The sequence below is a fragment of the Endozoicomonas sp. ALC020 genome, from assembly GCF_049275935.1.
Classification (GTDB): Bacteria; Pseudomonadota; Gammaproteobacteria; order Pseudomonadales; family Endozoicomonadaceae; genus Endozoicomonas_A.
Genome location: NZ_CP184830.1, coordinates 1874745 through 2085000, shown reverse-complemented (window position 1 = coordinate 2085000; position 210256 = coordinate 1874745). Strand labels below are relative to the sequence as shown.

The following is a 210256-nucleotide window of genomic DNA, read 5'->3' as shown; positions in this document are numbered from 1 at the left end:
TGAAATTGACGCTGAACAAAACTGACCACCGACAACTGACAACTGGCCACTGATGACTGCGTACCTTTTGTATAATGGGTCAGCGACTTATTTTCTGTGGCAAGGTTAACCGTATAGGGAAGCCGTAGCGAAAGCGAGTCTTAACAGGGCGTCCAGTCGCAGTGAATAGACCCGAAACCGGGCGATCTATCCATGAGCAGGTTGAAGATCAGGTAACACTGATTGGAGGACCGAACCCACTGTCGTTGAAAAGCCAGGGGATGACTTGTGGATAGGAGTGAAAGGCTAATCAAGCCCGGAGATAGCTGGTTCTCCTCGAAAGCTATTTAGGTAGCGCCTCGTGTCTCACCATCGGGGGTAGAGCACTGTTTGGGCTAGGGGGCCATCCCGGCTTACCAACCCCATGCAAACTCCGAATACCGATGAGTGCAATCACGGGAGACACACGGCGGGTGCTAACGTCCGTCGTGGAAAGGGAAACAACCCAGACCGTCAGCTAAGGTCCCAAAGTAATAGTTAAGTGGGAAACGATGTGAGAAGGCCCAGACAGCCAGGAGGTTGGCTTAGAAGCAGCCACCCTTTAAAGAAAGCGTAATAGCTCACTGGTCGAGTCGGCTCGCGCGGAAGATGTAACGGGGCTCAAACTATTCACCGAAGCTACGGGGTTCAGTTGTCAGTTTACAGTTGTCAGTTGGCAGTATGAGAAGTAAGTATGCAGCGATTTGAAGATTTAGAAGTATTTCAACGGGCCTATAAGCTTTCTTTGAAAGTTCACAAGCTCTCGCTGGAATTTCCGAGAATTGAACAAATGCATGGACTTGCTGATCAGATGCGCAGAGCCAGTAAAGGAATCTGTGCAAATATTGCTGAAGGACATGGGAAACTGATCATCTCAAAAGCAGAGTTTCGAAGGTTCATATTGATGGCTATCGGATCATCTGACGAAATGAGAGTTTGGTTAAGGTACTGCCTTGATCGTCAATTACATTGACGATCAGCAATGGCAAGACCTCAAAACCGAATACAACCAAGTCAGTAAGATGTTGGTTAGTTTGCACAAGAGTTTTAAATAACTCAGTTCAAACTGACAACCGACAACTGCAAACTGACAACTGAACCGGTAGAGGAGCGTTCTGTAAGCCGTTGAAGGTTCACCGGAAGGTGGGCTGGAGGTATCAGAAGTGCGAATGCTGACATGAGTAACGATAAAGGGAGTGAGAGGCTCCCTCGCCGGAAGACCAAGGGTTCCTGCGCAACGCTAATCGGCGCAGGGTGAGTCGGCCCCTAAGGTGAGGTCGAAAGACGTAATCGATGGGAAACAGGTTAATATTCCTGTACCCCTTTTGACTGCGATGGAGTGACGGAGAAGGCTAGGCCAGCAGGGCGATGGTTGTCCCTGTTTAAGGTCGTAGGCTGTGGACTCAGGCAAATCCGGGTTCACAAAGCCGAGAACTGATGACGAACCCACCAAGGTGGGGAAGTGGTTGATGCCAGGCTTCCAGGAAAAACTTCTAAGCTTCAGGTCAAGAGGGACCGTACCCGAAACCGACACAGGTGGTCAGGTAGAGAATACCAAGGCGCTTGAGAGAACCTGGGTGAAGGAACTAGGCAAAATGGCACCGTAACTTCGGGAGAAGGTGCGCCGGCTTTGGTGATCGGGCTTGCCCCGTAAGCTGAGGCTGGTCGAAGATACCAGGTGGCTGCGACTGTTTATTAAAAACACAGCACTGTGCTAACACGTAAGTGGACGTATACGGTGTGACGCCTGCCCGGTGCTCGAAGGTTAATTGATGGGGTTATCTTCGGAGAAGCTCTTGATCGAAGCCCGAGTAAACGGCGGCCGTAACTATAACGGTCCTAAGGTAGCGAAATTCCTTGTCGGGTAAGTTCCGACCTGCACGAATGGCGTAACGATGGCCACGCTGTCTCCACCCAGGACTCAGTGAAATTGAAATCGCTGTTAAGATGCAGTGTATCCGCGGCTAGACGGAAAGACCCCGTGAACCTTTACTACAGCTTCACAGTGGATCTTGATGTTGCTTGTGTAGGATAGGTGGGAGGCTTTGAAGTGTGGACGCCAGTCTGCATGGAGCCAACCTTGAAATACCACCCTGGCAATATTGAGGTTCTAACCCAGGTCCTTTAGCAGGATCGGGGACATTGTGTGGTGGGTAGTTTGACTGGGGCGGTCTCCTCCCAAAGAGTAACGGAGGAGCACGAAGGTTGGCTAAGCACGGTCGGACATCGTGCGGTTAGTGTAATGGTACAAGCCAGCTTGACTGCGAGAGGAACATCTCGAGCAGGTACGAAAGTAGGTCATAGTGATCCGGTGGTTCTGAATGGAAGGGCCATCGCTCAACGGATAAAAGGTACTCCGGGGATAACAGGCTGATACCGCCCAAGAGTTCACATCGACGGCGGTGTTTGGCACCTCGATGTCGGCTCATCACATCCTGGGGCTGAAGCCGGTCCCAAGGGTATGGCTGTTCGCCATTTAAAGTGGTACGCGAGCTGGGTTTAGAACGTCGTGAGACAGTTCGGTCCCTATCTGCCGTGGACGTTGGAAGTTTGAGGAGAGCTGCTCCTAGTACGAGAGGACCGGAGTGGACGAACCACTGGTGTTCGGGTTGTGTCGCCAGACGCATTGCCCGGTAGCTAAGTTCGGACGGGATAACCGCTGAAAGCATCTAAGCGGGAAGCCCCCTTCAAGATGAGACTTCCCTGGCCGTAAGGCCCATAAGAGACGTTAAAGACTATGACGTTGATAGGCGGGGTGTGTAAGCGTTGTGAGGCGTTGAGCTAACCCGTACTAATGACTCGAGAGGCTTGACCATATAACGCCAAAGCGATCTAGCAAGCTTGAAGCTGGAAGCTTGAAGCTTGAAGCCGTACACAGTGAACGAGAGTGTTGAGCAAGAATAGACGACACAGTTTAAAAGAGATTTGGATTCCAGAGCCTTAGTTTTCGAGAAACAGCTTCAAGCCTCCAGCTTAAAGCTTCCAGCTCGAGAGCCAACGGCTCGACCAGTTTTGCCTGGTGACCATAGAGTGTTGGAACCACCCGATCCCATCCCGAACTCGGTAGTGAAACGACGCATCGCCGATGGTAGTGTGGGGCTTCCCCATGTGAGAGTAGGTCATCGCCAGGCATTGAATAAAGCAAAACCCCGGTTGAGAGATTGACCGGGGTTTTTGTTTTGTGGGCAAAGGAATGTGGCAGAACAGAAGTGAAACGACACATGCCTGGGCGGCCCCACCTAGGCGGCCCCACCGATGATAGTTTGGGGCTTACCCATGTGAGAGTAGTTCATCGCCAGGCATTGAATAAAGCAAAACCCCGGTTGAGAGATCGACTGGGGTTTTTGTATTGTGGCAAAAAAGCGGCAAGAGCACAGGTGTTGATAGTTCTCGGGCGAATTGTCTTCCAGTGCATTCAGACTTTCCTATCCATCAAAGACTGTCCATTAAAGAAAGTGGCTGAACGACAGATCTCTGGCGTGGAGGCCCTTGTCACTCAGTCAGTCTCTCTCTCTTTTGTACCTTATGAGCTTCATCTGGAAGGCCAAGCTGCCAGTAACTGCTGATATAACGTGAAGAGCGGGGGGCCAGGGATTCTCGATTCACCCAGTTTCTGATCTCCAGCACAGAGTTCAGTTCACTGGCAGCCCATAGATAGGGATTTCCTGGCTGGCGAGGCAGGTTGGCCAGAGCGTCTCTTAAAAGCTCCTTTTGTTGGCCTGGATGAGGGTTTATAACCCAGATAATTTCCATGCCTTCAGGGATCGACGATGCTTCAAGGGCCATGGCTTGCTGGTCATCCTGGTGAGGAATTTCCACAACGACGAAGCCTTTTGCATCGGCAGGTAGAATCTCTATGTTTGCACGAATGGCTGGAAGTGCGGTCAGGTCTCCGGTCATAACAAACCAGTCCGCTTCGAGGTCGACCAGTTTGGTAGGTCCCGGTCCAGATACTAAAACTGGATCGCCAATATTGGCACCCTCCAGCCAGCGTGCGGCAGGCCCCTGATCGCGGTCATGGGAATGCACTGCGAAATCAATCGTCAAATGTCGTGCAAGCTGATCAGAGGAAACCACGGTGTAACTTCTCTGGAGTGGCTTCTCGGGCATTGCAGGGTTATCAAATACCAGCTTTACGTAGGCGCTGGCTTGATCCGATGGAAAATCAGAAAGAGATTCTCCGGTCAGGATAACCCGCGTCATATGAGGGCTCAGGGATTCAATACTCTTTACAGATAGCTCTCTTGCAGGAGATCTTGCCATATAACTGTTCAACTGATTTTAGGTTTTTAGTTGAGAATCATTATCAACTCAGCATGGGGTAATTTCAAGTAATGCTCAGCGACTTCTTATATTGCTTGTTTTCAGGTTGAAATGAGCGGGTAAGAGGCGAAGTCGGTACTTAACCTCTGCGCTCAGAAGAAAAAGCATAAAGATCCGCAAATATAAGGATTGATAATTTGTCATTTCCTGAAAAAATAGCTGGATTTTTCTAGAGGTTAAACAATTGATCACCCAAGATTTGTTCCTGAAGGCCCTTAACAATAATAAAGCGGTTCGTCCTCAAGATATTGAACTGCTGGCAGCATGGTTTTCTCTGCCCGGACGCGCTGCCAGTGCTGAGCAGGTGATTACATTGACGGGGGCCAAACGTGCGTCCATGATCGTTAACAACCTGGGCAAGCGTATTGCCGGGTTTCTGGAAGTAGATGCTGGCTCTGGTGCTTCCGTTATTGCCCTGGATGAGGAAAACGGAGCGGGCAAAGCTGTATGGGTTATGCGAGAAGAGCTGTCTCAAGCTTTGGTGGCTCAAGGTTTTGTCACTTCTGAAGACGTTCATGCAGAAGTTGCTGTTGAGTCTGTAAGAACCAAAGAGGCAGTTAAGGTTGAAGTCAAAGTGGCTCCGGTGTTATCAGAGCCAGAAGTGGTTGTTGAAGTGGCCGATAGTCCGTTGGCTGAAGCTCTGGTTGAATTTGATGTTCAATCTATCCGTAAAGCCTACCCAAGTACTCCTGCAAGCCAGCGTTTGCTCAAGCCTGCTATGGTGAATGCTCTGGTGGCTACTCGTCCAGTCAATACCCGCGCGTACCAGCGTATGATTCCTGCTGAGTTGCGTAAGAGTGTCAGTAGCCAGGAAGCCAAAATGTTTCTTAATAATGTGTTGGCCATTCTGAAAACTCATTGAAGCTGTGCCTCAGGCCCGGATTAAAGAAACGAAGGAAAGGGCAAACCGTTGCAGGCAGTCGGTTTATGCTCTCTGGTTTCTTAGGGGCCTGTTTAGCTCCCGGCAGGAGCAACGCTAAAGGCTTCCCCTATCTGTTTTTGGGATCTAATAAATATGCCCCTGACCAGAGCTCTGCAGTCTGACTATGATGCCATTATTATCGGTGCCGGTGCATCGGGTCTTATGTGTGCGCTCACAGCTGGCTATCGTGGTCGTAATGTTCTTGTATTGGATCACGCCAACAAAATTGGCAAGAAAATTATTATTTCAGGAGGTGGACGTTGTAATTTCACCAACCTCTATATCGAACCTGCCCATTATCTTTCGCATAACTCGCACTTCTGTAAGTCAGCACTGGCACGCTACACCCAGTGGGATTTTCAGGCGCTTGTAGATAAGTATCAGGTGGCCTGGCATGAAAAAACGCTGGGGCAGCTTTTCTGTGACAATCGTTCAAAGGATATCGTCGATCTTTTGGTCAGCGAGTGTCAGGATGCAGGCGTCACCATTCGAGCCAAAGCCCGTGTTGAATCCATAAAGTCCAATAAAGCTTCGGGTTTCGTGTTGGCAACCAACATCGGCGAACTCTCCTGTCAGTCACTGGTAGTGGCAACCGGTGGTTTATCATTTCCGACAATGGGAGCCACAGGGTTTGGTTACCAGATAGCGGAACAGTTCGGCCATAAACTGATTGAACAAAAGCCTGCACTGGTGCCTTTTACGATGAACCAGGCCTGGCTTAAGCACTTTCTAGAGCTTTCCGGCGTAAGCTCAGAAGTGATCGCCAGCTGCAATGGACGGTCTTTCCGGGAAAATATTCTGTTCACTCATCGTGGTGTCAGCGGGCCGGTCATTTTACAGATTTCATCCTATTGGAACCCGGGAGATACGGTTTCCATTAATTGGATTCCCGGTGCAGATATTCATAGTTGGCTTCAGTCCTGTGCCATGCAGAGACCCAGGGCACAGACGGCAACCATCTTGTCTGAACATATGACTAAAAGGTTGTCTCAAGTCCTATGCGGTCAAGGTCATCTGAGATTATTAACCGACAATGGTCAAAAGCTGATGGCACATTACACAGCGGCTGATCTTGAGGACCTGACCCATGCACTGGAAAACTGGGAATTGAAACCCTCTGGAACAGAAGGTTATAAAAAAGCAGAAGTCACCCTGGGTGGTGTGGACACTGCGAAAGTCTCTTCGAAAACATTTGAGAGCCGTATCCAGCCGGGGCTTTTCTTTATCGGTGAAGTTCTGGATGTTACCGGTCATCTGGGAGGCTTTAACTTCCAATGGGCCTGGGCTTCAGGTCATTGTGCAGGGCAGTATGTTTAGTTTACATGGTTTGATTTTCTCCATCCGCCAAGAGCATAATGCATCGTCCGTGAAGCACTGTTGACGTTAATGCCTCATAAGACATTCTCCTTGGACGGAAATTGCAGCTGACCTTGTCGAAATGGCTCCAGAATCCGATGAAGCTGCATTTTATGGTAAAAGTCATGAAGTTTATCAATCGTTGTGTTGTAACCCTGAAGCCCAGACAGCCTTTTATTGAATGGGCGAAAGGGCTGGGGACAGAATTGCCAGAAGACTGGAGCCTGGAAGGTGGCTCCTACCTGCTGGATGAACAGGAAACAGAGGAGGGCCTGGAAGCAGCAGTAGCCAACCACGCCCGGGACATGATGGAAAATGAGCTCTCCGCCTGGGAAGAAGATCCGGGCCGCTGGCCCTGTCAGAGAGATGCCAACGCACTGAAAAGCTGGTTTGATGTTCATGTTTCAGTAGCAGGTTTTGATCTGGGTACCGAAGGCCTTATGAGAGCTGACTTGTCTGATCTTGGGGGGATGTGACGGCGCTCTGCCGGTCTCCATAAAGCCCCCTCTGAAATTGACCTATTCCCTCATTATGAAGAACTTCAGAAAACTCTCCCTCGGAATCATTGTCATTTTGATTGTGGCCGTGATTGCTATTAAATATTTCGATATCGATGACAAACTTTACAATGAATACCTGTCACATACGGTATCCAGTGAACAGTGGGCAAATGCCATTGTGTTGAGTGATTATAAATTGGTGGCCGGACCTGTGAAACTCGTTGATGCAGGTGATCAGGTATCCGGAGTGACGTGGAGTCCTGTTACCGATTCCCTTTATGTTGTATCCGGAGGAGGTTCTTCGATCCATGTCCTGGAGTACGACCAAAATGGAAACCTCAAGAGAAAGCTGAAATCCAATCTTAATGCTGATGTAGAAGGTATTGCCTGGGCTGACGGCGATCGTTTTATTGTTGTCAACGAACGTCAGCAGGAATTGTTGCTGGTAGACATTAAACCGGATTCGAATGAGATCGATTTCTCCAGTGCGTCCACTTTTACCTTTGGCATAGGAGAAGGAGGCAACAAAGGCTTTGAAGGTATTGCCTGGGACCCAGAGACAAAATCGATCTATGTCCTCAAAGAGAGAGACCCCATCCGGATTTTTCGTATTAATGGTTTCACCGAGCAGGGTAAAGATAGAAAGCTGGTGATTCGTGAGCAGGAAGAAATGGAAGAAAGCCTGAGGTTTTTCAATCAGGACCTGTCAGGGATGCACTTCGATACGGTTTCAAGGCATTTTGTTGTGCTCAGTGATCAGTCCGATTCTTTGACAGAACTGGACGAAAATGGAGAGGCCGTCAGTGTTATGGTGCTTGAGAAGGGCTGGCATGGATTGAAGAATACGATTGAGCAGCCAGAAGGGGTTACTATGGACAGACAGGGAACGGTGTTTATTGTCGGGGAGCCTGACGACCTTTACATATTCAGGAAGAGTACCTTGTCTGAACGAAAGTAGCCTCCTTTGATATTGAGCTTTGCTGTTGGGATGTCGTGCATGTCAGAAGAGAGCCAGGAAACACTGGAAATCATTTATCAGGATCACTGGCTGGTAGCGGTAAATAAACCGTCGGGTCTGCTGGTGCATCGCTCCATGATTGACCGGAATGAAACCCGGTTCGCTTTGCAGATCGTCAGAAATCAGGTGGGTCAGCATGTTTACCCACTGCATCGTCTGGATAAACCGACTTCCGGTGTTTTAGTGTTTGCCCTGTCGCCTGAGGTTGCCCGGCAGGTTGGAAAACAATTTGAGGAAGGGCTGGTCGAGAAAACCTATCTGGCAGTCGTCAGGGGTTATGCGCCAGAGTCTGGCGTGATTGATCATCCTCTGAAAGAAGAGCTGGATAAAATGACAGACCGCAAGGCCCGGCAGGACAAACCGGCTCAGGAGGCGGTCACTGTTTATGAAAGACTCGCGACCGTTGAGCTGCCTCTTGCCATAGAAAGATACCCAACCAGTCGCTACTCCCTGGTAAGAGCCTGGCCTAAAACGGGCAGGAAACATCAGATTCGTCGGCATATGAAGCATATAGCCCACCCGATCATTGGCGATGCCAAACATGGGAAGGGCGTTCATAATCGATACTTTGCCAAACACTTTTCAGCGGGTAGATTGCTACTGGCCTGTACTGATCTTGAATTAACTCATCCCCTTACCCGTGAACGACTGCTTTTGTCTGCTTCGCTGGATGCTGTCTTCTCTGATCTGATGACTCGCTTTGGTTGGAACAGATCACTTCGTCGGAAAGTTGAGTGAATTTCCTGATTTCCCATGACGAATGTCAATTAACTATCTAGTCTGCCTGAACGGTTTGTTTCAGGAGGCTTTATGCTCAGAGCGGGTTTGAGTATATTTTTTTTTTCATTGTTGTTGTTTGGAGCGTTCTACAGTCACGGATTCGATGACTATAAGAAAGATAGAATAGTAACGGATAAATCAGGTCGCCAAAGGTGCAAGCAGTGCGACCTTAATCTTGATGCCTGTGATTGTCGATGTTATCAGTGTGGCAAGCGGTTCAGGGAAAAAAGGCTGATTGCCCAGGCCGCAATAAGAAAAAAAGGGCAGTCTAATGCCAAGAGTGCCAGAGGCAAAGACCCTAAATCCAGAGAGGTGTATTTATCCACTGAGAATACTTGCCAGTGTGAAAGACCTTTGGTCCGTGAGGCTGCGTCAGCTTCTGTTCCGAGGCTTGGTCCCAGGAAAAGGATGGCTGCTTTTGATGGGCCTTCAACCAGCCAGATGACTCCGGTAGAGCCGTCCTTGAGTGGTTTTTCCAGCGAAATGCTACCTCTTCTTGTTGCTGTTAATGTTCCAGATCCTGCTCCTGTATCTGATGAGAAAAATCAGCTTGATTGTGAATGGATGAACCGGCAGTGTGATTTTAGCGTTATCCAGTTGCAGACTTTGCCTGTCGATGAAACTCTCTGTCAGCAGAAAGCCTTTTCAGCTTCATCTTTCAATGTCTGTTATCTGGAGACCGGCATGGATAAGATCGTCCTCGAGAATTCAAATAGCGGGGTACTTAAATTTCAGCAGCTATTGACTCAGGTGAAGGCTGCCATCCAACAGGATGTAATTGCAGGGCTGATCTCTGTTGGTTGGATGAGTGAATACACTCGACCCCTTGGCACAATCGAGGCTTTGAAAGATCGGGGATATTTTCTGACGCTTCCTGATTCTCAGGGAGGCTATTCCTTCGCTCTTATTATTATTGAACAGAGTTTGGCTTTTGTATTTCTTCTGAATCAGGATGGTGAAGTGGTGGGCTATGCCAGTAATAAACACAGTCTCTTTGTTTTTGCGATCAACTGCTATCTGGATAAGTCGAGAGGAGGCCAGCTTTATCAAGTTCACTTGCCTGATGATGATGTGTTCAACCTCATGGTGGAGAATGCCATTAAGGCTTTTAATTGCCTGGATAAAGAAGCTGTGGAAGCCTTGCAGGCATTTGATGATGACGATGAGGTTGAAGTGTTGCTGGTTTCTGATAACTCAACGGGGCATGACGTTGCTATTCGGCAATGTTTCATGAATCAAATGTCTGGAGGTCTGCAAAAGATTCCGTTACCTCGGAAGTTAGACGAATCCCAGCTTCCGGATTTATACCCCTTGTTGAGTTTAATGGAAATGGATCAAGCGATGATGGCCCTTAATATTGACCTCGAGGTTAATGAGCTTAAGGAGTTCAACTCAATTCAAATGATAATGGACAATGCCATCGGAGAGGGCACCTTTGTCATGGTGATTCAGGAGCCCAATGAATCAACATTTGCTGTTTTTATCTCGGTTAATGGTGCCATTATGACACTGAGAATGTTGTGTTTTTCTGACGGTCTTGGAGAGCGAGCCTCGTTGAAAGCTTCCAGTGGCTTGGTTTGTGAATGGAATGAAGCATTACAGGTTCTTATGCATACTCTGAGAACAGGTTATAACCTCAAGTTTTATCGAATAAGGCCATCTGACGACACTAACAGTTAATTTCATTGGCATAGAGTCTGGAAAAGGGCTCCCGAACGAGCCCTTATTGGCAAATTTACAACATTCTGCCCAGCACATCGTGTTCAGGCTTATCCATGAACCGGTGTTTGAATGCCCCCACCACGTGAAGGGCTATGATGGCCAGAAATGCATAGGGAATATAGGAATGGATTGTATGAAGGGTTCCTGCCAGCTCTTTGTTGTCTTCCATAAATTCGGGCAGTTGGATGCCAAAGAAGAAAACATCACGCCCTCCTGCATCCGACATGGTAAGACCGCTCAGAGGTACAAGAATCATCAGGGCATAGAGCGAATAATGGGTGATTTTGGCCAATACCTTCTCACGGTTGGGCAATCCTTTGGGTAGCTCGGGTACTTTGCTGAACAATCGTATCAGAATACGAATCGCAACCAGCAGCAGTACTAGGATGCCGAAAGACTTGTGCCAAGGGTAGATGTCGTATTTATAGCTGACGTCCTTGGATAGACCTGCCATGTACCAGCCACTGGCAATGATACTCAGGATGGTAATGGCCATCAGCCAGTGAAGCAGTCTCATCAGTAACGGATATTTTGCAGGTGTCATAGATTTATCCTCTGGAGTGAAAAGCGCGTGCGGCTTAGAGTTCGTTATCTTATTCAAGGCTGCTATGAGTGAAGAATAAACTTCACCCACAAGGATGCATTTATTCTTACTTTAAACGGTGATCCTGTCACCTGGTTCCGGCAAATTATGTTTTTTCGCACAGATTGTCTGCGCAAAGATCCTCGCGTGACTCCACTCACCTTAAGCTGGTGGTTGTCATCAACGGGCATCTTTACCGACAGTCAGATGTAGCTTCTTCCACAGGGGATTTACACCCCATTAGCTCATGCCCATGCCGGGCGTAAAAAAAATAAACAAACACAGGGAACTAAATGGATAGACAATGATCCAAGGTCACAATTCATTTGAAAAACAGTAGATAGGAGTAAGAGATATGAACGGAATCACACCACCCGGCAGCCCAAATAATCAGGCACCTTATCAACAGGAGAGCGATAATTGCCCTGTTTGTCTCACACCTTTTGCCGGAAGGGCAGTCACAGTTCTTGAACCATGCAGCCATATGTTTCACGAAGACTGCCTGGAGACTTGGCTATCGCAAAATACAACCTGTCCTTATTGCAGAACCATTGTCAGGGAAAGGGAAGTACAACCCTTTACTGATGTGATAGTGGAAAATTTATCGAGAAGTCGTGGTAGTGTGTTGTTCCATCCAGATGGGCGACCGATAGCGCGGCTCTTGTAAATCGCTGATTCCGTTTTGTTTGAGGGCGCCTCAACATCATCACCTGCTGCCAGAACAAGTGCTCTGGCCCGAGAGATGAAAAAAAACGACAGCAGCAACAGCGGTGCAGTAAAGAGTGTCTGTCTGATAATTCTATCCTTCCGATTTGGTTTTCACAGAGGAAGGATAGATCTAGAAAATGAAAGGGTACCTATATCATCCATCAGCTGCACTGGTGATCTGCCTGATGGCATCGCTGTAAAGTCCATGCAGGCTTTCAGGATCAGAGACACATAATCCCAGGTCCCTCAGAAGACCGTCTTTCAGCCCATAGATCCAGCTATGAACCGTCAGGTCCTGTCCTCGCAGCCAGGCATCCCTGACGATGGGGGTCTGGCAAACATTCAGAGCCTGTTCTACAACATTCAGCTCATACATGCGCTCAAAGACTTCTTCCTGGCTGCCCAGAGTGTCCAGGAAAGTCTGGTGTTTGTGCTGTACATCCTGAATATGACGCAGCCAGTTATCAATCAGGCCGAGTTTGCCGTTCTTTACCGCTGCCTGAACGCCGCCGCAGCCGTAATGGCCGGTCACTATAATGTGCTCAACCTTCAGGTACTCAACGGCGAACTGGATAACAGAGAGACAGTTGAGATCGGTGTGAATGACCTGATTGGCCACATTTCGATGAACAAACAGCTCACCAGGCACCATACCGGTTATCTGATTGGCAGGCACCCGGCTGTCAGAGCAGCCTATCCACAGGTATTTGGGAGCCTGTTGCTGAGAAAGTTGTTCAAAAAAGTCAGGTTCCTTTTCCCGAACAGCATCTGACCATTCACGGTTTTGGTCGAACAGCTTCTTGAGTCTGCGCATGGGAAGCTTCCTCATCAGAAATAACGCACAAGTATACAGCTGAAGAAATAGAAGCCAATAACAGTAGGGTTTTAATGGCGTACCGAACAACTGCATCTCCGTTGCAATTCCTCGCAACAGCTCTGCTGTTTTAAGGCTACTGTGAAGGCAAGCGGCTGAATAGGCAACTGTCGGGCTCCTAGGAGGCCGACCGAGAATAGACTGCCCTACTGCGGCGGCAGCAAATTGGTCTAAAAATCCGCTTTTGTTCGTCAAATAGCTCGCTATTCTCCTCACAAAACCGAATTTTCATCCTCAATTTTCTGCCGTCCTCGCTACGGGCGCTATTCTCGGTCGGCCTCCTAGCGCTGTGGATGGTCGGGAAGAAAGTCATCAACCATGATGTCATCGAATGTCCACGGGCAACTGTCGGGGAAGCTGGTGTTATCTAATTGATGATTTTCCCGCAGGTACTTATTCATTTCACGAATGGCAGCCTGTTTGGCATCAGGGTAGCTGTCTATTAAGGCATCATCCTGTTCGTGCTTCAGGGACGGGTTTTTACGGATTAACCGGCTGATTGTCATACGTGACTGCGAAATACTCTCGTACCAGCTTCTGAACTCTTTGGGTTCGTATAGGTTGGGGTTAATCACAAAGGTTTGGTATTGATATTTGAGCAGATGCAGCACCAGAATGACCAGATGGGATTCCAGTGTATTGCGCTCGCTTCTGCCCATTTCGTCTACTTCTTCTATAAGGTTATCAAGATCAAGCCGGTCGAACTCACGGTTTTGCAAATGTTGTTTTTGCTGTTTTTTCCAGTGATAGAAGTCGGACTGGTAAAGTGTTTTCTGATCATTATCCATGACATGATTCCCCGTTAATCACAGCCAGTATAGGATAGCTTATACAAGGATTGTTATGTCATTCCCTTCACAGCACTTCAGCGCTAACCTCAGGTGCGAGAAACGCTGAACCTATTGCCGGGACGCACCGGAGCCGCCGGTGATGCCGTTGTCCTGCGTCGTGATCTGGTTCAGTCGGAATTGGCGGGCAGTCAGACCAATACCGGGAACTGCCTGCATCGACCGGCAAGATCAGTGGGCCGTCTTCACAGCCCTGGGTGGGCTTCTCTTGAAAACTAAAGAAAGATATCCGTTCAGGGTATCTTCGGGTAGTCATTGTTTAACGGTACTGATTCACCTGATCTCTGAGTTCAATGGCAGCAGCTCTGGCTGCTTCGGCAAAGTTTTCATCACTGCCAGCGTAAATGATGCCACGGGAAGAGTTTACAATGATGCCCTCACCCTGACTGTTGAGACCATTTTTAACGGTGGCTTCTACGTCTCCACCCTGGGCGCCCAGACCCGGAACCAGGAATGTCATATCACCGGTAATGGCGCGGATACGCTTGAGTTCTTCAGGGTTGGTAGCACCGACAACCAGCAGCAGGTTGTTATGGCTGTTCCACTCTTCTTTGGCCATACGGGCAATCACTTCGTAAAGGAAGTCGTCACCGACCTTCAGGTTCTGGATCACCGCAGCTCCGGGGTTAGAGGTTCGACAAAGGATGATGGTGCCCTTGTCTTCATATCGGCTGAAAGGTGCAATGGTGTCGATGCCCATGTAGGGGTTGACGGTGATCGCATCTGCGCCGTAGCGATCAAAGGCTTCTGCCGCATACTGATCAGCCGTGCTGCCAATATCGCCCCGTTTTGAGTCCAGAATGACCGGGGTATCCGGGTAATTATCCTTGATGTATTCGATGGTCTGGGCCAGTTCGTCTTCTGCACCACGGGCATGATAATGGGCAGCCTGGGGTTTGTAAGCACACACTAAGTCGGCAGTGGCATCAATAATAAAGCGGTTAAATTCCAGAATAGGTTGCTCAAGCGCCTGAATGTGGGCGGGAAACTTCTCGGGTAGAGGGTCCAGGCCTACGCAGAGTAGAGAGTTGTTCTTACGCATAGCCGCCTGAACCTGATCCAGAAAACGCATAGCAAAGCCTTATGTAGCAGTGATCGATGTCTGGGCGGGCAGTCTAACAGATAACGCTCGGGTTTTGTTGCGCCAATTGATGTTGCGGTAATTGACATCCACCCCCGCCCAATGAGGCTGTTTGACGCGAATTGAAGAAAAGAAATTTGCCGGAGGAGCTGAAATGTTCCTCCGTGCCTTCTTTTATCTGGCCTTTTGAAATAGCTGTGCCATCAGACCAGAGTTTATCATCTGTTCTGCAGCACTCTTCAGAGTTCCCGAAGTCCCGTATCTTCTGAACGCCCGGTAAACCGTTGTGCAGGCCATCAGGTGCTTAACGGTTTGTTTGATGGCTGTTGTCAGTAAAGGAACGGTATACAAGGCCATCAATAGAGGGTGAGAGAGTGCCAGCATGATCACCAGGGGAGAGCCAGAAATGGCACCGACAGTTTGAAACCCCCTGACGGTTCGGCGAACGTACTTCCGGGTATCAATCGTGCTCTTCATGGTCCGGTTTTTATTGAGTCTGTGACAACCTGCTTCAACCGCTTTGCTGACCAGTTTTCCCATCAGATAGCCTGCGACAGCACCGGGTGTGGTTACCATGGTGGTCAGCAATTGAACTGCCTCAGCAATGCCTGTGATCGGGCTTGCAGAAGCGTATAAGGCTGTTTGGATACCGGCACTGATTCTTCCTGATCCCTGCATAATCTGTACTCCTTGTGGTGTTATTTCATGTTGTAGGCTCAGTATGCAGGGATTTGCTGCCAAAATGACTGACAGAGCGGTTAGTTATGCTTGCACATTTTCATCCAGTGAAGTTGGAATGCCTCAGAGTCTGGTCAAACTGACCATTTCATAGCTTGACGAGAGTTCATAAAATGGTTGGTAAAACAGAGATAGTGTTGATGCAGAAGTTAGTAATACCAGACCGGCAACAGGTAGAGATCTGGCTTGATCAGGCCGGTCATGAATTCTGGGCGTGCGATCGGTGCGACGGATTGCACATATCATCCCTTCAGTCTCTGGATGGCGTACTTGATAGCCGTTTGTTTATCGAGCCATTTGGTATTCTTTTTTCAACTGAGCTGGATTTGAAAGCCGACTCTGCATTTTTAGTACAGGCCGATATGACGCGTCTCAATCTCGGCTTACCGACGCTCAAACTGTTTCTGGAGATGCTGGAGTCAGGCCATCTTTTGCTGGTGGCTTCCGATGTCCTGATGACCTCCAAAGGTGTCTGTTACAGTCAGTTTTCCGAATTTCTGGCAATGACCCTGGAGGCTAAGAGCTGGTTGTATCGGGAGTGCCAGAGCATGCACTATATTCTGTCTGAACAGGAACATTGTCTTCCCCCGGTAGAAGGAAAGTTTTCGTTCCACTAAACGTTTTAGCTGCCTCATATCAGAAAATAAAACGGTCACTGCTCTGGCGAAATGTTCCAATTGGCCTAATGTCATACAGTCAACATTCTGATGCGGGAATTTCAGAACGTGTCCAATGCCACTCTTTTCTGTATCTGCTCTCTGGTGTGGGGCTCGACCTGGTATGCCGTTAGCTGGCAGCTAGGGACCGTAGACTCCATGTGGTCAGTGGCTTACCGGTTTCTCTTGGGCGCTCTGTTGTTATGGCTGATTTGCCGGTTCAGGGGCGGCTTTTCAGGCTTTACCCGCCAACAGCATCTCAGGTTCTTTTTCCAGGGAACCTTCCTTTGCGGTATTTCCTACTGGCTGGTCTACGAAAGTGAAAAGTTCATCAGCAGCGGGCTTTCAGCATTGATTTGTACGGGGATTCTTTATTCAAATGTGGTCATTGCCCGGTTCTGGTTGGGGCACACCGTTAAACGTTCTGTTCTTGTAGGCGGGGCATTGGGTAGTGTCGGTGTGTTCATGGTGTTTTTTCCCCATATCATAAAGATTGACGCAAACTCTGAGGAGCTTAAGGGCCTGGCATTGGCATTGGGTGCAGTAGTGATGTTTTCCTTGGGCAGTGTCTCCTGTGAGGTCAATGAGAAAGACGGCTTGTCAGTCGCACCTATGACAGTGTTTGCCATGTTTTATGGTGGGTTGGAAATGGGTGGGTTGGCCTTGCTCCGCGGCGTACCACCCACGTTTGACTTCAGTCCGGGTTATCTGGTTTCCCTGGTTTATCTGGTGGTTTTTGGTTCGGTTGTGGCCATGACCTCTTATATCGCCCTGATTCAGCGCATAGGTTCTGACCGAACCGCTTATGTCGATATTATCTATCCCATCATAGCCCTCTTGATCTCAACCGTTCTGGAGGGATACCAATGGAAACCGGTTTCTGTGTTGGGCGTAGGGATTATTTTGCTGGGGAATCTTCTGGCCATGGGCAACCGCTTTGACCGGCGCAGAACCGAGACTTCCTGCTAACATAAGAATACTTTTCTCCAACATCTATGGGGTTTCCCATGAGTGAGCACAAGCCTTTCATCTATAGAGCTATAGAGTTATCCACTCAGGCCCTGGACAAAGGGGAAGCGCCTTTTGGTGCGGTGCTGGTGCATAACGGCAAAATCGTTCTGGAGTCTGAATGTACTACCGAAGCAGAAAGTGATCAGACCCGGCACGCAGAATTGAACCTGGTAAGTCATGCCTGCAGACAGATACCGAGAGAACAGTTATGTGAATGCACACTCTACAGCAGCACAGAGCCTTGCCCAATGTGTGCCGGAGCAATATATTGGGCCGGAATCCCAAAAGTGGTATATGGATGCAGCATGGAAGCGCTGGACCAGATTGCCGGTCACTCCACCCAAATGGGTTGCAGAAACATTTTTGATCGTTGCTATGGCAACATAGAAGTCATTGGTCCTATAGAAGAAGAGCTTGCCTGCGAACCACATATGAAATGCTGGCCCCATCCTTCTTGAAAACCTGCTTATTATTGAATTTTGTGCTGGCATTCAAGTACAGAGTTGACTGACATTTCTGACTCAGGGAACGTGATAGCCCATAGGCTTCATAATGTCATACTGAAGCCAGACTTTGTTCAGCCAATTTTCTTCACCCAGCCAGTCCAGAACCCAGCGGATACCATTGCCCATGGCTTCCTTATTCCAGGCAAGATAGCAGCTGTCGTTCATGGGAATATCCAGAACATCCTTGCGAACCAGTAATTCTTGTTCAATGTAGGGCTGAACAAAGTGGCTGGGCATGATGGTGATGCCCAACCCTTTCAGCAGGCACTCAATAGCCATACGGAAACTGGGAACCAGGAGGATTTGCTGATCTTCAAGCAGCAGGTTGTAGCCCTGTCTAAAGACTCTGGAAGTATCCTGAATGCAGATCGAACTGTAAGTTTTCAGCATGTCCTGACTAATCGGATCGGAAACATTGGCCAATGGGTGCTCTGGAGACATCACCAGATCCCATGCCAGCGATCCCATAGACTTCCATTCAAAGCGGTCGTTAGTAGCAATATTGTCTGGAATGGTTTTAGGAGCACCAATGACCAGCTGGCAACGGTTGTGGAAGAGAGCATCCCATGAGCCGTTATGAACTTCAGTATTGATCACCAGGTTGGTCTCGGGACGAACTGCCTGAAGATCGCGAATCAGATCGTAAACCATGCCCTGGTTAACAACGTTATCCAGGGCAATCCTGATTTCATGTTCCCAGCCTGAAGCCATCTGGCGGGTTGTTTTTTCCAACTCCTCCAGCTGAGTCAGCAGTTTGCCTGTCTGCTGGATAAAGTGCTCACCTGCCGGAGTCAGCTCGACCCGCTTGCTATCCCTGAGAAAAAGTTGCACATCCAGCCGTTCTTCCAGCTTCCGGACGGTGTAGCTGATGGCTGAAGGCACTTTATGCAGGTGCTTGGCCGCTGCAGTAAAGTTTCTGAAGTGGGCCACGGCCCTGACAATTTCGAGGGATTCCGTTGGGATCATGAGGAGAATACTACTATCTACTGACGTTCAGATGTTAATAGAGTATCTCTAAGGTTGTCAGAAAGGGAGTCTAAATAAGAGTTTTTTATCGTAATGTTCTCGCCTCCAGTGATATAAGATGACTCTCAGGACAGGACTCACCTACATCAGCATTCAAAAAAGCCGAATGCTCGTCCAAAAATACTTGCTGTATCTGTTGGCAGGAATTCTCTAAAATAATTTTCACTTCGAGCAACCTCAGGTTATGAGGAGTCGTGTACTGCACTGTTGCCTGTTCCCGCAGTACAGAAACTCTTGCACGAAGTGTCGAGTATGCAGTCCACGCTGCAAACTCAGGTGGATGATCAGCAAAAAAACCTCTGCGTCTTTGGAGTAGGGGTTTTTTTGTTTTTGACAGCTTTTCCCACATGGTTCGGTGGTGTTCTTAAGGGAATTGAAGATAAACTACGACTGACGACAGGCTCCATTCAGGCACTTTTCTATTCTTTATTTGTCACCTCCAAAACTCTTTAGCCAGAGGACCGAACCTTGACCGATCTCACTGCTATCAGTCGTCAGGCTCTGCAATTGATGGATCTTACTTCCCTGAACGATAACGATACGCCGGAAGTGATTATTGATCTTTGCCACACAGCTAAAACACCTGCAGGCAATACTGCGGCAGTCTGTGTTTACCCAAGATTTGTTCCCATCGCCAAAAAGACGCTGAAAGAGCTGGGTCTGAACGATGTAACGGTTGCCACTGTCAGCAACTTTCCAAAAGGCAGTGATGATATTGAACTGGCAGTCACTGAAACTAGGGCAGCTGTCGCTTATGGTGCGGATGAAGTGGATGTTGTTTTCCCTTATAGCGCCTTTATGAACGGTGATGAAGCCATTGGAGCTGAGCTGGTTCGCCGCTGCAAAGAAGTCTGTGCAGACAAAGTGATACTCAAGGTGATTATTGAGAGCGGCAAACTGAAGGACCCAGCCCTGATTCGTCGAGGCAGTGAGATCTGTATTGAAGCCGGTGCTGATTTCATCAAAACCTCTACTGGCAAAGTGCCTGTCAATGCTACACCTGAATCTGCCCGTATCATGCTGGAAGCCATTCGTGACAGTGGCAAACAGAACGTAGGGTTTAAACCTGCGGGCGGCATCCGAACTGCACAGGACGCTGCAGAGCACCTGGCTATTGCCGTTGACATTATGGGGAAGGAATGGATCGACCGAAACCACTACCGCTTCGGAGCCAGCAGTTTGCTTGGAAGTCTGCTGGTGACCCTCGGTCTGAAAGAACAGGAATAAGTCTAACAATAAGTTACGCCAAGACTACCCTATATCAGCATCGCTACTGCCAGAATCCATTACTGTCAGAGTCACTGCTTTCAGAGTCACTTCTGCCAGAGCCGCTTCTGCCAGAGCCGCTTCTGCCAGAGTCACTGCTGTCAGAGTCACTGCTATCGGAGTCACTGCTGTCAGAGTCACTGCTATCGGAGTCACTGCTATCGGAGTCACTGCTATCGGAGTCACTGCTATCGGAGTCACTACTGTCAGAGTTAATAGGTGTCTCCATAGCAAAATTATATTTAGAGCTGAGCAAATCGATGAAATCTTGCAAGTATAATATGCGTTCTTCCAGAAGTTTTCTCTGCCTTTTGTCATTGCTGGGCTCTTTTACTTCTTGTTCATTCGCTGCCTTGTCATGTTTGACTACATCAGCCTGCTGATTTGCATGGATGATAATGCTCGCTGAAAGAAATTCCAGCATCTTGTGTGATTGTTTCAGCAGGTTATTAAATTCTGTGTAGAGGTTTATCAAAATGCCGCGATAATCATTTTGATTAACTAATTTTTTTTGTAATTGGTGTTCTATGTAATTTTCTAAGGCTAGAAGCAATTCTTGAAATAATTCAGGGTTTTCATTTTTTGGGTTATCTTTTGCACCGATTAATATTTTTTGGAAAATTTCAAATAATTTATCTTCTTTATCTTCTTTATCTTCTTTATCTTCTTTGTCTTCAGAGTCAGTAATGGTTCGACCCAAGTCTAGTTTGCCAAAGTAAATCGATATGCTATCAATATTTGCATTTGAGAATTGTCTAACGAGATACTCAAGAACTGAGAATTTTTTAACGAAAGAGTCTAGAATCAGGCCTATGGAGTGAATAAAACTGATGGACTGATCATTCGAGACAACTAATCCGGTTTTTTTTTCACCATATTCATTTGTCAGGTTTAATATTCGTTTAGCTGATTTTATATTACGTCGATAAAACGGTATTTTGTTACGATTAATGCCATCGTTGAGTAGGGTAGTAGCGGCTATTAGCAATAAATTGACTGGTTCCTCGGATTGATCAGCTTTTGAGAGTTGATTCAATTGCCGCAAAAAATTAAGACGCATTTCTCCCAATAATTTCAGACCAGAGAAGACCAAATTAGCTTCTTTAACATTTGCTTTTAAACAACCGTGATTTTCTATGGGTTCTTTTTCGCCTAAAATGTCATCTTTTATGACCTCTATACCAGATAAGCCGATGGCATGAAGCAGGAATGAGCCAAAAAAGAAATGGCCCCCAGGAGGGGGGGAGCTAATGGCTGTATAGTAACTCAATATCAGCACCGCTAAGCACTGTTGATCTTTTGGTTTGGTCATATCGACGAATGATTCGGTATTATGGATTTTGGTTAGAATTGCCAACATTTCAAGCTGTACGAAGTCAACCACAATGTGGTGAGTTTTTATCAATTGCTGAAGCATGCTTAAGATTGTGAGGCTTTCATTGGGGGGGGCTAATGGGACGTAGCTCAACATAGTGTTTAAGATGTCTTCATCAATGCCTGTATTCAATTCATGGATAATGGCGGTAATTTGTGCATGGTTCATTGGTGGCAGCGGAATTTCCATCAAAGGCTGCGGTTGCTGTGCCCCAGCTCCCTCGGATTCTTCTGAGTGCTCAGCCATTTTTTCGACTTGCTCATTTTCATGGTTCATTGCGAAGATGAGTTCGGTTGTATTCGAGTTGAGAAAAAAAGGAGAGGTTTTTCCTAAATAAGCATTATGGTTAATCAAATCGTTCAGGTAATTAGAGGTTTTTGTCGTTTTTTCTTCAATAAATCTCTCATCCACGGGTGTGAATAAAGTATGTGCTGCCATCAGTTTTGAATAAGGGCTAACCATAATGATAAAGCTAAGACAAGCAGCAACCGACCGTTTGGCCCTGTCACGATGGAAAAGTATCGGTTTTTTTGCTGTTTCAGGAAATTCAGAAATGAAGTTACTTGTTAACATCTGCTTTCTCTAACTTATAAATTCCCTGATAAAGTAGTCCACGGAATGCAGCATTGGCCAACTTGAGCACTTTTTAATGCTACACCTCAATCTACCTGCATAATGCTGGAAGCTGCAGTCCATAAGGCCATTAGCACTTGGTCTGAAAGAACAGAGAAGAAGATTAAAAATAAACTTCGTCAAGACTTTCAAGAGCACCTCTCTCAGCATCACTACTTTCAGGGTCATCCATGACCGCATCACAACTTTCAGAGTCGCTACTACCCGGGACACTTATGCCAGAGTCAGTTCTGCCAGAGTCACTTCTGTCAGATTCACTGATGTGAGAATCATTACTGTCAGAGTCATCACTGCCAGAATCATTGCTGTCAGAGTCATTGCTGTCAGAGTCATTGCTGTAAGAGTTAAGAGGGGTCTTCATAGCAAAATCATACTTAGACCTGAGCATATCGACGAAATCTCGCAAGTATGATATCCGCTCTTCCAAGTGTTTCTTTTGCCTCTCTTTTTGTTCTGTTGCTGCCTTGCCATGGTTGCATTCATCATTATGCCGATTAGCATTGATGAAAATATTGCACTCAAGGCATGTCAGCATTCTGTTTGATTGTACCAGAAGGTGGTCAAATCCTGTGCAGAGCGTTACCATTATGACCTGGTAATCATTTTGATCAGTAAACGTTTTTGGTAATTTTTGTTCTATGTATTTTTCTATGGCCAGAAGCAATTCTTGAAATAATTCAGGATTTTCATTTCCCGGATTGTCTTTAGCGTCGCTTAGGATCTTTTTGAATATTTCAAATAATTGTTGTTCTTTGCCTTCATTGTCGGTAATGGTTTGATCCCAGTTTGACTGGTAGAAATAATCCGTCATGTTGTTAATACATTCACTTGCAGATTGTATAACGTAAGGATCAAGCATCAGGCTTATGGCATTAATAAAATTGATGAACTGACTATTAGAGGCAACTAATTCGGGTTTTTTTTCACCATATTCTACGATCAGTCTTAACATCCGGATAGCTGATATCATATTACGCTGATAAACCGGCATTCCGTTATCAATCATGCCATAGTTGAGCAGAGTAGAAGCAACTAATAGCCGGTAACTGGCTGGTGTCTCGAATTCTACAATTTTTGAGTTATCTTTCAATTGTTGCAAAAAATCAAAGCGCATTCCTTCCAGCACTCCCTTGCCAATGAAGATCGAAGCTGACTCTTTAACATTTGCTTTTAAAACTTCGTAATCTTTTATGGGTTCTTTTATACCTAAAAGATCACCTTTTATGGCATCGAGTTTCTCGATACCAGACAGGGCGGCAGCGTGAAGCAGGAATGAGTTAAAAAAAATGTTAGCCACTTTAGGGGAAACTGCATTTGAATTGATGGCGGTATAATAAGTCACCAACAATATCGCGAGCCTGAATTTGTCTACTGGCTTGGTAATATCGACAGGTGATTGAGTGCCCTGGATAGAATATAGAACTTCTATTATGTCATCCTGCTTATGGTCCGTCACAACACCGAGAGCTTTTGTCACGTGCTCAATCATGTCTGCAACGGTCAGGCTCTCATTGGGAGGTGTTATCGGTAGGTAGCTCAACATAGCGTTCATGATTTGCCTGCGTTCTTCAGTGCTTGTATTCAACGTTTGGATTATGTCGGTAATTTGTGCATGGGTCATTGGTGGCAGCGGAATTTCCATTATAGGCTGCGGCTGCAGTGCTCCAGCCCCCTCCGATTCTTCTGAATGCTCATCCGTTATTTCGACTTGCTCATTTTCATGGTTCATTGCAAAGATGAGTTGGGTGGTATCCGGATTGAGAAAAAAAGGAGTGGTGCTTCCTAAATAAGCGTTATGGTTAATCAAATCGTTCAGGTAATTTGACGCTTTTGTCGTTTTTTCTCTAACAAATCTCTCATCCACTGGTGTCAATAAAGTATGTACTGCCAGCAGTTTTGAATAGGGGTAGACCATAAAGATAAGGCCAAGGCAAGCAACAACCGACCGATAGGCCCTGCCACGATGGAAGAATATCGATTGTTTTGTTGTTTTGGGTAATCGAGAAGTGGAGTTACTCATCAACCTCTGCCTTCTTTGGGTAATGAATGCCCTGATAAAGTAGTCTATGGATTGCAGCAGTACTCAATTTGAGTGCCTGTGAATGTCAAACCTTAATCTGTCTGCATCATACTGGAAGCGATTTGTGACAGTGGCAAAGAGAGCGTAGGATTTAAACTCACGGGCCGGGACGCCGCAGGACACCTGACGATTGCCACTGAGCTTATGAGGCAGGAACGGATCTATACCACCTGCACCTGGGAGCCAGCAATTTGCTGGGAAGGCTTCTGGTAGCAATCGGTTTTAAAGAACAGGAAGAAAATTAAAAATAAAATCCGTCAAGTCTCTCAAGACCGCTTCTGTCAGCATCACTACTTTCATCATCACCTAAGTTAGCATCACTACTTTCAGCATCATTTCTTTCAGAAGCCTCAATGTCGGTATCACTATTTTCAGCGTGACTGTTTTCAGTATCACTGCTTTCAGAGTCACTACTGCCGTAGTCAATACTGGCATAGTCAATATTGCTATAGTTATTATTTTCGTAGTCACTGCTGTCGTAGTCATTGGGAGTAATGATAACAGATTCATATTTAGACCAGAGCAACTCAACGAAATCCTGTAAGAATAATATCCTTTCTTTCAGGTGTTTTCTCTGCCACTCTTGTTTGCTGAGTTCTTCTTGTCTCTTTAGTGCTTTGTCATACTTAGCTTCATTAGTCTGCTGATTGGCATTGATGACAATAGTCGCCTCAAGAAATTCCAGTATCTTGTCTGACTGTTCTAGTAGATCTTCAAATCCTGTGCAGAGGGTTGCCAATATAACCAGGTAATCATTTTGATCCACGAACGTTTTTTGTAATTGTTGCGCCATGTATTTTTCAATGGCCAGAAGCAATTCTTGAAATAAATCAGGACTTTGATTTTCCGGGTTGTTTTTTGCGTCGGCTAATACTTTTTCGAATATTTGAAATAATTCCTGTTCTTTGCCTCTGGAATCAGTAATGGTTTGCCCCCAGTTTGATTGACTAAAATAACTCGAAATCTTGCCAACATGTTCATATGCGGATTGTATAAGGAAAGGATCAAGAATCAGGTTTATGGCATCAATGAGACTCACAAATTGGCTATTTGAGGCAACTAATTCAGGTCTTTTTTTGTAATATTCTTTTACCAGACTGTACATGCGTCTGGCTGATTTGACATTACGCCAATAAATGGGGATTTCGATCTTATTAACGTCATAGTTCAGCAAAGTGGACGCGGCTATTAGCACTGAATCGACTGATGTCCAGGATATTTCAGCTTCTGAGAGATCCTTCATATGTTGCAAAAACTGAAGGTGCATTTCATCCAGCACCTCCAGGCCAACCAGGAACTTGGCAGATTCTTTAGCATTTTCTTGTAAAGCTTTGTGGCCCAGTATTGGTTTTTCTGCACCTAAAAGGTCACCTATTCTGGCATGGAGACTTCTTATACCAGACAAGCCAGCGGCGTGAAGCAGGAATGAGTAAAAGAAGAAATAAGCCGCCTGAGGAGATGCCCCATTTGAATGGATGGCAGTATAGTAACTCACCAACAACATCGCGAGACTCTTTTGATCTTCTGGTTTGGTGATATCGACAGAAGATTCGGTACCCAGGATGTGAGTCAGAACTTTTATCATCACATTCTGGTCGTCGGTCATTATTACATTGAGGCTTTTTATCACTTGCCGAATCATGCTTACAATGGTCAGACTCTCATTGGGGAGGGTTGTCGGGACGTAGCTCAAGATAGTGTTCAGAGTGCCTTCTTCAAGGCCTTCATTTAAACCTTCGATAATGGCAGTAATTTGAGCATGGGTCATGGGCGGAAGGGGAATATGCATTAAAGGCTGCGGCTGCGACGCTACAGCCCCCTCTAATTCTTCTGAATGCTCATCCATTCCTTCGGCTCGCTCATTTGCATAGTTCATGGCAAAGATAAGCTGGGTCGAATTCGGATTTAGAACAGATGGAGGGATTTTTCCTATGTAAGCATTATGGTTAATCAAGTCATCCAGGAAGCCAAAGGATTTTGTTGTTTTGTCTTCGATAAATCTGTCGTCTACTGTCGTTAATAATGTACTTTCTGCCAGCAGTTTTGAACAGGAGCAAGTCATAATGATGAGGCCCAGGAACGCGGTAATTGAGTGATTAGTCTTGTCAGGGTGGAAAAAAATCGATCGCTTTGCTGATCCAGGTAATCGAGAAATTGAGTTGCTCATCAACATCTGATTTCACCAGTTTATTAATGACTTGAAAAAGTAGTCTAAGGATCGATTCTGCGCCAAATTTTAAGTACCTTCCCCGGAACGTGGCAACTGCTCCTGCGTTGATCTGGTTCCTGCACCTTCATCCTCAATTTTCTGCTGACCTCGCTAAGGGGTCGCCGAGACGGGGTCGCCCAGACGGGGTCGCCCAGACGGGGTCGCCCAGACGGGGTCGCCCAGACGGGCGCTATTCTCGGTCAGGCTTCTAGTGAGGCGTTACCACTCTCAAAATCTTGATTTCAGAGTCATCGCTTTGAGAGTCACTGGTATCAGAATCATAAGGATTCTTCATGGCAAAGTCGTAGTAAAACCTGAACCAATCGACAAAATCAATAAAGTAATCTATGCGTTCTTTCAGGTGTTTTCTCGTCTTCCCATCTTTGTTGAGCTCTATGCCTTTTTTCCCCTTTGCTGCTCCTCTATGCACGGCATCATCAGCCAGTTCATTGGCATTGGTGTCAATAGTTGGCTCAAGCATTGACAGCTTCATGCGTGCATGACCCAGCAGGTCCGCAAATCCTGTGCCGAGGGTTACCATTATGACTTGGTAATCATTTTCATCAGCAAACATGTTTTTCAATTGATGTGATATGTATTTTTTTATGGCTACAAACAATTCTTTAAATAATTCAGGATTCTCATTGCCCGGATTGTCTTTTGCGTCGGTTAATATATTTCTGAATATTTCAAATAATTTCTGTTCTTTGCTCATTATGCCTCTAACCTCAGTAGAGGTTTGATACGACTTTGATTTACTAAGATAACTCGATATATTGTGAATAAGTGCAGTTGCAGATTGTAAAGTGAAAGGATCAAGAGTCAGTCTTATGGCATTAAGCAAATTAATGAACTGACTATTCAAGGCAACCAGTTCAGGTTTATTTTCACCATATTCCTTTATTAATATCAACATTCGTTCTGCTGAATTTATATGGCACTCATAAAGTGATTCTTCGTTCTCATTAACGTCATAGTTGAGTAGACTGGAAGCAGCTATTAGCTGTAAATCGTCGGCTGATGTTCCGAATCTATCAGCTTCCAGAGGGTTCTCCATTTGTTCCAAAAAATCAAAGCGCATCTCTTCCAGCGCCACCAGTGCAGAGAAGATTGAAGCAGACTCTTTGAGTTTGGCTTTTAAAATTTCGTGAGCTTCTATTGGCTCATCTGTACCTAATAGATCACCTTTTTTGGCATCAAGTCTTTCGATACCAGACAACTGAGTGGCGTGAAGCAGGAATGAGTTAAAAAAAACATTAGCTGCTCGAGGGGATGCTCCATTTGAATGGATAGCTGTATAGTAAGCCAGCATCAACGTCGCGAGTCTCCGTCGATCTTGTGGTTTGGTGATATCGACAGGTGATGTGGTACCCTGGATAGAAGATAGAACAGTTACCATGACATTCTGGTTATCCTGAACCGTAATGTTGAGAGTTTTTATCAATTGCTGCAACATAATTAGAATTGTCAGGTCCCCATTGGGAGGGGTCGCCGGAACATAGCTCAACATAGTGTTTAGGGTGGCTTGATTAAAGCCTGTATTCAAGCCCTCGATAATAGTAGCGACTTCTGCAAGGGTCATTGGTGGGAGAGGTATCTGCATTAAATGCTGCGGTTGTTGTGCTCCAGCTCCCTCCGATGCTTCTGAATCCTCATCCATTTTTTCACCTTGCTGATTTTCATGATTCATGGCGAAGATAAGATGAGTTGTATTCGGGCTGAGAGCAGAAGGAGGGTTTTTCCCTATATAAGTATTATGGTTAATCAAATCCTCCAGGAAGCCAGACTCTTTTGTCATTTTTCCTATAATAAATTTCTCCTCCACCGGTGTAGAAAAAGGATTTCCTGCCAGCAATTTTGAACAGGGGCAAGCCATAGCGACGAGGCTGAGGGTAGCTGCAACCCACTGATTGGTGTTGTTACGACGGAAAAGTATCAATCGCTTTACTGTCTCAGGTAATCGAGAAACGGAGTGACTCATCAACATCGGCCTTCTCTATTTTATAAGTGCCCTGATAAAGTAGTCCATGGATTGCAGCAGTACTCAATTTTACGAACAGGTCAGATCCGGTCACGCCGTCTTCAATATAGGTTTGTGCCTGAGCATGGAATGACCGCCTGAAACCAATACCGCTTCCGAGTCGAACGTTCTCCGGGAAACCTGATGGTGGCACTCGGTCTGAAAGCAGGGAAGATGAATAAAAAATTAAACGCCGTCAAGACTTGCTCTGTCGGCATCACTACTTTCAGTATCAAGAATTTCAGTATCACTACTGTCAGTATCACTACTGTCAGAGCTATAAGGGGTCTTCATGATAAAATCATAGTTAAGCCTGAACCAATCAACGAAATTATCCAAGTAATTTATCCGTTCTTTCAGGTGTTTTAACTTCTTCTCTTCTTCGCAGAGTTCATTTCCCTTTTGTGCCTTTGCTGCCCCGTTATATTTGGCTGCATTAGCCTGTTCATTGGCATCGGTGACAATAGTTGCCTCAAAAAATAGCAACATCTTGTGTGATTGTTCCAGCAGGTCCTCAAATCCTGTTCCGAGGGTTACCATCATGGCTTGGTAATCATTTGGATCAATAAAGGTATTTTGTGATTGTTGCGATATGTATTCTGCTACGACCAGAAGCAAGTCTTTAAATAATGCGGGGTTTTCATTCCCCGGGTTGTCTTTTGCGTCGGATAGTACCTTTTTGAATATTTTAAACAATGTCTGCTCTTTGCCTTCTTTGCCTGCAGACTCAGTAATGGTTTGATTCCTATTAGAGTTACTGAGAAAACTCGTCAGGCTGTCAACATATTCACTTGCAGATTGTATATCGAAAGGATCAAGAGTCAGGCTTATGGCATGAATGAAACACAGGATTTGATTATTCGAGGTAATTAATTCAGGTTTTTTTTTATCATATTCTCTTATCAGCCTTAACATTCGTTTATACGATCTTATATTACGCTCACAGATAAACATTTCATTTATATTAACTGCATGATTGAGCAGTGAGAAAGCGGCTATCAGCAGTGGATTAACTGATGTCCCGGGTTCATCAGCTTCTAAGGAATCCTCCAATTCTTGCGAAAACGCAAGGCGCATTTTTTCCAGTGATTTCAGAGCAGTGAAGACTGAAGCAGATTCTTTAATATTCCCGTTTAAGACTTCGTGATCTTCTATGGGTTTTTTTGTGCCTAAAAGGTCATCTTTTTTGGTATAAAGTCTCTCAATACCAGACAAGCAAGCAGCGTGAAGCAGGAATGAGTTAAAAAAAACACGAGCTTCCTGACGGTTAGCTCCACTTGAATTGATGGCCGTATAGTAAGCGACCATCAACATCGCGAGGCTCTGTTGTTGTTGTAGTTTGGTTATATCAACAGGAGATTGGGTGCTCTGGATAGAATATAGAGCATTTATTACCTCATCCTGGTTATAGTTAGGCAAAATGTTGAGTGTTTGTGTGATTTTTTGAATCATGCTTGCAAGGGTCAGGTTCTCATTGGGGAGTGTTACCGGTACGTAGCTCAACATAGTGTTCAGGGGAGGCAGGGAGTCTTCATCAAGGTCTGAATTCAGGACCTGAATCATAGTAGTAATTTGTGCATGGTTCATTAGCGGGAGCGGAATGTGCATTAAAGGCTGTGGTTGCTGTGCTCCGGCTCCTTCTGATTCTTCTGAATGCTCATCCTTTTTTTGGTCTCGTTCATTTTCATGGTTCATGGCAAAGATAAGATGGGTCGAATTTGGATTGAGAACAAAGGGAGTGATTCTTCCCATGTAGGCATTATGGTTAATCAGGTGATCCAGAAAGCCAGACGATTTTGTGCTTTTATCTTCAAAAAATCTCTCCTCCACTGTCGTTGATAAAGTATTTTCTGCCATCAGTTTTGAATAGGAGAAGACCATAATGATGAGGCCAATGGAAGCAGCAACCGACTGATTAGCCTTGTCACGACGGAAAATTGTCGATTGTTTTGCCGTTTCAGGTAATCGCGAAATCGAGTTAACCATCAACATTTTTCTTCTTCAGATAATGTATGCTCTGACAAAATAGTCCACGGATAGCAGCAGTGCACAATTTCAAGGGTACGATAGTCCAATACTGAACAGCCAGCTCCGTTTTGCAGATACAAGGAATTATGAAGACATAGGGCTTTGTGATTCAATGGCTGTTCATCAAGACTTTTGCATAAGACAAGGCGGCCAGGCCGCAGGCTGGAATTCCGTGGGTGAGGCGATTAGCAAAAATGCTGAAAAACAACAAGCCATTGCCACTGGCATGGCAGAAATTTACCGACCGAAACCGCAGCCACTTCGGAGCTGGCAGAACGCTGGGAAGCCTGGTGGCACTCGGTCAGTATGAGGATTAGAGCTTAACTTCCTTCAAGACTGCCTCTTTCATCACCATTACTACTTTTATCAGCATCATTACTGCTTCCGTCAGCATCATTACTGCTTCCGTCAGCATCATTACTGCTTCCGTCGGCATCATTACTACTTCTGTCAGCATCATTACTCTCAGAGTCTCCAACGTGGGAGTTATTGCTGTGAGAGTCATAAGGCAACGTCATGTCAAAATCATAGTTAGATCTGAGCCAAATGACGAAATCTTGCAAGTAGTTAATCCTTTGCCCCAAATGTTTCCTCTTCTTCTCTACTTCGCTGAGCTTCTGTCCTTCTTGTCCTTCTGCTGCCTTGTCATCTTTGGCTCCATCAATCTGCTTATCAAATATTTCCAACATATCATTTGATTGTTCCAGAAGGTCGGCAAATCCTGTGCCGAGAGTTACCATTACGACTTTGTAATCATTTTCAGTGAACGTTTTTTGTAATTGCTTTTCTATGTATTCTCGCAGGGCGTGAAGTAATTTTTTAAATAATTCAGGACTTTCATTTCCGGGGTTATCTTTTGCGTCGCCTACTACCTCTTTGAATACTTCAAATATGCTCCGCTCTTTGCCTTCAGAGTCAGTAATAAGATGATCCCAATTTAGTGCAGAAAAATAATGCGACAGGTTGTCAACATGCGAACCTGTGAATTGGATAACGAAAGGATCAAGAAGCATGCTTATAGCATGAATCAAAGTCATAAACTGACTGTTCCAGGCAACCAGCTCAGGGTTGCTTTCACCATGTACCCCTATTAGTTTCAACATTCGCTCGTGTGATTTTTTATTACGTTTATAAAGCGGTATCCCGTTCTTATCAACACGATAGTTGAGTAGACTGGTAGCGGCTGTGAGCTTTGGATCAAGAAGTGCGTCAGTTTTTTCAACCTCTGCGTAATTATCGAGCTGTAGCAAAAAATCACGGCGCGCTTCTTCCAATAATTTAAGGGTAGAAAAGACTGAGCCGGATTCTTTAACATTTGCTTTTAAAACTTCGGAATCCTCTATGGGTTCTTTTGAACCTAAAAGGTCTTCTTTTTTGGCATGGAGTCTCCCGATACAGGACAAGCCGACAGCGTGAAGCAAAAATGAGCTAAAAAAAGCCTGAGTGGTTTGAGGAGATGTTCCATTTGAATTAAGGGCTGTATAGTAACTCACTATCAACATCGCGAGGCTCTGTTGCTGTTGTGGTTTGGTTAAATCAACAGGAGATTCGCTGCCATGGATATCATACAGAGCGCTAATCAAACCATTCTGGACTTCGTTGACATTTATACTGAGTGTTTCTATCAAATGCTGAATCATGTTCGCAATTGTCTGGCCGTGAACGGGAGGGGTCTCCGGGATGCCCTCCAGCATAACGTTCACGGTGTTGACATTAAGGCCTGTATTCATACCTTGAATAATGTTGGAAACTTGGGAAGGGCTCATTAGCGGGAGTGCAATCTCGATTAATGACTGCTGTTGTGGTGCTGCAGCTGCCTCCGGCTCTAACGAGTTCTCATCTTTTTTTTCGTCTTGCTCATTTTCATAGTTCATGGCAAAGACAAGATGGGTCATATCCGTGCTGAGAGCAGCTGGAGGGACTTCCCCCAAAATTGAGTAATGGTTAATGTAGTTGTCCAGCAAGCTGGAATCTTTTGTCGTTTTATGGCCAACAGATATCTCCCCCCCCGGCGTTGGTAGAGGACTGTCTGCCAGCAGTTTTGAACATGGGCAGGCCATAGTGATGAGGCCAAGGACAGCAGCAACCCACTGACTAGCCCTGTCAGGACGGAAATGTACCGATTGTTTTCCTGTTCCGGGAAATCGAGAAATGGAGTTACTCATCAACATCTGCCTTCTTTAATTTATGGATGCCCCTGATAAAGTAGTCTACGAATCGCAGCAGTGCTCAATTTTAACCGACAGGCGGCCCCGGCCTGATCGTCCAGCCAACTCGGTTTTCTGGAAGTTACCGGGAGCGCAGGGCTTCGTGCTCCTCATGATGCACCTCATGACACCCATTTCTGCGTGAGTCACGAGGAGGGGGATTGTCAAATGACTGTGGTTGTTTTGCTCCAGTGCCTTCCGAAGTTTCTGAATGTCCTGATAGAGTAGTCCCCGAATTGCAGTAGCGTATGAAAGTGCATACAGCTCAGTTAATTTCCTGACCTTCAATGGATTAGGTACTAATCACTGTGCTGCTCTGTATTTTTCTGAGTAATAATTAGGGGACTCGCAAGGAGTTGGTAAGGTATCTCATATGAAACGAGCAATTGTCCTGGTGATGGATTCGTTCGGGATTGGCGCCAGTGCTGATGCCGATCAGTTTGGTGATGCAGGCTCCAATACGATTGGCCACATCGCCAGGACCTGCGCACAGGGCGAGGCAGACATTGGTCGACGGGGTATACTTGAATTGCCAATGCTGGCCAGTCTTGGTCTGTTGCACGCGGCTAAAGATTCCTCAGGAGCTTTTCCCGCTGGCATGAACACCAATGTAAAGCTGATCGGTGCCCACGGTTACGCCAGGGAAATTTCCAGTGGCAAGGATACTCCCAGTGGCCATTGGGAAATGATGGGCGCTCCGGTGTTGTTTGACTGGGGCTACTTCAAAGACGTGGAAAACAGCTTTCCACAGGCGCTGCTGGATCAACTGGTCGAGAAAGCCAGCCTGCCCGGTGTTATTGGTAATTGTCACGCCTCAGGAACTACCATTCTGGAAATTCTTGGTGAAGAACACATGCGCACTGGCAAGCCTATTGTTTATACATCGACTGACAGCGTTTTTCAGATTGCCTGCCATGAAGAGACTTTTGGTCTGGAAAGACTCTATGAAGTCTGCAAAATCGCCCGTGAGCTGCTCGACCCTTACAATATTGGCCGTGTCATTGCCCGTCCCTTCACAGGTGATGATGCCGGTGACTTCCAGAGAACAGGAAATCGTCGGGACTACTCGGTTCTGCCTCCGGCTCCCACGCTGCTGGATAAGCTGGTGGGCAGCGGTGGCGAAGTGGTCAGTGTCGGAAAGATAGCGGATATCTTCGCCCATCAGGGCATTACCAGAACCTTGAAAGCGACCGGCATTCCTGCTTTGTTTGAAACCACTATGCAGGCGCTGGAGTCAGCCGGAGATCGCTCCCTGATCTTCACCAACTTCGTCGATTTTGATTCATCCTTTGGCCATCGTCGTGATGTGGCGGGTTATGCCCGGGCTCTGGAGGAGCTGGACGCTATGATACCGAGACTGCTCAACGCCATGCAAAAAGACGATGTGCTGATCATCAGTGCTGACCATGGCTGCGATCCCACCTGGCACGGTACCGACCATACCAGGGAACACATACCGGTACTGGTCTATGGCAAAAAGGTTCCACCGGTTTCTCTGGGTGAACGGGAAACCTTCGCAGATATCGGTCAGAGTCTGGCCAGTTTCTTTGATCTGGAGTCCATGGATTACGGGACCAGCTTTCTGCCATAAACAGAGCTGACTGTTAACAGCTACCCTGCTGCCCCATGGCCCGCTTTTTGAAAAGCCCTCAAGAGGAATAAAATGACCCCTCATATTCATGCCAAACCCGGTGCTTTTGCCGACGTCTGCCTGATGCCCGGTGACCCACTGCGTGCCAGGTATATTGCCGAGAACTTTCTGGAAGGTGCTGAACTGGTAAACGACGTCCGTAATATGTTTGGTTACACCGGAGCATATAAAGGTCGTCGTGTATCCGTGATGGGTTCCGGGATGGGCATTCCTTCGGCCTCCATCTACTACAAGGAACTGATTACTGAGTACGGTGTAGACAAGCTGATTCGTATTGGTTCCTGTGGTGCTATCTCTGCCGATGTGAAGCTGCGCGACATAGTGATTGGTATGGGGGCGTGCACCGATTCCAAGGTGAACCGTATCCGCTTTAATAACCATGACTTTGCAGCTATTGCAGACTTTGGCCTGCTGGAGAATGCGGTTAAGAGTGCCCGTGACAAAAAAATGCCGGTAAAAGTAGGCAACATTTTCACTTCGGATCTTTTCTACAGCCCGGAGACACATATATTCGACATCATGGAAAAGCACGGCATTCTGGGTGTTGAAATGGAAACCGCAGGCCTTTATGGCGTATGTGCTGAGTACGGTGCCAAAGGTCTGGCTATCTGCACTGTCAGCGATCACATTCGCAAGGGTGAGGCCATGTCTCCCGAGGACAGGCAGATATCCTTGAACGAAATGATTGTGTTGGCTCTGGACTCTGTGCTGTTGGGAGACTGATTCTCGTTGTTCCAGTCCGTGTTCCATAAAAAACCATCAGCAACCGTGTGGCTACTGATGGTTTGTTAACAATTCATCCAGGCTCTGGTTTAAGTCGCCAATGGATGCACATCCTCACCTACGGCTGGTATGCCAGCCAGGAAAGCCGCGCAGGAAAGCCTGATGTTCGCTGCAACGCGTTATTGCCTTAATTGTATTCTCCAGATCAAAAACAATGCCCAGTGCAGTGGGTATAGCCAGCATCGGGCCCGTAGAAAGGGCAACGATTGTCTTGGAGGCGAAACCACCCAATACTCTGGCGCGCTCAGCCGATTCTTCAGAGTATTGATTGACAGACTGGGGCTCAAAAGCTGTTCTGAACAACGTGTTGGAGAGCTTGGCTCCGCCAACGATAGCAGAACCACCCACGGCACCCACAGCGCGTCCACCAAAATGGCCAATAACTCTGCCGGGCACACCGGCGAGTCTGGATGTAAGAATACAGATACCTTTTAAAATTTCTCCCGATGTTATCATAGTCATTCCTCCTTGATATATGACCCCGCTGGTGAGCAGGGTTTCGTGAGCATCATAAGGATTCTTCCAGATGGGGTGGAGAATTACACTGACAGGGCTGTCAGGTAGACTAACAGGCAGTGGAACTGCCATACAGAAGCCCAGATATTAATGTTTTCCATACCTTTACAAAGTGTTCCACAGCGTATCAAAGATGATTTGCTGAGTGTTGGCGATCTCAATAGAATCGATCACAACAGCAACGGGGTAGTCCATCGAGGCCAGGGAGATCATGGCGACTTTTGGGGGGTAAATAGCAATATAGCTGGCATCAATTTTACCGGTGGCATTGATCCATTTGCGCTCAGAAAGCTCGGCATCCTCGCCACCTTCACCAATGGCAATGACCCGGACATTAATACCCTTGCGGATACGCTGCTGGGTATAGTTTGGAAATGGGCGATAGAGATGCTGCCGGATCGGTTTGGATGAGAAAATGGAGTAGTTTTTATCATTTTTTTTGGCGACCGTGTTCAGTATATCCTTAAGAACGAACTCGATACCGCTGTCTCCCTCATAAAAGCGGACGTTTCCGGTATTGAAGTCAGGTTTAAGCTGATTCAGTTGCGGGATCAGCTTTTGTTTCATCTCTTCAATGCTCTGTTCCAGAGACTGCTTTTTCTCTTCTGCCAGATCCAGCAGCTTTTCAGGAGGCTCTGCACAGAAAACCCGTCTTTTTCCTTTCGGGAAGTAACTGACAATACCCTTACCCGCCAGGCCTTTCAGGGTCTCATAAGTGGTGCCGCGATTAATATCCGCTTCGGCCGCAATATCACGGATAGAGGCGGTTCCCAGCTTCAACAGGGCCAGATAAAGCTTGATTTCCTTCTGGTCGAGCCCCAGCTGTTTCAATGTGTCCAGGTTCATATTGTCAATTTTCCAATGACAAACACAGTTGTGTTTCAGTCTGTATAGGATAAGCTAAATTGAATACCGCAGAAAAGTGTCACTTTTTCTTATGACATGGGTTGTAGGAAAAGGGCACCTGTTTCTGATGTTTCCTGCTGTTATTTGCCCTGACTGCTGTCTTCATGCGTTCATTGAAAAGTAATGAGCTCAGGCTAAGAGATTCAAAGATTTTTCCGGGGGCGGTGAACCATGTCGTTTTGCCGTGGTTTTTTGCTTTTTATTTTTTCCCCGGCAGGTAACGCAGAGAGAACTCTGAATGATCAAGAGACTATTGTTAAGAGCTAATCATGAGAGCTGATATCGTCATTCTTGCTGCTGGTCAAGGCAGCCGTATGAAATCTAACCTTCCCAAGGTTCTTCATCCCATTGCCGGTAAACCGATGCTGGAGCATGTCATTCTCAGTGCCCTGCAAACCCAGCAAGTGATTGGCAAGGGTGAAATTCATGTCGTGATTGGTCACGGTGCAGACAAGGTAAAAAGTGCCCTGGGACACTATGACCTGAATTGGGTTGAGCAAACAGAGCAGCTTGGGACAGGTCATGCTGTTCAGCAGGTTGTACCAGGTTGCGAAGGTGCTGATGTCGTGCTGGTGCTCTATGGTGATGTGCCGCTGATACATTCCTCTACGCTGCAATCCCTGCTGGCCGCCAGTAACGGTGAGCGTCTGGGTCTGCTGACCATCAATCTGGCTAACCCATCAGGCTATGGTCGTATTGTCCGGGATGATACTGGCAGTGTGCTGGCTATTGTTGAAGATAAAGACGCAACGCCTGAACAGCTGGCTATAAACGAGGTGAACACCGGTATCATGGCCATTCCCGGCAGCAAGCTGGGTGAGTGGGTCATGGGACTGGATAACAACAATGCCCAGCAGGAATATTATTTGACGGATGTCGTGTCTAAAGCCGTGTCTGAAGAGACCCCCGTGGTGCACGTTCAACCGCAAAAGGCTACCGAAGTCGAGGGAGTCAACAGCCGGGTTCAGCTGACAGAACTGGAGCGGGCTTTCCAGCAACAGCTGGCTAACGCCATGATGACCGGCGGTGTCACCATTATTGACCCTGCCCGGCTGGATATTCGTGGTGATGTCAAAACCGGCAAGGATATCCTGCTGGATGTCAACGTGATTCTGGAAGGAGAAGTCGAGATTGCCGATAACGTAGTCATTGAGGCTGGCTGTATCATCCGCAATTCCAGAATTGGTGAAGGTGCTGTCATCAAAGCGCACTCGATTCTTGAGGATGCAGAGGTAGCCGCTCACTGTGAAGTAGGTCCTTTTGCACGACTGCGTCCGGGTACTCAACTGGCAGAAAATGCCAAAGTGGGCAACTTTGTCGAAATCAAAAAGGCATCCATCGGTGAGGGCAGCAAGGTCAATCATCTGACCTATATAGGCGACGCTGAAATAGGTGCGGGTGTCAACGTCGGAGCGGGTACCGTGACCTGTAACTATGATGGGATTAACAAACACAAAACCGTCATTGAAAATAATGCTTTCATCGGTACCAACAGTTCACTGGTTGCACCGGTTACTGTTGGTAAAGGTGCCACTACAGCGGCGGGTTCAGTGATTACCCGGAACCTGGACGAAGACCAACTTGGGGTAGCCCGGAGTCGTCAGAAAAACATTGACGGCTGGCAGCGTCCCACCAAAAAGAACTGAATATCAGGCAGAACACAAATCAAAGGTAGAAAATTATGTGTGGCATTGTCGGTGCTGTAGCGCAGAGGGATGTGGCGCCCATTCTGTTAGAAGGTTTACGTCGTCTGGAATATCGCGGATATGACTCTGCAGGTGTCGCCATCATCGCTGCCAGTGGTGAACTTCAACGACTTCGCAGAACCGGAAAGGTCTCCGAATTGAGCGAAGCGATCAATGAGTCTCAGGTGCCTGGTGGCACAGGTATTGCGCATACACGCTGGGCGACCCATGGAGAGCCCAATGAGCGCAACGCTCATCCCCATGTCTCTGGCGAAGATATCGCTGTGGTTCATAACGGTATTATTGAGAACCACGAGTTACTGAGGAACTATCTGGAGCAAGAGGGCTTCACCTTTGTCTCTGACACAGACACAGAAGTTATTGCCCATCTGGTCAGCCACGAACTGAAAAGTACTGACAGCCTGATCGCCGCCGTTCAGGCAGCTGTGCCCCGGCTGGAAGGTGCTTATGGCATGGTCGTTATGGATCGCAAAGACCCGGAGCGGCTGGTGGTTGCCCGTTCTGGCAGCCCACTGGTCATTGGTCTGGGACTGGGTGAAAACTTCATTGCCTCCGATCAGTTGGCGCTGTTTCCGGTGACTCGTCGTTTTATTTTCCTGGAAGAAGGTGATGTGGCTGAAGTGACCCGTACAGAGGTGTCTGTCTTTGATACGGATGGCAAAAGCATTACCCGTGCCGCCAGAGAAAGTAATCTTGAGCACGATGCCGGTGACAAGGGGCCATACCGGCACTACATGCTCAAAGAAATTCATGAGCAACCCGATGCCATTGCCAACACACTGGAAGGCCGACTGGGTGAGACAAAGTTGAACCTCGACATACTGGGTAAAAACGGTATCGAACTCCTCAATAAAACCAAAGCTATCCAGATTGTTGCCTGTGGCACCAGTTACCATGCCGGCATGGTAGCCCGTTACTGGTTTGAGGAGCTGGCCGGAATCCCCTGTCGTGTAGAAATTGCCTCAGAGTTCCGCTATCGCAAATTCTTTGTGCCTGAAGACTGTCTGTTCGTCACACTTTCCCAGTCAGGAGAAACGGCCGATACTCTGGCAGCTCTGAAACTGGCTAAAGAGATGGGTTACATGGCTTCCCTGAGTATTTGTAATGTTCCGGGTTCGTCCATGGTTCGTGAATCTGATATGGCCTTGATGACCCGGGCCGGAGCTGAGATCGGCGTCGCCTCAACCAAAGCCTTCACGACTCAGCTGGCCGCCCTGCTGATGCTGGTAACGGCCATTGGTCGCCACACCGGAATGACCGAAGAACAGGAGACTGAAGTCGTCAAAGCCCTGAGAGAATTGCCTCATATCATCAGCAGTACGCTGGAAATGAGCAGTGAAATTGAAGCGGTCGCTGAAGATTTTGCCGACAAACATCACAGCCTTTTCCTGGGGCGCGGCACTCAATACCCGATTGCCATGGAAGGTGCGCTGAAGCTGAAAGAAATCTCCTACATCCATGCAGAAGCCTATGCGGCGGGTGAATTGAAACACGGTCCATTGGCTCTGATTGATAACGATATGCCCGTAATTGTGGTGGCACCCAACAACGACCTGTTGGAAAAGCTGAAATCCAATATGGAAGAAGTACGCGCCAGAGGTGGCCAGCTGTTTGTCTTTGCAGACCGCCATGCCCGTCTGGTGGCAGGCGACGGAATTAAGGTATTGCCATTAGAGACAGCACCGGAAGTCGTTGCTCCCATTCTCTACACTGTACCTCTGCAACTGTTGTCCTACTACGTAGCCATTATCAAGGGAACGGATGTCGATCAGCCTCGTAACCTGGCCAAGTCTGTGACGGTGGAGTAGTCTGGACTGTTGCCCGTTTTGTTGTTGTCGGTGGACATTAAAGTTTGGTAAATCACATTCCCCCCGTGTCAGGATAGATGTCGCCTCTTTTGATTCATGACTCTCAGTAACCGAGAGTATTGAGAAAGAGGCTGTTATATCGGACTGAGTGTGCTGTTCATGGATCAGCATATTTCACCGGCTGTCTACACCAGCGGTGGTCAGGCCGGTGATTATGTTTATCGGCCCTGACCTGGCTTCTACTGCCGGTGGGTTAGTATTAGCTGACTTTTCTGCCACCGATACAATTGACGATGAGTCTCAATTTTTAAACAGAACGGCGTAATTCGGATTAGAGTTCAATTTTTTTTCAAACTTGCCAACATCTATAGCAGGTTCATCTTGATTGTCTTTGATATTCACTAACTCACGAAATGTTCCAAGACCAAGTTCATCAATTAACAGATCAACGATTTCATAATTTATTCTATAAAAGGAAAATAATTTGTGCAGAGGTGTGCAGCCATTGTTGTCTTTTAGTTTGAGTAACTCAACCAGATCAATGCGATCTGTTTTTGTCCGGCATAGGCGCTGCAGAATATTTTTTTGTGTTGATCCAGCCCTCGAGCGACGTATTCCTCCTTCTGCATTCAAGAGTACATGTAAAGGGGTTGAGCCATCGTTTTCCGAATGACTTTGCAAAAACGAGGTTAATCCATAGATTTTATCCAGCCATTCAACTGTATCAATCATATTTTTCTTATCTACGTAATTTTCACTAATAAGATTGCTCCTGAAAATAATATGCAATAAATTTTCACCAGTCTTCGGGTCTGTTTTTTCAAGAAAGGCTTTGCCTGAACCCTCTGGTCTTTCCACGATTGGCTCAAGGATATCTTTATAAACAAGCAAGTATAAATTATTACTCCCACCCAGTTCAGGCAAAAGCCACTCTCTTATCTGCTCCAGTGTCATCATTTTAATGATCTTCTGAAATATCGGCCTACTCAACATCATTTCTTTTTTGGCACTTTCACTTTCAAAAAAAAACGTCCCCCAGGGATAACGTTCATCAGGGCTATTGATCTCAAGCCAAGCAGTAGTAAACCGTTCCAGGATCTGAATCAATGGGCTTTGCTCTCCGTTCAACGGACTTAAAGCCCACTTGACAAAAGCATCTTTATCACCCCTATTCTCCTGTACCATAAGTAACGGCAAATGATTTTTCCCGGGGTATTTTTTTGTATAGAAGCTATGTTCAAATATATATGTAATAGCGTCTGTACATTGAGATGGGGTTGTTTTGCTGAAATCAGCTTCTGTAAGCTTCTTACCCTGCTTGTAGAGGTTTGCTAAAAAATATTTATAATGATCTTTAGACACATCCTTTATTAATTGTGAATCCCTGATTTGGCTTAGGTAATAAGAGGCATCTTTCATGCGATCAGCTTTTGATGCAATCTTATATAATTCAGCCGCGAGTAGATCCCGTTCGGTTCCGCTGTCGGTATCTGTCAGCATTTTGTTGAACCATTGCAGACTAACTCCTTTTTCCAAAATGTGCTGGAACAGGTTTTTTTGGTGTTTTGACCTGTAAAGTAAGAGTTTAATTCGTAATTGCGGGTCAGTAATCTGTGTCCAGAGATATTCAGCCAGTGACATATTTTCTTTGTTCAAGGCAACTACTATTGGATTTCGCTCTTGCTGTCTGAGTGCTCGATCGCTACTCACGGCAGATTGCTCCCAAATATTTGCATCACCAATAACCAGTTGATTCCGTTCGCTGGAATGCATATCACGTATTATGTCTTTCACCTCATCACTGTGAAAAATTTGATTGTGGACTAACAGCTGTTGAAATACGGAATCGCCTTTTGCATTGGGCAAAGACAATACTTTAAATCTCAATAATGCAGATTGGATTAACTTGACAATACGCATAACAGTAACTGAATGATTTATTTCAAAGCACTTGTGCAACAGTGACTTGCCCGTTTCCACTTCCCATTTACAAAGTTCAAAAAGCTGGTTATCACTAAGTTTTGCCGCAATTAATTTTAAAAATTCCCAGCTGTGTACGTTTTTACAGGCCGTCAGAAAAACAGACTCATTCTTTTTGCCGGCAAATCTGAGCGCATCCAAAAAATCTTGATCATGCAGAAAATCTGACAGATAATTTAAACGCTCCCAGTATTTCTTATTACTTAGAGCCTTTCCTAGCACGTAATTCCCAAAATTAACAAACATGAACTGTAACAAGCTTTCATCAATATCGGGACCACCCTTCAGGAGTTTTTCTATCAATTCCCTGTTTTGTGTGAGAGCGGTATAAAACAGATATGTACTTTGATTATAAAGGCAGGCATATGCAATAGGAGGAGCATGATTATTTACCTTAAGGGTTACCATTTCCAGAAGTGTTTCCCTACCTAATTTCTGCTCCAGCTGCTTGAATAGTGACTCTTCTATAACGGAGCTGGCATAATGCAATAGTGTCAGACCATTATCGACAGACTTTAAAAGCATAATCCGCAATTCTTCCGTACTCAGCCGGTCAAATAAACACTTGAAAAAAACTTTGTTTGCCTCGGATTCCCTGGCTGCTTGCAAAAGTAAACTGGCGTGATTCTTGGTATAATGTTTAGTTAGAAAAGATCTAGGGGCTTCAGCCATCAAAAGGCTTTTGATCTGATCTTCTCTAAGTGCATATAATTGTTTCTCAAGTGTTGGATGGTCATTTTCTTGCAAAGATTCATAGATTTGCCCGAAACAATCAAACCAAGGCCTTATTGTTTCGGTGTTATTGCTTTCAGAATGGGGTCTATAATCAAGCCCGGTAGCCGGTATTTTAACAATCTCTTCTGCAGGCATGCATGCAGCACTTGAACTTTGCAGCTTGGCCAGTCGGGTATCTGCCAAGGATAAGTCCAGCATATCCACCTTCCTTTCTAAGCCTGTTTCTGCATAAGGCTTTGATGAAGTCATACCTTCTGGTTTAGTATTTGGAACTAACTGCTCATTTTTGAAGGGTAAAACTTTAGATTCTGGCATTTTTTTAGAGATTTTACCGCTCTGTGAATGATCGTCTGTAGAATTTGTCATCCTTTTTCGAGCAGTTTCATCTAAGACGAACTGAGAATTGGTTGATTTAATAGTATCCATAAGAATTATCTCCTTTTCTTGTGTATAAAATAACTAGATATAGCAATCGAGCCTTGTAACCACGCTATTGTTCGGCAATCTGTGTACCAACGTGGCATTGGTGCTCCTCGCAATACCAGCTATTACTGTTCGTTTCCTTGACATGCTCATTACGGCAGTTAGAAAGCAGGACAATAGTATTTGACAGTTACAATGGCTTTTAGTTCCCTGGAATTGAATTCAGCAGCATTTTTATGTAAGTGCTCATTTGAGGACGTCTTCAAAAATCACAACCTGACTGCCAGACTTTCTCCTGCAAACAACGCAGGAGATGCGAAACATGAATCAACCGACAAGAAGCGCTTGAAATTGCAATCGCTTTGCTTTTTGGGTTGCTGAACTGACGGAGTTTTTCAAGATAGATGTCGCCTCTTTTGATTCATGACTCTCAGTAACCGAGAGTATTGAGAAAGAGGCTGTTATATCGGACTGAGTGTGCTGTTATGGATCAGCATACTTCACCGGCTGTCTACACCAGCGGTGGTCAGGCCGGTGATTATGTTTATCGGCCCTGACCTGGCTTCTACTGCCGGTGGGTTAGTATTAGCTGACTTTTCTGCCACCGATACAATTGACGATGAGTCTCAATTTTTAAACAGAACGGCGTATTTTGGATCAGAGTTCAATTTTTTTTCAAACTTGTCAACATCTATAGCAGGTTCATCTTGATTGTCTTTGATATTCACTAACTCACGAAATGTTCCAAGACCAAGTTCATCAATTAACAGATCAACGATTTCATAATTTATTCTATAAAAGGAAAATAATTTGTGCAGAGGTGTGCAGCCATTGTTGTCTTTTAGTTTGAGCAACTCAACCAGATCAATGCGATCTGTTTTTGTCCGGCATAGGCGCTGCAGAATATTTTTTTGTGTTGATCCAGCCCTCGAGCGACGTATTCCTCCTTCTGCATTCAAGAGTACATGTAAAGGGGTTGAGCCATCGTTTTCCGAATGACTTTGCAAAAACGAGGTTAATCCATAGATTTTATCCAGCCATTCAACTGTATCAATCATATTTTTCTTATCTACGTAATTTTCATTAATAAGATTGCTCCTGAAAATAATATGCAATAAATTTTCACCAGTCTTCGGATCTGTTTTTTCAAGAAAGGCTTTGCCTGAACCGTCCGGTCTTTCCACGATTGGCTCAAGGATATCTTTATAAACAAGCAAGTATAAATTATTACTCCCACCCAGTTCAGGCAAAAGCCACTCTCTTATCTGCTCCAGTGTCATCATTTTAATGATCTTCTGAAATATCGGCCTACTCAACATGATTTCTTTTTTGGCACTTTTACTTTCTAAAAAAAGCTTCCCCCAGAGATAACTTTTATCAGGGCTATTGATCACAAGACAAGCAGTAGTAAACCGTTCCAGGATCTTAATCAATGGGCTTTGCTTTCCGTTCAACGGACTTAAAGCCCACTTGACAAAAGCATCTTTATCACCCCTATTCTCCTGTACCATAAGCAACGGCAAATGATTTTTCCCAGGGTATTCTTTTGTATAGAAGCTATGTTCAAATATATATGTAATAGCGTCTGTACATTGAGATGGGGTTGTTTTGCTGAAATCAGCTTCTGTAAGCTTCTTACCCTGCTTGTAGAGGTTAGCTAAAAAATATTTATAATGATCTTTAGACACATCCTTTGTTAATTGTGAATCCCTGATTTGGCTTAGATAATAAGAGGCATCTTTCATGCGATCAGCTTTTGATGCAATCTTATATAATTCAGCCGCGAGTAGATCCCGTTCGGTTCCGCTGTCGGTATCTGTCAGCATTTTGTTGAACCATTGCAGACTAACTCCTTTTTCCAAAATGTGCTGGAACAGGTTTTTTTGGTGTTTTGACCTGTAAAGTAAGAGTTTAATTCGTAATTGCGGGTCAGTAATCTGTGTCCAGAGATATTCAGCCAGTGACATATTTTCTTTGTTCAAGGCAACTACTATTGGATTTCGCTCTTGCTGTCTGAGTGCTCGATCGCTACTCACGGCAGATTGCTCCCAAATATTTGAATCACCAATAACCAGTTGATTCCGTTCGCTAGAATCCATATCACGTAATATGTCTTTCACATCATTATTACTGTAAAAAAAATCATTTTCGACTAACAGCCGTTGAAATACGGAATCACCTTCTGCATTGGGCAACGACAATACTTTAAATCTCAATAATGCAGATTGGATTAAATGGACAATTCGCATAACAGTAACTGAATGATTTATTTCAAAGCACTTGTGCAACAGTGACTTGCCCGTTTCCACTTCCCATTTACAAAGCTCAAAAAGCTTGTTATCACTAAGTTTTGCCGCAATTAATTTATAAAATTCCCAGCTGTTTACGTTTTTACAGGCCGTCAGAAAAACAGACTCATTCTTTTTGCCAGCAAATCTGACTGCATCCAAAAATTCTTGACCAATCAGAAAATCTGACAGATAACTTAGGCGCTCCCAGTATTCCTCATTATTTAGACCCTTTCCTAGCACGTAATTCCCAAAATTAACAAACATGAACTGTAACAAGCTTTCATCAATATCGGGACCACCCTTCAGGAGTTTTTCTATCAATTCCCTGTTTTGTGTGAGAGCGGTATTAAACAGATATGTACTTTGATTATAAAGGCAGGCATATGCAATAGGAGGAGCATGATTATTTACCTTAAGGGTTACCATTTCCAGAAGTGTTTCCCTACCTAATTTCTGCTCCAGCTGCTTGAATAGTGACTCTTCTATAACGGAGCTGGCATAATGCAATAGTGTCAGACCATCATCGACAGACTTTAAAAGCATAATCCGCAATTCTTCCGTACTCAGCCGGTCAAATAAACACTTGAAAAAAACTTTGTTTGCTTTGGATTCCCTGGCTGCTTGCAACAGTAAACTGGCGTGATTCTGGGTATAATGTTTAGTTAGAAAAGATCTAGGGGCTTCAGCCATCAAAAGGCTTTCGATCTGATCTTCTCTAAGTGCATATAATTGTTTCTCAAGTGTTGGATGGTCATTTTCTTGCAAAGATTCATAGATTTGCCCGAAACAATCAAACCAAGGCCTTATTGTTTCGGTGTTATTGCTTTCAGAATGGGGTCTATAATCAAGCTCGGTAGCCGGTATTTTAACAATCTCTTCTGCAGGCATGCATGCAGGACTTGAACTTTGCAGCTTGGCCAGTCGGGTATCTGCCAAGGATAAGTCCAGCATATCCACCTTCCTTTCTAAGCCTGTTTCTGCATAAGGCTTTGATGAAGTCATACCTTCTGGATTAGTATTTGGAACTAACTGCTCATTTTTGAAGGGTAAAACTTTAGATTCTGGCATTTTTTTAGAGATTTTAACGCTCTGTGAATGATCGTCTGTAGAGTTTGTCATCCTTTTTAGAGCAGTTTCATCTGAGACGAACTGAGAATTGGTTGATTTAATAGTATCCATAGGAATTATCTCCTTTTCTTGTGTATAAAATAACTGGATATAGCAATCGAGCCTTGTAACCACGCTATTGTTCGGCAATCTGTGTACCAATGTGGCATTGGTGCTCCTCGCAATACCAGCTATTACTTTTCGCTTCCTTGACATGCTCATAACGGTAGTTAGAAAGCGGATAACGGTATTTGACAGTTACAATGGCTTTTAGTTCCCTGGAATTGAATCCAGCAGCGTTTTTATGTAAGCGCTCATTTGAGGACGTCTTCAAAAATCACAACCTGACTGCCAGTCTTTCTCCTGCAAACAACGCAGGAGATGCGAAACATGAATCAACCGACAAGAAGCGCTTGAAATTGCAATCGCTTTGCTTTTTGGGTTGCTGAACTGAAATATTATGACTATCGTGTTTTTTCTCTACTTGTTTGGATTTATTCATGGGATTGTCCTCTTGCTGTATAGAAAAAAGTTAGAGGCAAGCGGATGAAATTGGCAATGGCTATCACAATGATAAAAAAGCTGTATTCAAATTATTGCAGTGCTGGACGCTAACAGTTTTTAATCAATATCTGATAATAAGGCCGCGTTACCCATGCCTATGGTCAGGCTTTTTCTGGTCGCGACTCAGGACGTAATTTCTAATTATTATTTCATGATCTACCACGGAGTTAAGGTTGATGAAAATCATTGTGTATAACAAGAAAAATAGTGAACTTTGGACTTCAGCCTTCAGGAATGCTTTTCCTGATGCAGACGCACGTCATAAAATTAATTATGAAAAAATTAAGCACTTCTGCTTTTTTACAGCTACCCTTCGAACTCATATAAATTTCAGAGAAATCTGAAAGCAGCAGAATTTAAACAGATAAAAAACACAACCCGTAGACTGGTACGAAACTCCGTCGTATTTCTGAGAAATCTCCTTGACCAGTTGTTCAGTATTATATCGCTATGTGTTGATTCATGACCTTAGTTCAATGCTGGGTTTGTGAAGCGTTGCTAGCACATTGCAGCGAATCAAATGCTAATCCGTTTCAATCTGTCTAAAACATCAAGAGGGGACTTTCTTTAGCTGTTAGCTGAAGTTGACTAAACATAAATAGTAAATTCGGAGCCATTTAAAAAATGAATAATTTAGCCAGATGTATGGCATTAATTTTAATTTTGACTGCACTTCCATTCGCTGCAAGTGGAAATACTGAAACACTCATTACAGTCAATCAAAATCCGGTAGGTACTACTCTTTCGAGTCAGAGAATACCTCATTTATTAAAAGCTCAGACCCACCTTCTGCTACACCAGGATTCTTACACAATGGCACAGCAGATACTGGCCACACTGAGAACTTCTGCGTCTCTTGTGGGGGTCGCATTTTTACCCTACTACATAGCCGCCGTCGGCGAGGTTGTTCTCAGGCAGCCGTCAGCAGGCAGTCACTCTTATATAACCGATTTTTTCGCAGTATCTGCAATGACATTGGAGTCTCAGATCAGGGCATTTTTTATACTGATCAACCTGAAATTTTATTTTAACTATCTGACCAGTACGCTATCTGAATATGTGGATAGAGAAAACAAAATCCTTGCCTGTGACGCACAACTTCCCCGCAAAGGCATTATGCCTGTCTATCCTGAGCACCCCTGGCTGGCCAGTCATTATTATCAGCAGGTTGTATTCCCCGAAGATCAAAAGCCTTTCCTGGAAATCAATGTTCTGAATAATACCGGAAACAGTGCTGAAATTGATCCGCCTGAAGATATTCCGGAATGGGTCAACTTATATCAAACGCTTTCTGACAACCGTATGGATAAACTGACTATCCAAATTCAGGGGATCAATAATAACCTGTTAAAACTTATGATGAGTGGCGATCAGGTTTCTGAGGAAATAAACTTGCTTATTGACGCTGAAGCGGATGTTCAATGGGACTTAGAGACAATCACAACCCTCTGCTCACACTTTCAAGAGGATAAGGTTTACAGCCTCTTTCATGGACAAACCTTAAAGGCTGTTAACCGGGCCATTGAAAACACAATGTCAGGCAATACCGCTGAAAGGGAGGTTTTTTCCCCACCTTTAACCGATGTTTTAAAAAGTCAAAAAGGCGCTGCGGTAATCGGCCTGAGTAGTAGCCAGAATAACCCGGTATCACGACTGGTTTACTCTGATCATGATCTTTTTACCCATCATCCGGGCTTTTTATTGCTCACTGACTCAAGTCAACATTCAGAGAATCTGTTTTCACTGGCTCTCAGTACGACATCAGATAGACTGGCTACGGGGATTTCGTCGCAAAAAATCTGGAGGCAAGATCATATCAATGACCTGATGTCATTACTCCAAATGGGAACCGGGCACTTGTTCTATCACTCCACGAATACCTATCTGGCAAGGTCGTCTAACTTTGGCGCAACCCCATCACCTCAACAGAGCAACTCCTTTAAAAACAGCCTGTCAAATGTTCGGGAGTCGACGACACAATTATCGAAACGCTCGGCAGTGCCTGTTTTTTTTAGATCATTGACACATAATTTCAAAGAGATGGCAGAAGCAGGCAAATCGCCTCTGCGCAACAGACAGCACAGGCAGGATGTTTCAGAAGCTGGAGTAGATAGTGGCATAATCGCTGGTAGCCATGTCGCCACTCCACTGGTTTCAGGGGAAAGGACAGTTAATAAACATATAAAATATGGTGATAAATTTATAATGGTAAGCCATTTATTTGATGAAGATCTTTTAAAAATGGTCAACGAAGAAGTAGACAAAGATCGCCGATTGTTTGATGCCGATTTTCTGAAAAGCGAGATTGATAAATCCACCGCTTTTGAATTTGAAATACCAAAGAATGATGTTTTTGATCGTATCTTAGTCAGCTTTCAGCGCGCTAACATACGGCATTCAACGCTTTTGCATTCCAGGAACCAAAACTTAATTAGTCATTTTGATGAAAATGGCAAGATAAAAGAAAAAGAAGCGTTCAAGAAAAATATTATTCATACTCGTTCAGAAGCTGTTAAAGAGCTATGCTGTCAGGCATTGGAAAAAATGGCTGATTCATTAGATTGGTCAGGTAAAAAAGTTGAAAATATAAAGTTTTGGATAATTCGCTATCCCTCAATCAATGCTGACAGCTTTGAAGGGTTCTTCTTCACTCCCCGGAACGTTGTGGATATGCCTTGGCATCGCGACAAAGGGCTGGCAAGTCTGGTCGTACAGTTGAATGACAACGATTGTGAGATTGAATATTCAGGCGGTGGGCTTAATATTGGCCAGTCTTCAAGCCCTGAGTTTGCTGTTGACTCGCCAGATGAAGGTACGAAAGAAACACATCGTTATAAAAGAAATTGCGGTTTTATCTTTACTAACAGGAAGGGGTTGGTTCACCAATGTGAAGATATAGACTTTAAAAGCAGTAATGGTCAGAAAAAAGTGGCAGAAAAACGCATAATGGCTGTATTAGCTGATGACTGGTAACCACAAAAGCTGTATGGCGAAATCACCCGCACCTTTAATCAGTAATGGCGAGTCTCAGCGAACCTATCTTGTTGTGGCAGGAGCCGGCTGTGAGGTCAGGCTCATTCGATCATCAATCCTTCTTCCGAAGTTCAGTGATTTCCACTTGGTTAAGGTCACTGAAGGTCAATATATATCGGCCATCGGCGCTGATGTTGGCTGATCTGGACGCTATCTCATGTTGAACAGTGGCTTTTTTTACCCATGATCCATCGGGCCCAAGACTATAAATGTTCGCCATATTGTCATCACTGGCGGTTGTTATAACATGGCATCCATCGCCACTAAAGGCGGCTCGTTGAACCGGACCTTTGTGGTGAATGGTGGCTTTTTTTACCCAGGATTCAGTGGCCTCCAGACCATAGATTTTTGCTGTGTGATCGTCACTGGTGGTCACCAGGTGGCGTCCATCGGCGCTGAAGTCGGCTGACTTGACTGACTCATTGTGTAAAATGGTGGTCTCTCTTACCCATAATCCAGGGGCCCTCTGGCCATAGACCTCTGCCGTACCATCTCTGCTGGCGGTCACCATATGACTGCCATCGGCGCTGAAGTTGGCTGAGTAGGCCTCCTCATAGTGAGAAATCCTGACTATTTCTTTCCATGACCCATTGGCCTGTAGGACACAGATTTTTGCCGTACCATCTTTACTGGTGGTTGCCATATGGCGACCATCGGCGCTGAAAGTGGCTGAGGTGACAAAATAATTATGGGAAATGGTAGACTTTATTTCCCAGAATCCGTCGTCTCCCTGACCGTAGATTGTCGTATTGTTATTTGTATCGACAATCAACACATAACGGCCATCGTAGCTTAAACTGGTTGACCTGGCTGGACAATTATGCTTGATAGATTCTTTTTCTTCCCATGATCCATCGTCTTTCTGACTACAGATTTTCATTATGGCATCATAACCGTTAGTCACCACATGGCGACCATTAGCACTAAAGGCCGCCCACTTGACTGAAATTTTATGGAGAATGTTGGCTTTTATTTCCCATGATCCATCGTCCTCCAGACCATAGATTTTCACTGTGCAATCCTTACTGGCGGTCACCACATGACGGCCATCGGAACTGAAGGCGGCTGATCTGACCGCTTTGTTATGGTTAATAGTGGCTTTTAGTTTCCATGATCCATCGTTCTCCCGGCCATGGATTTCCACCACTTCAGCGACAGTGGCAATCAGTGCATGGCGACAATCAGCGCTGAAGGTGGCCGACATGACAGTGTGACATTTGCTCATTTCGGCTGTTTTCACCAGGTAAAATTCTTCACATTGAGACATCAGTCTACTGTTGTTGAAAAGAAGCAGAGCAGGAAAATAAGCCTTATATTGATGTTTTATGAGTGACTCGACAGTGTCCTCATTGGCAAACGGCTTCAACCAATCACGGAGCTGTTGTTCATCTTTCGTCGATGCGATGGTCTTTAGTTGATCCTGGCGTGGTGAAGGAAACCGGCGGTACCAGGCTCTTTCCAGAACTTTCTCTCTTTCAACAAAATCGCGAAGACATTTGCATACTCTTGCTAAACGGGTAATCTCTCGAAAACTCAAATAGCGAATAATCATAGATCTTGTTTCGTTGGGCAAATAGAAGAATGAAGATTGATTTTGGTTATATACACTAACGCCCCTGCCGGCACTGACACCTGTTGGTGTTTCCTCCAGTGAAAGCTGTTCAGGTGTTGGTGAGAGTGATCCGTTAATGCCGGAATGGCTTTCAATGGGCTCCATGCCTGATTTCTCCGTAGCTCTATAGTTGGTATTCATCCTTGCCTGGAAAGGACATTCGAAATTGATTCGATCTATTAGAGTCGGTTTGGTTATGGAAGTTCAAAATATTGAACAGCTTATTCCTTCTTCCTTAGTTCAGTCATTTTCGTCGTGATATATTCATCGACGGTCAACACATGTCGGCTATCGGCGCTGATGATGGCGAATCTGAGCTTCTCCTTGTGTCGAATAGTGGCTTTTTTTACCCATGATCCATTGGCCCCTGGTCCATAAATTTTTGCCTTTTTGTCACCTATGGCGGTCGTTACGACATGGCAACCATCAGCACTAAAGGCGGCTGGTCGAACCCAGCCTTTGTGGGCAATGGTGGCTTTTTTTTTCCATGATCCGGAGATCTCCCGGCCATAGATTTTTGCCCTGTGATCTTTACTGGTGGTCACCAGGTGGCGGCCATCGGGACTAAAGTTAGCTGAGATGACTGATTGTTTGTGTTTAATGGTGGCCTCTTTTACCCACGACCCGGGGGTCTCTTGACCATAGATTTTTGCCGTACCATCTTCACTGGCGGTCACCAGATAGCTGCCATCTGTGCTGAAGGTGGCTGAGTAGACCACATCATCATGAGAAATTTTGACTATCTCTTTCCATGATCCATCGGCCTGCAGGGCACAGATTTTGGCCGAACAATCTTCACTGGCGGTTACCAGATGACGTTCATCGCCGCTGAAGGTGGCTGAGTAGACAATACCCTCATGAGTAATGGTGCCTTTTACTTTCCATGATCCATCTTCCTCCTGACCATAGACTGTGGCATTTCTATCAAAACCGTCGACCAGCAAATGACGGCAATCGGCGCTCAAGCTGGCTGAGGTAACCGGACCATTATGTTTGATAGTGGCTATTTCTTCCCATGATCCATCGGTCTTCAGACCATAAATTTTCATCGTCTCATCCATACTGGCAGTCACCAGATGGCGGCCATCAGCACTGAAGTTGGCCGATCTGGCCGAAAATTTATGGGAAATGATGGTCTTTACTTCCCATAAGCCATCGTCTCCCAGACCACAGATTCTCGATGTGCGATCATAACTGGCGGTCACCAGATGCCTGCTATCTGGACTGAAGGAGGCTGATCTGACCCAATTCTCATGGGAAATGGTGGCTTTTGTTTTCCATGATCCATCAGTCTTCCGGCCATAGATTCTCACCTTACCCATACTGGCGGTTACCAAGTGGCAACCATCGGGACTGAAGGCGGTTGTGGTGATCTGGTAATTAAGGTTATTTTTTTTTCTGGTCACCCTGTGAAATTTTTCACATTGAGACATCAGCTTACTGTTGATGAAAAGTAACTGAGCAGGAAAATAACTGCTCTTTCGTTGTTTTATGAGTGACTTGACCGTGCCTTTATTCGCTAATGGCTGCAACCAATTACTGAGTTGTTTCTTATCTTTTGCTGTAACGATAGTCTTTAGTTGATATTGGTGTGCTGAAGGAAACCGGCGAATCCATGCTCTTTCCAGAGCCTTATTATTTTCAACATGATCACGAAGATATTTGCATACCCTTACTAAACGGGTAATCTCTCGAAGACCCAAATAGCGAATGATCATAGATTTTGTTTCGTCGGGCAAACGGAAGAATGAAGATTGATTTTGGTTATATACAGCCACGTCCCTGTCGGCACTGACACCTGTCGGTGCTCCCTCCAGTCGAGGTCTCTTGGGTGTTGGCGAGAGTGAACCGTCATTGCTGGACGTGTTGTTCAAAGGGTTCATGCCGGGCTTCTCCAGAGCTCCAATGTCAGTATTTATCCTTGCTTAAAAAGGTCATTCAAAATGGATTCGATCAGTTAGAGTCGGTTTTATAATGAAAGTTCAAAATACTGAGGTCAGTGTAACCAAGAAAAAAACAGCCCTGATCCGGGAAAATGGCAGGAAGAAATTTTTTTTATTAAGAGCCCGGTGCAAAAATTGCCACCGGGCTTTCGATATAACGCTATTTTTTAATTGGTTCTCACCAAAATTAAGCTTAATTACTGTTCATTTAGAAACAGTCCGTGCGAGAAACTATTATTCACTTTGCGCGGTCATTTCAGCAAAAAAAGCTTCTAATTTTTGAGGTTTATCTAAAAAGATAGAATACATTTGACTGGCAAAATCATCAGGAAATACATCACTAACCCCGGCATCTAAACTTTCGAATGTTCTGATTGCCACCTCTTCAGGAGCAGGTTTATCCATCTCAATGCCTTCAGCCAGGCGAGTGTCCGTTGGGCCGGGATAGACCCCTAAAACCCGTATCCCAAACCCGCTTAAATCTGCTCGCAACCCCTGAGTGTAAGAATGCAATGCTGCTTTTGTTGCTGAATAAGGCCCTAAAGATGGGAAATTACTTATGGCAGCAATGGACGAAATATTAATTATGGCCGCTTGATTAGACGCTTTTAATTTCGGCAGTAAAGCATGGGTCAGCGCCATTGGACCCAATAAATTTACTTCCATTTCTTTGCGTGCCACCTCAAGGGCTCCGGGCTCGGTGGTGTGGATTCCTGTGGCAATCCCCGCATTGTTAATAAGAATATCCAGCTCTGGTACGGATTCCCTCACGTTGGTCACATGCGCGTTATTCGTTACATCCAACTGGATGGGCTTAATCACCCGAGGGTCAAGGGCAATGACTGACGGCAAATTATCCAGATCACGAGCAGCGGCGTAAATGGTTTTAGCGCCCTGTGCCAATAAAATCTTTGCAAAACCTTCTCCAATCCCTCGATTGGCACCTGTTACCAACACGACTTTATCTTTAACTGAAAACGACATAAGACTCTCCTTAACGGTAAAGAATGGGCGACTTTGCAGCGGCAGAATGACCCCTTCAGGCTGATTCGATAATCAATTGCTCCCACGTAGTTCAGTGATTCTAGCCGTGTAATCTTCACTGGCGGTCACTATATATCGGCCATCGGTGCTGAAGGTGGCTGAGGTAATCGGCCTCTTGTGAGAAATGATGGCTTTTATTACCCATGATCCATTGTGTCCCAGACCATAAATTTTCGCCTTTTTGTCGCAACTCGCGGTCACCACGAGGCACCCATCGGGGCTGAAGGTGGCTGACAGGACCCAATCGTCGTGGGTGATGGTAAGTTTTTCTACCCATGACCCATCGGCCCGGAGGCCATAGATTTTCGACGTATTGTCAGCACTGGTGGTCACCACATGGCGGCCATCGGCGCTGAAGTTGGCTGAAGTGGCTGCCCTGATGTGGTTAATGGTGGCTTCTTTTTCCCATGATCCAGAGGCCTTCAGACCATAGATTTTTGCCGTGTTATCTTTACTGGCAGTGACTACACGGAGGCCATCGAGGCTGAAGGAGGCTGAGTAGACTGCACCCTCATGACTAATGGTGGCTTTTTCTTCCCATGAACTATCGTCCTGGAGGCCGTAGATTTTTGCCGTGTGATCTTCACCCGCAGTCACTACATATCGGCCATCGGCGCTGAAACTGGCTGAGAAGACTTTATCCTCATGGGCGATGGTGGTTTTTTCTTCCCATGACCCATTAGCTTTCCGGACATAGATTTTTGCCATGTGATCGATACTTGCGGTCAGGACATGACGGCCATCGCAGCTGAAGCTGGCTGATCTGACCGGACCATCATGTTGAATGGTGGCTTTTATTGACCATGATCCATCGTCGTCCCGACCACAGATTTTTGCCGTGTGATCGTGACTGGCAGTCACCACGTGGCTGCCATCAGCACTGAAGCTCGATGTGTTGATCCAACTATTATGGGAAATGGTGGTTTCTACTTCCCATGAGCCATCATCTCTTTCACTACAGATTTTCGCTGTGTGATCACGGCTGGCGGTCACCAATTGACGGCCATCGGCACTAAAGGTGGCTGATATGACCCAACAATTATGGGAAATGGTCGTTTTTTCTTTCCATGATCCATCGGCCTCCCGGGCACAGATTTTCACATTACTATCCAAACTGGCGGTCACTAGATAGCGGTTATCGGTGCTTAGAGTAGCTGTCTCCACATCGTGACGATGGATAATGGTTGCTTTTTTCACCAGGTGGAATTTTTTACACTGAGACATCAGTTTACTCTTGTTAAAAAGGACCAGAGCATGAAAATAAGCGCTATCTCGATGTTTTACGAGTGACTCGACAGTGTCTTCATTCGCAGACGGCTTCAGCCAGTCACGGAGTTGTTGCTCATCTTTTGCCGTAACGAGGGTCTTTAGTTGATATTGGTATGGTGAAGGAAATCGGCGAATCCATGCTCTTTCCAGAGCTTTATCGTTTTCAACAAGATCGCGAAGATATTTGCATACCGTTACTAAACGGGTAATCTCTCGAAGACCCAAATAGCGAATAACCATAGATTTTGTTTCGTTGGGCAAACAGAAGAATAAAGATTGATTTTGGTCATATACAGTAACGTCCCTTCCTGCACTGACACCCATTGGTGCTTCCTCCGGTTCGGGCTGCCTGGGTGTTGGCGGGTTTGAAACGTCGGTGCTTAAATGGCTGTTCATTGGGTCCATACCCGATTCCTCAACGGCTTCAAAGTCAATATTTATCCTCCCATAGAAAAGGAGGCTCAAAATGGATCAGGTCTGTTAGAGTCGGTTTTGAAATGGAAGTTCAAAATATTGAAGTCAGTGGAATTAAGAAAAAGAAGAGTCCTGGTCCGGGAAAATTCATTCCTGCAAAAAGCATTTCTGTCTGATAGCCGTCTGCAGTCAATGGGTTTTACACTCATTAGCTCATCAAAGTTTCTGCAGTTCAGTGATTCTTACCTTGTGATCATTACTGATGGTCAACACATGTCGGCCATCGGGGCTGAAGGTAGCTGAGGAGATGCCCTCCTCGTGAGAAATGATGGCTTTTTTTAGCCATGTTCCCTCGGGACCCAGACCATAAATTTTTGCCGTTTTGTCATTATCGGCCCACGTCACCAGATGGGTACCATCAGGACTGAAGGTGGCTTCTGAGAAATGACCTTTGTGGCAAATGACGGTTTCTTTCTTCCATGATCCATCTTCCCCCAGGCCATAGATTATTACCTTGTTATCAGTGCCGTTGATCGCCAGATGCTGGCCATCGGGGCTAAGGGTGGCTGAGTGGATGCCCTTCTTGTGAGAAATGGTGGCATTTTTCACCCATGATCCAGCCGCCTTATGGCTATGGGCTTTTGCCGAGTTATCTTCACTGGCGCTTACCAGATGGCGGCTATCGGCGATGAAGCTGGCTGAGTAGATCGCATTATCATGAAAAATTCTGACTTTTCTTTGGGTGATGGTCACCAAATAGCAGCTATCGTGGCTTAATATGGTTGAGAAGACAGTATCGTCATGAGCAATTGTGGCTGTTTCTCTCCATGACCCATCGTCCTGCAGGTCACAGATTTTTGCCGTGCGATCATCAGCGGTGGTGACCAGACGGCGGTTATCGGCGCTGAAGGTGGCTGAGAAGATCTTACCCTCATGGGTAATGGTGGCTTTTACATCCCAGGATCCATCGTCCTCCAGACCATAGATTGTCACTGTGTTATATGAACTGGCGATCAACAAATGACGACTGTCTGAGCTGAAGCTGAACGAAATGATCGTATCATCATGCTTATAAGCGGCTTTTTCTTTCCATAATCCATCGGTCTCCTGACCATGGATTTTCACCAAATTATACTGACTGATGGTCAACAGATAGCGGCCATCGGGGCTGAAGGTGGCTGAAATGATACCACCCTCTTGGGTGGCGGTAGCTTTTACTTCCCATGATCCATCTTTCTCCTGAGCATGGATTTTCGCAGTCTCAGAGTTATCTCCATCGGAAATCAGAAGATAACAGGTATCAGAGCTGAAGCTGGCCGCAAAGACTGGACCATCAAGGTTAATAGTGTCTTTTGCTTCCCATGATCCATCGGTCTTCCGGTCACAGATTGTCAACGAACCATCGTTACTGGTCATGATAAAGCTGGCATCAGCGCTGAAGCTGGCTGTGTAGACCTCGTCAAAATGGGAGATTTCGTTTTTTTTCACTAACTTGAATTGTTCACAGTCAGACATCAGACTGCTGTTGTTAAAAAGAAGCAGAGCAGGAAAATAAGTACTCAGTCGTTGTTTTACCATTGACTCGACAGTGCCCTGAGGTGCAAAAGGACTCAACCAGTCACGGAGTTGTTGCTCATCTTTTGACTTAACGATGGTCTTTAGTTGATTTTGGTGTGGTGAAGAAAATCGGCGATACCAGGCTTTTTCCAGAAGTTTATGGTTTTCAACAAGATCGCAAAAATATCTGCATACCTCTTTTAGGCGGGTAATCTCTCGAAAGCCCAGGTAGCCGATAATCATAGTTTTTTTTTCGTCGGGCAAACAGAAGAATAAAGATTGATTTTGGTCATATACAGTAACGTCCCTGCCTGCACTGACACCCGTTGGTGCTTCCTCCGGTAAAGGTTGCCCGGGTGTTGGCGGGTTTGAAACGCCGATGCTGGAATGGCTGTTCATGGGATCCATACCCGATTCCTCCCTGGTTCCAGAGTCATTATTTATCCTTGCATAGAAAAAGACATTCAAAATACATTCGATATTTAGAGTTGGTTTTGTAGTGGGAGTTCATAACATTGAGGTCAGTGAAACTAAGAAAACCTGAGCTCAACGCAAACGAACAGGGTCTTGATCACGGGAAATGATAGAAAGAAATTTTTCCATTGAGAGCCCAGTGAAAAAATTGCCAGAGGGCTTTTCATATAACGCTGTTTGCTGATCGGTTCTGAGAAAAAATACATTCATTCGATTATCAATCGTTCTTCCATAGTTCAGTGATTCTCACCTTGTGATCTTTGCTGGCGGTCACCAGGTGTCGGCCATCGGCGCAGAAGGTGGCTGAGATGACTGCACTGTTGTGTACAACGGTGGTTTTTTTTACCCATGTTCCGTCCTTCCCCAGACCATAAATTTGCGCCGTGTTATCCTCACTGGCGGTCACCACAAGGCATCCATCGGCACTGAAAGTGGCTGATCGGATCCAACCTTCGTGGACAATGGTGGTTTTTTTTACCCACAATCCACCGGCCCCAAGGCCATAGATTTTCGCCGTTTTATCACCACTGGCGGTCACTAAATGGCGGCCATCGGCGCTGAACCTGGTTGCGGTGATACTCGCATTGTGTTTAATGGTGGTTTCTATTACCCATGATCCAGGGGTCTCCTGACCATAGACTTTCGCCTTGTTATCTTCACTTCTGATAATCAGATAGCGGCCATCGGCACTGAACTCGACTGAGTAGATAAAACCATCATGAGAAATGCTGGTTATTTCTTTCCATGATCCATCATCCTGCAGGTCACATATTTTCGTTGTATTATCAAAACTGACGGTTGCAAGATGGCGGCAATCGTCGCTGAAGGCGTGTGAGTGGACAAAATTATTATGGTTAATGGTGGCTTTGACTTCCCATGACCCAATGGCCTGCTGGCCGCAGATTTTCATAGTGTTATGTCCAACGCGTATCAACGCATGACGGCCATCGGAGCTGAGGCGGGCCCAATCGACACTACCCGGATCAGTAATGGTGGCTTTTGCTTGCAATGAGCCATCGTCCTCCTGACCATAGATTGTCGCAACGTCAGATGTATTGACAACCAACAGATGACGGCCATCGGCACTGAAGCTGGCCCACTTGATCGAAGTATCACAGTTAATAATGTATTTTGCTTCCCATGATCCATCGGTCTTCTGGCCATAGACTTTCAGCGTATTATCGAAACTGGCGGTCAACACATGGCGACCATCAGCACTGAAAGTGGCTGAAATGACGGAATTATTATGGGAAATGTTGGCTTTTGCTTCCCATGATCCATCCTCCTTCGTACCATAGATTTCCACCCTCAAACGACTGACGACCAACATATGCCGGTTATCGGCGCTGAAAAAGGCTTCATAGATCCAACCATTCCTGGGAATGGAGGCTTTTACTTTCCATGATCCATCGGTCTCCTGACTACAGATCTTCACTGTGTTATCCAAACTGACGGTCACTAAGTGGCGGCTATCGGCGCTTAAGGTGACTACAAAGATATCATTAGGATGGGTAATTTCGGTCTTTGTCTGTAAGTTAAATGTTTCACATTGAGACATCAGTTTACTGTTATTGAAAAGGAGCAGAGCAGGAAAAGAAGTACTCTTTTGTTGTTTTACGAGTGATTCGACAGTGTCCTTATTCGCAAACGGTTTCAACCAGTCACAGAGTTGCTGCTCATTTTTTGCGGTAGCGATGTTCTCCAGTTGATATTGGTGTGGTGAAGGAAACCGGCGATACCAGGCTCTTTCCAGAGCGTTATGGTTTTCAACAAGATCGCGAAGGTATCTGCATACCTTTGCTAAACGGGTAATCTCCCGAAAACCCAGATAGCGAATGATCATGGTTTTTGATTCGTCGGGCAAAGAGAAGAATGAAGACTGATTTTGGTTATACACACTAACGTCCCTGCCTGCGCTGACACCCGTTGGCGCTTGCTCGAGTCGAGACTGCTCAGTTGTTGGCGAGAGTAAACCGTCATTGCTGGAACTTTGGTTCAAAGGGATCAAGAGCAGCTCCTCCAGAGCTTTAGAGTTAATATTTATCCCCGCATAGAAAAAGGATATTTAAAATGAATAAGTCTGGTTCCCATGCTTTCAGGTCCTGTGGGACTCAGCGTGGGAACGAGTTGACTACCGTCATTCCCGGCTTCATTCTCGTCATTCCCGGCTTCATTCTCGCCATTCCCGGCTTCATTCTCGCCATTCCCGGCTTCATTCTCGCCATTCCCGGCTTCATTCTCGTCATTCCCGCGAAGGCGGGAATCCACACTGACTCTCCACCAGAACCCTACTGCCCGGTGTCCCCCTGGCCTTGTTATCCCCGAGAAGGCAGAGATCCACCGTTGGCGCTGGATTCCCGCCTTCGCGGGAATGACGACTTCAGAGCGTGAGAACGAGCTGTTGAAGTTTTGCGACACCCTCAGAGCGTGGGAACGAGTTGTTAAATTGATTCGATCTGTTTGACTCGGTTTTGTCATGGAAGTTCAATCTATTGATATAACGCTGTTTGCTAATCGGTTCAGAGTAAAAATACGTTCATCCGATCATCAATCGTTCTTCCATAGTTCAGTGATTCTCACCTTGTGATCTTCACTGGTGGTCACCAGATGTCGGCCATCGACGCCGAAGGTGGCTGAGATGACGGCTTTATCGTGTACGACGGTGGCTTTTTTTACCCAAGACCCATCCTTCCCCAGACCATAAATTTGCGCGGTGTTATCGTCACAGGCGGTCACCACAAGGCAACCATCGGCACTGAAGGTGGCTGATCGGACCCTATCTTTGTGGGCTATGGTGGCTTTTTTTACCCAGGATCCACCGGCCTCAAGTCCATAGATTTTCGCTGTTGTATCAAAACTGGCGGTCACTAAATGGCGGCCATCGGCACTGAACCCTGCTGACGTGATATGATCATTGTGTTCAATGGTGGCTTTTTTTGCCCATGATCCGGGGTTCTCCTGACTATAGACTTGCGCCGTATTATCATCTCTTCCGGTCACCAGATGGCAACCATCGGCGCTGAACTTGACAGAGTAGAAAAAAATATCATGAGAAATCGTGGTTATTTCTTTCCATGATCCATCGTCCAGCAGGCCACATATTTTCGTTGTATTATCGGAACTGACGGTTGCAAGATGGCGGCAATCGTCGCTGAAGGTGTGTGAGTGGACAAAATTATTATGGTTAATGGTGGCTTTGACTTCCCATGACCCAATGGCCTCCTGACCGCAGATTTTCATAGTGTTGTGTCCAACGCATATCAAAGCATGACAACCATCGGAGCTGAGGCAGGCCCAATCGACACTACCCAGATCAGTAATGGTGGCTTTTGCTTGCAATGAGCCATCGTCCTCCAGACCATAGATAGTCGCAACGTCAGGTGTATTGACAACCAGCAGATGACAGCCATTGGCGCTGAAGCTGGCCAATCTGATCGGAGTATCACAGTTAATAATGTGTTTTGCTTCCCATGATCCATCGGTCTTCTGGCCATAGACTTTCAGCGTATCGGAAATGGCGGTCAACGCATGGTGACCATCAGTACTGAAGGTGGCTGAGAAGACCCAAAAATTATGGGCAATGGTGGCTTTTGCTTCCCATGATCCATCCTCCTTCATACCATAGATTTCCACCCTGGAACGACTGACGGTCAACACATGTCGGTTATCGGTGCTGAAAAAGGCTTCATAGATCCAACCATTCGTGGGAGTGGAGGCTTTTACTTTCCATGATCCATCGGTCTCCTGACTACAGATCTTCACTGTACCATCTACACTGGTGGTCACTAAGTGGCGGCTATTGGCGCTTAAGGTGACTACAAAGATATCATCAGGATGGGTAATTTCGATCTTTGTCTGTAAGTTAAATGTTTCACATTGAGACATCAGTTTACTGTTATTGAAAAGGAGCAGAGCAGGAAAAGAAGTACTCTTTTGTTGTTTTACGAGTGATTCGACAGTGTCCTTATTCGCAAACGGTTTCAACCAGTCACAGAGTTGCTGCTCATTTTTTGCGGTAGCGATGTTCTCCAGTTGATATTGGTGTGGTGAAGGAAACCGGCGATACCAGGCTCTTTCCAGAGCGTTATGGTTTTCAACAAGATCGCGAAGGTATCTGCATACCTTTGCTAAACGGGTAATCTCCCGAAAACCCAGATAGCGAATAATCATGGTTTTTGATTCGTCGGGCAAAGAGAAGAATGAAGACTGATTTTGGTTATACACACTAACGTCCCTGCCTGCGCTGACACCCGTTGGCACTTGCTCGAGTCGAGACTGCTCAGTTGTTGGCGAGAGTAAACCGTCATTGCTGGAACTTTGGTTCAAAGGGATCAAGAGCAGCTCCTCCAGAGCTTTAGAGTTAATATTTATCCCCGCATAGAAAAAGGATATTTAAAATGAATAAGTCTGGTTCCCATGCTTTCAGGCCCTGTGGGTCTCAGCGTGGGAACGAGTTGACTACCGTCATTCCCGGCTTCATTCTCGTCATTCCCGCGAAGGCGGGAATCCACACTGACTCTCCACCAGAACCCTACTGCCCAGTGTCCCCCTGGTCTTGTCATCCCCGAGAAGGCAGAGATCCACCGTTGGCGCTGGATTCCCGCCTTCGCGGGAATGACGACTTCAGAGCGTGAGAACGAGCTGTTGAAGTTTTGCGACACCCTCAGAGCGTGGGAACGAGTTGTTAAATTGATTCGATCTGTTTGACTCGGTTTTGTCATGGAAGTTCAATCTATTGATATAACGCTGTTTGCTAATCGGTTCAGAGTAAAAATACGTTCATCCGATCATCAATTGTTTTTCCATAGTTCGGTGATTCTCATCTTGTGATCTTCACTGGTGGTCACCAGATGTCGGCCATCGACGCAGAAGGTGGCTGAGATGACGGCTTTATCGTGTACAACGGTGGTTTTTTTTACCCATAATCCATCCTTCCCCAGACCATAAATTTGCGCGGTGTTATCGTCACAGGCGGTCACCACAAGGCAACCATCGGCACTGAAGGTGGCTGATCGGACCCTGTTTTTGTGGGCTATGGTGGCTTTTTTTACCCAGGATCCACCGGCCTCAAGTCCATAGATTTTCGCTGTTTTATCATAACTGGCAGTCACTAAATGGCGGCCATCGGCACTGAACCTGGCTGATATGATATCCCCATTGTGTTTAATGGTTGCTTTTTTTACCCATGATCCAGGGGTCTCCTGACCATAGACTTGCGCAGTATTATCATAACTTCCGGTCACCAGATGGCGACTATCGGCGCTGAACTTGACAGAGTAGAAATTATTATCATGAGAAATCGTGGTTATTTCTTTCCATGATCCATCGTCCTGCAGGTCACATATTTTCGTTTCATTATCGAAACTGACGGTTGCAAGATGGCGACAATCGTCGCTGAAGAAGTGTGAGTGGACAAAATGATTATGGTTAATGGTGGCTTTGACTTCCCATGACCCAATGGCCTCCTGACTGCAGATTTTCATAGTGTTATGTCCAACGCGTATCAACGCATGACGGCCATCGGGGCTGAGGCTGGCCCAATTGACACCACTCGGATCAGTAATGGTGGCTTTTGCCTGCAATGATCCATCGTCCTCCTGACCGTAGATTGTCGCAACGTCTGATATATTGATAACCAACAGACGACAGCCATCGGCGCTGAAGCTGGCCAATCTGATCGGAGTATCACAGTGAATAATGTATTTTGCTTCCCATGATCCATCGGTCTTCTGGCCATAGACTTTCAGCGTATCATCCAAACTGGCGGTCAACGCATAGCGACCACCATCACTGAATGCGGCTGAAAGGATCATACGATTATGGGGAATGGTGGCTTTTGCTCCCCATGATCCATCCTCCTTCGTACCATAGATTTCCGCCCTGAAACGACTGATGACCAACACATGGCGGTTATCGGTGCTGAAAAAGGCTTCATAGACCCAACTATTCCTGGGAATGGAGGCTTTTACTTTCCATGATCCATCGGTCTCCTGACTACAGATCTTCACTGTGTTATCCACACTGGCGGTCACTAAGTTACGGCCATCGGCGCTTAAGGTGACGACTGAGATCTTGCTGGGATGAGTAATTTCGTTTTTTGCCTCTAAGTTAAATGTTTCACATTGAGACATCAGTTTACTGTTATTGAAAAGGAGCAGAGCAGGAAAATAAGTACTCAGTCGTTGTTTTACGAGTGACTCGACAGTGTCTTTATTCGCAAACGGCTTCAACCAATCACGGAGTTGCTGCTCATCTTTTGTGGTAACGATGGTCTTTAGTTGATATTGGTGTGGTGAAGGAAACCGGCGATACCATGCTCTTTCCATAGATTTATCATTTTTAACAAGATCACGAAGATATTTGCATACCTTTGCTAAACGGGTAATCTCCCGAAAACCCACATAGCGAATAATCATGGCTTTTGATTCGTCGGGCAAAGAGAAGAATGAAGACTGATTTTGGTTATACACACTAACGTCCCTGCTTGCGCTGACACCCGTTGGCGCTAGCTCGAGTCGAGACTGCTCAGTTGTTGGCGAGAGTAAACCGTCATTGCTGGAACTTTGGTTCAAAGGGATCAAGAGCAGCTCCTCCAGAGCTTTAGAGTTAATATTTATCCCCGCATAGAAAAAGGATATTTAAAATGAATAAGTCTGGTTCCCATGCTTTCAGGCCCTGTGGGTCTCAGCGTGGGAACGAGTTGACTACCGTCATTCCCGGCTTCATTCTCGTCATTCCCGGCTTCATTCTCGTCATTCCCGCGAAGGCGGGAATCCACACTGACTCTCCACCAGAACCATACTGCCCAGTGTCCCCCTGGTCTTGTCATCCCCGAGAAGGCAGAGATCCACCGTTGGCGCTGGATTCCCGCCTTCGCGGGAATGACGACTTCAGAGCGTGAGAACGAGCTGTTGAAGTTTTGCGACACCCTCAGAGCGTGGGAACGAGTTGTTAAATTGATTCGATCTGTTTGACTCGGTTTTGTCATGGAAGTTCAATCTATTGATATAACGCTGTTTGCTAATCGGTTCAGAGTAAAAATACGTTCATCCGATCATCAATCGTTCTTCGATAGCTCAGTGATTCTCACCTTGTGATCTTCAGTGGCAGTCACCAGGTGTCGGCCATCGACGCAGAAGGTGGCTGAGATGACGGCTTTATCGTGTACAACGGTGGTTTTTTTTACCCATAATCCATCCTTCCCCAGACCATAAATTTGCGCGGTGTTATCGTCACAGGCGGTCACCACAAGGCAACCATCGGCACTGAAGGTGGCTGATCGGACCCTATCTTTGTGGGCTATGGTGGCTTTTTTTACCCAGGATCCACCGGCCTCAAGTCCATAGATTTTCGCTGTTTTATCAAAACTGGCGGTCACTAAATGGCGGCCATCGGCACTGAACCCTGCTGACGTGATATGATCATTGTGTTCAATGGTGGCTTTTTTTGCCCATGATCCGGGGTTCTCCTGACTATAGACTTGCGCCGTATTATCATCTCTTCCGGTCACCAGATGACGACCATCGGCGCTGAACTTGACAGAGTAGAAAAAAATATCATGAGAAATCGTGGTTATTTCTTTCCATGATCCATCGTCCAGCAGGTCACATATTTTCGTTGTATTATCGGAACTGACGGTTGCAAGATGGCGGCAATCGTCGCTGAAGATGTGTGAGTGGACAAAATGATTATGGTTAATGGTGGCTTTGACTTCCCATGACCCAATGGCCTCCTGACCGCAGATTTTCAAAGTTTCATGTCCAATGCGGATCAGCGCATAACGGCCATCAGAGCTGAGACAGGCCCAATTGACACCACCCGGATCAGTAATGGTGGCTTTTGCTTGCAATGATCCATCGACCTCCAGACCATAGATTGTCGCAACGTCAGATGTATTGACAACCAGCAGATGACAGCCATTGGCGCTGAAGCTGGCCAATCTGATCGGAGTATCACAGTTAATAATGTGTTTTGCTTCCCATGATCCATCGGTCTTCTGGCCATAGACTTTCAGCGTATCGGAACTGGCGGTCAACGCATGGTGACCATCAGCACTGAAGGTGGCTGAGAAGACCAAAAAATTATGGGTAATGGTGGCTTTTGCTTCCCATGATCCATCCTCCTTCATACCATAGATTTCCACCCTGAAACGACTGATGACCAACACATGGCGGTTATCGGTGCTGAAAAAGGCTTCATAGACCCAACTATTTCTGGGAATGGAGGCTTTTACTTTCCATGATCCATCGGTCTCCTGACTACAGATCTTCACTGTGTTATCCACACTGGCGGTCACTAAGTTACGGCCATCGGCGCTTAAGGAGACGACTGAGATCTTGCTGGGATGAGTAATTTCGTTTTTTGCCTCTAAGTTAAATGTTTCACATTGAGACATCAGTTTACTGTTATTGAAAAGGAGCAGAGCAGGAAAAGAAGTACTCTTTTGTTGTTTTACGAGTGATTCGACAGTGTCCTTATTCGCAAACGGTTTCAACCAGTCACAGAGTTGTTGCTCATTTTTTGCGGTAGCGATGTTCTCCAGTTGATATTGGTGTGGTGAAGGAAACCGGCGATACCAGGCTTTTTCCAGAGCCTTATGGTTTTCAACAAGATCGCGAAGGTATCTGCATACCTTTGCTAAACGGGTAATCTCCCGAAAACCCAGATAGCGAATAATCATGGTTTTTGATTCGTCGGGCAAAGAGAAGAATGAAGATTGATTTTGGTTATATGCAGTAACATCGCTGCCTGCAAGGGTGCCCGTTGGCGCTTGCTCGAGTCCAGGCTGTTTGGGTGTTGGTGAGAGTGAACCGTCATTGCTGGAATTATTGTTCAAAGGGGTCATGTGCAGCTCCTCCAGAGCTTCAGAGTCAATATTTATCCGCGCGTAGAAAAGGACATTCGAAATGGATAACTCTGGTTTCCATGCTTTCAGGCCCAGTGGGTCCCCGTGCGGAAATCCATACCTATCTCACGCTGTAGAGTCCGCTTTTCAGGGAAGGTATGCATTCCCACGCAGAGCGAGGGTGTCGCAAAACTCTCTCCGGCGTGGGAACGCGTTGACTCCCGTCATTGCCGGCTTCATTCTCGTCATTCCCGGCTTCATTCTCGTCATTCCCGGCTTCATTCTCGTCATTCCCGCGAAGGCGGGAATCCACACTGACTCTCCACCAGAACCCTACTGCCCGGTGTCCCCCGGCCTTGTCATCCCCGAGAAGGCAGAGATCCACCGTTGGCGCTGGATTCCCGCCTTCGCGGGAATGACGACTTCAGAGCGTGAGAACGAGCTGTTGAAGTTTTGCGACACCCTCAGAGCGTGGGAACGAGTTGTTAAATTGATTCGATCTGTTTGACTCGGTTTTGTCATGGAAGTTCAATCTATTGATATAACGCTGTTTGCTAATCGGTTCAGAGTAAAAATACGTTCATCCGATCATCAATCGTTCTTCAATAGTTCAGTGATTCTCACCTTGTGATCTTTGCTGGCGGTCACCAGGTGTCGGCCATCGACGCAGAAGGTGGCTGAGATGACGGCTTTATCGTGTTCAACGGTGGCTTTTTTTACCCATAATCCATCCTTCCCCAGACCATAAATTTGCGCGGTGTTATCGTCACAGGCGGTCACCACAAGGCAACCATCGGCGCTGAAAGTGGCGGATCGGACCTTATCTTTGTGGACTATGGTGGCTTTTTTTACCCAGGATCCATCGGCCTCATGGCCATAGATTTCCGCTGTTTTATCATAACTGGTGGTCACCAAATGGCGCCCATCGGCGCTGAACCCGGCTGAGTTGATAACGTCATTGTGTTCAATGGCGGCTTTTTTTACCCATGATCCAGGGGTTTCCTGACTATAGACTTGCGCCGTTTTATCATCACCGATGGTCACCAGATGACGACCATCGGCGCTGAACTTGACAGAGTGGACAAAACGATCGTGATAAATCGTGGTTATTTCTTTCCATGATCCATCGTCCTGCAGGTCACATATTTTCGCTGTATTATCGAAACTGGCGGTTGCAAGATGGCGGCAATCGTCGCTGAAGGAGTGTGAGTGAGCAAAATTATTATGGTTAATGGTGGCTTTGACTTCCCATGACCCAGTGGCCTCCTGACTGCAGATTTTCAAAGTTTCATGTCCAATGCGGATCAGCGCATAACGGCCATCAGAGCTGAGGCAGGCCCAATTGACACCACCCGGATCAGTAATGGTGGCTTTTGCTTGCAATGATCCATCGACCTCCAGATCATAGATTGTCGCAACGTCAGATGCATTGACAGCCAACAGATGACGACCATCGGCGGTGAAGTTGGCCAACCTGATCGGAGTATCACAGTTAATAATGTATTTTGCTTCCCATGATCCATCGGTATTCTGGCCATAGATTTTCAGCGTATTATCCATACTGGCGGTCAACGCATGGCGACCATCAGCACTGAATGCGGCTGAGAGGACCCAACCATTATGGGAAATGGTGGCTTTTGCTTCCCATGTTCCATCCTCCTTCATACCATAGATCACCGCCTTGCGACGACTGATGACCAACAGATGGCGGCTATCGGCGCTGAAAACGGCTTCTTTGACCCAACCATTATCGGAAGTGGAGGCTTTTACTTTCCATGATCCATCGCTCTCCTGGCTACAGATCTTCACTGTATTATCAAAACTGGCGGTCACCAGGTGGCAGCCATCGGCGCTTAAAGTGACTGCTAAGATTTTGCTGTGATGGGTAATTTCGTTTTTTGCCTCTAAGTTAAATGTTTCACATTGAGACATCAGTTTACTGTTGGTGAAAAAGAGCTGAGCAGGAAAAAAAGTACTTTCTTTTTGTGTTAGAAGTGACCCGATAGTGTCTTTATTCGCAAACGGCTTCAACCAGTCACGGAGTTGTTGCTCATCTTTTGTAGTAGCTATGGTCTTTAGGAGATGTTGGTGTGGGGAAGGAAACCGGCGATACCATTCTCTTTCCAGAGTTTTATGGTTTTCTAAAAGGTCGCAAAGATATTTGCATACCTTTGTTAAACGGGTAATCTCCCGAAAACCCAGATAGTGAATAATCCTGGTTTTTATTTCATCGGGCAAACGGAAGAATGAAGATTGATTTTGGTTATATGCAGTAACATCCCTGCCTGCAACGATGCCCGTTGGCGCTTGCTCGAGTCGCAACTGCACAGGTGTTGGTAAGAGTGAACCGTCATCGCCGGAATTATTGTTCAAAGGGGTCATGTGCAGCTCCTTCAGAGTCAATATTTATTGTCACATTGAAAATGAATAACTCTGGTTCCCATGCTTTCAGGCCCTGTGGGTCCCAGCGTGGGAATGAGTGATTCGATCTGTTTGACTCTGTTTTGTCATGAAAGTTCAAACTATTGATACAACAACACTGTTTGCTAATCGGTTCTGAGCAAAAATACGTTCATTCGTTCATCAATCGTTCTTCCATAGTTCAGTGATTCTCACCTTGTAATCTTCACTGGTGGTCACCAGGTGTCGGCCATCGGCGCAGAAGGTGGCCGAGATGACTGCTCTGTCGTGTACAAGGGTGGCTTTTTTCACCCATGATCCATCCTTCCCAAGGCCATAAATTTGCGCCGTGTTATCCTTACTGGCGGTCACCACAAGGCAACCATCGGCACTGAAGGTGGCTGATCGGACCCAATCTTTGTGGACTATGGTGGCTTTTTTTACCCAGGATCCACCGGCTTCACGGCCATAGATTTTCGCTGTTTTATCATAACTGGCGGTCACCAAATGGCGGCTATCGGCGCTGAACCCGGTTGAGATGATCCTCTCATCGTGTTTAATGGTGGCTTCTTCTACCCATGATCCAGGGGTCTCCTGACCATAGACTTTCACAGTAATATCATCACTTCCGGTCATCAGACGGCGAGAATCAGCGCTGAACTTGAGAGAGTAGAAAAAATGATTATGAGAAACCGTGGTTATTTCTTTCCATGATCCATCATCCTGCAGGTCAAATATTTTCGCTGTATTATTGGAACTGGCGGTTGCAAGATGGCGGCAATCGTCGCTGAAGGAGTATGAGTTGGCAAAATTATTATGGTTAATGGTGGTTTTTACTTTCCATGACCCGGCCTCCCGACCGTAGATTTTCAAAGTGTTAGGTCTAAAGCGGATCAACGCATGGCGGCCATCGGAGCTGAGGCAAGCCCAATTGACACCACCCGGATCAGCAATGGTGGCTTTTGCTTCCAATGATCCATCGTTCTCCAGACCATAGAATGTCGCAACATCAGATGTATTGACAACCAACAGATGTCGGCCATCGGCGCTGAAACTGGCCAATCTGGTCGAAGCATCACAGTTAACAATGTATTTTGCTTCCCATGATCCATCGATCTTCTGGCCATAGATTTTCAGCGTATTATCCAAACTGGCGATCACCACATGACGACCATCAGCACTGGTGATGGCTGAGATGATCCAACGATTATGGGAAATGTTGGCTTTTGCTTCCCATGATCCATCCTCATTCATACCATAGATTCTTGCCCTGAGACGACTGACGACCAACACATGGCGGTTATCGGTACTGAAAATGGCTTTTTGGACCCAACCATTATCGGGAGTGGAGGCTTTTACTTTCCATGATCCATCGGTCTCCTGACTACAGATCTTCACTATACCATCCAAACAGACGGTCACTAAGTGGCGGCTATCGGCGCTTAAGGTGGCTATCAAGATATGGTAAGGATGGGTAATTTCGGTCTTTGTCACTAAGTTAAATGTTTCACATTGAGACATCAGTTTACTGTTGTTGAAAAGCAGCAGAGCAGGAAAATAAGTACTCTGTTGTTTTTTTACGAGTGACTCGACAGTGTCCTTATTCGCAAACGGCTTCAACCAATCACGGAGTTGTTGCTCATCTTTTGTCGTAGCGATGGTCTTTAATTGATACAGGTGTGGTGAAGGAAACCTTTGATACCAGGCTCTTTCCAGAGCTTTATGGTTTTCAACAAGATCGCGAAAATATTTGCATACCTTTACTAAACGGGTAATGTCCCGAAAACCCAGATAGCGAATAATCATGGTTTTTGATTCGTCGGGCAAACAAAAGAATGCAGATTGATTTTGGTTATATGCAGTAACATCCCTGCCTGCAACCATGCCAGTTGGCGCCTGCTCGAGTCGAGGCTGCTCAGGTGTTGAACCGTCATTACCGGAATTATTGTTCAAAGGGGTCATGAGCAGCTCCTTCAGAGCTTCAGAGTCAGTATTTATCCTCACATAGAAAAGGACATACAAAATCGATAACTCTGGTTCCCATGCCGTGGGAACCCATACCTATCTCACGCTGTAGAGTCTGCTTTTCAGGTGTGGTATGCATTCCCACAGAGCGTGGGTGTCGCAAAACCTCTGGCTCCCATGCTCCAGCGTGGGAACGGGTTGACTTCCGTCATTCCCGGCTTCATTCTTGTCATTCCCGCGAAAGCGGGAATCCACACTGACTCACCACCAGAACCATACTGCCCGGTGCCCCCCTGGCCTTGTCATCCCCGAGAAGGCAGAGACCCACTGTTGGCGCTGGATTCCCGCCTTCGCGGGAATGACGACTTCAGAGCGTGAGAACGAGCTGTTGAAGTTTTGCGACACCCACAGAGCGTGGGAACGAGTGATTCGATCAGTTTGACTCGCTTTTGTCATGGAAGTTCAAACTATTGAGTGTTTGCTAATCGGTTCAGAGCAAAAATACATTCATTCGATCATCAATCGCTCTTCTAGTTCAGTGATTCTTACCTTGTAATCTTCACTGGTGGTCACCACATGTCGGCCATCGACGCAGAAGATGGCTGATATGAGGGCTTTATCGTGTACAACGGTGGCTTTTTTTACCCATGATCCATCCTTGCTTAGACCATAAATTTGCGCGCTGTTATCCTCACTGGCGGTCACCACAAGGCAACCATCGGTACTGAAGGTGGCGGATCGGACCTTATCTTTGTGGGTTATGGTGGCTTTTTTTACCCAGGAACCACCGGCCTCATGGCCATAGATTTTCGCTGTTTCATCATGACTGGCGGTCACCAAATGGTGGCCATCGGCGCTGAACCCGGCTGAGGTGATAGCCCCATTGTGTTCAATGATGGCTTTTTTTACCCATGATCCAGGGGTTTCCTGACTATAGACTTGCGCCGTTTTATCATCACTTCTGGTCACCAGATGGCAACCATCGGTGCTGAACTTGACAGAGTGGACATAACTATCATGAGAAATCGTGGTTATTTCTTTCCATGATCCATCGTCCTGCAGGTCACATATTTTTGCTGTATTATCGAAACTGGCGGTTGCAAGATGGCGGCAATCTTCGCTGAAAGTGGTTGACCTGATTACATCATTATGGGTAATGATCGCTTTTACTTCCCATGACCCAGTGGCCTGCTGACCGTAGATTTTCAAAGTCTCATAATCAACGCGGATCAACAAATGACAGCCATCGGAGCTGAGGCGGGCCCGACTGACACTACTCGTATCAGTAATGCTGGCTTTTGCTTCCAATGATCCATCGTCCTGCAGACCATAGATAGTCGCAACATCAGATGAATTGACAACCAATAGACGACGGCCATGGGTGCTGAAGCTGGCAAACCTGATCGGATTATCAAAGTTAATAATGTATTTTGCTTCCCATGATCCATCATTCTTCTGGCCATAGGTTTTCAGCGTATTATCGAAACTGGCGGTGAATACATGGCGACCATCAGCACTGAATGCGGCTGAGATGACCCAACGATTATGGGAAATGGTGGCTTTTGCTTCCCATGATCCATCCTCATTCATACCGTAGATTCTTGCCCTGAGACGACTGACGACCAACGCATGGCGATTATCGGTGCTGAAAATGGCTTTTTTGACCTCATTATTGGGAGTTGAGGCTTTTACTTTCCACGATCCATCGGTCTCCTGGCTACAGATCTTCAATGTGTCATCCAAACTGGCGGTCACTAAGTGGCGGCAATCGGCGCTTAAGGTGGTTATAGAGATTTTGTCAGGATGGGTCATTTCGGTTTTTGTCTTTAAGTTAAATGTTTCACTTTGAGACATCAGTTTACTGTTGTTGAAAAAGAGCAGAGCTGGAAAATAAGTACTCTTTTGTTGTTTTACGAGTGACTCGACCGTGTCTTTATTCGCAAATGGCTTCAACCAGCCACGGAGTTGTTGCTCATCTTTTGCAGTAGCGATGGTCTTCAGTTGATATTGGTGTGGTGAAGGGAACCGTCGATACCAGGCTCTTTCCAGAGCTTTATGGTTTTCAACAAGATCGCGAAGATATTTGCATACCTTTGCTAAACGGGTAATCTCCCGAAAACCCAGATAGCGAATAATCATGGTTTTTGATTCGTCGGGCAAAGAAAAGAATGCAGATTGATTTTGGTTATATGCAGTAACATCCCTGCCTGCAATGATGCCCGTTGGTGCTTGCTCGAGTCGAGGCTGCTTAGGTGTTGAACCGTCATTACTGGAATTATTGTTCAAAGGGGTCATGAGCAGCTCCTCCAGAGCTTCAGAGTCAATATTTATCCGCGCGTAGAAAAAGACATTCAAAATCGATAACTCTGGTTCCCATGCCGTGGGAACCCATACCTATCTCACGCTGTAGAGTCTGCTTTTCAGGTGTGGTATGCATTCCCACAGAGCGTGGGTGTCGCAAAACCTCTGGCTCCCATGCTCCAGCGTGGGAACGGGTTGACTTCCGTCATTCCCGGCTTCATTCTCGTCATTCCCGCGAAAGCGGGAATCCACACTGACTCACCACCAGAACCATACTGCCCGGTGCCCCCCTGGCCTTGTCATCCCCGAGAAGGCAGAGACCCACTGTTGGCGCTGGATTCCCGCCTTCGCGGGAATGACGACTTCAGAGCGTGAGAACGAGCTGTTGAAGTTTTGCGACACCCACAGAGCGTGGGAACGAGTGATTCGATCAGTTTGACTCGCTTTTGTCATGGAAGTTCAAACTATTGAGTGTTTGCTAATCGGTTCAGAGCAAAAATACATTCATTCGATCATCAATCGCTCTTCCATAGTTCAGTGATTCTCACCGTGTAATCTTCACTGGCAGTCACCAGGTGTCGGCCATCGACGCAGAAGGTGGCTGAGATGAGGGCTTTATCGTGTATAACGGTGGCTTTTTTTACCCATGATCCATCTTTGCTCAGACCATAAATTTGCGCGGTGTTATCCTTACTGGCGGTCACCACAAGGCAACCATCGGCACTGAAGGTGGCGGATAGGACCTCATCTTCGTGGGTTATGGTGGCTTTTTTTACCCAGGTTCCATCGGCCTTACGGCCACAGATTTTCGCCGTTTTATCATGACTGGCGGTCACTAAATGGCGGCCATCGGCGCTGAACATGGCTGCGGTGATATACCCATTGTGTTTAATGGTGACTTCTTCTAGCCATGATCCAGGGGCCTCCTGACTACAGATTTTCGCCTTGTTATCATAACTTTTGGTCACCAGATGGCAGCCATCGACGCTGAACTCGACAGAGAGGACAAGGCTGTGATGAGAAATCCTGGTTATTTCTTTCCATGATCCATCGTCCTGCAGGTCACATATTATTGCTGTATTATCGCAACTGCCGGTTGCAAGATGGCGGCAATCTTTGCTAAAAGAGATTAAGCTGAGACCACTATTATGGGTAATGGTGGCTTTTTCTTCCCATGACCCGGCCTCCTGACTATAGATTTTTAAAGTCATCCATCCATCGCAGAACAACGCATGACGGCCATTGGAGCTGAGGAAGGCCCAGCTGTCACTACCCTCATCAGGAAGGGTGGCTTCTACTTCCCATGATCCATCCTCCTCCTGACCATAGATTGTCGCAACGCCAGATGTGTTGACAACCAACAGATGACGGCCATCGTCGCTGAAGCTGGCCAAACTGTTCGGAGTATCACAGTTAATAATGTATTTTACTTCCCATGATCTATCGTTATTCTGGCCGTAGATTTTCAGCGTATTATCCACAATATCCACATTATTCAAACCGGCGGTCAACACATGGCGACTATCAGCACTGAAGGTGGCTGAGAAGGTCGTACGATTATTGGGAATGGTGTCTTTTGCTTCCCATGATCCATCCTCGTTCATACTATAGATTTCCGCCGTGAAACGACTGACGACCAGCACATGTCGGTTATCGGCGCTGAAAAAAGCTTCATTGACCCATCCATTCCTGGGAATGGAGGCTTTTACTTTCCATGATCCATCGGTCTCCTGGCTACAGATCTTCAATGTATCATTTGAACAGGCGGTCACCAGGTGGCGGCTATCGGCGCTTAAGGTGGCTTTTAAGATTCTGTCAGGATGGGCAATTTCGATTTTTGTCTTTAAGTCAAATGTTTCACATTGAGACATCAGCTTACTGTTGTTGAAAAGGAGCAGAGCAGGAAAGTAAGTACTCTCATGTTTTTGTACGAGTGACTCGACAGTGTCCATATTCGCAAACGGCTTCAACCAGTCACGGAGTTGTTGCTCACCTTTTGTGGTAGCTATGGTCTTTAGTAGATATTGGTGTGGTGAAGGAAACCGTTGATACCAGGCTCTTTCCAGAGTCTCATTGTTTTCAACAAGATCGCGAAGGTGTTTGCAAACCCTGGTTAAACAGGTAATCTCCCGAAAACCCAAATAGCGGATAATCAAGTCTTTTGTTTCATTGGGCAAACAGAATAATGCAGATTGCTTTTGGTTATACAAAGTAACGTCCCTGCCTGCACTGACACCTGTTGGTGCTTCTTCTCGCCGAAGTTGCCTGATTGGCAAGAGTGAACCGTCATCGCTGGAATTGTTGTTCAAAGGGTTCATGAGCAGCTCCTCCCTGAGCTTCAGAGTCAATATTTGTCCCCGCACAGAAACATAGAATAAGGACATTCAAAATGGATTCGATCTACAATAGAGTCGATTTTGTCATGAAAGTTCAAACTATTGAGGTCAGTGGCATTAAGAAAAAGAAGAGCCCTGATCCGGGAAAAGGATAGAAAGGCATTTTTTTATTGAGAGCCCAGTGCAAAAATTGCCAAGGGTCTTTTGATCATACCTTCATTCGATCATCAATCGTTCTTCAATAGTTCTGTGATTCTCACCTTGTAATCTTCACTGATGGTCACCACATGTCGGCCATCGGCGCAGAGGTCGGCTGAAATGACTCTGTCATTGTGTTGAATGGTGGTTTTTTTTACCCAGGATCCATCCTCACTCAGACCATAAATTTGCGCTGTGTGATCCTTACTGGCGGTCACCACAAGGCAACCATCGGCACTGAAGGTGGCTGATCGGACCCAGCCTTTGTGGACAATGGTAGTTTTTTTTACCCAGGCTCCACCGGCCTCACGGCCATAGATTTTCGCCGTTTTATCATGACTGGCGGTCACCAAATAGCGGCCATCGGCACTGAACTCAGCTGTGATGATCCTCCCATTGTGTCTAATGGTGGTTTCTTCTACCCATGATCCGGGGGTCTCCTGACCACAGACTTTCGCCGTATTATCCTCACTTCTGGTCACCAGATGGCGACCATCGGCGCTGAACTTGACTGAGAAGACAAAACGATCATGAGAAAACCTGGTTATTTCTTTCCATGATCCATCATCCTGCAGGTCAAGTATTTTCACTGTATTATCTAAACTGATGGTTGCAAGATGGCGGCAATCGTCGCTGAAGTAGTGTGAGTTGGCAAAATTGTTATGGTTAGTGGTGGCTTTTACTTCCCATGAACCAATGGCCTCCTGACCGTAGATTTTCAAGGTGTTTGGTATAACGCGGATCAGCGCATGACGGCCATCGGAGCTGAGGCAGGCCCAATTGACACCACCCGGATCAGTAATGTTGGCTGTTACTTGCCATGATCCATCGTCCTCCAGGCCGTAGATTGTCGCAACGTCATATGTATTGACAACCAACAGATGACGGCCATCGGCGCTGAAGCTGGCCGACCTGATCGAAGCATCGCAGTTAATAATATATTTTGCTTCCCATGATCTATCAGTCTTCTGGCCATAGATTTTCAGCGTATTATCGCAACTGGCGATCAACACATGGCGACCATCAGCACTGCAGGTGGCTGAAATGACCGAGCTATTATCGGTAATGGTGGCTTTGACTTCACATGATCCGTCCTCGTTCATACCATAGATTCCCGCCCCTAAATGATTGACCACCAACAGATGGCGGCTATCGGCGCTGAAAATGGCTTCTTTGAACCAACCATTATTGGAAGTGGAGGCTTTTACTTTCCATGATCCATCGGTCCTCTGGCTACAGATCTTCACTGTATTATCCAAACTGGCGGTCACTACGTGGCGGCCATCGGCGCTTAAGGTGACTGCAAAGATATCATCAGGATGGGTAATTTCGGTTTTTGTTTCTAAGTTAAATGTTTCACATTGAGACATCAGTTTACTGTTGTTGAAAAGGAGCAGAGCAGGAAAATAAATACTCTTTTGTTGTTTTACGAGTGACTCGACAGCGTCCTTATTCGCAAACGGTTTCAACCAATCACAGAGTTGTTGCTCAACTTTTGTCGTAGCGATGGTCTTGAGTTGATATTGGTGTGGTGAAGGAAACCGGCGATACCAGGCTCTTTCCAGAACTTTATGGTTTACAACAAGATCGCGAAGATATCTGCATACCTTTGTTAAACGGGTAATCTCCCGAAAACCCAGATAGCGAATAATCATGGTTTTTGATTCGTCGGGCAAACAGAAGAATAAAGATTGATTTTGGTCATATGCAGTAACATCCCTGCCTGCAACGATCCCCGTTGGCGTTGGCTCGAGTCGAGGCTGCTTAGGCGTTGGTGAGAGTGAACCGTCATTACTGGAATTATTGTTCAAAGGGTTCATGAGCAGCTCCTCCAGAGCTTCAGAGTCAATATTTATCCTCACATAGAAAAGGACATTCAAAATGGATTCGATCTACATAGAGTCGATTTTTTCATGGAAGTTCAAACTATTGAGGTCAGTGCCATTAAGAAAACGAAAGTCAGGCACTGTTAAACATGAAAGTACCAGTTTACGGCCAGTACGGAAGCGATGGTTAGCAGGGCGCTGCCAAAGGTGACAAGGTATTGTCGGTTGATGGTGGTGTGGATTTCGGTTTTTAGTTCGGCGTATGCCCTGATGTTGTCCATTTTTACTTCGTGGTAGCGGGCGTCTGATTCGGCTTTCTGCTCGTAGTAGCGGGCGTCTGACTCGGCTTTCATTTCTTTGAATTGAGCATCTGACTCGGCTTTCATTTCTTTGAATTGAGCGTCTGACTCGGCCTTCTGTTGTTTGAATTCGGCATCAAACTTGGCATTCTGTCGTTTGAATTCGGCATCAAACTTGGCATTCATTTCAGCCATTTTTTGACTGAAGTGTGCCTGGTGCTGCAAGATGGCCTCCTGCATGATGAGCACGTCTTTCTTGCTGGCGTTGTGGTCCGGGTCGAGGGAGGCACTGACTTTTGCCGCCAGCTCCTCACTGATGCCGATGTTTTTCAGTTCGTTGAACAGCGTGTCCGTCACATTCAGCTCCTGTTAACCGATGGAAGAGGCTGAAGCATAGACCATGGATGAACAAACTACCTGGGCTGATTGATCCTCTGGCCAGTGCCGAGGATCAACCGAGGGCCCAGTGCAAAATTTGCCATCGGGCTTTTGATATAAAGCTGTTTGTTGATCGGTTCAGATTGAAAATACGTTCATTCGATCACTAAAATCTTCTTCCATAGTTCAGTGATTCTTACCCTGTGATCTTCACTGGTAGTAACTACATGTCGGCCATCGGCGCAGAAGGTGGCTGAGATGACTGCTTCATTGTGTACAACGGTGGCTTTTTTTACCCATGATCCATCCTTCCCCAGACCATAAATTTGCGCCGTTTTATCCTTACTGGCAGTCACCACAAGGCAACCATCGGCACTGAAGGTAGCGGATCGGACCTTATCTGTGTGGACTATGGTGGCTTTTTTTACCCAGGATCCACCGGCCTCACGGCCATAGATTTTCGCTGTTTTATCAAAACTGGCAGTCACTAAATGGCGGCCATCGTCGCTGAACCTGGTTGTGGTGATCCACCCGTTGTGTTTAATGATGGTTTTTTTTACCCATGATCCAGGGGTCTCCTGACCATAGACTTGCACCGTTATACGATCACTTCGGGCCATCAGATGGCGACCATTGGCGCTGAACCTGACAGAGTAGATAGAACTATCGTGAGAAACTGTGGCTATTTCTTTCCATGATCCATCGTCCTGCAGGTCACATATTTTGGCTGTATTATCGAAACAGCCGGTTGCAAGATGGCGGCAATCGTCACTAAAGGTGGTTGAGTTGACAATATCATTATGGGTAATGGTGGCCTTGACTTCCCATGATCCAATGGCTTCCTGACCGTAGATTTTCAAAGTGTAATGTCCAACCTGGATCAACGCATGACGGCCATCGGAGCTGAGGCAGGCCCAATTGACACCACTCTCACCATTAAGGTTGGCTTTTACTTCCCATGACCCATCGTCTTTCTGACCATAGATTATAGGAGCGTAAGATGAAGTAAGGACTAACAGACGACGGCCATCGGCGCTGAAGCTGGCCGACAAGATCGAAAGATCACAGTTGATATTGTATTTTACTTCCCATGATCCATCGGTCTTCTGGCCGTAGATTTTCAGCGTATTATTGAAACTGGCGGTCAACACATGGCGACCATCAGCACTGAATGTGGGTGAAATGACCGAACTATTATGGGAAAGGGTGGCTTTTGCTTCCCAGGATCCATCCTCATTCACACTATAGATTCCCGCCCTGAAACTACTGACGACCAACACATGCCGATTATCGGCGCTGAAAATGGCTTCTTTGGCCCATGTCGGAAGTGGAGGCTTTTACTTCCCATGATCCATCGGTCTCCTGGCTAAAGATCTTCACTGTATTGTCCAAACTGACGGTCACTAAGTGGCGGCCATCGCCGCTTAAGGTGACTGCAAAGATATTATTAGAACGGGTAATTTCGGCCTTTGTCTCTAAGTCAAATGTTTCACATTGAGACATCAGTTTGCTGTTGTTGAAAAAGAGCAGAGCAGGAAAATAAGTACTTTTTTGTTGTTTTACGAGTGACTCGACAGCATCCATAATCGTAAACGGTTTCAACCAGTCACGGAGTTGTTGTTCATCTTTTGTCGTAGCGATGGTCTTGAGTTGATATTGGAGTGGTGAAGGAAACCGGCGACACCAGGCTCTTTCCAGAGCGTTATGGTTTTCAACAAGATCGCGAAAATATTTGCATACCCTTACTAAACGGGTAATCTCCCGAAAACCCAGATAGCGGATAATCGTGGTTTTTGATTCGTCGGGCAAACAAAAGAATGAAGATTGATTTTGGTTATATGCAGTAACATCCCTGCCTGCAACGATGCCTGTTGGCACTTGCTCGAGTCGGGGCTGCTTAGGTGTTGGTGAGAGTGAACCGTCATTGCTGGTATTATTGTTCAAAGGGGTCATGAGCAGCTCCTCCAGAGCTTCAGAGTTCGCTTTTCAGTTGTTGTATGCATTCCCACGCAGAGCGAGGGTGTCGCAAAACTCTCTCCGGCTTGGGAACGCGTTGACTCCCGTCATTCCCGGCTTCATTCTCGTCATTCCCGCCTTCATTCTCGTCATTCCCGGCTTTATTCTCGTCATTCCCGGCTTCATTCTCGTCATTCCCGCGAAGGCGGGAATCCACACTGACTCTCCACCAGAACCCTACTGCCCGGTGTCCCCCTGGCCTTGTCATCCCCGAGAAGGCAGAGATCCACCGTTGGCGCTGGATTCCCGCCTTCGCGGGAATGACGACTTTAGAGCGTGAGAACGAGCTGTTGAAGTTTTGCGACACCCTCAGAGCGTGGGAACGAGTTATTAGGACTTAGAGAGGACATCCAAAGGACTTAGAGAGGACATCCAAAGGACTTATTCTCGTCATTCCCGGCTTCATTCTCGTCATTCCCGCGAAGGCGGGAATCCACACTGACTCTCCACCAGAACCCTACTGCCCGGTGTCCCCCTGGCCTTGTCATCCCCGAGAAGGCAGAGATCCACCGTTGGCGCTGGATTCCCGCCTTCGCGGGAATGACGACTTCAGAGCGTGAGAACGAGCTGTTGAAGTTTTGCGACACCCTCAGAGCGTGGGAACGAGTTATTAGGACTTAGAGAGGACATCCAAAGGACTTATTCTCGTCATTCCCGGCTTCATTCTCGTCATTCCCGCGAAGGCGGGAATCCACACTGACTCTCCACCAGAACCCTACTGCCCGGTGTCCCCCTGGCCTTGTCATCCCCGAGAAGGCAGAGATCCACCGTTGGCGCTGGATTCCCGCCTTCGCGGGAATGACGACTTCAGAGCGTGAGAACGAGCTGTTGAAGTTTTGCGACACCCTCAGAGCGTGGGAACGAGTTGTTAGGACTTAGAGAGGACATCCAAAACTGATTCGATCTATATAGACTCGATTTTGTCATGGAAGTTCAAACTACTGTTCTTCCATAGCTCAGTGATTCTCACCTTGTGATCTTCACTGGTAGTAACTACATGTCGGCCATCAGCACTGAAGCTGGCTGTGGCGATAATCTCATTGTGTTCAATGGTGGCTTTTTTTACCCATGATCCAGGGCTTTCCTGACTGAAGATTTTCGCCGTTTTATCATCACTTATACTCACCAGGTGGCGACCATCGGCACTGAAATCGACAGAGCAGACAAAATTATCATGAGTAACCGTGGCTATTTCTTTCCATGATCCATCGTCCTGCAGGTCACATATTTTCGCTGTATTATCGTAACTGGCGGTTGCAAGATGTTGGCAATCTTCGCTGAAAGTGGCTGAGTTGATAACACGATTATGGATAATGATGGCTTTGATTTCCCATGATCCAGTAGCCTCTTGAGCGCAGATTTTCAAAGTGTTACGTCCAATGTAGAACAACGCATGACGGCCATCGGAGCTGAGGCAGCCCCAGTTGACACGGCTCCGATCAGTAATGGTGGCTTTTGCTTCCAATGGTCCATCGTCCTTCTGACCATAGATTGTCGCAACGTCAGATGTATCGACAACCAACAAATGACGGGCATCGGCGCTGAAACTGGCCGACTTGATCGAAGTATCACGGTTAATAATGTATTTTGCTGCCCATGATCCATCGGTCTCCTGGCTGCAGATCTTCACTGTATCATCCAAACTGGCGGTCACTAAGTGGCGGCTATCGGCGCTTAAAGTGGCTACCGAGATTTTGTCAAGATGGGTCATTTCGGTTTTTGTCTTTAAGTTAAATGTTTCACTTTGAGACATCAGTTTACTGTTGTTGAAAAAGAGCAGAGCAGGAAAATAAGTACTCTTTTGTTGTTTTACGAGTGACTCAACAGCGTCCTTATTCGCAAAGGGTTTCAACCAGTCACGGAGTTGTTGTTCATCTTTTGTCGTAGCGATGGTCTTCAGTTGATATTGGAGTGGTGAAGGCAACTGGCGATACCAAGCTCTTTCCAGAGCTTTATGGTTTTCAACAAGATCGCGAAGATGTTTGCATACCTCTGCTAAACGGGTAATCTCGCGAAAACCCAGATAGTGAATAATCTTGGTTTTTATTTCATCGGGCAAACATAAGAATGAAGATTGATTTTGGTTATATGCAGTAACATCCCTGCCTGCAACCATGCCCGTTGGCACTTGCTCGAGTCGGGGCTGCTTAGGTGTTGGTGAGAGTGAACCGTCATTACTGGAATTATTGTTCAAAGGGGTCATGAGCAGCTCCTCCAGAGCTCCAGAGTCAATATTTATCCCCGCATAGAAAAGGACAGTCTTAAGTCCGACAGGCTGCTAGGAGCCTGACCGAGAATAGACTGCCCTACTGCGGCGGCAGCAAATTGGTCTGAAAATCCGCTTTTGTTCGTCAAATAGCTCGCTATTCTCCTCACAAAACCGAATTTTCATCCTCAATTTTCTGCCGTCCTCGCTACGGGCGCTATTCTCGGTCAGGCTCCTAGAGTCGGTTTTGTAATGGAAGTTCAAAATATTGGGGCCATTGGCATCAAGAAAAATCGCTCTTCAATAGTTCAGTGATTCTCACTTTGTAATCTTCACTGGTGGTCACCACATGTCGGCTATCGGTGCAGAAACTGGCTGTGATAACGGTTTTATTGTGCAGAACGGTGGCTTTTTTTACCCATGTTCCGTCCTTCCCCAGACCATAAATTTGCGCCGTGTTATCCTCACTGGCGGTCGCCACAAGGCATCCATCGGCACTGAAAGTGGCTGATCGGATCCAGCCTTCGTGGACAATGGTGGTTTTTTTTACCCACGATCCACCGGCCTCAAGGCCATAGATTTGAGCCGTTTTATCACCACTGGCGGTCACTAAATGACAGCCATCGGCGCTGAACCTGGTTGCGGTGATACTCCCATTGTGTTCAATGATGGCTTCTATTACCCATGATCCAGGGGTCTCCTGACCATAGACTTTCGCCGTATTATCACCACTGGCGGTCACTAAATGGCGGCCATCGGCGCTGAACTCGACTGAGTAGACAAAACTATCATGAGAAATCGTGGTTATTTCTTTCCATGATCCATCGTCCTGCAGGTCACATATTTTCGCTGTATGATCGAAACTGGCGGTTGCAAGATGGCGGCAATCTTCGCTGAAAGTGGTTAAGCCGATATTATGATTATGGGTAATGGTCGCTTTTACATCCCATGACCCAATGGCCTGCTCACCGCAGATTTTCAAAGTGTTATAACCAATACGGATCAGCGCATGACGGCCATCGGAGCTGAGGCGGGCCTGACTGGCACCATTCGTATCAGTAATGGTGGCTTTTGCTTTTAATGACCCATCGTCTTCCAGATCATAGATTGTCGCAACGTCAGATGTATTGACAACCAGCAGATGACGGCCATCGGCGCTGAAGCTGGCAAAAATGACCGGAGTATCACAGTTAATGGTGTATTTTGCTTCCCATGATCCATCGGTATTCTGGCCGAAGATTTTCAGCGTATTATCGAGGCTGACGGTGAATACATGACGACCATCAGCACTGAATGTGGCTGAGCAGATCCAATGATTATGGGCAATGGTGGCTTTTGCTTCCCATGATCCATCCTCCTTCATACCGTAGATTTCCGCCCAGAGACGAAAGTCGACCAACACATGGCGGTTATCGGTGCTGAAAATGACCTTTTTGAACGAACCATTACTGGGAGTGGAGACTTGTACTTTCCATGATCCATCGGTCTCCTGGCTACAGATCTTCACTGTACCATCCAAACTGGCAGTCACTAAGTGGCGGCTATCGGCGCTTAAGGTGGCTGTTAAGATTTTTTCAGGATGGGTGATTTCGGTTTTTGTCTCTAAGTTAAATGTTTCACATTGAGACATCAGCTTACTGTTGTTGAAAAGGAGCAGAGCAGGAAAATTAGTACTCTGTTGTTTTTTTACGAGCGACTCGACAGTGTCCTTATTCGCAAACGGCTTCAACCAGTCACGGAGTTGTTGCTCATCTTTTGTGGTAACGATGGTCTTTAGTTGATACTGGTGTGGTGAAGTAAACCGTTGATACCAGGCTCTTTCCAGAGACTTATGGTTTTCAACAAGATCGCGAAGGTATTTGCATACCTTGGCTAAACAGGTAATCTCCCGAAAACCCAGATAGCGGATAATCATGGTTTTTGATTCGTCGGGCAAACAAAAGAATGAAGATTGATTTTGGTTATATGCAGTAACATCCCTGCCTGCAACGATGCCCGTTGGTGCTTGCTCGAGTCGAGGCTGCTCAGGTGTTGGTGAGAGTGAACCGTCATTACTGGAATTATTGTTCAAAGGGGTCATGAGTAGCTTCTCCAGAGCTTCGGAGTCAATATTTATCCTCACATAGAAAAGGACATTCAAAATGGATAACTCTGGTTCCCATGCTTTCAGGCCCTTTGGGTCCCAGCGTGGGAACGAGTGATTCGATCTATATGACTCGATTTTGTCATGGAAGTTCAAACTATTGAGGTCATTGGCATTAAGAAAAAGAAGAGCCCTGATCCGGGAAAAGGATAGAAAGGCATTTTTTTTATTGAGAGCCCAGTGCAAAAATTACCATCAGGCTTTTGATATAACGCCGTTTGCTAATCGGTTCTGAGCAAAAATACGTTCATTCGATCATCAATCGTTCTTCCATAGCTCAGTGATTCTCACTTTGTAATCTCCACTGGTGGTCACCACATGTCGGCCATCGGCGCAGAAGGTGGCTGAGATGACGGCTTCATTGTGTACAACGGTGGCTTTTTTTACCCATGACCCATCCTTCCCCAGACCATAAATTTGTGCCGTGTTATCTTGGCTGGCGGTCACCACAAGGCAACCATCGACACTGAAGGTGGCGGATCGGACCCTATCTTTGTGGGCTATGGTGGCTTTTTTTACCCAGGATCCACCGGCCTCAAGGCCATAGATTCTGGCTGTTCTGTCAGCACTGGCGGTCACCAAATGGCTGCCATCGGCGCTGAAACTGGTTGAGTTGATCAACCCATTGTGTTCAATGGTAGTTTTTTTTACCCATGATCCAGGGGTCTCCTGACCATAGACTTTCGCCCTATAATCACTACCTCTGGTCACCAGATGGCGACTATTGGCGCTGAACCTGACAGAGTAGATAGATTCATCATGAGAAACCGTGGCTATTTCTTTCCATGATCCATCGTCCTGCAGGTCACATATTTTCGCTGTATTATCGTAACTGGCGGTTGCAAGATGTTGGCAATCTTCGCTGAAAGTGGCTGAGTTGATAACACGATTATGGGTAATGATGGCTTTGATTTCCCATGATCCGGTAGCCTCCTGAGCCCAGATTTTCAAAGTGTTATGTCCGATGCAGAACAACGCATGACGGCCATCGGAGCTGAGGCAGGCCCACTCGACACGACTCTCACCAGCAAGGGTAGCTTCTGCTTCCAATGGTCCATCGTCCTTCTGACCATAGATTGTCGCAACGCCAGATGTATCGACAACCAACAAATGACGGGCGTCGGCGCTGAAGCTGGCCGTCCTGATCGGAGTATCACAGTTAATAATGTATTTTGCTTCCCATGATCCATCGGTCTTCTGGCCGTAGATTTTCAGCGTCTTGTCGAAACTGGCGGTCAACACATGGCGACCATCAGCACTGAAGGTGGCTGAGACGACCCAACGATTATGGGAAATGGTGGCTTTTGCTTCCCATGATCCATCTTCCTTCATACTATAGATTCGCGCCCAGAGAATACTGATGACCAACGCATGGCGGTTATCGGTACTGAAAATGGCTTTTTGGACCCAACCACTATCGGGAGTGGAGGCTTTTACTTTCCATGATCCATCGGTCTCCTGGCTGCAGATCTTCACGGTATCATCCAAACTGGCGGTCACTAAGTGGCGGCTATCGGTGCTTAAAGTGGCTACCGAGATTTTGTCAAGATGGGTCATTTCGGTTTTTGTCTTTAGGTTAAATGTTTCACTTTGAGACATCAGTTTACTGTTGTTGAAAAAGAGCAGAGCAGGAAAATAAGTACTCTTTTGTTGTTTTACGAGTGACTCAACAGCGTTCTTATTCGCAAAGGGTTTCAACCAGTCACGGAGTTGTTGTTCATCTTTTGTCGTAGCGATGGTCTTCAGTTGATATTGGAGTGGTGAAGGCAACTGGCGATACCAAGCTCTTTCCAGAGCTTTATGGTTTTCAACAAGATCGCGAAAATATTTGCATACCTTTACTAAACGGGTAATGTCCCGAAAACCCAGATAGCGAATGATCATGGTTTTTGATTCGTCGGGCAAACAGAAGAATGAAGATTGATTTTGGTTATATGCAGTAACATCCCTGCCTGCAACCCTGCCCGTTGGCGCTGGCTCGAGTCGAGGCTGCTCAGGTGTTGGCGAGAGTGAACCGTCATTACTGGAATTGTTGTTCAAAGGGGTCATGAGCAGCTCCTCCAGAGCTTCGGAGTTAATATTTATCCCCGCATAGAAAAGCGCGCATAGAAAAGGACATTCAAAATGAATAAATCTGGTTCCCATGCTTTCAGGCGCTTTGGGTCCCAGCGTGGGAACGAGTGATTCGATCTGTTTGACTCAGTTTTGTCATGGAAGTTCAAACTATTGAGGTCAGTGGCATTAAAAAGAAGAGCCCCGATCCGGGAAAAGGATAGAAAGGCATTTTTTTTATTGAGAGCCCAGTGCAAAAATTACCATCAGGCTTTTGATATAACGCTGTTTGCTAATCGGTTCTGAGCAAAAATACGTTCATTCGATCATCAATCGTTCTTCCATAGCTCAGTGATTCTCACTTTGTAATCTCCACTGGTGGTCACCACATGTCGGCCATCGGCGCAGAAGGTGGCTGAGATGACGGCTTCATTGTGTACAACGGTGGCTTTTTTTACCCATGACCCATCCTTCCCCAGACCATAAATTTGCGCCGTGTTATCGTGGCTGGCGGTCACCACAAGGCAACCATCGACACTGAAGGTGGCGGATCGGACCGTATCTTTGTGGGCTATGGTGGCTTTTTTTACCCAGGATCCACCGGCCTCAAGGCCATAGATTCTGGCTGTTCTGTCAGCACTGGCGGTCACCAAATGGCTGCCATCGGCGCTGAAACTGGTTGAGTTGATCAACCCATTGTGTTCAATGGTAGTTTTTTTTACCCATGATCCAGGGGTCTCCTGACCATAGACTTTCGCCCTATAATCACCACCTTTGGTCACCAGATGGCGACCATTGGCGCTGAACCTGACAGAGTAGATAGATTCATCATGAGAAACCGTGGCTATTTCTTTCCATGATCCATCGTCCTGCAGGTCATATATTTTCGCTGTATTATCGAAACAGATGACTGCAAGATGGCGGCAATCGTCGCTAAAGGTGGTTGCGCTGACAATATGATTATGTGTAATTGTGGCTTTGACTTCCCATGATCCAAGGGCTTCCTGACCGTAGATTTTCAAAGTGTTAGGTCCAACGCGGATCAACGCATGACGGCCATCGGAGCTGAGGCAGGCCCAATTGACATCACTCTCACCAGTAAGGTTGGCTTTTACTTCCCATGATCCATCGTCTTTCTGACCATAGATTATCGGAGTGTCAGATGAAGTAAGGACCAATAGACGACGGCCATCGGCGCTGAAGCTGGCCAACCAGATCGAAAGATCATAGTTAATACTGTATTTTACTTCCCATGATCCATCGGTCTTCTGGCCATAGATTTTCAGCGTATTATTGAAACTGGCTGTCAACACATGCTGACCATCAGCACTGAAGGCGGCTGAAATGACCGAATTATTATGGGAAATGCTGGCTTTTGCTTCCCATGATCCATCCTCCTTCGTACCATAGATTTCCACCCTGAAACGATTGACGACCAACACATGCCGGTTATCAGTGCTGAAAAAAGCTTTTTTGACCCAACCATTTCTGGGAATGGAGGCTTTTAGTTTCCATGATCCATCGGTTTCCTGACTACAGATTTTCACTGTACCATCAAAACTGGCGGTCACTAAGTTACGGCTATCGGCGCTTAAGGTGACTACAAAGATATCATTAGGATGGGTCATTTCGGTTTTTGTCTTTAAGTTAAATGTTTCACTTTGAGACATCAGTTTACTGTTGTTGAAAAAGAGCAGAGCAGGAAAATAAATACTCTTATGTTGTTTTACGAGTGACTCGACAGTGTCCATATTCGTAAACGGTTTCAACCAGTCACGGAGTTGTTGTTCATCTTTTGTCGTAGCGATGCTCTTCAGTTGATATTGGAGTGGTGAAGGAAACCGGCGATACAAGGCTCTTTCCAGAGCTTTTTGGTTTTCAACAAGATCGCGAAAATATTTGCAGACCTTTACTAAACGGGTAATCTCCCGAAAACCCAGATAGCGAATAATCATGGTTTTTGATTCGTCGGGCAAACAGAAGAATGAAGATTGATTTTGGTTATATGCAGTAACATCCCTGCCTGCAACCATGCCCGTTGGCGCTTGCTCGAGTTGAGGCTGCTTAGGTGTTGGTGAGAGTGAACCGTCATTACTGGAATTATTGTTCAAAGGGGTCATGAGCAGCTCCTCCAGAGCGCCAGGGTCAATATTTATCCCCGCATAGAAAAAGGATATTTAAAATGAATAATATCCGGTTCCCATGCTTTCAGGCCCTGTGGGTCCCAGCGTGGGAAAAAGTTGTTAAATTGATTCGATCTGTTTGACCCGGTTTTGTCATGGAAGTTCAAACTATTGAGGTCATTGGCATTAAGAAAAAGAAGAGCCCTGATCCGGGAAAAGGATAGAAAGACATTTTTTTATTGAGAGCCTGGTGCAAAAAATTGCCATCGGGCTTTTGACATAACGCTGTCTGCTAATCGCTTCTGAGCAATAATACGTTCATTCGGTCATCAATCCCTCTTCACCAGTTCAGTGATTCTCGCCGTTTTATCTTTACTGGCGGTCGCCACATGTCGGCTATCCATGCTGAATTTGGCTGAGGTGACTGCACTCTTGTGGTTAATGGTGGCTTTTTCTACCCATGACCCACTGCTCCCCAGACCATAAATTTTCGCTGTTTTGTCGCAACTCGCGGTCACCACGAGGCATGCATCGGCGCTGAAAGTGGCTGACAGGACCCAATCGTCGTGGGTGATGGTCACTTTTTCTACCCATGACCCATCGGCCCGGAGGCCATAAATTTTCGACGTATTGTCAGCACTGGCGGTCACCACATGGCAGCAATCGGCGCTGAAATTGGCTGAGATGACTGCCTTCTCATGTTGAATGGTGATTTCTTCTTTCCATGATCCATCGCTCTGCAGGCCATGGATTTTTGCCGTTTCATCTTGGCTGGTGGTCACCAGATAAAGGCCATCGGCACTGAATTTGGCTAAGTAAACCGCATCATCGTGGGAAATGGTGGCGACTTCTTCCCATGACCCACTGGTCCGCAGGCTCTGGATTTTTGCCGTCTTATCTCCACTGGCGGTTACCATATGGCGGCCATCAGCACTGAAGGCAGCTGAGAAGACCGTGAGATTATGGGTAATAGTGGCTTTTACTCCCCATAATCCATTGGCCTGCTGAACGTAGATTGCTACATTGTTATCTCCACAGACCAACAAATGACTGCCATCGGAGCTGAAGCTGGCCCAATCGGCCACAGCATAATGGTGAATAATGGCCTCTTCTTCCCATGAACCATCGTCTGCCTGAGCAAAGATTTTTGCCGTGCAATCGTCACTGGTGGTTACCAGGCGTTGGCCATCAGCACTGAAGGTGGCTGAGTTGACCCTTCTGTTATGGAAAATGGTTTTTTTTACTTCCCATGACCCATCGTCCGCCCGACCACAGATTTTCGCTGTGTGATCACGACTGGCGGTCACCAAGTGACGGCCATCGACACTGAAGGTAGCTGATATGACCCGATTATAATGGTTAATGATGGCTTTTTTTTTCCATGATCCATTGGTCTTCTGGTCACAGATTCGCACCGTATTATCGAGACTTGCGGTCGCGAAATGTCGGCTATCAGCACTAAAGTTGGCCGTGTTGACATCGTCAAAGTGTTTAATTTTGGTTTTTGTTACGGGCTTGAATGTTTCACATCGAGCCATTTGTTTACTGTTGGTGAAAAGGAACAGCGCCGGAAAATAAGCATTATTCCGTTTTTTTACGAGTGACTTTACAGTGCCCTTATTCGCAAACGGCTTCAACCAATCGCTGAGTTGTTGATCATTTTTTGCTGCAAAGATTGTTTTCAGTTGATATTGGTGTGGTGAAGAAAATCGGCGATACCATGCTCTTTCCAGAGCCTTATCTTTTTTTATGAGATGGTGAAAATATCTGCATACCTTTGCTAAACGGGTAATCTCCCGAAAACCTAAACAGCGTATAATCATGGAATGTGTCAGGTCGGACAAATCGAGGAATGAAGGTGTTTTTTGGTCATTTACGGTAACCTGTCTGCCGGCGCTGACACCCGTTGGGATTCCCTCCAGTCGAGGTCGCTTGGGCGTTGGCGCGAGTGGACCGTCAATGCTGGAATGGCTTTTCATGGCGTCCATGTCTGATTTCTCCGTAGCTCTGAGGTCGGTATTTATCGTCGCTCAGGAAGGACATTCAAAATTGATTCGATCTTTTAGAGTTGGTTTTATAATGGGAGTTCATAACATTGAGGCCAGTGAAACTAACGAAAAACTGAGCCCTGATTCGGGAAAATGACAGAAAGACATTTTTTTATTCTATGATCAACCGTTCTTCTGAAGTTCAGTAATTCTTGCCGTGTCATCATAGCAGGTGGTCACCACATTTCGGATATCGGGGCTGAAGTTAGCTGAGTTGACAGTTCGCTTGTGTTCAATGATGGCTTTTACCAGCCATGACCCATCGGCCTCCAGACCACAAATTTTTGCTTTACAGTCCCGACTGGTGGTTACCAGATGATGGCCATCAGCACTGAAGGTGGCTGAAAGGACAGGGCCCTCATGGGTAATGTTGGCTTTTTTTGCCCAGGTTCCATCGGTCTGCAGACCATAAATTTTCGCCGTACGATCGTCACTGGCGGTTACCAGATGGCAACCATCGGCACTGAAGATGGCAGAGCAGACCCAATCATTATGGGTAATGGTGGTTATTCTTTGCCATGACCCATCGGACTTCAGGCCATAGATTTTTGCCGTGAAATCCCGGCTTGCGGTTACCAGATGGAGGCAATCGGCGCTGAAGTTGGCTGAGGTGATAAAATTACCATGTTGAATCGTGGCTGTTTTTTTCCATGATCCATCGACCTGCAGGTTAAAGATATTCGCCGCGTAATCGAAACTGGTGGTTACCAGATGGCAGCTATCGGTGCTGAAGTTGGCTGAGTCGATTGGGCTATCGTGTGGAATGACGGCTTTTCGTACCCATGATCCAGCGTCTGACTGACAATAGATTTCCAGAGCGAAATTTAAACCGTAGATCGCCAGATGACGGCCATCGGGGCTGAAACTGGCCGAAACGTTCTGACTAACGAGGTGAATAGTGTCCTCCAATTCCCATGATACATTGTCCACCTGAGCAAAGATTTTCGCCGTATGATCTTCAACGACAATCACCACACGGCGCCCATCTGCACTGAAGTTGGCTGACTTGGCACCGACAACATGGGGAATGATGGCATTTGCTTTCCATGATCCATCGTCCTCCCGACCGTAGATATTCACTGTCTTATCATAAATGGTGGCCAACACATGATGGCTGTCGGAGCTGAAGCTGGCCGACCTGACTGAACCGTTATGGGTAATGTTGGCGGTTTCTTGCCATGTCCCACCAGACTGCTGGCTATAGATTTTCAGCGTCCTGTCCAAACTGGCGGTTAACAGATGGCGGCTATCGGCGCTGAAGGTGGCTGTTTCGATTTTGTAGGAATGAGTAATTCTGGCTTTTTCTGCTAACTTGAATTTTCTACATTCAGACATCAGTTTACTGTTGATGAAAAGGAGCTGAAGAGGAAAATAAGTACTTTCCTGCTGTTTTAAAAGTGACTCGACAGTGTCTTTATTCGCAAACGGTTGCAACCAATCGCGGAGTTGTTGCTCATCTTTTGTCGCAATCATAGCTTTTAATTGATGTTGGTGTGATGAAGGAAACCGGCGATACCATGCACTTTCCATAGCTTTATGATTTTTAACAAGATCGCGAAGATATCTGCATACCTTTACTAAATGAGTAATCTCTCGAAAGCCCAGATAACGAATAATCATCGTTTTTGTTTCGTCGGGCAAACGGAAGAAGAAAGATTGATGTTGGTTATAGACAGTAACGTCCCTGCCCGCACTGATACCCGTTGGCGCGGCTTCCAGTCGAGGTTGCTTCGGTGTTGTCGAGGGTGGACCGTCAATGCCGGAATTGTTGTTAAGAGGATTCATTCTCGGATCCTTCAAAAATTCAGATTCAGTATTTATCCTTGCCTGGAAAGGACATTCAAAATTGATTAGACCGTTTAGACTCGGTTCTATGATGAAAGTTCACAAGTGGAACATTCGATCATCAGTCGTTCTTCTGCAGTTCAATGATTTTCGCCGTGCAATCTTTTTTACTTATGGTCAACACATTTCGGCCATCGGGGCTGAAGATGGCCCACAGGATCCCAAAACTGTCAGAAATGATGGCTTTTTTCTCCCATGATCCTTTGGGTCCCGGGCCATAAATTTTCGCTGTACAATCCAGACTGGCGGTTACTAAATGACAACTATCGGGACTGAAGGCGGCTGACAGGACATAATCTCTGTGGCAAATAGTGGCTTTTACTTTCCATGATCCATCAGCCTGCAGGCAGTGGATTTTTGCCGTGTTATCCATACTGGTGGTCACCATATGGCTGCTATCAGGGCTGAAGCTGGCCGACATGATCCGGTCGTTATGCTTAAAGGTGTATTTTACTTGCCATGGCCCATCGGTTTGCGGGCCATGGATTTCTACCGTGTTATCCTCATATACGGTCAACAGATGGCGGCTATCGGGACTGAAGGTGGCTGAATAGAGCCGATCATTATGGGTAATGATGGTGATTTTTTCCCATGATCCATCGGACTGCAGGCCATAGATTTTTGCCGTACCCTCTTCGCTGGCGGTTGCCACATAGCTGCCATTGGCGCTAAAGCTGGCGGACCTGACTGAATTATCATGATTAATAGTGACTTTGACTTCCCATGAGCTATCGTCCTTCTGGCCGTAGATAGTTACATTGTTTTCTCCACAGACCAACAAATGACTGCTATCGGCGCTGAAGCTGGCCCCTAGGACCGTAGGATTTTGCCTGATAGTGTATTTTGTTTTCCATGATCCATCAGTCTCCTGGTCGTAGATTTTCACCGTCCCATCCATACAGCTGGTCAATAAGCAGCGACCATCGGTGCTGAAGGTGGCTGATGTGACCGAAAAACTGAGAGGGGTGGACATGGTGAGCTCAAATTCACGGGCAATGGTGTCTTTTACTTTCCACAAGCCATCGTCCTCCTGAGCACAGATTTTTGCATGGCAGTCGTGACTGTCGGTCACCATCAGATGACCATCGGGACTGAAAGTGGGTGACAAGATAAGACTCTCATGGGGAATGGTGGTGGTTTTTACTACCCATGATCCATCGGTCTTCTGGCCTGTGATTTTCGCTGTTTGATCAAGGTCGACAGTCACCAAATGGCTGCTATCGGGGCTGAAGGAAGCTTTATTTTTAGTCTCGACATTAGGAATTTCGATTTTTACCACCGGGCTGAATGTTTCACATTGAGACATCAGTTTACTGTTGGTGAAAAAGAGCTGAGCAGGAAAAAAAGTACTTTCTTTTTGTGTTAGAAGTGACTCGATAGTGTCCTTATCCGCAAATGCCTTCAACCAATCACGGAGTTGTTGTTCATCTTTTGTTCTGACGAGAGTATCCAGTGGATTTTGGTATGCTGAAGGAAACCGGCGGTACCATGCTTTTTCCAGAGCTTTTTCTTCGTTTACAAGATCGTAAAGATATTTGCATGTCTTTGCTAAACGGGTAACCTCGCGAAAAGCCAAATAGCGAACAATCATAGATTTTTGTTCGTCGGGCAAACAGAAAAATAAAGATTGATTTTGGTGATAGATACTAACGTCCCTGCCTGCACTGACAGCCGTCGACGTTCCTTCCACTGGAGGTTGCTCAGGTATTAACGAGAGTGAACCGTCATTGTTGGAATGGTTGTTCAAAGGGGTCATATCGGGCTCCTCCAAAGCTCCTAAGTCAATATTTATCCTCACTTGGAAAGGGCATTCAAAATTGATTAAACCTTTTAGAGTCGGTTTTATAACGGAAGTTCAAAATATTCAGACCAGTGGAATTAAGAGAAACCGTTCGCACAAAAAACCACCACTCGCTTTGCTCGGTCATTTCTGCAAAAACACGTCTAATGTCGCCTGCCGTTATCAGGCTTTGTACTCATACAATCATCAATCGTTCCCCTGTAGTTCAGTGATTTTCACCTTGTAATCTTCTTCACTGGCGGTCAATAGATGTCGGCTATCGGCGCTGAAGGTGGCTGAGAAGAGGCTTGCATTGTGTTGAATGGTGGCTTTTTCTACCCATGTTCCATCCCTTCTCAGGCCATAAATTTTTGCCTTTCTGTCATGACTGGCGGTCACCACAAGGCAACCATCGGCACTAAAGTTGGCTGACAGGATATAACCTTTGTGGACAATGGTGGCTTTTATTACCCATGAACCATCTTCCTGCAGGCCATAGATTTTTGCTGTGTGATCCAGATTGACGATTGCCAGATGTCGGCTATCGGCGCTGAAGTTAGCCGAGTCGATCGGCTGTGTGAAGGTAAAGCTGCCTTTTTCTAACCATTTTCCAGCGGCATTCCGGGTATAGATTTTTGCCGTATTATCACCATCAATGGTCACCACATGGCGGCTATCGGCGCTGAAGTTGGCTGAGAAGACCACAACATCATGCTTAATCAGGGCTGTTTGTTTCCATGATCCATCGGACTGCAGGCCATAGATTTTCGCCGTGCAATCTCTACTGGCAGTTGCCAGGTGGCAGCTATCGGCGCTGAAGTTGGCAGACTCGACCCTGCCTATGTGTAGAGGAGGGTCATTTTTTACCCATGATCCGGCGGCCCCCAGACTGTAGATTTTCAGACCGTCTCCTATAATACAAACCGCCAGATGACGGCCATCGGAGCTGAACCTGGTCACAACGATAAGTCTCTCATCGATAGTGCCCTCTATTTCCCATGATCCATCTTCCGACTGACTATGGATCCCCAACACACCATCGCCGAAGGTGAACACATGGCGCCCATCAGCGCTGAAGTCGGCTGAAATGATTGATTTTTCATGGAAAATGGAGGCCTTCAGATCCCATGACCCATCGTCCTCCAAACCATGGATTGTCGCTGTTTGTTTTAGACTGGCGGTTAACAGATGGCGGCCATCGGGGCTGAAGGCGGCTGAAATGAGCCAGTCTCTATGGGTAATGGTGGTTTTTTCTTCCCATGATCCATCATCCTTCAGGGCGTAGATTTTCGCTGTGTGATCTTTACTGGCGGTTACCAGATGGCGGCCATTGGGGCTGAAATTAGCTAGAGAAACCTTATCATTATGGAAAATGGTGGTTTTTGGTTTCCATGTTCCATCGTCCTCCTGACCATAAACTTTCGCGGTATTATCATCACTTCCGGTCACCATATGGCGACCATCGGTGCTGAAGGTGGCCGTGTTGACTATTGCACCATGGGTGATTTCGATTTTTTCCACTAACTTGAATTTTTCACATCGAGACATCAGTTTACTGTTGGTGAAAAAGAGTTGAGCAGGAAAAAAAGTACTTTCTTTTTGTGTTAAAAGTGACTCGATAGTGTCCTTATTTGCAAACGGCATCAACCAATCACGGAGTTGTTGCTCATCTGTTGTTTTGACGAGGGTGTTCAGTGGATTTTGGTATTCTGAAGGAAATCGGCGGTACCATGCTCTTTCCAGAGCTTTTTCTTCTTTAACAAGATCGCGAAGGTATTTGCATGTCTTTGCTAAACGGGTAATCTCGCGAAAACCCAAATAGCGAACAATCATAGATTTTTGTTCGTCGGGCAAATAGAAGAATAAAGATTGCGTTTGGTTGTAGACAGTAACGTCTCTGCCTGTACTGACAGCCGTCGTCGTTCCTTCCATTGGAGGTCGCTCAGGTATTGACGAGAGTGAACCGTCATTGCTGGAATTGTTGTTCAAAGGGACCATGAGTAGCTCCTCCAGAGTCAATATTTATCCTCACATAGAAAAGGACATTCAAAATGGCTTCGTTCTAAATAGAGTCGGTTTTGTAATGGAAGTTCAAAATATTGAGTTAAGAAAAAGAAGAGTCCTGACCCGGGAAAAATACGCTCATTCGATCATCAATCGTTCTTCCATTAGTTCAGTGATTGTCGCCGTGTGATCATTACTTATGGTCAACACATTTCGGCCATCGGGGCTGAAGCTGACTAAGTAGACCGCAGCCCTGTGAGAAATGATGGCTTTTTCCCCCCATGATCCTGTGGGTTCCAGACCATAAATTTTCGCTGTTTTGTCATCACTCGCGGTCACTACCAGGCAGCTATCGGGACTGAAGCTGGCTAATTTGACCTCCTTATCGTGGTAAACAGTGGCTTTTACATCCCATGATCCATCAGCCTGCAGGCTATGAATTTTTGCCGTGTTATCCTCACTGGTGGTCACCATATGGATGCTATCAGGGCTGAAGCTGGCCGATGTGATCTGGGCGTTATGGGCAAAGGTGTATTCTTCTTTCCATGAACCATCGGTTTGCAGGCCGTGGATTTTTACCGTCTTGTCACTGATGGTCACAACATGGCCGCCATCGGGGCTGAAGGTGGTGGATTCGACCCAATTATCATGGGGAATGATGGCCGTTTTGTCCCATGATCCATTGGCCTGCAGGCCATAGATTTTTGCCTCGCAATCGACACCAGCGGTCACCACAAGACTGCCATCGGGGCTGAAGGTGGCCCTCACGACTGCAAGTGATTCGTTATGAGGAATGGTGGTTTTTACTTTCCATGAGCCATCGTCCTCCTGACCATAGATTGTCACAGTCTTGTCTCCACCTGAGGCCGACAAATGACTGCTATCGGGGCTGAAGCTGGCCCATTTGACCGGTGAATTATGCCAGATAGTGTATTTTGCTTCCCATGATCCATCGGTTTTCTGGCCACAGATTTTCAACGTTCTATCCAAACTGGCGGTCAATAAGTAGCGGTCATCAGTGCTGAAGCTGGCTGAACTGACAACAAAATCATGGTGAATGGTGGCTTTTACTTTCCACGATCCATCGTCTTCCAGAACACAGATTTTCGCTTGGTCGTCGGTACCTGCCACCATTTGATGACCATCGGCGCTGAAGCTGGTTGAGAAGACAAAACCTTCATTAGCAATGGCAAGTTTTGCTTCCCATGATCCATCGGTCTTCTGGCCAGTTATTTTCACTGCATCAAAGTCGGCAGTTACCACATGGCAGCTGTCAGGGCTGAAGGAGGCTTTTCGGATAGCCCCGGTATGGGGGATTTCGATTTTTTTCACCGGGTTGAATGTTTTACATTCAGACATCAGTTTACTGCTAGTGAAAAAGAGTTGAGCAGGAAAAAAAGTACTTTCTTTTTGTGTTAAAAGTGACTCGATAGTGTCCTTATTCGCAAACGGCATCAACCAATCACGGAGTTGCTGCTCATCTTTTGTTTTGACGAGGGTCTTCAGTGGATTTTGGTATTCTGAAGGAAACCGGCGGTACCATGCTCTTTCCAGAGCTTTTTCATCTTTAACAAGATCGCGAAGGTATTTGCATGTCTTTGCTAAACGGGTAATCTCGCGAAAACCCAAATAGCGAACAATCATAGATTTTTGTTCGTCGGGCAAACAGAAGAATAAAGATTCATTTTGGTTGTAGACAGTAACGTCCCTGCCTGCACTGACAGCCGTCGACGTTCCTTCCATTGGAGGTCGCTCAGGTATTGACGAGAATGGACCGTCATTGCTGGAATTGTTTTTCAAAGGGTTCATGTCGGGTTACTCCAAAGCTCCACAGCCAGTATTTATGCTCGCTTGAAGAAGGCATTCAAGCTTGATTAGATTCTGTTGCAGTTAGAGTCGATTTTGTAATGGAAGTTCATAACATTAATGTCAGTGAAACAATCAATCACCAATCATTCTTCTGTAGTTCAGTGATTCTTGCTTTGTTATCTCTGGAAACGGTCATCACAGTTCGGGCATCGGCGCTGAAGCTGGCTGAGACAACCTCCCCGTTGTGAGGAATGATGGCTTTTTCCCGCCATGATCCTGTGGGTTCCAGACCATAAATTTTCGCTGTTTTGTCATCACTCGCGGTCACTACCAGGCAGCTATCGGGACTGAAGCTGGCTAATTTGACCTCCTTATCGTGGTAAACAGTGGCTTTTACTTCCCATGATCCATCAGCCTGCAGGCTATGAATTTTTGCCGTGTTATCCTCACTGGTGGTCACCATATGGATGCTATCAGGGCTGAAGCTGGCCGATGTGATCCGGGCGTTATGGGCAAAGGTGTATATTTCTTTCCATGAACCATCGGTTTGCAGGCCGTGGATTTTTACCGTCTTGCCACTGATGGTCACCACATGGCCGCCATCGGGGCTGAAGGTGGCGGATTTGACCCAATTATCATGGGGAATGATGGCCATTTTGTCCCATGATCCATTGGCCTGCAGGCCATAGATTTTTGCCTCGCAATCGACACCAGCGGTCACCACAAGACTGCCATCGGGGCTGAAGGTGGCCCTCACGGCTGCAGATGATTCGTTATGAGGAATGGTGGCTTTTACTTTCCATGAGCCATCGTCCTCCTGACCATAGATTGTCACAGTGTTATCTCCATCTGAGACCAACAAATGGCTGACATCGGCACTAAAGCAGGCCGATATGATCGGAGAATTATGCCAGATAGTGTATTTTGGTTCCCAGGATCCATCGGTCTCCCGGGTGCAGATTTTCACCGTCATATCCAAACTGGCGATCAATAAGTAGCGGTCATCAGGGCTGAAGTTGGCTGAGCTGAGCGGAAGTCCATGGGAAATGGTGGTTTTTACTTTCCACGATCCATCGTCCTCCAGAACACAGATGTTGTTCGTACGGCTACCAGCGGTCACCATTTGATGACCATCGGCGCTGAAGGTGGCTGAGAAGACAGCACCTTCATTAGGAATGGCGAGTTTTGCTTCCCATGATCCATCGGACTTCTGGCCAGTTATTTTCACTGCATCAAGAAAGGCGGCAGTTACCACATGGCAGCTATCAGGGCTGAAGGAGGCTTTTCGGATAGCCTCGGTATGGATGATTTCGATTTTTTTCACCGGGTTGAATGTTTTACATTGAGACATCAGTTTACTGCTGGTGAAAAAAAGCTGATGAGGAAAAAAAGTACTTTCTTTTTGTTTTAAAAGTGACTCGATGGTGTCCTTATCTGCAAATGTCTTCAACCAATCACGGAGTTGTTGCTTGTCTTTTGTTCTGATGAGAGTCTTCAGTGGATTTTGGTATGCTGAAGGAAACCGGCGGTACCATGCTTTTTCCAGAGCTTTTCCTTCTTTAACAAGATCGCGAAGATATTTGCATGTCTTTGCTAAACGGGTAATCTCGCGAAAACCCAAATAGCGAACAATCATAGATTTTTGTTCGTCGGGCAAACAGAAGAATAAAGATTCATTTTGGTGATAGACACTAACGTCCCTGCCTGCACTGACAGTCGTCGACGTTCCTTCCATTGGAGGTTGCTCAGGTATTGACGAGAATGGACCGTCATTGCTGGAATTGTTTTTCAAAGGGTTCATATCGGGTTACTCCAAAGCTCCACAGCCAGAATTTATGCTCGCTTGAAGAAGGCATTCAAGCTTGATTAGATTCTGTTGTAGTTAGAGTCGATTTTGTAATGGAAGTTCATAACATTAAGGTCAGTGAAACAATCAATCACCAATCATTCTTCTGTAGTTCAGTGATTCTTGCTTTGTTATCTCTGGAAACGGTCATCACAGTTCGGGCATCGGCGCTGAAGCTGGCTGAGACAACCTCCCCGTTGTGAGGAATGATGGTTTTTTCCCGCCATGATCCACCAACCTGCAGGCCACTGATTTTCGCCGTGTTATCATCGCTGGTGGTTACTACATGGAGGCAATCAGCGCTGAAGTTGGCAGAGTTGACGGTCCCGCTGTGGTGAATGCAGGCTTTTTCTTCCCATGGCCGATTGAGCTTGTGGCTATAGATTTTCGCCGTGCTATCAGCACTGGCGGTCACCAGATGGCGGCCATCAGCGCTGAAGTTGGCTGCCCAGACCGCACCATCATGATGAATACTGGTTATTTCTTGCCATGATCCATCGGCTTGCAGGTCACAGATTTTTGCCGTGCTATCTAAACTGGCGGTCACCAGATGGCAGCTATCGGTGCTGAAGTTGACACAGGTGATTGTGCTCTTGTGTTGAAGCGGGGCTTTTTTTACCCATGATCCAGCGGCCCCCCGGGCATAAATTTTTAGAGTGTAATCTACACCGAGGATCACCAGGTGTCGGCCATCGGGACTGAGCCTGGCCGAAGTGACATAACGTTCATGAACAGTGTCCTCCAGTTTCCATGAGTTATCGTCCCACTGACTATGGGTCTTCACTGTTCTATCCCCACTGACGGTCACCACATGGCGGCCATCGGCACTGAAGTTGGCCAAATGAATCAATTTATCATGGGAAATGGTGGCTTTTACTTTCCATGATCCATCGTCCTCCAGACCATAGATCTTTGCTGTTTTATTGTGACTGGCGGTTAAGAGATGGCGGCCATCGGCGCTGAAGGTGGCTGAAATGACCCAATTATTATGGGTAATGGTGGTTTTTAATTCCCATGATCCATCGTTCTCCTGAACATATACTTTGACTGTTTTATCGGCACTGGCGGTCATCAGGTGGCGGCCATCGGCGCTGAAGTTGGCTGAAATGAGCAAATCTTCATGGGTAATGGTGGTTTTTGATTGCCATGATCCATCGTCTTGCTGAGCATAAATTTTCGCTGTTTTATCGGCACTGGCAGTCACCAGATGGCGGTCATCGGGGCTGAAGGTGGCCGTCTTGACTTTTCCAGCGTGGGTAATTTCGGTTTTATCCACAAACTTAAATTTTTCACACTGAGACATCAGTTTACTGTTAGTGAAAATTAACTGAGCAGGAAAATAAATACTCTTTTGTTGTTTTAAAAGTGACTCGACAGTGGCCCTGTCGGCAAACGGCTTTAACCAATTACGGAGTTGCTGCTCATCTTTTGTCCTGACAATGGTCTTTGGCTGATATTGGTAGGGTGAAGGAAACTGGCGATACCAGGCTCTTTCCAGAGCTTTATTGTTTTCAACAAGATCGCGAAGATATTTGCATACCTTTTTTAAACGGGTAATCTCGCGAAAACCCAGGTAGCGAATAATTTTACGCTGTGTTAACTCGGGTAAATTCAGGAATGCACTTTGATTTTCCTCGTAGACAGTTACTTCCTTACCTGCACTGAAACCTGTTGGTACTCCCTCCTGTTGAGGTTGCACAGGTCTTGGCAAGAGTGAATTGTCAATGCTGGCATTGCTGTTTATTGGGTCCATGCCCGATTTCTCTTTAGCTCCAAAGTCACTACTTACTCCCTGTCTGGAAAGGACATTCGAAATTGATTCGATCTGTTTGACCCGGTTTTATAATGGAAGTTCAAAAGAGTGAGCTATAGGCTCATTCGATCATCAATCCTTCTTCCATAGTTCAGTGATTCTCACCTTGTCATCGTCACTAACGGTCACCACATGTCGGCTATCGGCGCTGAAGTTTGCTGAGGTGACTGCATAATCGTGTTGAATGATGGCTTTTTCCAGCCATGATCCACCCGGTTGCAGGCCACTGATTTTCGCTGTGTCGTCATCACTGGTGGTCACAACGTGGAGGCCATCGGTGCTGAATGTGGCTGAGTTGACAATATCGTCATGAACAATTGTGGCTATTTCTTGCCATGATCCATCGGCCTGCAGGTTACAGATTTTCGCCGTGTTATCATGACTGGCGGTGACCAGATGGCGGCTATCGGCGCTGAAGGTGGCTGAGATAACAGATCGGTCATGATCAATTGTGACTATTTTCTTCCATGATCCATCGTCTTGCAGGCTAAAGATTTTCACTTTGCCATCCCCGCCGGCGGTCGCCAGGTGGCAGCTGTCGGCACTGAATTTGGCAGAGGCGGTGGTACTGTACACAAGGGAGTTTTTTTCTACCCATGACCCAGCAGCCCCCTGAACATAGATTTTTTGAACTGTATCTTCACCGAAGATCACCAGATGGCGGCCATTGGGGCTGAGATTGGCCGATCTGATAAATCTTTGATGAATAGTGTCCTCTACTTCCCATGATCCATCGTCCCCCTGGCTAAGGATTTTCACCTCATCACTTCCGGTGATCACCGCATGACGGCTATCAGCACTGAAGGAGGCTGAAAGGACCGGGATAGTATGGGTAATGGTGGTTTTTATTTCCCATGATCCATCCTCCTCCAGACCATAGATTTTCGCTGTTTTATCGTTACTGGCGGTGACCAGAAGACGGCCATCGTCGCTGAAGGTGGCTGTATTGATCTTGCAAGTGTGGGTAATGGTGGCTGTTATTTTCGATGTTTCATCGTCTTCCAGACCATAGATTCTTGCTGTTCTATCGACATTGACGGTCACCAGATGGTGGCCATCGTGGCTGACGTTGGCAGAGAGGACACTAGGATCATGGGAAATGGCGACTTTTGGTTCCCATGATCCATCGTCTTTCTGAACATAGATTTTCACTGTTCTATCGCGACGGTTCATCTGGTAGAAGTGATCGTGACCGGTGGTCACCAGATGGCGGTCATCGGGGCTGAAGGTGGCCGACTTGACTCTGTCTCTATAGGGGATTTCGGCTTTATCCACTAACTTGAATTTTTTACATTGAGACATCAGTTTACTGTTGATGAAAAGTAACTGAGCAGGAAAATAAAGACTCTTTTGTTGTTTTATGAGTGACTCGACAGTGCCCCTGTCCGCAAACGGCTGCAACCAATTACGGAGTTGCTGTTCGTCTTTTGCCCTGAGGATGGCCTTAAGTTGAAATTGGAACGGCGAAGGAATCTGGCGATACCAGGCTCTTTCCTGAGCTTTATCGTTTTCAACCAGATCGCGAAGCTGTTTGCACACCTGTTTTAAACGGGTAATCTCGCGAAAGCCCAGATAGCGAATAATTATACGCTGTGTTATTTCCGGTAAATTCAGGAATGAACTTTGATTTTCCTCGTAGACAGTCACTTCCTTACCTGCACTGAAACCTGTTGGTACTCCCTCCAGCTGAGGTTGCTCAGGTGTTGGTGAGAGTGCATTGTCAATGCTGGCGTTGCTGTTTACTGGGTCCATGCCTGATTTCTCTTAAACTCCAAAGTCACAACTTATCCCTGCCTGGAAAGGACATTCGAAATTGATTCGATCTGTTTGACCCGGTTTTATAATAGAAGTTCAAAAGAGTGAGCTATAAGTACCTAACCAGTTGGTTTCGCATATTCTGGACGGCGGCTTTTTCCATCCTTCTGCGTTCCAACTCTGGTTGCGTAGCCGAGGCTACGCGCGTTCTTCCATAGTTCAGTGATTCTCATTTTGCGATCGTTAGTGACGGTCACCACATGTCGGCTATCGGCGCTGAAGATGGCTGAGATGACTTCAATATTATGTTGAATGATGGCCTTTACCCGCCATGATCCACCCCGTTGCAGGCCACTGATTTTTGCCGTTTTATCACAGCTGGTGGTCACAACATGGAGACCATCGTTGCTGAATGTGGCTGAGCGGACAGAGTCGTCATGAACAATTGTGGCTGTTTCTTTCCATGATCCATCGGCCTGCAGGTTACAGATTTTTGCCGTGTTATCATTGCTGGCGGTGATCAGATGGTGGCTATCGGCGCTGAATCTGGCTGAGCGGACAGAATCGTCATGAACCAATGTGGTTATTTCTTGCCATGATCCATCGTCCTGCAGGTTACAGATTTTCACTGTGCGATCAAAACTGGCGGTTGCCAGGTGACAGCTATCGGCACTGAAAATGCAAAAAGTGATGCTACATCCGTGTTTGAGGCTGAGTTTTTCTACCCATGATCCAGCAGCCCCCTGACCATAGATTTTTAGAACAAAATTTACATATAAGATCATCAGATGACGGCCATCGGGGCTGAGCTTGGCCGTAATGGTAGATATTGCATGACTTGGACGACCTGCATGAATAGTGTCCTCTAGTTCCCATGATCCATCGTTAACCTGACTAAGGATTTTTATCTTATTATCCCAGCCGATGGCCACCAGATGACGGCCATCAGCACTGAAGGTGGCTGAAAGGACATAGTGAGTATGAGGAATGGTGGCTTTTATTTCCCATGATCCATCCTCCTTCAGACCATAGATTTTCGCTGTTTTATCCTTACTGGCGGTGACCAGATGACGGCCATCGGCACTGAAGGTGGCTGTATTGATCTGGTGAGTATTGGTAAAGGTGGCTTTTACATTCGATGTTCCATCGTCCTCCAGACCATAGATTGTTAAAGTTTTATCGACATTGACGGTCACCAGATGGCGGCCATCGGGGCTGACCCTGGCCAAGAGGAAGCTGTGATCATGGGAAATGGCGACTTTGGGTTGCCATGATCCATCGTCTTTTTGAACGTAGATTTTCACTGTTTTATCGAAACTGGCAGTCACCAGATGGCGGCCATCGGGGCTGAAGGTGGGCATCATGACTTGGGATCTATGGGAGATTTCGGCTTTTTCCACTAACTTGAATCTCTCACATTGAGACATCAGTTTACTGTTGATGAAAACTAACTGAGCAGGAAAATAAAGACTCTTTTGTTGTTTTATGAGTGACTCGACAGTGCCTCTGTCCGCAAACGTTTGCAACCAATTACGGAGTTGTTGTTCATCCTTTGCCCTGATGAGAGTCTTCAGTGGATTTTGGTATGCTGAAGGAATCTGGCGATACCAGGCTCTTTCCTGAGTTTTATCGTTTTCAACAAGATCGCGAAGCTGTTTGCACACCTGTTTTAAACGGGTAATCTCGCGAAAGCCCAGATAGCGAATAATTATACGCTGTGTTAATTCGGGCATATTCAGGAATGAACTTTGACTTTTCTCGTAGACAGTCACTTCCTTACCGGCACTGAAACCTGTTGCTGCTTCCTCCGGCTGAGGTTGCCCAAGTGTTGGCAAGAGTGAATTGTCAACGCTGGCATTGCTGTCTATTGGGTCCATGCCTGATTTCTCCTAAGCTTCAAAGTCAGTACTTATCCCTGCCTGGAAAGGACATTCGAAATTGATTTGATCTGTTAGACCCGGTTTTGTAATGGAAGTTCAAAAGAGTGTGGTCAGTGGAATGATTCGGTCATCAATCGTTCTTCCACAGTTCAGTGATTCTCACCTTGTAATCGCCACTGACGGTCACCACATGTCGGCTATCGGCGCTGAATATGGCTGAGGTGACTGGATTATCATGTTGAATGATGGCTTTTACCCGCCATGATCCACCCGCTTGCAGGCCACTGATTTTCGCCGTGTTATCAGCACTGGCGGTCACCACATGGAGGCTATCGGGGCTGAAGTTGGCTGAGTGGACAGAATCGTCATGAACAATTGTGGTCATTTCTTTCCATGATCCATCAGCCTGCAGGTTACAGATTTTCGCCGTGTTATCATCGCTGGCGGTGACCAGATGGTGGCTATCGGCGCTGAATGTGGCTGAGCGGACAGAGTCGGCATGAACCATTGTGGTTATTTCTTGCCATGATCCATCGTCCTGCAGGTTACAGATTTTCACTGTGCCATCAGAACTGGCGGTTACCAGGTGACAGCTATCGGGACTGAATTCGTAGCAAGTGAGGCGACTTCTGTGTTTAAGGCTGAGTTTTTCTACCCATGATCCAGCAGCCCCCTGACCATAGATTTTTAGAACAAAATTTACATATAAGATCATCAGATGACGGCCATCGGGGCTGAGCTTGGCCGTCATGATAGATATTGCATAACTTGGACGACCTGCATGACTAGTGTCCTCTAGTTCCCATGATCCATCGTTAACCTGACTAAGGATTATTATCTTATTATCCCAGCCGATGGCCACCAGATGACGGCCATCGGCACTGAAGGTGGCTGAATGGACCCAGTAAGTATGGGGAATGGTGGCTTTTATTGCCCATGATCCATCCTCCTCCAGACCATAGATTTTCGCTGTTTTATCGTTACCGGCGGTGACCAGATGACGGCCATCGGCACTGAAGGTGGCTGTATTGATCTTGTGAGTATTGGTAAAGGTGGCTTTTACATTCGATGTTCCATCGTCCTCCAGACCATAGATTGTTAAAGTTTTGTCGACACTGACGGTCACCAGATGGCGGCCATCGCGGCTGACGTTGGCAAAGAGGACACTACGATCATGGGAAATGGCGACTTTGGGTTGCCATGATCCATCGTCCTTCTGAACATAGATTTTCACTGTTTTATCATAACTGGCAGTCACCAGATGGCGGCCATCGGGGCTGAAGGTGGGCATCATGAGTTGGAATCTATGGGAGATTTCGGCTTTATCCACTAACTTGAATCTCTCACATTGAGACATCAGTTTACTGTTGATGAAAAGTAACTGAGCAGGAAAATAAAGACTCTTTTGTTGTTTTATGAGTGACTCGACAGTGCCCCTGTCCGCAAACGGTTCCAACCAATTACGGAGTTGCTGCTCGTCTTTTGCCCTGAGGATGGCCTTTAGTTGAAATTGCCAGGGTGAAGGAATCTGGCGATACCAGGCTCTTTCCTGAGTTTTATCGTTTTCAACAAGATCGCGAAAATGTTTGCACACCTGTTTTAAACGGGTAATCTCGCGAAAGCCCAGATAGCGAATAATTATACGCTGTGTTATTTCCGGTAAATTCAGGAATGAACTTTGACTTTCCTCGCAGACAGTCATTTCCTTACCTGCACTGAAACCTGTTGGTGCTTGCTCCTGCCGAGGTTGTCCAAGTGTTGGCAAGAGTGAACTGTCAATGCTGGCATTACTGTCTATTGGGTCCATGCCTGATTTCTCCTAAGCTCCAAAGTCAGCACTTATCCCTGTCTGGAAAGGACTTTCGAAATTGATTTGATCTGTTTGACCCGGTTTTATGATGGTAGTTCAAAAGAGTGGGGTCAGTGGAATGATTCGGTCATCAATCGTTCTTCCATAGTTCGGTGATTCTCACCTTGTGATCGTCACTGACGGTCACCACATGTCGGCTATCGGCGCTGAATATGGCTGAGGTGACTGTATTATTATGTTGAATGATGGCTTTTACCCGCCATGATCCACCCCGTTGCAGGCCACTGATTTTTGCCGTTTTATCACAGCTGGTGGTCACAACATGGAGACCATCGTTGCTGAATGTGGCTGAGCGGACAGAGTCGTCATGAACAATTGTGGCTGTTTCTTTCCATGATCCATCGGCCTGCAGGTTACAGATTTTCGCCGTATTATCATTGCTGGCGGTGATCAGACGGTGGCTATCGGCGCTGAATCTGGCTGAGCGGACAGAATCGTCATGAACCAATGTGGTTATTTCTTGCCATGATCCATCGTCCTGCAGGTTACAGATTTTCACTGTGCGATCAAAACTGGCGGTTGCCAGGTGACAGCTATCGGCACTGAAAATGCAACAAGTGATGCTACATCCGTGTTTGAGGCTGAGTTTTTCTACCCATGATCCAGCAGCCCCCTGACCATAGATTTTTAGAACAAATTGTTCATATAAGATCATCAGATGACGGCCATCGGGGCTGAGCTTGGCCGTAATGATAGATATTGCATGACTTGGACGACCTGCATGAATAGTGTCCTCTAGTTCCCATGATCCATCGTTAACCTGACTAAGGATTTTTATCTTATTATCCCAGCCGATGGCCACCAGATGACGGCCATCAGCACTGAAGGTGGCTGAAAGGACATAGTGAGTATGGGGAAAGGTGGCTTTTATTGCCCATGATCCATCCTCCTCCAGACCGTAGATTTTCGCTGTTTTGTCCTTACTGGCGGTGACCAGATGACGGCCATCGGCACTGAAGGTGGCTGTATTGATCTGGCGAGTATTGGTAAAGGTGGCTTTTACATTCGATGTTCCATCGTCCTCCAGACCATAGATTGTTAAAGTTTTATCGACATTGACGGTCACCAGATGGCGGCCATCGGGGCTGACCCTGGCCAAGAGGAAGCTGTGATCATGGGAAATGGCGACTTTGGGTTGCCATGATCCATCGTCTTTTTGAACGTAGATTTTCACTGTTTTATCGAAACTGGCAGTCACCAGATGGCGGCCATCGGGGCTGAAGGTGGACATCATGACCTGGGATCTATGGGAGATTTCGGCTTTTTCCACTAACTTGAATCTCTCACATTGAGACATCAGTTTACTGTTGATGAAAACTAACTGAGCAGGAAAATAAAGACTCTTTTGTTGTTTTATGAGTGACTCGATAGTGCCCCTGTCCGCAAACGTTTGCAACCAATTACGGAGTTGTCGTTCATCCTTTGCCCTGAGGATCGCCTTTAGTTGAAATTGCCAGGGTGAAGGAATCTGGCGATACCAGGCTCTTTCCTGAGTTTTATCGTTTTCAACAAGATCGCGAAGCTGTTTGCACACCTGTTTTAAACGGGTAATCTCGCGAAAGCCCAGATAGCGAATAATTATACGCTGTGTTAATTCGGGCATATTCAGGAATGAACTTTGACTTTTCTCGTAGACAGTCACTTCCTTACCGGCACTGAAACCTGTTGCTGCTTCCTCCGGCTGAGGTTGCCCAAGTGTTGGCAAGAGTGAATTGTCAACGCTGGCATTGCTGTCTATTGGGTCCATGCCTGATTTCTCCTAAGCTTCAAAGTCAGTACTTATCCCTGCCTGGAAAGGACATTCGAAATTGATTTGATCTGTTAGACCCGGTTTTGTAATGGAAGTTCAAAAGAGTGTGGTCAGTGGAATGATTCGGTCATCAATCGTTCTTCCACAGTTCAGTGATTCTCACCTTGTAATCGCCACTGACGGTCACCACATGTCGGCTATCGGCGCTGAATATGGCTGAGGTGACTGGATTATCATGTTGAATGATGGCTTTTACCCGCCATGATCCACCCGCTTGCAGGCCACTGATTTTCGCCGTGTTATCAGCACTGGCGGTCACCACATGGAGGCTATCGGGGCTGAAGTTGGCTGAGTGGACAGAATCGTCATGAACAATTGTGGTCATTTCTTTCCATGATCCATCAGCCTGCAGGTTACAGATTTTCGCCGTGTTATCATCGCTGGCGGTGACCAGATGACGGCCATCGGCGCTGAAGGTGGCTAAACAAACGAGATCGTCATGAACCATTGTGGCTATTTCTTGCCATGATCCATCGTCCTGCAGGTTACAGATTTTCACTTTTCCGTCCCGGCCGGCGGTTGCCAGGTGGCGGCTATCGGCACTGAATTTGACTGAGGCAAAGCCCTCGTATTGAAGGGTGTTTTTTTCTACCCATGATCCGTTAGCCCACTGACCATAGATTTTTAGAACAAAATGTTTAACGAAGATTACCAGATGAAGGCCATCGGGGCTGAGCTTGGCCAAAATGATAGAACTTTCACGAATAGTGTCCTCTACTTCCCATGATCCATCTTCCCCCTGACTAAGGATTTTCGCTTTATGATCCATACTAACGGTCACCAGATGGCGGCCATCAGCAGTGAAGTTGGCTGGAAGGACCCAGCAAGTATGGGTAACGGTGGTTTTTATTTCCCATGATCCATCCTCCTCCAGACCATAGATTTTCGCTGTTCTATCGTTACTGTTGGTTACCAGATGACGGCCGTCGGCGCTGAAGGCGGCTGAATTGACTCGGCGAGCATGGGTAATGGTGGCTTTTATTTTCGATGATCCATCGTCCTCCAGACCATAGATTCTTGCTGTTCTATCGACATTGGCGGTCACCAGATGGCGGCCATCGCGGCTGACGTTGGCGAAGAGGACACTGTGATCATGGGAAATGGCGACTTTTGGTTGCCATGATCCATCGTCCTCCTGAACATAGATTTTCACTGTTTTATCGAAACTGGCAGTTATCAGATGGCGGTCATCGGGGCTGAAGGTGGCCGTTTTGACTCTGTCTCTATGGGGGATTTCGGCTTTATCCACTAACTTGAATTTTTTACATTGAGACATCAGTTTACTGTTGATGAAAAGTAACTGAGCAGGAAAGTAAATACTTTTTTGTTGTTTTATGAGTGACTCGACAGTGCCCCTGTCCGCAAACGGTTCCAACCAATTACGGAGTTGCTGCTCGTCTTTTGCCCTGAGGATGGCCTTTAGTTGAAATTGGTAGGGTGAAGGAATCTGGCGATACCAGGCTCTTTCCTGAGCTTTATCGTTTTCAACAAGATCGCGAAGATATTTGCATACCTTTTTTAAACGGGTAATCTCGCGAAAGCCCAGATAGCGGATAATTATACGCTGTGTTAATTCGGGTAAATTCAGGAATGAACTTTGACTTTTCTCGTAGACAGCCACTTCTTTACCTGCACTGAAACCTGAAGCTGCTTCCTCTAGCTGAGGTTGCTCAGGTTTTGGCGAGAGTGAATTGTCAGTGCTGGCATTGCTGTTTATTGGGTCCATGCCTGAGTTCTCTTAAGCTCCAGAGTCACTACTTATCCCTGCCTGGAAAGGACATTCGAAATTGATTTGATCTGTTTGACCCGGTTTTATAATGGAAGTTCAAAAGAGTGGGGTCAGTGGAATGATTCGGTGATCAATCGTTCTTCCATAGTTCGGTGATTCTCACCTTGTGATCGTCACTGACGGTCACCACATGTCGGCTATCGGCGCTGAAGATGGCTGAGGTGACTGCACAATCATGTTGAACAATGACTTTTTCCAGCCAGAATCCACCGGCCTGCAGGCCAATGATTTTGGCCGTGTTATCTTCACTGGCAGTCACCACATGGAGACTATCGGGGCTGAATGTGGCTGAGTGGACAGAATCATCGTGAACAATTGTGGTCATTTCTTTCCATGATCCATCAGCCTGCAGGTTACAGATTTTCGCCGTGTTATCATCGCTTGCGGTGACCAGATGGCGGCCATCGGCGCTGAAAGTGGCTAAATAGACGGGATCGTCATGAACCATTGTGGCTATTTCTTGCCATGATCCATCGTCCTGCAGGTTACAGATTTTCACTTTGCCGTCCCAACCGGCGGTTGCCAGGTGGCGGCTATCGGCACTGAATTTGATAGAGGCAAAGCTCTCGTATCGAAGGGTGCTTTTTTCTACCCATGGTCCAGCAGCCCCCTGACCATAGATTTTTAGAACAAAATCTTTAACGAAGATCACCAGATGACGGCCATCGGGGCTGAGCCTGGCCAAAATGATAGAACTTTCACGAATAGTGTCCTCTACTTTCCATGATCCATCGTCCCCCTGACTAAGGATTTTCACCTTATGATCCCTACTGACGGTCACCAGATGGCGGCAATCAGCAGTGAAGTTGGCTGGAAGGACCCAGCAAGTATGGGTAATGGTGGTTTTTATTTCCCATGATCCATCCTCCTCCAGACCATAGATTTTCGCTGTTCTATCGTTACTGGTGGTGACCAGGTGTCGGCCATCGAGGCTGAAGATGGCTGAATTGAATCGGCGAGCATGGGTAATGGTGGCTTTTATTTTCGATGATCCATCGTCCTCCAGACCATAGATTCTTGCTGTTCTATCGACATTGGCGGTCACCAGATGGCGGCCATCGCGGCTGACGTTGGCGAAGAGGACACTATGATCATGGGAAATGGCGACTTTCGGTTGCCATGATCCATCGTCCTTCTGAACATAGATTTTCACTGTTTTATCAAAACTGGCAGTTATCAGATGGCGACCATCGAGGCTGAAGGTGGCCGTTTTGACTCTGTCTCTGTGGAGGATTTCGGCTTTATCCACTAACTTGAATTTTTTACATTGAGACATCAGTTTACTGTTGATGAAAAGTAACTGAGCAGGAAAGTAAATACTTTTTTGTTGTTTCAGGAGTGACTCGACAGTGTCCCTGTCCACAAACGGCTTCAACCAATTACGGAGTTGTTGCTCATCTTTTGTCCTTACGATGGTCTTTGGCTGATATTGGTAGGGTGAAGGAAACTGGCGATACCAGGCTCTTTCCTGAGCTTTATCATTTTCAACAAGATCGCGAAGATATTTGGATACCTTTTTTAAATGGGTAATCTCGCGAAAGCCCAGATAGCGAATAATTATACGCTGTGTTAATTCGGGTAAATTCAGGAATGAACTTTGACTTTTCTCGTAGACAGTCACTTCCTTACCTGCACTGAAACCTGATGCTGCTTCCTCTAGCTGAGGTTGCTCAGGTTTTGGCGAGAGTGAATTGTCAATGCTGGCATTGCTGTTTATTGGGTCCATGCCTGATTTCTCTTAAGCTCCAGAGTCGCTATTTATCTCTGCCTGGAAAGGGCATTTAAAATTGATTCGATCTGTTTGACCCGGTTTTATAATGGAAGTTCAAAAGAGTGAGGTCAGTGGAATGATTCGATCATCAATCCTTCTTCCGCAGTTCAGTGATTCTCGCGATGCAATCTTCAGTGACGGTCACCACATGTCGGCTATCGGCGCTGAAGATGGCTGAGGTGACTGCACAATCATGTTGAACAATGACTTTTTCCAGCCAGAATCCACCGGCCTGCAGGCCAATGATTTTGGCCGTGTTATCTTCACTGGCGGTGACCACATGGAGGTCATCGGCGCTGAAGTTGGCTGAGTTGACCGCCCCCCTGTGGGTAATACAGGCTCGTTCTTTCCATGATCCATCGTCCTGCAGGCTGTAGATTTTGGCCGTGTTATCTTTACTGGCGGTCACCACATGGCGGCAATCGGCGCTGAAGTTGGCTGAGAAGATCCGACCGTCATGACAAATCCTGGTTATTTCTTTCCATGATCCATCGTCCTGCAGGTGACAGATTTTCACCGTGCGATCTAAACCGACGGTTACCAGATGGCAGCTGTCGGTGCTGAAGTCGGCAAAGTTGACTAGTCTCTTGTGCCGGAGAGTGCCTTTTTTTACCCATGATCCAGCGGACCCCTTACCATAGATTTTCACAACTTCATCTACATCGGAGATCACCAGATGATGGCCATCGGAGCTGAGCTTGGCCGAAGTGATTTTTCCATCATAAACACTGTCTTTTACTACCCATGAGCCATCATCCATCTGACTGGAGATTTTCACACTAGCCCCATCGAAGGTCACCAGATTGTATCCATCAGCGCTGAAGGTGGCTGAAAAGATCATCCAATCATGGGAAATGGTGTTTTTTATTTCCCATTGTCCGTCTCCGTTCAGACCATAGATTTTTGCTGTGTCACAATCACTCATAGTTATCAGATGTTGGCCATCGGGACTGAAGTTGATTGCATTGCCAAAGCCAAAATGGGGAATGATGGTTTTTTCTTCCCATGATCCATCGTCGGCCAGGCAAGAGATTACCGCTATGTTGTTGTAGCTCATGGTTACCAGATGGCGGCCATCGGGACTGAATTTGGCTGCAAGGACCTTGTCCCTATGGAAAATGGTGGCTACTGGTTCCCATGATCCATTGTCTTGCTGAGCATAAATTTTCGCTGTTCTATCGTTACTGGCGGTTGCCAGATGGCGATCATCGGGGCTGAAATTGAGCATTCTGACTTCTCCATAATGGATAATTTCGAGTTTTTCCACTAACTCGAATTTTTCGCATTGAGACATCAGCTTACTGTTGATAAAAAGTAACTGAGCAGGAAAGTAAATACTTTTTTGTTGTTTTAAGAGTGACTCGACAGTGTCCCTATCCGCAAACGGCTTCAACCAATTACAGAGTTGTTGCTCATCTTTTGTCTTGATAATGGTCTTTGGCTGATATTGGTAGGGTGAAGGAAACTGGCGATACCAGGCTCTTTCCTGAGATTTATCATTTTCAACAAGATCGCGAAGATATTTGCATACCTTTTTTAAACGGGTAATCTCGCGAAAGCCCAGATAGCGGATAATTATACGCTGTGTTAATTCGGGCAAATTCAGGAATGAACTTTGACTTTTCTCGTAGACAGTCACTTCCTTACCGGCACTGAAACCTGTGGGTACTTCCTCCTGCTGAGGTTGCTCAGGTGTTGGCGAGAGTGAATTGTCAATGCTGGCATTGCTGTTTATTGGGTCCATGCCTGATTTCTCTTAAGCTCCAGAGTCGCTATTTATCTCTGCCTGGAAAGGGCATTTAAAATTGATTCGATCTGTTTGACCCGGTTTTATAATGGAAGTTCAAAAGAGTGAGGTCAGTGGAATGATTCGATCATCAATCCTTCTTTCGCAGTTCAGTGATTCTCACCTTGTTATCTTTAGTGACGGTCACCAGATTTCGGCTATCGGTGCTGAAACTGGCTGAGGTGACTTTATTGTTGTGTTGAATGGTGGCTTTTTCCCGCCATGATCCATCGAGTTGCAGGCCACTGATTTTCACCATGTTGTCATCACTGGCAGTCACCACATGGAGGCAATCGGCACTGAAGTTAGCTGAGTTGACCGCCCCTTTGTGGGTAATACAGGCTTGCTCTTTCCATGACCCATCGTCCTGCAGGCTATAGATTTTCGCCGTGTTATCTTTACTGGCGGTCACCACATGGCGGCAATCGGCGCTGAAGTTGGCTGCGAAGACCTCACTATCATGATGAATCCTGGTTATTTCTTGCCATGATCCATCGTCCTGCAGGTGACAGATTTTCGCCGTGCGATCACTACTGGCGGTTACCAGATGGCAGCTGTCGGCGCTGAAGCTGGTAGAGTTGATCAGGCCCCTGTGACTAAAAGTGGCTTTTTTTACCCATGATCCAGCGGCCCCCTGACCATAGATTTTTACACCTGCAGCTAAACCGGAGATCACCAGATGATGGCCATCGGAGCTGAGCCTGGCCGAAGCGATATATCTTTCATGAATAGCGCCCTCTACTGCCCATGAGCCATCGTCCAACTGACTACTGACTTTCACGCTATCCACACTGACGGTCACCAGATTGCACCCATCAGCGCTGAAGGTGGCTGAAGTGATCATTCCTTTATGGGAAATAGTGTTTTTTACTCCCCATTGTTCATCTTCGTCCAGGCCATAGATTGTCGCTGTGTTATCGTCACTGGCGGTTACCAGATGTTGGCCATCGGGACTGAAGTTGACTGAATAGCTCCAGCCATAATGGCCAACGGTGGTTTTTTGTTGCCAGGATCCATCGTCTCCCAGACGATAGATTTTCGCTGTTTTATCGTAACTGACGGTTACCATATGGCGGTCATCGGGGCTGAATTTGGTTGAGGCGACAACACCCTTATGGGAAATGACGGCTTTTGGTTCCCATGATCCATCGGTTTTCTGGTGGTAGATTTTCGCTGTTTTATCGTCACTGGCGGTTGCCAGATGGCGTTCATCGTGGCTGAAGTTGACTGTCTGGACTTTTTTATCATGGATAATTTCGATTTTTTCCACTAACTTGAACGTTTTACATTGAGACATCAGTTTACTGTTGATGAAAAATAACTGAGCAGGAAAATAAATATTCTTTTGTTGTTCCATGAGTGACTCGACCGTGCTCATATCCGCAAACGCCTGCACCCAATTACGAAGTTGTTGCTCATCTTTTGTCCTGACGATGGTCTTTAGTTGAGATTGAAAGGGTGAAGGAAACTGGCGAATCCATGCTCTTTCCAGCGTTCTATTATTTTCAACAAGATCGTGAAAATATTTGCATACTCTTTTTAAACGGGTAATCTCGCGAAGACCCAAATAGCGAAAAATCAGGGACTTTTCTAAATCGGGCAGATCAAAGAATGGAGATTTACTTTTCTCATAGACAATCACTTCCCTGCCGATACTGAAACCTGCAGGTGCTTCCTCCCGCTGTGGTTGCTGAGGTGTTGAACTGTCATTGCCGGAATTGATGTTTAAAGGGTTCATATCGGGCTCCTCCAAAGCGCCTGAGTCAGTTTTAATCCTTGCTCAGAAAGGGTAATCAAAATTTGTTCAATTCTGATGGAGTTGGAGTCGGTTTTATAATGGAGGTTCATAACATTAAGGCCAGCGAAACTGACAAAAAAAACAGAGTCCTGATTCGTGAAAATGATAGAAAGGTATTTTTTTATTAAGATCGTGAAAATATTTGCATACCCTTAGGCTTTCAAATGGTCTGTTTATATTTTTTACCTGAATGCCCGTATTCATGACTTGGGTGCAATTCCGTACATTAAAAATGCCGCACTTTCCCGGGAACATTTTATTTTCTGCCATGTCTAAATTACGTGTCCTGAATTATCCAGCTTTCGAAGGTGAAAAATTGAAAAAGACATGGAAACCATCCGGTATAAGAAAATATCTGGTGGGTTCGCTGTTCTGCTTTGTTTCAAGCGCTATTGCCAGTTCTGAACCGAGTATTGACGCTGTGCTTGCGGAATTGAATTCAAGGACAGAACCTGTGAACTATCAAAAAGTCAGGCGTCTGGCTGGCGGGCGCGGCCCCATTTACTCCATTGATCAGTACCCTGGTTATATTCTGAAAATCGACCGGGGAAATTTAGGTCGAGTGCTCTCTGCCAGGTCATTTTTTGAGGCTTTTGGCTTGAAACACCTGTTTGTTCCACAAATGCTCCCAATGATCGTAGGTGGTCAGCCGATGTTGCTTACAGAGCGGGTCAACATACCAACAGATAGTTTTGCAAACTATATGGAGTACAGTCTGAACCGCAAAGGTTATAGTGATGCTATTAAGGATCTGACGGCGCTGGCCTGCATGAGGGGTATTCCTGACTTTACCATTAATGGAATGCTGACAGGAGAGCGTATTCGTTACGATAATATTCCTCCTTTTCAAACAGTGGATAACAATGGCAATACTCAATACAAGGTCGCTATGATTGACCTTGATTATTACGATGACACTGTACCCGTCCGCCGCCCCCCTGCATTAGAGACTGTTCGCGAAGTTGCGGAAGCTTTTCCCTGGGCTTTGGACGATATTCTGGAAATCGCTTCCTATCATCAAAGCTGCTTACTGACAGGTGATGAGATCCGTTGGTTGCGTGATTTCGCTTATCAGCAGTCAATCAGAAGGTACACAATGTATGAAGAATATCATGATTATCTGTTAGCCAAAGGCATTAATCCGATGTCAGCTTCCGTGCACCTGGATACACTCTATCAGGAACCCGGGGCGTTCAAACTGACATTGAGGCACGACTATGATCCAGAGGTTTTTAATCTGGCAGAGGCTGTTTACAATACAGCGAAAGAGAAAATGCGAGTTAAGAAAAAACAGAATGTTAAAGGCTATGCTGCCCGTATCAGCTACGTGAACAGTTGTGCCCTTGAATACCTGAGATATATTCAACAGCAGTATATAGATGCCTATATGGATTACAATAAGGGTATTGAACAAGGTAATGAATTATTGTTGAAAGCAGTTGCTTTATTAGAAGAAAACAAACTGATTTACAGAGCATCTGTTGATCGGAATCGAATGGATATGCTGATTTATTTTTGAGTCGGTTTTATAACGGAGGTTCATAACATTAAGGCCAGCGAAACTGACGAAAAAACAGATTCCAGATTCGTGAAAATGATAGAAAGGTATTTTTTCATTAAGATCGTGAAAATATTTGCATACCCTCAGGGTTTCAAATCGTCTATTTATATTTTTTACCTGAATGCCCGTATTCATGACTTGGGTGCAATTCCGTACATTAAAAATGCCGCACTTTCCCGGGAATATTTTATTTTCTGCCATGTCTAGGAGGCTGACCGAGAATAGACTGCCCTACTGCGGCGGCAGCAAATTGGTCTGAAAATCCGCTTTTGTTCGTCAAATAGCTCGCTATTCTCCTCACAAAACCGAATTTTCATCCTCAATTTTCTGCCGTCCTCGCTACGGGCGCTATTCTCGGTCAGCCTCCTAGTGCAGCCAAGCCTTGATATCCATACAGGCCACTCGTTCCGATACTCTGAGGTCGTCATTCCCGCGAAGGCGGGAATCCAGCGCCAACAGCGGGTCTCTGCCTTCTCGCGGATGAAAAGGCCAGGGGGACACCGGGCAGTATGGTTCTGGTGATGAGTCTGTGTGGATTCCCGCCTTCGCGGGAATGACGGGAGTGAGGCCGGAAATGACGGGAGGGGAACGGGTTTTGCGACACCCTCTGTTGCGTGGGAACGAGGGGTGTATGGATATCAGAGCTTAGCTGCACTAGTCTGCGTGTCCTGAACTATCTTTGTCCTGAATTATCCTTTCTGAATTATCCAGCTTTCGAAGGTGAAAAATTGAAAAAGACATGGAAACCATCCGGTATAAGAAAATATCTGGTCGGCTCGCTGTTCTGCTTTGTTTCAAGCGCTATTGCCAGTTCTGAACCAAGTATTGACGCTGTGCTTGCGGAATTGAACTCAAGGACAGAACCTGTGAACTATCAAAAAGACAGGCGCAAGGTTGGCGGATACGACCTCATTTACTCCATTGATCAGTACCCTGGTTATATTCTGAAAACCGACCAGAGAAATTCAGGTCGAGTGCTCTCTGCCCGGACATTTTTTGAGGCTTTTGGCCTGGAACACCTGTTTGTTCCAAAAATGCTCCCAGTGATCATAGGTGGTCTGGCGATGTTGCTTACAGAGCGGGTCAATATACCAACAGATTGGTTTGCACACTATATGGAGTACAGCCTGAATCGCAAAGGTTATCGTGATGCTATTAAAGATCTGACGACGCTGGCCTGCCTGAGGGGAATTCCTGACTTTACCATTGGTGGAACGCTGACAGGAGAGCGTATTCGTTACGATAATATTCCTCCCTTTCAAGCAGTGGATAACAATGGCAATACTCAATACAAGGTCGGTATGATTGACCTTGATCATTACTCTGACACTGTACCCGACCACCGCACTGCATTAGAGATTGTTCGCGATGTCGTACAAGCTTTTCCCTGGGCTTTGGACGATATTCTGGACATCGCTTCCTATCATCGAAGCTGCTTTCTGACAGGTGATAATATCAGTTGGTTGCGTGATTTCGCTTATCAGCAGTCAATCAGAAGGTACAAAATGTATGAAGGATATCATGATTATCTGTTAGCCAAAGGCATTAATCCGATGTCAGCTTCCGTGCACCCGGATACACTCTATCAGGAACCCGGGGGGTTCAAACTGACATTGAGATACGACTATGATCCAGTGGTTCCTAATCTGGCAGAGGTTATTTACAACACAGCGAAAGACAAAATGCGAGTTAAGAAAAAACAGAATGTTAAAGGCTATGCTGCCCGTATCAGCTACGTGGATAGTTATGACCTTGATTACCTGACACATATTAAGCAGCAGTATTTAAATACACATATGGATATTAAAAAGGCTGTTGAACAAGGTCATGCATTATTCTTGAAAGCTGTTGCTTTATTAGAGGAAAACAAACTGATTTACAGAGCATCTATTGATCGGGATCGAATGGATATCCTTATTTATTTTTGAGTGTAAACTCTCGGCGACCAGCAATTGAATATTTACTTTTCTCATAGACAGTCACTCCCTGCCTGCACTGAAACCCGCAGGTGCTTTCTCCAGCTGAGGTTGCTGAGTTGTTGGCGAGAGTGAACTGTCATTGCTGGAATTGTCATCGTTTTCAGCAAAGAGGGTTTTCCGGATAATCGCTTCTGCTTTTTCCCGGATAAATGATTCGGTTTGATTGTTCTTTTTTAACCAATCCGTGAAGTCACGTTCGAACGCTTGCCATTGCGAGCCAAGCAGTTGTTGCAACGAGACTCTGCTGGCCAGGCTTTTCGTGAGAGAACTTTTCCTGGGGTTATAAGCTAAGCTCGCACAAGCCGTTCTCCAAGGGCCCATCAAAGAACCATATTGCTCATTTCCCGGAATTGCACAAAACTTTTTCACTGCATTCAACATTCCCCAAAATAGATCCTCTTTTTTATAGGGCTCAGCGATTGGGATTTTTCCTTTGGCAAGAACATCGGAGAGACTGATATCACCGGAACTCCAATTGATTACAGAACCTTGTTGTAAAAGATCAAAGTCACTATTTACTATTCGACCAGGGGTAATAATGTGTATATTTTTTTCCTGCTCACCATCGGGATTTTGGAAAGTCATGATCACATCTTTTTTATCATCACTGTTGATTTTGAATACCTTAACAGACTTATAGGGAAAAAAGTCCGGCTGCTGTTCAGAGAAATACTCGCTGACGTGGCCCGGATTAAGCTGCTGAGAGCTGACTAACACCACATCTCTGTCGTTGTTTGCTTCCATCAGCACCAGAATTCTCAGCGCCTGAGCAAGAAAATATTTAGCATGACCATAGACAAAATAAAATACGCTCTGGTCATTCCCATCACTGCTTTTGCTCAGTGGATTAGCGCAATACTTACGCAGTAAATCGTCCTTGAATACAGTGTCAGGGTATGTATTTTCCATCAGGTATAAACGCTGACAGCTAAAACCCATATCAATCTCTTCTATTCCATGACGGCCTTTTTTACTATATTCTCCGCTTTTGAGTTCATATTCACTAACACCCACAGTTTTGCTGGCAAATTCACCATGGCTGTTTGCCAAGGGCGCTATCAAACCACTCGGGCCATGCAAGATAAAATCGGCCTCATGCAGCAATTGACGGACTTCCTCTTCCTGATGCACTTTGTCTAACTGCTGCTGTTCAGGTGGCCGGTATATTTGTCGACGGCGACCATCCAGAATGAAGGTTTTAACGTCGTCAAAGGTGGCAATGGATCTTAATCGATTCAGCTCATCAATGTCAGCGGCATGGTGTTCAAAGACAAATGAGCAAGTTGCTTCAGGAAAGAGTTTCCTGACATATCCCAACTCTCTTACCCCGGATGCAATATCACCATACCCCCTCTCTAAAATGGTATCGCTCATGTACTGCCGGGTAGCAACCACAATTTTGATGGTTCTGTTCTTAAAGCTTGGGCTACCTTTTGATTCAGGCTCATTTAAAAACCTTGTCAGGTCTTTACTAAAAAGTTCTGAATTAAGCTCTGTAACATTCATGTTTTTTCTTGGCTCCTCAATATTTGTATTTTTCTTAGCAGGGCATAACAAAAAATGTATCCAAACCTTTTCAGAAACATCACTCTTTTAACTTGGATTAATAATAAAAATAAATCCCTGACATAAATGACAGCTACAGTGACAATGCTTTAGGCGATTAAGAGGTTACAGGCGTTGCCGAGTTCCAGATGAGATGTTGAACGATTAAGTGATTGCTGCTAGCCGACGACGAACATTCGATCATCAAACGTCCTTCTGTAGTTCAGTGATTCTTGCCGAGTAATCACTGAAGGTCACCACATGTCGGCCATCGACACCGAAGGCGGCTGAGCCGAGACCGATAACACCCCTGTGGGAAATAATAGCTTTTTGAAGCCATGATCCATCGGCCCCAAGACCATAAATTTGCGCCGTTGCGTCCTTACTGGCGGTCACTACAAGACAACCATCGGTACTGAAGGTGGCTGAATAGATCCTGTCTTTGTGAGAAATGGTGGCTTTTTCTACCCATGATCCATCGGTCTCCAGACGATAGATTTTTGCCGTGTTGTTAGTAATGGTGGTCAACAAATGGCGACTATCGGCGCTGAAGATGGCTGAGTGGACCGGGCTCTCGTGAGGAATGATGGCTTTATTTACCCATGATCCGGCCAGCAGACCATAGATTTTCGTCGTTTTATCTTCACTGGCGGTCACCACCTGAGTGCCATCGGTGCTGAACTTGGCTGAATAGACACTGCCATCATGCTGAATCTCGTCTGTTTTTTTCCATGACCCATCGTCCTGCAGGCCATATATTTTTGCCTTGCCATCCCTGCTGGCAGTTACCACATAGCCGCCATCGGCGCTGAATTGGGCCGTCATCACCCAACCATTATGGTTAATGGTGCCTTTTTCGTTCCAGGAGTCATTGGCCTGCTTACCGTAGATTGTCACAGAGTATGTAGAGTAGATCATCAAATGACGGCCATCGATGCTGAAGCTGGCCAGACCGGCTTGAGTATTATGGTTAATAGTGGTCTTTGCTTGCCATGATCCATCGTTCTCCAGTCTATAGATTTTCAACTTTTTATCCAAACCGGAGGTCAACACATGATGGCCATCTGCACAGAAGGTGGCTGAGCAGACCCCATCTTCATGGGAAATTGTGAATTTTAGTTTCCATGATCCATCTTCCTCCATACCATAGATGACCGCATTAACGCGACTGGCGGTTAGCAGATGGCGGCTATCGGGACTGAAGGTGGCTGATGTGACGTTATGGGAAATGTTGGCTTTAACTTTCCATGATCCATCGTTCTCACGGCTGGAGATTTTCAATATATTATCCAAACAGGCGGTCACCAGGTGGCGGCTATCGGGGCTTAAAGTGGCTTTGTGGATCCAGCTGGAATGGATGATTTCGGTTTTTGTCTCCAGGTTGAATTTTTCACATAGAGACATCAATTTACTATTGGTGAATAGGAACAGAGCAGGGAAATAAGCATTATCTCGTCGTTCTACAAGTGACTCGATAGTTTCATTATTCGCAAACGGTCTCAACCAATCGCGGAGTTCTTGATTCGTTTTTGCCTTAAAGATGGTCTTCAGTTGATCTCTGTGTTGTGAAGGAAATCGACGATACCATGCTCTTTCCAGGGCTTTAGAGTTTTCAACAAAATCGCCAAGATATTTGCATGTCCTCGCCAAACGGGCAATCTCGCGAAGGCTCAGATAGCGAATAATCACAGATTTTGGTTCGTCGGGCAAACGGAGGAATGAAGATTGATTTTGGGTATACAGAGTAACGTCCCTGCCTGCAGTGACACCCGTTGGCACTGCTTCCAGTCGAGGTCGCTTGGGTGTTGGCGAGACTGTACCGTCATCGCTGGAATTGTTGTTCAAAGGGTTCATATCGGGCGGGTTCCTCCAAAGCCCCAAAAATGCAGTAAGTACCTAACCAGTTGGTTTCGCATATTCTGGACGGCGGCTTTTTCCATCCTTCTGCGTTCCAACTCTGGTTGCGTAGCTAAGGCTACGCGCCCGTCGTTGCGCCTTGAAGGATGAGAAAATCCACTCGCCAGAATATGCGAAACCAACTGGCCAGGTACTTATTTATTTCCGTTTTGGAAAGCGCGTTCGAAATTAAATCGATCTCTTAGACTCGGTTTTATAATGGAAGTTCAAAATAATTAAGAGAAAGAAGAGCCCTGATTCGGGTAAAGAATGGAAAGAAATTTTTTCATTGAGAGCCAAGTGCAAAAATTGCCATTGTGCTCTCGATATAACCCAGAACTGAGGGCAGCGTAGCTTTCCCCGTCAAGTGAGTTGTTAGGTGGCGTGGTTATTGGCGGGAGAGTAAGGCTTGGAGCATTTCTTTGATAGCAGCAATATCAGAACCTTGCTGGTCGAGGCGCTTATCTTGCTGCTCAAGGCGCTTATCTTGCTGGTCAAACCGTTCGCTGATTTCTTTGCTCTGCTGGTCAAGGCGCTTATCTTGCTGGTCAAATCTCTGGTGCATCTCACCACGGGTTTGACCAAGGCCGTCAACTACGTCAGCCAGAGTGTTACGAATATGATCAATCTCTGTCGACTGAGGTTTGGGTTTCGCACTCATGGGTTACTCCTTGATAAAATGTCAAAGAGGAACAGCATAGCAGAGACTGGCACAAAGACACCTGACACTGTTTTTTAATCGGTTCTAAGCAAAAATACGCTTATTCGATCATCAATCCTTCTTGCGTAGTTCGGTGATTCTTACGCTGATATCTTTACTGACCGTCACCAGGTTTCGGCCATCGGTACTGAATTTGGCTGAGGTGACTGCTTTCTTGTGCCTGATGATGGCTTTTTCCAACCATGATCCATCGGCCTGCAGGCCAAGGACTTTCGCTGTGTTGTCATCACTGGTGGTCACCACATGAAGGCAATCGGCGCTGAATTTGGCTGAGTTGACCACCTTCTTATGGGTAATGCAGGCTGTTTCTTCCCATAATCCAGGGGCCTTCCGGGTGTATATTTTTGCGGTCTTATCATCACTGGCAGTCACCACATGGAGGCTATTGGCGCTGAATTCGGCTGAGCGAACGTTACAATCATGAGGAATCGTGGCTATTTCTTTCCACGATCCATCGGTTTGCAGGTCAAAGATTTTTGCCGTGTCATCTAAACTGACGGTTACCAGATGACAGCTATCGGCGCTGAAGTTGGCAGATGTGATTGTGCTCCTGTGTTGAAGGGGGGCTTTTTTTACCCATGATCCATCGTCCCCCCGACCATAAATTTTTAGAGCGTAATCAACACAGATGATCGCCAGATGACGGTCATCGGGACTGAGCCTGGCTAGATAGACATAACTTTCATGAATAGTGTCCTCTACTTCCCATAATCCATCGTCCCCCTGACTACGGATCCTCACCGTGTGATCAAAGCCGACGCTCATCATATGCTGACTATCAGCGCTGAAGGTGGCTGAAAGAATCATATGATCATGGAAAATGATGGTTTTTACCTCCCATGATCCATCGTCCCCCTGACCGTAGATTTTCGCTGTGTGATCATGACTGGCGGTTAGCAGATGGCGGCCATCTGGGCTGAAGGTGGCTGATGCAACCCAATTATCGTGGGTAAAGGTGGCTTTTGGTGCCCATGATTCATCGTCCTGCTGAACATAGATTCTTGCTGTATTATCGTGACTGGCAGTTACCAGATAGCGGCCGTCGGGGCTGAAGTTGGCTAAAACAGCCCTGTGATTATGGAAAAAGGTGGCTTTTGGTTCCCATGATCCATCGGTCTTCTGGCTGCAGATTTTCACTGTTTTATCTTCACTGACGGATGCCAGATGGCGATCATCGGGGCTGAAATTGACCGCTCTGACTTTTTTATCATGGGTCATTTCGATTTTTTCCACTAACTTGAATTTTTTACATTGAGACATCAGTTTACTGTTGATGAAAAGTAACTGAGCAGAAAAATAAATACTCTTTTGTTGTTTTAAGAGTGACTCGACAGTGCCCATATCCGCAAACGCCTCCAACCAATGACGGAGTTGTTGCTCATCTTTTGTCCTGACGATGGTCTTTGGTTGATAATGGTAGGGCGAAGGAAACTTGCGAATCCACGCTCTTTCCAGAACTTTATCCTCTTCAACAAGTATGCAAAGAAATTTGCATACCAGTTTTAAACGGGTAACCTCGCGAAAACCCAAATAGCGAATAATCATCGATTTTGTTTCGTAGGGTAAACAGAGCAATGGCGATTGATTTTGCTTGTATACACTAACCTCTCTGCCTTCACTGACAGCCGTTGATGCTTTCTCAAGTTGAGGTTGTCCATGTGTTGGCGAGGGTAAGTCAATGCCCGAATTGCTGTTAACAGGGTTCATGCCTGTCTCCTTCTAAGCTCCAGAGTTGGTATTTATCTTTATATGAAAAAGACATTCAAAATGGATTCGACTCGGTTTCAGGATGAAAGTTCAAAATATTGGGGTCAGTGAAATCAGGAAAAAGCAGAGCTCTGATCCGGGAAAATTTTTCAAGGTCATGGATCAAAAGAGGAGACAACTAGCCTCAGGCAGTTGCTGGGTTGTGCTCATTCGATCATCGTCTCCCTTCCATAGTTCAGTGATTCTCGCACTGTAATCATTACTGACGGTCACCACATGTCGGTTATCGGGACTGAAGTCGGCTGAGATGAATCCTTTCTCGTGTCGGATGGTGGCTTTTTCCAGCCATGCGCCGTCGTTCTGCAGACCAAAAACTTTCGCCGTACCATCCACACTGGCGGTGACCACAAGACGACCATCGGCACTGAAGGTGGCTGAGAAGACTCTGTGCCTATGGGGAATGCTGGCTTCTTCCTGCCATGATCCGTCGGCCTGGAGACCACTGATTTTTGCCGTATTATCGTCACTGGTGGTCACCACATGGAGGCAATCGGCACTGAAGGTGGCTGAGACGACTCTATTAGTGTGGGAGATACAGGCTTTTTCCTGCCATGATGCGGAGGCCTTCTGGCTATAGATTTTTGCCTTGCCGTCCCAACTGGCGGTCACCACATGGCAGCTATCGGAGCTGAAGGTGGCTGTGATGAGCAAATCATCATGACAAATTGAGGCTGCTTTTTTCCATGATCCATCGGCCTGCAGGTCATAGATATTTGCCGTGCGACCTAAACTGTAGGCTAACAGGTGGCAGCTATCGGCGCTGAAATTGGCGATTTCTGCGATGCCTTGAAGGGTGGCTTTTTCTACCCATGATCCATCGGCCCCCTTGCCATAGATTGTAACAACGTAATTTATATCGAGGATCGCCAGAAGACTCTCATCGACACTGAACCTGACCGAATGGACCAGACTGGAATGATAAACAGTCTCTTCTAATTCCCACGATCCGATGTCCCCCTGACCAAAGAATTTCACCGTGTGATCTGGACCGACAGTCAGCAAACGGCGGCCATCAGCATTGAAGGTGACTGAATTGACATTGAGAACATGAGGAATGGAGGCTTTTGCTTCCCAGGATCCATTGTCTGCCTGACCGTAGATATTGAATGTATGACGGTAACCGTAGGCTATCACGGCTAACACATGACGGCCATCAGAGCTAAAGCTGGCCGACATGACTGCATCGTTATGGGTAATAGTGTTTTTTTCTTCCCAGGTTCCACCATTCTCCTGGCCATAGATTTTCAACTTATGATCCACACTGGCGGTCAACACATGGCGGCTGTCGGCGCTGAAGGTGGCTGTGCTGATACGGTTAGAATGGTTAATTTCGGTTTTTTCCACCAGGCTGAATGCTTTACATTGAGACATCAGTTTACTGTTGGTGAAAAGGAGTTGAGCAGGAAAGTAAGTACTTTCTCGTTGTTTTAAAAGTGACTCGACAGTGTCCTCATCCGCAAACGGCGCCAGCCAGTCACGAAGTTGTTGCTCATCTTTTCTCGTTATCATGGCCTTTAGTTGATATTGGTGTTGTGAAGGAAATCGGCGAAACCAGGCTCTTTCCAGAGCTTTATCGTTTTCAACAAGATCGCGAAGATGCCTGCATACCTTGGCTAAACGGGTAATCTCGCGAAAACCCAGATAGCGAATAATCATTGACTTTGTTTCATAGGGTAAACAGAGCAATGGCGATTGATTTTGGATGTATACACTGACCTCCCTGCCTGCACTGACAACCGTTGATGCTTCCTCAAGTTGAGACTGTACAGGTGTTGGCGAGTCAATGCCCGAATTGCTGTTAACAGGGCTCATGCCTGGCTCCTTCAAAACGCCAAAGTGAGTATTTATCCTTTTGGTATTAAAAAGACATTCAAAATGGATTCAACAGGTTGGACCTGGTTTTAGTATGAAAGTTCACAATATTGGGGTCAGTGAAACCAGGAAAAAGCAGAGCCCTGATCCGAGAAAATTTTTCAAGGACATGGATCAAAAGAGGAGACAACCAACCTGAGGCGGGCGTCGGGTTACATTCATTCGATCATCATCGTCCTTCCACAGCTCAGTGATTCTCGCAATGTAATTATCACTGATGGTCACCACATATCGGTCATCGGGACTGAAGTCGGCTGAGAGGACTCCATTCTTGTGTCGGATGGTAGCTTTTTCCAGCCATGCGCCATCGGTCTGCAGACCAAAAACCTTCGCCGTACCATCCTCACTGGCGGTCACCACAAAACGACCATCGGCACTGAAGGTGACTGAGACGACTCTGCCCTTATGGGGAATACTGGCTTCTTCCTGCCATGATCCGTCAGCCTGGAGACCACTGATTTTTGCCGTATTATCGTCACTGGTGATCACCACATGGAGGCAATCGGCACTAAAGTTGGCTGAGGTGAGCCATCTAAAGTGGGATATACAGGCTGTTTCCTGCCATGATGCAGAGGCCTTCTGGCTATAGATTTTTGCACTGCCATCCCAACTGCTGGTCACCACATGGCAGTTATCGCCGCTGATATCGGCAATTGCGATCTGGAGGTCTTGAATGGCGGCTTTTCCCACCCATGATCCATCGGCCCCCTTGCCGTAGATTGTAATAACGGCATATATATCGTGGATCGCCAGAAGACTCTCATCGACACTGAACCTGGCCGAATTGACCGGACTGGTATGGTAAATAGTATCCTCTAATTCCCATGATCCATTGTCCCCCTGACCAAAGAATTTTACCGTGTGACCTGGACCGACAGTCATCAAACGGCAGCCATCAGCAATGAAGGTGACTGATTTGACATTATTAACATCAGGAATGGTGGCTTTTGCTTCCCAGGATCCATTGTCCGCCTGACTGTAGATAGTGACTGTCTTATCATAACCGGTGGCTAACACATGAAGGCCATCAGAGCTAAAGCTGGCCGACTTGACTGCACCACTATGGGTAATAGTGTTTTTTTCTTCCCAGGTTCCACCATTCTCCTGGCCATAGATTTTCAACTTATGATCCCAACTGGCGGTCACCACATGGCGGCTGTCGGCGCTGAAGGTGGCTGTGCTGATACGGTTAAAATGGTTGATTTCGGCTTTTTCCACCAGGCTGAATGTTTTACATTGAGACTTCAGTTTACTGTTGGTGAAAAGGAGTTGAGCAGGAAAGTAAGTACTTTCTCGTTGTTTTAAAAGTGACTCGACAGTGTCCTCATCCGCAAACGGCGCCAGCCAGTCACGAAGTTGTTGCTCATCTTTTCTCGTTATCATGGCCTTTAGTTGATATTGGTGTGGTGAAGGAAACCGGCGAAACCATGCTCTTTCCAGAGCTTTATCGTTTTCAACAAGATCGCGAAGATGCCTGCATACCTTGGCTAAACGGGTAATCTCGCGAAAACCCAAATAGCGAATAATCATCGACTTTGTGTCATAGGGTAAACAGAGGAATGGCGATTGATTTTGCATGTATACACTAACTTCCCTGCCTGCACTGACAACCGTTGATGCTTCCTCAAGTTGAGGTTGTCCAGGGGTTGGCGAGTCAATGCCCGAATTGCTGTTAACAGGGCTCATGCCTGGCTCCTTTAAAACTCCAAAGTTGGTATTTATCTTTGTATGAAAAATATGAAAAAGACATTCAAAATAGATTCGACTCGGTTTTATGATGAAAGTTCAAAATATTGGGGTCAGTGAAACCAGGAAAAAGCAGAGCCCTGATCCGGGAAAATTTTTCAAGGTCATGGATCAAAAGAGGATGCATTCAACCTGAGGCAGGAGGTGGGTCAGGCTCATTCGATCATCATCGGCCTTCGATAGTTCAGTGATTCTCGCACTGCAATCATAACTGACGGTCAGCACATGTCGGTCGTCGGGACTGAATTTGGCTGAGATGAGTTCTTTCTCGTGTCGGACGGTGGCTTTTTCCAGCCATGACCCATCGGTCTGCAGACCAAAAACTTTCGCCGTACCATCCATACTGACGGTAACCACAAGACGAGCATCTGCACTGAAGGTGGCTGAGAGGACGAAGTGCTTATGGCTAATGTTGGCTTCTTCTTGCCATGATCCATTGGCCTGCAGGCCATTGATTTTTGCCGTGCTATCACAACTGGTGGTCACCACATGAAGGCAATCGGCACTGAAGGTGGCCGAGGTGAGATGTTCATTGTGGGTAATGCAGGCTTTTTCTTGCCATGACGAATCAGCCCTCTGGCTGTAGATTTTCGCCTTACAATCAAAACTGGCGGTCACCACATGGCAGCTATCGGCGCTGAAGCTGGCTGAGTGGAGTACATCATCATGATAAATCGTGGCTGCTTTTTTCCATGATCCATCGGCCTGCAGGTCATAGATATTTGCCGTGCGATCTGAACTGTAGGTTAACAGGTGGCAGTTATCGGCGCTGATATTGGCAATTACGCTCGGGGTGTCTTGAAGGGTGGCTTTTTCCACCCATGATCCATCGGCCCCATTGCCATAGATTGTAACAACGAGTTCTGTATCCTGGATCGCCAGAAGACTCTCATCGACACTGAACCTGGCCGAATTTACTGGACTGGTATGGTAAATAGTATCCTTTAATTCCCATGATCCATTGTCCCCCTGACCAAAGAATTTCACCGTGTGATCTGGACCGACAGTCATCAAACGGCGGCCATCAGCAGTGAAGGTGACAGAACTGACACTATGAACGGGAATGCTGGCTTTTGCTTCCCAGGATCCATTGTCCGCCTGACTGTAGATAGTGACTGTCTTATCATTAGCGGAACCGGTGGCTAACACATGACGGCCATCAGGGCTAAAGCTGGCCGACCCGACTGCACCACTATAGGTAATAGTGTTTTTTTCTTCCCAGGTTCCATCATTCTCCTGGCCATAGATTTTCAGCTTATGATTCCAACTGACGGTCACTACACGACGGCTGTCGGCACTGAAGTTGGCTGTGATGATACCGTCAGGATGGGGAATTTTGGCTTTTTCTACCAGCTTGAATTTTTTACATTGAGACATCAGTTTACTGTTGGTAAAAAGGAGTTGAGCAGGAAAGTAAGTACTTTCTCGTTGTTTTAAAAGTGACTCGATAGTTTCCTCATCCGCAAACGGCGCCAGCCAGTCACGAAGTTGTTGCTGATCTTTTCTCGTTATCATGGCCTTTAGTTGATATTGGTGTTGTGAAGGAAATCGGCGAAACCAGGCTCTTTCCAGAGCTTTATCGTTTTCAACAAGATCGCGAAGATGCCTGCATACCTTGGCTAAACGGGTAATCTCGCGAAAACCCAAATAGCGAATAATCATTGACTTTGTTTCATAGGGTAAACAGAGCAATGGCGATTGATTTTGGTGGTATACACTAACTTCCCTGCCTGCACTGACAACCGTTGATGCTTCCTCAAGTTGAGGTTGTACAGGTGTTGGCGAGTCAATGCCCGAATTGCTGTTAACAGGGCTCATGCCTGGCTCCTTCAAAACGCCAAAGTGAGTATTTATCCTTTTTGTATTAAAAAGACATTCAAAATGGATTCAGCAGGTTGGACTCGGTTTCAGGATGAAAGTTCACAATATTGAGGTCAGTGAAGCCAGGAAAAAACAGAGCCCTGGTCCGGGAAATTTTTTTTCAAGGTCATAGATCAAAAGAGGATGCATTCAGCCTGAGACAGGAGGTGGGTTACGCACATTCGATCATCATCGGCCTTCGATAGTTCAGTGATTCTCGCACTGGAATCAAAACTGACGGTCACCACATGTCGGTCATCGGGACTGAAGTTGGCTGAGATGACTCCTTTATCGTGTCGGATGATGGCTTTTTTCAGCCATGACCCATCGGTCTGCAGACCAAAAACTTTCGCCGTACCATCCGTACTGGCGGTTACCATATGACAACCATCGGCACTGAGGGTGACTGAGTGGACGCTGTTCTTATGGCTAATGCAGGCTTTTTCTTGCCATGATCCATCGGCCTGAAGACTACTGATTTTTGCCGTGTTATCTACACTGGTGGTCACCACATGAAGGCAATCGGCAGTGAAGGTGGCTGAGGTGATCTCGTTATTGTGGGTGATGCAGCCTCTTTCCTGCCATGATGAATCAGCCCTCTGGCTGTAGATTTTCGCCTTGTGATCCCAACCGGTGGTCACCAAATGACAGCTATCGGCGCTGAAGGTGGCCAAGATGATTATATCATCATGGGAAATCGTGGCTGCTTTTTTCCATGATCCATCGGCCTGCAGGTTAAAGATAATTGCCTTGTGATTTGAATCTTTGGTTAACAGGTGGCAGCTATCGGCGCTGATATTGACAATTAAGATCGGGTTTTCTTCAATGGTGGCTTTTTCCACCCATGATCCAGAGGCCTCCTTGCCGTAGATTGAAACAACGAATTCTGTATCCTGGATCACCAAAAGACTCTCATTGGCGCTGAGCCTGGCCGATTCGATTGGACTGGTATGGCAAATGGTTTCCTCTAATTCCCATGATCCATTGTCTCCCTGAGCAAAGATTTTCACCGTGTGATCTCGACCGACAATCACCAAACGGCAGCCATCAGCAGTGAAGGTGGCTGATCTGACATTAATAACATCTGGAATGGTGGCTTTTGCTTCCCAGGTTCCATTGTCCGCCTGACTGTAGATAGTGAATGCCCTTTCATAACCGGCGGCTAACACATGACGGCCATCAGAGCTAAAGCAGGCCGACCTGACTGGACCATTATGGGTAATAGTGTTTTTTTCTTCCCAGGTTCCATCATTCTCCTGGCCATAGATTTTCAACTTATGATCCCAACTGGCGGTCACCACACGGCGGCTGTCGGCGCTGAAGGTGGCTGTCCTGATATAGCCAGCATGGGGAATTTCGGTTTTTTCTACCAGCTTGAATTTTTTACATTGAGACATCAGTTTACTGTTGGTGAAAAGGAGCTGAGCAGGAAAGTAAGTACTTTCTCGTTGTTTTAAAAGTGACTCGACAGTGTCCTCATCCGCAAACGGCGCCAGCCAGTCACGGAGTTGTTGCTCATCTTTTCTCGTTATCATGGCCTTTAGTTGATATTGGTGTGGTGAAGGAAACCGGCGAAACCAGGCTCTTTCCAGAGCTTTATCGTTTTCAACAAGATCGCGAAGATGCCTGCATACCTTGGCTAAACGGGTAATCTCGCGAAAACCCAAATAGCGAATAATCATCGACTTTGTGTCATAGGGTAAACAGAGCAATGGCGACTGATTTTGGACGTATACACTGACCTCCCTGCCTGCACTGACAACCGTTGATGCTTCCTCAAGTTGAGGTTGTCCAGGTGTTGGCGAGTCAATGCCCGAATTGCTGTTAACAGGGCTCATGCCTGGCTCCTTCAAAACTCCAAAGTTAGTATTTATCCTTTTGTATGAAAAAGGCATTCAAAATGGATTCAACAGGTTGGACTCGGCTATAGAATGAAAGTTCACAATATTGAGGTCAGTGAAACCAGGAAAAAGCAGAACCCTGATCCGGGGAAATTGTTCAAGGTCATGGATCAAACGAAGAGACAACCAACCTCAGGCAGGCGTTGGGTTACGCTCATTCGATCATCATCGTCCTTCCACAGTCCAGTGATTTTCACACTGCAATCAAAACTGATGGTCACCATATGTCGGTCATCGGGACTGAAGATGGCTGACATGACTCCTTTCTCGTGTCGGACGGTGGCTTTTTCCAGCCATAACCCATCGGTCTGCAGACCAAAAACTTTCGCCGTACCATCCCAACTGGGGGTAACCACAAGACGACCATCGGCACTGAAGGTGGCTGGGGGTACCCTGTTCTTATGGCTAATGTTGGCTTCTTCTCGCCATGATCCATTGGCCTGCAGGCCATAGATTTTTGCCGTGTTATCTCTACTGGTGGTCACCACATGGAGGCAATCGGCACTGAAGGTGGCTGAGGTGAGCTCGTCATTGTGGGTAATACAGGCTTTTTCTTGCCATGATGAATCAGCCCTCTTGCTGTAGATTTTCGCCTGATGATCCTTACTGGCAGTGACCACATGGCAGCTATCGGCGCTGAAGGTGGCTGTGTTAACTATAAAATTATGAGAAATCGTGTCTGCTTCTTTCCATGATCCGTCGGCCTGCAGGTTAAAAATATTTACCCTGAAACCTGCTCTGGTTAACAGGTGGCAGTTATTGGCGCTGATATCGAGAATTGCGTACTGGGTGCGTTGAATGGTGGCTTTTTCCACCCATGATCCAGCGGCCCCCTTGCCATAGATTGTAACAACGGAATTTATATCGCGGATCGCCAGAAGACTCTCATCGACACTGAGCCTGGCCGAACTGACTGAACTGGTATGGTAAATAGTATCCTTTAATTCCCATGATCCATTGTCCCTCTGACCAAAGAATTTCACCGTGTGATCTGGACCGACAGTCATCAAACGGCGGCCATCAGCAGTGAAGGTGACTGATCCGATATTATGAACATTGGGAATGGTGGCTTTTGCTTCCCAGTATCCATTGTCCGCCTGACTGAAGATAGTGACTGTCTTATCATAACCGGAACTGGTGGCTAACACATGAAAGCCATCAGAGCTAAAGCTGGCCGACCTGACTGCACCGCTGTGGGTAATAGTGTTTTTTTCTTCCCAGGTTCCACCATTCTCCTGGCCATAGATTTTCAACTTATGATCCCAACTGGCGGTCACTACACGGCGGCTGTCGGCGCTGAAGGTGGCTGTGGTGATAAAGTTAGCATGGGGAATTTTGGCTTTTTCTACCAGCCTGAATTTTTTACATTGAGACATCAGTTTACTGTTGGTGAAAAGGAGCTGAGCAGGAAAGTAAGTACTTTCTCGTTGTTTTAAAAGTGACTCGATAGTTTCCTCATCCGCAAACGGCGCCAGCCAGTCACGAAGTTGTTGCTCATCTTTTCTCGTTATCATGGCCTTTAGTTGATATTGGTGTCGTAGAGGAAACCGGCGAAACCAGGCTCTTTCCAGAGCTTTATCGTTTTCAACAAGATCGCGAAGATGCCTGCATACCTTGGCTAAACGGGTAATCTCGCGAAAACCCAAATAGCGAATAATCATTGACTTTGTTTCATAGGGTAAACAGAGCAATGGCGATTGATTTTGGTGGTATACACTAACTTCCCTGCCTGCACTGACAACCGTTGATGCTTCCTCAAGTTGAGGTTGTACAGGTGTTGGCGAGTCAATGCCCGAATTGCTGTTAACAGGGCTCATGCCTGGCTCCTTCAAAACGCCAAAGTGAGTATTTATCCTTTTTGTATTAAAAAGACATTCAAAATGGATTCAGCAGGTTGGACTCGGTTTCAGGATGAAAGTTCACAATATTGAGGTCAGTGAAGCCAGGAAAAAACAGAGCCCTGGTCCGGGAAATTTTTTTTCAAGGTCATAGATCAAAAGAGGATGCATTCAGCCTGAGACAGGAGGTGGGTTAAGCACATTCGATCATCATCGGCCTTCGATAGTTCAGTGATTCTCGCACTGGCATCAAAACTGACGGTCACCACATGTCGGTCATCGGGACTGAAGTTGGCTGAGATGACTCCTTTATCGTGTCGGATGATGGCTTTTTTCAGCCATGACCCATCGGTCTGCAGACCAAAAACTTTCGCCGTACCATCCGTACTGGCGGTTACCATATGACAACCATCGGCACTGAGGGTGGCTGAGTGGACGCTGTTATTATGGCTAATGCAGGCTTTTTCTTGCCATGATCCATCGGCCTGAAGACTACTGATTCTTGCCGTGTTATCTCTACTGGTGGTCACCACATGAAGGCAATCGGCAGTGAAGGTGGCTGAGGTGATCTCGTTATTGTGGGTGATGCAGCCTTTTTCCTGCCATGATGAATCAGCCCTCTGGCTGTGGATTTTCGCCTTGTGATCCCAACCGGTGGTCACCATATGGCAGCTATCGGCGCTGAAGGTGGCCAGGATGATAATATCATCATGGGAGATCGTGGCTGATTTTTTCCATGATCCATCGGCCTGCAGGTTAAAGATAATTGCCTTATGATCTGAATCTTTGGTTAACAGGTGGCAGCTATCGGCGCTGATATTGACAATTACGATCGGGTTTTCTTCAATGGTGGCTTTTTCCACCCATGATCCAGAGGCCTCCTTGCCGTAGATTGAAACAACGAATTCTGTATCCTGGATCACCAAAAGACTCTCATTGGCGCTGAGCCTGGCCGATTCGATTGGACTGGTATGGCAAATGGTTTCCTCTAATTCCCATGATCCATTGTCTCCCTGAGCAAAGATTTTCACCGTGTGATCTCGACCGACAATCACCAAACGGCAGCCATCAGCAGTGAAGGTGGCTGATCTGACATTAATAACATCTGGAATGGTGGCTTTTGCTTCCCAGGTTCCATTGTCCGCCTGACTGTAGATAGTGAATGCCCTTTCATAACCGGCGGCTAACACATGACGGCCATCAGAGCTAAAGCAGGCCGACCTGACTGGACCATTATGGGTAATAGTGTTTTTTTCTTCCCAGGTTCCATCATTCTCCTGGCCATAGATTTTCAACTTATGATCCCAACTGGCGGTCACCACACGGCGGCTGTCGGCGCTGAAGGTGGCTGTCCTGATATAGTCAGCATGGGGAATTTCGGTTTTTTCTACCAGCTTGAATTTTTTACATTGAGACATCAGTTTACTGTTGGTGAAAAGGAGCTGAGCAGGAAAGTAAGTACTTTCTCGTTGTTTTAAAAGTGACTCGACAGTGTCCTCATCCGCAAACGGCGCCAGCCAGTCACGGAGTTGTTGTTCATCTTTTCTCGTTATCATGGCCTTTAGTTGATATTGGTGCCGTGAAGGAAACCGCCGAAACCAGGCTCTTTCCAGAGCTTTATCGTTTTCAACAAGATCGCGAAGATGCCTGCATACCTTGGCTAAACGGGTAATCTCTCGAAAACCCAAATAGCGAATAATCATTGACTTTGTTTCATAGGGTAAACAGAGCAATGGCGATTGATTTTGCATGTATACACTAACCTCCCTGCTTGCACTGAAAACCGTTGATGCTTCCTCAAGTTGAGGTTGTCCATGAGTTGGCGAGTCAATACCCGAATTGCTGTTAACAGGGCTCATGCCTGGCTCCTTCAAAACTCCAAAGTGGGAATTTATCTTTGTATGAAAAAGACATTCAAAATGGATTCGACTCGGCTTCAGGATGAAAGTTCAAAATATTGGGGTCAGTGAAATCAGGAAAAAGCAGAGCTCTGATCCGGGAAAATTTTTCAAGGTCATGGCTCAAAAGAGGAGACAATCAGCATCAGGCGGGTGCTGGATTGTGCTCATTTGATCATCATCGTCCTTCCACAGCTCAGTGATTCTCGCAATGTAATTTTCAGTGGTGGTCACCACGTGTCGGTCATCGGGACTGAAGTTGACTGACATGAGTCCTCTCTCGTGTCGGATGGTGGCTTTTTCCAGCCATGCGCCATCGGTCTGCAGACCAAAAACTTTCGCCGTACCGTCGGCACTGGCGGTTACCACAAGACGACCATCGGCACTGAAGGTGGCTGAGTAGACGCTGTTCTTATGGCTAATGTTGGCTTCTTCTTGCCATGATCCATTGGCCTGCAGGCCAATGATTTTTGCCGTACCATCCTCACTGGTGGTCACCACATGGAGGCAATCGGCACTGAAGTTGGCTGAGGTGAGTTCGTCCTTGTGGGTAATGCAGGCTGTTTCTTGCCATGATGAATCAGCCCTCCGGCTATAGATTTTCGCCTTGTGATCCCTACTGGCGGCGGTGACCACATGGTAGCTATCGGCGCTGAAGGTGGCTGTGGTGGGTATAAAATCATGAGGAATCGTGTCTGCTTTTTTCCATGATCCATCGGCCTGCAGGTTAAAAATATTTATCTTGACACCTGTTCTGGTTAACAGGTGGCAGTTATCGGCGCTGATATCTTTAATTGCTTCCTGGGTGCCTTGAAGGGTGGCTTTTTCCACCCATGATCCACCGGCCCCCTTGCCATAGATTGTAACAACGGCATTTATATCGTGGATCGCCAGAAGACTCTCATCGACACTGAACCTGGCCGAATTGACCGGACTGGTATGGTAAATAATGTCCTCTAATTCCCATGATCCATTGTCCCCCTGACCAAAGAATTTCACCGTGTGATCTGGAGCGACAGTCATCAAACGGCGGCCATCAGCAGTGAAGGTGGCTGATCTGAAATTAAGAACATTTGGAATGGTGGCTTTTGCTTCCCAGGATCCATTGTCCGCCTGACTGAAGATAGTGAGTGTCTTATCATAACCGGCGGCTAACACATGACGTCCCTCAGAGCTAAATGAGGCCGACCTGACTGCACCATTATGGGTAATAATGTTTTTTTCTTCCCAAGTTCCATCATTCTCCTGGCCATAGATTTTCAACTTATGATCCCAACTGGCGGTCACCACACGCCGACTGTCGGCACTGAAGTTGGCTGTGTTGATAAAGTTAGCATGGGGAATTTCGGCTTTTTCTACCAGCTTGAAATTTTTACATTGAGACATCAGTTTACTGTTGGTGAAAAGGAGCTGAGCAGGAAAGTAAGTACTTTCTCGTTGTTTTAAAAGTGACTCGACAGTGTCCTCATCCGCAAACGGCGCCAACCAGTCACGAAGTTGTTGCTCATCTTTTCTCGTTATCATGGCCTTTAGTTGATATTGGTGTTGTGAAGGAAATCGGCGAAACCAGGCTCTTTCCAGAGCTTTATCGTTTTCAACAAGATCGCGAAGATGCCTGCATACCTTTACTAAACGGGTAATCTCGCGAAAACCCAAATAGCGAATAATCATCGATTTTGTTTCGTGGGGTAAACAGAGGAATGGCGATTGATTTTGGTTGTATACACTAACCTCCCTGCCTGCACTGAAAACTGTTGATGCTTCCTCAAGTTGAGGTTGTCCATGTGTTGGCGAGTCAATACCCGAATTGCTGTTAACAGGGCTCATGCCTTACTCCTTCAAAACTCCAAAGTGGGAATTTATCCTTGTATGAAAAAGACATTCAAAATGCATTTGACTCAGTTTTAGGATGAAAGTTCACAATATCGAGGTCAGTGAAACCAGGAAAAACAGAGCCCTGATCCGGGAAAATTTTTCAAGGTCACGGATCAAAAGAGGAGACAACTAACCTCAGGCAGACGTTAGGTTACACTCATTCGTTCATCATCGTCCTTCCACAGTTCAGTGATTCTCGCACTGTAATCAACACTGACGGTCAGCACGTATCGATCATCGGGACTTAAATTGGCTGAGGTGACTCCTCTTGCGTGCTGGATGGTGGCTTTTTCCAGCCATGACCCATCTGCCTGCAGACCACAAAATTTCGCCGTACCATCCGCACTGGCGGTTAACACATGACAACCATCGGCGCTGAAGCAGGCTGAGGTGACATTGCGCTTATGGATAATGCTGGCTTCTTCCTGCCATGATCCATCGGCCTGAAGACCACTGATTTTTGCCGTATTATCGTGACTGGTGGTCACCACATGGAGGCAATCGGCACTGAAGGTGGCTGAGCTGATGTTTCTAGCGTGGGATATACAGGCTTTTTCCTGCCATGATGAATCGGCCCTACGGCTATAGATTTTCGCCTTGTGATCCCAACTGGCGGTCACCACATGGCAGCTATCGGCGCTGAAGGTGGCTGTGATGATCAAATTATCATGATAAATCGAGGCTGCTTTTTTCCATGATCCATCGGCCTGCAGGTTAAAGATATCTGCCTTGTGACCTGGACTGAAGGTTAACAGATGGCAGCTATCGGCGCTGAAATTGGCGATTTCGGTCTGGGGGCCTTGAAGGGTGGCTTTTTCCACCCATGATCCAGCGGTCCCCTTGCCATAGATTGTAACAACGAGATGTATATCGTGGATCGCCAGAAGACTCTCATCGTCGTTGAACCTGGCCGAATCGATCGCACTGGTATGGTAAATAGTCTCCTCTAATTCCCATGATCCGTTGTCTCTCTTAACAAAGAATTTCACCGTCTGATCTGGACCGCCAGTTACCAAGCGGCGGCCATCAGCGGTGAAGGTGGCTGAACTGGCATTAAGTACATGGGGAATGGTGGCTTTTGCTTCCCATGATCCATTGTCTGCCTGACCATAGATAGTGAATGTATTATCATAACCGGTAGCCAATACATGACGGCCATCAGAGCTAAAGCTGGCCGACTTGGCTGGACGATCATGGATAATAGTGTTTATTTCTTCCCAGGTTCCACCATTCTTTTGGCCATAGATTTTCAACTTATGATCCAAACTGGCGGTCACCACGCGGAGGCTGTCGGCGCTGAAGGTGGCTGTGTTGAGAGCGTATGCAAGGGGGATTTCCGCTTTTTCTACCAGCTTGAATTTTTTACATTGAGACATCAGTTTACTGTTGGTGAAAAGGAGCTGAGCAGGAAAGTAAGTACTTTCTCGTTGTTTTAAAAGTGACTCGACAGTGTCCTCATCCGCAAACGGCGCCAACCAGTCACGAAGTTGTTGCTCATCTTTTTTCGTTATCATGGCCTTTAGTTGATATTGGTGTGGTGAAGGAAACCGGCGAAACCAGGCTCTTTCAAGAGCTTTATCGTATTCAACAAGATCGCGAAGATGTCTGCATACCTTTGCTAAACGGGTAATCTCGCGAAAACCCAAATAGCGAATAATCATCGACTTTGTTTCGTGCGGTAAACAGAGGAATGGCGATTGATTTTGGTTGTATATACTAACCTCCCTGCCTGCACTGAAAACTGTTGATGCTTCCTCAAGTTGAGGTTGTCCATGTGTTGGCGAGTCAATACCCGAATTGCTGTTAACAGGGCTCATGCCTGGCTCCTTCAAAACTCCAAAGTTGGTATTTATCTTTGTATGAAAAAGACATTCAAAATGCATTTGACTCGGTTTTTGACTCGGTTTTATGCTGAAAGTTCACACTATTGAGGTCAGTGAAACCAGGAAAAACAGAGCCCTGATCCGGGAAAATTTTTCAAGGTAATGGATCAAAAGAGGAGGCAACTAGCCTCAGACAAGAGGTGGGTTATGCTCATTCGATCATCATCGTCCTTCCGCAGCTCAGTGATTATCGCAGTGTTATCAACACCGAGGGTCATCACATATCGATCATCGGGACTGAATTTGGCTAAGGTGACTCCTTTCTCGTGTCGGATGGTGGCTTTTTCCAGCCATGCGCCTTCGGTCTGCAGACCAAAAACCTTCGCCGTACGATCATGACTGGCGGTAACTACAAGACGACCATTGGCACTGAATGTAGCTGTGTAGAGGATGCTCTTATGGCTAATGTTGGCTTCTTCTCGCCATGATCCATTGGCCTGCAGGCCATGGATTTTTGACGTGTTATCAGTACTGGTGGTCACCACATGAAGGCAATCGGCACTGAAGGTGGCTGAGAAGACTATGCCCTTGTGGGTAATGCAGGCTGTTTCTTGCCATGATGAATTAGCCTTCCGGCTATAGATTGTCGCCTTGCAATCCCAACCGGTGGTCACCACATGGCAGCTATCGGAGCTGAAGGTGGCTGAGGCGATTGCATCATCATGATAAATCGTGGCTGCTTTTTTCCATGATCCATCGGCCTGCAGGTCATAGATATTTGCCGTGTGATCTGAACTGAAGGTTAACAGGTGGCAGCTATCGGCGCTAATATTGACAATTACGCTCGGGGTGTCTTTAAGGGTGGCTTTTTCCACCCATGACCCATCGGCCCTCTTGCCATAGATTGTAACAACGAAATGTGTATCCTGGATCGCCAGAAGACTCTCATCGACACTGAACCTGGCCGAATTGACCGGACTGGTATGGTAAATAATGTCCTCTAATTCCCATGATCCATTGTCCCCCTGACCAAAGAATTTCACCGTGTGATCTGGAGCGACAGTCATCAAACGGCGGCCATCAGCAGTGAAGGTGATGGATCTGACATTGAGAAAGGGAATGGTGGCTTTCGCTTCCCAAGATCCATTGTCCGCCTGACTGTAAATAGTGACTGTATTATCATAGCTAATGGCTAACACATGAAGTCCATCAGAGCTAAAGCTGGCCGACATGACTGCACCATTATGATGGGTAATAGTGTTTTTTTCTTCCCAGGTTCCACCATTCTTCTGGCCATAGATTTTCAACTTATGATTCGCACTGGCGACCACCACACGACGGCTGACGGCACTGAAGGAGGCTCCTTTGATACCGCCAGCATAGGGAATTTTGGCTTTTTCTACCAGCTTGAATTTTTTACATTGAGACGTCAGTTTACTGTTGGTGAAAAGGAGCTGAGCAGGAAAGTAAGTACTTTCTCGTTGTTTTAAAAGTGACTCGACAGTGTCCTCATCCGCAAACGGCTCCAACCAGTCGCGAAGTTGTTGCTCATCTTTTTCCGTTATCGTGGCCTTTAGTTGATATTGGTGTCGTGGAGGAAACCGCCGATACCAGGCTCTTTCCAGAGCTTTATCGTTTTCAACAAGGTCGCGAAGATGTCTGCATACCCTGGCTAAACGGGTAATCTCGCGAAAACCCAAATAGCGAATAATCATCGACTTTGTTTCGTAGGGTAAACAGAGGAATGGAGATTGATTTTGGTGGTATACACTAACCTCCCTGCCTGCACTGAAAACTGTTGATGCTTCCTCAAGTTGAGGTTGTCCATGTGTTGGCGAGTCAATACCCGAATTGCTGTTAACAGGGCCCATGCCTGGCTCCTTCAAAACTCCAAAGTTGGTATTTATCTTTGTATGAAAAAGACATTCAAAATGCATTTGACTCGGTTTTATGCTGAAAGTTCACAATATTGAGGTCAGTGAAACCAGGAAAAACAGAGCCCTGATCCGGGAAAATTTTTCAAGGTAATGGATCAAAAGAGGAGGCAACTAGCCTCAGACAAGAGGTGGGTTATGCTCATTTGATCATCATCGTCCTTCCGCAGCTCAGTGATTCTTGCACTGTAATCATTACTGATGGTCACCACATATCGGTCATCGGGACTGAAGTCGGCTGAGAGGACTCCTCTCTCGTGTCGGATGGTGGCTTTTTCCAGCCACTTCCCTTCGGTCTGCAGACCAAAAACTCTCGCCGTACCATCTGCACTGGCGGTCACCACAAGACGACCATCGGCACTGAAGGTGGCTGAGAGGATTTTTTCCTTATGGGTAATGCTGGCTTGTTTTCGCCATGATCCATCGGCCTGCAGGCCACTGATTTTTGCCTTGTTATCTTTACTGATAGTCACCACATGAAGGCAATCGGCACTGAAGGTGGCTGAGATGACTTCGTACTTGTGGGTAATGCAGGCTTTTTCTTGCCATGATGAATCGGCTCTGCGGCTATAGATTTTCGCCTTGTAATCCCAACTGGCGGTCACCACATGGCAGCTATCGGCGCTGAAGGTGGCTGTTTCGAGTATATAATCATGGGAAATCGTGACCGCTTTTTTCCATGATCCATCGGCCTGCAGGTTAAAGATACTTGCCTTGTAACCTGAATCTTTGGTTAACAGGTGACAGCTATCGGCGCTGATATCGGCAAGTGCGATATGGGTGCCTTGAAGGGTGGCTTTCTCCACCCACTTTCCAGCGGCCCCCTTGCCATAGGTTGTAACAACGAAATCTGTATCGTGGATCGCCAGAAGACTCTCATCGACGCTGAACCTGGCCGAAATGACCGGACTGGTATGGTAAATAATGTCCTTTAATTCCCATGATCCATCGTCCCCCTGACCAAAGAATTTCACCGTGTGATCTGGAGCGACAGTCATCAAACGTCGGCCATCAGCAGTGAAGGTGATGGATCTGACATTGAGAACATGGGGAATGCTGGCTGTTGCTTCCCAGGATCCGTTGTTCGCCTGACTGTAGATAGTGACTGTCTTATCATAACCGGTGGCTAAAACATGACGACCATCAGAGCTCAAGCTGGCCGACATGACTGCACCATTATGGGTAATAGTGTTTTTTTCTTCCCAGGTTCCACCATTCTCCTGGTCATAGATTTTCAACTTATGATCCTCACTGGCGGCCACCACACGGCGGCCGACGCCACTGAAGGTGTCTTTGCTGATGCCAGCATGGGGAATTTTGGCTTTTTCTACCAGCTTGAATTTTTTACATTGAGACATCAGTTTACTCCGGGTGAAAAGGAGCTGAGCAGGAAAGTAAGTACTTTCTCGTTGTTTTAAAAGTGACTCGACAGTGTCCTTATTTGCAAACGGCGCCAACCAGTCACGAAGTTGTTGCTCATCTTTTCTCGTTATCATGGCCTTTAGTTGATATTGGTGTTGTGAAGGAAACCGCCGAAACCAGGCTCTTTCCAGACCTTTATCGTTTTCAACAAGATCGCGAAGATGTCTGCATACCTTTGCTAAACGGGTAATCTCGCGAAAACCCAAATAGCGAATAATCATCGACTTTGTTTCGTAGGGTAAACAGAGGAATGGCGATTGATTTTGGTGGTATACACTAACTTCCCTGCCTGCACTGACAACTGTTGATGCTTCCTCAAGTTGAGGTTGTCCATGTGTTGGCGAGTCAATACCCGAATTGCTGTTAACAGGGCCCATGCCTTACTCCTTCAAAACTCCAAAGGTGGTATTTATCCTTGTATGAAAAAGACATTCAAAATGCATTTGACTCAGTTTTAGGATGAAAGTTCACAATATCGAGGTCAGTGAAACCAGGAAAAACAGAGCCCTGATCCGGGAAAATTTTTCAAGGTCATGGGTCAAAAGAGGAGACAACTAATCAGGCAGGCGTCAGGTTACACTCATTCGATCATCATCGTCCTTCCACAGCTCAGTGATTCCCGCACTGTGATCATAACTGATGGTCACCACATGCCGGTCATCGGGACTGAAGTCGGCTGAGATGACTCCGTTTTCGTGTCGGATGGTGGCTTTTTCCAGCCATGACCCATCGGTCTGCAGATCAAAAACTTTCGCCGTACCATCCAAACTGGCGGTAACCACAAGACGAGCATCTGCACTGAAGGTGGCTGAGAGGACGACGTGCTCATGGCTAATGGTGGCTTCTTCTTGCCATGATCCATTGGCCTGCAGGCCATTGATTTTTGCCGTGTTATCACAACTGGTGGTCACCACATGGAGGCAATCGGCACTGAAGTTGGCAGAGGAGAGCTCGTTATTGTGAGTAATGCAGGCTTTTTCTTGCCATGATGAATCCGCACTCTGGCTATAGATTTTCGCCTTGTGATCCCGACTGGCAGTGACCACATGGCAGCTATTGGCGCTGAAGGTGGCTGATGTGACTGTATGATCATGAGAAATCGTGGCTGCTTTTTTCCATGATCCATCGGCCTGCAGGTTAAAAATATTTATCTCGAAACCTGTTCTGGTTAACAGGTTGCAGTTATCGGCGCTGATATCTTTAATTGCTTCCTGGGTGCCTTGAAGGGTGGCTTTTTCCACCCATGATCCAGCGGCCCCCTTGCCGTAGATTGTAACAACGGAATTTATATCGCGGATCGCCAGAAGACTCTCATCGACACTGAACCTGGCCGAATTGACCGGACTGGCATGGTAAATAGTGTCCTCTAATTCCCATGATCCATTGTCCCCCTGACCAAAGAATTTCACCGTGTGATCTGGACCGGCAGTCACTAAACGAAGCCCATCAGCAGTGAAGGTGACTGAACTGATATTACGAACATTGGGAATGCTGGCTGTTGCTTCCCAGGATCCATTGTCCGCCTGACTGTAGATAGTGACTGTCTTATCATAACTGATGGCTAACACATGAAGGCCATCAGAGCTGAAGCTGGCCGAACTCACTGCACGATTATGGCTAATAGTGCTTTTTTCTTCCCAGGTTCCACCATTCTCCTGGCCATAGATTTTCAAATTATTATCCCAACTGGTGGTCACTACACGGCGGCTGTCGGCGCTGAAGGTGGCTGTGATGATAACGTCAGCATGGGGAATTTTGGCTTTTTCTGCCAGCTTGAATTTTTTACATTGAGACATCAGTTTACTGTTGGTGAAAAGGAGCTGAGCAGGAAAGTAAGTACTTTCTCGTTGTTTTAAAAGTGACTCGACAGTGTCCTTATCTGCAAACGGCGCCAACCAGTCACGAAGTTGTTGCTCATCTTTTTCCGTTATCATGGCCTTTAGTTGATATTGGTGTCGTGGAGGAAACCGCCGAAACCAGGCTCTTTCCAGAGCTTTATCGTTTTCAACAAGATCGCGAAGATGTCTGCATACCTTTGCTAAACGGGTAATCTCGCGAAAACCCAAACAGCGAATAATCATCGACTTTGTTTCGTGGGGTAAACAGAGGAATGGCGATTGATTTTGGTTGTATATACTAACCTCCCTGCCTGCACTGAAAACTGTTGATGCTTCCTCAAGTTGAGGTTGTCCATGTGTTGGCGAGTCAATACCCGAATTGCTGTTAACAGGGCCCATGCCTGGCTCCTTCAAAACTCCAGAGTTGGTATTTATCTTTGTATGAAAAAGACATTCAAAATGAATTCGACTCGGTTTTATGATGAAAGTTCACAATATTGAGGTCAGTGAAACCAGGAAAAAAACAGAGCCCTGATCCGTTAAATTTTTTCAAGGTCATGGGTCAAAAGAGGAGACAACCAGCCTCAAGCAGGTGCTGGGTTGTGCTCATTCGATCATCATCGTCCTTCCGCAGCTCAGTGATTCTTGCACTGTAATCATTACTGATGGTCACCACATATCGGTCATCGGGACTGAAGTCGGCTAAGGTGATTAGTCTCTCGTGTCGGATGGTGGCTTTTTCCAGCCATGACCCATCGGCCTCCTGGCCATAAATTTTCGCCGTACCATCCACACTGGTGGTTATTACATGACAACCATCTGCACTGAAGGTGGCTGAGGAGACGCTGCTCTTATGGCTAATGTTGGCTTCTTCTCGCCATGATCCATTGGCCTGCAGGCCATGGATTTTTGCCGTCTTATCAACACTGGTGGTCGCCACATGGAGGCAATCGGCACTGAAGGTGGCTGAGAAGAGTTCGTCATTGTGGGTAATGCAGGCTTTTTCCTGCCACGATGAACCGGTTCTTCGGCTATAGATTTTCGCCTTGTAATACTTACTGGCGGTTACCACGTGGCAGCTATCGGCGCTGAAGGTGGCTGAGATGGGTTCATAATCATGAGAAATCGTGGCCGCTTTTTTCCATGATCCATCGGCCTGCAGGTTAAAAATATTTATCTCCAAACCTGTTCTGGTTAACAGGTGGCAGTTATCGGCGCTGATATCTTTAATTGCGTTCTGGGTGCCTTGAAGGGTGGCTTTTTCCAGCCATGATCCAGCGGCCCCCTTGCCGTAGATTGTAACAACGGAATTTATATCGCGGATCGCCAGAAGACTCTCATCGACGCTGAACCTGGCCGAAATGACCGGACTGGTATGGTAAATAATGTCCTTTAATTCCCATGATCCATCGTCCCCCTGACCAAAGAATTTCACCGTGTGATCTGGAGCGACAGTCATCAAACGTCGGCCATCAGCAGTGAAGGTGATGGATCTGACATTGAGAACATGGGGAATGCTGGCTGTTGCTTCCCAGGATCCGTTGTCCGCCTGACTGTAGATAGTGACTGTCTTATCATAACCGGTGGCTAAAACATGACGACCATCAGAGCTCAAGCTGGCCGACATGACTGCACCATTATGGGTAACAGTGTTTTTTTCTTCCCAGGTTCCACCATTCTCCTGGTCATAGATTTTCAACTTATGATCCTCACTGGCGGCCACCACACGGCGGCCGACGCCACTGAAGGTGTCTTTGCTGATGCCAGCATGGGGAATTTTGGCTTTTTCTACCAGCTTGAATTTTTTACATTGAGACATCAGTTTACTCCGGGTGAAAAGGAGCTGAGCAGGAAAGTAAGTACTTTCTCGTTGTTTTAAAAGTGGCTCGACAGTGTCCTTATCTGCAAACGGGGCCAACCAGTCGCGAAGTTGTTGCTCATCTTTTTCCGTTATCGTGGCCTTTAGTTGATATTGGTGTCGTGGAGGAAACCGCCGATACCAGGCTCTTTCCAGAGCTTTATCGTTTTCAACAAGGTCGCGAAGATGTCTGCATACCCTGGCTAAACGGGTAATCTCGCGAAAACCCAAATAGCGAATAATCATCGACTTTGTTTCGTAGGGTAAACAGAGCAACGGTGATTGATTTTGGATGCATACACTAACCTCCCTGCCTGCACTGACAGCCTTTGGTGATCCCTCAAGTTGAGGTTGTCCAGGGGTTGGCGAGTCAATACCCGAATTTCTGTTAACAGGGCTCATGTCTGGTTCCTTCAAAACTCCAAAGTTGGTATTTATCCTTGTATGAAAAAGACATTCAAAATAGATTCGACTCGGCTTCAGGATGAAAGTTCAAAATATTGGGGTCAGTGAAACCAGGAAAAAACAGAGCCCTGATCCGTGAAAATTTTTCAAGGTCGTGGGTCAAAAGCAAAAGAGGAGACAACCAGCCTCAGGCAGGTGTTAATCACCTGATGGTACCAGCGTTTGCATGTTCGCTTAGTTCAGGCATAAAAAAACCGCCATTCCGTGGGACAGAAAAAATGGTGGTTGTTAGGCTGTAATTCTAATAAATTAACTTATAATATAAGTCATGAATACTATAAGCTGGTCCAACAAAGCCCGTAAGCAGCTTCTTAAACTGCCTAACAAAGAGGCCAAAAAAATACATGAAGAAGTGTTGGCTCTTGAGTGCTTTCCGGCTTGTCAGAACATAAAGAAACTCACGAACCACCAGTACGAATATCGTTTACGAGTGGGACCTTTCAGAGTCTTTTTCAACTTCGACGGTGCTGTTCGTATCGTCACCATAGAAGAGGTTAAACGTAGAAATGAACATACCTACTGACGTTCAGATCATTACTCATTCTGGTAAACCGGCTTTTGCAGTGGTTCCTTATGACCAATGGCTGCAACTCACTGGCCAGGCCACTGAAGCCTATTTCCCCCATGAAGTGGTCGGGTTCCAGCTACAGGGTTTGAGCCTGATTACTGCGTGGCGCAAGTATAAAAAACTGACCCAGACACAACTGGCTGACCGGCTCGGTATCAGCCAGTCGGCTATGGCCCAGATTGAGAACACGGAATCGCCAACCGAACGAACCCTGTCCCGTGTGGCGCAAGCCCTGGGTATCAATGTTAAGCAGCTGGAAGACTGAATGTATGAAAAGAACATCCAAAATGGATTCAACAGGTTGGACTCGGTTTTTATGATGAAAGTTCACAATATTGAGGTCAGTGAAACCAGGAAAAACAGAGCCCTGATCCGGGAAAATTTTTCAAGGTAATGGATCAAAAGAGGAGGCAACTAGCCTCAGACAAGAGGTGGGTTATGCTCATTTGATCATCATCGTCCTTCCGCAGCTCAGTGATTCTTGCACTGTAATCATTACTGATGGTCACTACATATCGGTCATCGGGACTGAAGTCGGCTGAGAGGACTCCTCTCTTGTGTCGGATGGTGGCTTTTTCCAGCCACTTCCCTTCGGTCTGCAGACCAAAAACTCTCGCCGTACCATCTGCACTGGCGGTCACCACAAGACGACCATCGGCACTGAAGGTGGCTGAGAGGATTTTTTCCTTATGGGTAATGCTGGCTTGTTTTCGCCATGATCCATCGGCCTGCAGGCCACTGATTTTTGCCGTGTTATCTTTACTGATAGTCACCACATGAAGGCAATCGGCACTGAAGGTGGCTGAGATGACTTCGTACTTGTGGGTAATGCAGGCTTTTTCTTGCCATGATGAATCGGCTCTGCGGCTATAGATTTTCGCCTTGTAATCCCAACTGGCGGTCACCACATGGCAGCTATCGGCGCTGAAGGTGGCTGTTTCGAGTATATAATCATGGGAAATCGTGACCGCTTTTTTCCATGATCCATCGGCCTGCAGGTTAAAGATACTTGCCTTGTAACCTGAATCTTTGGTTAACAGGTGACAGCTATCGGCGCTGATATCGGCAAGTGCGATATGGGTGCCTTGAAGGGTGGCTTTCTCCACCCATTTTCCAGCGGCCCCCTTGCCATAGGTTGTAACAACGAAACGTGTATCGTGGATCGCCAGAAGACTCTCATCGACGCTGAACCTGGCCGATTCGATCGGAGTGGTATGGTCAATGGTGTCCTCTAATTCCCATGATCCATTGTTTCCCTGGCCAAAGATTTTTACCGTGTGATCTGTACCGGCAGTCACCAAACGGCGACCATCAGCAGTGAAGGTGACTGATTTGGCAGTGGGAACATGGGGAATGGTGGCTTTTGCTTCCCAGGATCCATTGTCCGCCTGACTGTAGATAATGAATGTCTTATCACAACCGGTGGCTGACACATGATGGCCATCAGTGCTAAAGCTGGCCGACATGACTGAACCATCATGGGTAATAGTGTTTTTTTCTTCCCAGGTTCCACCATTCTCCTGGCCATAGATTTTCAACTTATGATCCACACTGGCGGTCATCACACGGCGGCTGTCGGCGCTGAAGGTGGCTGTGGTGACATAAGAAGCGTGGGTAATTTTGGCTTTTTCTGCCAGCTTGAATTTTTTACATTGAGACATCAGTTTACTGTTGGTGAAAAGGAGCTGAACAGGAAAGTAAGTACTTCCTCGTTGTTTGAAAAGTGACTCGACAGTGTCCTTATCCGCAAACGGTGCCAGCCAGTCACAGAGTTGTTGCTCATCTTTTCTCTTTATCGTGGTCTTTAGTTGATATTGGTGTTGAGAAGGAAACCGGCGAAACCAGGCTCTTTCCAGAGCTTTATCGTTTTCAACAAGATCACGAAGATGCCTGCATACCTTTGCTAAACGGGTAATCTCGCGAAAACCCAAACAGCGAATAATCATCGATTTTGTTTCGTAGGGTAAACAGAGGAATGGCGATTGATTTTGGTGATATACATTAACGTCTCTGCCTGCACAGACACCTGTTGCCGCTTCCTCCAGTCGAGGTCGCCTGGGTGCTGGCGGGAGTAAATCGTCACGGCCGGAATTGTTGTTCAAAGGGTTCATGTCTGGCTCCTCTTGTGTTCAAAAGTCATTACTTACCCCTGCCTGGAAAAGACATCTAAAGTTGATTTGATCTGTTAGAGTCATTTTCACGACGGAAGTTCAAAATATTGAGGTCAGTGGAAATAAGAAAAAGAAGCGCCCTGATCCGGGAAAAATAGCTCAGTGATTTTCGCTGCGTACTCGGTGACGACTACCACATGTCGGCTATCGGCACTGAAGGTGGCCCATTGGACTGCACCTTCATCCTCGTGTTGGAGGGTGGCTTTTTCCAGCCATGATCCGTCGGCCTCCTGGCCACAAATTTTCGCTGTACCATCTGCACTGGCAGTGACCAAATGACAACCATCGGCACTGAAAGTGGCTGAGATGACACACTCCTTATGGATAATGCTGTCTTCTTCTTGCCATGATCCATCGGCCTGCAGGCCACTGATTTTTGCCGTGTTGTCATCACCGGCGGTCACCACATGGAGGCAATCGCTGCTGAAGTTGGCTGAGTTGATCCCTCCGTTGTGGGAAATGCAGGCTTTATGTTGCCATGATGCAGGGGCCTTCTGGCTATAGATTTCCGCCTTGCCATCCATACTGGCAGTGACCACATGACGGCAATCGGCGCTGAAGGTGGCTGAGCCGATCACGTCACTATGATGAATAGCCGTTATTTCTTGCCATGATCCATCAGCCTGCAGACCACAGATTCTCGCCGTGCAATCAAAACTGGCGGTTACCAGATGGCAGCTATCGGCGCTGAAGTTGGCTGAGCTGATTGCTTTCTTGTGTTGAAAAGTGGCTTTTTCCAACCATGATCCAGCGACCCCCTGGGCGTAGATTTTTACAACATAATCTTCATCGAAGATCACCAGATGATGGCCATTGGCGCTGAGCATGGCCGAACAGACCGGACTACTATGGTCAATAATGCCCTCCGGTTGCCATGATCCATCGCCCCCCTGACCAAAGATCTTCACCGTATGACCCAGACTGGCAGTCACTACACGGCGCCCATCAGCACTGAAGCTGGCTGAACTGACATGATCAATATGGTGAATAATGGCTTTTTCTTCCCATGATCCATCATCCTTCAGACCACAGATTTTCGCTGTGCCATCGTGACAGGCAGTGACCAGATAACGGCCATCGGGGCTGAAGCTGACTGACATGACCATACTACTATGGGTAATAGTGGCTTTTTCTTCCCATAATCTATTGGCCTCCAGGCGGTAGATTTTTGCTGTGTTATCAAAACTGGCGGTTGCCAGGAAGTGGCCATCGGGACTGAAAGTGGCTTCGGAGACAGGACCAGCATGAGTAATCCTGATTTTTTCCACTAGCTTGAATTTTTTACATAGAGACATCAATTTACTGTTGGTGAAAAGTAACTCAACAGGGAAATGAATATTCTTTCGGTGTTCAATGAGCGACTCGGTAGTGTCCTTATTAGCAAAAGGCGCCAACCAATCACGGAGTTGTTGCTCATCTTTTTTCGTTATCGTGGCTTTTAGTTGATATTGGTGTTGTGAAGGAAACCGGCGACCCCATGCTCTTTCCTGTGCTTTATCGTTTTCAACAAGATCGCGAAGATACCTGCATACCTTTGCCAAACGGGTAATCTCGCGAAAACCCAAATAGCGAATAATCATCGATTTTGTTTCGTAGGGTAAACGGAGCAATGGCGATTGGTTTTGGTTGTATACACTAATCTCCCTGCCTGCACTGACAACCGTTGGCACTTCCTCAAGGTAAGCTTGTCCATGTGTTGGCGAGTCAATACCCGAATTGCTGTTAACAGGTCCCATGCCCGACTCCTTCAAAACTTCAAGGTGGGTATTTATCCTTGTAGGAAAAAAACATTCAAAATGGATTCGACAGCTTAGACTCGGTTTTATGATGAAAGTTCACAATATTGGGGTCAGTGAAACCAGGAAAAAAACAGAGCCCTGATCCAGAAAAATTTTTCAAAGTCATGGATCAAAAGAGGAGACAACTAACCTCAGGCTGAGGTTGGGTCAGACCCATTGGATCATCATCGTCCTTGCATAGTTCAGTGATTTTTGCCGCGTAAGAAGTAACCGTCACCACAAGTCGGCTATCGGCGCTGAAAGCGGCTGATTTGACTGGACTTTCGTGTTGAATGGTAGCTTTTTCCAGCCATGACCCGTCAGCCTCCTGGCCACATATTTTCGCTGTACCATCCAGGCTGGTAGTTACCATATGACAGCCATCGGCACTGAAGGTAGCTGAGGTGATGCAGTTCTGATGGATAATGATGATGGCCTCTTCTTGCCATGATCCATCAGCCTGCAGGGTAATGATTTTTACCGTGTTATCCTTGCTGCCGGTCACCAGATGGCGGCAATCGGCACTGAAGTTGGCTGAGGTGATCTCTTCGGTGTGAGAAATGCAGGCTTTTTCTTGCCATGATGAATCGGCCGTCTTGCTAAGTATTTTCGCCTTGCCGCCCCGACTGGCGGTTACCAGATGGCAGCTATCGGCGCTGAAGTTGGCTGAGAAGCGCCAAAGATTATGATAAATCTTGGCTGCTTTTTTCCATGATCCATCGGTCTGTAGGCCACTGATTATTGCCGTTCTGTCACCACTGACGGTCACCACATGGAGGCTATCGGCGCTGAAGTTGGCGGATTTGATTTCGAAACTGTGCTGAATGCTGGCTTTTTCTACCCATGATCCGGCGGGCCCCTGAGCATAGATTTCTACAGAGCAATCTTGACTGCAGAGCGCCAGATGATGGTCATTGGAGCTGATTACGGACGAAGAGATCGAACTACCACGTTCAATAGTACTCTCTAATGCCCAGGATCCATCGTCCCCCTGACTAAAGATTTTCGTCCTACGAGCATTGGCAGTCACCATACGGCGGTCATCAGCACTGAAAGTGACTGAATAGACCGGACCAATATGAGGAAGGATGGCTTTCTCTTTCCATGATCCATCATCCTCCTGGCCATATATTTTCGCCTGGCAATCCGAGCTGACGGTCGCCAAATGACGACCATTGGGACTGAAGCTGCCTGAGTAGAAGAAATCACTGTGGGAAATGATGCCTTTTAGTTCCCATGATCCATCGGTCTTCTGGCCGAAGATTTTCGCCCTTTTATCCCCACCGGCGACCAGATGGCGACCATCGGCGCTGAAGGTGACTGAGTCAAAGTAGAAGGAATGAGTAATTTTGGCTTTTTCCACTAACTTGAATTTTTTACATTCAGACATCAGTTTACTGTTGCTGAAAAGTAACTGGACAGGAAAATAAGAACTCTTTCTGTGTTTTATGAGTGACTCGATAGTTTCTGAATTTGCAAACGTCTGCAACCAATCACGGAGCTGTTGCTCATCTTTTGTCTTAATTGCGGCCTTTAGTTGATAAAGGTGTGGTGAAGGAAACCGGCGATCCCATGCTCTTTCCAGAGCTCTGTTTTGTTTAACAAAATCGCGAAAATATCGGCATACCTTTGCTAAACGGGTAATCTCTCGAAAATCCAGACAGCGAATAATCTTTAACTGTGTTAATTCGGGCAAAGCTAAAATCGGAGAGTTGTTGTTGTGATATAGAGTAACGTCCCTACCTGCACTGACGCCCGTTGGTGCTTCCTCAAGCTGAGGTTGCAAAGGTCTTGGCGAAAGTGATTTGTGTATCTCTGAATTGCTGGTGATAGGGTTCATCCCTGATTGCTCCGTAGCTCCAAAATCAGTCTTTATCCTCGCCTGGAAAGGATATTTTAAATGGATTCTATCTGTTCGACTCAGTTTTATAGTGGTAGTTCAAAAAAGATTGAGGTCAGTGGAGCCAAGCAAAAATACGCTCATTCGATCATTGATCGTTCTTCAATAGTTCAGTAATTTTCGCTGTGTACTCGGTGACGGTTACCACATGTCGGCTATCGGCACTGAAAGTGGCCTGGTGGACTGCATCTTCATCCTCGTGTTGGAGGGTGGCTTTTTCCAGCCATGATCCGTCGGCCTGCTGGCCACAAATTTTCGCTGTGCGATCCAAACTGGCGGTTACCATATGACAACCATCGGCACTGAAGTCGGCTGAGAAGACACTCCCGCTATGGGTGATACAGGCTTCTTCCTGCCATGATCCATCGGCCTGCAGGCCATTGATTTTTGCCGTGTTGTCATTACTGGCGGTCGCCACTTGGAGGCAATCGGCGCTGAAGTTGGCTGAGTTGACTTCCCTGGTGTGAAAAATGCGGGCTTTTTCTTGCCATGATGAATCGACATTCTGGCTATAGATTTTTGCACTGCCATCCCAACTGGCGGTCACCACATGACGGCAATCGGCGCTGAAGTTGGCTGAGCAGATCACATCGCCATGATGGATCGCAGTTATTTCTTTCCATGATCCATCGGCCTGCAGGCCACAGATTCTTGCCGTGCAATCAAAACTGGAGGTTACCAGATAGCAGCTATCGGCGCTGAAGTCTGCTGAGGAGATTGCTTTCTTGTGTTGAATGGTGGCTTTTTCTACCCATGATCCAGCGACCCCCTGAGCGTAGATTTTTACAGCATAATCTGCATCGCAAATCACTAGATGATGGCCATTGGCGCTGAGCATGGCCGAACAGACCTGACTACTGTGGTCAATAATGCCCTCCGGTTGCCATGATCCATCGCTCCCCTGAGCAAAGATTTTCACCGTATGATCCAAACTGGCAGTCACCACGCGGCGCCCATCAGTACTGAAGCTGGCTGAACTGATCTGATCAATATGGGTAATAATGACTTTTTCTTCCCATGATCCATCATCCTGCTGACCAAAGATTTTCGCCGTGTGATCTTTACTGGCAGTCACCACATGACGGCCATCGAGACTGAAGCTGGCTGATGTGACCCAATTATTATGGGAGATGGTGCCTTTTGATTCCCATGATCCATGGGTCTCCAGGCCGAAGATTTTTGCTGTTCCATCATAACTGGCGGTTACCAGGTGACGGCCATCGGTGCTGAAGGTGGCGGTGCAGACATTGCTGGAATGGGCAATTTCGAGTTTTTCCACTGGGCTGAATAGTTTACATTGAGACATCAGTTTGCTGTTGATGAAAAGGAGCTGAACAGGAAAGTAAGTACTTTCTCGTTGTTTTAAAAGTGACTCGATAGTGTCCTTATCCACAAACGGCTTTAACCAGGCACGGAGTTGTTGCTCATTTTTTTTCGTTATCGTGGCCTTTAGTTGATCTTGGTGAGGTGAAGGAAACCGTTGATACCACCCTCTTTCCAGTGCTTTATCGGTTTCAACAAAATCGCGAAGGTACCTGCATACCCTTGCCAAACGGGTAATCTCGCGAAGACCCAAATAGCGAATAATCATCGATTTTGTTTCGTAGGGTAAACAAAGCAATGGCGATTGGTTTTGGTAATATACATTAATGTCTCTGCCGACACAGACACTCGTTGCTGTTTCCTCCAGTCTAGGTCGCTTGGGTTCTGGCGGGAGTAAATCGTCATGGCCGGAATTGTTGTTCAAAGGGTTCATGTCTGGCCCCTCCTGAGTTCAAAAGTCAGTACTTACCCGTGCCTTAAAAAGACATCTAAAGTTGATTTGATCTGTTAGAGTCGGTTTTGTAATGGAAGTTCAAAATATTGGGGTCAGTGAAACCAGGAAAAAACAGAGCCCTGATCCGTGAAATTTTTTCAAGGTCATGGATCAAGCAAGTGAACAAAGACTTGTTCCCTTGCGACAAGGACGGCAACCGGCTTTAGCTCAGCTGGCCGTGGTGCAAACCGCCCTGATACCTATTCGCAGGTGACTAATTTTAACTGTCAGGCCAAGTCAAGGCAGAGTGTACCCATTGAAGCCTAACGGTTAATGAATATCATCGACAACGAAAATGTCGGCAGATCGGTCACTAAAACTACCCGTGAGTCACTGGATTCATTAATAGCCAACTGGTCTGTCACCACCGGAACGAATGTGGAACGGTTTATCTACGACGAGAAAAGCCCCGGCGTGTTTTACGTCTACCCAGTGCCAGCGGCCAATCACATCATCAATATTATGATCAACCGAACACCGGTTCCGGTCACCATTACCGACGTTGGAAACGATCCTACCGACATGGAACTGGATACCGTCTGGCTGAACCCGGTAATCAATTACTTGATGTTCCGTGCCTACATTACGGACGGAGAAACGGAAGAAAATCTGATGCAGGCACAAAGCTATCTGAAAATGTTCGCTAATGACCTGCAACTGAAATGGAATGTGGACCTGATTTTCAGGCAGCAGCTTCAGGGGGATGTGGTTCAGGGTTAATGCTTTTTGTTTTCATGCTTGATCCAGATAATGACCGGTATGGCAATAATGACCACAAAAAGGGTCATGAGCAGATACATATCGCTGGGTGTCATAACTTTTCTCCCTTGGAGCGATCTAAGAACCCTCGCCCGATAGGGCGGGGAGTGTCAGAAAGCCAACATAAACAAAGAAAATAATCAGCGCAGCACCGAACAGTTCTATTTCCCAAAACAGGTCACTTTCTGATACCAAAGGACCCAGGATACACAGAGCTAAGGGCACCTTGACCAGATCAAACCACATCTTAGACAAACAATCACGCTGATTTTTATTCATTGATTTCACCTTTTCATTTCTTGAAAGGACATCATAGACTATGGAACTGGACTACCTGCCGCGCATACGCCCCTACATCAAAAGAGGAGACAACTAACCTCAGGCTGAGGTTGGGTCAGACCCATTGGGTCATCATCGTCCTTGCATAGTTCAGTGATTTTTGCTGCGTAAAGAGTAACTGTCACCACAAGTCGGCTATCGGCGCTGAAAGCGGCTGATTTGACCGGACTTTCGTGTTGAATGGTGGCTTTTTCCTGCCATGACCCGTCGGCCTCCTGGCCACATATTTTCGCTGTACCATCCAGGCTGGTAGTTACCATATGACAGCCATCGGCACTGAAGGTAGCTGAGGTGACGCTGTTCTGATGGATAATGATGATGGCCTCTTCTTGCCATGATCCATCAGCCTGCAGGGTATTGATTTTTACCGTGTTATCCCTGCTGCCGGTCACCAGATGACGGCAATCGGCACTGAAGTTGGCTGAGGTGATCTCTCCGGTGTGGGAAATGCAGGCTTTTTCTTGCCATGATGAATCGGCCGTCTTGCTATGGATTTTCGCCTTGCCGCCCCGACTGGCGGTCACCAGATGGCAGCTATCGGCGCTGAAGGTGGCTGAGACCCGATGATTATGATAAATCGTGGCTGCTGTTTTCCATAATCCATTGGCCTGCAGGCCACTGATTTTTGCCGTACTGTCCCTACTGACGGTCACCACATGGAGGCTATTGGCGCTGAAGTTGGCGGATTTGATTCCGGAACTGTGCTGAATGCTGGCTTTTTCTACCCATGATCCAGCGGGCCCCCGAGCATAGATTTTTACAGAGTAATCTTGACTGCAGAGCGCCAGATGATGGTCATTGGAGCTGATTACGGTCGAAGAGACCGTACTACCACGTTCAATAGTACTCTCTAATGCCCATGATCCATCGTCCCCCTGAATAAAGATTTTCGTCCTGTAAGCACTGGCAGTCACCACACGGCGGCCATCAGCACTGAAGGTGGCTGAATAGGCCGGACCAATATGGGAAAGGATGGCTTTCTCTTTCCATGATCCATCATCCTCCTGACCATATATTTTCGCCTGGCCATCCCAACCGGCGGTCACCAAATGACGACCATTGGGACTGAAGCGGGCTGAGTAGAGGTAATCACTGTGGGAAATGATGCCTTTTGGTTCCCATGATCCATCGGTCTTCTGGCCGAAGATTTTCGCCCTTTTATCCCCACCGACGGTGACCAGATGGCAACCATCGGCGCTGAAGGTGGTTGTTTTGACATAGAAGGAATGAGTAATTTTGGCTTTTTCCACTAACTTGAATTTTTTACATTCAGACATCAGTTTACTGTTGCTGAAAAGTAACTGAACAGGAAAATAAGAACTCTTTCTTTGTTTAATGAGTGACTCGATAGTTTCTGAATTTGCAAACGTCTGCAACCAATCACGGAGCTGTTGCTCGTCTTTTGTCTTAATTGCGGCCTTTAGTTGATAAAGATGTGGTGAAGGAAACCGGCGATCCCATGCACTTTCCAGAGCTCTGTTTTGTTTAACAAAATCGCGAAAATATCGGCATACCTTGGCTAAACGGGTAATCTCTCGAAAATCCAGGCATCGAATAATCTTTAACTGTGTTAATTCGGGCAAAGCTAAAATCGGAGAGTTATTGTTGTGATATAGAGTAACGTCCCTACCTGCACTGACACCCGTTGGTGCTTCCTCCAGTTGATGCTGCACAGGTGTTGGCGGGAGTGATTCGTGTATCCCGGAATGGCTGTTAATTGGGTTCATCCCTCATTACTCCGTAGCTCCAAAGTCGGTCTTTATTCTCGCCTGGAAAGGTTATTTAAAAAGCATTCAATCTGTTGGAGTCGCTTTTATAGTGGAAGTTCAAAAAAGATTGAGGTCAGTGGAACTAATACCCATCATTCGATCATCAATTCTTCTTCCGAAGTTCAGTGATTCTTACCTTTTTATAATCACCCAGGGTCATCACATTCCGGCTATCGGGGCTGAAACTGGCTGCGGTGAGTTCTGTCCCTTTTTGAATGACGGCTTTTTGCAGCCATGACTCACTAATCTCCAGACCATAAATTTTCACTACACCATCGATACTGGCGGTCAACACATGGCAAGCATCGGCACTGAAGGTGGCTGAGACGACCTCATCCTGATGGACAATGCGGGCTTTTAGTGCCCATGATCCATCGGCCTGCAGGCTGCTGATTTTCGCTATAGCATCACTGATGGTCACCACATGCTGGCAATCGGCACTGAAGCTCGCTGAGATGACCTCCTCAGAGTGTTCAACGCGGGCTTTTTCTCCCCATGATCCAGCGTTCTGGCTATGGATTTTCACCATACCACCTTTATAGACGGTCAACACATGGCGGCAGTCGGCGCTGAAGTTGGCTGATTTGATCAACTCATCATGTTTTATCGTGTCCATTTCTTTCCACGATCCATCAGCCTGCAGGTTAAAGATTATTGCCGCGTGATTACTATAAGTGCTGAGGACCAGATGGCAGCTATCGGCGCTGAAGTTGGCCTGGAAAGCATTGGCCTCTGGTTGAATAATGGATGTTACTACCCATAATCCCTCGGCCAGCTGGCCATGAATTTCTACAACATTATCCATAATATGAAGAATTGCCATGTGACGGCCATCGGGGCTGAGCTTGGGCGAATAGATTTGATTTCCATGACAAAACTCCTTTACTTCCCATGATCCATTGTCCCTCCGAGCAATGATTTTCACCGTGTTATAGAAACTGTGGGTCACCACACGGCGGCTATCAGCACTGAAAGTGGCTGAATTGAGGTAATTCTTATGGGAAATGCAGGCCTTTTCTTCCCAGGATCCGTTGTCCTCCAGACCATAGATTTTCGCTGTGCCATCCTGACAGACAGAGACCAGATAGTGGCCATCGGGGCTGAAGCTGGCTGACAAGACCAAACGATCATGGGTAATGGTGGCTTTTTCTTGCCATGATCCATTGGCCTCCCAGCAGTAGATTTTCGCTGTGTGATCGCTACTGGCGGTTACCAGATGCCGGCCATCGGGGCTGAAACTGGCTTCATTGACTCCAGCACCATGGGTAATTTCGAGCGTTTCCACTAACTCAAATTCTCTGCACAGAGACATTAATTGACTGTTGGTGAAAAGTAACTGAACAGGGAAATGAATATTCTTTCGGTGTTCAATGAGCGACTCGACAGTGCCCTTATTAGCAAAAGGCGCCAACCAATCACGGAGCTGTTGCTCATCTTTTGTCTTAATGGCAGCCTTTAGTTGATCTAGATGTGGTGAAGGAAACCGGCGATTCCATGCTCTTCCCAAAGCGTTATTTTGTTTAACAAGATTTCGAAAATATCGGCATACTTTTGCTAAACGGGTAATCTCTCGTAAACCCAAACAGCGGATAATCTTTAACTGTATTAATTCCGGCAAATCTAAAAGCGGAGAGTTAGTGTTGTAATAAGGCGTAACGTCCCTACCGGTACAGACAGCCGTTGCAGCTTCCTTCAGTCGATTTCGCTTGGGTGTTGGCGGGAGTGGTTCCTGTATCCCGGAATGGCTGTTAATTGGGATCATCCCTGATTGCTCCTTAGCTCCAAAGTCAGTCTTTCTCCACAGTTAAAAGGGACATTTAAAATGGATTTGATCTGTTGGAGTCGGTTCTACAATGAAAGTTCAAAACATTGCAGTCACTTGGACTAAGCAAAAATACGCTCATTCGATCATCAATCTTTCTTCCATAGTTCAGTGATTCTCAGCGGGCATTCATGACTGATGGCCACCACATTTCGGCTATCGGCGCTGAAGCTGGCTTTGGTGAATCGTATTCTGTTGCGAACGGCTGTTTTTTGCAGCCATGATCCATTGGCCTGCTGGCCAAGAATTCTCACCATACCATCGTCACTGGTGGTCACCAGATGGCAAGCGTCGGGACTGAAGGCAGTTGAGAGGATCTTATTCTGATGGACGATGTTGGCTTTCGGTTGCCATGAGCCATCGGTTTGCAGGCTATGGATTTTCGCTGTGGCATCAGCACCGATGGTCAACCAATGCTGGCAATCGGCACGGCGGTGTTTGTCTAACAAGATCGTGAAAATATCGGCATACCTTTGCTAAACGGGTAATCTCTCGAAAACCCAAATAGCGAATAATCAACGATTTTGTTTCGTAGGGTAAACGGAGGAATGGCGATTGGTTATAGACATTGACGTCCCTGCTTGCACAGACGCCCGTTGCGCCTTCCTCCAGTGAGCTCCCCTGGGTGGTGGCGGGAGTGAACCCTCATTGTTGTAATTGTTGTTCAGAGGGTTCACGCCTGACTCATTCAAAACCCCAAAGTTAGCAAAATCGCCGTAAACCCTTGCCTGACAGAGGGTGTCGCAAAAGGGTATGGTCAGCAGGATATATCAAGATCGTCGTTCCCGCGCAGGCGGGAACCCACCACGAGCAGTGGATCTCCGCCTTCGCGGAGATGACGGTTTGAAGCTTGAAGCGTTTTAATTGACCTTTTGCGACACCCTCGACAGGGCTGGGAGTGTCACAGTGAAATCTTTACCGCAGAGCGCCAATAGATCAAAGAGCTGATTTCACGAATTTGGAAAGAAAATTTCGGGGCCGATCCGTTAAAATCTGATCAAAACAACCAGGTAGAGGTCTCCTGCTTGAATGTTTAATGCCACCAAGTGAAATCATGTCCATGAGAATAATACTTGAGTAATTGCATTCCAACGAGACTGTGTGCTTCTCTGTAATATGGGTCTGGATTAGCACATTTACCATCTGGCTTTTCATGGAGGTCTATAACGCTGACTCTCTTTGAAGCGCCCCTATAAAAAACGTCTTTAGAATGATCTGCTACAAAAAAACAACTATTATCACCTTTCCAGGAAACTCCTTTGTCAATGCGTAATAGATAATTGAATTTAGATGAAATATGTGCAATCTGATTTGATAGATGTTTAAAATTAGATTCTGCTTCACCACTTAAAATATAGTCAAATAGATTTTTCGCTTTGTCTGAAGACCATGTTACTGTTCTACCTGTATTATGGTAAGGAAAGTCAGAGAAAAACGACCTGTGTCTGGTTAAAATCGATTTATCATCATCAAATAATTTATCTGCATCGCAATCTTTTATACCGTAGAGTGGCAGGGTCTCTGACAATGTTGGTTGAGTAAACATGCCATGGCTAGCTATTATATAAGGTGGTTTCGATAGCCATTGATTATCAATGTCTGAATAAAACAAAAAATTGGTTCCGAGTTTTTCAAAACGATTAGCCAGATTAATTTTGTTTTCAGATTTAGCCTTATCTATACAAAAGTTTATAGTCTTGGTAATGTGTTGAGATACAACAATTCTGATGCAATCCATAAACATGAAACCCATATATGCAGTATGCCAATCTAATTCCTTGGGAAATTTTAACTGCAGGTCTGTTTCAAGAGAGATACATAAGATATTATCATGATCTTTGAAACTGGCTTTCATCTCATTGATTTGGGATTCTTTAAGCGCCTTGTCAGAAAATACTATAAACAGTGGGATATCATTTTTACTGAGTTCGGTTCCTTCTTTCAATATTCTTTGGACATAATTCAATCCGTTAAATCTTTCAGGATTATTTTTGCCATCAAATATGGTGGTGCCATGCAGCGCTGCCCATGTATGAAATACTGGACATGGAGGACATACCTTCAAATCCATAGCAGTAGCTTTCTCTAATGTATCTATGCCTGAAAACTTTAAACTATCAGCGATATTTCTCCAGGATAATTCATCGATTGAATCAAAATAAGTTCGGTCGAGAGTGAAGACGATGTTTTTCGCAAGGTGGACGTAGAAATCATCATTGTCTTTTTCGTTCATAACCGGAGAAATGCATCTTGATGAAAGATCCTTAGTCCCAAAATAATTTCCTGTGTGTTCTACTGCGCAAGGAAGATACTTTATATCATCCTTTTTTACAGATGGACTCTCTTGCTCCATTTTGGACTGCGTTAGAATATGTGCCCCTGGCGGTACAATTGGTTTTACTACTTGATACATGCCCTTTTCCCTTTTCCCTTATTAGGCTGTTAAGAATCTAAAATGCTCACATTAGCAAAACATAGCCCTAAAGATCTTTCTAGTACCAAATAATTGCTAACAAATGTGTAATAATGGCTAACAAAAAATTTCCGAGAAATGTACGCAGGGTGTATTTGTGTGAAGAACAGATCGCTTGAGCTCGTTGGCAGTCAACACACCGAGGCCATCGACGCTGAAGGTGGCTGTGCTTAAATTGAAGGAATGAGTAATTTTGGCTTTTTCCACTAACTTGAATTTTTTACATTCAGACATCAGTTTACTGTTGCTGAAAAGTAACTGAACAGGAAAATAAGAACTCTTTCTTTGTTTAATGAGTGACTCGATAGTTTCTGAATTTGCAAACGTCTGCAACCAATCACGGAGCTGTTGCTCGTCTTTTGTCTTAATTGCGGCCTTTAGTTGATAAAGATGTGGTGAAGGAAACCGGCGATCCCATGCACTTTCCAGAGCTCTGTTTTGTTTAACAAAATCGCGAAAATATCGGCATACCTTGGCTAAACGGGTAATCTCTCGAAAATCCAGGCATCGAATAATCTTTAACTGTGTTAATTCGGGCAAAGCTAAAATCGGAGAGTTATTGTTGTGATATAGAGTAACGTCCCTACCTGCACTGACACCCGTTGGTGCTTCCTCCAGTTGATGCTGCACAGGTGTTGGCGGGAGTGATTCGTGTATCCCGGAATGGCTGTTAATTGGGTTCATCCCTCATTACTCCGTAGCTCCAAAGTCGGTCTTTATTCTCGCCTGGAAAGGTTATTTAAAAAGCATTCAATCTGTTGGAGTCGCTTTTATAGTGGAAGTTCAAAAAAGATTGAGGTCAGTGGAACTAATACCCATCATTCGATCATCAATTCTTCTTCCGAAGTTCAGTGATTCTTACCTTTTTATAATCACCCAGGGTCATCACATTCCGGCTATCGGGGCTGAAACTGGCTGCGGTGAGTTCTGTCCCTTTTTGAATGACGGCTTTTTGCAGCCATGACTCACTAATCTCCAGACCATAAATTTTCACTACACCATCGATACTGGCGGTCAACACATGGCAAGCATCGGCACTGAAGGTGGCTGAGACAACCTCATCCTGATGGACAATGCGGGCTTTTAGTGCCCATGATCCATCGGCCTGCAGGCTGCTGATTTTCGCTATAGCATCACTGATGGTCACCACATGCTGGCAATCGGCACTGAAGCTCGCTGAGATGACCTCCTCAGAGTGTTCAACGCGTGCTTTTTCTCCCCATGATCCAGCGTTCTGGCTATGGATTTTCACCATACCACCTTTATAGACGGTCAACACATGGCGGCAGTCGGCGCTGAAGTTGGCTGATTTGATCAACTCATCATGTTTTATCGTGTCCATTTCTTTCCACGATCCATCAGCCTGCAGGTTAAAGATTATTGCCGCGTGATTACTATAAGTGCTGAGGACCAGATGGCAGCTATCGGCGCTGAAGTTGGCCTGGAAAGCATTGGCCTCTGGTTGAATAATGGATGTTACTACCCATAATCCCTCGGCCAGCTGGCCATGAATTTCTACAACATTATCCATAATATGAAGAATTGCCATGTGACGGCCATCGGGGCTGAGCTTGGGCGAATAGATTTGATTTCCATGACAAAACTCCTTTACTTCCCATGATCCATTGTCCCTCCGAGCAATGATTTTCACCGTGTTATAGGAACTGTGGGTCACCACACGGCGGCTATCAGCACTGAAAGTGGCTGAATTGAGGTAATTCTTATGGGAAATGCAGGCCTTTTCTTCCCAGGATCCGTTGTCCTCCAGACCATAGATTTTCGCTGTGCCATCCTGACAGACAGAGACCAGAAAGTGGCCATCGGGGCTGAAGCTGGCTGACAAGACCAAACGATCATGGGTAATGGTGGCTTTTTCTTGCCATGATCCATTGGCCTCCCAGCAGTAGATTTTCGCTGTGTGATCGCTACTGGCGGTTACCAGATGCCGGCCATCGGGGCTGAAACTGGCTTCATTGACTCCAGCACCATGGGTAATTTCGAGCGTTTCCACTAACTCAAATTCTCTGCACAGAGACATTAATTGACTGTTGGTGAAAAGTAACTGAACAGGGAAATGAATATTCTTTCGGTGTTCAATGAGCGACTCGACAGTGCCCTTATTAGCAAAAGGCGCCAACCAATCACGGAGCTGTTGCTCATCTTTTGTCTTAATGGCAGCCTTTAGTTGATCTAGATGTGGTGAAGGAAACCGGCGATTCCATGCTCTTCCCAAAGCGTTATTTTGTTTAACAAGATTTCGAAAATATCGGCATACTTTTGCTAAACGGGTAATCTCTCGTAAACCCAAACAGCGGATAATCTTTAACTGTATTAATTCCGGCAAATCTAAAAGCGGAGAGTTATTGTCGTAATAAGGCGTAACGTCCCTACCGGTACAGACAACCGTTGCAGCTTCCTTCAGTCGATTTCGCTTGGGTGTTGGCGGGAGTGGTTCCTGTATCCCTGAATGGCTGTTAATTGGGTTCATCCCTGATTGCTCCGTAGCTCCAAAGTCAGTCTTTCTCCACAGTTAAAAGGGACATTTAAAATGGATTTGATCTGTTGGAGTCGGTTTTATAGTGGAAGTTCAAAAAAGATTGAGGTCAGTGGAACTAATAAGTACCTAACCAGTTGGTTTCGCATATTCTTGACGGCGGCTTTTTCCACCCTTCTGCGTTCCAACTCTGGTTGCGTAGCTATGGCTACGCGCCCGTCGTTGCACCTTGAAGGATGAAAAAATCCACTCGCCAGAATATGCGAAACCAACTGGCCAGGTACTTAGCAATCATTCGATTATCAATTCTTCTTCCGAAGTTCAGTGATTCTCACCGTGTTATCTTTACAGACGGTCATCACATTTCGGCTGTCGGGGCTAAAACTGGCTGCGGTGAGTTCTGTCTCTTTTTGAATGACGGCTTTTTTCAGCCATGACCCGTTGGTCTCGAGACCATAAATTTTCACTACACCATCGACACTGGCGGTCAACACATGGCAAGCATCGGCACTGAAGGTGGCTGAGACGACCTCACCCGGATGGACAATGCGGGCTTTTAGTGCCCATGATCCATCGGCCTGCAGGCTGCTGATTTTCGCTATGGCATCACTGGTGGTCACCACATGCTGGCAATCGGCACTGAAGTTGGTTGAGGTGACCTCCTCAGGGTGTTCAATGCAGGCTTTTTCTTCCCAAGATCCAGCACTCTGGCTATGGATTTTCGCCTTACCATCATTACAGGCGGTCACCACATGGCGGCAGTTGGCGCTGAAGTTGGCTGATTTGATCAACTCATCATGTTTTATCGTGCCCACTTCTTTCCACGATCCATCAGCCTGCAGGTTATAGATTATTGTCGCGTGATTACGATGAGTGCTGAGGACCAGATGGCAGCTATCGACACTGAAGTTGGCCAGGAAGACAGGGGCCTTTAGTTGGATGGTAGATGTTACTTCCCACAATCCCGCAGCCAACTGGCCATGAATTTCTACAACGTGATCCATTGAATTAAGAATTATCATGTGACGGCCATCGGGGCTGAGCTTGGCCGAAGTGATCCAATTTCTATAAAAAGTCTCCTCTACTTCCCATGACCCATTGCCCCTTCGACCAACGAGTTTCACCGTGTTATAGGAACTGTGGGTCAACACAAGGCGGCTATCAGCACTGAAAGTGGCTGAATTGAGGAAATTCTTATGGGAAATGCAGGCCTTTTCTTCCCAGGATCTATGATCATCCAGACCATAGATTGTCGCTGTGCCATCGCGACAGACGGTGACCATGTAACGGCCATCGGGGCTGAAGCTGGCTGACAAGACCACACGATTATGGGTAATGGTGGCTTTTTCTTCCCATGATCCATTGGCCTCCCAGCAGTAGATTTTTGCCGTGTGATCGCTACTGGCGGTTACCAGATGCTGGCCATCGGGGCTGAAACTGGCTTCATAGACTCGACCACTATGGGTAATTTCGAGCGTTTCCACTAACTTAAATTCTCTGCACAGAGACATTAATTGACTGTTGGTGAAAAGTAACTGGACAGGGAAATGAATATTCTTTCGGTGTTCAATGAGCGACTCGACAGTGCCCTTATTAGCAAAAGGCGCCAACCAATCACGGAGCTGTTGCTCATCTTTTGTCTTAATGGCAGCCTTTAGTTGATATAGAGGATGTGGTGAAGGAAACCGGCGATTCCATGCTCTTCCCAAAGCGTTATGGTGTTTAACAAGATTGCGAAAATATCGGCATACTTTTGCTAAACGGGTAATCTCTCGCAAACCCAAACAGCGAATAATCTTTAACTGTGTTAATTCCGGCAAATCTAAAAGCGGAGAGTTATTGTCGTAATAAGGAGTAACGTCCCTGCCTTTACAGACAACGGTTGCAGCTTCCTTCAGTCGATTTCGCTTGGGTGTTGGCGGGTGTGGTTCCTGTATCCCGGAATGGCTGTTAATTGGGTTCATCCCTGATTGCTCCGTAGTTCCAAAGTCAGTCTTTATCCACAGTTAAAGGGGATATTTAAAATGGATTTGATCCGTTAGACTCGGTTTTACAATGGAAGTTCAAAACATTGCGTAAGCAAAAATACGCTCATTCGATCATCAATCTTTTTTCCGAAGTTCAGTGATTGTCACCTTGTTATCTGCGCTGACAGTCAACACATGTCGGCTATCGGCGCTGAAGTTGGCTGATTCGACAGAAAACTCGTGTCGAATGGTGGCTTTTTCTACCCATGAACCATCGGTCCACAAGCCATAAACTTTCGCCGTGTGATCGCAACTGGCGGTCACTACAAGGCAACCGTCGGCACTGAAGGTGGCTGAACAGACGTAACCTTTGTGGACAATAGTGGCTTGTTTTTCCCATGATCCGTCAGCCTTCCGGCCATAGATTCTTGCCTTTTTATTGTCGACGGTGGTCAGCAAACGGAGGCCATCGGCACTGAAGTCGGCTGAGATGATGTCGCTTTTGTGAGAAAGGATGGCTTCTTTTAGCCATGATCCGGGGGGCTCCAGGCCGTAGATTTTCATCGTTTTATCATTAGAGATGGTCAGCAGGCGGCGGCCATTGGCGCTGAATGTGGTTGAAAAGACACCCGTATTAAGAATCGTGACTGTTTCTTGCCATGAACCATCGTCCTGCAGGTCACATATTTTAAGCGTCTTAAGGACACCTTTGGTTATCAGATGGCGTCCATCGGCACTGAAACGAGCTGAGTGGACAGGAACATCATGAGTCATGGTGGTATTTATTTCCCATGACCCATTGGCTTCCTGACCATAGATTTCCACAGTGTTGTCTTTACCACTGATCATCAGATGACGGCAATTGGGACTGAATCTGGGCAATATGAGCTCACCGTTATGAATCATGGTGGCTTCTGCTTTCCATGAGCCATTGTCCTTCTGACCATAGAGTGTGACAATGCCAGATACGCTGAGGATCAATAAATAACGACCATCGTCGTTTAGCTGGGCAAATTTGATCGAATCATTATGGTAATTAGTGTATTTTTCTTGCCATGATGTATCAGTCTCCAGACCATAGATTCTCAGCGTTTTATCGGTGCTGGCGGTCAACATTTGGCGTCCATCAGCAGTGAATCTGGCAAATTTGACCAGACCATTGCCAGAAATGGTGGCTTTTGGTTTCCATGAGCCATTGTCCTCCCGGCCATAAATTTCCCCCTTGTTACGACTGGCGACCACCAGATTGCGGCTATCTGGGCTGAATGTGACGATGTAGAACCGACCATTATGGGAAATGATGTTTTTTGGTTTCCATGAGCCATTGTCCTCCTTAGCAAAGATTTTCGCTGTATTATCACGACTGGCAGTGACCAGATGCTGGCCATCGGAGCTGAAACTGGCATTGTAGACAATATCACCACGGGTAATTTCGGCTTTTTCCACTGACTCAAATTCTTTACATAGCGACATCAGTTTACTGTTGGTGAAAAGTAACTGAACAGGAAAATAAGTATTCTTACGTTGTTCAATGAGGGGCTCTATAGTGCCCTTATTAGCAAATGGCTCTAACCAGTCACGGAGTTGTTGCTCATCTTTTGTTTTAATGCTGGTCTTTAGTTGATATAGATGGGATGAAGGAAACCGGCGATTCCATGCTCTTCCTAAAGCGTTAACCTGTTTAACAAGATTGCGAAAATATCGGCATACCTTTGCTAAACGGGTAATCTCTCGAAAACCCAGGCAGCGAATAATTTGCAAATGAGTTAATTCGGGCAAATCTAAAAACGGAGAGTTATTGTTGTGATACAGAGTAACGTCCCTGCCCGCACTGACGCCCGTTGATGCTGCCTCCATTTGAGGTTGCACAGGTGTCGGTGAGGCTCTGTTTATGCTGGAATTGCTGTTAATTGGGTTCATCCCTCATTGCTCCGTAACTCCAAAGTCAATATTTATTGCTATCTGGAAAGGATATTTAAAATGGATTCAGTCAGTAGGATTCGGTTTTATGATGAAAGTTCATCGATCATCAATCCTTTTTCCGAAGTTCAGTGATCCTCACTTTGTTATCCATACTGACGGTCACCACATTTCGGCTATCGGCGCTGAAACTGACTGCGGTGAATTTTGTCTCTTTTTGAATGACGGCTTTTTGCAGCCATGACCCGTCAGCCTCCAGACCATAAATCTTCACTTTACCATCGTCACTGGCGGTCACCACGTGGCAAGCGTCGGCACTGAAGGTGGCTGAGATGACCTGACTATTATGGACAATGCTGGCTTTTAGTGCCCATGATCCATCGGTCTGCAGGCTATTGATTTGCGCCGTGGCATCGTCACTGTTAGTTACCACATGTTGGCAATCTGCACTGAAGCTTGCCGACCTCACCCCCCCGGAGTGGACAATGCAGGCTTTTTCTTTCCATGATCCAGCACTCTGGCTATAGATCTTTGCTGTATTATCTTTACTGGCGGTCACCAGGTGGAGGCAGTCGGCGCTGAAGTTGGCTGATTGGATCAAATCATCATGTTTGATCGTGCCCATTTTTTTCCATGATCCATCAGCCTGCAGGTCATAGATTATTGCCGCAGGAGCAAATGTGCTGATGACCAGATGGCAGCTATCGGCGCTGAATTTGACCCGGTCGCTTCCATCCTCTAGCTGAATGGTGGATGTTACTGCCCATAATCCAGCGGCCAACTGACTCTGGATTTCTATAACGCGATACCCGGGAGTATGAATGATCAGGTGACGGCCATCGGGGCTGAGCTTGGCCGAAGTGATCCAATTTTTTTGAAGAGTGTCCTCCAATTCCCATGATCCATTGTCCCCCCGACCTGTAATTTTCAGCAAAGCATCATTACCATAACCAACAGTCAACACACGGCGGCCATCAGCACAGAAGGTGGCTGAAGTGATGTATGTCTCGTGGGAAATGGAGGCTTTTTCTTCCCATGACCCATCGTCCTCCAGACCATAGATTTTCACTGTGCCGCGATGAGCGGCGATTACCAGATAGCGGCCATCGGGGCTGAAGGTGGCTGATATCACCCAATATTCATGGGTAATAACGGCTTTTTCTTCCCATGAGCCATTGGGCTCACGGCTGTAGATTTTCGCTGTTGTATCGCGACTGGCGGTTGCCAGATGTTGGCCATCGGGGCTTAAAGTAGCCTGGTAGACACGACCTCCATGGGTAATTTCGAGTTTTTCCACTAACTCAAATTCTTTACATAGCGACATCAGTTTGCTGTTGGTGAAAAGGAGCTGAACAGAAAAATGAATGTTCTTTCCTTGTTCCATGAGCAACCCGATAGTGCCCTTATCAGCAAACGGCTCCAACCAATCACGGAGTTGTTGCTGATCTTTTGTCTCAATGGTGGATCTTAGTTGATATTGCTGTGGTGAAGGGAAACGGCGATACCATGCTCTTTCCAGAGCTCTATCTTGATTAACAAGATCGCGAAAATATCGGCATACCTTTGCTAAACGGGTAATCTCTCGTAAACCCAAAAAGCGAATAATCTTTAATTGTGTTAATTCGGGCAAATCGAAGAATGGCGAGTTATTGTTGTGATATAGAGTGACGTCCCTACCCGCACTGACGCCCGTTGGTGCTTGCTCCAGTTGAGGTTGTTCAGATGTTGGCGACAGTGGTTCGTTAATACTAGAAGTGCTTTTTGCAGGGTTCACGACGGTTTCCTTCATAGCGCCAAAGTCAGTATGTATCCTCAGTTAAAAAGGACATTTAAAATGGATTCGATCCGTTAGACTCGCTTTTACAATGGAAGATCAAAACATTGCGTAAGCAAAAATACGCTCATTGGATCATTAATCCTTCTTCCATAGTTCAGTGATTCTCAGCGAGTATTCGTGACCGATGGCCGCCACATTTCGGCTATCGGCGCTGAAGCAGGCTGCGTTGAATCGTATACTGTTATGAACGGCGGTTTTTTGCAGCCATGATCCATCGGCCTGCTGGCCAAGGATTCTCACCATACCATCGTCACTGTACGTCACCAGATGACAAGCGTCGGGACTGAAGGCGGCTGAGAGGATCTTATCCTTATGGACAATGTTGGCTTTTGGTTGCCATGAGCCGTCGGTTTGCAGGCTATGGATTTTTGCTTTGGCATCATCACCGATGGTCAAGACATGCTGGCAATCGGCACTGAAGCTTGCCGATTTGACCCCCCCATGGTGGACAATGCAGGCTTTTTGTTCCCATGATCCAGCATTCTGGCTATAGATTTTCGCCGTACCATCATCACTGGCGGTCATCAAATGGAGGCTGTCAGGGCTGAAGTTAGCTGATTTGATCGACTGATCATGTTCAATCGAACCCATTTCTTTCCATGATCCATCAGCCTGCAGGTCAAAGATTATCGCTGTGTGAGCGTAAGTTGTGATGACCAGATGGCAGCTATCGGCACTCAAGTTGCCCGTGCGGATATTAAACCTGAAATTAATAGTGGATGTTACTACCCATGATCCGGCGGCTGACTGGCCATAGACTTCTAAAACATCATCCAGAGAACCGAAAACTACCAGGTGACGGCCATCGGAGCTGAGCTTGGCCGAATAGACCCCTTCGTCATGAATAGTGTCCTCTACCTGCCATGATCCATTGTCTTCCCGGTGGATGATTTTCACCGAATCTCTTAAACCGACGGTCACCACACGGCGGCCATCGGCACTGAATTTGGCTGAACTGAGCATATTCTCGTGGGAAATGCAGGCTTTTTCTTTCCATGATCCATCGTCTTCCAGACCGTAGATTTTTGCCTTGCCATCCCAACCGGCTGTGACCAGATAGCGGCCATCGGGGCTAAAAATGACTGAATCAACAGTATGATCATGGCTAATGGTGGCTTTTTTTTGCCATGATCCATTGGTCTGCAGGGAGTAAATTTTCGCTGATTTATCACGACTGGCAGTTGCCAGATGCTGGCCATCGAGACTTAAACTGGCGTGGTAGACAGTATCATCATGTCTAATTACGGCTTTTTCCACTAACTCAAATTCTTTACTTTGAGACATCAGTTTACTGTTGGTGAAAAGTAACTGAACAGGGAAATAAATATTCTTGCGTCGTTCAATGAGCGACTCGACAGTGCCCGTATTAGCCATTGGCTTAAACCAATCACGGAGTTGTTGCTCATCTTTTGTCTTAATAGTGGTTTTTAGCTGATATAGGTAGGGTGAAGGAAACCGGCGATTCCATGCTCTTCCCAAAGCGTTATTTTCTTTAACAAAATCATGAAAATATCGGCATACCTCTGCTAAACGGGTAATATCTCGAAAACCCAAACAGCGAATAATCTTTAATTGTGTTAATTCGGGTAAATGTAAAAACGGTGAGTTATTGTTGTGATATAGAGTAACGTCCCTGTCTGCACTGATACCCGCTGGTGCCTCCTCCGGTTGAGGCTGCAAAGGCGTTGGCGAGGGTGGTTCGTGTAGGTTGGAATTGCTGTCGATAGGGTTCATTCCTGATTGTCCCGTAACTTCAAAGTTAGTATTTATCCCGGCTTGGGAAGGGCATTTAAAATGGATCAGATCTGTTGGACCCGGCTTTATGGTGGAAGTTCAAAAAATATTGAGGTCAGAATAATGAAAGGCACGACTTATAAACGACTGTCCATACTGCCCGATCTGCCCCAACCCCTGTCGCACTGCCTCGGTAATCTGCCGCATTCAGGTTTTCAGCGGCAGTTGATCCTCGGCACTGGCCGCAGGGGCAATCAGGCCAGGCGGTTTGTTGTTAAAGTCATCCATGGTCCAGGAGCCTGACCGAGAATAGACTGCCCTACGCGGCAACTGCTCCTGCGTTGCTCTAGCTCCTGCATCCATGCAGTCGTGCGGCGGCAGCAAATTGGTCTGAAAATCCGCTTTTGTTCGTCAAATAGCTCGCTATTCTCCTCACAAAACCGAATTTTCATCCTCAATTTTCTGCCGTCCTCGCTACGGGGTCGCCTAGACGGGCGCTATTCTCGGTCAGGCTCCGAGTCAAACGCCCGCAAAGCCGAATCAGACGCTCGCTACTACGGAGTGAAAATGGACAACATCTTTTGGCAGGCCGGTATTATCTTGAGCTGATTAGGAATGTGCTGAGGGTTTGATTACCTGGCTCATTCGGCAACGGGGTGCCTTATATAGGGTACAGAACAATTTCTTTACCCATTTCCAGCTTCTTTCTTAGGGAGATTTGGATTTACCCGCTTAAAGCGTTTGAGTTGTTCTTCGGACAAAGGCTGTGCATCAGGGTCTTCCAATGCAGCCTCATGAAGTTCTTCTTCGGTCATTTCATCGAGAGCTTTTTTATCTTTGTACACATCAAGTTTTTGCCCTTTTAAGTAGTCTACAGAGACTGTTTTTCCCATTGTGATCACCATGATTTATGCTGTTCATATAATCGACGCTCGTGCTTTTCAGCACGCCTCACCGAGATCAGCCTGGTTGAGGTTTCATTACTTCTCATTGTGTAGCATACATAAAGTGTATCCAACTCTTTATCCATACCAATGGTGATATACCGATCTTCCCAGTAAACTTCTTTGCCATCATGGGCTTCGATCCGGTAAGGATCATCGAATACGGATATACCCGCAATCAGAGACATCTTGTGCTTCCGTACTGGCGGTAAACTGTTACTTCCATGTTTAATTCCAACCCTTTCAGCAGGGGCAGACTGTTATGCAAAATCACTGGCAGGAGCATAAAGCCCGGCTGCAACGTTATATAGCCCGAGAAGTGAGCGAACCATCGGCTGTGGATGACATTTTGCAGAATGTCTATCTCAAAGCGCATACCCACATTAAGACACTCAAGTCTGGAGACAGAATGGGTAGCTGGCTGTTCCGGATTGCACAAAATGCTGTCATGGATTACTACCGTCAGCAGAAGCCCTGGGATGAGTTATCAGACAGTCTTGCTGCCGGGGAAGAAGATGAAGCAGAGAGGGCCCATCAGGAGCTGGCCCGTTGCCTGGTGCCTTTTATGGATGAGCTACCCGAGAAGTACCGGATTCCTCTGCAAATGTCAGAGTTGCAGGGCATGAGCCAAAAGCAGGTAGCAAAAGCCCTGGGTTTATCCCTGTCCGGTGCCAAGAGCCGTATTCAGCGTGGTCGGGTTCAGCTGAAAGAACGTTTTATTGCCTGCTGCGATATTGAAGTGGGCCGGGGCGGTGTGATGGACTATCGGCCTAAAAAAACCGGCTGTAAAAATTGCTGAGAACAACTATCAGCGAAAAAAACTTAGCCCTTCTCCTGCCTGTAACCAACTGGGCAAAATATTTTCACGATAAAAAAACATTTTTTTTGCGTCCTTTTTTCATACCTCGCGTCTTTATAGGTAACAGGCCGGTCTGACCGGTCATCGCTGAATCGAGGTATCGACCATGTTGAAAGTTATCAGCTTTAAAATCTGCCCATTTGTGCAACGCATTACCGGAATGCTGGAAGCCAAAAGTATTCCTTATGAAATCGAATACATCAGCCTGAGCGAAAAGCCCCGATGGTTTCTGGCTATTTCACCAAACGGCCAGGTACCTGTCATGGTCACTGAGAATGGCACAGCTTTGTTTGAATCCGATGCCATCGCCGAATACCTGGAAGAAGCTTATCCCCCACTGCTGCCTGGCTTGAGCGCAGAGCAGAAAGCACTGAATCGTGCCTGGAGCTACCTGGGCAGTAAACAGTACCTGGTTCAGTGCTCTGCACAGCGAAGTCAGGACGCTCAGGCTCTGATTGAACGCACTGAGAAGCTGGCCAGCGCCTTTGCCAAAGTGGAGAAGGGATTGGCTGAACAGCCATTCTTCAACAGTGATTCACTGGGCATGGTCGATCTGGCCTGGCTGCCCGTGTTGCATCGTACCCATATCATTCAGGTGAACACAGGCTATGACTTCCTGGCTTTTTATCCTAAAACCAAAGCCTGGCAAAAAAGTCTGCTGGCGACCGGGCTGGCTGAAAAGAGTGTCTCCGATGACTTTATTGAAAAGTTCACAGGCTTTTATCTGTCTGAGGAAACCTTTCTTGGCCGCTGTGAACAGGGAGGGGAGTGCAATGCCTTTAATCTGGAAGAGTGCTGTATAGAAGCTGACTGCTGCAAGACAGAAGTTACGGCTTGTAAGGATTTCGTCAGTGGCTGCGGATGTTAAGCATGGGGGGCTGGTGGATCTCCTGTTTGAGTGGCATTCATTGGTGTTTGTTCGAATAGTGGCAATCGTTGTTCCTGATACACTTCTGGCCACAGAGAATAAGCGACAGAGAGTATCAGGATGAGCGAAATGTACGAAAAGTTCGCCAGGGATTACGAAAAAGCCATTATCGATAATATCTACAATGGCCATCTGGAGCGTCCATCATTAATCGCCATGCTGCCCGAACTGGGCGGAAAAAGTGTTCTGGATCTGGGGTGTGGACCGGGTGTCTATGCAGAGTATTTGATCAACCAGGGGGCAAAGGTGACTGCGATTGATGCCTCGCTGGAAATGGTTGAGATCGTCAAAGAGAAGTTGGGTGATAACGTTAGAACTTATGCACAGGATATTTCTCTTGGGCTGCCAGAAGAAAAAGAAGCCAGTTATGATGTTATTATCTGTCCTCTGACCGTGCATTACATTGAAGACCTTAGTGTACTGTTCGGTGATGTTAAGCGCCTGCTGAAAAATGGCGGCGTATTTATCTTTTCTACCCATCACCCGATAGTGGATTTTGAAGTGTCATCTTCAGGCAATTACTTTCAAAGAGAACTGATCACGGAAGAGTGGGATACTGTAGGTCATCCTGTCGGAGTAAGCTTCTATCGTCGTTCACTGACAGAGTGGTTTGAGAGTCTGGCTGCAGCAGATCTGTGTGTCACTCACCTGTCAGAAGGAAAGCCGTCGGAGCGCATGAAGTCTCTCTGCGCCGAGAGCTATAAGAAGTTATCCACAACGCCTAACTTTATCTTTTTTAAGTGTGAGGTCAGGTAGGCACCTTTTTAAACTGCTCAATTCCAAAAGTCATTGCACATTTGAGCCAAGACTGAAACCATGGTCCGACCTTATAAAAATTAATTGAAAGGAAGTCTTGCTATGTCTGGGGGAATGTTCAGACGGTATGTTATCACCGCCAGTCTTTTGGCTGCTTGCTTTAAGGTGCAGGCAGAGGCCGTGAGTCTGAGTGATGATCTGGCGCCTGAAGCAGCGACGGGATTTGAACAAAAGAGTCTGGTAAAAGCCAGCAAACATATGGTGGTAGCAGCCAACCCGCTGGCTGTGCAGGCAGGTGACGAAGTCCTTAGAAAACGTGGTTCGGCAGCGGATGCTGCGATTGCTGTTCAGTTGGTTCTGAATCTGGTTGAGCCCCAGTCGTCCGGAATTGGCGGAGGAGCCTTCACCCTTTACTTCGATGCCAAAAAGAACCGCCTGATCACTCTTGATGGCCGGGAAACAGCCCCTGTAGAGGCGACACCGACCTTGTTTCTGGACAGCGATGGCAAGCCGTTGCAATTCTATGATGCTGTGGTGGGGGGGCGCTCAGTCGGTACGCCAGGTACCGTCAAGCTGCTGGAAGAGATGCATCAGCGTTATGGTAAACGTCCATGGTCTGAGCTTTTCCAACCGGCCATTAAACTGGCTGAGGAAGGCTTTATCGTTTCTCCCAGGCTGGCCAGCCTGATTGCCAGGGATCAAAAAAGACTCAGCCGTTATTCGGGTACCCGTGAATACTTCTTCGATGAAAAAGGACAGCCGCTTCAGGCAGGCGCTGTTCTGAAAAATCCTGAGTTTGCCAGGACACTGAGACTGATTGCCAAAGAAGGCTCAAAAGCCTTCTATGAAGGGAAGTTGGCGGACAGGATTGTCAAAACCATCAGAGAGGCCGAGGGGAATCCCGGAGTGCTTTCAAAGAAGGATCTGAAAAACTATCAGGTAAAAGAGCGAACGCCGGTGTGTTCGGCCTATCGTCAATACTCTGTCTGTGGCATGGGACCTCCCAGCTCTGGCGCAACCACGGTGGGACAGATCCTGGGCATTTTGCAATCTTATGATCTGGCCAACCTGGGGGCGGATAATCCGGAATCCTGGCGCCTGTTTGCCGGTGCATCAAGGCTGGCTTTTGCCGACAGGGCCCGTTATCTCGCCGACAGTGACTATGTGCCCGTACCTGTTCAGGGGCTTCTGGACAGCCAATATCTGGCAGAGAGAGCCAGACAACTTCAGTCTGATCAGGCTCTAAAGACGGTTAAAGCAGGCAAACCCGTCTGGCAGCATGCTTCGCTTCAGGCCGATGATCAGTCCATTGAACTGCCTTCTACCAGCCATATTTCCATTGTCGATGCCGAGGGTAATGCGTTATCCATGACGGCGACTATTGAGAATGGTTTTGGCTCCCGTTTAATGGTGGGCGGTTTCCTGCTGAACAATGAGATGACGGACTTCTCTTTTTCCAGCCATGACAATGGTACGCCCATTGCCAATCGCGTTGAACCTGGTAAAAGACCAAGGTCTTCTATGACGCCCACCATGGTTATGGATAAAAAGGGACAGCCTTATATGGTGCTTGGTTCACCCGGCGGAAGTCGTATAATCAGCTATGTTGCCAAAACCCTGGTCGCACATATTGACTGGGGAATGGACATTCAGGAAGCCATTGCTCTGCCCCATAAGCTGAACCCTTTTGGCGTTTATGAGCTGGAGCAGGATACCGAAGCAGAGCGTCTGAAGTCGGCACTGGAAAAGCTCGGCTACTCCGTCAAGGTGCGGGAACTGAACAGTGGCCTGCACGGCATTGTGATCACGGACAAAGGCCTTGAAGGTGGCGCTGACCCCCGTCGTGAGGGAGTAGCGATGGGGATTTGAACGAAATTAAGGGGGTAATCCCGCTTCTTTAGGAGGGTGTCGCAAAACTTCAACAGCTCGTTCTCACGCTCTGAAGTCGTCATTCCCGCGAAGGCGGGAATCCAGCGCCAACGGTCGATCTCTGCCTTCTCGGGGATGACAAGGCCAGGGGGACACCGGGCAGTATGGTTCTGGTGGAGAGTCAGTGTGGATTCCCGCCTTCGCGGGAATGACGAGAATGAAGCCGGGAATGACGAGAATGAAGCCGGGAATGACGAGAATGAAGCCGGGAATGACTGGCAATGACGGGAGTCAACGCGTTCCCACGCCGGAGAGAGTTTTGCGACACCCTCTTAGAGGCGGGGAGTGTCAGAGACTCCAGCAAATTACATTCCTGATGAAACAGTGATACCCGTCTGACATTTTCTGATGTTTTGTAATAGTCATTCCAGTAACTCTGTCTATACTGCCTTCTCAAGCAACGGGTGCAGAACAGGTTTTATTTTGCTGTGCATCTTTTCTCTCTGAGCGAAAAATCACTTTGTTTGATGCTATCTTCAATCCGTGAAAAACAACAATGCGGGCTGCTTCCAAGGGAGTGCCAATGAGCCTTCATACAAACCTTGCCGGAAGGTTACGTAATACTAATCTGCCGAAAACTCATGGTCTGCTGCCGGTTTTTGAAGCTGTAGTCAACTCGATTCAGGCCCTTGAAGAAGCAGATGGGCTGGCCGAAGGTCAGATTACTCTTGAGATTATTCGTAACCCTCAACAACAAATGCACCCCGGAAAAGGGGCTGAAAAAGAAATCATCAAAGGCTTTACCATTACCGATAATGGAGTTGGATTTAACGCAGCCAACATGGGGTCCTTTGAAACCCTGGACTCAGATCACAAGATCGGAAAGGGTTGCCGGGGCATCGGGCGTTTGATGTGGTTGAAAGCCTTCGACACCGCCGAAGTAGAAAGCGTTTTCTGTCAAGAAGGAAAGCTTTATCAGCGAAACTTTTCTTTTTCATCCCGGCAGGGTGTTCAGACAGAGTCGCCGGTGGCGGTTCATGACCAGAAAGTACGGACGGTGCTAAAACTGGACGGGTTTGACAAAGAGTATTACGCGAGTTGCCGTAAAACCCCGTTGAGTATTGCCGAGGCTCTGCTGGAACATTGCCTGTGGTATTTCGTCAGAAGCCCGGCAACGCCAAACATTATTGTAAAGGATGGTACCGAAAGCATTTCTCTCAGCGACATTTACGATCGCTGCATGCACTCTGCTGCAACGGCAGAACAAGTCAGTCTGAAGGGCTATGTTTTTGAACTGAATCACATTAAGTTTCGGGCTGGAGTGAACAAAAACCACCCCATGTTCCTCTGTGCGGCTAACCGTGTTGTTAAAGAAGAGTCTATTGGCAAAAAGGTACCCGGGCTCTTTGGCACTCTATCCGATGATGCGGGTGAGTTTACCTACGCCTGCTATGTCACCTCAGACTATCTTGATGAGCATGTCCGTTCTGAAAGAACGGCATTTGATATCGCTGAAACGATTGAGGATCTTATCAGTGATCAGGAGATTTCCCTCAGCGAAATCCGGGAAGCGGTCGTAGAGAAAACCAGAGAATACCTTTCCGATTACCTCCACGACAACATGAAAGCAGGCAAGGAGCGGGTGAATACCTTTGTTGCTCAGAAAGCGCCACGGTACCGTTCAATTATGAGCCATATGGATGAGCGTGAACTTGTGGTTGACCCCAGAATATCGGACAAGGAGCTTGAGTCCCTTCTCCACAGGCACTACTACGAGGCCGAAAAAAGCCTGATGGAAGAAGGGCATGAAATTATGAATCCGGCGGTAGAAAGCAATCTGGAAGATTATCAAAACCGACTGAGTGACTACCTGAGAAAAGCACAGGACTTCAAACAGTCAGACCTGGCCAACTACGTCACTCACCGCCGGACAATCATCGATTTGCTGGAAAAGTATATTGAGCGGTTGGATGACGACAAGTACGCTCGTGAGGATTTAATCCATCAGTTGATTATGCCAATGCGTAAGGATTCCACGCAGACACCGTTTGATGCCTGTAATCTCTGGCTGATTGATGAACGACTCGCGTTTCATGACTATCTGGCCTCAGACAAGCCTTTGGGTTCCATGCCTGTTACCGGTGACATTTCTGGAAAAGAGCCAGACCTGTGTGCGTTAAATGTCTGTGATAATCCTATTCTGGTGTCCGATAAAAAAGCCTTGCCGCTGGCATCCGTTACTGTGGTCGAGATCAAACGGCCCATGCGAAACGATGCCCGAGAGGGAGAAAATAAAGATCCTATCGAGCAGGCTTTGAGCTATTTGGATCGTATTCGTGAAGGCCAGGCGAAAACGGCGAGTGGCAGGCTGATACCCAATTCACGGGATATACCAGGCTTTTGCTACGTCATCTGTGATTTAACGCCATCAGTTGTGCAGCGTTGCCGAATCTTCGACCTCACGCCAACCCATGACCACATGGGGTATTTTGGATACAGTAAAAGTTACGGTGCCTTTATCGAAGTTATTTCTTATAACCGGCTGGTACAGTCGGCGAAGGAAAGGAACAAAGCATTCTTCGACAAACTGGGCCTGCCATCCACTTAACCTTGACACAGAGTGTGCTCTGCAGGAGTGAAACTATGGCAATGATGACGCTTGGAAATATCCCGGATGAGCTCTACAGTGCTCTGAAGGCCAGGGCTAAGCAAAATAACCGGAGCCTGGTTGCCGAGGTTCGGAATATTCTCAAAGAGGTTCTTCAACCTGAGGATCGGCTGTTGATGGGTGATGCCCTGGTCAATGCCGGGCGAGACATCGGCCTGACGGACGAGGAAGTTGATGCGCTGGAGTCTGACCGGGATAAGACACCAGCGGAACCGCTGAAGTTACAACTCGTTCCCACGCTGGATAGAGTTTTGCGACACGCTCTCAAAGCACGGGGTTTTAAACTCATTCGATAAAACTACCAATCAAGCTCAGAAAACGCTTATTTTCTTGATCTATCACTTTCTCAATCTACCCTTACTCTCTACAAGTCAGAGCACACGGATAGAATGATGGGCAACTCAATCTTTGCGGCATTGTTTTTACTGTCAGTGCTGTTATCTGTCGTCTATCAGGCTGAGTCGTCGACAAGACATTTTGTTGTCGATTTTCAAAAGGATGATGCAGGTTCTCCGATCCAGAGCTTTTCTATAAAACGTGACTTCAATACTCTGTCGTATACCTCGTCAGACATGGTCGACACAAACGGCTATGCGGGGTTAGGTATTGAGCCCCTTGCATGGCTACCTGCAGGAGCGTTTGTTGCTCTTGGCTGGCTTTTGAAAAACTATTGGAACTCCGATCCATCACTGCTTATCCCAATGGATCAACTGGAAGCCAGTCAGGATGACCGGTTTGCAATCATCACCATGATGCTTCCCGGGAATAGCCAACAAAAAAATGACCAACAAAACCCGCCATCAACATCATCCGATCAGCAAGCCACAGGTGGGTCAACCAGCGCCCAGATTAAAGGCTATGCCAGCGGCTCCCAGCTTTCTGGTTCTGACGGCGATGACAGAAACCCTGAACCACAACAGCATACCTTCGATTACAATTGTCACTTTGGTTCCTGTCACGGTATTTGTAAACTCCGATCACCAACAGACATCTTGGCAAGGCCGAGAGCAGCCAGTAAATCTATCAGTAGAGGTCGTGATCCCGCCAGGGGATTTGTCTGTGATGTGCAGATGAAAACGAGTAGTGGTGAGCGGGCGCCCTGCGGGATTCGCTGCAGCGATAGGGAGAGGCTGTCAGAACACAAAATGCGATACCACACTGCGCCACTATTCTGTGATGTGATAGTGGTCGGGGGAGATGGTGAGCAGCGAGTATGCGGAGAAGTTCTTCATGTACTAGAGCAGGAGGATCACAACGACAGTAGATACCATGACGACGAATTGGATATTAGATGGTCGGATCCCAACAGAAGCCATCAGGTTCCCGGGTCAGTATTTTGTGACGTGATCCTATACGTGAATTTTAACGAGGGTCGCGTACATCGAATGACGCAGCAACTATGCGGGAGGATCTTCGAGAGTGAAGAAGGGCTGCTTCGTCACATAAGCAGACGCCACCAATGCCATCACAGATGGAGAGACATAAGGCCACCGGCAGACCTCCGGTGGCGTTTTTAACCCCATACCAGCGCCGCACTTTTGCGACAGCCTCAAGAGTGAGGGGCAGATTAATCGCTACCTATCCTCCTTGCTTTGTTCTGGTGCCATTACTGTTGTTCAGATTATCGGGCCTGCGCCTTTGATGTATTCTTTTATGCCATATCAGGCCCCGGACAGTCCTGAAGCTTAGCCCGCATGGCCACCGCCGGCCACCCTCCCCGAACACTGTCACTTTACAGGTGTGTTGCACGAGAGGGCTCTGTCGATCGAAGTCTTCATTGGGCCTTGAGCTTTGTTTCGGTCTTGCACCTGATTGTCGGAATTTACAAACGCCATTACAGTCATCTGCGAAACAATTTAAACCCAAAGTATGTTGGTGTTGTTCAGGGACTTCGTCACTGCCGTCAGAGTCGGAATGCTGGTGGCTGGTGATAGTGCCTCTGAACCCTGAGGTTGTTCCTGAGGCTTGCCGGGTGGATGATTCCGATAGTTGGGCTTGTTGTTGGTTATCTCCGGAGCTGAGCGCCATAGTGTTGATCACAAAGGGATAATCCTGGCTCGACTCTTGTTGTCCAATCGGGTTGAACATCGGTGAATCGGAGTTCCAATAGTTGCTTAAAAACAAACCGACAGTGATAAACGATTCTAAAGGTGGCCGTGAATAAGTTTTGGAGCTTTGTGTGTCACGGCTGGTCAGGATCAGTTCGTAAGCAACCAGCCACTGGGAGGCGTAAAGCAAATGCCACGAAACCGACTCAATAATGATCGTTATTAGCCCGAAAATACCGGGTCCGAAGGGTGTGTCATTTGCCGGGGAATCCTGGTCTGAATGACCGTTGTTGCTGGCAATGATTGAAGGAGTGTTCGGCAAAGTATGCGGGTCATGCTGTTTGATAGAAAAGCTTTTGTCTGGAGAACCTGCATCCTGTTCAAGCTCGACAACAAAGTGTCTTATTGACGCCTGGCAGGCGATAGACAGCAACAGCAGTGCTGCAAAGAGTGGGCGTTTCACTTTATTGTTACATCCTGGTTTACCGTTGAGAGAGTGTAGACCATGGAAATAAGCGTGCTTTCTGGCAAAGAGATTCTGTTAAAAACGCATAGAAGTACTTATCGTTTTTTGTGTCCCAAGAGTGTGATCACGAGCCATTCGAAGGTTAGATAGATGACTTCGGTGATTTATTTAAACGACTATTGTCTTTTGTTAGCCCCGGAGCGCCTGGCAAAAAATATCACCCTCGATTGGGCGAGGGTTTACGGCGTTTTTGCTAACCACAATACCTGATAGGGCTTGAGTTGCAGGTCCTGTATGGTCCCACTGCCCAGTAAATCGGACCAGCCGACATAGTCTGGCTGGTTCAACGTTTGATGGGCCGATGTCAGGTTGTGTATAGCCACCAGTTTCCGGCGGCCACAGGGAGATGTTCGCAAGAATGCAAAAATCCCCGGCGCCATATCCAGAATGGTTTGGGAGGCATTGGGATGAAAGCAGGGCTCCTGTTTGCGAACTTTGATGTGATTCAACAACGAATGGAAAACCAGTGACCGAATCGAAACCGGGTTTTCCAGCTCAGGCAATAATTCTTCCAGTAACCACTTGCGGCGATTGATCGAGCGGGTTCTGCCACTACTCTCGACGCCTGCCAAATCATTGTGTGTGGCAAACAGGCTGTGTATGTAAAAAGCAGGTATTCCGCGCATCCCCAGCATGATGAGCTGGGAGCAGAGAAATCGCTGCACTTGCCATTGGTCCTCACCCCTTCTCGTCCCTTTCATGGCATCAAACAGGGCAATATTGATCTCATAAGGTGATTCAGTGTTGTCCGAAAGGGTGCGCATGCTGACGAACCCCCCAAAACGGTGCATGCTGTCGATCAGCTCTGAAACTTCATTTTCCGGGATCACCCCCGTCAGCGGACGCAGGCCTATGCCATCATGAGAGGCAGTAAAGTTCAGAACGGTACAACTCTCGGGGTAATCGGGCAGGTTACGGGCCCATTGCACAAGGTATTTTTCTGTGCCCCGATTGAGTGCATGCAATATCAGGGGCGGCAGGGCAAATTGATAAACCATGTGTGCCTCATCCTGTTCCCCGAAATAACTGATGTTCTCCTCGTGGGGGACATTGGTTTCGGTCAGCAGCGTACTGCCAGGACAGGCTCTCTCCATAATCAGTCGGAACAGTTTCACGATGGCATGGGTCTCGGGCAGGTTTATGCAGTGAGTGCCCGGTTTCTTCCAGAGAAAAGCGACGGCATCCAACCTGACTACCATGGTGCCGCGGGCCAGATAAAAGAGCAGGACATCTACCATCTGTATCAGCACATCGGGGTTTTTAAAGTTCAGATCCATCTGATCTTCACTGAAGGTGGCCCAGACGTGTTTCAGCCCTCGCCTTGTATGAATAGGCACCAGCAGGGGGGAGTTTCTTGGGCGGGTCACTTCACTGAGATCAGTCTCCGGGTCTTCTTCAATAAAGTAATCCCGGCCGGGCTGATGACCACTGACAAAGTCGGCAAACCAGAGACTTTCCCGGGAGACATGGTTAATCACCAGATCCGACATAAGCTGATAGTCACTGGCGATGGCTTCGATATCCTGCCAGCTTCCCAGCTGCTCATTGACCGACAGGTAATCAATCACAGAAAAGCCATCATCCGAGCTGTAGGGAAGGTAGGGAAGAATGTGAAGGGTATTAATAACCTCGTTCAGATAGCCATCAAGAAATCCCTTCAAGACCTGAAGAGGTGGCTGTTCACTGTTGTCATAGAGGGTGTCGCCATAGGTAATCAGAAAGATATCTTTTTCTGACCAGCCAGTGACTGTTTTGGGAGGGTTTTCATGAAGGTGATACTGAACTCTACGGACAATTCTGGCGGCTATCTCGCCCGCTTCCTGTCCATAAGGGAAGGTCAGAAGCTGAGTCATGGCCTGATGAAACTCATGGAAGGCTTTAGGATAACTTTGCACGATACATCTTCCCCTTTGGCAATGTTTTTTAGTACTTTTTCTTCTTTGCAGCAGGAGTCATGCCACTCCCGTATTTATAAAACCTTCAATCATTGTAAATGATGTTGACCCCGGCGGGTGGTTTTCTGAATTGGCACGACTTCTGCTTATAGCCTGATGAGATGCAAAACTTCTCAATAAGACGAGCAATAATATGATTAAAAAATGTCTGTTTCCTGTTGCGGGGTATGGAACCCGCTTTTTACCCGCCACCAAGTCCATGCCCAAGGAGATGCTGCCTATTGTTGATAAACCCCTAATTCAATATGGCGTAGAAGAAGCCATGCTGGCAGGTCTGACTGACCTGGGGTTTGTCAATGGCAGAAACAAACGGGCGATTCCGGATCATTTTGATATTAACTATGAACTGGAAGCGGAAATCGCTGGCAGTGGCAAAGAAGAAAAACTGTCGACCATTCGAGAAGTGATGGCGGCCTGTACTTTTTCCTATACTCGACAGAACCAGATGCAGGGGCTGGGGCATGCCATTCTCTGCGGACGAACTCTTATGGGCGATCAGCCTTTTGGTGTGGTGCTGGCCGATGATCTCTGTATTAACGACAGTGGTCCGTTGGTTATGTCGCAGTTGGTCAATCTTTACAAGCAGTTTCGCTGCACCATTCTGGCTGTTCAGGAAGTGCCCGAATCCGAAGTCGATAAATACGGTGTGATTGCCGGTGAAGCCCTGAGCGATAACCTGATCCGTGTGACCGATATGGTGGAAAAACCAGCCCCTTCGCAAGCACCCAGTAATCTGGCAGTGATTGGACGTTATGTCCTGACACCGGATATTTTCGACATTATTGAGAACACTGAACCCGGAATAAACGGAGAAGTGCAGCTGACTGACGCCATTCTGACTCAGGCCAGACAGGGCTGTGTTATTGCCTGCAAGTTTGAAGGTGAGCGCTTTGACTGTGGCAGTGTCAGTGGTTTTGTCGAGGCCACCAATACCATCTACCAAAAACGTCTGGACAGAGTTTGAGTCGATGTTCAACAGCAAAAAGGCGATGACGAAGCTGGTCATATTTTCCGACCTCGATGGTACCTTGCTGGATCATGATAGCTACAGCTGGGCGGGGGCAAAACCCGCTTTGGACCGGTTGAGAGAGCAAAATATTCCGGTTGTTTTCAATACCAGCAAAACCCTCAGTGAGGTACTGCCTCTGCAACTGGAGATGGCTCTGGATCATCCATTTATTACCGAAAACGGAATGATTACCACCATCCCGGCTCACTACTTTCAGTCGTCTGATACTGACAAGAATACCCATTACTTCCATGGTCAACCCTACAAGGCGATACGCAGGGTACTGAAACAGTTTCGCGAGCAGTACGGCTTCCGGTTCAGGGGCTTTGGCGATTGCTCTCATAGTGAAATAGCCGATCTCTCCGGGCTAAGCCTGGAGGAGGCTAAACTGGCAGCAGACCGAAAAGCCAGTGAACCTTTGGTCTGGGAAGACAGTGATAAGGCATTGGAGCAGTTTGAAAGGCAGCTTGCTGAAGAAGGATTACAACTGACCCGGGGTGGGCGTTTCTATCACGTATCCGGCAAGGGGGATAAGGGTTCGGCGGCGAAGAAACTGTTCAAACACTACCTGAAAAACTTTCCGGAGTGGACGTGGATATCCATGGGTCTGGGCGACAGCTTCAACGATCTGCCCATGCTGGAAGTAGTCGATATTCCTGTTCTTGTAAGTTCTGAAAAAAGTAAACAGCCCATTACAGAACATCTGTCTAATATTAAGTACACAAAATCAGTCGGGCCTGAAGGTTGGAATGAAGCGGTATTGGAGGTTCTTGATTCTCTTCAGGAAGGTCATGAGCCAGTCTGTCCTCCAAAAGACGGCTCTATAAAAGACTGCTCTTTACAAGACGGGTGAGCTGGACTGCAGAGTGTGATCAGAGCATAAAGCGCTAACGAAAAGAAGGGAAAGCATTTATGGGCGATTTTTACCAGAATGGCACTATCACCAATTTCCATAATTTGAGAGTACGTTCGGTTGAAGATATGGAGCAGGAGCTGCAGGCCTTTTCCCGCCAGCGCCCTATGTCTCTGGTCTTGCCTTCGCTGTTCTCCGAGCTGCAGGGACCAGCCTTGAATAATATTGTTCAGGAGCTTAGCCAGGTGGGTTATCTTTCCGAGATTGTTATAGGCCTGGATAGAGCCAACGAAAAAGAATTTTCCTATTCAAGAGACTTTTTTGCCCAGCTGAATCAGCATCACCGGATTCTATGGCAGGATGGCCCCGGACTTCGTGAAATTGACCGTCTGCTTGAAAGTAAGGGGTTGGCGCCTAAAGAGGCTGGTAAAGGAAGAAACGTCTGGTACTGCTACGGTTATGTGCTGGCTTCAGCCAAGTCAGAAGCAGTGGCTCTGCACGACTGTGATATCGTGACCTACCAGAGAGATCTGCTGGCCAGGCTACTCTATCCGGTAGCTAATCCTGCGTTTAGCTATGATTTTTGCAAGGGCTATTATGCAAGAGTCGCTGATAACAAACTTAATGGCAGGGTCAGCCGTCTTCTGGTGACGCCTCTGTTGCGAGCCCTGAAAAAAATTCTTGGCCCTATGGACTATCTGGAATACCTCGACAGTTTTCGTTATCCCCTGGCCGGTGAGTTTTCCATGCGAACCAGTGTTTTCAATGACATCCGGATTCCCAGCGACTGGGGTCTGGAAATAGGGGTACTGTCAGAAGTTAAGAGAAACTATTCCAATAAACGGCTGTGTCAGGTTGATATTGCCGATGTTTATGATCACAAACATCAGCCTCTATCGGAAGAAGATCGCAATGCCGGTCTGTCGAAAATGAGCCACGATATTATCAAGGCCGTGTTCAGGAAGCTGGCGACCAACGGGGTTCAGTTCAATACTGAAACCTTCCGCACGATCAAAGCGACTTATTACCGGGTGGCACTGGATTTCATCGAGTCTTATTACGATGATGCGATGATGAATGGCCTGCATGTCGATCGTGATACGGAAGAGCGAGCCGTTGAACTCTTTGCCAGAAACATTATGGCAGCAGGGCAACACTTTTTGGAAAACCCCATGGAAAGGCCTTTTATTCCCAGCTGGAACCGGGTGATGTCCGCTGTCCCTGATATTTTGGAGCGTCTCTATGATGCAGTAGAAGAAGACAATGCCTGATTAAAGCGCACAGAATAGTCTTGAATCATCACTCATTCAGCTTTTCAAGGGTTGACCTTCCACTTACTGGATGGTTTAAGTTGGAAAGCTGAACCATAATCTCCTGAATTCTATGTCCATCCTTCACCTGAACCTGAAACACAGGCAGAACATTGGCACAGCAATGATTGCCCTGCTGATGTTTTTGCTGTTGCAGGTTTGCCTGATGGAGTCGTCACAGGCTATGGTTGCTGACCAGTCAGACATGCCCACGACGATGTCATCCAATGCTTCCGGCATGGCTGACGGTTTGTCCGCAGATCATGACTGTTGTGCTCCTTCCCTGGCAGAGCAACTGCAGAAAGCGAATCAGGCCTGTCCAGACTGCGATTCTGAGGATCGCTATATCCCGTTTTCTCACCCGGACAGTAAGCCGACTTTTACCCTGCTTTATATTGTTGCAGAGTTGATTTTGCTGGACGCTGAAACGTCGCAGGACTGGATTTCTGCACCCCCATCTTCAGTACAGCGCTCCCAGCCTGATATCTATCTGGCCAATGTCTCCTTTCTGGAATAGCATTTCATAAATATCGTCGTTTAAAAAACAGAGTGAAACGTTGATTTTTCAGTGTACCCTGCATGGGATTGGCACGGCTGTGGAGACAAACATGCAACTGAAACGGATTATGGTATCCGCTGCATGGCTGATATTGGTATCGGCAGGAGTCAGTGCAGGCCGCCTGACTCTATCTCAAGCCGAGCAAAAAGCTCTGGCTGCTGATCCAATGATTCAAGCCTATGAAAAACAGTCCAGGCAAGGCAAAAAAAGTCAGCAGGATCTGATCAGTGCCGAGCTTACATCCCCTGCCGCAGGCCCATTGTGATGACCGTTTGCACCATTCTCTTCGGTCTTATACCGGTCATGCTCAATAATGGCACTGGCTCCGAAGTCGTGCAGCGCATAGCTAGCCTGATGATCGGTGGCATTGTCAGCTCACTGGTGGTGACTCTCGTGCTGGTGCCTGCCGTCTATTTTCTATGGCACAGCCGGGAAAAGGTTCTGACCGCTCAGATCAATCAATGAATTATGAAACACTTGAAAAAGGAGAGTGAAACCATGAAAAAGCTGAAAGCCCTGTTCCTGGGAACTGCTGTTCTAATGTCGTTTATGCTGGCCAAGGCCGAGGAGTCATTACCGACAGTCATGCTCTACAAAACCCCTGCCTGTGGTTGTTGCAAACAGTGGGCGAAACACATGGAAGAGAATGGCTTTAAGGTCATGTCCCATGATGTGCCGAGCACAGCCACGTATCGAGCCAGGGCCGGTATTCCGAAAGGAATGGAGTCTTGCCATACAGCCTTTATCGGTGATTATGCCATTGAAGGTCATGTCCCGGCTGCAGACATCAAGCGTTTGCTAAGTGAAAAGCCTGCTGGTGTGAATGGTCTGACTGTTCCGGGTATGCCTCTGGGATCGCCAGGTATGGAGTACGGTGATCGCAAAGATCCTTATCAGGTGATCGGTTTCACCAAGGATGGCAACACGAGTGTATTTGCCAATCATTAATCATGTCGCGATCCAAAGAAGCTCTTTTATGAGCTTCTTTGGGTGGCAGGGTTGAAATGAGTTATCCCCAATTCACGTAACGGGTGTCTAAAACTTGATAGTTGACTGCTCGATTGTGAGTTTCACAAAAACGCACTCAGAAGGTGAAAATCAGAATCAGAGAATTATACACGAAAAGCCATGGATTGGGGGCTTCTCAGGCTGATTTATGTGATGTGAACTCGGGGATTCAGGTATGATTAAGGCAAATTCATTGCCAAGGTTAATGGTGTTATTAAAATACATAACATAGTTGAAGCAGAAGCAGAAGCAGAAATGGAATTCCATCTTTGTGCATTTAGAGAAATTCCTTTTATTGGGTAATATATATCATGGCTTTTTTCTAATCGCACATACTTCTCTATAAAATTACGATTAAAAGTTAATGACAGCTTAAACTGGATTGCCAAATTGTCTTGATAGAATTTTCCAACATGTATTCCTAAGATAAATGAATTGTTTTGTCTGTAAAATAAGGGAGAACCTGAATCCCCAGGCTGGGAATCTCCGGGATATGAAACGAAATGTACTTCATCATTGCAGGAGCCTACCCAACTTACAGATGCAAGCTGCAATAACTGCTGATTGCCATAACCCGCAACCATAAGGTCAGTAATATTATAAAGGTCAGGACATTTGGTATAGTCGATGTCAGCAGGAGGAATTGACACAGGCCGGTTTAACTCAAGTATTGCTATATCGTATTTAGGCCGATCAGAGGTAGAAAAAAAATTATTATTTATTATATACTTTATAACTTTTCTTTTAATCTTGTTTTTAGCATTAAGAAAAGTTATGTCTAATTTTTTACCAATGCAGTGAGCTGAAGTCAGCAAATGCTTATCAGATATGAGCACAGTAGTACAACCATTATTAATACCAGCTATCCATGGAAGCGTACCTGAATTTATTTTTATAACCGGCTCAGTGTATCGAGGAATTCTACTGTTTGATTCACACAATATTTCTTCTGAAGTAAATATTAATATAAATGAAAAGAGCACAATAATTTTTTTCATTAAATGTTGCCTGTCTGTGCTAGCCAAGTGTATCAAAGTAGCATATTTCAAACTTGTTGCCGTATAACCACTAAAAGAAAAAAGACACCCATAAATTTGCTTTACCGTCCACCTAGTCTACTTTTTCACCCATCACTGATTTTTTACCCAGACAGGTGAGTCCATGGCACAGGCCCGTAATACTCTAATTGATCCCAGCTCAACGCCTTATTACCACTGCACGGCAAGATGTGTTCGTCAGGCTTACCTTTGTGGAGAGAACCACCTGACTGGCAAGAACTATGAGCATCGCCGCCAATGGGTGGTGGATAAACTCCGGGAACTGGTTTCAGTCTTTGCTATCGAAGTCTGCGCTTACGCTGTCATGTCAAATCATTATCACGTGGTTTTGCACATCAATCAGTCATCTGCCAGAGGCTGGTCACGGGACGAAGTGCTTCACCGTTGGACGACCTTGTTTACAGGCCCACTTCTGGTGCAAAGGCATTTGGCTGCTGACAAACTGGGCAGCGCTGAATTGGCCCGTATTGATGAATATGCTGAGGAATACCGGCGTCGTTTAACGGATATCAGCTGGTTTATGCGTTGTCTGAATGAATACCTTGCTCGTGAGGCCAATAAAGAAGACGAGTGTAAAGGACGCTTTTGGGAAGGTCGCTTTAAAAGCCAGGCACTGCTGGACGAAGCAGCGTTACTGACCTGCATGACCTACGTTGACTTGAATCCGATTCGGGCTGGAAAGGTAGAAACACCGGAAGAATCAGACTACACGTCGATTCAGGAACGCGTAGAGCAGGTTACAGATTCTGAGACTAAAAATCAGCCGCTGACCCTGAAACCTTTTTGTTTGCAGGGCCAGAATACGGACGTTGCCCTTCCCTACCTTCTTCATGACTATCTGGAACTGGTTGACTGGAGCGGTCGCATTGTCAGAACAGACAAGAAAGGTTCCATCCCGTCATGCACCCCTCCTATTCTTGAAAGATTGGAAATTGATCCGGATGAGTGGCTGAAAACCATGCAATGGAATAATCGTTTTTATCGGGCAGTTGGCCGTCTGAAGGCGATGAAGGCTTATGCACTTGAAGCCGGACAGAAGTGGCTTCGAGGTTTAAACGCCTGCAGTCGTTTGTATCTGACAAGTTAGCTTAGAAGTCAGTTAAGAAATTAAACACTTTCTCTTTATCCTCCTCGACTTTAAGTCGGAATAAGTTTGTGTCGTCTGAATCATGGACTGAGCAGCCTCTGTTCGTCGAACGCTCATGTGTGGCTCGCTGATAGGCTATTCGAAGATAGGTTTTCAGATCCTTTTTTGGGAATGCAGTTTTTAAATGTCTTATTTATTTAATGGGTGTCCTATTTTTTTTCTATTTTTTTTATGGGTGTCTTATTTTTTTTTTTTTTTAATGGGTGTCTTATTTTTTTTTTATCTTATTTTTTATCAGGATCAGATTCCATTCCCCTGGCCAGCCGTTCAATGATAGGGCAGTCCGGCATATTGTCTCCATGACAGCATTGGGCGAGCTGTTGCAGGCTGTCACGAATCACCTGCAGTTGACTGATCTTAGCCTCGACATCGACTAATTTTTTCAGGGCCAGTGATTTTACATCAGCACTTTTACGATGTTTGTCGTTATACAGATCCAGAAGGTCCGAGCACTCTTTCAGAGTAAAGCCCAGCTCTCTGGCGCGGCTAATAAAAGACAGTTCTCGTATGTGTGATTCATTATAATCACGGTAACCGTTATTGAGACGATGGGCAGGTGAAATCAGGTTCAGACTTTCATAGTAACGAATGGTTTTGGCGGTCAGTCCAGTGGCCTGCGCTGCTTTGGAAATATTCATGATTCAGGCTCCCTTGCAGTTGGCTTGAAGCGTCTCAGACGATTGGCGTTGCTGACCACTGTGACCGATGACAGAGCCATGGCTGCTCCTGCAACAACAGGATTAAGCAGCATTCCTGTGAAAGGGTATAGCACTCCGGCAGCAATCGGGATACCGAGAGAATTGTAAACAAAGGCGCCAAACAGATTCTGTTTAATGTTTCCCAGAGTTGCCCTGGACAGCTCGACGGCGTCGGCCAGTCCATGGAGTGAAGAGCGAATCAGGGTGATATCTGCCGATTCAATGGCAACATCAGTCCCTGTGCCTATGGCAAAGCCAACGTCAGCACGGGCAAGGGCCGGGGCGTCGTTTATACCGTCACCTGTCATACCGACCTTGTGCCCTTTTTCCTGCAACTGCCTGACGTAGCGCTCCTTGTCTTCAGGCAGAGTTTCGGCTCTAAAGTCATCAATGCCCACCTGTTGAGCAACAGCGGCGGCAGTCAGCTTGTTATCACCGGTCACCATCAAGACCCTGATGCCCAGTTTATGGAGTCTTTCGATAGCTGCTTTGGAGTCTTTTCTTATTGGGTCGGCGACCGCTATCAGTCCCGCCAGTTGATGATCCACAGCCAGATACATGGGGGTTTTACCCTGATTGGCCAGTGACTCTGATGTGGATGCCAGAAGCGTGACATCAATGCCATTGGCAGCCATAAGCTTTTCATTACCCAGCAGCACAGACTTTTCTTGAACACACCCGCTCACTCCTTGCCCTGTGACTGCATGAAAATCGGATACGGGTGAAAGTGACAACGATTGCTGTCTGACAGAATTGACAATAGCGTCAGCCAGGGGATGCTCCGATGCACTCTCAATGCTGGCGGCAATCTGCAGAATTCTGTTTTTTTCTTCCTCAGTGTCCGCCGTGATGCTGATTCGTTCGGTCACTCTGGGATCGCCTTCGGTGATAGTGCCTGTTTTATCCAGCACTATGGTGGTCAATTGACTGGCCTGCTGCAAAGAGTCTCCCTTGCGAATCAGCATTCCCAGCTCAGCGGCCTTGCCAACACCGGCCATGACAGACATAGGAGTAGCCAGACCCAAAGCGCAGGGGCAGGCAATAATCAGAACCGTGGTGACTACCACCAGTGCGTGCGCTAATACCGGCGCAGGCCCGAAAAAGAACCAGACAGTGGCTGCCAGAACAGCAATGACTATCACAACGGGTACAAATACAGATGAGATCTGATCTGCCATCCGGGCAATGGGGATTTTTGAACTCTGGGCTTTTTTCACCAGGGCAATGATATGGGCCAGAGCGGTTTCACTGCCCACCTTTTCTGCCCTGAACAGCAAGCTGCCATTTTTATTCAGGGTGCCTGCTGAAACTGCGTCGTCTGGTGTTTTTTTCACAGCTAGTGGTTCGCCTGTGAGCATAGACTCGTCCACGAGACTGCTGCCTTCAACGACAATGCCGTCTACCGCGATATTCTCGCCGGGTCTGACTCTGACGATGTCGCCTTTTAAAACCTGGTCTGTGGGGATATCTATTTCCTGTCCATTGCGTACGACTCTGGCCGTTTTGGCCTGAAGCCCCAGCAGACGCTTAATCGCCTGACTGGTTTTGCCTTTGGCTCTTAACTCCAGAGCATGGCCCAGATTGATAAGACCAATGATCATGGCACTGGCTTCAAAGTAAACATGGCGAGCGGCAGACGGTAGAAGGTGAGGAAACAATACGACGACCATAGAGTAAAGCCAGGCTATGCCTGTGCCTACGGCAATCAGGGTATCCATATTGGTGTTGCCATGCTTCAGAGCTTTCCACATGCCGGTAAAGTAGTGTTTACCTGAGAACACCAGAACAAAAAGAGTGGCAAGGCCAACAATCCCCCAGGCGAGTTGCTGAAAGGGCGTGTTTATGCTCATTTCGCCGGTGACGACACCCCAGATCATCAGGGGAATGCCCAGACTCAGAGCAATGGCAGTATGTTTTAGCAGGTGGCGATACTGTTTTTTGTCTTCCTCCTCCTGTTTCAGCTGAAGATCACTGTCAGGTGTCAGCACGGTGCCGGGATAACCGGCATGTTCCAATGCCTGCAGAATGACGCCAATTTCAGATTGCCCCTGAACAGAGCAGGTTTTATCGGCCAGATTGACCGATGCACTCTCAACACCCGGAATCTTTAGAAGAGCCGACTCGATTTTGCTGACGCAGGAGGCACAGTGAATAGTCGGTATAGAAAATTGTCGTTCAGAGTCGCAGGGTATCACTCGCGCTTCAAATCCGGCTTTTTTCAGGGCTGAAATCAGAGAGGACGCTTCAGCACTGCCTTTGACCATAGCCGTTTTGTCTGCAAAGTTAACACTGGCGTCATTCACGCCAGTCACTCCTTTCAGGGCCTTTTCAATTTTGCCGACACAACCGGCACAGTTGACTCCGGAGAGGGCCAGCTGAATCTGTAGAGATTTCATGGTGTTTCTCCACGAGATTGATTTAGAGGGAAACTGTGCACAGGATAACCCTTACCCTGACTGGAAGGTAAAGAGGTGGTAGAGAAGATATGCCATAATCCGCAGCTAACATCTACACAACCGCTTACCGCTACGCCGAGCTCAAAGAGCTGACTGCCCGGGAACTGGATTCATCCTAAATTCTGGTGCTTCTCGAAGTTTTGCAATGATGCTCGCTGGCTCTGCTATGCTGATCAGCGCAACGACAACATGAGGTAAGATTATGTCGGTTGAGTCGAGACTGGAAAAACTGGAAGAGCAACACAGACAGTTGGATGCCAACCAGCACGGGCTGGCAAAAGTCTGTGCTGATACCAAAAATATTGCGCTGACCAATCAGCATGATATTGCGGGCCTGAAGATCGAAGTGTCATCTGTTCGATCTGACCTGGCGGCACTGATTCAGGCGACTATGGCGGGTTTCAAGCGCAGCGATGAGCAACATCGGGAGACACAAGCCCGTATTGATCGGCTGGAGCTGGAAACTCGTACCCGCTTTGAACAGGTGGACAACCGTTTTGAACAGGTGGACAACCGTTTTGAACAGATGGACAACCGTTTTGAACAGATGGACAACCGTTTTGAACAGATGGACAACCGTTTTGAACAGATGGACAAACGATTTGACCAGCTGGAGCTGCTCTTTCGCCAGATGATCCCCCAGGCCCGTAATTAACTCAGTTATTTTCCTGCCAGCACCACGCTAAAGTATCCAACCGGATAATGGCCAGTTTTTTTAATCTGGCCTCTGGTTCAGACTCCTGTTCGGCCTCTAACCTTCGCAATAATAACTTGTGTCTGCCTCAGTTTGTTGAGTTCCTGTTCATTGATCAACACAAATCGGCAGTTTAATGTCGAAACTGAGCCATCCATCAAATGTTTTTGAAAAGCAGACAGTCAGCAAAACGCCCGACAACTGCCGGGCATTTAATTTCAAAAATGATAAGCAAGCGAAAACTGGACAACATTCAAATCCATATTGGGCCGTTTGATATAAGCATTGGAGTAGTGAAGCAACTTGGCGCCCAGGTCAAAACTTTTTTCGGAACCCAGAAGAACCCCGGCACCCAGCATGGTTTCAAACTGTAAATGAGTGCTTTTTTCTAAAGGCTGGTCGCCTTTGTAACGGATCTGGGTGTCGCTGATCCAGCCAACGCCCAGACCTGCATCGAAGTAATACCGTCCTCTGGGACTCTTGAATTGCCATACCGGAGTCACGAAAATGCCATGGATATCATCGTCACCTTTCGAGCTGTGGGAGGGTCTGGCATCGAGTTTATTGTCCCAGTAAGAAACCGAGGTATCGAGAAGAAAGTGATCATTCCATTCTGAATGTTCGAGAAGTCCTTCGTCACTTAAATGCCATCTGAGTGCCAGACGAGTGTCCTTAACCTCTATTTTACTGGAAAGATCCGGCCCGTAGCTGAGATGAATACTTTCGGGTTGTGCGACTACCGACGTTGAAAAAACAGATAGCACCAAAGGTACTGCCGACAGAAAGGCTGTGTTATTGAATTTCATGATCCTTATGCTCTTGTTTTATTTATTGAGCCCGCTACCAGAGTTTGCTGCGCAATATTCTTGACGCCAAGTGGGAGGGGGCTTCCTACTAACTTACACTAAGGAGTCAGCCAATAAGACCAGATTTTTGCAACCTTGTTCTTTTTCAGCAAAGCCAGGTTGATATGCAGGCTGTTATCTCACACAGTTCTGGGCTTTTTATGACTCAAAAAATGAAGGGACCGATGAAGTATCAGATGATGAAGCTGAGTTTGGTTATTACCATTCGAACTAAAAGAGGCGATCTGATGGCTTCACGAGAGTGTAACAGTGAACCATTACCATCAAATCAGTCGATTTGATCTGGATCAAGATCAGGGCCGTTTTGCTGTAGCCTCTATGCACTGAAGGATGAAGAATAATTCGTTGTTTTTATAAGTATTTACACGTATGGTGAATTTTTTGTACCTATGTACCACTATTAGTGGCAATTGGGAAAACAAGAATTTTAATGCCGACTTAATCTGCATTGGACTGATAAACGAATTAGATGAAAAAGTTGTACCATGTCACCAAGCCTGCTCAACAGACTGAAAGCCTTTGGCCCTCTGTCCTCGCCTGACTTGAACATTGCCAGTGTGTTATCACAGACTGGGGTGCGGCGACTGATTATTGGCTGTGAAGTGCTGCTGGTGATTCTTCTGACTCAACAGCTGGCTCGTCTTACCTGGCAACTCATGGAGGGTTCTGGCAGCGCCAGGATTCAGTCGTGGCAACCTCAATCGACAGTGGTAAATCGTCGCCAATCGGAACAGGATGCCTACCCCGCACTGAATGATTTCCATCTGTTTGGTCAGGAGCCTGTCAAGCTGACACAAACGGATAACCCTGGTATTGACCCCAACGCTGTTCCCAAATCCCGCCTCTCTGCAAAAGTCACCGGTATTGTTGCCAGTTCAGTTCCTGCTGATTCCGTTGCGGTGATTCGTTCCAGTGGCCGTGATCGCACTTATCGAATCGGTGAAAAGCTTCAGGGCTCCAATGCGGAAGTGAAAGATATTTATGAGGATCGGGTGATTGTATCGAACCGGGGCAAGCTCGAAGCGCTTTTGCTTTACCCCGATGAAGCGGATCGAAAAGTAGAAAAAAGAGACAGTGGTCGTCTGATAGAAATGCGTCAGCAACTGATCTCTGATCCGGACTCTTTTACGGATTTTTTTCAGATCACCGAGGCTCAGAAGGATGGTCAGCTGGTCGGGTATCAGTTAACCCCTGGCAAGTTTCCTGACGTTTTTCGTGAGTCAGGCCTGAAGCCTGATGATATAGCCCTGTCCATTAACGGATATGACCTGAGTGACAGCAACGATACCATGAAGCTGCTGCAGGAAATCAAGCAGCTCACCCAGCTATCGATGACCATTGAACGGGGTGGTCGTCTCTATGAAATAGAAGTCAAACTATGAGTGTTAGAGGAAAGACAGGGTTATTAGTATTACTCCCTGAATTGCTTAGCGGGGCCATTGCCCGAAAATGTGTGAACCAGAATGCCGTGAGACGGCTGCGCAGACAGATCTGCTCAATGATGGCAGGACTCTTACTGGTTTCAGCGTTTGCTTTTGCCAGTCAGGCTTCGGCTGACTATCAGCGTTATTCTGCCAGTTTTGAAAAGGCCGATATTGCTGAATTTGCCAGTACGGTCAGTGCCACTCTGAACAAAACCATTATTCTGGACCCCGCTGTTCGTGGCTCTGTAACGGTGCGTTCCTATGACAAGCTCAATGCTGAACAGTACTATCAGCTCTTTTTGAACGTTCTGGAAGTTCATGGTTTTGCCGTTATTGAACAAGAGAATAATGTTCTGAAAATTGTTCAGGACAAGAACGCAAAAATGTCGTCTATTGCGCTGGCCGACCGGCAAAACACGGGTCAGGGTGATGAGTTCGTTACCTGGGTGCTTCCGGTTCAGAATGTGCCGGTGAGAGAACTGTCTCCGTTATTGCGCCAGCTCAATGATACTGCAGGCAATGTGGTTCATTACGATCCCTCCAATATTCTTCTGCTGACTGGCCGTGCAGCTAATGTGAAGCGTCTGGTTGAAATTGTCAGACGAGTAGATATGACCGGCAACCGAAACTTCTCTGTTATCCAGCTCGAGTACGCTTCTGCTTCAGAAATGCAGCGAATTCTCACTTCCCTGCTGCAGGAAAAAGGTGGTAAGGGCGGCGCGTCCCAGGTGACCGTGGTTGCTGATGATCGTAGCAACCGCCTGATTGTTGCCGGTCAGGCAAGACAACTGCAAAAAGTGAATCGTATTGTCTACCAGCTGGATGCCGAACAGGAATCCTCCGGTAATACCCGTGTCTTCTATTTGAGGTATGCCAAGGCGGAAGAACTGAAAGAAGTCATGGAAGGTGTCGGGCAAACGGTTCAGGCAGAAAAAGACAGCGGTAAAACAGTTGTTCGTAATAACCAGAAATTCAGCATCAACGTTCATGAGCAAACCAACGCTCTGGTGGTCACCGCTCAGCCGGACATTATGAAAAGTCTGGAAAGTGTCATCAAGCAGCTTGATATCCGTCGTGCCCAGGTTCTGGTCGAAGCCATTATCGTTGAGGTAGCCGATGGTGATGGCATTAACCTCTCCTTCCAGCTGGCCAATGCTAACAACGGCAGCATGATGCAGTTTAATGATGGCCGAACGGTACCGATTGGCGAGATCATGGCCGGTTTGAAAGAGGCAGAGGACGTGCCGGGCTCAACGGTCATCGGTGAAAATGGCACCACTATTAACCCTGATCAGCCGGGCGATTACACCAGATTATATGATGCTTTGGCCGGTGTTTCCGGTGCTGCATTCAGTATCACATCCGGCGACTGGACAGCCCTTTTGCAGGCTGTTACCAGCTCAACAAAATCCAATGTTCTGGCGACTCCCAGCCTGATGACGCTGGATAACGAAGAATCTTCTTTCATAGTGGGTGACGAAGTTCCTGTTATCACCGGTTCCGCCTCCAGTTCAAACAACGATAATCCTTTCCAGACTGTAGAGCGTAAGGAAGTAGGTGTGAAGATGACCGTCAAGCCCCAGATCAATGAAGGGGATTCGGTGATGCTGGATATTACTCAGGAAGTGTCTGGTGTTAATGGTACGACTTCCGTCGATGTCACTTTCTCCAAGCGTGAAGTGAAAACATCCATCATGGCCCGCAGTGGTGACACCATTGTTATTGGCGGACTGCTGGACGAAGACGTGCAGGAAAGTGTTTCCAAAGTGCCACTGCTGGGTGACATTCCCTACCTGGGGGCGCTCTTCCGCTCCACCTCCAGCGAGGTGAAAAAGCGTAACCTGATGGTCTTCCTGAGACCTACCATCATTCGTGACGATAACATCCTGACCAGTATCAGCGGTAAGAAATACAGCTATATGCGTGCCCGCCAGCTAGATCGTCGTGATCAGGGCGTTGAGTTGATGCCTGATGCGAGAACTCCGGTCCTGCCTGAATACCCTTCTAACTCCGATCTGATGAACAGAGCGCGCCAGAAACTGGATGAAGCCGATCGGAAAGAAAAAGAGAAAGAAAAAAACGACAGGGAAGACGATGACAAGGTAGCCAGTAAACAGTCGGAGAAGAACGATGCTGAGTCCGGCGATAACAGTTGATCAGGAAACCGAAGTCCTTGCTCAAGGTACTCCTGCGGGTGTTCTTGAACTGCCCTTTGCCTTTGCCCGTAACTTCGGTGTTCTGCTGGAACAAGAGCCGCAGGGCAGCCCCTGCCTGTACGTCAATGGCCAACCATCCAGAGCAGCCATTGCCGAAGTTCGTCGATTTGTTGCGGGTCCGATAGATATTAAATCACTGTCCGAGGGTGAGTTTGAAGCACGACTGTCGGCTTATTATCAAAAAGACTCATCGGCTGCCCGACAGCTGATGAACGATATCGGCAATGATGAAGGTCTTCACTCTCTGGCAGAGGAATTACCCGACAGCGAAGACCTTTTAGATGCCGATGATGGTGCCCCGATCATTCGCATGATCAACGCCATGTTAGGTGAGGCGATCAAGGAAGGGGCTTCCGATATTCATATCGAAACCTTCGAAAACTGCCTGGTCATTCGCTTCCGCGTCGATGGTGTATTGAGAGAAATCCTTCGACCCCAGCGTAAGCTGGCGGCATTGCTGGTATCCCGTATCAAGGTTATGGCCAAACTGGATATTGCTGAGAAGCGGGTGCCTCAGGACGGTCGTATTTCTCTGCGACTGGGTGGCCGTGCCGTTGATGTCCGGGTATCGACACTGCCTTCCCGTCATGGCGAGCGAATCGTATTGCGTTTGCTGGATCGCAACAGTGTCCGTATGGATATGTCCAGCTTAGGCATGACGCCTGATATTCATCAGCACATCCGTGAGGCTTTGCATAAACCTCACGGCATTCTTCTGGTCACAGGTCCGACCGGTTCTGGTAAGAGTACGACGCTGTACGCTGGTCTCACAGAAATCAATGACACAGAGCGCAATATTCTCACCGTTGAAGATCCTGTGGAATACGATCTCGAAGGTGTGGGTCAGACACAGGTCAACCCCAAGGTCGATATGACCTTTGCCCGGGGTCTGCGTGCCATCCTGCGTCAGGACCCTGATGTGGTGATGGTGGGTGAGATTCGTGATCTCGAAACCGCAGAAATTTCTATTCAGGCCTCCCTTACCGGTCACCTGGTATTGAGTACCCTGCACACCAATACGGCTATCGGTGCTGTCACACGCCTGAGAGATATGGGCATTGAGCCTTTCCTGCTGTCATCCAGTTTGCTGGGCGTTCTGGCCCAGCGTCTGGTTCGTACCCTCTGTCCTTCCTGCAAAGTAGCCAGAGAGCCAACGCCTCATGAGCGAAAGCTGATAGGAATGGACGACTCTGACAGCAGACCCGTTCACGAAGCCAGCCCTGAAGGTTGTTCCGAGTGTCATGGCGGTGGCTATAAAGGTCGAACCGGCATTCATGAGCTGTTTCTGGTCAGCGATGAAGTTCGTAGAATGATTCATGAGGGTGCCGGTGAACAGGCTCTGGAAGACGTGATTCGCAGGACCAGCCCCAGTATCCAGAAAGATGGCTTCCGTAAAGTTCTTGCGGGTATGACTTCCATTGAAGAAGTACTGCGGGTGACCAGGGAGGAATAATGGGCGTATTTGCTTACGAAGCCCTGGATAAAAAGGGTAAAAAACGCAAAGGGGTACTTGAGGCTGATTCTGCCCGCCAGCTCCGTCAGCAGTTGCGCTCCGAAGGTCTGGTTCCGGTGACCATTAATGAATCTGAGCAAAAGAGCAGTGGTGAACGTGCGTCGTTTACTCTGTTCGAGAAAAAAGCCAGCCCGGCTGAAGTCGCCATGCTGACTCGTCAGCTGGCCACTCTGGTTGCGGCTGCCATTCCTCTGGAAGAGTGTCTTCAGGCCTTGTCTCGTCAGGTTCAGAAATCCCATCTGAAAGCTATGATCACCACCGTCAGAGCCAAGGTACTGGAAGGCCGGACGCTGGCAGAAAGTCTGGCGATTTACCCGAAAACCTTCGACACACTGTATTGCTCAATGGTGGCGGCCGGTGAAAAGTCCGGTCATCTGGATACGGTTCTGGAGCGGCTGGCAGATTATACCGAACAGCGTCAGCTGATCCGGGGTAAGCTGATTCAGGCCATGATCTATCCCGCTATTCTCAGCATAGTAGCGGTCTCGGTCATCGCCATTTTGCTGGCAACCGTGGTACCCACCGTGGTGGAACAGTTTGCGGATCTCGGGCAGGACCTGCCAGCCATGACTCGTGCCTTGATTGCCATGAGTGACTTTGTTCGGGATTACGGCTTCGCTGTACTGGCTGGCCTTGTCGTTCTGTTATTCATGAGGCAACGTCTGCTGGTTAATCCCGAGCGGAGACTGACCCACGACCGATGGCTGTTGAAAATGCCCGTTATGGGTGAAGTGGGTGCCGGTGTTGATACTTCCCGTTTTGCCCGGACATTGAGTATTCTCAGCAGCAGTTCAGTGCCCCTTCTGCAGGGTATGAGAATCTCGGCAGAAGTCATGTCCAACTCTTTTATCCGGAAATCCCTTGAACAGGCTTCGGAGCGGGTGAGGGAAGGTTCCAGCCTCTGGATGGCGCTGGATCAGACACAACTGTTTCCACCCATGATGCTTCATATCATTGCCAGTGGTGAAAAATCGGGTGCGCTGGAACAGATGCTGGTTCGAGCAGCGGACAGTCAGGATCGACAGTTTGAAAACCAGGTGAATATTGCCCTGGGTGTTTTTGGCCCTTTGCTGATTGTCTCCATGGCGGGCATGGTTCTGTTTATTGTGATGGCGATTCTGACCCCGATGCTGGATCTTAACTCACTGGTATCAGATGGTTAACAGTCAGTATAGGGTTTTCAGTAAAGAGCTTTTCAGAAGAGAATATGAGCCTGACACAGATCGGGCCATGTGACATTAGGAGTGAATGACCAATGACTACGAAAAAGGCACATCGACAACAACAGCAGGGTTTTACCCTGATCGAGATCATGGTGGTGATCGTGATTCTCGGTGTCCTGGCCAGCATGGTGGCCCCGAATGTTCTGGGTAACAAAGAAAAGGCAGACCAGCAGAAAGCTGTCAGTGACTTAGTGACGCTGGAAAACGCACTGGATATGTACAAGCTGGACAATAATCACTTCCCATCGACTCAGCAGGGTTTGAATGCTCTGGTAGAACAGCCTTCCGGCAGCCCTCAACCCAGGAATTACCGTGACAACGGCTACATCCGTCGTCTACCCCAAGACCCATGGGGTAATGACTATCTGATGCAGTCTCCCGGTGAATTTGGTGATATCGATATCTTCTCTGCCGGTCCTGATGGCCAGGCGGGCTCTGAGGATGACATCGGCAACTGGAACATGAATTCCTGATGAAAAGTGCCGGTTTCACCTTGCTTGAAATCATGCTGGTTCTGGTACTGCTGGGCATTGCTACCGCTGTCGTATTGCCCACTCTGGAACCGGCTGACAGTTCCGCACGTTTAAAAACGGCTGCGGATCGATTTGCTGCTCTGGTGAAAACTGGCCACGAAAAGTCATTGCTCAAAGGTAAAGACCTTGGGGTCAGGTTTACCGACAATGGCTATCAGTTTATGGAGTGGCACGGAGACAAATGGCAGTTAATGCAAAATGACCGATTGCTCACAGAGAAAGAACTTTCAGAAGCCATCAATCTGGATTTTATGCCGGGTGAGCTGATCTGGCAGGCTGCTCTGGATGCTGAAGAGCAGCAGGATAGTGACTCGTTTTTTACTGACTCAGGGCTGTTTGAAAACGAAGCAAGCAAGAAAAAGCCTGAACTCTATATCTGGTCCAGCGGTGACCTGACCCCGGCGGAAGTGCGGTTCCAGTCAACCAGCGACATTCGTCGTTTTTTTAGTGTCATAATCACGGAAACCGGAGAAGTAACCGTGGTCAGTGCAGATGAGTACGACAAGACAGTTGGCCGGGGCTGATAAATGAAACGTTATTCAGGCTGTTCCCGATGTTCCCGACAGGTCAGGGGCTTCACTTTGTTAGAAGTGTTGATGGCCATGACTATTCTGGCCATCGCCGGTATCACGGTGCTCAGAACCAGCAGTGAAAGCCTGGATAACAGCCAGTACCTGAAGAACAAAACCATGGCTCGCTGGGTAGCCGACAATGAACTGGTCGATCTCTACCTGAAGGATCAATGGCCATCCCAGACCTGGAAAAAAGAAACCCGTGAGCTGGCTGATCAAACCTGGCATGTTCGATACCGAAGTGTGCGTACGGCGGATGACAATTTTCGGGCCATCCAGGTCGAAGTCCGACTCGACCGTGATGAGAAGAAAGCCGCTCTGGCCAGTCTGCAAACTTACACGGTGAAGCGGTCTTGAAGTCATTGAATGTCATGCAACGCTCGACCCAACGCGGTTTTACATTGCTCGAAATGTTGGTGGCTCTGACCATTTTTGCACTGGTCAGTATGAGTGCCTGGCAGATTCTGCAGGGGGTTATGGGTGCTCGGGATGTTGCCAGCGATCATCAGAGTCGTATTCGGGAAATTGACTACGCCATGATGGTCATGGAGCAGGACTTTCGGCAAATGATTGACCGGGGTGTGCGGGTCGATGGTGAACTGACGGATCAGAGTCTGTTTGCCGGTAGAGACATGCTGGAATCCGATGACGAGGCGGCGGCCTTTATTCGTCTGGGCTGGCGCAATCCGCAACAGAAACTCCCCCGCTCTGAGTTGCAGAAAGTCAGCTATCGGCTCAAAGCCGGAGTGCTCGAACGTCAGCACTTTTATGTGCTGGACCCGGAGGAGAATGCAGAACCTGTGGTCAGGGATCTGTTAACCGATGTCCGCTCACTTAAATTTCAGTACTTTATTAATGGCCAATGGCTAGAAATGCTCGGCAATACCCTGCCCCAAGGTATGAAGATTACGTTTGAGCTGAATGATCTGGGGGTCATCGAGCGGCGCTACGTGCTTTCCGGGAACTGGGAAGTTCAGGAGCAAGATTCATGACGAGCCTGATTTCAGATAAAAAGAATACAACGTCTTTTCAGCGTCGTCAGTCGGGTGTCGCATTGCTAATTGTTATGTTCGTATTGACGTTGATGGTGCTGATAGCGGCAGAGATGACTTTTGGATTTTCCCTGCAAATGCGCCGGACAGCCTCCCTGCAACAAATGGAACAGGCACGCTGGTATGCATTGTCTGGCGAAGAACTGGCAGTCAAAGTACTTCAGGACGGGTTTGATGAAAGCGAAGAAACCGTGAATCTTGGTCAAACCTGGGCCACGGGGGAAGTGATTTTTCCGATGGATGGCGGAACAATCAGGGGTGAAATTTTCGACGCTCAGGCCTGTTTAAACCTGAATGCTTTGCAGGCTCCGGATAAAGAAGGGCAGACCTCGGTTGAAGTCAAAGTGTTTCAATCCCTGATGGAAGCTTTGGGAATTGAGTCCTATCAGGCCGAGACCATTGCACAATCAACCAGAGACTGGGTAGATAATGACAACACCCAGGGGTCAGGCATGGGCGCGGAAGACCGTTATTACCAGTCTCTGCCAGTGCCCTATCTGGCCAGTAATACCAGTATGAGATCGGTTTCGGAGTTGAGAGCGGTAAAAGGCGTCAATGCCAGAATAATGAGAAGGGTCAAACCTTTTGTCTGTGCATTGCCGACCACTGAAATGAAGATCAATATCAATACCCTGTCGCCGGACCATGCGCCGGTGCTCAGCGCCCTGTATTGGGGTGAGCTTCCCTTAGAGCAGGCAAAAGAGGTATTGGAACAGAGGCCGGAGAATGGCTGGAGGAGTGTCGATGAATTTATTCAACAACCCTCTCTCTCCAACTTCAGTGCCGAAAACACCCATGAATTGATGTCGGTGGACAGTCAGTATTTTGCAATGACTGCAACCGCTTCTTATGCGGACACCAAAGTCCGAATAAAGAGCCTGCTGCGGCGGGAAGAAGAGAATAAGTTCAGCGTCATTCGCCGAGAGTTTGGAGGGCTTGAGTGAGCCAGTATCTTATCATCAGGCTGCCTGGAGATCCCGGCCAGCGCGTTCACTGGCAATGCTATCCAGTAGAGCAGGAGCCAGTGATTCAGGTAACCGAAGGGGAAAACGCTACCTCTGGTATTCTGCCGTCTGTTGAAGACCTGGGAACACTGATGGAGTTATTCCCGGATACCAAAACCATTGCCCTGGTTCCCACGGAGCTGGTCAGTGTTCACTGCCTTCAGGTTGAAGGCAGACTGAGCAAGGCGGTATTAAAGTCACTGCCTTTTCGTCTGGAAGATGATCTGGCTGAGGATGTGGATGATCTTCATATTTCGGTTATTGCCAGAGAAGGAACTCAGGTTTATCTGTCAGTGGTCGCTCATTCGAAAATGGCTTTCTGGTACGAAGCACTGAATCAGTCCGGTCTTAAAGTCAAAACCCTGATTCCTGAAGCCCTGGCTCTGCCCTGGACCGAGGGAGAGTGCTCGGCGCTGGCCATGAATGGACGCTGGATACTCCGGGATGGCCGCTGGCAGTGGGCTGCCTGTGATCCATCCTGGCTGAGCTTCTGTCTGGCAGAGGACGACTCAGAAGAAACGCCCCTGAAAGTGAACTGTTTCAGCGAACTACCAGAGGACAGGCCGGGTGAATGGCGTCAGGAAGCTTCGGGCTCTGCTCTGGAAGTATTGGCAGCGGGTGCGGTGAGCGCCACCTCACAGAAAAACAGTGCCAACCTCTTGCAGGGCGTCTGGCAGGTAGAGTCATCCGTCATCAAAAGCCTGAAACCCTGGGGGCTGGCTGCCGGACTTCTGGCTTTTACCGTCACTCTGTTTATGGCTCAGGCGGTAGTGAAGTCGGTACAGTTGGAACAACAGGCTGAACAGCTTAATGCACAGGCGCATAAGATCTACAGTGACATGTTCCCCGGTGAGCGGATTGTGCGTCTGCAGTCGCAGATGCGGCAGAAGCTTATGGCCTTGAAAAGTAGCAACAGCGATGACTCGGGTCTGCTGAAACTGCTCGATCAGACTGCCCCGCTGTTTATACAGTATCCGCAACTCAAGCCGGTTACTTTGTCGTACAACCAGTCTCAGCAATCACTCCGGGTGGAAGCCACTGCGAAGGATTTTGATACTTTTACGGCATTTCGGGAAGAGTCGGGTGAGCAACTGGTGATCACGGTTGAAACACTGGAGAAGCGTGGTGATATTGCCAATGGTACGCTGATCATCAAGGGGAGCGATTCATGAATAACGTTGTGGAAAGCTTCAATGAGCGCTGGCAACAGGCTCAAACCTACTGGCGTGGTCTGAGTCGACGCGAGCAGCAACTCTGTACGGTAGCAGGGGCGTTTATTATTGTCTGGAGCATTTGGCAGGGTATTTTAAACCCTTTGTCAGAACGTCAGTTAGCTGCCGAGCGAAAGCTGGTGGCCAGTCAGAAGTTACTGGCTTCTGTAGAGAAACAGGCCAACGAGATCGTCAGTCTGCGTCAGGGTCGGCCTGACAAGAGCCGCTATCTGGTGTTACCTCTGGACCAGTTGGTGAACAGAACCGCAAAAGATTTTGATCTGCGCATCACCGGGGTTCGAACCGTTCGAGATTCATTGCAGGTCGATCTTGATACAGTGGGCTTTGATCGTTTATTGGCATGGCTGGTCAATCTTCAACAGCAGGGTGGGGTTGAGATCAGGGAGCTGGAGGTAGAAGCCGCCGAAAAGCCCGGTCATGTGATCGTTAAGGCTCTGAGAATGGAAAGAGCCTTCAGCGCAGAGACAGCCTTCAGCGAGAGTTAAGACATATGAAGAAAATCATTTCTCTGGCTGCACTGGCCGTTGTTTCTTACTCAGTTTTTTTGCTGGCAGGGTTGCCAGCCGCTTTTGTCTGGCGTCATGCACCCAACATGTTGGGGATTGAGCTGGAAGGTCTGTCAGGTTCAGTCTGGTCGGGTTCAGCGCAGGAATTAACCATCAATGGTATCGAGCTTCATGAAGTCAGTTGGGATTTCCAGCCTTCTGCACTGCTCACCGGAAAGGTCAGCGCGGACCTCGAGGTCGGCGATAACTTGTCTGCTGTTGTGGGTCAGGCGACAGTGACCTACAGTCCTCAGGGTGTGATGGTTGAAGACCTTGAAGCAGACGCCTCGGCAGGCTGGTTACAGCAGCTTGCAGCCATGCCAGTTCCGGCAACAGCCAAAGGTAATATCAATCTGGTGGTAGACTCCCTGGTTTATGAACAGGGTCGGTGTGTCGAGCTGGATGGTCGTATGGAATGGGAAAGAGGGCGAATCAGCAGTCCTCTGGGTAACGTGGAACTGGGTAAAGCAGATGCTGATCTCACCTGTAAGGGAAATACTCTGGAAGGTAAAATTAGCCAGTCATCCGAGTTTCTGACAACAGATGCCGTTTTCAGCTTTAATCTTAACGGCAGTTATTCATTGAACGG

Annotated in this window: 157 protein-coding genes and 2 rRNA genes (2 of these 159 only partly in view); 62 read left to right on the top strand and 97 right to left on the bottom strand. The window is 46.9% G+C overall.

The genetic code is table 11. The features are described from left to right. Positions 1-2834 (top strand): 23S ribosomal RNA (locus ACOJUO_RS07060); it begins 634 nt to the left of the window's first position. Positions 2835-3033: 199 nt separating this feature from the next. Beyond that, positions 3034-3149, top strand: a 5S ribosomal RNA gene (gene rrf / locus ACOJUO_RS07055). 361 nt (positions 3150-3510) lie between these two features. On the opposite strand, the gene ACOJUO_RS07050 is transcribed toward rrf, so the two are convergent. Then, complete coding sequence (locus ACOJUO_RS07050) at positions 3511-4281, bottom strand: siderophore-interacting protein (RefSeq protein WP_422136028.1); 771 nt, start codon at positions 4279-4281, stop codon at positions 3511-3513. Between the two features lie 244 nt (positions 4282-4525). Between ACOJUO_RS07050 and ACOJUO_RS07045 the strand changes: the two genes are divergently transcribed. From ACOJUO_RS07045 to ACOJUO_RS07020, 6 genes are all read left to right on the top strand, one after another. Continuing rightward, positions 4526-5203 (top strand): hypothetical protein, encoded by a 678-nt coding sequence (locus tag ACOJUO_RS07045; protein ID WP_422136027.1) that lies wholly within the window; start codon positions 4526-4528, stop codon positions 5201-5203. A 153-nt stretch (positions 5204-5356) separates the two neighbouring features. Beyond that, positions 5357-6580, top strand: a complete 1224-nt coding sequence (locus tag ACOJUO_RS07040) for an NAD(P)/FAD-dependent oxidoreductase (RefSeq protein ID WP_422136026.1) — start codon at positions 5357-5359, stop codon at positions 6578-6580. A gap of 164 nt (positions 6581-6744) precedes the next feature. Further along, positions 6745-7095 (top strand): hypothetical protein, encoded by a 351-nt coding sequence (locus tag ACOJUO_RS07035; protein ID WP_422136025.1) that lies wholly within the window; start codon positions 6745-6747, stop codon positions 7093-7095. A 109-nt stretch (positions 7096-7204) separates the two neighbouring features. Next, the gene (locus ACOJUO_RS07030; RefSeq protein WP_422139375.1) at positions 7205-8077 is read left to right on the top strand and encodes an SdiA-regulated domain-containing protein; all 873 of its coding nucleotides are present in this window, start codon (positions 7205-7207) and stop codon (positions 8075-8077) included. Positions 8078-8116: 39 nt separating this feature from the next. After that, the gene (truC, locus tag ACOJUO_RS07025) at positions 8117-8875 is read left to right on the top strand and encodes a tRNA pseudouridine(65) synthase TruC (RefSeq protein ID WP_422136023.1); all 759 of its coding nucleotides are present in this window, start codon (positions 8117-8119) and stop codon (positions 8873-8875) included. 72 nt (positions 8876-8947) lie between these two features. Further along, positions 8948-10597 carry a hypothetical protein gene (locus ACOJUO_RS07020; RefSeq protein ID WP_422136022.1) on the top strand — a complete coding sequence of 550 codons (1650 nt, stop codon included), beginning with the start codon at positions 8948-8950 and terminating at the stop codon, positions 10595-10597. 55 nt (positions 10598-10652) lie between these two features. Here the strand turns inward: ACOJUO_RS07020 and ACOJUO_RS07015 are convergent, their stop codons facing one another. Next, on the bottom strand, positions 10653-11183 hold the full coding sequence (locus ACOJUO_RS07015) for a cytochrome b (RefSeq protein ID WP_422136021.1): 531 nt from the start codon (positions 11181-11183) through the stop codon (positions 10653-10655). A gap of 394 nt (positions 11184-11577) precedes the next feature. Between ACOJUO_RS07015 and ACOJUO_RS07010 the strand changes: the two genes are divergently transcribed. Then, positions 11578-11889, top strand: a complete 312-nt coding sequence (locus tag ACOJUO_RS07010; protein WP_422136020.1) for an RING finger protein — start codon at positions 11578-11580, stop codon at positions 11887-11889. A 195-nt stretch (positions 11890-12084) separates the two neighbouring features. Here the strand turns inward: ACOJUO_RS07010 and can are convergent, their stop codons facing one another. Further along, positions 12085-12744, bottom strand: a complete 660-nt coding sequence (can, locus tag ACOJUO_RS07005; RefSeq protein ID WP_422136019.1) for a carbonate dehydratase — start codon at positions 12742-12744, stop codon at positions 12085-12087. Between the two features lie 341 nt (positions 12745-13085). Beyond that, positions 13086-13592, bottom strand: a complete 507-nt coding sequence (locus ACOJUO_RS07000; RefSeq protein WP_422136018.1) for a DUF29 domain-containing protein — start codon at positions 13590-13592, stop codon at positions 13086-13088. 93 nt (positions 13593-13685) lie between these two features. Between ACOJUO_RS07000 and ACOJUO_RS06995 the strand changes: the two genes are divergently transcribed. Beyond that, positions 13686-13871, top strand: a complete 186-nt coding sequence (locus ACOJUO_RS06995; protein ID WP_422139374.1) for a hypothetical protein — start codon at positions 13686-13688, stop codon at positions 13869-13871. A gap of 40 nt (positions 13872-13911) precedes the next feature. Here ACOJUO_RS06995 and pyrF read toward each other — a convergent pair whose 3' ends face one another. Both pyrF and ACOJUO_RS06985 read right to left on the bottom strand, forming a co-directional pair. Beyond that, positions 13912-14724: an orotidine-5'-phosphate decarboxylase gene (pyrF, locus tag ACOJUO_RS06990; protein WP_422139373.1), complete on the bottom strand. Its 813-nt coding sequence runs from the start codon at positions 14722-14724 to the stop codon at positions 13912-13914. Between the two features lie 183 nt (positions 14725-14907). Continuing rightward, entirely contained in the window at positions 14908-15411 is a 504-nt protein-coding gene (locus ACOJUO_RS06985) for a hypothetical protein (protein WP_422136016.1), read from the bottom strand. A 200-nt stretch (positions 15412-15611) separates the two neighbouring features. On the opposite strand from ACOJUO_RS06985, the gene ACOJUO_RS06980 reads away from it, so the two are divergent. The 3 genes from ACOJUO_RS06980 (at position 15612) to ACOJUO_RS06970 (ending at position 17596) form a co-directional block, all read left to right on the top strand. After that, a complete protein-coding gene (locus ACOJUO_RS06980; RefSeq protein ID WP_422139372.1) occupies positions 15612-16088 on the top strand; it encodes a YbjN domain-containing protein in 477 nt (158 codons plus the stop codon). Positions 16089-16196: 108 nt separating this feature from the next. Beyond that, on the top strand, positions 16197-17096 hold the full coding sequence (locus ACOJUO_RS06975) for a DMT family transporter (protein WP_422136014.1): 900 nt from the start codon (positions 16197-16199) through the stop codon (positions 17094-17096). Positions 17097-17134: 38 nt separating this feature from the next. Continuing rightward, positions 17135-17596, top strand: a complete 462-nt coding sequence (locus tag ACOJUO_RS06970; protein WP_422136013.1) for a nucleoside deaminase — start codon at positions 17135-17137, stop codon at positions 17594-17596. Between the two features lie 63 nt (positions 17597-17659). Here the strand turns inward: ACOJUO_RS06970 and ACOJUO_RS06965 are convergent, their stop codons facing one another. Beyond that, positions 17660-18610: a LysR substrate-binding domain-containing protein gene (locus ACOJUO_RS06965; protein WP_422136012.1), complete on the bottom strand. Its 951-nt coding sequence runs from the start codon at positions 18608-18610 to the stop codon at positions 17660-17662. A gap of 312 nt (positions 18611-18922) precedes the next feature. Between ACOJUO_RS06965 and ACOJUO_RS06960 the strand changes: the two genes are divergently transcribed. After that, the gene (locus tag ACOJUO_RS06960) at positions 18923-19123 is read left to right on the top strand and encodes a hypothetical protein (protein WP_422139371.1); all 201 of its coding nucleotides are present in this window, start codon (positions 18923-18925) and stop codon (positions 19121-19123) included. 15 nt (positions 19124-19138) lie between these two features. Continuing rightward, positions 19139-19897, top strand: coding sequence for a deoxyribose-phosphate aldolase (gene deoC / locus ACOJUO_RS06955; RefSeq protein ID WP_422139370.1), 759 nt, complete (start codon positions 19139-19141; stop codon positions 19895-19897). A 43-nt stretch (positions 19898-19940) separates the two neighbouring features. Here deoC and ACOJUO_RS06950 read toward each other — a convergent pair whose 3' ends face one another. The 6 genes from ACOJUO_RS06950 to ACOJUO_RS06925 form a co-directional block, all read right to left on the bottom strand. Beyond that, a complete protein-coding gene (locus ACOJUO_RS06950; RefSeq protein ID WP_422139369.1) occupies positions 19941-21884 on the bottom strand; it encodes a hypothetical protein in 1944 nt (647 codons plus the stop codon). A 163-nt stretch (positions 21885-22047) separates the two neighbouring features. After that, positions 22048-23964, bottom strand: coding sequence for a hypothetical protein (locus tag ACOJUO_RS06945; protein ID WP_422139368.1), 1917 nt, complete (start codon positions 23962-23964; stop codon positions 22048-22050). Between the two features lie 301 nt (positions 23965-24265). Continuing rightward, positions 24266-26086: a hypothetical protein gene (locus ACOJUO_RS06940; RefSeq protein WP_422139367.1), complete on the bottom strand. Its 1821-nt coding sequence runs from the start codon at positions 26084-26086 to the stop codon at positions 24266-24268. A 355-nt stretch (positions 26087-26441) separates the two neighbouring features. Next, positions 26442-28220 carry a hypothetical protein gene (locus ACOJUO_RS06935; protein ID WP_422139366.1) on the bottom strand — a complete coding sequence of 593 codons (1779 nt, stop codon included), beginning with the start codon at positions 28218-28220 and terminating at the stop codon, positions 26442-26444. Then, positions 28186-28407: a hypothetical protein gene (locus ACOJUO_RS06930; protein WP_422136005.1), complete on the bottom strand. Its 222-nt coding sequence runs from the start codon at positions 28405-28407 to the stop codon at positions 28186-28188. Before ACOJUO_RS06930 ends, ACOJUO_RS06935 begins: the two co-directional genes overlap by 35 nt. A gap of 32 nt (positions 28408-28439) precedes the next feature. After that, positions 28440-30239 (bottom strand): hypothetical protein, encoded by a 1800-nt coding sequence (locus tag ACOJUO_RS06925; protein WP_422139365.1) that lies wholly within the window; start codon positions 30237-30239, stop codon positions 28440-28442. A gap of 236 nt (positions 30240-30475) precedes the next feature. Here ACOJUO_RS06925 and ACOJUO_RS06920 point away from each other — a divergent pair, with 236 nt between their 5' ends. After that, a complete protein-coding gene (locus ACOJUO_RS06920) occupies positions 30476-30598 on the top strand; it encodes a hypothetical protein (protein WP_422139364.1) in 123 nt (40 codons plus the stop codon). A 3-nt stretch (positions 30599-30601) separates the two neighbouring features. Here ACOJUO_RS06920 and ACOJUO_RS06915 read toward each other — a convergent pair whose 3' ends face one another. After that, entirely contained in the window at positions 30602-32446 is a 1845-nt protein-coding gene (locus ACOJUO_RS06915) for a hypothetical protein (protein ID WP_422139363.1), read from the bottom strand. 415 nt (positions 32447-32861) lie between these two features. Here ACOJUO_RS06915 and ACOJUO_RS06910 point away from each other — a divergent pair, with 415 nt between their 5' ends. Next, on the top strand, positions 32862-34079 hold the full coding sequence (locus ACOJUO_RS06910; protein WP_422136002.1) for a phosphopentomutase: 1218 nt from the start codon (positions 32862-32864) through the stop codon (positions 34077-34079). Positions 34080-34151: 72 nt separating this feature from the next. Beyond that, positions 34152-34862 (top strand): purine-nucleoside phosphorylase, encoded by a 711-nt coding sequence (deoD, locus tag ACOJUO_RS06905; protein ID WP_422136001.1) that lies wholly within the window; start codon positions 34152-34154, stop codon positions 34860-34862. A 114-nt stretch (positions 34863-34976) separates the two neighbouring features. Here deoD and ACOJUO_RS06900 read toward each other — a convergent pair whose 3' ends face one another. Beyond that, entirely contained in the window at positions 34977-35378 is a 402-nt protein-coding gene (locus ACOJUO_RS06900) for a hypothetical protein (RefSeq protein WP_422136000.1), read from the bottom strand. 165 nt (positions 35379-35543) lie between these two features. Further along, on the bottom strand, positions 35544-36284 hold the full coding sequence (locus tag ACOJUO_RS06895; protein ID WP_422139362.1) for a TrmB family transcriptional regulator: 741 nt from the start codon (positions 36282-36284) through the stop codon (positions 35544-35546). Positions 36285-36613: 329 nt separating this feature from the next. Here ACOJUO_RS06895 and glmU point away from each other — a divergent pair, with 329 nt between their 5' ends. Both glmU and glmS read left to right on the top strand, forming a co-directional pair. Then, positions 36614-37990 carry a bifunctional UDP-N-acetylglucosamine diphosphorylase/glucosamine-1-phosphate N-acetyltransferase GlmU gene (glmU, locus tag ACOJUO_RS06890; RefSeq protein WP_422135998.1) on the top strand — a complete coding sequence of 459 codons (1377 nt, stop codon included), beginning with the start codon at positions 36614-36616 and terminating at the stop codon, positions 37988-37990. A gap of 35 nt (positions 37991-38025) precedes the next feature. Continuing rightward, complete coding sequence (gene glmS, locus ACOJUO_RS06885; protein ID WP_422135997.1) at positions 38026-39858, top strand: glutamine--fructose-6-phosphate transaminase (isomerizing); 1833 nt, start codon at positions 38026-38028, stop codon at positions 39856-39858. Between the two features lie 300 nt (positions 39859-40158). On the opposite strand, the gene ACOJUO_RS06880 is transcribed toward glmS, so the two are convergent. From ACOJUO_RS06880 to ACOJUO_RS06870, 3 genes are all read right to left on the bottom strand, one after another. Further along, complete coding sequence (locus ACOJUO_RS06880) at positions 40159-42999, bottom strand: hypothetical protein (protein ID WP_422139361.1); 2841 nt, start codon at positions 42997-42999, stop codon at positions 40159-40161. Positions 43000-43622: 623 nt separating this feature from the next. After that, positions 43623-46466, bottom strand: a complete 2844-nt coding sequence (locus tag ACOJUO_RS06875) for a hypothetical protein (protein ID WP_422139360.1) — start codon at positions 46464-46466, stop codon at positions 43623-43625. Positions 46467-46530: 64 nt separating this feature from the next. Further along, the gene (locus ACOJUO_RS06870) at positions 46531-46728 is read right to left on the bottom strand and encodes a hypothetical protein (protein WP_422139359.1); all 198 of its coding nucleotides are present in this window, start codon (positions 46726-46728) and stop codon (positions 46531-46533) included. Positions 46729-47771: 1043 nt separating this feature from the next. Between ACOJUO_RS06870 and ACOJUO_RS06865 the strand changes: the two genes are divergently transcribed. Beyond that, the gene (locus ACOJUO_RS06865; RefSeq protein ID WP_422139358.1) at positions 47772-49931 is read left to right on the top strand and encodes a hypothetical protein; all 2160 of its coding nucleotides are present in this window, start codon (positions 47772-47774) and stop codon (positions 49929-49931) included. Positions 49932-50043: 112 nt separating this feature from the next. On the opposite strand, the gene ACOJUO_RS06860 is transcribed toward ACOJUO_RS06865, so the two are convergent. From ACOJUO_RS06860 to ACOJUO_RS06835, 6 genes are all read right to left on the bottom strand, one after another. Continuing rightward, a complete protein-coding gene (locus ACOJUO_RS06860; RefSeq protein ID WP_422139357.1) occupies positions 50044-51708 on the bottom strand; it encodes an F-box/WD repeat-containing protein in 1665 nt (554 codons plus the stop codon). Between the two features lie 116 nt (positions 51709-51824). Beyond that, positions 51825-53486 (bottom strand): F-box/WD repeat-containing protein, encoded by a 1662-nt coding sequence (locus ACOJUO_RS06855; RefSeq protein ID WP_422139356.1) that lies wholly within the window; start codon positions 53484-53486, stop codon positions 51825-51827. Positions 53487-53780: 294 nt separating this feature from the next. Next, positions 53781-54530 (bottom strand): SDR family NAD(P)-dependent oxidoreductase, encoded by a 750-nt coding sequence (locus ACOJUO_RS06850; RefSeq protein ID WP_422139355.1) that lies wholly within the window; start codon positions 54528-54530, stop codon positions 53781-53783. 72 nt (positions 54531-54602) lie between these two features. Further along, positions 54603-56264, bottom strand: coding sequence for an F-box/WD repeat-containing protein (locus ACOJUO_RS06845; protein ID WP_422139354.1), 1662 nt, complete (start codon positions 56262-56264; stop codon positions 54603-54605). A 225-nt stretch (positions 56265-56489) separates the two neighbouring features. Further along, on the bottom strand, positions 56490-58238 hold the full coding sequence (locus ACOJUO_RS06840) for an F-box/WD repeat-containing protein (protein ID WP_422139353.1): 1749 nt from the start codon (positions 58236-58238) through the stop codon (positions 56490-56492). A gap of 283 nt (positions 58239-58521) precedes the next feature. Further along, positions 58522-60312: an F-box-like domain-containing protein gene (locus ACOJUO_RS06835; RefSeq protein WP_422139352.1), complete on the bottom strand. Its 1791-nt coding sequence runs from the start codon at positions 60310-60312 to the stop codon at positions 58522-58524. 62 nt (positions 60313-60374) lie between these two features. Here ACOJUO_RS06835 and ACOJUO_RS06830 point away from each other — a divergent pair, with 62 nt between their 5' ends. Next, positions 60375-60695: a hypothetical protein gene (locus ACOJUO_RS06830; protein WP_422139351.1), complete on the top strand. Its 321-nt coding sequence runs from the start codon at positions 60375-60377 to the stop codon at positions 60693-60695. 156 nt (positions 60696-60851) lie between these two features. Here ACOJUO_RS06830 and ACOJUO_RS06825 read toward each other — a convergent pair whose 3' ends face one another. Then, complete coding sequence (locus ACOJUO_RS06825) at positions 60852-62639, bottom strand: F-box/WD repeat-containing protein (protein WP_422139350.1); 1788 nt, start codon at positions 62637-62639, stop codon at positions 60852-60854. Between the two features lie 62 nt (positions 62640-62701). Here ACOJUO_RS06825 and ACOJUO_RS06820 point away from each other — a divergent pair, with 62 nt between their 5' ends. Beyond that, on the top strand, positions 62702-62938 hold the full coding sequence (locus tag ACOJUO_RS06820) for a hypothetical protein (protein WP_422139349.1): 237 nt from the start codon (positions 62702-62704) through the stop codon (positions 62936-62938). Between the two features lie 156 nt (positions 62939-63094). Here the strand turns inward: ACOJUO_RS06820 and ACOJUO_RS06815 are convergent, their stop codons facing one another. Further along, entirely contained in the window at positions 63095-64885 is a 1791-nt protein-coding gene (locus tag ACOJUO_RS06815) for an F-box/WD repeat-containing protein (RefSeq protein ID WP_422139348.1), read from the bottom strand. 62 nt (positions 64886-64947) lie between these two features. Between ACOJUO_RS06815 and ACOJUO_RS06810 the strand changes: the two genes are divergently transcribed. Continuing rightward, a complete protein-coding gene (locus ACOJUO_RS06810; RefSeq protein WP_422139347.1) occupies positions 64948-65205 on the top strand; it encodes a hypothetical protein in 258 nt (85 codons plus the stop codon). Positions 65206-65361: 156 nt separating this feature from the next. Here the strand turns inward: ACOJUO_RS06810 and ACOJUO_RS06805 are convergent, their stop codons facing one another. Further along, the gene (locus ACOJUO_RS06805) at positions 65362-67149 is read right to left on the bottom strand and encodes an F-box/WD repeat-containing protein (RefSeq protein ID WP_422139346.1); all 1788 of its coding nucleotides are present in this window, start codon (positions 67147-67149) and stop codon (positions 65362-65364) included. Positions 67150-67363: 214 nt separating this feature from the next. Here ACOJUO_RS06805 and ACOJUO_RS06800 point away from each other — a divergent pair, with 214 nt between their 5' ends. Further along, entirely contained in the window at positions 67364-67657 is a 294-nt protein-coding gene (locus ACOJUO_RS06800; RefSeq protein ID WP_422139345.1) for a hypothetical protein, read from the top strand. An 83-nt stretch (positions 67658-67740) separates the two neighbouring features. Here the strand turns inward: ACOJUO_RS06800 and ACOJUO_RS06795 are convergent, their stop codons facing one another. Continuing rightward, a complete protein-coding gene (locus ACOJUO_RS06795; RefSeq protein WP_422139344.1) occupies positions 67741-69531 on the bottom strand; it encodes an F-box/WD repeat-containing protein in 1791 nt (596 codons plus the stop codon). Between the two features lie 201 nt (positions 69532-69732). Beyond that, positions 69733-71511 carry an F-box/WD repeat-containing protein gene (locus tag ACOJUO_RS06790; RefSeq protein WP_422139343.1) on the bottom strand — a complete coding sequence of 593 codons (1779 nt, stop codon included), beginning with the start codon at positions 71509-71511 and terminating at the stop codon, positions 69733-69735. A 129-nt stretch (positions 71512-71640) separates the two neighbouring features. On the opposite strand from ACOJUO_RS06790, the gene ACOJUO_RS06785 reads away from it, so the two are divergent. Then, positions 71641-71892 carry a hypothetical protein gene (locus ACOJUO_RS06785; protein ID WP_422135975.1) on the top strand — a complete coding sequence of 84 codons (252 nt, stop codon included), beginning with the start codon at positions 71641-71643 and terminating at the stop codon, positions 71890-71892. Between the two features lie 129 nt (positions 71893-72021). Here ACOJUO_RS06785 and ACOJUO_RS06780 read toward each other — a convergent pair whose 3' ends face one another. Further along, positions 72022-73809 carry an F-box protein gene (locus ACOJUO_RS06780; RefSeq protein ID WP_422139342.1) on the bottom strand — a complete coding sequence of 596 codons (1788 nt, stop codon included), beginning with the start codon at positions 73807-73809 and terminating at the stop codon, positions 72022-72024. 129 nt (positions 73810-73938) lie between these two features. On the opposite strand from ACOJUO_RS06780, the gene ACOJUO_RS06775 reads away from it, so the two are divergent. Then, entirely contained in the window at positions 73939-74190 is a 252-nt protein-coding gene (locus ACOJUO_RS06775) for a hypothetical protein (protein ID WP_422135975.1), read from the top strand. Between the two features lie 140 nt (positions 74191-74330). Here ACOJUO_RS06775 and ACOJUO_RS06770 read toward each other — a convergent pair whose 3' ends face one another. From ACOJUO_RS06770 to ACOJUO_RS06750, 5 genes are all read right to left on the bottom strand, one after another. After that, on the bottom strand, positions 74331-76133 hold the full coding sequence (locus ACOJUO_RS06770; protein ID WP_422139341.1) for an F-box protein: 1803 nt from the start codon (positions 76131-76133) through the stop codon (positions 74331-74333). Between the two features lie 245 nt (positions 76134-76378). Next, a complete protein-coding gene (locus tag ACOJUO_RS06765; protein ID WP_422139340.1) occupies positions 76379-78169 on the bottom strand; it encodes an F-box protein in 1791 nt (596 codons plus the stop codon). Positions 78170-78318: 149 nt separating this feature from the next. Beyond that, entirely contained in the window at positions 78319-78831 is a 513-nt protein-coding gene (locus tag ACOJUO_RS06760) for a hypothetical protein (RefSeq protein ID WP_422135972.1), read from the bottom strand. Positions 78832-79007: 176 nt separating this feature from the next. Next, a complete protein-coding gene (locus ACOJUO_RS06755; protein WP_422139339.1) occupies positions 79008-80132 on the bottom strand; it encodes a WD40 repeat domain-containing protein in 1125 nt (374 codons plus the stop codon). Positions 80133-80139: 7 nt separating this feature from the next. After that, positions 80140-80805 carry an F-box-like domain-containing protein gene (locus ACOJUO_RS06750; RefSeq protein ID WP_422139338.1) on the bottom strand — a complete coding sequence of 222 codons (666 nt, stop codon included), beginning with the start codon at positions 80803-80805 and terminating at the stop codon, positions 80140-80142. 100 nt (positions 80806-80905) lie between these two features. Here ACOJUO_RS06750 and ACOJUO_RS06745 point away from each other — a divergent pair, with 100 nt between their 5' ends. Continuing rightward, positions 80906-81148 carry a hypothetical protein gene (locus ACOJUO_RS06745; RefSeq protein WP_422139337.1) on the top strand — a complete coding sequence of 81 codons (243 nt, stop codon included), beginning with the start codon at positions 80906-80908 and terminating at the stop codon, positions 81146-81148. 624 nt (positions 81149-81772) lie between these two features. Here the strand turns inward: ACOJUO_RS06745 and ACOJUO_RS06740 are convergent. The 19 genes from ACOJUO_RS06740 to ACOJUO_RS06650 all read right to left on the bottom strand — a co-directional run bounded on the left by ACOJUO_RS06740 (position 81773) and on the right by ACOJUO_RS06650 (position 116936). Further along, a complete protein-coding gene (locus tag ACOJUO_RS06740) occupies positions 81773-83071 on the bottom strand; it encodes an F-box/WD repeat-containing protein (RefSeq protein WP_422139336.1) in 1299 nt (432 codons plus the stop codon). A 286-nt stretch (positions 83072-83357) separates the two neighbouring features. After that, on the bottom strand, positions 83358-85154 hold the full coding sequence (locus tag ACOJUO_RS06735) for an F-box/WD repeat-containing protein (protein ID WP_422135968.1): 1797 nt from the start codon (positions 85152-85154) through the stop codon (positions 83358-83360). A 321-nt stretch (positions 85155-85475) separates the two neighbouring features. Further along, entirely contained in the window at positions 85476-87266 is a 1791-nt protein-coding gene (locus ACOJUO_RS06730; protein WP_422139335.1) for an F-box/WD repeat-containing protein, read from the bottom strand. A gap of 332 nt (positions 87267-87598) precedes the next feature. After that, on the bottom strand, positions 87599-89389 hold the full coding sequence (locus tag ACOJUO_RS06725) for an F-box/WD repeat-containing protein (RefSeq protein WP_422139334.1): 1791 nt from the start codon (positions 89387-89389) through the stop codon (positions 87599-87601). A 332-nt stretch (positions 89390-89721) separates the two neighbouring features. Next, entirely contained in the window at positions 89722-91380 is a 1659-nt protein-coding gene (locus tag ACOJUO_RS06720; RefSeq protein WP_422139333.1) for an F-box/WD repeat-containing protein, read from the bottom strand. A gap of 183 nt (positions 91381-91563) precedes the next feature. Then, positions 91564-93225: an F-box/WD repeat-containing protein gene (locus ACOJUO_RS06715; protein WP_422139332.1), complete on the bottom strand. Its 1662-nt coding sequence runs from the start codon at positions 93223-93225 to the stop codon at positions 91564-91566. A gap of 121 nt (positions 93226-93346) precedes the next feature. Continuing rightward, positions 93347-95041 carry an F-box/WD repeat-containing protein gene (locus tag ACOJUO_RS06710; protein ID WP_422139331.1) on the bottom strand — a complete coding sequence of 565 codons (1695 nt, stop codon included), beginning with the start codon at positions 95039-95041 and terminating at the stop codon, positions 93347-93349. Between the two features lie 231 nt (positions 95042-95272). Further along, positions 95273-97063: an F-box/WD repeat-containing protein gene (locus tag ACOJUO_RS06705; protein WP_422139330.1), complete on the bottom strand. Its 1791-nt coding sequence runs from the start codon at positions 97061-97063 to the stop codon at positions 95273-95275. A gap of 144 nt (positions 97064-97207) precedes the next feature. Then, complete coding sequence (locus ACOJUO_RS06700; protein ID WP_422135961.1) at positions 97208-98878, bottom strand: F-box/WD repeat-containing protein; 1671 nt, start codon at positions 98876-98878, stop codon at positions 97208-97210. Between the two features lie 136 nt (positions 98879-99014). Then, positions 99015-100679, bottom strand: a complete 1665-nt coding sequence (locus ACOJUO_RS06695) for an F-box/WD repeat-containing protein (protein WP_422139329.1) — start codon at positions 100677-100679, stop codon at positions 99015-99017. A 136-nt stretch (positions 100680-100815) separates the two neighbouring features. Beyond that, complete coding sequence (locus ACOJUO_RS06690; protein WP_422139328.1) at positions 100816-102477, bottom strand: F-box/WD repeat-containing protein; 1662 nt, start codon at positions 102475-102477, stop codon at positions 100816-100818. 132 nt (positions 102478-102609) lie between these two features. Beyond that, positions 102610-104289 carry an F-box/WD repeat-containing protein gene (locus tag ACOJUO_RS06685; protein ID WP_422139327.1) on the bottom strand — a complete coding sequence of 560 codons (1680 nt, stop codon included), beginning with the start codon at positions 104287-104289 and terminating at the stop codon, positions 102610-102612. A gap of 122 nt (positions 104290-104411) precedes the next feature. Beyond that, positions 104412-106169, bottom strand: coding sequence for an F-box/WD repeat-containing protein (locus ACOJUO_RS06680; RefSeq protein WP_422139326.1), 1758 nt, complete (start codon positions 106167-106169; stop codon positions 104412-104414). Between the two features lie 133 nt (positions 106170-106302). After that, on the bottom strand, positions 106303-107979 hold the full coding sequence (locus ACOJUO_RS06675) for an F-box/WD repeat-containing protein (protein ID WP_422139325.1): 1677 nt from the start codon (positions 107977-107979) through the stop codon (positions 106303-106305). A gap of 133 nt (positions 107980-108112) precedes the next feature. Next, positions 108113-109789 carry an F-box/WD repeat-containing protein gene (locus tag ACOJUO_RS06670; RefSeq protein ID WP_422135955.1) on the bottom strand — a complete coding sequence of 559 codons (1677 nt, stop codon included), beginning with the start codon at positions 109787-109789 and terminating at the stop codon, positions 108113-108115. Between the two features lie 133 nt (positions 109790-109922). Beyond that, positions 109923-111578, bottom strand: coding sequence for an F-box/WD repeat-containing protein (locus tag ACOJUO_RS06665; protein ID WP_422139324.1), 1656 nt, complete (start codon positions 111576-111578; stop codon positions 109923-109925). 133 nt (positions 111579-111711) lie between these two features. After that, the gene (locus ACOJUO_RS06660) at positions 111712-113367 is read right to left on the bottom strand and encodes an F-box/WD repeat-containing protein (protein WP_422139323.1); all 1656 of its coding nucleotides are present in this window, start codon (positions 113365-113367) and stop codon (positions 111712-111714) included. Between the two features lie 133 nt (positions 113368-113500). Next, the gene (locus ACOJUO_RS06655) at positions 113501-115156 is read right to left on the bottom strand and encodes an F-box/WD repeat-containing protein (RefSeq protein ID WP_422135952.1); all 1656 of its coding nucleotides are present in this window, start codon (positions 115154-115156) and stop codon (positions 113501-113503) included. 133 nt (positions 115157-115289) lie between these two features. Beyond that, positions 115290-116936 carry an F-box/WD repeat-containing protein gene (locus ACOJUO_RS06650; protein WP_422139322.1) on the bottom strand — a complete coding sequence of 549 codons (1647 nt, stop codon included), beginning with the start codon at positions 116934-116936 and terminating at the stop codon, positions 115290-115292. Between the two features lie 376 nt (positions 116937-117312). Here ACOJUO_RS06650 and ACOJUO_RS06645 point away from each other — a divergent pair, with 376 nt between their 5' ends. Next, positions 117313-118515: a hypothetical protein gene (locus ACOJUO_RS06645; protein ID WP_422135950.1), complete on the top strand. Its 1203-nt coding sequence runs from the start codon at positions 117313-117315 to the stop codon at positions 118513-118515. Positions 118516-118923: 408 nt separating this feature from the next. Here the strand turns inward: ACOJUO_RS06645 and ACOJUO_RS06640 are convergent, their stop codons facing one another. Then, on the bottom strand, positions 118924-119058 hold the full coding sequence (locus ACOJUO_RS06640; RefSeq protein WP_422132603.1) for a hypothetical protein: 135 nt from the start codon (positions 119056-119058) through the stop codon (positions 118924-118926). A gap of 227 nt (positions 119059-119285) precedes the next feature. Here ACOJUO_RS06640 and ACOJUO_RS06635 point away from each other — a divergent pair, with 227 nt between their 5' ends. Then, positions 119286-120485 (top strand): hypothetical protein, encoded by a 1200-nt coding sequence (locus ACOJUO_RS06635; RefSeq protein ID WP_422135949.1) that lies wholly within the window; start codon positions 119286-119288, stop codon positions 120483-120485. Between the two features lie 51 nt (positions 120486-120536). Here the strand turns inward: ACOJUO_RS06635 and ACOJUO_RS06630 are convergent, their stop codons facing one another. The 16 genes from ACOJUO_RS06630 to ACOJUO_RS06555 form a co-directional block, all read right to left on the bottom strand. Continuing rightward, positions 120537-122042 (bottom strand): hypothetical protein, encoded by a 1506-nt coding sequence (locus tag ACOJUO_RS06630; protein WP_422139321.1) that lies wholly within the window; start codon positions 122040-122042, stop codon positions 120537-120539. Between the two features lie 243 nt (positions 122043-122285). Continuing rightward, positions 122286-123935 carry an F-box/WD repeat-containing protein gene (locus ACOJUO_RS06625; protein ID WP_422135947.1) on the bottom strand — a complete coding sequence of 550 codons (1650 nt, stop codon included), beginning with the start codon at positions 123933-123935 and terminating at the stop codon, positions 122286-122288. Between the two features lie 430 nt (positions 123936-124365). Further along, the gene (locus ACOJUO_RS06620; protein WP_422139320.1) at positions 124366-124638 is read right to left on the bottom strand and encodes a hypothetical protein; all 273 of its coding nucleotides are present in this window, start codon (positions 124636-124638) and stop codon (positions 124366-124368) included. A 111-nt stretch (positions 124639-124749) separates the two neighbouring features. After that, complete coding sequence (locus tag ACOJUO_RS06615) at positions 124750-126405, bottom strand: F-box/WD repeat-containing protein (RefSeq protein WP_422139319.1); 1656 nt, start codon at positions 126403-126405, stop codon at positions 124750-124752. A gap of 162 nt (positions 126406-126567) precedes the next feature. Next, positions 126568-128277 carry an F-box/WD repeat-containing protein gene (locus ACOJUO_RS06610; RefSeq protein ID WP_422139318.1) on the bottom strand — a complete coding sequence of 570 codons (1710 nt, stop codon included), beginning with the start codon at positions 128275-128277 and terminating at the stop codon, positions 126568-126570. 174 nt (positions 128278-128451) lie between these two features. Beyond that, on the bottom strand, positions 128452-130023 hold the full coding sequence (locus tag ACOJUO_RS06605; protein ID WP_422139317.1) for an F-box/WD repeat-containing protein: 1572 nt from the start codon (positions 130021-130023) through the stop codon (positions 128452-128454). A 171-nt stretch (positions 130024-130194) separates the two neighbouring features. Next, a complete protein-coding gene (locus tag ACOJUO_RS06600; RefSeq protein WP_422139316.1) occupies positions 130195-131901 on the bottom strand; it encodes an F-box/WD repeat-containing protein in 1707 nt (568 codons plus the stop codon). Between the two features lie 176 nt (positions 131902-132077). Beyond that, positions 132078-133781, bottom strand: coding sequence for an F-box/WD repeat-containing protein (locus tag ACOJUO_RS06595; RefSeq protein WP_422139315.1), 1704 nt, complete (start codon positions 133779-133781; stop codon positions 132078-132080). Between the two features lie 173 nt (positions 133782-133954). Beyond that, positions 133955-135661: an F-box/WD repeat-containing protein gene (locus ACOJUO_RS06590; RefSeq protein WP_422139314.1), complete on the bottom strand. Its 1707-nt coding sequence runs from the start codon at positions 135659-135661 to the stop codon at positions 133955-133957. Positions 135662-135837: 176 nt separating this feature from the next. Next, positions 135838-137541 carry an F-box/WD repeat-containing protein gene (locus tag ACOJUO_RS06585; protein ID WP_422139313.1) on the bottom strand — a complete coding sequence of 568 codons (1704 nt, stop codon included), beginning with the start codon at positions 137539-137541 and terminating at the stop codon, positions 135838-135840. Positions 137542-137703: 162 nt separating this feature from the next. Then, entirely contained in the window at positions 137704-139407 is a 1704-nt protein-coding gene (locus tag ACOJUO_RS06580) for an F-box-like domain-containing protein (RefSeq protein ID WP_422139312.1), read from the bottom strand. Between the two features lie 194 nt (positions 139408-139601). Further along, on the bottom strand, positions 139602-141272 hold the full coding sequence (locus ACOJUO_RS06575; protein ID WP_422139311.1) for an F-box/WD repeat-containing protein: 1671 nt from the start codon (positions 141270-141272) through the stop codon (positions 139602-139604). A gap of 173 nt (positions 141273-141445) precedes the next feature. Beyond that, positions 141446-143149: an F-box/WD repeat-containing protein gene (locus ACOJUO_RS06570; RefSeq protein ID WP_422139310.1), complete on the bottom strand. Its 1704-nt coding sequence runs from the start codon at positions 143147-143149 to the stop codon at positions 141446-141448. A gap of 161 nt (positions 143150-143310) precedes the next feature. After that, a complete protein-coding gene (locus ACOJUO_RS06565) occupies positions 143311-145011 on the bottom strand; it encodes an F-box/WD repeat-containing protein (protein WP_422139309.1) in 1701 nt (566 codons plus the stop codon). A 192-nt stretch (positions 145012-145203) separates the two neighbouring features. Beyond that, positions 145204-146871 carry an F-box/WD repeat-containing protein gene (locus tag ACOJUO_RS06560; RefSeq protein WP_422139308.1) on the bottom strand — a complete coding sequence of 556 codons (1668 nt, stop codon included), beginning with the start codon at positions 146869-146871 and terminating at the stop codon, positions 145204-145206. Positions 146872-147034: 163 nt separating this feature from the next. Further along, a complete protein-coding gene (locus ACOJUO_RS06555) occupies positions 147035-148732 on the bottom strand; it encodes an F-box/WD repeat-containing protein (RefSeq protein WP_422139307.1) in 1698 nt (565 codons plus the stop codon). Between the two features lie 331 nt (positions 148733-149063). Here ACOJUO_RS06555 and ACOJUO_RS06550 point away from each other — a divergent pair, with 331 nt between their 5' ends. Next, a complete protein-coding gene (locus tag ACOJUO_RS06550; protein WP_422139306.1) occupies positions 149064-149318 on the top strand; it encodes a type II toxin-antitoxin system RelE family toxin in 255 nt (84 codons plus the stop codon). Continuing rightward, positions 149302-149628 carry a helix-turn-helix domain-containing protein gene (locus tag ACOJUO_RS06545; protein ID WP_422139305.1) on the top strand — a complete coding sequence of 109 codons (327 nt, stop codon included), beginning with the start codon at positions 149302-149304 and terminating at the stop codon, positions 149626-149628. Before ACOJUO_RS06550 ends, ACOJUO_RS06545 begins: the two co-directional genes overlap by 17 nt. Positions 149629-149761: 133 nt before the next feature. Here ACOJUO_RS06545 and ACOJUO_RS06540 read toward each other — a convergent pair whose 3' ends face one another. The 4 genes from ACOJUO_RS06540 to ACOJUO_RS06525 form a co-directional block, all read right to left on the bottom strand. After that, positions 149762-151474 (bottom strand): F-box/WD repeat-containing protein, encoded by a 1713-nt coding sequence (locus tag ACOJUO_RS06540; protein ID WP_422139304.1) that lies wholly within the window; start codon positions 151472-151474, stop codon positions 149762-149764. Between the two features lie 113 nt (positions 151475-151587). Next, positions 151588-153270 (bottom strand): F-box/WD repeat-containing protein, encoded by a 1683-nt coding sequence (locus ACOJUO_RS06535; RefSeq protein WP_422139303.1) that lies wholly within the window; start codon positions 153268-153270, stop codon positions 151588-151590. Between the two features lie 172 nt (positions 153271-153442). Then, positions 153443-155152: an F-box/WD repeat-containing protein gene (locus tag ACOJUO_RS06530; protein ID WP_422139302.1), complete on the bottom strand. Its 1710-nt coding sequence runs from the start codon at positions 155150-155152 to the stop codon at positions 153443-153445. A gap of 148 nt (positions 155153-155300) precedes the next feature. Beyond that, positions 155301-156968, bottom strand: a complete 1668-nt coding sequence (locus ACOJUO_RS06525; RefSeq protein WP_422139301.1) for an F-box/WD repeat-containing protein — start codon at positions 156966-156968, stop codon at positions 155301-155303. Between the two features lie 333 nt (positions 156969-157301). Here ACOJUO_RS06525 and ACOJUO_RS06520 point away from each other — a divergent pair, with 333 nt between their 5' ends. Next, positions 157302-157748: a DUF6682 family protein gene (locus ACOJUO_RS06520; protein ID WP_422139300.1), complete on the top strand. Its 447-nt coding sequence runs from the start codon at positions 157302-157304 to the stop codon at positions 157746-157748. Between the two features lie 117 nt (positions 157749-157865). Here the strand turns inward: ACOJUO_RS06520 and ACOJUO_RS06515 are convergent, their stop codons facing one another. The 12 genes from ACOJUO_RS06515 to ACOJUO_RS06460 all read right to left on the bottom strand — a co-directional run bounded on the left by ACOJUO_RS06515 (position 157866) and on the right by ACOJUO_RS06460 (position 174142). Then, complete coding sequence (locus ACOJUO_RS06515) at positions 157866-158066, bottom strand: hypothetical protein (protein ID WP_422135927.1); 201 nt, start codon at positions 158064-158066, stop codon at positions 157866-157868. Positions 158067-158143: 77 nt separating this feature from the next. Beyond that, positions 158144-159853, bottom strand: a complete 1710-nt coding sequence (locus tag ACOJUO_RS06510) for an F-box protein (RefSeq protein ID WP_422139299.1) — start codon at positions 159851-159853, stop codon at positions 158144-158146. A gap of 145 nt (positions 159854-159998) precedes the next feature. Continuing rightward, entirely contained in the window at positions 159999-161657 is a 1659-nt protein-coding gene (locus ACOJUO_RS06505) for an F-box/WD repeat-containing protein (protein WP_422139298.1), read from the bottom strand. Positions 161658-161806: 149 nt separating this feature from the next. Beyond that, the gene (locus tag ACOJUO_RS06500; RefSeq protein ID WP_422135924.1) at positions 161807-162166 is read right to left on the bottom strand and encodes a hypothetical protein; all 360 of its coding nucleotides are present in this window, start codon (positions 162164-162166) and stop codon (positions 161807-161809) included. Beyond that, on the bottom strand, positions 162111-162236 hold the full coding sequence (locus tag ACOJUO_RS06495) for an F-box-like domain-containing protein (protein ID WP_422135923.1): 126 nt from the start codon (positions 162234-162236) through the stop codon (positions 162111-162113). The genes ACOJUO_RS06500 and ACOJUO_RS06495 overlap by 56 nt, the downstream gene beginning before the upstream one ends. 514 nt (positions 162237-162750) lie before the next feature. Then, complete coding sequence (locus tag ACOJUO_RS06490; protein ID WP_422135922.1) at positions 162751-164130, bottom strand: hypothetical protein; 1380 nt, start codon at positions 164128-164130, stop codon at positions 162751-162753. Positions 164131-164247: 117 nt separating this feature from the next. After that, positions 164248-164874: an F-box protein gene (locus tag ACOJUO_RS06485; protein ID WP_422135921.1), complete on the bottom strand. Its 627-nt coding sequence runs from the start codon at positions 164872-164874 to the stop codon at positions 164248-164250. 145 nt (positions 164875-165019) lie between these two features. Beyond that, positions 165020-166678: an F-box/WD repeat-containing protein gene (locus ACOJUO_RS06480; RefSeq protein ID WP_422139297.1), complete on the bottom strand. Its 1659-nt coding sequence runs from the start codon at positions 166676-166678 to the stop codon at positions 165020-165022. Between the two features lie 308 nt (positions 166679-166986). Beyond that, positions 166987-168648, bottom strand: coding sequence for an F-box protein (locus ACOJUO_RS06475; protein ID WP_422139296.1), 1662 nt, complete (start codon positions 168646-168648; stop codon positions 166987-166989). Positions 168649-168786: 138 nt separating this feature from the next. Further along, on the bottom strand, positions 168787-170571 hold the full coding sequence (locus ACOJUO_RS06470) for an F-box/WD repeat-containing protein (protein ID WP_422139295.1): 1785 nt from the start codon (positions 170569-170571) through the stop codon (positions 168787-168789). Positions 170572-170680: 109 nt separating this feature from the next. Further along, on the bottom strand, positions 170681-172345 hold the full coding sequence (locus tag ACOJUO_RS06465; protein WP_422139294.1) for an F-box/WD repeat-containing protein: 1665 nt from the start codon (positions 172343-172345) through the stop codon (positions 170681-170683). Between the two features lie 138 nt (positions 172346-172483). Then, a complete protein-coding gene (locus tag ACOJUO_RS06460) occupies positions 172484-174142 on the bottom strand; it encodes an F-box/WD repeat-containing protein (RefSeq protein ID WP_422135916.1) in 1659 nt (552 codons plus the stop codon). Between the two features lie 60 nt (positions 174143-174202). On the opposite strand from ACOJUO_RS06460, the gene ACOJUO_RS06455 reads away from it, so the two are divergent. Beyond that, positions 174203-174445, top strand: coding sequence for a hypothetical protein (locus ACOJUO_RS06455; protein ID WP_422135915.1), 243 nt, complete (start codon positions 174203-174205; stop codon positions 174443-174445). A gap of 383 nt (positions 174446-174828) precedes the next feature. On the opposite strand, the gene ACOJUO_RS06450 is transcribed toward ACOJUO_RS06455, so the two are convergent. Both ACOJUO_RS06450 and ACOJUO_RS06445 read right to left on the bottom strand, forming a co-directional pair. Further along, positions 174829-175035: a hypothetical protein gene (locus ACOJUO_RS06450; protein WP_422139293.1), complete on the bottom strand. Its 207-nt coding sequence runs from the start codon at positions 175033-175035 to the stop codon at positions 174829-174831. A gap of 5 nt (positions 175036-175040) precedes the next feature. After that, positions 175041-175319 (bottom strand): BrnT family toxin, encoded by a 279-nt coding sequence (locus ACOJUO_RS06445; protein WP_422140059.1) that lies wholly within the window; start codon positions 175317-175319, stop codon positions 175041-175043. A 29-nt stretch (positions 175320-175348) separates the two neighbouring features. On the opposite strand from ACOJUO_RS06445, the gene sigZ reads away from it, so the two are divergent. The 4 genes from sigZ to ggt all read left to right on the top strand — a co-directional run bounded on the left by sigZ (position 175349) and on the right by ggt (position 179498). After that, a complete protein-coding gene (sigZ, locus tag ACOJUO_RS06440; RefSeq protein WP_422139292.1) occupies positions 175349-175885 on the top strand; it encodes an RNA polymerase sigma factor SigZ in 537 nt (178 codons plus the stop codon). 166 nt (positions 175886-176051) lie between these two features. Next, complete coding sequence (locus tag ACOJUO_RS06435) at positions 176052-176813, top strand: glutathione S-transferase family protein (protein WP_422139291.1); 762 nt, start codon at positions 176052-176054, stop codon at positions 176811-176813. A gap of 129 nt (positions 176814-176942) precedes the next feature. Continuing rightward, positions 176943-177629 (top strand): class I SAM-dependent DNA methyltransferase, encoded by a 687-nt coding sequence (locus ACOJUO_RS06430; protein ID WP_422139290.1) that lies wholly within the window; start codon positions 176943-176945, stop codon positions 177627-177629. 102 nt (positions 177630-177731) lie between these two features. Next, positions 177732-179498: a gamma-glutamyltransferase gene (gene ggt, locus ACOJUO_RS06425; RefSeq protein ID WP_422139289.1), complete on the top strand. Its 1767-nt coding sequence runs from the start codon at positions 177732-177734 to the stop codon at positions 179496-179498. A 63-nt stretch (positions 179499-179561) separates the two neighbouring features. On the opposite strand, the gene ACOJUO_RS06420 is transcribed toward ggt, so the two are convergent. Continuing rightward, positions 179562-179780: a hypothetical protein gene (locus tag ACOJUO_RS06420; RefSeq protein WP_422139288.1), complete on the bottom strand. Its 219-nt coding sequence runs from the start codon at positions 179778-179780 to the stop codon at positions 179562-179564. Positions 179781-180081: 301 nt separating this feature from the next. Between ACOJUO_RS06420 and ACOJUO_RS06415 the strand changes: the two genes are divergently transcribed. The 3 genes from ACOJUO_RS06415 (at position 180082) to ACOJUO_RS06405 (ending at position 183683) form a co-directional block, all read left to right on the top strand. Continuing rightward, entirely contained in the window at positions 180082-182106 is a 2025-nt protein-coding gene (locus ACOJUO_RS06415) for an ATP-binding protein (protein WP_422139287.1), read from the top strand. Positions 182107-182141: 35 nt separating this feature from the next. After that, on the top strand, positions 182142-182462 hold the full coding sequence (locus tag ACOJUO_RS06410; protein ID WP_422135908.1) for a FitA-like ribbon-helix-helix domain-containing protein: 321 nt from the start codon (positions 182142-182144) through the stop codon (positions 182460-182462). A gap of 93 nt (positions 182463-182555) precedes the next feature. Beyond that, complete coding sequence (locus ACOJUO_RS06405; RefSeq protein WP_422139286.1) at positions 182556-183683, top strand: hypothetical protein; 1128 nt, start codon at positions 182556-182558, stop codon at positions 183681-183683. Between the two features lie 61 nt (positions 183684-183744). Here the strand turns inward: ACOJUO_RS06405 and ACOJUO_RS06400 are convergent, their stop codons facing one another. Both ACOJUO_RS06400 and ACOJUO_RS06395 read right to left on the bottom strand, forming a co-directional pair. Further along, a complete protein-coding gene (locus tag ACOJUO_RS06400; RefSeq protein ID WP_422139285.1) occupies positions 183745-184677 on the bottom strand; it encodes a hypothetical protein in 933 nt (310 codons plus the stop codon). 242 nt (positions 184678-184919) lie between these two features. Beyond that, positions 184920-186635: a sugar phosphorylase gene (locus ACOJUO_RS06395; RefSeq protein WP_422139284.1), complete on the bottom strand. Its 1716-nt coding sequence runs from the start codon at positions 186633-186635 to the stop codon at positions 184920-184922. Positions 186636-186828: 193 nt separating this feature from the next. On the opposite strand from ACOJUO_RS06395, the gene galU reads away from it, so the two are divergent. The 7 genes from galU (at position 186829) to ACOJUO_RS06360 (ending at position 191374) form a co-directional block, all read left to right on the top strand. Beyond that, the gene (gene galU, locus ACOJUO_RS06390) at positions 186829-187659 is read left to right on the top strand and encodes a UTP--glucose-1-phosphate uridylyltransferase GalU (protein WP_422135904.1); all 831 of its coding nucleotides are present in this window, start codon (positions 186829-186831) and stop codon (positions 187657-187659) included. Positions 187660-187684: 25 nt separating this feature from the next. Then, a complete protein-coding gene (locus ACOJUO_RS06385; RefSeq protein WP_422135903.1) occupies positions 187685-188557 on the top strand; it encodes an HAD-IIB family hydrolase in 873 nt (290 codons plus the stop codon). A 59-nt stretch (positions 188558-188616) separates the two neighbouring features. Next, positions 188617-189828, top strand: coding sequence for a glycosyl transferase (locus ACOJUO_RS06380; protein ID WP_422135902.1), 1212 nt, complete (start codon positions 188617-188619; stop codon positions 189826-189828). Positions 189829-189940: 112 nt separating this feature from the next. Beyond that, positions 189941-190384, top strand: a complete 444-nt coding sequence (locus ACOJUO_RS06375; RefSeq protein WP_422139283.1) for a hypothetical protein — start codon at positions 189941-189943, stop codon at positions 190382-190384. A gap of 91 nt (positions 190385-190475) precedes the next feature. Beyond that, entirely contained in the window at positions 190476-190691 is a 216-nt protein-coding gene (locus ACOJUO_RS06370; protein ID WP_422135900.1) for a hypothetical protein, read from the top strand. Next, a complete protein-coding gene (locus ACOJUO_RS06365) occupies positions 190691-190891 on the top strand; it encodes an efflux RND transporter permease subunit (RefSeq protein WP_422137047.1) in 201 nt (66 codons plus the stop codon). Before ACOJUO_RS06370 ends, ACOJUO_RS06365 begins: the two co-directional genes overlap by 1 nt. Before the next feature lie 33 nt (positions 190892-190924). Continuing rightward, entirely contained in the window at positions 190925-191374 is a 450-nt protein-coding gene (locus ACOJUO_RS06360) for a DUF411 domain-containing protein (protein WP_422139282.1), read from the top strand. Between the two features lie 239 nt (positions 191375-191613). Here ACOJUO_RS06360 and ACOJUO_RS06355 read toward each other — a convergent pair whose 3' ends face one another. Next, positions 191614-192432 (bottom strand): trypsin-like serine peptidase, encoded by an 819-nt coding sequence (locus tag ACOJUO_RS06355; RefSeq protein ID WP_422139281.1) that lies wholly within the window; start codon positions 192430-192432, stop codon positions 191614-191616. Positions 192433-192595: 163 nt separating this feature from the next. On the opposite strand from ACOJUO_RS06355, the gene ACOJUO_RS06350 reads away from it, so the two are divergent. Beyond that, entirely contained in the window at positions 192596-193579 is a 984-nt protein-coding gene (locus ACOJUO_RS06350; protein ID WP_422139280.1) for a transposase, read from the top strand. 284 nt (positions 193580-193863) lie between these two features. Here the strand turns inward: ACOJUO_RS06350 and cueR are convergent, their stop codons facing one another. Next, the gene (gene cueR / locus ACOJUO_RS06345) at positions 193864-194277 is read right to left on the bottom strand and encodes a Cu(I)-responsive transcriptional regulator (RefSeq protein WP_422135896.1); all 414 of its coding nucleotides are present in this window, start codon (positions 194275-194277) and stop codon (positions 193864-193866) included. Then, the gene (locus ACOJUO_RS06340) at positions 194274-196733 is read right to left on the bottom strand and encodes a heavy metal translocating P-type ATPase (protein ID WP_422139279.1); all 2460 of its coding nucleotides are present in this window, start codon (positions 196731-196733) and stop codon (positions 194274-194276) included. The genes cueR and ACOJUO_RS06340 overlap by 4 nt, the downstream gene beginning before the upstream one ends. A 262-nt stretch (positions 196734-196995) precedes the next feature. Here ACOJUO_RS06340 and ACOJUO_RS06335 point away from each other — a divergent pair, with 262 nt between their 5' ends. Beyond that, complete coding sequence (locus ACOJUO_RS06335) at positions 196996-197448, top strand: hypothetical protein (protein ID WP_422139278.1); 453 nt, start codon at positions 196996-196998, stop codon at positions 197446-197448. Between the two features lie 257 nt (positions 197449-197705). Here the strand turns inward: ACOJUO_RS06335 and ACOJUO_RS06330 are convergent, their stop codons facing one another. Continuing rightward, positions 197706-198293, bottom strand: coding sequence for an acyloxyacyl hydrolase (locus tag ACOJUO_RS06330; RefSeq protein WP_422139277.1), 588 nt, complete (start codon positions 198291-198293; stop codon positions 197706-197708). 545 nt (positions 198294-198838) lie between these two features. Here ACOJUO_RS06330 and gspC point away from each other — a divergent pair. The 12 genes from gspC to ACOJUO_RS06270 all read left to right on the top strand — a co-directional run. After that, a complete protein-coding gene (gene gspC / locus ACOJUO_RS06325) occupies positions 198839-199735 on the top strand; it encodes a type II secretion system protein GspC (RefSeq protein ID WP_422139276.1) in 897 nt (298 codons plus the stop codon). Continuing rightward, positions 199732-201933 (top strand): type II secretion system secretin GspD, encoded by a 2202-nt coding sequence (gene gspD, locus ACOJUO_RS06320; protein WP_422139275.1) that lies wholly within the window; start codon positions 199732-199734, stop codon positions 201931-201933. The genes gspC and gspD overlap by 4 nt, the downstream gene beginning before the upstream one ends. Then, positions 201908-203446 carry a type II secretion system ATPase GspE gene (gspE, locus tag ACOJUO_RS06315; protein WP_422135890.1) on the top strand — a complete coding sequence of 513 codons (1539 nt, stop codon included), beginning with the start codon at positions 201908-201910 and terminating at the stop codon, positions 203444-203446. The genes gspD and gspE overlap by 26 nt, the downstream gene beginning before the upstream one ends. Next, positions 203446-204669 carry a type II secretion system inner membrane protein GspF gene (gspF, locus tag ACOJUO_RS06310; protein WP_422139274.1) on the top strand — a complete coding sequence of 408 codons (1224 nt, stop codon included), beginning with the start codon at positions 203446-203448 and terminating at the stop codon, positions 204667-204669. The genes gspE and gspF overlap by 1 nt, the downstream gene beginning before the upstream one ends. A 92-nt stretch (positions 204670-204761) precedes the next feature. Further along, positions 204762-205202, top strand: coding sequence for a type II secretion system major pseudopilin GspG (gene gspG / locus ACOJUO_RS06305; RefSeq protein WP_422135888.1), 441 nt, complete (start codon positions 204762-204764; stop codon positions 205200-205202). Next, positions 205202-205786: a type II secretion system minor pseudopilin GspH gene (gene gspH, locus ACOJUO_RS06300; protein ID WP_422135887.1), complete on the top strand. Its 585-nt coding sequence runs from the start codon at positions 205202-205204 to the stop codon at positions 205784-205786. The genes gspG and gspH overlap by 1 nt, the downstream gene beginning before the upstream one ends. A 3-nt stretch (positions 205787-205789) precedes the next feature. Further along, positions 205790-206191: a type II secretion system minor pseudopilin GspI gene (gene gspI / locus ACOJUO_RS06295; RefSeq protein ID WP_422135886.1), complete on the top strand. Its 402-nt coding sequence runs from the start codon at positions 205790-205792 to the stop codon at positions 206189-206191. Beyond that, positions 206188-206826, top strand: a complete 639-nt coding sequence (gene gspJ / locus ACOJUO_RS06290; protein WP_422139273.1) for a type II secretion system minor pseudopilin GspJ — start codon at positions 206188-206190, stop codon at positions 206824-206826. Before gspI ends, gspJ begins: the two co-directional genes overlap by 4 nt. Beyond that, positions 206823-207830: a type II secretion system minor pseudopilin GspK gene (gspK, locus tag ACOJUO_RS06285; protein WP_422139272.1), complete on the top strand. Its 1008-nt coding sequence runs from the start codon at positions 206823-206825 to the stop codon at positions 207828-207830. The genes gspJ and gspK overlap by 4 nt, the downstream gene beginning before the upstream one ends. Further along, complete coding sequence (gspL, locus tag ACOJUO_RS06280) at positions 207827-209062, top strand: type II secretion system protein GspL (RefSeq protein ID WP_422139271.1); 1236 nt, start codon at positions 207827-207829, stop codon at positions 209060-209062. Before gspK ends, gspL begins: the two co-directional genes overlap by 4 nt. Then, complete coding sequence (gene gspM, locus ACOJUO_RS06275; protein WP_422139270.1) at positions 209059-209607, top strand: type II secretion system protein GspM; 549 nt, start codon at positions 209059-209061, stop codon at positions 209605-209607. Before gspL ends, gspM begins: the two co-directional genes overlap by 4 nt. A 5-nt stretch (positions 209608-209612) precedes the next feature. Then, positions 209613-210256: the 5' portion of a type II secretion system protein N gene (locus tag ACOJUO_RS06270; RefSeq protein WP_422139269.1), read on the top strand. Its footprint extends 112 nt past the window's final position; the window shows 644 of its 756 coding nt (coding positions 1-644); the start codon lies at positions 209613-209615; its stop codon lies beyond the right edge, outside the window.

Coding starts and splice junctions, on each gene's coding strand:
- ACOJUO_RS07050 (WP_422136028.1), bottom strand. CDS start 4,281: ATGGCAAGATCTCCTGCAAGAGAGCTATCTGTAAAGAGTATTGAATCC.
- ACOJUO_RS07040 (WP_422136026.1), top strand. CDS start 5,357: ATGCCCCTGACCAGAGCTCTGCAGTCTGACTATGATGCCATTATTATC.
- ACOJUO_RS07035 (WP_422136025.1), top strand. CDS start 6,745: ATGAAGTTTATCAATCGTTGTGTTGTAACCCTGAAGCCCAGACAGCCT.
- truC (WP_422136023.1), top strand. CDS start 8,117: ATGTCAGAAGAGAGCCAGGAAACACTGGAAATCATTTATCAGGATCAC.
- ACOJUO_RS07020 (WP_422136022.1), top strand. CDS start 8,948: ATGCTCAGAGCGGGTTTGAGTATATTTTTTTTTTCATTGTTGTTGTTT.
- ACOJUO_RS07015 (WP_422136021.1), bottom strand. CDS start 11,183: ATGACACCTGCAAAATATCCGTTACTGATGAGACTGCTTCACTGGCTG.
- ACOJUO_RS07010 (WP_422136020.1), top strand. CDS start 11,578: ATGAACGGAATCACACCACCCGGCAGCCCAAATAATCAGGCACCTTAT.
- can (WP_422136019.1), bottom strand. CDS start 12,744: ATGCGCAGACTCAAGAAGCTGTTCGACCAAAACCGTGAATGGTCAGAT.
- ACOJUO_RS07000 (WP_422136018.1), bottom strand. CDS start 13,592: ATGGATAATGATCAGAAAACACTTTACCAGTCCGACTTCTATCACTGG.
- pyrF (WP_422139373.1), bottom strand. CDS start 14,724: ATGCGTTTTCTGGATCAGGTTCAGGCGGCTATGCGTAAGAACAACTCT.
- ACOJUO_RS06985 (WP_422136016.1), bottom strand. CDS start 15,411: ATGCAGGGATCAGGAAGAATCAGTGCCGGTATCCAAACAGCCTTATAC.
- ACOJUO_RS06980 (WP_422139372.1), top strand. CDS start 15,612: ATGCAGAAGTTAGTAATACCAGACCGGCAACAGGTAGAGATCTGGCTT.
- ACOJUO_RS06970 (WP_422136013.1), top strand. CDS start 17,135: ATGAGTGAGCACAAGCCTTTCATCTATAGAGCTATAGAGTTATCCACT.
- ACOJUO_RS06965 (WP_422136012.1), bottom strand. CDS start 18,610: ATGATCCCAACGGAATCCCTCGAAATTGTCAGGGCCGTGGCCCACTTC.
- ACOJUO_RS06960 (WP_422139371.1), top strand. CDS start 18,923: ATGCAGTCCACGCTGCAAACTCAGGTGGATGATCAGCAAAAAAACCTC.
- ACOJUO_RS06950 (WP_422139369.1), bottom strand. CDS start 21,884: ATGTTAACAAGTAACTTCATTTCTGAATTTCCTGAAACAGCAAAAAAA.
- ACOJUO_RS06945 (WP_422139368.1), bottom strand. CDS start 23,964: ATGAGTAACTCCACTTCTCGATTACCCAAAACAACAAAACAATCGATA.
- ACOJUO_RS06940 (WP_422139367.1), bottom strand. CDS start 26,086: ATGACTTGCTCCTGTTCAAAACTGCTGGCAGAAAGTACATTATTAACG.
- ACOJUO_RS06935 (WP_422139366.1), bottom strand. CDS start 28,220: ATGTTGATGAGTCACTCCGTTTCTCGATTACCTGAGACAGTAAAGCGA.
- ACOJUO_RS06925 (WP_422139365.1), bottom strand. CDS start 30,239: ATGGTTAACTCGATTTCGCGATTACCTGAAACGGCAAAACAATCGACA.
- ACOJUO_RS06920 (WP_422139364.1), top strand. CDS start 30,476: ATGCTGAAAAACAACAAGCCATTGCCACTGGCATGGCAGAAATTTACC.
- ACOJUO_RS06915 (WP_422139363.1), bottom strand. CDS start 32,446: ATGAGTAACTCCATTTCTCGATTTCCCGGAACAGGAAAACAATCGGTA.
- ACOJUO_RS06910 (WP_422136002.1), top strand. CDS start 32,862: ATGAAACGAGCAATTGTCCTGGTGATGGATTCGTTCGGGATTGGCGCC.
- deoD (WP_422136001.1), top strand. CDS start 34,152: ATGACCCCTCATATTCATGCCAAACCCGGTGCTTTTGCCGACGTCTGC.
- ACOJUO_RS06900 (WP_422136000.1), bottom strand. CDS start 35,378: ATGATAACATCGGGAGAAATTTTAAAAGGTATCTGTATTCTTACATCC.
- ACOJUO_RS06895 (WP_422139362.1), bottom strand. CDS start 36,284: ATGAACCTGGACACATTGAAACAGCTGGGGCTCGACCAGAAGGAAATC.
- glmU (WP_422135998.1), top strand. CDS start 36,614: ATGAGAGCTGATATCGTCATTCTTGCTGCTGGTCAAGGCAGCCGTATG.
- glmS (WP_422135997.1), top strand. CDS start 38,026: ATGTGTGGCATTGTCGGTGCTGTAGCGCAGAGGGATGTGGCGCCCATT.
- ACOJUO_RS06880 (WP_422139361.1), bottom strand. CDS start 42,999: ATGGATACTATTAAATCAACCAATTCTCAGTTCGTCTTAGATGAAACT.
- ACOJUO_RS06875 (WP_422139360.1), bottom strand. CDS start 46,466: ATGGATACTATTAAATCAACCAATTCTCAGTTCGTCTCAGATGAAACT.
- ACOJUO_RS06865 (WP_422139358.1), top strand. CDS start 47,772: ATGGCACAGCAGATACTGGCCACACTGAGAACTTCTGCGTCTCTTGTG.
- ACOJUO_RS06860 (WP_422139357.1), bottom strand. CDS start 51,708: ATGGAGCCCATTGAAAGCCATTCCGGCATTAACGGATCACTCTCACCA.
- ACOJUO_RS06855 (WP_422139356.1), bottom strand. CDS start 53,486: ATGAACCCTTTGAACAACACGTCCAGCAATGACGGTTCACTCTCGCCA.
- ACOJUO_RS06850 (WP_422139355.1), bottom strand. CDS start 54,530: ATGTCGTTTTCAGTTAAAGATAAAGTCGTGTTGGTAACAGGTGCCAAT.
- ACOJUO_RS06845 (WP_422139354.1), bottom strand. CDS start 56,264: ATGGACCCAATGAACAGCCATTTAAGCACCGACGTTTCAAACCCGCCA.
- ACOJUO_RS06840 (WP_422139353.1), bottom strand. CDS start 58,238: ATGGATCCCATGAACAGCCATTCCAGCATCGGCGTTTCAAACCCGCCA.
- ACOJUO_RS06830 (WP_422139351.1), top strand. CDS start 60,375: ATGAATAAGTCTGGTTCCCATGCTTTCAGGTCCTGTGGGACTCAGCGT.
- ACOJUO_RS06820 (WP_422139349.1), top strand. CDS start 62,702: ATGAATAAGTCTGGTTCCCATGCTTTCAGGCCCTGTGGGTCTCAGCGT.
- ACOJUO_RS06810 (WP_422139347.1), top strand. CDS start 64,948: ATGAATAAGTCTGGTTCCCATGCTTTCAGGCCCTGTGGGTCTCAGCGT.
- ACOJUO_RS06805 (WP_422139346.1), bottom strand. CDS start 67,149: ATGACCCCTTTGAACAATAATTCCAGCAATGACGGTTCACTCTCACCA.
- ACOJUO_RS06795 (WP_422139344.1), bottom strand. CDS start 69,531: ATGACCCCTTTGAACAATAATTCCGGCGATGACGGTTCACTCTTACCA.
- ACOJUO_RS06790 (WP_422139343.1), bottom strand. CDS start 71,511: ATGACCCCTTTGAACAATAATTCCGGTAATGACGGTTCAACACCTGAG.
- ACOJUO_RS06780 (WP_422139342.1), bottom strand. CDS start 73,809: ATGACCCCTTTGAACAATAATTCCAGTAATGACGGTTCAACACCTAAG.
- ACOJUO_RS06770 (WP_422139341.1), bottom strand. CDS start 76,133: ATGAACCCTTTGAACAACAATTCCAGCGATGACGGTTCACTCTTGCCA.
- ACOJUO_RS06765 (WP_422139340.1), bottom strand. CDS start 78,169: ATGAACCCTTTGAACAATAATTCCAGTAATGACGGTTCACTCTCACCA.
- ACOJUO_RS06750 (WP_422139338.1), bottom strand. CDS start 80,805: ATGACCCCTTTGAACAATAATACCAGCAATGACGGTTCACTCTCACCA.
- ACOJUO_RS06740 (WP_422139336.1), bottom strand. CDS start 83,071: ATGACCCCTTTGAACAATAATTCCAGTAATGACGGTTCACTCTCACCA.
- ACOJUO_RS06735 (WP_422135968.1), bottom strand. CDS start 85,154: ATGACCCCTTTGAACAATAATTCCAGTAATGACGGTTCACTCTCACCA.
- ACOJUO_RS06730 (WP_422139335.1), bottom strand. CDS start 87,266: ATGACCCCTTTGAACAACAATTCCAGTAATGACGGTTCACTCTCGCCA.
- ACOJUO_RS06725 (WP_422139334.1), bottom strand. CDS start 89,389: ATGACCCCTTTGAACAATAATTCCAGTAATGACGGTTCACTCTCACCA.
- ACOJUO_RS06720 (WP_422139333.1), bottom strand. CDS start 91,380: ATGGACGCCATGAAAAGCCATTCCAGCATTGACGGTCCACTCGCGCCA.
- ACOJUO_RS06715 (WP_422139332.1), bottom strand. CDS start 93,225: ATGAATCCTCTTAACAACAATTCCGGCATTGACGGTCCACCCTCGACA.
- ACOJUO_RS06710 (WP_422139331.1), bottom strand. CDS start 95,041: ATGACCCCTTTGAACAACCATTCCAACAATGACGGTTCACTCTCGTTA.
- ACOJUO_RS06705 (WP_422139330.1), bottom strand. CDS start 97,063: ATGGTCCCTTTGAACAACAATTCCAGCAATGACGGTTCACTCTCGTCA.
- ACOJUO_RS06700 (WP_422135961.1), bottom strand. CDS start 98,878: ATGAACCCTTTGAAAAACAATTCCAGCAATGACGGTCCATTCTCGTCA.
- ACOJUO_RS06695 (WP_422139329.1), bottom strand. CDS start 100,679: ATGAACCCTTTGAAAAACAATTCCAGCAATGACGGTCCATTCTCGTCA.
- ACOJUO_RS06690 (WP_422139328.1), bottom strand. CDS start 102,477: ATGGACCCAATAAACAGCAATGCCAGCATTGACAATTCACTCTTGCCA.
- ACOJUO_RS06685 (WP_422139327.1), bottom strand. CDS start 104,289: ATGGACCCAGTAAACAGCAACGCCAGCATTGACAATGCACTCTCACCA.
- ACOJUO_RS06680 (WP_422139326.1), bottom strand. CDS start 106,169: ATGGACCCAATAGACAGCAATGCCAGCGTTGACAATTCACTCTTGCCA.
- ACOJUO_RS06675 (WP_422139325.1), bottom strand. CDS start 107,979: ATGGACCCAATAGACAGTAATGCCAGCATTGACAGTTCACTCTTGCCA.
- ACOJUO_RS06670 (WP_422135955.1), bottom strand. CDS start 109,789: ATGGACCCAATAGACAGCAATGCCAGCGTTGACAATTCACTCTTGCCA.
- ACOJUO_RS06665 (WP_422139324.1), bottom strand. CDS start 111,578: ATGGACCCAATAAACAGCAATGCCAGCACTGACAATTCACTCTCGCCA.
- ACOJUO_RS06660 (WP_422139323.1), bottom strand. CDS start 113,367: ATGGACCCAATAAACAGCAATGCCAGCATTGACAATTCACTCTCGCCA.
- ACOJUO_RS06655 (WP_422135952.1), bottom strand. CDS start 115,156: ATGGACCCAATAAACAGCAATGCCAGCATTGACAATTCACTCTCGCCA.
- ACOJUO_RS06650 (WP_422139322.1), bottom strand. CDS start 116,936: ATGAACCCTTTAAACATCAATTCCGGCAATGACAGTTCAACACCTCAG.
- ACOJUO_RS06630 (WP_422139321.1), bottom strand. CDS start 122,042: ATGAATGTTACAGAGCTTAATTCAGAACTTTTTAGTAAAGACCTGACA.
- ACOJUO_RS06625 (WP_422135947.1), bottom strand. CDS start 123,935: ATGAACCCTTTGAACAACAATTCCAGCGATGACGGTACAGTCTCGCCA.
- ACOJUO_RS06620 (WP_422139320.1), bottom strand. CDS start 124,638: ATGAGTGCGAAACCCAAACCTCAGTCGACAGAGATTGATCATATTCGT.
- ACOJUO_RS06615 (WP_422139319.1), bottom strand. CDS start 126,405: ATGAACCCTGTTAACAGCAATTCGGGCATTGACTTACCCTCGCCAACA.
- ACOJUO_RS06610 (WP_422139318.1), bottom strand. CDS start 128,277: ATGAGCCCTGTTAACAGCAATTCGGGCATTGACTCGCCAACACCTGTA.
- ACOJUO_RS06605 (WP_422139317.1), bottom strand. CDS start 130,023: ATGAGCCCTGTTAACAGCAATTCGGGCATTGACTCGCCAACCCCTGGA.
- ACOJUO_RS06600 (WP_422139316.1), bottom strand. CDS start 131,901: ATGAGCCCTGTTAACAGCAATTCGGGCATTGACTCGCCAACACCTGTA.
- ACOJUO_RS06595 (WP_422139315.1), bottom strand. CDS start 133,781: ATGAGCCCTGTTAACAGCAATTCGGGCATTGACTCGCCAACACCTGGA.
- ACOJUO_RS06590 (WP_422139314.1), bottom strand. CDS start 135,661: ATGAGCCCTGTTAACAGCAATTCGGGCATTGACTCGCCAACACCTGTA.
- ACOJUO_RS06585 (WP_422139313.1), bottom strand. CDS start 137,541: ATGAGCCCTGTTAACAGCAATTCGGGTATTGACTCGCCAACTCATGGA.
- ACOJUO_RS06580 (WP_422139312.1), bottom strand. CDS start 139,407: ATGAGCCCTGTTAACAGCAATTCGGGTATTGACTCGCCAACACATGGA.
- ACOJUO_RS06575 (WP_422139311.1), bottom strand. CDS start 141,272: ATGAGCCCTGTTAACAGCAATTCGGGTATTGACTCGCCAACACATGGA.
- ACOJUO_RS06570 (WP_422139310.1), bottom strand. CDS start 143,149: ATGGGCCCTGTTAACAGCAATTCGGGTATTGACTCGCCAACACATGGA.
- ACOJUO_RS06565 (WP_422139309.1), bottom strand. CDS start 145,011: ATGGGCCCTGTTAACAGCAATTCGGGTATTGACTCGCCAACACATGGA.
- ACOJUO_RS06560 (WP_422139308.1), bottom strand. CDS start 146,871: ATGGGCCCTGTTAACAGCAATTCGGGTATTGACTCGCCAACACATGGA.
- ACOJUO_RS06555 (WP_422139307.1), bottom strand. CDS start 148,732: ATGAGCCCTGTTAACAGAAATTCGGGTATTGACTCGCCAACCCCTGGA.
- ACOJUO_RS06550 (WP_422139306.1), top strand. CDS start 149,064: ATGAATACTATAAGCTGGTCCAACAAAGCCCGTAAGCAGCTTCTTAAA.
- ACOJUO_RS06545 (WP_422139305.1), top strand. CDS start 149,302: ATGAACATACCTACTGACGTTCAGATCATTACTCATTCTGGTAAACCG.
- ACOJUO_RS06540 (WP_422139304.1), bottom strand. CDS start 151,474: ATGAACCCTTTGAACAACAATTCCGGCCGTGACGATTTACTCCCGCCA.
- ACOJUO_RS06535 (WP_422139303.1), bottom strand. CDS start 153,270: ATGGGACCTGTTAACAGCAATTCGGGTATTGACTCGCCAACACATGGA.
- ACOJUO_RS06530 (WP_422139302.1), bottom strand. CDS start 155,152: ATGAACCCTATCACCAGCAATTCAGAGATACACAAATCACTTTCGCCA.
- ACOJUO_RS06525 (WP_422139301.1), bottom strand. CDS start 156,968: ATGAACCCTTTGAACAACAATTCCGGCCATGACGATTTACTCCCGCCA.
- ACOJUO_RS06520 (WP_422139300.1), top strand. CDS start 157,302: ATGAATATCATCGACAACGAAAATGTCGGCAGATCGGTCACTAAAACT.
- ACOJUO_RS06515 (WP_422135927.1), bottom strand. CDS start 158,066: ATGAATAAAAATCAGCGTGATTGTTTGTCTAAGATGTGGTTTGATCTG.
- ACOJUO_RS06510 (WP_422139299.1), bottom strand. CDS start 159,853: ATGAACCCAATTAACAGCCATTCCGGGATACACGAATCACTCCCGCCA.
- ACOJUO_RS06505 (WP_422139298.1), bottom strand. CDS start 161,657: ATGATCCCAATTAACAGCCATTCCGGGATACAGGAACCACTCCCGCCA.
- ACOJUO_RS06490 (WP_422135922.1), bottom strand. CDS start 164,130: ATGTATCAAGTAGTAAAACCAATTGTACCGCCAGGGGCACATATTCTA.
- ACOJUO_RS06485 (WP_422135921.1), bottom strand. CDS start 164,874: ATGAACCCAATTAACAGCCATTCCGGGATACACGAATCACTCCCGCCA.
- ACOJUO_RS06480 (WP_422139297.1), bottom strand. CDS start 166,678: ATGAACCCAATTAACAGCCATTCAGGGATACAGGAACCACTCCCGCCA.
- ACOJUO_RS06475 (WP_422139296.1), bottom strand. CDS start 168,648: ATGAACCCAATTAACAGCCATTCCGGGATACAGGAACCACACCCGCCA.
- ACOJUO_RS06470 (WP_422139295.1), bottom strand. CDS start 170,571: ATGAACCCAATTAACAGCAATTCCAGCATAAACAGAGCCTCACCGACA.
- ACOJUO_RS06460 (WP_422135916.1), bottom strand. CDS start 174,142: ATGAACCCTATCGACAGCAATTCCAACCTACACGAACCACCCTCGCCA.
- ACOJUO_RS06455 (WP_422135915.1), top strand. CDS start 174,203: ATGGATCAGATCTGTTGGACCCGGCTTTATGGTGGAAGTTCAAAAAAT.
- ACOJUO_RS06450 (WP_422139293.1), bottom strand. CDS start 175,035: ATGGGAAAAACAGTCTCTGTAGACTACTTAAAAGGGCAAAAACTTGAT.
- sigZ (WP_422139292.1), top strand. CDS start 175,349: ATGCAAAATCACTGGCAGGAGCATAAAGCCCGGCTGCAACGTTATATA.
- ACOJUO_RS06435 (WP_422139291.1), top strand. CDS start 176,052: ATGTTGAAAGTTATCAGCTTTAAAATCTGCCCATTTGTGCAACGCATT.
- ACOJUO_RS06430 (WP_422139290.1), top strand. CDS start 176,943: ATGTACGAAAAGTTCGCCAGGGATTACGAAAAAGCCATTATCGATAAT.
- ggt (WP_422139289.1), top strand. CDS start 177,732: ATGTCTGGGGGAATGTTCAGACGGTATGTTATCACCGCCAGTCTTTTG.
- ACOJUO_RS06415 (WP_422139287.1), top strand. CDS start 180,082: ATGAGCCTTCATACAAACCTTGCCGGAAGGTTACGTAATACTAATCTG.
- ACOJUO_RS06410 (WP_422135908.1), top strand. CDS start 182,142: ATGGCAATGATGACGCTTGGAAATATCCCGGATGAGCTCTACAGTGCT.
- ACOJUO_RS06405 (WP_422139286.1), top strand. CDS start 182,556: ATGATGGGCAACTCAATCTTTGCGGCATTGTTTTTACTGTCAGTGCTG.
- galU (WP_422135904.1), top strand. CDS start 186,829: ATGATTAAAAAATGTCTGTTTCCTGTTGCGGGGTATGGAACCCGCTTT.
- ACOJUO_RS06385 (WP_422135903.1), top strand. CDS start 187,685: ATGACGAAGCTGGTCATATTTTCCGACCTCGATGGTACCTTGCTGGAT.
- ACOJUO_RS06380 (WP_422135902.1), top strand. CDS start 188,617: ATGGGCGATTTTTACCAGAATGGCACTATCACCAATTTCCATAATTTG.
- ACOJUO_RS06375 (WP_422139283.1), top strand. CDS start 189,941: ATGTCCATCCTTCACCTGAACCTGAAACACAGGCAGAACATTGGCACA.
- ACOJUO_RS06370 (WP_422135900.1), top strand. CDS start 190,476: ATGCAACTGAAACGGATTATGGTATCCGCTGCATGGCTGATATTGGTA.
- ACOJUO_RS06365 (WP_422137047.1), top strand. CDS start 190,691: ATGACCGTTTGCACCATTCTCTTCGGTCTTATACCGGTCATGCTCAAT.
- ACOJUO_RS06360 (WP_422139282.1), top strand. CDS start 190,925: ATGAAAAAGCTGAAAGCCCTGTTCCTGGGAACTGCTGTTCTAATGTCG.
- ACOJUO_RS06355 (WP_422139281.1), bottom strand. CDS start 192,432: ATGAAAAAAATTATTGTGCTCTTTTCATTTATATTAATATTTACTTCA.
- ACOJUO_RS06350 (WP_422139280.1), top strand. CDS start 192,596: ATGGCACAGGCCCGTAATACTCTAATTGATCCCAGCTCAACGCCTTAT.
- cueR (WP_422135896.1), bottom strand. CDS start 194,277: ATGAATATTTCCAAAGCAGCGCAGGCCACTGGACTGACCGCCAAAACC.
- ACOJUO_RS06340 (WP_422139279.1), bottom strand. CDS start 196,733: ATGAAATCTCTACAGATTCAGCTGGCCCTCTCCGGAGTCAACTGTGCC.
- ACOJUO_RS06335 (WP_422139278.1), top strand. CDS start 196,996: ATGTCGGTTGAGTCGAGACTGGAAAAACTGGAAGAGCAACACAGACAG.
- ACOJUO_RS06330 (WP_422139277.1), bottom strand. CDS start 198,293: ATGAAATTCAATAACACAGCCTTTCTGTCGGCAGTACCTTTGGTGCTA.
- gspC (WP_422139276.1), top strand. CDS start 198,839: ATGTCACCAAGCCTGCTCAACAGACTGAAAGCCTTTGGCCCTCTGTCC.
- gspD (WP_422139275.1), top strand. CDS start 199,732: ATGAGTGTTAGAGGAAAGACAGGGTTATTAGTATTACTCCCTGAATTG.
- gspE (WP_422135890.1), top strand. CDS start 201,908: ATGCTGAGTCCGGCGATAACAGTTGATCAGGAAACCGAAGTCCTTGCT.
- gspF (WP_422139274.1), top strand. CDS start 203,446: ATGGGCGTATTTGCTTACGAAGCCCTGGATAAAAAGGGTAAAAAACGC.
- gspG (WP_422135888.1), top strand. CDS start 204,762: ATGACTACGAAAAAGGCACATCGACAACAACAGCAGGGTTTTACCCTG.
- gspH (WP_422135887.1), top strand. CDS start 205,202: ATGAAAAGTGCCGGTTTCACCTTGCTTGAAATCATGCTGGTTCTGGTA.
- gspI (WP_422135886.1), top strand. CDS start 205,790: ATGAAACGTTATTCAGGCTGTTCCCGATGTTCCCGACAGGTCAGGGGC.
- gspK (WP_422139272.1), top strand. CDS start 206,823: ATGACGAGCCTGATTTCAGATAAAAAGAATACAACGTCTTTTCAGCGT.
- gspM (WP_422139270.1), top strand. CDS start 209,059: ATGAATAACGTTGTGGAAAGCTTCAATGAGCGCTGGCAACAGGCTCAA.